The organism is Bacteroidota bacterium (genome assembly GCA_016718825.1).
GTDB lineage: Bacteria > Bacteroidota > Bacteroidia > J057 > JADKCL01 > JADKCL01.
Window position 1 is genome coordinate 173015 of sequence record JADKCL010000001.1, and the last position, 230686, is coordinate 403700.

General features: G+C 51.7%; 195 protein-coding genes and 5 pseudogenes (2 of these 200 cut by a window edge). 86 read left to right on the forward strand and 114 right to left on the reverse strand.

Translation table 11 applies throughout. The annotated features are described in order from the left end of the window. On the forward strand, positions 1-2376 hold the 3' portion of the coding sequence (locus IPN95_00710) for a hypothetical protein (GenBank protein MBK9447941.1). It extends 2361 nt beyond the left edge of the window; the window shows 2376 of its 4737 coding nt (coding positions 2362-4737); the start codon falls outside the window, past its left edge; the stop codon is at positions 2374-2376. Positions 2377-2379: 3 nt separating this feature from the next. On the opposite strand, the gene IPN95_00715 is transcribed toward IPN95_00710, so the two are convergent. Beyond that, positions 2380-2868 (reverse strand): Lrp/AsnC family transcriptional regulator, encoded by a 489-nt coding sequence (locus IPN95_00715; GenBank protein MBK9447942.1) that lies wholly within the window; start codon positions 2866-2868, stop codon positions 2380-2382. Between the two features lie 325 nt (positions 2869-3193). Between IPN95_00715 and IPN95_00720 the strand changes: the two genes are divergently transcribed. From IPN95_00720 to IPN95_00740, 5 genes are all read left to right on the forward strand, one after another. Beyond that, on the forward strand, positions 3194-4726 hold the full coding sequence (locus IPN95_00720; GenBank protein MBK9447943.1) for a glycine--tRNA ligase: 1533 nt from the start codon (positions 3194-3196) through the stop codon (positions 4724-4726). Between the two features lie 215 nt (positions 4727-4941). After that, complete coding sequence (locus IPN95_00725) at positions 4942-5964, forward strand: WG repeat-containing protein (protein MBK9447944.1); 1023 nt, start codon at positions 4942-4944, stop codon at positions 5962-5964. 14 nt (positions 5965-5978) lie between these two features. After that, positions 5979-6479: a hypothetical protein gene (locus IPN95_00730; GenBank protein ID MBK9447945.1), complete on the forward strand. Its 501-nt coding sequence runs from the start codon at positions 5979-5981 to the stop codon at positions 6477-6479. Positions 6480-6794: 315 nt separating this feature from the next. Further along, positions 6795-8882: a hypothetical protein gene (locus IPN95_00735; GenBank protein MBK9447946.1), complete on the forward strand. Its 2088-nt coding sequence runs from the start codon at positions 6795-6797 to the stop codon at positions 8880-8882. Between the two features lie 236 nt (positions 8883-9118). After that, a complete protein-coding gene (locus tag IPN95_00740) occupies positions 9119-10039 on the forward strand; it encodes a T9SS type A sorting domain-containing protein (GenBank protein MBK9447947.1) in 921 nt (306 codons plus the stop codon). Positions 10040-10129: 90 nt separating this feature from the next. Here the strand turns inward: IPN95_00740 and IPN95_00745 are convergent, their stop codons facing one another. Beyond that, positions 10130-10795, reverse strand: coding sequence for a phosphatidylserine decarboxylase family protein (locus IPN95_00745; protein MBK9447948.1), 666 nt, complete (start codon positions 10793-10795; stop codon positions 10130-10132). Between the two features lie 232 nt (positions 10796-11027). Here IPN95_00745 and IPN95_00750 point away from each other — a divergent pair, with 232 nt between their 5' ends. Beyond that, complete coding sequence (locus tag IPN95_00750; protein ID MBK9447949.1) at positions 11028-11624, forward strand: hypothetical protein; 597 nt, start codon at positions 11028-11030, stop codon at positions 11622-11624. Positions 11625-11646: 22 nt separating this feature from the next. Here the strand turns inward: IPN95_00750 and IPN95_00755 are convergent, their stop codons facing one another. Both IPN95_00755 and IPN95_00760 read right to left on the reverse strand, forming a co-directional pair. Further along, on the reverse strand, positions 11647-12783 hold the full coding sequence (locus IPN95_00755; GenBank protein MBK9447950.1) for an aminotransferase class I/II-fold pyridoxal phosphate-dependent enzyme: 1137 nt from the start codon (positions 12781-12783) through the stop codon (positions 11647-11649). 381 nt (positions 12784-13164) lie between these two features. Next, the gene (locus tag IPN95_00760; GenBank protein MBK9447951.1) at positions 13165-14142 is read right to left on the reverse strand and encodes an NAD(P)-dependent oxidoreductase; all 978 of its coding nucleotides are present in this window, start codon (positions 14140-14142) and stop codon (positions 13165-13167) included. 159 nt (positions 14143-14301) lie between these two features. Between IPN95_00760 and mce the strand changes: the two genes are divergently transcribed. Beyond that, entirely contained in the window at positions 14302-14706 is a 405-nt protein-coding gene (gene mce / locus IPN95_00765; protein MBK9447952.1) for a methylmalonyl-CoA epimerase, read from the forward strand. 31 nt (positions 14707-14737) lie between these two features. Here the strand turns inward: mce and IPN95_00770 are convergent, their stop codons facing one another. The 5 genes from IPN95_00770 to IPN95_00790 all read right to left on the reverse strand — a co-directional run bounded on the left by IPN95_00770 (position 14738) and on the right by IPN95_00790 (position 17603). After that, positions 14738-15319 (reverse strand): Uma2 family endonuclease, encoded by a 582-nt coding sequence (locus tag IPN95_00770; GenBank protein MBK9447953.1) that lies wholly within the window; start codon positions 15317-15319, stop codon positions 14738-14740. Positions 15320-15363: 44 nt separating this feature from the next. Then, positions 15364-16491, reverse strand: a complete 1128-nt coding sequence (locus tag IPN95_00775; protein MBK9447954.1) for a DUF692 family protein — start codon at positions 16489-16491, stop codon at positions 15364-15366. A 23-nt stretch (positions 16492-16514) separates the two neighbouring features. After that, a complete protein-coding gene (locus tag IPN95_00780; protein ID MBK9447955.1) occupies positions 16515-16682 on the reverse strand; it encodes a hypothetical protein in 168 nt (55 codons plus the stop codon). A 105-nt stretch (positions 16683-16787) separates the two neighbouring features. Beyond that, positions 16788-17006 carry a hypothetical protein gene (locus tag IPN95_00785; GenBank protein MBK9447956.1) on the reverse strand — a complete coding sequence of 73 codons (219 nt, stop codon included), beginning with the start codon at positions 17004-17006 and terminating at the stop codon, positions 16788-16790. 120 nt (positions 17007-17126) lie between these two features. Further along, positions 17127-17603, reverse strand: a complete 477-nt coding sequence (locus IPN95_00790; GenBank protein ID MBK9447957.1) for a hypothetical protein — start codon at positions 17601-17603, stop codon at positions 17127-17129. 228 nt (positions 17604-17831) lie between these two features. On the opposite strand from IPN95_00790, the gene IPN95_00795 reads away from it, so the two are divergent. Then, a complete protein-coding gene (locus IPN95_00795; GenBank protein ID MBK9447958.1) occupies positions 17832-19025 on the forward strand; it encodes a hypothetical protein in 1194 nt (397 codons plus the stop codon). Positions 19026-19096: 71 nt separating this feature from the next. Here the strand turns inward: IPN95_00795 and ettA are convergent, their stop codons facing one another. After that, a complete protein-coding gene (ettA, locus tag IPN95_00800; protein MBK9447959.1) occupies positions 19097-20770 on the reverse strand; it encodes an energy-dependent translational throttle protein EttA in 1674 nt (557 codons plus the stop codon). A gap of 292 nt (positions 20771-21062) precedes the next feature. Here ettA and IPN95_00805 point away from each other — a divergent pair, with 292 nt between their 5' ends. The 8 genes from IPN95_00805 to IPN95_00840 all read left to right on the forward strand — a co-directional run bounded on the left by IPN95_00805 (position 21063) and on the right by IPN95_00840 (position 34363). After that, a complete protein-coding gene (locus tag IPN95_00805; GenBank protein MBK9447960.1) occupies positions 21063-23591 on the forward strand; it encodes a carboxypeptidase-like regulatory domain-containing protein in 2529 nt (842 codons plus the stop codon). Positions 23592-23890: 299 nt separating this feature from the next. Further along, the gene (locus IPN95_00810; protein ID MBK9447961.1) at positions 23891-27757 is read left to right on the forward strand and encodes a tandem-95 repeat protein; all 3867 of its coding nucleotides are present in this window, start codon (positions 23891-23893) and stop codon (positions 27755-27757) included. 71 nt (positions 27758-27828) lie between these two features. Further along, positions 27829-28746 carry a type IX secretion system membrane protein PorP/SprF gene (locus IPN95_00815; GenBank protein MBK9447962.1) on the forward strand — a complete coding sequence of 306 codons (918 nt, stop codon included), beginning with the start codon at positions 27829-27831 and terminating at the stop codon, positions 28744-28746. 20 nt (positions 28747-28766) lie between these two features. Beyond that, a complete protein-coding gene (locus IPN95_00820) occupies positions 28767-31478 on the forward strand; it encodes a PD40 domain-containing protein (GenBank protein ID MBK9447963.1) in 2712 nt (903 codons plus the stop codon). A gap of 225 nt (positions 31479-31703) precedes the next feature. Next, entirely contained in the window at positions 31704-32726 is a 1023-nt protein-coding gene (locus IPN95_00825; GenBank protein MBK9447964.1) for an adenosine deaminase, read from the forward strand. Positions 32727-32735: 9 nt separating this feature from the next. Continuing rightward, a complete protein-coding gene (locus tag IPN95_00830; GenBank protein ID MBK9447965.1) occupies positions 32736-32975 on the forward strand; it encodes a hypothetical protein in 240 nt (79 codons plus the stop codon). Positions 32976-33093: 118 nt separating this feature from the next. Continuing rightward, positions 33094-33657 carry a DinB family protein gene (locus IPN95_00835; protein MBK9447966.1) on the forward strand — a complete coding sequence of 188 codons (564 nt, stop codon included), beginning with the start codon at positions 33094-33096 and terminating at the stop codon, positions 33655-33657. A 1-nt stretch (position 33658) separates the two neighbouring features. Continuing rightward, positions 33659-34363: an SMUG2 DNA glycosylase family protein gene (locus IPN95_00840; GenBank protein ID MBK9447967.1), complete on the forward strand. Its 705-nt coding sequence runs from the start codon at positions 33659-33661 to the stop codon at positions 34361-34363. Between the two features lie 20 nt (positions 34364-34383). Here IPN95_00840 and rnc read toward each other — a convergent pair whose 3' ends face one another. The 3 genes from rnc to IPN95_00855 form a co-directional block, all read right to left on the reverse strand. Then, the gene (rnc, locus tag IPN95_00845) at positions 34384-35070 is read right to left on the reverse strand and encodes a ribonuclease III (GenBank protein ID MBK9447968.1); all 687 of its coding nucleotides are present in this window, start codon (positions 35068-35070) and stop codon (positions 34384-34386) included. A gap of 187 nt (positions 35071-35257) precedes the next feature. Further along, a complete protein-coding gene (fabF, locus tag IPN95_00850; GenBank protein ID MBK9447969.1) occupies positions 35258-36502 on the reverse strand; it encodes a beta-ketoacyl-ACP synthase II in 1245 nt (414 codons plus the stop codon). Between the two features lie 3 nt (positions 36503-36505). Continuing rightward, complete coding sequence (locus IPN95_00855) at positions 36506-36742, reverse strand: acyl carrier protein (protein MBK9447970.1); 237 nt, start codon at positions 36740-36742, stop codon at positions 36506-36508. A 191-nt stretch (positions 36743-36933) separates the two neighbouring features. Here IPN95_00855 and IPN95_00860 point away from each other — a divergent pair, with 191 nt between their 5' ends. Together IPN95_00860 and pyk are read left to right on the forward strand one after the other, a co-directional pair. Beyond that, a complete protein-coding gene (locus IPN95_00860; GenBank protein MBK9447971.1) occupies positions 36934-37380 on the forward strand; it encodes a hypothetical protein in 447 nt (148 codons plus the stop codon). Next, positions 37377-38810 carry a pyruvate kinase gene (gene pyk, locus IPN95_00865; GenBank protein MBK9447972.1) on the forward strand — a complete coding sequence of 478 codons (1434 nt, stop codon included), beginning with the start codon at positions 37377-37379 and terminating at the stop codon, positions 38808-38810. The genes IPN95_00860 and pyk overlap by 4 nt, the downstream gene beginning before the upstream one ends. 153 nt (positions 38811-38963) lie before the next feature. Here the strand turns inward: pyk and fbaA are convergent, their stop codons facing one another. Continuing rightward, positions 38964-40025 carry a class II fructose-bisphosphate aldolase gene (fbaA, locus tag IPN95_00870; GenBank protein MBK9447973.1) on the reverse strand — a complete coding sequence of 354 codons (1062 nt, stop codon included), beginning with the start codon at positions 40023-40025 and terminating at the stop codon, positions 38964-38966. Between the two features lie 192 nt (positions 40026-40217). On the opposite strand from fbaA, the gene IPN95_00875 reads away from it, so the two are divergent. Beyond that, the gene (locus tag IPN95_00875) at positions 40218-41387 is read left to right on the forward strand and encodes a saccharopine dehydrogenase (GenBank protein MBK9447974.1); all 1170 of its coding nucleotides are present in this window, start codon (positions 40218-40220) and stop codon (positions 41385-41387) included. 295 nt (positions 41388-41682) lie between these two features. Here IPN95_00875 and IPN95_00880 read toward each other — a convergent pair whose 3' ends face one another. Further along, positions 41683-42087: a hypothetical protein gene (locus IPN95_00880; protein MBK9447975.1), complete on the reverse strand. Its 405-nt coding sequence runs from the start codon at positions 42085-42087 to the stop codon at positions 41683-41685. Between the two features lie 209 nt (positions 42088-42296). Here IPN95_00880 and IPN95_00885 point away from each other — a divergent pair, with 209 nt between their 5' ends. Both IPN95_00885 and IPN95_00890 read left to right on the forward strand, forming a co-directional pair. Then, positions 42297-42875 (forward strand): sigma-70 family RNA polymerase sigma factor, encoded by a 579-nt coding sequence (locus IPN95_00885; GenBank protein ID MBK9447976.1) that lies wholly within the window; start codon positions 42297-42299, stop codon positions 42873-42875. Positions 42876-43392: 517 nt separating this feature from the next. Beyond that, the gene (locus IPN95_00890; protein ID MBK9447977.1) at positions 43393-45102 is read left to right on the forward strand and encodes a VWA domain-containing protein; all 1710 of its coding nucleotides are present in this window, start codon (positions 43393-43395) and stop codon (positions 45100-45102) included. A 58-nt stretch (positions 45103-45160) separates the two neighbouring features. Here IPN95_00890 and IPN95_00895 read toward each other — a convergent pair whose 3' ends face one another. The 12 genes and pseudogenes from IPN95_00895 to IPN95_00950 form a co-directional block, all read right to left on the reverse strand. After that, positions 45161-45580 (reverse strand): (deoxy)nucleoside triphosphate pyrophosphohydrolase, encoded by a 420-nt coding sequence (locus IPN95_00895; protein ID MBK9447978.1) that lies wholly within the window; start codon positions 45578-45580, stop codon positions 45161-45163. 107 nt (positions 45581-45687) lie between these two features. Continuing rightward, positions 45688-47640 (reverse strand): HYR domain-containing protein, encoded by a 1953-nt coding sequence (locus tag IPN95_00900; protein ID MBK9447979.1) that lies wholly within the window; start codon positions 47638-47640, stop codon positions 45688-45690. Positions 47641-48086: 446 nt separating this feature from the next. Further along, positions 48087-48446, reverse strand: coding sequence for a hypothetical protein (locus IPN95_00905; GenBank protein ID MBK9447980.1), 360 nt, complete (start codon positions 48444-48446; stop codon positions 48087-48089). A 302-nt stretch (positions 48447-48748) separates the two neighbouring features. Next, positions 48749-50821, reverse strand: a complete 2073-nt coding sequence (locus IPN95_00910; GenBank protein MBK9447981.1) for a RecQ family ATP-dependent DNA helicase — start codon at positions 50819-50821, stop codon at positions 48749-48751. Between the two features lie 136 nt (positions 50822-50957). Then, positions 50958-51338, reverse strand: a complete 381-nt coding sequence (locus IPN95_00915) for a lactoylglutathione lyase (protein ID MBK9447982.1) — start codon at positions 51336-51338, stop codon at positions 50958-50960. A 13-nt stretch (positions 51339-51351) separates the two neighbouring features. Next, positions 51352-53127 carry a hypothetical protein gene (locus tag IPN95_00920; protein MBK9447983.1) on the reverse strand — a complete coding sequence of 592 codons (1776 nt, stop codon included), beginning with the start codon at positions 53125-53127 and terminating at the stop codon, positions 51352-51354. Positions 53128-53264: 137 nt separating this feature from the next. Beyond that, complete coding sequence (locus tag IPN95_00925) at positions 53265-55256, reverse strand: T9SS type A sorting domain-containing protein (protein MBK9447984.1); 1992 nt, start codon at positions 55254-55256, stop codon at positions 53265-53267. A gap of 151 nt (positions 55257-55407) precedes the next feature. Further along, positions 55408-58790, reverse strand: a pseudogene (locus IPN95_00930) (methylmalonyl-CoA mutase family protein). After that, positions 58787-59467, reverse strand: a complete 681-nt coding sequence (locus IPN95_00935) for a hypothetical protein (protein MBK9447985.1) — start codon at positions 59465-59467, stop codon at positions 58787-58789. The pseudogene IPN95_00930 and the gene IPN95_00935 overlap by 4 nt, the downstream one beginning before the upstream one ends. Then, positions 59464-60780: an AAA family ATPase gene (locus IPN95_00940; protein MBK9447986.1), complete on the reverse strand. Its 1317-nt coding sequence runs from the start codon at positions 60778-60780 to the stop codon at positions 59464-59466. The genes IPN95_00935 and IPN95_00940 overlap by 4 nt, the downstream gene beginning before the upstream one ends. Positions 60781-60837: 57 nt before the next feature. Further along, the gene (locus tag IPN95_00945) at positions 60838-61302 is read right to left on the reverse strand and encodes a hypothetical protein (GenBank protein MBK9447987.1); all 465 of its coding nucleotides are present in this window, start codon (positions 61300-61302) and stop codon (positions 60838-60840) included. After that, complete coding sequence (locus IPN95_00950) at positions 61250-62728, reverse strand: DUF1736 domain-containing protein (GenBank protein MBK9447988.1); 1479 nt, start codon at positions 62726-62728, stop codon at positions 61250-61252. The genes IPN95_00945 and IPN95_00950 overlap by 53 nt, the downstream gene beginning before the upstream one ends. 328 nt (positions 62729-63056) lie before the next feature. Here IPN95_00950 and porU point away from each other — a divergent pair, with 328 nt between their 5' ends. The 10 genes from porU (at position 63057) to IPN95_01000 (ending at position 75406) form a co-directional block, all read left to right on the forward strand. Continuing rightward, positions 63057-67235, forward strand: a complete 4179-nt coding sequence (gene porU, locus IPN95_00955) for a type IX secretion system sortase PorU (GenBank protein ID MBK9447989.1) — start codon at positions 63057-63059, stop codon at positions 67233-67235. 261 nt (positions 67236-67496) lie between these two features. Further along, positions 67497-68642: a type IX secretion system outer membrane channel protein PorV gene (porV, locus tag IPN95_00960; GenBank protein MBK9447990.1), complete on the forward strand. Its 1146-nt coding sequence runs from the start codon at positions 67497-67499 to the stop codon at positions 68640-68642. Between the two features lie 185 nt (positions 68643-68827). Further along, a complete protein-coding gene (locus IPN95_00965) occupies positions 68828-70090 on the forward strand; it encodes an AAA family ATPase (protein MBK9447991.1) in 1263 nt (420 codons plus the stop codon). Then, the gene (locus IPN95_00970; protein MBK9447992.1) at positions 70063-70686 is read left to right on the forward strand and encodes a hypothetical protein; all 624 of its coding nucleotides are present in this window, start codon (positions 70063-70065) and stop codon (positions 70684-70686) included. The genes IPN95_00965 and IPN95_00970 overlap by 28 nt, the downstream gene beginning before the upstream one ends. A gap of 44 nt (positions 70687-70730) precedes the next feature. Further along, the gene (locus IPN95_00975) at positions 70731-71591 is read left to right on the forward strand and encodes a hypothetical protein (protein ID MBK9447993.1); all 861 of its coding nucleotides are present in this window, start codon (positions 70731-70733) and stop codon (positions 71589-71591) included. Next, entirely contained in the window at positions 71588-72247 is a 660-nt protein-coding gene (locus tag IPN95_00980) for a fused MFS/spermidine synthase (GenBank protein ID MBK9447994.1), read from the forward strand. The genes IPN95_00975 and IPN95_00980 overlap by 4 nt, the downstream gene beginning before the upstream one ends. Further along, positions 72234-72776, forward strand: a complete 543-nt coding sequence (locus IPN95_00985; protein MBK9447995.1) for a hypothetical protein — start codon at positions 72234-72236, stop codon at positions 72774-72776. The genes IPN95_00980 and IPN95_00985 overlap by 14 nt, the downstream gene beginning before the upstream one ends. A 92-nt stretch (positions 72777-72868) precedes the next feature. Further along, positions 72869-73165 (forward strand): hypothetical protein, encoded by a 297-nt coding sequence (locus IPN95_00990; GenBank protein ID MBK9447996.1) that lies wholly within the window; start codon positions 72869-72871, stop codon positions 73163-73165. A 71-nt stretch (positions 73166-73236) separates the two neighbouring features. Continuing rightward, positions 73237-73662 (forward strand): GNAT family N-acetyltransferase, encoded by a 426-nt coding sequence (locus IPN95_00995; protein MBK9447997.1) that lies wholly within the window; start codon positions 73237-73239, stop codon positions 73660-73662. A 133-nt stretch (positions 73663-73795) separates the two neighbouring features. Beyond that, positions 73796-75406, forward strand: a complete 1611-nt coding sequence (locus tag IPN95_01000; GenBank protein ID MBK9447998.1) for a T9SS type A sorting domain-containing protein — start codon at positions 73796-73798, stop codon at positions 75404-75406. Between the two features lie 59 nt (positions 75407-75465). Here IPN95_01000 and bcp read toward each other — a convergent pair whose 3' ends face one another. The 5 genes from bcp to IPN95_01025 are packed head-to-tail and all read right to left on the reverse strand — an operon-like array spanning position 75466 to position 79375. After that, complete coding sequence (gene bcp, locus IPN95_01005; protein ID MBK9447999.1) at positions 75466-75939, reverse strand: thioredoxin-dependent thiol peroxidase; 474 nt, start codon at positions 75937-75939, stop codon at positions 75466-75468. A gap of 44 nt (positions 75940-75983) precedes the next feature. After that, positions 75984-77957 carry a M23 family metallopeptidase gene (locus tag IPN95_01010; protein MBK9448000.1) on the reverse strand — a complete coding sequence of 658 codons (1974 nt, stop codon included), beginning with the start codon at positions 77955-77957 and terminating at the stop codon, positions 75984-75986. Then, positions 77947-78558 (reverse strand): fumarylacetoacetate hydrolase family protein, encoded by a 612-nt coding sequence (locus tag IPN95_01015; GenBank protein MBK9448001.1) that lies wholly within the window; start codon positions 78556-78558, stop codon positions 77947-77949. The genes IPN95_01010 and IPN95_01015 overlap by 11 nt, the downstream gene beginning before the upstream one ends. Before the next feature lie 4 nt (positions 78559-78562). Continuing rightward, positions 78563-79000, reverse strand: coding sequence for a hypothetical protein (locus IPN95_01020; protein ID MBK9448002.1), 438 nt, complete (start codon positions 78998-79000; stop codon positions 78563-78565). A 60-nt stretch (positions 79001-79060) separates the two neighbouring features. After that, entirely contained in the window at positions 79061-79375 is a 315-nt protein-coding gene (locus tag IPN95_01025; protein MBK9448003.1) for a hypothetical protein, read from the reverse strand. 205 nt (positions 79376-79580) lie between these two features. On the opposite strand from IPN95_01025, the gene IPN95_01030 reads away from it, so the two are divergent. The 3 genes from IPN95_01030 to IPN95_01040 all read left to right on the forward strand — a co-directional run bounded on the left by IPN95_01030 (position 79581) and on the right by IPN95_01040 (position 85005). Next, positions 79581-82955, forward strand: a complete 3375-nt coding sequence (locus IPN95_01030; GenBank protein MBK9448004.1) for a PKD domain-containing protein — start codon at positions 79581-79583, stop codon at positions 82953-82955. Next, the gene (rlmN, locus tag IPN95_01035) at positions 82865-84139 is read left to right on the forward strand and encodes a 23S rRNA (adenine(2503)-C(2))-methyltransferase RlmN (GenBank protein ID MBK9448005.1); all 1275 of its coding nucleotides are present in this window, start codon (positions 82865-82867) and stop codon (positions 84137-84139) included. Before IPN95_01030 ends, rlmN begins: the two co-directional genes overlap by 91 nt. 335 nt (positions 84140-84474) lie before the next feature. Further along, positions 84475-85005, forward strand: a complete 531-nt coding sequence (locus IPN95_01040; GenBank protein ID MBK9448006.1) for a leucine-rich repeat domain-containing protein — start codon at positions 84475-84477, stop codon at positions 85003-85005. Positions 85006-85016: 11 nt separating this feature from the next. Here the strand turns inward: IPN95_01040 and IPN95_01045 are convergent, their stop codons facing one another. Beyond that, positions 85017-85496, reverse strand: coding sequence for a RecX family transcriptional regulator (locus IPN95_01045; protein ID MBK9448007.1), 480 nt, complete (start codon positions 85494-85496; stop codon positions 85017-85019). Positions 85497-85767: 271 nt separating this feature from the next. Here IPN95_01045 and IPN95_01050 point away from each other — a divergent pair, with 271 nt between their 5' ends. After that, positions 85768-86349: a hypothetical protein gene (locus IPN95_01050; protein MBK9448008.1), complete on the forward strand. Its 582-nt coding sequence runs from the start codon at positions 85768-85770 to the stop codon at positions 86347-86349. Positions 86350-86403: 54 nt separating this feature from the next. On the opposite strand, the gene IPN95_01055 is transcribed toward IPN95_01050, so the two are convergent. Then, complete coding sequence (locus IPN95_01055; protein ID MBK9448009.1) at positions 86404-87546, reverse strand: hypothetical protein; 1143 nt, start codon at positions 87544-87546, stop codon at positions 86404-86406. Further along, positions 87547-88833 carry a tyrosine--tRNA ligase gene (locus IPN95_01060; GenBank protein ID MBK9448010.1) on the reverse strand — a complete coding sequence of 429 codons (1287 nt, stop codon included), beginning with the start codon at positions 88831-88833 and terminating at the stop codon, positions 87547-87549. 241 nt (positions 88834-89074) lie between these two features. On the opposite strand from IPN95_01060, the gene IPN95_01065 reads away from it, so the two are divergent. Continuing rightward, positions 89075-89593, forward strand: a complete 519-nt coding sequence (locus IPN95_01065) for a tetratricopeptide repeat protein (protein ID MBK9448011.1) — start codon at positions 89075-89077, stop codon at positions 89591-89593. A gap of 76 nt (positions 89594-89669) precedes the next feature. Further along, positions 89670-90395 carry a tetratricopeptide repeat protein gene (locus tag IPN95_01070; GenBank protein ID MBK9448012.1) on the forward strand — a complete coding sequence of 242 codons (726 nt, stop codon included), beginning with the start codon at positions 89670-89672 and terminating at the stop codon, positions 90393-90395. Between the two features lie 83 nt (positions 90396-90478). Here IPN95_01070 and IPN95_01075 read toward each other — a convergent pair whose 3' ends face one another. The 10 genes from IPN95_01075 to IPN95_01120 form a co-directional block, all read right to left on the reverse strand. Then, positions 90479-91654 (reverse strand): phosphoribosylformylglycinamidine cyclo-ligase, encoded by a 1176-nt coding sequence (locus IPN95_01075; protein ID MBK9448013.1) that lies wholly within the window; start codon positions 91652-91654, stop codon positions 90479-90481. A 66-nt stretch (positions 91655-91720) separates the two neighbouring features. Continuing rightward, positions 91721-93808: a PD40 domain-containing protein gene (locus IPN95_01080; protein ID MBK9448014.1), complete on the reverse strand. Its 2088-nt coding sequence runs from the start codon at positions 93806-93808 to the stop codon at positions 91721-91723. A gap of 99 nt (positions 93809-93907) precedes the next feature. Beyond that, positions 93908-94600 carry an ABC transporter permease gene (locus IPN95_01085; GenBank protein MBK9448015.1) on the reverse strand — a complete coding sequence of 231 codons (693 nt, stop codon included), beginning with the start codon at positions 94598-94600 and terminating at the stop codon, positions 93908-93910. A gap of 219 nt (positions 94601-94819) precedes the next feature. Then, a complete protein-coding gene (locus tag IPN95_01090; GenBank protein MBK9448016.1) occupies positions 94820-95263 on the reverse strand; it encodes an Hsp20/alpha crystallin family protein in 444 nt (147 codons plus the stop codon). A 273-nt stretch (positions 95264-95536) separates the two neighbouring features. Next, on the reverse strand, positions 95537-97219 hold the full coding sequence (locus tag IPN95_01095) for a S41 family peptidase (GenBank protein MBK9448017.1): 1683 nt from the start codon (positions 97217-97219) through the stop codon (positions 95537-95539). Positions 97220-97321: 102 nt separating this feature from the next. Continuing rightward, positions 97322-97570 carry a membrane protein insertion efficiency factor YidD gene (gene yidD / locus IPN95_01100; protein MBK9448018.1) on the reverse strand — a complete coding sequence of 83 codons (249 nt, stop codon included), beginning with the start codon at positions 97568-97570 and terminating at the stop codon, positions 97322-97324. Next, positions 97537-97920, reverse strand: a complete 384-nt coding sequence (locus tag IPN95_01105; protein MBK9448019.1) for a ribonuclease P protein component — start codon at positions 97918-97920, stop codon at positions 97537-97539. The genes yidD and IPN95_01105 overlap by 34 nt, the downstream gene beginning before the upstream one ends. A 44-nt stretch (positions 97921-97964) precedes the next feature. Further along, positions 97965-98123, reverse strand: coding sequence for a 50S ribosomal protein L34 (gene rpmH / locus IPN95_01110; GenBank protein MBK9448020.1), 159 nt, complete (start codon positions 98121-98123; stop codon positions 97965-97967). A gap of 210 nt (positions 98124-98333) precedes the next feature. Then, positions 98334-99308, reverse strand: coding sequence for a ribosome small subunit-dependent GTPase A (gene rsgA / locus IPN95_01115; GenBank protein ID MBK9448021.1), 975 nt, complete (start codon positions 99306-99308; stop codon positions 98334-98336). A 5-nt stretch (positions 99309-99313) separates the two neighbouring features. After that, a complete protein-coding gene (locus IPN95_01120; GenBank protein ID MBK9448022.1) occupies positions 99314-101047 on the reverse strand; it encodes a M61 family metallopeptidase in 1734 nt (577 codons plus the stop codon). A gap of 154 nt (positions 101048-101201) precedes the next feature. On the opposite strand from IPN95_01120, the gene IPN95_01125 reads away from it, so the two are divergent. Then, positions 101202-102476 carry a T9SS type A sorting domain-containing protein gene (locus IPN95_01125; GenBank protein ID MBK9448023.1) on the forward strand — a complete coding sequence of 425 codons (1275 nt, stop codon included), beginning with the start codon at positions 101202-101204 and terminating at the stop codon, positions 102474-102476. A 17-nt stretch (positions 102477-102493) separates the two neighbouring features. Here the strand turns inward: IPN95_01125 and IPN95_01130 are convergent, their stop codons facing one another. The 3 genes from IPN95_01130 to IPN95_01140 form a co-directional block, all read right to left on the reverse strand. Further along, positions 102494-102805, reverse strand: a complete 312-nt coding sequence (locus IPN95_01130) for a hypothetical protein (GenBank protein MBK9448024.1) — start codon at positions 102803-102805, stop codon at positions 102494-102496. Positions 102806-102972: 167 nt separating this feature from the next. Then, positions 102973-105717, reverse strand: coding sequence for a PKD domain-containing protein (locus IPN95_01135; GenBank protein MBK9448025.1), 2745 nt, complete (start codon positions 105715-105717; stop codon positions 102973-102975). A 108-nt stretch (positions 105718-105825) separates the two neighbouring features. Continuing rightward, entirely contained in the window at positions 105826-106194 is a 369-nt protein-coding gene (locus tag IPN95_01140) for a hypothetical protein (protein ID MBK9448026.1), read from the reverse strand. 66 nt (positions 106195-106260) lie between these two features. Between IPN95_01140 and IPN95_01145 the strand changes: the two genes are divergently transcribed. Together IPN95_01145 and IPN95_01150 are read left to right on the forward strand one after the other, a co-directional pair. After that, positions 106261-106734, forward strand: a complete 474-nt coding sequence (locus IPN95_01145; protein MBK9448027.1) for a metallophosphoesterase family protein — start codon at positions 106261-106263, stop codon at positions 106732-106734. Further along, positions 106686-107036, forward strand: coding sequence for a hypothetical protein (locus IPN95_01150; GenBank protein MBK9448028.1), 351 nt, complete (start codon positions 106686-106688; stop codon positions 107034-107036). Before IPN95_01145 ends, IPN95_01150 begins: the two co-directional genes overlap by 49 nt. A gap of 5 nt (positions 107037-107041) precedes the next feature. Here the strand turns inward: IPN95_01150 and IPN95_01155 are convergent, their stop codons facing one another. The 3 genes from IPN95_01155 to IPN95_01165 form a co-directional block, all read right to left on the reverse strand. After that, complete coding sequence (locus tag IPN95_01155; GenBank protein MBK9448029.1) at positions 107042-108217, reverse strand: DUF255 domain-containing protein; 1176 nt, start codon at positions 108215-108217, stop codon at positions 107042-107044. A 142-nt stretch (positions 108218-108359) separates the two neighbouring features. Further along, complete coding sequence (locus tag IPN95_01160; protein ID MBK9448030.1) at positions 108360-109529, reverse strand: thioredoxin family protein; 1170 nt, start codon at positions 109527-109529, stop codon at positions 108360-108362. Between the two features lie 87 nt (positions 109530-109616). Continuing rightward, a complete protein-coding gene (locus IPN95_01165; protein ID MBK9448031.1) occupies positions 109617-109859 on the reverse strand; it encodes a hypothetical protein in 243 nt (80 codons plus the stop codon). Between the two features lie 203 nt (positions 109860-110062). Here IPN95_01165 and IPN95_01170 point away from each other — a divergent pair, with 203 nt between their 5' ends. The 3 genes from IPN95_01170 (at position 110063) to IPN95_01180 (ending at position 112065) form a co-directional block, all read left to right on the forward strand. Then, entirely contained in the window at positions 110063-110467 is a 405-nt protein-coding gene (locus tag IPN95_01170) for an acyl-CoA thioesterase (GenBank protein MBK9448032.1), read from the forward strand. A 128-nt stretch (positions 110468-110595) separates the two neighbouring features. Continuing rightward, positions 110596-111285: a T9SS type A sorting domain-containing protein gene (locus IPN95_01175; GenBank protein ID MBK9448033.1), complete on the forward strand. Its 690-nt coding sequence runs from the start codon at positions 110596-110598 to the stop codon at positions 111283-111285. A gap of 96 nt (positions 111286-111381) precedes the next feature. Then, entirely contained in the window at positions 111382-112065 is a 684-nt protein-coding gene (locus tag IPN95_01180; protein MBK9448034.1) for a T9SS type A sorting domain-containing protein, read from the forward strand. 17 nt (positions 112066-112082) lie between these two features. Here the strand turns inward: IPN95_01180 and IPN95_01185 are convergent, their stop codons facing one another. Genes IPN95_01185 through IPN95_01195 form a run of 3 tightly spaced genes read right to left on the reverse strand, consistent with a single transcriptional unit; the run spans position 112083 to position 113897 of the window. Then, entirely contained in the window at positions 112083-112745 is a 663-nt protein-coding gene (locus IPN95_01185; GenBank protein MBK9448035.1) for a hypothetical protein, read from the reverse strand. Further along, positions 112745-113314: a hypothetical protein gene (locus tag IPN95_01190; GenBank protein MBK9448036.1), complete on the reverse strand. Its 570-nt coding sequence runs from the start codon at positions 113312-113314 to the stop codon at positions 112745-112747. The genes IPN95_01185 and IPN95_01190 overlap by 1 nt, the downstream gene beginning before the upstream one ends. A gap of 7 nt (positions 113315-113321) precedes the next feature. Beyond that, positions 113322-113897: a rhomboid family intramembrane serine protease gene (locus IPN95_01195; protein MBK9448037.1), complete on the reverse strand. Its 576-nt coding sequence runs from the start codon at positions 113895-113897 to the stop codon at positions 113322-113324. An 88-nt stretch (positions 113898-113985) separates the two neighbouring features. Here IPN95_01195 and IPN95_01200 point away from each other — a divergent pair, with 88 nt between their 5' ends. Further along, on the forward strand, positions 113986-115416 hold the full coding sequence (locus IPN95_01200; protein MBK9448038.1) for a serine hydrolase: 1431 nt from the start codon (positions 113986-113988) through the stop codon (positions 115414-115416). Positions 115417-115502: 86 nt separating this feature from the next. Here the strand turns inward: IPN95_01200 and IPN95_01205 are convergent, their stop codons facing one another. From IPN95_01205 to IPN95_01225, 5 genes are all read right to left on the reverse strand, one after another. Further along, a complete protein-coding gene (locus IPN95_01205) occupies positions 115503-116288 on the reverse strand; it encodes a T9SS type A sorting domain-containing protein (GenBank protein MBK9448039.1) in 786 nt (261 codons plus the stop codon). Positions 116289-116320: 32 nt separating this feature from the next. Next, a complete protein-coding gene (locus tag IPN95_01210; protein ID MBK9448040.1) occupies positions 116321-117121 on the reverse strand; it encodes a T9SS type A sorting domain-containing protein in 801 nt (266 codons plus the stop codon). A 68-nt stretch (positions 117122-117189) separates the two neighbouring features. Continuing rightward, positions 117190-118005 carry a hypothetical protein gene (locus IPN95_01215; GenBank protein MBK9448041.1) on the reverse strand — a complete coding sequence of 272 codons (816 nt, stop codon included), beginning with the start codon at positions 118003-118005 and terminating at the stop codon, positions 117190-117192. A gap of 99 nt (positions 118006-118104) precedes the next feature. Further along, positions 118105-118455 (reverse strand): hypothetical protein, encoded by a 351-nt coding sequence (locus IPN95_01220; GenBank protein MBK9448042.1) that lies wholly within the window; start codon positions 118453-118455, stop codon positions 118105-118107. 342 nt (positions 118456-118797) lie between these two features. After that, positions 118798-118971: a T9SS type A sorting domain-containing protein gene (locus IPN95_01225; GenBank protein MBK9448043.1), complete on the reverse strand. Its 174-nt coding sequence runs from the start codon at positions 118969-118971 to the stop codon at positions 118798-118800. Positions 118972-119098: 127 nt separating this feature from the next. Between IPN95_01225 and IPN95_01230 the strand changes: the two genes are divergently transcribed. Next, positions 119099-120889, forward strand: a complete 1791-nt coding sequence (locus tag IPN95_01230) for a BamA/TamA family outer membrane protein (GenBank protein ID MBK9448044.1) — start codon at positions 119099-119101, stop codon at positions 120887-120889. Positions 120890-120893: 4 nt separating this feature from the next. Further along, complete coding sequence (locus tag IPN95_01235; protein MBK9448045.1) at positions 120894-121988, forward strand: hypothetical protein; 1095 nt, start codon at positions 120894-120896, stop codon at positions 121986-121988. A gap of 71 nt (positions 121989-122059) precedes the next feature. On the opposite strand, the gene IPN95_01240 is transcribed toward IPN95_01235, so the two are convergent. Further along, positions 122060-122479, reverse strand: a complete 420-nt coding sequence (locus tag IPN95_01240) for a hypothetical protein (protein MBK9448046.1) — start codon at positions 122477-122479, stop codon at positions 122060-122062. A 796-nt stretch (positions 122480-123275) separates the two neighbouring features. After that, positions 123276-127622 (reverse strand): response regulator, encoded by a 4347-nt coding sequence (locus tag IPN95_01245; protein MBK9448047.1) that lies wholly within the window; start codon positions 127620-127622, stop codon positions 123276-123278. Between the two features lie 205 nt (positions 127623-127827). On the opposite strand from IPN95_01245, the gene IPN95_01250 reads away from it, so the two are divergent. Then, positions 127828-128862 (forward strand): hypothetical protein, encoded by a 1035-nt coding sequence (locus tag IPN95_01250; GenBank protein MBK9448048.1) that lies wholly within the window; start codon positions 127828-127830, stop codon positions 128860-128862. Positions 128863-128865: 3 nt separating this feature from the next. On the opposite strand, the gene IPN95_01255 is transcribed toward IPN95_01250, so the two are convergent. Both IPN95_01255 and IPN95_01260 read right to left on the reverse strand, forming a co-directional pair. Continuing rightward, positions 128866-129327 (reverse strand): DUF1573 domain-containing protein, encoded by a 462-nt coding sequence (locus IPN95_01255; GenBank protein MBK9448049.1) that lies wholly within the window; start codon positions 129325-129327, stop codon positions 128866-128868. A gap of 78 nt (positions 129328-129405) precedes the next feature. Continuing rightward, positions 129406-129939: a PepSY-like domain-containing protein gene (locus tag IPN95_01260; protein MBK9448050.1), complete on the reverse strand. Its 534-nt coding sequence runs from the start codon at positions 129937-129939 to the stop codon at positions 129406-129408. 126 nt (positions 129940-130065) lie between these two features. Between IPN95_01260 and IPN95_01265 the strand changes: the two genes are divergently transcribed. From IPN95_01265 to apaG, 3 genes are all read left to right on the forward strand, one after another. Next, positions 130066-132147: an alpha-galactosidase gene (locus tag IPN95_01265; GenBank protein MBK9448051.1), complete on the forward strand. Its 2082-nt coding sequence runs from the start codon at positions 130066-130068 to the stop codon at positions 132145-132147. 51 nt (positions 132148-132198) lie between these two features. After that, the gene (locus IPN95_01270) at positions 132199-132579 is read left to right on the forward strand and encodes a CoA-binding protein (protein MBK9448052.1); all 381 of its coding nucleotides are present in this window, start codon (positions 132199-132201) and stop codon (positions 132577-132579) included. 62 nt (positions 132580-132641) lie between these two features. Next, positions 132642-133040 (forward strand): Co2+/Mg2+ efflux protein ApaG, encoded by a 399-nt coding sequence (gene apaG / locus IPN95_01275; GenBank protein ID MBK9448053.1) that lies wholly within the window; start codon positions 132642-132644, stop codon positions 133038-133040. Positions 133041-133231: 191 nt separating this feature from the next. Here apaG and ytxJ read toward each other — a convergent pair whose 3' ends face one another. The 3 genes from ytxJ to IPN95_01290 all read right to left on the reverse strand — a co-directional run bounded on the left by ytxJ (position 133232) and on the right by IPN95_01290 (position 134540). Then, complete coding sequence (gene ytxJ, locus IPN95_01280) at positions 133232-133579, reverse strand: bacillithiol system redox-active protein YtxJ (GenBank protein ID MBK9448054.1); 348 nt, start codon at positions 133577-133579, stop codon at positions 133232-133234. Between the two features lie 230 nt (positions 133580-133809). Then, positions 133810-134202 (reverse strand): VOC family protein, encoded by a 393-nt coding sequence (locus tag IPN95_01285; protein ID MBK9448055.1) that lies wholly within the window; start codon positions 134200-134202, stop codon positions 133810-133812. A 188-nt stretch (positions 134203-134390) separates the two neighbouring features. Then, a complete protein-coding gene (locus tag IPN95_01290) occupies positions 134391-134540 on the reverse strand; it encodes a hypothetical protein (GenBank protein ID MBK9448056.1) in 150 nt (49 codons plus the stop codon). Positions 134541-134895: 355 nt separating this feature from the next. On the opposite strand from IPN95_01290, the gene IPN95_01295 reads away from it, so the two are divergent. Then, positions 134896-136089 carry a hypothetical protein gene (locus tag IPN95_01295; protein MBK9448057.1) on the forward strand — a complete coding sequence of 398 codons (1194 nt, stop codon included), beginning with the start codon at positions 134896-134898 and terminating at the stop codon, positions 136087-136089. 87 nt (positions 136090-136176) lie between these two features. On the opposite strand, the gene IPN95_01300 is transcribed toward IPN95_01295, so the two are convergent. Together IPN95_01300 and IPN95_01305 are read right to left on the reverse strand one after the other, a co-directional pair. Next, positions 136177-136668 carry a 6,7-dimethyl-8-ribityllumazine synthase gene (locus IPN95_01300; GenBank protein ID MBK9448058.1) on the reverse strand — a complete coding sequence of 164 codons (492 nt, stop codon included), beginning with the start codon at positions 136666-136668 and terminating at the stop codon, positions 136177-136179. After that, positions 136665-137414: a tetratricopeptide repeat protein gene (locus IPN95_01305; protein MBK9448059.1), complete on the reverse strand. Its 750-nt coding sequence runs from the start codon at positions 137412-137414 to the stop codon at positions 136665-136667. The genes IPN95_01300 and IPN95_01305 overlap by 4 nt, the downstream gene beginning before the upstream one ends. Before the next feature lie 315 nt (positions 137415-137729). On the opposite strand from IPN95_01305, the pseudogene typA reads away from it, so the two are divergent. Next, a pseudogene (gene typA, locus IPN95_01310) lies at positions 137730-139539 on the forward strand (translational GTPase TypA). A 75-nt stretch (positions 139540-139614) separates the two neighbouring features. Here typA and IPN95_01315 read toward each other — a convergent pair. The 8 genes from IPN95_01315 to IPN95_01350 form a co-directional block, all read right to left on the reverse strand. Further along, the gene (locus tag IPN95_01315) at positions 139615-140118 is read right to left on the reverse strand and encodes a PKD domain-containing protein (GenBank protein MBK9448060.1); all 504 of its coding nucleotides are present in this window, start codon (positions 140116-140118) and stop codon (positions 139615-139617) included. Next, positions 140115-140843 carry a PKD domain-containing protein gene (locus IPN95_01320; protein MBK9448061.1) on the reverse strand — a complete coding sequence of 243 codons (729 nt, stop codon included), beginning with the start codon at positions 140841-140843 and terminating at the stop codon, positions 140115-140117. Before IPN95_01320 ends, IPN95_01315 begins: the two co-directional genes overlap by 4 nt. Positions 140844-140976: 133 nt before the next feature. Continuing rightward, entirely contained in the window at positions 140977-142980 is a 2004-nt protein-coding gene (locus IPN95_01325; GenBank protein MBK9448062.1) for a KUP/HAK/KT family potassium transporter, read from the reverse strand. A gap of 82 nt (positions 142981-143062) precedes the next feature. Beyond that, positions 143063-145129 carry a KUP/HAK/KT family potassium transporter gene (locus IPN95_01330; protein MBK9448063.1) on the reverse strand — a complete coding sequence of 689 codons (2067 nt, stop codon included), beginning with the start codon at positions 145127-145129 and terminating at the stop codon, positions 143063-143065. A 283-nt stretch (positions 145130-145412) separates the two neighbouring features. Then, on the reverse strand, positions 145413-148157 hold the full coding sequence (locus IPN95_01335; GenBank protein ID MBK9448064.1) for a PKD domain-containing protein: 2745 nt from the start codon (positions 148155-148157) through the stop codon (positions 145413-145415). 100 nt (positions 148158-148257) lie between these two features. Continuing rightward, positions 148258-148686, reverse strand: coding sequence for a hypothetical protein (locus tag IPN95_01340; protein ID MBK9448065.1), 429 nt, complete (start codon positions 148684-148686; stop codon positions 148258-148260). 57 nt (positions 148687-148743) lie between these two features. Next, positions 148744-149469, reverse strand: coding sequence for a ribonuclease H-like domain-containing protein (locus IPN95_01345; GenBank protein MBK9448066.1), 726 nt, complete (start codon positions 149467-149469; stop codon positions 148744-148746). Positions 149470-149474: 5 nt separating this feature from the next. Continuing rightward, positions 149475-151112, reverse strand: coding sequence for a S41 family peptidase (locus IPN95_01350; protein MBK9448067.1), 1638 nt, complete (start codon positions 151110-151112; stop codon positions 149475-149477). Positions 151113-151256: 144 nt separating this feature from the next. On the opposite strand from IPN95_01350, the gene IPN95_01355 reads away from it, so the two are divergent. The 6 genes from IPN95_01355 (at position 151257) to IPN95_01380 (ending at position 157551) form a co-directional block, all read left to right on the forward strand. Continuing rightward, positions 151257-151910 carry a CoA pyrophosphatase gene (locus IPN95_01355; GenBank protein MBK9448068.1) on the forward strand — a complete coding sequence of 218 codons (654 nt, stop codon included), beginning with the start codon at positions 151257-151259 and terminating at the stop codon, positions 151908-151910. A gap of 156 nt (positions 151911-152066) precedes the next feature. Continuing rightward, the gene (locus IPN95_01360) at positions 152067-153614 is read left to right on the forward strand and encodes an NAD(P)H-hydrate dehydratase (protein ID MBK9448069.1); all 1548 of its coding nucleotides are present in this window, start codon (positions 152067-152069) and stop codon (positions 153612-153614) included. After that, positions 153604-154347: a shikimate dehydrogenase gene (locus IPN95_01365; protein ID MBK9448070.1), complete on the forward strand. Its 744-nt coding sequence runs from the start codon at positions 153604-153606 to the stop codon at positions 154345-154347. Before IPN95_01360 ends, IPN95_01365 begins: the two co-directional genes overlap by 11 nt. Positions 154348-154616: 269 nt before the next feature. Further along, positions 154617-156194, forward strand: a complete 1578-nt coding sequence (locus tag IPN95_01370; GenBank protein MBK9448071.1) for a T9SS type A sorting domain-containing protein — start codon at positions 154617-154619, stop codon at positions 156192-156194. Positions 156195-156249: 55 nt separating this feature from the next. Next, positions 156250-156792 (forward strand): hypothetical protein, encoded by a 543-nt coding sequence (locus tag IPN95_01375; GenBank protein MBK9448072.1) that lies wholly within the window; start codon positions 156250-156252, stop codon positions 156790-156792. Positions 156793-156912: 120 nt separating this feature from the next. Next, a complete protein-coding gene (locus IPN95_01380; protein ID MBK9448073.1) occupies positions 156913-157551 on the forward strand; it encodes a hypothetical protein in 639 nt (212 codons plus the stop codon). 8 nt (positions 157552-157559) lie between these two features. On the opposite strand, the gene purD is transcribed toward IPN95_01380, so the two are convergent. After that, the gene (gene purD / locus IPN95_01385) at positions 157560-158825 is read right to left on the reverse strand and encodes a phosphoribosylamine--glycine ligase (protein ID MBK9448074.1); all 1266 of its coding nucleotides are present in this window, start codon (positions 158823-158825) and stop codon (positions 157560-157562) included. Positions 158826-159014: 189 nt separating this feature from the next. Here purD and IPN95_01390 point away from each other — a divergent pair, with 189 nt between their 5' ends. After that, positions 159015-161900, forward strand: coding sequence for a gliding motility-associated C-terminal domain-containing protein (locus IPN95_01390; GenBank protein ID MBK9448075.1), 2886 nt, complete (start codon positions 159015-159017; stop codon positions 161898-161900). Positions 161901-161975: 75 nt separating this feature from the next. On the opposite strand, the gene IPN95_01395 is transcribed toward IPN95_01390, so the two are convergent. Together IPN95_01395 and IPN95_01400 are read right to left on the reverse strand one after the other, a co-directional pair. Continuing rightward, positions 161976-163106 (reverse strand): hypothetical protein, encoded by a 1131-nt coding sequence (locus tag IPN95_01395; GenBank protein ID MBK9448076.1) that lies wholly within the window; start codon positions 163104-163106, stop codon positions 161976-161978. After that, positions 163103-163930, reverse strand: coding sequence for an alpha/beta hydrolase (locus IPN95_01400; GenBank protein ID MBK9448077.1), 828 nt, complete (start codon positions 163928-163930; stop codon positions 163103-163105). Before IPN95_01400 ends, IPN95_01395 begins: the two co-directional genes overlap by 4 nt. 55 nt (positions 163931-163985) lie before the next feature. Between IPN95_01400 and rfaE2 the strand changes: the two genes are divergently transcribed. The 3 genes and pseudogenes from rfaE2 (at position 163986) to kynU (ending at position 166586) form a co-directional block, all read left to right on the forward strand. Then, positions 163986-164489 carry a D-glycero-beta-D-manno-heptose 1-phosphate adenylyltransferase gene (gene rfaE2 / locus IPN95_01405; protein ID MBK9448078.1) on the forward strand — a complete coding sequence of 168 codons (504 nt, stop codon included), beginning with the start codon at positions 163986-163988 and terminating at the stop codon, positions 164487-164489. After that, complete coding sequence (locus IPN95_01410; protein MBK9448079.1) at positions 164482-165306, forward strand: cyclase family protein; 825 nt, start codon at positions 164482-164484, stop codon at positions 165304-165306. Before rfaE2 ends, IPN95_01410 begins: the two co-directional genes overlap by 8 nt. 1 nt (position 165307) lies before the next feature. Next, positions 165308-166586, forward strand: a pseudogene (gene kynU / locus IPN95_01415) (kynureninase). A 6-nt stretch (positions 166587-166592) separates the two neighbouring features. Here kynU and IPN95_01420 read toward each other — a convergent pair. The 6 genes from IPN95_01420 to IPN95_01445 all read right to left on the reverse strand — a co-directional run bounded on the left by IPN95_01420 (position 166593) and on the right by IPN95_01445 (position 173020). Then, positions 166593-166844, reverse strand: coding sequence for a hypothetical protein (locus IPN95_01420; protein ID MBK9448080.1), 252 nt, complete (start codon positions 166842-166844; stop codon positions 166593-166595). 30 nt (positions 166845-166874) lie between these two features. Beyond that, a complete protein-coding gene (locus IPN95_01425; GenBank protein MBK9448081.1) occupies positions 166875-167378 on the reverse strand; it encodes a Rieske (2Fe-2S) protein in 504 nt (167 codons plus the stop codon). Positions 167379-167396: 18 nt separating this feature from the next. Further along, positions 167397-167951, reverse strand: a complete 555-nt coding sequence (locus IPN95_01430; GenBank protein ID MBK9448082.1) for a 4Fe-4S binding protein — start codon at positions 167949-167951, stop codon at positions 167397-167399. 18 nt (positions 167952-167969) lie between these two features. After that, positions 167970-170186, reverse strand: a complete 2217-nt coding sequence (locus tag IPN95_01435; protein MBK9448083.1) for a molybdopterin oxidoreductase family protein — start codon at positions 170184-170186, stop codon at positions 167970-167972. Between the two features lie 20 nt (positions 170187-170206). Then, positions 170207-171253 (reverse strand): MFS transporter, encoded by a 1047-nt coding sequence (locus IPN95_01440; GenBank protein MBK9448084.1) that lies wholly within the window; start codon positions 171251-171253, stop codon positions 170207-170209. A gap of 324 nt (positions 171254-171577) precedes the next feature. Then, positions 171578-173020, reverse strand: a complete 1443-nt coding sequence (locus IPN95_01445; protein ID MBK9448085.1) for a carboxylesterase family protein — start codon at positions 173018-173020, stop codon at positions 171578-171580. Positions 173021-173463: 443 nt separating this feature from the next. Between IPN95_01445 and nuoH the strand changes: the two genes are divergently transcribed. From nuoH to IPN95_01480, 7 genes are all read left to right on the forward strand, one after another. Continuing rightward, positions 173464-174513: an NADH-quinone oxidoreductase subunit NuoH gene (gene nuoH, locus IPN95_01450; GenBank protein ID MBK9448086.1), complete on the forward strand. Its 1050-nt coding sequence runs from the start codon at positions 173464-173466 to the stop codon at positions 174511-174513. A 53-nt stretch (positions 174514-174566) separates the two neighbouring features. Next, on the forward strand, positions 174567-177119 hold the full coding sequence (locus IPN95_01455) for an ATP-dependent Clp protease ATP-binding subunit (protein ID MBK9448087.1): 2553 nt from the start codon (positions 174567-174569) through the stop codon (positions 177117-177119). Between the two features lie 96 nt (positions 177120-177215). After that, positions 177216-179372 (forward strand): DPP IV N-terminal domain-containing protein, encoded by a 2157-nt coding sequence (locus IPN95_01460; GenBank protein ID MBK9448088.1) that lies wholly within the window; start codon positions 177216-177218, stop codon positions 179370-179372. Between the two features lie 11 nt (positions 179373-179383). Beyond that, on the forward strand, positions 179384-179968 hold the full coding sequence (locus IPN95_01465) for a hypothetical protein (GenBank protein MBK9448089.1): 585 nt from the start codon (positions 179384-179386) through the stop codon (positions 179966-179968). Between the two features lie 75 nt (positions 179969-180043). Beyond that, a complete protein-coding gene (locus tag IPN95_01470) occupies positions 180044-180721 on the forward strand; it encodes a tetratricopeptide repeat protein (GenBank protein MBK9448090.1) in 678 nt (225 codons plus the stop codon). 57 nt (positions 180722-180778) lie between these two features. Continuing rightward, on the forward strand, positions 180779-181198 hold the full coding sequence (locus IPN95_01475; GenBank protein ID MBK9448091.1) for a hypothetical protein: 420 nt from the start codon (positions 180779-180781) through the stop codon (positions 181196-181198). 9 nt (positions 181199-181207) lie between these two features. Further along, positions 181208-182164 (forward strand): alpha/beta hydrolase, encoded by a 957-nt coding sequence (locus tag IPN95_01480; protein MBK9448092.1) that lies wholly within the window; start codon positions 181208-181210, stop codon positions 182162-182164. Positions 182165-182282: 118 nt separating this feature from the next. On the opposite strand, the gene IPN95_01485 is transcribed toward IPN95_01480, so the two are convergent. Further along, a complete protein-coding gene (locus tag IPN95_01485; protein ID MBK9448093.1) occupies positions 182283-185216 on the reverse strand; it encodes a T9SS type A sorting domain-containing protein in 2934 nt (977 codons plus the stop codon). A gap of 372 nt (positions 185217-185588) precedes the next feature. On the opposite strand from IPN95_01485, the gene IPN95_01490 reads away from it, so the two are divergent. After that, a complete protein-coding gene (locus tag IPN95_01490) occupies positions 185589-186341 on the forward strand; it encodes a hypothetical protein (protein ID MBK9448094.1) in 753 nt (250 codons plus the stop codon). A 34-nt stretch (positions 186342-186375) separates the two neighbouring features. On the opposite strand, the gene IPN95_01495 is transcribed toward IPN95_01490, so the two are convergent. From IPN95_01495 to IPN95_01535, 9 genes are all read right to left on the reverse strand, one after another. Beyond that, a complete protein-coding gene (locus tag IPN95_01495; GenBank protein MBK9448095.1) occupies positions 186376-186876 on the reverse strand; it encodes a hypothetical protein in 501 nt (166 codons plus the stop codon). Positions 186877-186937: 61 nt separating this feature from the next. Beyond that, the gene (locus IPN95_01500) at positions 186938-187741 is read right to left on the reverse strand and encodes a T9SS type A sorting domain-containing protein (protein ID MBK9448096.1); all 804 of its coding nucleotides are present in this window, start codon (positions 187739-187741) and stop codon (positions 186938-186940) included. A 154-nt stretch (positions 187742-187895) separates the two neighbouring features. After that, complete coding sequence (locus IPN95_01505) at positions 187896-188555, reverse strand: hypothetical protein (protein MBK9448097.1); 660 nt, start codon at positions 188553-188555, stop codon at positions 187896-187898. 11 nt (positions 188556-188566) lie between these two features. Next, positions 188567-188818 carry a hypothetical protein gene (locus IPN95_01510; protein ID MBK9448098.1) on the reverse strand — a complete coding sequence of 84 codons (252 nt, stop codon included), beginning with the start codon at positions 188816-188818 and terminating at the stop codon, positions 188567-188569. A 300-nt stretch (positions 188819-189118) separates the two neighbouring features. Next, positions 189119-189907, reverse strand: coding sequence for a DUF4249 domain-containing protein (locus IPN95_01515; protein MBK9448099.1), 789 nt, complete (start codon positions 189905-189907; stop codon positions 189119-189121). Between the two features lie 12 nt (positions 189908-189919). Beyond that, positions 189920-192250: a TonB-dependent receptor gene (locus IPN95_01520; GenBank protein ID MBK9448100.1), complete on the reverse strand. Its 2331-nt coding sequence runs from the start codon at positions 192248-192250 to the stop codon at positions 189920-189922. Positions 192251-192475: 225 nt separating this feature from the next. Next, positions 192476-193171 (reverse strand): response regulator transcription factor, encoded by a 696-nt coding sequence (locus IPN95_01525; protein ID MBK9448101.1) that lies wholly within the window; start codon positions 193169-193171, stop codon positions 192476-192478. After that, positions 193168-194172 carry a sensor histidine kinase gene (locus tag IPN95_01530; GenBank protein ID MBK9448102.1) on the reverse strand — a complete coding sequence of 335 codons (1005 nt, stop codon included), beginning with the start codon at positions 194170-194172 and terminating at the stop codon, positions 193168-193170. The genes IPN95_01525 and IPN95_01530 overlap by 4 nt, the downstream gene beginning before the upstream one ends. A gap of 283 nt (positions 194173-194455) precedes the next feature. Next, positions 194456-195490, reverse strand: a complete 1035-nt coding sequence (locus tag IPN95_01535) for a Fic family protein (GenBank protein MBK9448103.1) — start codon at positions 195488-195490, stop codon at positions 194456-194458. 80 nt (positions 195491-195570) lie between these two features. Here IPN95_01535 and IPN95_01540 point away from each other — a divergent pair, with 80 nt between their 5' ends. Next, positions 195571-195723, forward strand: a complete 153-nt coding sequence (locus IPN95_01540) for a hypothetical protein (protein MBK9448104.1) — start codon at positions 195571-195573, stop codon at positions 195721-195723. Positions 195724-195743: 20 nt separating this feature from the next. Here IPN95_01540 and IPN95_01545 read toward each other — a convergent pair whose 3' ends face one another. The 9 genes from IPN95_01545 to IPN95_01585 all read right to left on the reverse strand — a co-directional run bounded on the left by IPN95_01545 (position 195744) and on the right by IPN95_01585 (position 202842). After that, positions 195744-196667, reverse strand: a complete 924-nt coding sequence (locus IPN95_01545) for an ankyrin repeat domain-containing protein (protein ID MBK9448105.1) — start codon at positions 196665-196667, stop codon at positions 195744-195746. 87 nt (positions 196668-196754) lie between these two features. Continuing rightward, positions 196755-196931 carry a hypothetical protein gene (locus IPN95_01550; GenBank protein MBK9448106.1) on the reverse strand — a complete coding sequence of 59 codons (177 nt, stop codon included), beginning with the start codon at positions 196929-196931 and terminating at the stop codon, positions 196755-196757. Between the two features lie 18 nt (positions 196932-196949). Beyond that, on the reverse strand, positions 196950-197372 hold the full coding sequence (locus IPN95_01555; GenBank protein ID MBK9448107.1) for a T9SS type A sorting domain-containing protein: 423 nt from the start codon (positions 197370-197372) through the stop codon (positions 196950-196952). Between the two features lie 105 nt (positions 197373-197477). Further along, positions 197478-197879, reverse strand: a complete 402-nt coding sequence (locus IPN95_01560) for a fibrobacter succinogenes major paralogous domain-containing protein (GenBank protein ID MBK9448108.1) — start codon at positions 197877-197879, stop codon at positions 197478-197480. Between the two features lie 178 nt (positions 197880-198057). Then, entirely contained in the window at positions 198058-198762 is a 705-nt protein-coding gene (locus IPN95_01565; protein MBK9448109.1) for a hypothetical protein, read from the reverse strand. Between the two features lie 45 nt (positions 198763-198807). After that, positions 198808-199242: a DUF5071 domain-containing protein gene (locus tag IPN95_01570; GenBank protein ID MBK9448110.1), complete on the reverse strand. Its 435-nt coding sequence runs from the start codon at positions 199240-199242 to the stop codon at positions 198808-198810. 63 nt (positions 199243-199305) lie between these two features. Continuing rightward, on the reverse strand, positions 199306-201246 hold the full coding sequence (locus IPN95_01575; GenBank protein MBK9448111.1) for a glycosyltransferase: 1941 nt from the start codon (positions 201244-201246) through the stop codon (positions 199306-199308). Beyond that, the gene (gene recR / locus IPN95_01580) at positions 201243-201866 is read right to left on the reverse strand and encodes a recombination protein RecR (GenBank protein ID MBK9448112.1); all 624 of its coding nucleotides are present in this window, start codon (positions 201864-201866) and stop codon (positions 201243-201245) included. Before recR ends, IPN95_01575 begins: the two co-directional genes overlap by 4 nt. 223 nt (positions 201867-202089) lie before the next feature. Further along, on the reverse strand, positions 202090-202842 hold the full coding sequence (locus tag IPN95_01585) for a laccase domain-containing protein (GenBank protein ID MBK9448113.1): 753 nt from the start codon (positions 202840-202842) through the stop codon (positions 202090-202092). 159 nt (positions 202843-203001) lie between these two features. Between IPN95_01585 and IPN95_01590 the strand changes: the two are divergent. The 13 genes and pseudogenes from IPN95_01590 (at position 203002) to IPN95_01650 (ending at position 214936) form a co-directional block, all read left to right on the forward strand. Next, a pseudogene (locus tag IPN95_01590) lies at positions 203002-203464 on the forward strand (thioesterase family protein). 1 nt (position 203465) lies between these two features. After that, the gene (locus IPN95_01595; GenBank protein ID MBK9448114.1) at positions 203466-204230 is read left to right on the forward strand and encodes a 1-acyl-sn-glycerol-3-phosphate acyltransferase; all 765 of its coding nucleotides are present in this window, start codon (positions 203466-203468) and stop codon (positions 204228-204230) included. Positions 204231-204461: 231 nt separating this feature from the next. Beyond that, positions 204462-207557 (forward strand): hypothetical protein, encoded by a 3096-nt coding sequence (locus IPN95_01600; protein ID MBK9448115.1) that lies wholly within the window; start codon positions 204462-204464, stop codon positions 207555-207557. Between the two features lie 2 nt (positions 207558-207559). Then, entirely contained in the window at positions 207560-208279 is a 720-nt protein-coding gene (locus IPN95_01605; protein ID MBK9448116.1) for an ABC transporter ATP-binding protein, read from the forward strand. Continuing rightward, complete coding sequence (locus IPN95_01610) at positions 208276-208848, forward strand: hypothetical protein (GenBank protein ID MBK9448117.1); 573 nt, start codon at positions 208276-208278, stop codon at positions 208846-208848. Before IPN95_01605 ends, IPN95_01610 begins: the two co-directional genes overlap by 4 nt. A gap of 19 nt (positions 208849-208867) precedes the next feature. Then, positions 208868-209550 (forward strand): annotated as a pseudogene (ung, locus tag IPN95_01615) (uracil-DNA glycosylase). A 36-nt stretch (positions 209551-209586) separates the two neighbouring features. Beyond that, entirely contained in the window at positions 209587-210681 is a 1095-nt protein-coding gene (locus IPN95_01620) for an acyltransferase (protein MBK9448118.1), read from the forward strand. Between the two features lie 178 nt (positions 210682-210859). Beyond that, the gene (locus tag IPN95_01625) at positions 210860-211474 is read left to right on the forward strand and encodes a PKD domain-containing protein (protein MBK9448119.1); all 615 of its coding nucleotides are present in this window, start codon (positions 210860-210862) and stop codon (positions 211472-211474) included. 463 nt (positions 211475-211937) lie between these two features. Beyond that, entirely contained in the window at positions 211938-212591 is a 654-nt protein-coding gene (locus IPN95_01630; protein MBK9448120.1) for a hypothetical protein, read from the forward strand. 184 nt (positions 212592-212775) lie between these two features. Further along, positions 212776-213168: a thiamine phosphate synthase gene (locus IPN95_01635; protein MBK9448121.1), complete on the forward strand. Its 393-nt coding sequence runs from the start codon at positions 212776-212778 to the stop codon at positions 213166-213168. Between the two features lie 138 nt (positions 213169-213306). Further along, a complete protein-coding gene (gene thiD / locus IPN95_01640) occupies positions 213307-214188 on the forward strand; it encodes a bifunctional hydroxymethylpyrimidine kinase/phosphomethylpyrimidine kinase (protein MBK9448122.1) in 882 nt (293 codons plus the stop codon). Then, entirely contained in the window at positions 214185-214685 is a 501-nt protein-coding gene (locus tag IPN95_01645; protein MBK9448123.1) for a hypothetical protein, read from the forward strand. The genes thiD and IPN95_01645 overlap by 4 nt, the downstream gene beginning before the upstream one ends. A gap of 2 nt (positions 214686-214687) precedes the next feature. After that, the gene (locus tag IPN95_01650; protein ID MBK9448124.1) at positions 214688-214936 is read left to right on the forward strand and encodes a hypothetical protein; all 249 of its coding nucleotides are present in this window, start codon (positions 214688-214690) and stop codon (positions 214934-214936) included. A 98-nt stretch (positions 214937-215034) separates the two neighbouring features. Here IPN95_01650 and IPN95_01655 read toward each other — a convergent pair whose 3' ends face one another. The 9 genes from IPN95_01655 to IPN95_01695 form a co-directional block, all read right to left on the reverse strand. Further along, entirely contained in the window at positions 215035-216042 is a 1008-nt protein-coding gene (locus IPN95_01655) for a hypothetical protein (GenBank protein MBK9448125.1), read from the reverse strand. After that, positions 216020-217051, reverse strand: a complete 1032-nt coding sequence (locus IPN95_01660; protein ID MBK9448126.1) for a PorV/PorQ family protein — start codon at positions 217049-217051, stop codon at positions 216020-216022. Before IPN95_01660 ends, IPN95_01655 begins: the two co-directional genes overlap by 23 nt. After that, positions 217051-219906 (reverse strand): TonB-dependent receptor, encoded by a 2856-nt coding sequence (locus tag IPN95_01665; protein MBK9448127.1) that lies wholly within the window; start codon positions 219904-219906, stop codon positions 217051-217053. The genes IPN95_01660 and IPN95_01665 overlap by 1 nt, the downstream gene beginning before the upstream one ends. Further along, positions 219890-221329 (reverse strand): hypothetical protein, encoded by a 1440-nt coding sequence (locus tag IPN95_01670; GenBank protein MBK9448128.1) that lies wholly within the window; start codon positions 221327-221329, stop codon positions 219890-219892. Before IPN95_01670 ends, IPN95_01665 begins: the two co-directional genes overlap by 17 nt. A 66-nt stretch (positions 221330-221395) precedes the next feature. Then, on the reverse strand, positions 221396-223540 hold the full coding sequence (locus IPN95_01675) for a T9SS type A sorting domain-containing protein (GenBank protein MBK9448129.1): 2145 nt from the start codon (positions 223538-223540) through the stop codon (positions 221396-221398). A 12-nt stretch (positions 223541-223552) separates the two neighbouring features. After that, positions 223553-225646, reverse strand: a complete 2094-nt coding sequence (locus IPN95_01680) for a hypothetical protein (GenBank protein MBK9448130.1) — start codon at positions 225644-225646, stop codon at positions 223553-223555. Between the two features lie 172 nt (positions 225647-225818). Then, complete coding sequence (locus tag IPN95_01685; protein ID MBK9448131.1) at positions 225819-227150, reverse strand: amino acid permease; 1332 nt, start codon at positions 227148-227150, stop codon at positions 225819-225821. A gap of 156 nt (positions 227151-227306) precedes the next feature. Beyond that, positions 227307-228806 (reverse strand): T9SS type A sorting domain-containing protein, encoded by a 1500-nt coding sequence (locus tag IPN95_01690; GenBank protein MBK9448132.1) that lies wholly within the window; start codon positions 228804-228806, stop codon positions 227307-227309. Next, complete coding sequence (locus tag IPN95_01695) at positions 228803-229081, reverse strand: hypothetical protein (protein MBK9448133.1); 279 nt, start codon at positions 229079-229081, stop codon at positions 228803-228805. The genes IPN95_01690 and IPN95_01695 overlap by 4 nt, the downstream gene beginning before the upstream one ends. A 169-nt stretch (positions 229082-229250) precedes the next feature. Here IPN95_01695 and IPN95_01700 point away from each other — a divergent pair, with 169 nt between their 5' ends. Then, positions 229251-230636 carry a hypothetical protein gene (locus IPN95_01700; protein ID MBK9448134.1) on the forward strand — a complete coding sequence of 462 codons (1386 nt, stop codon included), beginning with the start codon at positions 229251-229253 and terminating at the stop codon, positions 230634-230636. A gap of 32 nt (positions 230637-230668) precedes the next feature. Here IPN95_01700 and IPN95_01705 read toward each other — a convergent pair whose 3' ends face one another. Continuing rightward, positions 230669-230686 carry the 3' portion of a hotdog fold thioesterase gene (locus tag IPN95_01705; protein ID MBK9448135.1) on the reverse strand. Its footprint extends 438 nt past the window's final position, so 18 of the gene's 456 nt are visible here — the last part of the coding sequence; its start codon lies off the right edge, out of view; it ends in the stop codon at positions 230669-230671.

The following is a 230686-nucleotide window of genomic DNA, read 5'->3' on the forward strand; positions in this document are numbered from 1 at the left end:
GTGCATGTGGATCCCTTGGATTCTTTGGATGAGTTGGTGGAGCAATCCAACAACACTGCAGAAGTAGAGCAGCTATTTGTTGGCAGTATTGCCAAACCGTTGGAACCCTCAGAGTTTGCCATTGTGCCACATGCGACGGTAGCCTTGGTTGCCTCCACCTTGCAAATGGTCGCGAGCGGGCCCTTGCGTTACTCTTTTGAGATCGACACCGTTTATACATTCGATTCGCCCTTCAAAAAGGCCTCTCCAGCGATCATGGGTAATTCTGCAATGGGTGAATGGCCGATTCCCTTTGCCATGACCCCCGGACAGGTCTATTATTGGCGGTCGCGGCTCACTGACTCTTACCCCGAGCAGTGGACTTCAAGCTCAATGAAGTATGAGCCAAATAAATCCGGATGGTCACAAGGCAAGGCGCCGCAATGGTTTGAAGACGCGACGGAAGGAATTCAGATCGATGAAATTTCACAGGCTTGGGAATTTGAACGATGGACGACGGAATTGCATGCTTATATTCTTTCCTATGGATTCCCCGGAAAGGCCGTGTACTTCATGGGCAATTATGCGTCGACCAACGATGCTCCGAGTGGTGTGCTTTTTACACCCATCGATCAAAAAACATTGATTCCCAAAATTCTGGATACGCCATTGCAAGGAGATTGGCGCTTTCTTTCGGCTCCCCCATCACCCGATCAAAACACACTCACTGATCTGCCTTTGGCCATTGCCTCGACAGAACCGGGGGACTATTTCTTGCTTGTGACGAGCGGAAATCCGGCGATGCAAAATTGGCAGGACCAGGTTTTGCAGGCTTTGGAAATGGTGGGTGGGAGCTACGCGGTCCTTCGTCCGATGCAAGATGGTGACCGGTTGATCTTCCTGGGTCAAAAGGGTGCTGCACCTGGCACGGCCACGATGATCACAAGGCCCAATTTGGAGGTCGACGGTTTTCCGCCGATGCATGATCTAACCAAGAACATGTCAGCGATTCGATCCTCCGGTCAAATCCTTAGTAGCACGATCGGTCCCGCATCAAGTTGGCAAAACCTTACATTGGATTGGTCGACACTTGACCCTTTTGTCGGTGACAGCCTCAGTGTGTCGGTTTACGGAATTCGCAGGGATGGGTCGGAGGCCTTGTTGATTCCGCACTTGACAGACACCGCAATAAGCTTGGGAGGAATCAATGCAGATAGCTTCCCCACACTCCGGCTTCAGGGAATGGCACGGGACATGATACATTTTACGGCCCCGCAGCTGAATGAATGGGAAGTCTTTTTTGACCCCGTCGCAGATTTGGCCGTCGATGCCAACAGGGGAGTCATGGTGCCGGATACGGTGGAGGAAGGGCAGATCATTCCGGTCAGTTTTTTTGTGCGGAACCTGACTTCCCAGACCATGGACAGCGTGCGCGTCAAATATACCTTGCAGGCATCCAACAGAAGTCTCATCGAAGTAGGCACCAAGCGATACAGCGGATTTGAGGCACGGGAGATTCGCAGAATGGAATATGCCATCCCTACCAGCGGTATCGGTCTCGAAGCAGGGCGCTACACCTTGATCATTGAGGTCAATCCCGAAAGCGAAGTCCCTGAGAATCAGCATTTCAACAATTTCTATTACGAGCCCTTGTGGGTGCGCACCGATGGGCTTGGGCCGATCGTCGATGTCACGATCGATGGCAAGCACCTGATGGCAGGCGACATTGTATCTCCGGAGCCTACCATTGTGATTCAGATCAACGATGAAAATGCCTACCTGCCCGTGGCTGTCAGTGACAGCACTTACCGCATTTGGTTTGGGGTGGAAAGGTCGTTTCGCAGCAATCCGATGGTGACGATCGAGAACAATGACAGCATCGAAGTCGTGCCGGTGAGGATGCCGGAAAACAAAAGCCGGCTCATCTTCAAACCCGGGCGTTTGGCCGACGGGGAATATACCCTCGCTGTGCAGGGATTTGATGCCAAGGGCAACGAAGCCGCGCGGAAACCTTATGTGATCCAGATGAATGTCGTCAACCAGAAGGCCATCAGCGAGGTTTTGCCTTATCCCAATCCATTTTCCAGCGCCTGCCACTTCGTTTATACCTTGACCGGGGATGAAAAACCCAGCCGGTTTGACGTTGAGATTTATACGATCACGGGCAAACTCGTGAAGGTGATCGATTTGTTGGCCATGGGCGAAGTGCATTTCGGCTACAACGTGACGCAGTATGCTTGGGATGGCCGCGACGAATTTGGCGATCAGCTCGCGAATGGGGTTTACCTCTACCGCGTGAGAACCAAATTTGAAAACCAGGCAAGCGTCGAACTCCGAGACGAAGGCATCTCAGGCTATTTCAAAAACGGATTCGGGAAAATGTACCTGATGCGCTAAGGCCTATCGCTTCTGGTTTTCAATCAAATCGTCGCTGATCGGCAAGACCATTTCGTTTTTGATGGTCGACAGCACCACCTTGGATTGGATATGCCCCACGCCATCAATTTTGGACAACTTCTCGACGATGAACTTTTGATAGTCCGAGATGCTCTGCGTATGCATTTTGAGCAAAAAGTCCCCGTCGCCCGTGATATGGTAGGTTTCCACGATTTCGGGGAGGGCCTTGATCGAATCGATGAACTGCTCAATCTTGAAATGGCTATGGTAATTGAGCTTCACTTCGATGAAGACTGTGATCGCCAAACCGATCTTTTCCGGATCCACCAAGGCGTGATAGGATTGAATCATGCCGGAGACTTCGAGCTTGCGCACGCGCTCGAGCGTAGGCGCGGGGGAAAGTCCGACTTCGCTGGCTAGCTGCGCATTGGTCACACGGCCGCGCTCCTGCAAGATTTTGAGAATGCTGTAATCGATCTTATCAAGTTTCATGGCAAAGCGTCAAGGGTATAAATTCCAAGCAAAATGAAGCTGAACAGGCAAGGGTATTCCTTGCAGGCAATCACCAGCAAACGGGTTTAGACAACAAAAGAGAATCCACCAAAATCCACAACCAAATCCGCCTTCAGCACTTTGGGTGCCATCTTTCCAACCAGACGAATTCACCCTAAAGATAGAACCTTCGACGTGATATCATTGAATTGGCCCCGAAATAAATTGTTTTGAACCAAGCCATGACCCCATTCGAATGACATTCAGGGCCGCGCTGCTGTTGAAATTTGGTGGGCAAATCCATTCGGATTCCTATTTTTGCGCCATGAGTTACGCCGACGTTTTCCAAAAGGTCATTTCCCACGCCAAAGAATATGGCTTCATCTATCCATCTTCCGAAATTTATGACGGTCTGAGCGCCGTTTACGATTACGGCCCGATGGGCGTCGAACTCAAAAACAACATCAAGGATGCTTGGTGGCGCGCCATGGTACAGATGCACGAAAACATCGTGGGTCTGGATTCGGCCATCCTCATGCACCCCAAAATCTGGAAGGCTTCGGGTCACGTGGATGCATTCAACGATCCATTGATCGACAACAAAGACTCCAAAAAGCGCTACCGCGCCGACGTTTTGGTCGAGGACTACATCCAAAACAAGCTCGAAAGCAAAATCACCAAGGAAGTCGAAAAGGCTGCCAAGCGCTTCGAAAACTTTGACGAAGCCATGTTCCGGCAGACCAATGCCCGCGTGGTCGAGTATCAAGCCAAGGTCGATGAAGTCAATGCCCGTTTTGTGGCAGCGATGGAGGCCGACAACCTTGACGAGCTCCGGCAGATCATCATCGACCTGGAAATCGCCTGCCCCGAAAGCGGCTCCCGCAACTGGAGCGAGGTCAAGCAGTTCAACCTCATGTTCAAAACGCAACTCGGCGCTGTGGCCGGCGACGCGATGGACCTCTACCTCCGTCCGGAAACGGCCCAAGGCATCTTCGTCAACTTCCTCAACGTCTACAAAACTTCCCGCGTCAAGGTTCCCTTTGGCATCGCCCAAATCGGCAAAGCCTTCCGCAACGAGATCGTCGCCCGGCAGTTCATCTTCCGCATGCGGGAGTTTGAGCAAATGGAAATGCAGTTTTTCGTGCGCCCCGGCACCCAAGCTGAATGGTTTGATCAATGGAAGGAGAAGCGTAAGAAATGGCACCTTGCCTTGGGTTTGCCAGCAAACCGGTTGCGCTTCCACGTGCACGAGAAGCTCGCCCACTACGCCAAAGCCGCCGAAGACATCCAATTTGAATTCCCATTCGGATTCAAGGAAATGGAAGGCATCCACAGCCGTGGCGATTTTGACCTCAAGCAACACGAGGAGCACAGCGGCAAAAAACTGCAATACTACGATCCCGAACTCAGGGAGAGCTACGTGCCTTACGTGATCGAAACATCCGTCGGCCTTGACCGCACCTTCCTCGCCCACATGACCAACGCCTACACCGAGGAGGAAGTCAATGGCGAGACACGCGTCGTGCTCAAGCTGCATCCGGCATTGGCACCGATCAAGGTTGCTGTATTTCCACTCGTTGAAAAGGACGGCCTGCCCGACATCGCCCTCGATGTCTTCAACCGCCTGAAATACGACTTCCGCACCCACTACGAAGACGGCAAGGACGGCATCGGCCGCCGTTACCGCCGCATGGATGCGATCGGCACGCCCTACGCGATCACGGTCGACCACCAAACCGCCGAAGACGGCACGGTCACCCTCCGCGAGCGCGACACGATGGAGCAAATCCGCATCAAAATCGAGGACATCAACGGGCATATCGCCGCAAAGTTGAGCATGCGGAATATTTTGAGTTGAGTGTTGAAGCGTCGGCGTCCCTTTTTGAAGCGGCGGCGTCCCGCCGCAACGCTGATGCTGCCGTCCGCCTCCGGCGGGCGAAAACGGTCTAGCTCGACGGGCAACGCACAAAAAGCAAAACGTAAGCTTGCGTGCGTTGCCCGTATAGTCGCCGGATTATCAGTGCAGAACCTGCAATAAGCATTTCCCAGTCCCACACCAATAAAATTCCTTCGATGACCAAGATCTTGAAAAGAAGCAGTTTCATTTTCGCATGCGCGGTGAGTTTCTGCATGGCCCTCCTGCCAAGTTGCAGCGGCGGAGCTTCAAAACCCGCCGAAACAGAACAATCCACAGCCCCCAAGTCCTACCAAAATGGCGATCTGATGGTCGGCGGTAAAAAAGGGGAAATGTGGTTCCAAACCTACGGTGGTGAAAAGGCTTTCAACGGCGCTACCTTCCATTTTGCGCGCGATTTCTACCGCGGCTATGCACCGGTCATCAAGATGGTCGATGGCAAGGAACTCCATGGTATCATCAATTTGAAAGGCGAGGAAGTCATCAAGATCGAGCACCCTGAGCCGATCGACGCCTACGACAACGGCTACTTCCAAATCGGGTCGATGGACAAACAAGGTTACCTTGACAGCACTGGAAAGCTCGTGATTCCGATGAATTACGGCAGGTCCAAAGGCGTCTATGACGGGCTGTTTGTGCTGCAGAAGGGCCTCAATTGGGGTGTGGTCAACGCGAATGGGCAGGAAGTCACGCCTTTCATTTACACCGATGCGCATGGCTATGCCGACAATGGCTTGATGATGGTGGAGAAGAAGTACAAATGCGGCTTCATCGACCGGGAGGGCAAGGAGGTAATCCCCTGTTCCTACGAATCAGCGACAAGTTTTGAGCAAGGTGTCGCCATTGCCCGCATTGGCGAAAAATACGGCTTGATCGATGCCACAAATCAGCACATCACTGGATTTGATTTTGACGAATTCAAGTTTGAGACGACTTCTGTTGAGGATGCAGGAAGCCAAACGGGTTACTCCAACGTCGGCAAGCGCATCATCACCGAAGGTGGGTACTCCGTTTTCCGCAAAGGCAAAATGTGGGGCGCCGTCAATCCAAAGGGAGAAATTGTGATCCCCTTCGAATTTGACTACATGGGCAGCGCCGACGCCATGGGCGTGAATGTCGGTCTCGGCAAACGCCGCGGAACTTACGATCTCGAGAAAAAAGAGGTGAAGTGGTTGGATTGAAAGGGATTCCAAAAATGTACAGACACGGGATTTCCTTCATCTCTATTCTCGTGTTGCTTACAACAAATTGTTTCTCACAGCATGGCCGCCATGCTGCTTTTGAAGGGCGCAACGAAAGACCGGTGGAGGTGCCTGACAGCCCTTGGGAGGTTTATATCGGTTGGTTTGATTCCACGGATGCCTTTCACATTACCGATTCGATAAGTGCAGTGGATACCCTGACCGGACGAATGGACAATGTACGGTCGAATGGGCAATTCCTGTTTTGGAATTGCATGTATCGGACGCACCACAGAAAGAGAGTGGTTTTGGGTTACGGCTATATGCCGATTGAAAACGGGAAACTCCAGCCGCAACAGCGTGTGGCTTTTACAATTCGCAAGCGAATAGATCCTCAGGCCCGTTTACGTGTTGAATTCGCTGACGACGATTTAGAATTCCCAACCCAGTTCGGACTTTATCATTTACGGATATTGAAATTCCAGAATATGTCTTCACAAAAAAGCGCTCGTTGAAGCCATGCGTCTATTGGTGCGTGCGGTGAAGGGCTACCCCAGAAGCATCAAAGCAGACTACTTGAAGGACTTGTTCGAGAATATTTAAGCGCAAAATGGACGATTGAGTGAGCCACTTCAAAAAGGCTCACCTCCCCACCGCAATCACCATCTTCCCGGCCAATAGGATCTCTCTCAGCTTCATTCAGGTCATCTCGCCGCCCAAGGAAGATGCCAGCCCCTAACCCAAACCCGCAATCCCCTAACTCACGCGCGTAAGAGAAAAGTCCGAGCCCCACCTTGGCAGTCAATTCACCCTATTGTCTGCCAAAGTCCATGAAAAGTCCCCTTGTTCACCAGCCTGCAAACAAGCAAGAATCCTCGGAAAGTAACTTTCCGCAAGGCAAATCCATGATGCCGCCACAGTTTTCATTGTCGAGCAGTTCCGGCAATGTCGGTACGCTGGGCTTTGGAAATATGTGGGATCAAGCTTTTGGTCCCATTGGGCTAGGTTCCAAAAACCAATCCACCGAAAGTGCCGAGAAGTCTTCCGAACACGCTCAAGGGGGCGCAGATTCGGAATGGGTTACATTCGCCGAACAATTCAATAACCGGTTCAAATCTGTTTTGCATGTCTTTGAACCAGAAGGGACCCCTGCCAATTTTGTAGAAAAATCCGTTGCTAGCGGTAAAGTGCTCACTCCAGAGCAATGTGAATCGCTTTTCACAAAGGGGCAACGCGACAAGCTGATTCCCTTCTTTCAAACGAACGTCATTCCCGAACGCCTTTTTAACGGGGACGAACGTGGGAAAACCACCGCTGCACAACGCATTCTTCTGTCTGCCGAGATTCTTGCCAATGGCATTTATGCTCCGGGGAGTTTCGAGCAGCGTGTCCATGCCAAAAACTGCGGACACTGGGCACAGACCGTCCAGAACTATGCTGGGGTTACCGCCAATTCTGGTGCAAATGCAGACAGCCTCAATGGAAACTTTGATCTGCATGGCAATGTAATTTTGGGTGCTGAAATGGCGAAGCCTCAAGGTTTTGACGAAAAAAGGGTCTCCATTGAGAACTTACCCGAAGAGGAATCCGCAACGATCGGACCGATTTACGAAGGGACCGCGCACGGTGAAGAAGCAGCCAAAAGAGCAAACCGCCGCGCAGAACTCGAGCAGCAGGATGCCAATAATCCCGATGGCGAAAAGTCCAAGAAACCTTTGACGCCCTTCCGTTGCGAACATTTGTCCATGGATTTGTTTGACACTGTGAAGCCAGGTGATTGGCTATACATCTACAATGCCAACGGCTCAGGCAACCACAGCGTCATTTTTTCTCGTTGGGCAAGTGGCGACTTGGTGGTGGATGGTGGAATCCAATACCGCAAGGCGGTGACATTTGACCAGAATAAGCCAGTTGCGGGAGGAGAGGAACATAACTTGAATCTCGGCCAACAATTCCATCGGACGAAAGACATCCAAATTTGCCCGATTACAAAGGTTTCCAAGGTCAATCCTGAGCAACGACCTGCAGAAAGCATCGAGGAATTGCTGCCAACACGCGGTGATCAGGATGACCTGCTCAACGAAAAAAACCAGAAATTCATTGAGGAGATCAAGAAACAAAGCGGCGGCAAGATCACCGAAGATTTGTTAATCAACTTGTTGGTCAAAGAGAACATTGGCCATATCGACGCTTTGGGCGATCGGCTCAGCCCCGAACAGCACGAGATGTTGACAGATGCCAACAATGTAAAATGCGACCTCGAGACTTTGGTGCGACTCACCGAGCGATTGCGGCAGTTGCATACCAATGCAGACTTGCTCGCTAAAAATGAGGCTAAGATCTACGAAAGCAAACTCAATGGACAATACGCGGAATTGATCACCGCTTACAAAGCCCAAGAAGCCGAAATCAACGCGCTGATTGAGCCCTTGGAAAAGGAGAAAGCACCTTGGGAGGAAGAATTGGCTGGCTTGACGAAAGACCGTGACGAGCTCGACACCTATCCCGAATTGAGTCTTGCGCGCAAAAAGTACCGCAAAGTTCTTGCCGAGCTCAAGCTGATGGGCAAGTCGGATCCAAACCGTGATGCTAAAAAAGCGGAGCGTGATAATATTTTGGCTGAGATTGGAGAATGGAAAGCCAAAGGGAAGGCCAACAAGGGTGCCCTTGGCGAAAGCCGCACAGAGATCAATTCCCTTCGCCGCAAGATTGGAAAGGTGAATGCCAAAATCAGTAAGCTGGAAGTGAAGTTGGAAGAGGCCGCGCTTTTGCTCCCTTGGGGCCAAGTCGCAGGCGGCAGTACCAAGGAGCAAGACAAGACGAGCAACAAAGCCGGCAAAACGGGTACGTTAGAAAGCACCCTCGGCGAAGCCGCCATTAAAGACCTCAAGAAGAAAGCCAAGGCAGGGGAGTTTTGAAAAGGGTGGGGGCAGTCCTAGCAGTTGCTTCCAGCGGAATCAAGATCTCCCTCATGGGTCAAACTTGATAAAGCCCATCTCGACGGATTCCTGGTGGGTATCGCCATCAAAGCAGCAAATGTTCCATAAGCGCGACAAGGCTCTCGATTGGAAGGAACGAATATCATGGAAAAGAATGCTGATGCTCAGTTTGTAAGAATTTGTGGGGATTCAAATTTGCCTGCAAATACACAACTATGAAAAAAGCACTACTCATTCTCCTTTTGGCCGTTGGCAACTTGGTATTCGCTCAAAACCCAATCATCTTCATGCCTGATGCCGGCCTCAACGATGGCTCGGACGAAGGTGGACTTAATGGTGGTAAGGAAACCTACGTCTTCGATGGCGATCCGAATACCAACAATGGTGCAGTGAATGCCTTTTATAGTTTGCCAATCAGCACCTGCAATAACACAAACTATTTGGGAATGATCCAATTTGACCTCACGACCTTGCCAGCCGTTGTGGATTCTGTATTTTTAGGTGGATGGACTTGGGATCAAAATGTGATTTGCTACTCCAATTGCGACAACAATTGGGAGTTTTGGTATGTCGGGGCAGCATGGGATGAAATGGCCGTGACGTGGGGGACTGCGCCATTGCTTGATTCTGGATTTGCCGGACCTTTTAACGTGACCTTTCCTGATGTCGCCCGCGAACGGAAATTTGATATCACCCCCGCCTACAGGAATTGGAAATCAGGCAATGTCCCCAACTACGGGCTTGCCATCAAGCCCATCGATGGGTTCTGCAACAATGCCTGTGTCATCCTCGGGATGCTTTCTTCGGATGATACCACGTTTGCTGGCACGCATCGTCCTTACTTGGAGATTTATTCAGGTGGCGTCGGGGTAGCAGAGGCACAACAAATCAAAACGAGATTTTTCCCCAATCCTGCACATAACGCTGCTGTGATCGAGTTTCAATCTACGTTCGTTGGACCAGTGGAATTGCATGTTTTGGACTATACAGGTCGCACAGTAAGCACACAAACCGAAACCATGGATATGGGATTGCAACGCATGAGGATTGACTTGGAAAAATTGGCAAACGGAATGTACACCTATCGCCTCACTACTCCATCCGGAAACAGTTCGGGAATGTTCGTGAGGCAGTGACAATAAAATAATTTCTATTGGAGAAGGGCAGGCGGCTAAACTTCCTGTCCTTCTGCATTTCGGGAGAAGATTGCCTTACGCGGGTGATGGTTATTTCCCGACTGCAATCACCGTCTTCCCGCCAAACACGACCTCTTCCAGCTTCACGCTGACCTCCGCGTCCAACGGAATGAGCAAGTCCATACGCGAGCCAAACTTAATGAACCCCATCTCGGCGGATTGTTGGACGGTGTCGCCTTCCTTGATGTACCAGCAGATGCGGCGCGCCACGGCGCCGGCGATTTGTTTGTAGCCGACCGTCCAGCGGCTGTTTTCGACGACGGTATAGGTCATTTCGTTGTCGGTGCTGCTTTTGGGATGCCAAGCGACGAGGTAGAGGCCGGGCATGTATTTGAACCACTTCACCTTGCCGCTGATCGGATTGCGGTTCACGTGGACATTCAGCGGACTCATAAAAATGCTGATCTGACGCACCTTGGCCTTGAAGTAAATCGGATCGAAGACTTCCTCGATCACGACGACCTTGCCGTCGCAAGGACAGACAATCGCATTCTCTTGAATCGTCGGCACAATTTCCGGATTGCGGAAGAAGTTGAAAATCAGCCCGATCAAGACGAGCGCGGCTACACCGAGCACGATGCCGATCCACCAGACCACGGTCCCGGCCAACAACGGAAAATAAATTGCCGACCAAACGCCGCCCAGCAGCAAGATGGATATCGGAATGAGAAAACGACCTTCTTTGTGCAAACGCATGTGCAAAGAAAACCATTTTGAATGCGGGATGCAAAAAAGGGGTAGCGAAGGCGGCGCTCACACCGTGCTTTGGGTAGCGCCACCTTCGCTTGATTCCGCGAAGAGGGCGCTATCAGCATGCGGTGTTTGCGCCCTTTTCGCTACTGTGTTTTGTGGTATAGCGAAGGCGGCGCTCACACCGCGTTTTTTGTAGCGCCGCATTCGCGCTTGTTTTTTTTGTTATCTTGTTGATATGAAACCCATTGGACCATCGATTCTGCGCTTGCTTTTTGTCATCTGCTTCCTCGCCGCTTCAGCGAATGTAGGAAACAGCCAATCCGAAGGGGAGGGCAGTCAGGCTTTGTACATGCAGCATCAAAGCGATTCCGAGCGGGTCGTGAAAATTGATTCCGGACGCAAACTCAAAGTCTGGACCCAAGACGGGCAGTTGCATGCTGGGAAATTGACGCAGGTAAGTGACTCCAGTTTCTTCTTGGGAAAGGAGGAAATTTCTTATTCGAAAACCAAGAAAGTCAAACTCGACAAGGGAGAAGGCGGACGTATCGGTGGATTGACCGGTCTTTTGTTGGGTGCGTTTGGGATTGTCATCGGCTTGGCATTTTCATTGTTGGGATTGTATGCGGCCAACTCTGCGACGCAAAATACTTCTAACGGATGCGCTCAGGCGATGGGAGGTTTTTTCTTGTTGATCTTGGGAATCCTAATCGGAGCGGTCGGAATCATTTTTGCCATCATCGGCATCGTCGCCTACGCCATCGGAACGGCGGTCGCCCGCAATTTCAAATTGGATGGCAAGTGGCGAATCGTACGAAGAACCGCTGGAAACTAATCGCCGAATCAGATTTCGAAACTCATTCGAAGAAATCCCGCACCGCACGAATCACAATTGCTTGGTCTTCCTCTGTCAATCCAGTGGAGGATGGCAAGCAAAGCGAATCTTCGTACCAACGGAAACTATGGTCCTCACGCTGAATGTACAGGTTTTGCCCATACATCGGCAGGCGGTTCATCGGCACCCATAACTTGCGGGTCTGAATCTCATTCGCCTCCAAATAGGGCTCCAATTGCCGGGCTTCGGAAGTAAAAATGCAGTTGAGCCAATAGCCGCATTTCCGGTGCAGATCTCCGTGCGGCGTCAGTGAAATGGCGCGGACATCGATGAAACCAGCTTCGTATTCCGCGCGAATGGCTTGTTTTTTTGCCCAAAATTCGGGGAGACGCGCCAATTGGCCTAAGCCGAAGGCCGCATTGAGGTTGGGCATGCCATAGTTGAAGCCAACGGCATCGTGGATGTATTCGAGGGGAAATGATTTGGCTTGGTGGGCGAGGTGGCGGATGCGGTCTGCGAGTTGGCTGTCGTTGGTCAAGACGGCTCCGCCGCCGCCCGTCGTCAAAATTTTGTTGCCGTTGAAGCTCAACGTGCCCAAAAGGCCCATGCTTCCGGCGGGTTTGTCGTCGAAGCTCGCCCCGAGGGCTGCGGCTGCGTCTTCCAACACGGGAATTCCGCGGCTGCGTGCCAATTCCAGCAGGCGGTCCATGTCACAAAAATCGCCCAACACGTGCACAGGTACGATCGCCCGAATACGCCTTTGGGTGCCTTTGAAGAAACATTTGCCGTCTGCAAAGTCGGTATGGTTTTGCAGAAAGTCTTCGAGCAAGTCGAGGTCAAGCTGCAAATTGTCGGGCGCTGCGTCGATGAAAATCGGTTCGGCCCCGGTCATGGAAACCGCATTGGCGGTAGCGACAAAGCTCAAGTTGGGGCAAATGACGTAGTCATTGGTGCCGACACCGAGGGCCAACAAGGCAAGGTGCAAAGCGGCAGTGCCGCTGTTGACCGCGATGCAAAACCGCACGCCCGACAAAGCCGCAACCTTGCGTTCGAAGTCGCCGATGTCAGGCCCAGCCGTGGAAACCCAGCCGGATTCCAAAGCGCGTGCCACCGACATTTGTTCGGTATCAGAGATATTGGGGATGGAGAGTTGGATCACTTTTTAATGGAGAATGGAGAATGGAAAATGGAAAGCCTCCTAGGAGTTGGGGAGCCAACGAAGCTCACCGTATGGCTAGGAAAGCCCAGGCTTTTCAGCACACGCATGCACCCCTTCTCCGCGGATTCGCGGCAAGCGAATGCGTGGAGAAGGGGCCGGGGGTTGAGGCGATAAACAAAAGGCAGGGCGATTTCCTCGGAAACGTCATTGCCTTGGTTGAAACAATTACCAGGTCCTCATCGATTCCGGGCGAACGTCCCGGGGAAAAAGTGGAGTGGCTGGGCGATTTCCTGGAACCAGGGCCGCAACGCATTGAAGGCTCAGCGATTTTCCAAGAAACCTCCCCACAGCCTTCGATGCTATCAATCATACCCTTCGCCATCAGCAATTCTGATAAATACGATCAAATGGATCCCCAAACTTCCCGCTGTTCAGGACCGCCTGGATTTCGCGGATGCCATCGGGGACGTGGCGCGTCGCAACAAATTGCAGTTGTCGCGCAGCTTTGTCAAAGTTCACGCGGTAGTTGCGGGTGTCGGCATCGGGCTGTTGGCCGTAGGCGAACTTGCATTCGGGGACGACCTTTCGAATCTCCTCCACGATCATGGCCTTGGTGTAGTTTTCGGAGCTTTCGCCGATGTTGAAGACACCCTCTGCGACCTCGGGTTGATGTGTGAGGCAAAGGCAAATCGCCTGCGCAAGGTTCTGCACGTGGCAATACGGCCGCCATTGGTGTTCGCCAAAAACAAGCAGCTCCTTGCCGAGCACCAAGTCCCGCGTAAAGTGGTTGACGGTGAGGTCAAAACGCATTCTCGGGGACAAGCCGTAGGCGGTTGCAAAACGGAGGATGCTGACCGTGACAGGGCTTGTGGCCGATTTGGTGAGCAGATATTCTTCGAATCCTACTTTCAACCGGGCATAGTGGCTCTGTGGTTGCAGCTCCGAATTTTCATCCAGCAGACCTTCGTCCGACATTTGCCCGTAGTTGCTGCACGTGCTCGCGAAGACAAACTTGGAAACGCCGACTTCTTCGGCCTCCTCAAACAAAGCCCGGCTCGCGACGTCCATCAAGGCGGTGGCAGCTTCCGGAAACAACTTGCAAGCTGGGTCGCCGACAATCGCCGCAAGGTGGATCACCGCCTCGACATGTTGCAAGGCGGCTTTCCGAATTTCAGGATCACAAAGATCCCCCTTGACAAGGCTGAAATGCGGATGCGCATAGAGATCCTCCAGTCCGGCATCGCCAAACAACAGCACATCCAAGCCGCGCACGGCATATCCAAGGTCCAGCAATTGTCGGCAAAGGACCGAACCCACATAGCCGGCCGCGCCGGTCACCAAAATCTGTCGTTGCAACATCGGGGCGAAATTAGTTGTTTTGGATGGAATGGTGGTTAAATGGATTGTGTCGAATCGCCGCCGTGGTTGAATTGTATTCTACACATTGGTCGTAGGGACAGGTCGCGACCTGTCCCTACGACCAATATAAATCGTTGTTAATCATAAATTTGAATCGAAATGAAAATCGAACACATCGGCATCGCCGTCCAGGACCTCGCCAAGAGCAATGCCCTTTTTGCGGCCATTTTTGATCAGCAGCCCTACAAGCAGGAGCAGGTCGAGAGCGAGCATGTCAATGTCTCGTTTTTCCAGCTCGGCGACTCCAAAATCGAATTGCTTGAGGCGACCCATCCGGAAAGTGCGATTGCCAAACACATTGAGAAACGCGGCGAAGGCATGCACCATATCGCCTTCGAAGTCCCCGACATTTTTGCTGCGATGGAACGGATGAAAGCTCAAGGGTACCGTGTTTTGAACGAAGCCCCCAAACGTGGCGCCGACAATAAATTGATCTTTTTCCTGCATCCCAAAGACAGCAACGGGGTTTTGGTCGAATTGTGTCAGGAGATCAGGGAGAGCTGAAGGTGGCTGAGCGGCGCCGAAAAGTGTTGAATCAAGCGTTATTCCCGAGTTTCACGCGGCGGTAAATGTCAGCCAGCGGAAGACTCAGCTTGAGGCTTTTTATTTCCAACACGTCTTCCAATCCACTATAGCTACGAAGTTGCCAAATACCGTCGTGAGCTTTTTGGAAGACATCAATTTGGTATTCGTCTTGGGCGATGAGAATGTATTCCGTTAGTGATGGTATTTGCTTGTACCGGTGGAATTTTTTGCCACGGTCAAAGGATTCGCTCCATTCTGCAAGAACTTCGACGACTACCGTCGGATTTGTATAGGCATATTGATTGTCCACCACGTTGGGTTTGCCTTTGCAAATAGATATTTCAGGATAGAAATAGCACCTTGGCTGATCGATACGAATTTTGAAGGAACTGGTAAAAACAAACCATTCCTCATGTTCAACGCCATCGGCAATGGAACACATGCAATCTACTGTGATGCCGTTTTGATCAATGGAATGGCTTGTCATGGGCAGGATCTTGCCATCCAAATACTCATTTTTGTACTCTGCAAGCAATTCCAATGCGAGATATTCCTCTGGTGTGACGAATCGGTTTGGTATTTGAATTTCCATCTATCAAAAATACAAATGTCCCATTCAATGCAACGATACCTCAGTCAAAAACCATCCTTCCACTTACGAGCGATTTGCCTTGCGGTTTCGAGCATGGCGGGATCCCAATTTACCGCACTCCATTCGCCTGATGCAAGTGCCGAACTTTGAATCTTTGCCTTGACTTCTTCAAAATTGGCGCTGTTTTCGAGAATGTCGGAAAGCAGGAGTTGTTCGAAATGCAGCGTTTCATCCTCTAGCGGATGGCTTTGAAACTCAATTTTGGGCGGCAAAAAGTTTTGCAGGAGCGTGAACGAAGTCCGTTTGGCGGATTCGAGCTGCACCAAATCCCGCATTCGAAGGAAGTCGGCCTGATACTGCGATTGGCTTTCCGCATCGGCCAAGGCATGGCTCATTTGCTCCAAAACCACAAATTTGAGGTTCGGACATTGGCCCATTGTGGTAGCCAGCAACTCGAACACGCGTTCGGGTACGCCCGCGTCGTGCGTATCGCGCCTGACCCCAGGTTGCGGGCGAAAAGGCGAAGGTTCCCAACTTCCGCCGGAAATGTGAATTTCCCTGACGCGTGCCAGTGGAATTCCAGCCAGCAATTCTGCTGAGTCCAACCCAAAATTATGCAGCTGACAATACAGGTTGTGAAGGTCGAGGATGAGGAAACCATTCGCGGGCGCGAGCAAGGCCTCCAAAAATTCACCATGAATACGTGCAGAATGCGCATCTGTGGCAAATGCAAGGTTTTCCAGCCCCACGGGGCAACCGCAGGCGTCGGCAATCCGCAAAAGCCTATCCTGCCCAAGGGCAAGCGTTCGCTTGGAATAAGGCACGGACAAGGGTGCGCCCTTGTGAAAGTCGGCTCCCGTGAAAAACCCGAAATGTTCGCTGATGTGGTCAAATCGGAAGCGGGTGGTCAGGGATTTCAATTCCGCCAACCAAGCCGCTTGCTCGGGTAGCCATTTTCCTGAAAACATCGAAAAAAACACCCCATGCCCGACGAGCCGACCGGCATTGCCGTAACTTTTGAGCAGTTCTTCAAACCATTCCGGGATGTCGGGTCGATTGTGCAGCGTGTCAAATGACCATTCCATACCTTCGACGGCCTCCGCCGCAAACAGGGGTAATGCTGCCTGAATCAGGTTGGAATCGACATTGAAGGAGAGGGAGGCGTGGATCATCTTGGGTATTGCCACGTGTAAACTCAGCCCCGACCGCAAGCCGGACAATTGTCGGCGTCTACGCGAAGGGGTTCATGCTGATCAACCTTCGTTTTGGTGTCTGATTGCGCCTTTTTGGTGTTGCAGGCAGTGCCCAAACCGATGGTCGCGGTGATCAGCATAGCTTGGAGGAGGGTGGTGGAGATTTTCATCGTCAATTCTTTTTAAACATTCGGATGACTTTTTGGTGCGGGAAACCAACCGATTCCATAAAGATACTGAAGAAGAAAATTCCACGAACAGCGGCTTGCGGGGGTTCAGCCCATGCCGCATGCCGGGCAAGGGTCGCCGCCGTTGCGCGGACTTGGCGAAAAAAGGTCTTTGACCTTGTCAATGATGCTTTCGTTTTGGGCAGGCCCAGTTTGGGAATTTTCTTCCTCAACATTTTGAGGTTTGACTGTGCGGCAGCTTGTCGCGGTGACGCCCACTGTGGCAGCAATGAGCATGGCTTTCAAAAGGGTGGATGGAACTTTCATGGGTTTTCTTTTTAGTCGTGATGGTAGGTTGATGCGGGATTTTAGCAGATGGTTGGAATCGGTGCGAAATTCACAAGAGTGTTCGGCATGGGCCGTTTGCGTTCATGGATATCGGCCGAACTATTCCGCGACGGTGATCTCCAGCACATTCGAATCGGGCAAACCATTCATCGACGTTTTGCCCTTGAATTGAATGCGGTATGTGCCAGATTGACGAATGGGGTAGGCATCCAACAAGTTGAATTCGGCAACAATGGATCCTTGTGGCGCTACATGAACAAATGCAGAAGGTCTGGGCTTCCCGCGTTTGACCATCGCACCCGCATAAGGGATTTTGTTGCCTATGGCGTCGGTTACGTCCAAAAAATTGCCTTTGAAGCCCTCCAAGGGGGTCATGTAACGGCAAAACCGGGCTGCCTTTCCTTCGTTGTTGGTAACCGAGAAGGTAAGCGTGATGCTTTCGCCAATCGGAAAATGAACACCGTTGGAGGTGAGCTGGGTCTGCAATTCGGTTGCAGGGTTTTGGGCAGCAGCATCCATGTTGACCATCAAGGCAAAGAAAAGAAAAAGCAGCGGATGGAGGAAGGTGAAGCGCATAAATGGGGAAATTTGGGTTTTGGTAGCTACTAGAGCCGACTTCCCGACCACGCATGGATCAAAGATATTGAAAGTTGGGGTTTGGGACGAAGGCACAACAATTCCATCCTCTAGCAAAATTTACCAATCTCCCTTTATTTTCTGCCGATTACCAAAATCCAGTTGAATCAATTCAAGCGGGCACATTATTTTCGCAGCGTCTAAATCACTGTCACCTTCTATCTATCAATGGGATCATTCACCTCACCCGAAAAACAGCCGTTGCAGCGGAAGCCGGCAACACAAGAAACCCCAGCCCTCGGAAAATCTGCCCAGCCACCTGCCTTTCAATTGACTGCTGAAGCCGATTCGCAGAAGCCCGCCCAGTTGCAGGAGGCTACCGCAGCCAAGGATTCCACAGCCGAGGTTCAGCAAGAAGCCCCTCAATTGGCCGAAACCGCTGCTCCCGAACCTGAAAAGGAGCTTTCGGAAGCCGATCGCTTACGCGGTGCCGTTGCAGGTAAAGCTACGGAGTGGAACGGCAAAGAATTCATGACCCAACAAGAAATCGAAGATGTCAGGGTCAGTTCCGGCCTCAAGAACTACACCACTTGCTTGGAGTTTGCGGGCAAAATGATGCGCGACGCCGACAAGGAAGTTTACGGCAAGGACTATAAAATGGCGACGGCAACGTCGCAGATGTTTACCCAAACCAAGGCAGATTGGGAAAAGGCCGTTGGTGCGCGCATTCAAGCCGATGGCTTTGACAAGTCAGTGGCTTTGTTTGAAAAGGCAATTGTGAGGGTGGAGGCACAAAAGGCCACGGTTGTTGCGGAAATCACGAAACTCCGTGAGCCTCAAAAAGAAGGCGAAAAGGAGTTGGCCTACAAACAGCGTAATCTTCGCGCCGCAGCACTTGAAAAACATACCGTTCCAGCCCTTGATTCGGTCTTGCGATTGTTGACTTCGCAGCGTGACAAATGGAAGGCGAGGTCTGAAAAAAGTGATGCCAAGGCTGAGGAAATTGATGCCGGCAATTCTGCGATGATCAAGGCGGAGGATGGTATGAAAAATGGCCGACCCAAGTCCGGCGAATTTATCATCCTCGCGCAAGCCCCCGGTGGGGCGAAGTATGGTGTGAAAAAGGAAACGCAGGTACAGCTTGCAGGCGGCGCTTTCAAACATATTGCTGTCTTCATGGAAGTGCTCAAGCAAGACGACGGCAGCGGATTTGAGCTTTGGCGCACCATCGACGGTGGCGGCACCAATGGAAAAGAAACCTTGTTGCGTGTGCGCTTGGCCGACCGTATGATTTTCCCTGGACAAGAAGGCGCAAAAATGCCCGATGTTGGTTCCGCCTCCGGCTCACAACTCGCAGGATGGATGAACATGGATGAGATTGTGAACAAGCGCGACGCGAAATTGGCGGCTGGGAAGAAGTAAGTCACGTTCCGCATAAATGAAACCGCCCCACCATCTCTGGCAGGGCGGTTTTTATTTTTGAAAAGTCCCGCTTACCGCGACAGCTTCTTATACCGAATCCGGGTAGGCCCGGTATCGCCCAAGCGCTTCTTCTTGTCTTCCTCGTATTCCGAGAAGGAGCCTTCGTAGAAGAAAATCCTGGAATCGCCTTCGAAAGCAAGGATGTGCGTACAGACGCTGTCCAGGAACCACCTGTCGTGGGAAATGATCACGGCGCAGCCGGCAAAGTTGTCGATCGCTTCTTCCAATGCCCGCAACGTGTTCACGTCGAGGTCGTTGGTCGGTTCGTCCAAAAGCAGGACGTTGGCACCGGAACGGAGGATTCTGGCCAAGTGCAAGCGGTTGCGCTCCCCGCCGGAGAGCTGCTTGACCTTTTTGCTTTGGTCGGTGCCCGCAAAGTTGAAGCGGCTCACGTAGGCGCGGCCGTTCATTTCTTTGTTACCCAAAACGATGATGTCGTTGCCGCCGGTGATGGCATCGTAGACGCTCGCCTCCATGTCGAGGTCGTCATGCTCTTGGTCCACGTAGGCAAGCTTGACGGTTTCGCCGACTTCGAATGTCCCCGTGTCGGGTGTTTCCTTGCCGGTGATCATGCGGAAAAGCGTGGTTTTACCCGCACCATTCGGGCCGATCACCCCGACGATGGCGCCTTTTGGAATGATGAATTCCATGCCTTCGTAGAGCAATTTATCGCCGAATGCCTTGGAAACGCCATGGGCTTCAATGACTTTGTCTCCCAAGCGCGGACCGGAGGGGATGTAAATCTCCAGTTCCTGTTCGCGTTGGTTGCCGTCTTCGGAGACCAGTTTTTCGTAAGCCGTGACACGGGCCTTGCCTTTGGCGTGACGGGCTTTGGGCGCCATGCGAATCCACTCCAACTCGCGTTCGAGGGTTTTGCTGCGCTTGCTTTCCTGCTTTTGCTCTTGGTCGAGTTTCTTCTGCTTTTGTTCGAGCCAAGAGGTGTAATTGCCTTTCCAGGGTACACCATGGCCGCGGTCGAGTTCGAGGATCCATCCTGCGACATTGTCGAGGAAGTAACGGTCGTGGGTCACTGCGATGACGGTGCCCGCATAGTTCTGCAAATGTTGCTCGAGCCACTGTACCGACTCGGCGTCCAAGTGGTTGGTCGGTTCGTCGAGGAGCAGCACGTCGGGCTTCTGGATGAGCAGGCGGCAAAGGGCCACACGGCGTTTTTCACCACCGGAAAGTGTCGCGACGATTTGATCGGAGGGCGGGCAACGCAGCGCGTCCATGGCTACCTCGAGCGAACTGTCGAGGTTCCAAGCGTCGGCGGCTTCGATTTTGTCTTGAAGGGCAGCTTGGCGGTTGATGAGCTTGTCCATTGCCTCGGCGCTCATCTCCTCCATGAATTTCATGTTGATCTCTTCGTATTCCGTGAGCAGGGCGGCAGTTTCTGCGGCACCTTCACGCACGATTTCGATCACGGTTTTGGTCGGATCAAGGTCGGGATGCTGCTCGAGCATGCCGACGGAATACCCTGGCGAAAAGGCCAAATCGCCTTGGAAATCGGTGTCTACGCCGGCAATGATGCGCAGCAAGGTCGATTTTCCTTGGCCGTTCATACCAATCACACCGATTTTGGCGCCGAGGTAGAAGCCCAGGGAAATGTCCCGGATCACTTGCTTGTTGGGTGGGTAAACCTTGCTTACCCGCGACATGGAGAAAATTATCTGACGATCGCTCATGAATACCAAAAATTTGGTGCAAAGATAACTTCCTCGTCGAAGAATGAACAATTAATAATGTGCAAAGCGGCCGACGGATTTCAAAAGCGGGCAGCACAACTTCGGTCGATCATGGATGCAACCTTTGTCGGAGACTGTGCATCTTCTCCAACAGGAGCAGGATCATCGAACGGCAATGAGGCATTATTATTTCTTCATTGTTCATGATTCATTGCTAACTTTTGCCTCTGTTTCGCCTGCTAAGACGTTGTTGCAGTTTCACCGATATAAAAAGCCATTCTTACACGGCTCTTTGTTTGTCCTATTGCTGGGACTAAGCGGCATTTTGTTGGGGCAGAAGGTGCAATTTGGCGGGTCAGTCGTGGATTCCGTAACGCAGGAGGCCCTTCCTTTGGTCTCTGTTGTTTTGGACGGCACCACTTACGGCGTGAACACCAACCTCGAAGGAGCCTTTCTTTTTGTCGTTCCCAAGGGAAGGTACAAGGTATTGGTGAGGGCATCAGGCTACAAGCCGTTTTCGGATAGCATCACGATCGACGGTGACGTCACCGATTACAAAGTGCAGGTCAAACCGGTGAGCATGGCCCTGGACGAAATCGTGATTACCTCCAAGGCGGTGAATCCCGCCCACAGAGTGATCCGGAATGCGATTGCCAACCGCCGTTACAACCGATTCGACAAGATCGAAGCCTACGAATACGAAGCCTACAACAAGCTCGTGCTCACGATGGACAATGTCACCGACAAGTTTCTCAGCAGCAAACTTGTGCGCAACATCGGCAAGGAGGTGCAGGAAATCATGGGCGATTCAACGCATTCCGACAGTACCAAGTACAAAATCGCAGGATTTGTCTCGGAGAGCGTGAGCCGATTTTACTACAACCGGCCCGATCAGAAAAAGGAAGAAATTTTGGCGGTGCAGACCTCCGGCGTGAAAGGCTCGGAATACAATTTGTTGAATTCGATGTTGTTGCAGCTCGACATGTATGACAACAACGTCGTGATTGTGGACCGCACATTTCTGAGTCCGATAGCGGATGGGGCTTTTGTGGACTACGATTTTTTCATGTTGAGCGTTGAAAGTTACGGGCAAGACACACTGTACGGCATCCAAGTGCTACCCAAGCGCCCGTATGATCCGGTTTTCAAAGGCACGATTTACATCGACAACCACCGCTGGGCCATCAACCGGTTGGATTTGGTCCTGAATGAAAATCCGAACGTCAACTTTGTCGAAGACATCCGCATTCGGCAGGAATACGGGGAAGTGGATTCTTTTTGGGTGCCGACGTTGCTGGATATCGAGGTCGATTTTCAAAACAGCGTGATGAAGCGCAAGGGCGGCAAAGGGATCAGCATTATCGGCCGCAGCAGCTCACATATATATAACTACAAAATCAATCAGCCCAAGGATCCGAAGTTCTTTCAACAGGAAGTGATGGAGGTGATGCAAGGTGCTGAGAGCAAGGATTCCACGTATTGGGCCGAAGCCAGGAAGTCGCCTTTGGACAAAAGCGAGCAGCTGGGCTTTGCCTTGGTCGATTCGCTGCGCTCGAGAGGGGTTTTGGATTTTTACATTGAGGCGACAAGGCTGATCGGCTGGGGAACCTACAAGCGGAAGTACTGGGAGGTCGGCCCCTATTTTTATGTGATCGGCTTCAATCAGGCAGAAGGGATGCGTTCGCGTTGCGGGTTCTACACCCGTCCCGATTTCAGCAATTGGTTCTACTTTGGCGGCCATTTGGCGTATGGATTCGGAGACAAGCGCCTCAAATACCAAGTCGAAACCAAGTTCCGCCTCGTCCGCAAACCCAAGCTCGAGCTCGGGCTCAAGCGCACGTATGAAGTGGAGCAAGTCGGATTCGAAAATTTCCTCAACAACGGCACGAGTCTGTTGCAAAGCAGTTTGCGCAGGGTTCCGCTCACGCAGCTCAACTACTATGGCGAAAACCGTGTCGATGTTTACACCGACATCATGAAGGGACTTTCGGGTGATTTTTACTTCCGCACAAAATCCTTTGAGCCGGCAAGGACATTCGCCTTTGGTTTTGAGCGGCCCGATGGCGGGCTGGGGTCGGAGTATTCAATCGCAGAGGTCGGGGCTGATCTACGCCTGTCGTTCAAGGAAAAGTACATTACAGATTCCCGCGGAGACAGGAAATACGTTGGGACGAAATACCCGGTTTTTCAACTCAAGTACCGTCACGGCTTTGACGGTTTGCTGCAAGGTCAGTACAAATACGATGCTGCCGAAGTGCAAATGGGCAATTTCGTGCGAATGGGACGTTATGGATGGTTTCGCTACGACCTCCGGGCAGGACAAGTCTTCGGGACTTTGCCCTTTCCTTCGCTGCATGTTTTCAGGGGGAATATGTCTTGGGGCTATGACCGTTATGGCTTCAACCTGATGAATTACTACGAATTTGTAGCAGATCGTTATGTGACATTTGCGGGGGAGCAACATTTTGAAGGATTGATCTGGAACCAATTGCCTTTGCTACGCAAGCTCAAATGGAAGGAAGTTTTGACCTGTCGCTTGGCTTGGGGTTCCTTGACTCCGGCCAATCAGCAGCTTAACGATGCCCTGATTCCGCGCTTGGATGGCAGTTTCGAGCACCAACAAATCAAGGCCCCGACAAAAGTGCCCTATCTCGAGGCTGGGGCAGGACTTTATAATATTTTTAAGGTGCTGCGTGTCGATGCGATTTGGCGTTTGAACTATTTTGACCTTTCCTACAAGACTGACCCGGGGGTTCCCAAAGCAAATTGGGGCCGCTTCAACAATTTTGGGTTGCGCGCAGATTTCAGCATTACGTTCTGACAGTTAGCACAATCCGAAAATCCTGAATTTGCTCATCTTTTTCTTTGCGGTTGAGCATCAACCGACCAAAAAAATCCATTGTTGAATAAACTGTGGATAAATAATTTATTCCTATCTTGATGCCCTTTAGTGATAGCGGAAGCTTGGCTAGGAATCAAAACGCGCTCATTTGAAATTTTGTTGAACAAATGTTGCTGCTTCAGCGGGGTTCATCCTGTGGACTTGAAGGGCGACGATACGTTTTACGAAATTGAAAATGAAGGACTTTGAAGTTTCGAATCGAGCAAGATCGGAATAGAATGCTTAATCGTCTGAATTTTATGCGGGAAGTCTACGAACTCTCACCCTGTTCGGTATTCTACAATCCAGACCTTGTGCCAAAGCAAGGGAGTCGTGCATTGTCGGCACGCGTGAAGCCTTGGCTGTTGATGGTTTTGGTATGTTGTCTTGCCGGGTGGGCACAGGCCCAGGAAATTTGCAACAATGGAATTGATGACGACAACGACGGCTACGTCGACTGCTATGACATCGATTGCTCTGGGAATTTTGCATGTACATCACAGCTTTTTGGCGGCGCGGTGCCTGGCTGTCAGTACGTTCCGACGCCAGCTCCGTCATTTCAGATGAGCCTTTTGTGGGCTACCGACAGCATTGCCCAGCCATTGACCACGCGTCGCACCCCGATTATCGGCGACATCGATATCGACGGTGTGCCCGAAGTGATCACAGGGACCGCTGCGATTGCAAGCGGCACCTACGTTTACAATGGCGCAAACGGAATCCTTGAACGTACCATTGCTTCTTCGCCCTTTGCGCTCAGTTACGGTGCACATGCAATCGGCGACATTGACAACGACGGATTTGGCGAAATCCTCATGGTTTCCCAAAACAGCTCAGGCAGGCAATTGCTTTGTTATGAGCACAATGGAAACTTGAAGTGGACATCTTCGACACAGGTTGGCTTCGGCGTTGCTGATGAAACCTGGACGCCGCTGATCGCAGATTTTGAGGAAGACGGCTTGCCGGAAATCTACATGGGCAACCAGATTTTTAATGGTGCGACTGGAGCTTTGATCGTTTCAGGAACCGGATCTGCAAGCCGCGGCGCCAATGCTGGTTCACCCAATGAACCCTTTTCTGTCGCTGCAGACGTCTTGCCAACCGGATTTTGTGCCGACTGCGCTGGACTGGAATTGGTTGCTGGCAATACCGTGTATGCCATCAACCTTCTCGCCGGCACGATGGTAGCCCAAAACGTGCCCAATGCAGGCATGTTTGACGGAATGACATCTTTGGCAGATATGGACCGTGATGGTGATGTCGATGCCGTTGTCGTAGGTCAGAATGGTCTGACGCGTGGTGCCGTTTATATTTGGGATATTCAAACAGGTGTGGTAATCGCCTCACCTTTTCAAATCGACGGTGCTGCCAATGCATCGGGAATCACGAGCTCCGGCGGATTGGCCACCATCGCCGACCTCGACAACAACGGATTTCCGGAGGTTTTGGTCGGCGGGCGCAATGTGCTCGTAGCACTGAACTTCAACGTTGGGTTGAATAACTTTTCCGAACGCTGGTCCTTGGCCTCTATTGACAATTCGGGTCGTCTGGGTTGTACTGTTTTTGACTTCGAAGGTGACGGTACCAAGGAAGTTGTCTATCGTGATGATGCTGTGCTGCGCGTTTTGGCGGGTGCAAATGGCGCCGTCAGGTTCACGACGACCTGTCCTTCTTCCTCGCGGATGGAAACCCCGGTCGTCGTCGACGTCGACAACAACGGGCAGGCCAATATCGTTTGCCAATGCAACAACAGCGTCAAAGCCTATCAGCCATTGCTCAGTACTTGGGTGCCGGCACGTGGCATCTGGAACCAACGCAGCTATTTTGTGCTGAATGTGCGCGACAATCTCCGCATTCCGCGACAGCAGCAAGGGCAGGAACTGGGCTTTCCCGTCGGCGCTCCCGTCAACTATCCTTTTAATGTGTTCATGAGTCAGACCACGCGTCTGGCCAACAATGGCGCCATTGTCTACCCTGCCGCCAATGATCAAATCTCCATCCTGAATCCGGTGGCCGACATCAACCTCGGCCCCTGTCAAGACGGCATCAATGACTCCATCGGTCTGCGATTGACGGTTCGCAACACCGGAAATGCCCCGATTCCGATCGGCACGCCGATCTCCTTTTACAATGGAAATCCCTACGCGATCGGAGCGACATTCCTCAGGTCCTACAACATGTTGCAAGCTGTACCCATCGGGGGAAGCCTTACGCTGCCGTTTGTGTACGTCGATGATCAGGGAGGCACGATGAATCTGCATTTTCAGATCAACGACCTCGGAACCAATCCGATTCCGATGACCGCGCCGGCAAATGCCCACCTTGAATGCAACTACCTCAACAACATCGGCAACTTGCAAGTGACAAGCTGCGGCAATTTGCCCCCTGCGGTGGATACATTCGGCCTGCAAACGGATACGATTTTGTTTACCTCCTTTGAAGACACCCCGGCGCAGCTTTGTATTTCAGCGACCGATCCGCAGTCCGATGCCCACGATGTGACAGGCTTGATCGGAAGTATTGCCTTGGGTTCCGCCACCGGACTAAATGATGGCGATAGTTGTATCACCCTCACCCCATTGCCAAGCTCCACCGGCCAATCGACATTTTCGCTGATTATTTGCGACAATGGCAACGTTCCGCTTTGCGATACGGTGTTTGTGATTTGGACGCTTGCACCTTTGAATGACCGTCCCGTTGCACTGGATGATGCGATCACCACCAACGAAGACACCCCTGTCTCCATTCCGCTCTTGGGAAATGACTTTGACGCTGAAAACGATCCGCTTGCGGTGACCTTGATCGGCGGGCCTTTGCATGGAACGGCGGCCATGAACTTGAACAATTTGGATTATACGCCTGGCTTCAACTACGTCGGGTTTGATACCATCGTTTACAGGGTTTGTGACAATGCTTTGCCCGTCGGCTGCGACACGGCAACCATCATCATTACCATTCTCCCCATCAACGACAATCCGCTTGCTGTTGATGATTCGATCACGCTGCCCAACGATACGACGCAGGTCAATGTGCCGATCATTGTCAACGATAGCGATCCCGAATCAGGCGTGTTGTCGATCACCATCGGCTGCCCACCGGCCCATGGCACCGCCACGGTCAATACCAACACCCTCCAAATTGTGTATGTCCCCGATCCGACCTACATCGGCTTGGACTCGCTCTGTTACATTCTCTGCGATGACGGAAACCCTGTGCTTTGCGACACCGCTTATGTGTATTTCAACATCTTCAATGGCAATGAACCGCCGTTGGCAGTGGATGACATGGACACCACGCTCTTGCAAGACACCGTGTTGATCTCGATCATACCCAACGACAGCGATCCCAACGGCGATGCCTTTTCTACGACCGCATTGATTTGCGGACCGATGAATGGAACCGTCACCTTGGACACGCTGCTTGGTATCCTGACCTACGTGCCCAATGTCGGCTACCTTGGACCCGATTCGATTTGTTATGTCATTTGCGATGTTCCCGTCGGTGGCCCATCCTATTGCGACACCGCTGTGGTTTACATCCAGGTGAATACCAGCAATATCCCGCCGGATGCGATCACGGATACACTCACGGTTGCATTTACGCTCACCGGCACACGTGACCTCCTCGCCAATGACAGCGATGCCAATGCGCTTGACAGCTTGTTTGTCACGATCCTTTTGCAGCCTTCCAATGGCACCGCCTTGCTCAACAACGGTGTCATTACCTACACGCCCAATCCGACATTTTACGGACTCGATAGCCTCTGCTATCAGCTCTGTGACAACGGCATTCCGGTGATGTGTGACACGGCCTGTGCCTACTTCACGGTCCTTCCTCCGGTCGATATCATTGTCCCCAATGGATTTTCGCCGAATGGGGATGGGGCCAATGACTTCTTGGTCATCGATGCCGTGCAGTTGTATCCCGACAATACCTTTCAGGTATTCACGCGCTGGGGAACCACGGTGTTTGAGGCAAATGGCTATAACAATGAATGGGACGGCACTTACAAGGGGAACGCAGTACCCGATGGCACCTATTTTTACAGGCTCGATCCGGGGGATGGGTCTGACGTAATTACTGGTTTTGTATTGCTGTACAGATAATCAGGAGGACGAGAATCATGAAAATGCAGAATACAATTTCTCCAAGAAATTCCCGATTGAAGCGGGTTTGGATGCTCATTCTCCTTGCAATGACCTTGGCAGGTGCGCAACAAGGCGTGCAGGCGCAGCAGGATGCGCAATACTCGCAGTACATGTTCAATCAACTCGTGTACAACCCCGCCTATACGGGGAGCAGGGAGGCATTGAGCGCAACGGTGTTGCTGCGCCGCCAATGGCTGGGCTATGTCGGCGGCCCTGCAACCGGAAACATCAGTGTGCATGCACCGATTGCCAACGAACGCCATGGCGTCGGCTTCATGTTTGCCCAAGATCACTTGGGTGTCACAAGCACGAGCAACTTGGCGCTGTCCTATGCCTATCGCCTGCCGGTCGGGACCGGGTTTCTCAACCTTGGTTTGAATGCCGGCGTGATGCAATACAAAACCAAGTTTTCTGAAGTGCATCCAATGGATCCTGATCCCATCAAACCCAACGTTGACGTGTCCGCCTTGTTGCCGCGTGCAGGCGCAGGGGCATACTTCCATACGCCAAAGTTTTTTGCCGGATTTTCCGTGCCCAATCTTTTGGCAGGACGGTATTTTGGGACGAGCAATCCGACCGCGGGCCTGCTGGCTTCAAAGCAATCGATGCACTTTTTCACGATGGCAGGCGCGATTTTGCCGATGGGCAGCAATGTGAGCTTTCGTCCAAGTGCCGTGCTGAAAATGGTGCCGCATTCGCCGATGCAAGTCGACATCAACACCACGTTTTTCTTTGCGAAAGTGCTGGGAATTGGTGTCGGTTACCGCACCTCCGATGCCTTGGTGTTTATGTTGGAATACCAAAGCTTGCGCCGTTTCCGTGCAGGCTATGCCTTTGACATGACACTTTCGCCTTTGCGCAACACCAATTCTGGTTCGCATGAACTTATGATCGGGGTCGACCTCGGTTGGGGCAAAGCCAACTTCATGACTCCACGTTATTTCTGACCTTGAATCTCTGATATCCCATGAAAAAGTTTCTTAGCGTTGCCCTGATCTGCATATTGGCAGTCGCAACACAGACAGCACAAGCGCAATTGGGCCGCGCCAACAAAAGGTTTGACCGTCGGGAATACGCCAAAGCCATTCCGCTGTATCAACGCCACTTGGAAAAGGTGCCCATCAGCGAAGAAGGCATGGAAAAGCTTGCCCATAGCTATCGCCAAATCAATGACTCGCGCAACGCGGAATATTGGTACAACCGGTTGATCAAGGCTGGCAACAAGGATCCGCAAAACGTCTTCTACTTTGCTCAAATGCTCATTAACAATGAGAAATGGGAAGATGCGGCCCCCTTGCTCGAGAAATATCTGCAAGAACGCGATTGGGATGAAGTGGCTCAAAACATGCTCAAATCTGCCAAAAGCTACAAAGAGTATATGGCTGATTCCACGATGTACATCGTGAAGGGCACGAATATCAATACCGCCAAGGCGGAGTTCAGCCCCACGATTTACAGGAACTCCATTGTGTTTGCAAGTTCGCGGACCCCAGCCAAAAACATCTTCAATTGGACCGGAGACAACTTTTTGGACCTGTATCAAGCGCAGTATTTTGGCAAGGCTGAATTGGGCGAGCCCCAAATCCTGCCGGGATTGGCCAACAGTAAGTACCACGAAGGCGGTAGCACATTCAGCCCCGATGGCAACTTGATGTACTTTACCCGCAACAATTACAATCAAGGCAAGCTCACAAAAGGCGAAAATGGATTGGTAAGGCTCAAAACGTTCCAAGCCGAACTTGTGCGCAACAAATGGGACAACATCAAGGAAGTGCCTTTTAATGGTGAGGAATTCTCCGTTGGGCATCCAAGCTTGAGCCCTGACGGCAGCACCTTCTTTTTCGTTTCGGATATGACAGGTGGTGAGGGCGGCACGGATATTTGGATGGCAAAGAAGCAAGGTGAAACTTGGAGCAAGCCGGAAAACATGGGTCCACGCATCAATACCCCTGGCAATGACATGTTTCCTTGGGTGAGTCCGACAGGAGTGTTTTACTTTTCTTCGAATGGACATCCTGGTCTGGGCGGTCTCGACCTCTACCGCGTAACTTCAGTCGGCACCGAGTTTGAGAAGGTTCAAAACATGGGCTACCCGGTAAACAGTCCACGCGACGACTTTTCCTTGGTGATCGACGAAAAATCCGGTGTCGGATTTTTCAGCTCCAACCGCAAGGGTGGAAAAGGAGACGACGACATTTATTCTTTCATTCAGCGCCAGGTTTTGGAAGGCCATGTGGTGGATGCTTCAACGGGCAAATCCATCAACAATGCCAAGGTCGAAATCTATGGTGTAAAGGGTCTCCAAACGGTGATTCGCACTGACAGTGTAGGCCATTTCCGTTATGGTTTGGACAGAAACACTGACTATAAATTGGTCGGTTCTGGCGATCATTATTTGGAGACACAGCAGATTGTAAGCACAGTGAGCTTCGACCCAACTGTACCGGTCGAAACGTTGATCAAACTGGAAAAGGACAAGTCTGATCCCATCTACAATCTCAAAGGTAAGTTGGAAGCCGACAGCATCGTGAACCTCGAAGGCACCAAGGTGCGCATCATCGCCAAGGAAGTCGTGGTAATGGTGGACGAAAACGGAAACTTCGAATACCATCTTGCGCCAGAAACAGACTACGAAGTGCGTGTCGAGAAGGAAGGCTTCATGGACAAGGTCATGGACATCACCACCAAAGGCATGGCGCCCGGCGACCTCAATTTGAATGCGATGCTCATGAAGTTGATGCCGGATACCGCATTGTACCGCATCTTCTACGACTACGATGATGCCTTTGTACGTAGCGATGCCTACAAGGAGTTGGACAAAGTGCTTGAATTCATGAAGCGCAATCCGACAGCAAAGATCAGGCTTGTTTCCCATGCCGACCCGCGCGGTTCGGAATCCTACAACGAGCAATTGTCACGTAAGCGTACCAACAGTGCTTTCACCTATTTGATGCGCCATGGTATTGCACAAAATCGTTTGGAGCAGGTTTGGTTGGGCGAACGCAGTCCGAAAAACAAGTGCCGCGATGGAATGGATTGCACAGAGGAAGAATACCAAGAGAATCGCCAAACCGAAATTCAATTCGGAGGAAAGATTCGTGACCGTGAAATGCCAAAGTTGGAAGTTGTCCCAATGGATCCCAACAGCGATTCCGGCACGAGCAAGGCAGACTTGAAAATGCAGGCCGAGCCTTCTGGCAAGGAGAAAATCAAGGCGGGTGCTCCTGCAGATCCGAAGGATAGCATCAAGGAAGGTACTGAGGTGGTCGAACCAACCAAAGAATCCGCTCCAGCTGAGCAGCCCAAAGAGGAAGCCAAAACCGAAGCTCCAGCCACCACGCCTGCTGAGCAGCCCAAAGAGGAGGCTAAAACGGCAGCACCAGCCTCGACGCCGGCTGAACAGCCCAAGGAAGAAGCGAAAACTGCGGCACCTGCCTCCACTCCTGCGGAACAGCCCAAAGAGGAAGCCAAAACCGCAGCACCAGCCTCGACGCCTGCTGAGCAGCCCAAAGAGGAAGCCAAAACTGTAGCACCTGTCGAAAAGGAAATGGTCGAGGAGCTTCGGAAGCCCGAAAACCTCATTCAGGACTTTGATGCACCGGCCGACAGTGCCAAGGGTGGCAATGCAGTACCGGTGACTCCGGGATCTGGCACAGCTGCCGATGGCAAGCCAAAATAGTTCTTCCGGGAAAATGATTCCCAAAACAAGAGCCACACGGAGATTCGCCGCTGTGGCTCTTGTTTTTCAAAAACGATCCCTACCCAATTCGGCTGAGGATACCCAGTCGGACGCGGTGATTGGATTTTGTCGGTCCGTCTTTCGGCAAGCTCCCCGGCCAAGGGATAATTTTCTTTGACAATTCCCCATGCAAGCCCTATTTTTCGAAAAAGAAAGCGTTACAATATGGCAGAGCAAGACACTTTGAACAGTTTCATACAAGGAATTCCAAAGGCGGAATTGCACGTTCATATCGAGGGCACTTTTGAACCCGAATTGATGTTTGCCATCGCCCAGCGCAATCAGGTTCCGATCCGGTTTGCCTCGGTGGAGGAGGTGAAGCAGGCCTACAACTTCAGCAACCTTCAAGACTTTTTGGACATTTACTATGAGGGCGCCAAGGTCTTGCTGCACGAGCAGGATTTTTACGACCTGACTTTTACCTATTTGGAGAAGTTGCATGCCCAAAACGTCGTGCATGCCGAGATCTTTTTTGATCCGCAGACGCATACCGATCGTGGTGTTTCCTTTGGTACCGTGATCGACGGAATTTGGCGGGCTTGCCGTGATGCCGAATCCAAATGGGGTCTCTCCACCAGCCTGATCATGTGCTTTTTGCGGCATTTGGATGAGGCCAGCGCTTTTCAGACCCTGGAGCAAGCGTTGCCTTATCGGGACCGCATCATCGGCGTTGGCCTCGATTCTTCCGAACTTGGGCATCCACCGTCCAAGTTTCAACGGGTTTTCGCGCGCGCTGCCGAGGAGGGGCTTCTACTCGTTGCACATGCAGGCGAAGAGGGTCCGGCCGCGTATATATGGGAGGCATTGAATCTACTGAACATTTCCCGCCTAGACCATGGAAACCGTTGTCTTGACGATGAAAAGCTCGTTGATGAACTCGTGCGCAGGCAAATGGCCTTGACGGTTTGTCCTTTGAGCAACCTGAAACTTTGTGTGGTCAAGGACTTGAAAGACCATTCCCTCAAGACCATGCTCGACCGCGGATTGTTGGTGACCGTCAATTCGGATGACCCAGCCTATTTTGGCGGCGGAGTCAATGACAATTACGCCCATACAGCTGCTGCCATCGGCCTCAGCAAGCAAGACATTTATGAACTTGCCCGCAACTCGTTTATCGGCTCGTTTTTGCCCGAAGACCAGAAGCAGCAGCACCTCATCAACATTGACACTTATTATCAAGGAATTTAACACCACATCATGGCCGAAGCACCCCGTACATCTTGGACATATTTGAAGGGCCCTTGGCATTCATTCGAATTGCGGATTTCAAAGGAAGGCGTCGAATTGAAGGAATATTGGGATCCGGGCAAAAACCCGAATGTGAGCCAATGCACGCTCGCTGCCTTTCTCGCAGGGTCCTTGCACGACGAGATCAATGCCAACATGAATGCAGGCGTGTTGGGGGAAGCCCTGGAAAGTGCGCGCAAGATCGCTTGAGCCGACTTTGCGTGAATCAGGGCCAGGTTCATCGAGGGAAGTTTTAGCGCAAAGCCAAACGCCGAGCAGTGGGTAGCTGATCGGTGAAATGCCAACCTTCAACGTATTTTGAAGTACAATGAATGCCTATCTCGCCCCCATTTTAGTAGAAGCCCGGTTGCTCCCCGACAGATTTCAGGAGTCCTTCGGCAATTTGAATGAAGTCCAGCTGAATTGGAAGCCCGATCCTGAAACGTGGAGCATTGGCGAATGCATCGACCACCTCATCACGACCAACCGCAGTTACTTTGCGCAGTTGGAGGCGATTACGCGCGGGGACAAACATGTCTCGTTTTGGGAGAAGCTGCCCATCCTCCATGGATTTTGGGGACGGATGCTGATCAAGGCAACCGCGGAGAAAGTAACCAAAAAGGCGAAGGTCCCTGCAGCCTTTCGTCCTACCCGAAGCCACTTTTCAGTAACCATTCTTTCGGAATTTGGGGTACAGCACCGGTATTTGCTGGACCTCGTAGAAAAGTTGCAGCACATGGATCATCATTCGCTCATCATTTCATCGCCAGCAGCAAGCTTTGTCACCTACAGCCTGCAAGATGGCTTGACAATCATTTTCCAGCATGAAAGGCGGCATTATCGACAAGCATTGGCATTGTTGACCAGACCCGATTTCCCCAAAAACACCTGACATGGATCAACCTACATTCGCGGAAAAGGTGATTCGGTTCAATCGGGAGTTGGACTTCACTGGAAGCCTGCCCGCTGGTTTTGCGATGATGAATCCATTTCGGGAGAATCCGGTTGCTTTGGCCTGTTCAGAAACGTTCTACCGACAGTATTACAATGACCATCGGCCGAGGCGCTTGATCTTGGGGATCAATCCAGGCAGATTTGGAGCGGGGGTCACAGGGATTCCCTTCACGGACCCCAAACGTCTCATTGATGTCTGTAAGATTCCCTTCGTTGGCAAGCTGGAGCACGAGCCCTCCTCTGTCTATGTTTATGAAGTCATCGCTGCCTATGGCGGAGCAGCCGCATTTTACAGTGATGTCTATATTAATTCGGTTTGTCCACTTGGGTTCACTACCCAAAGCGCAAAAGGTAAAGTAGTTAATGTGAATTACTACGATGACAAGTCACTGACAGAGGCTGTTTTACCTTTTATTCTGGAAAGTATTCAAAAGCAGCTCGATATCGGGGTTGACAAGGATTGTTGTTTCTGCTTCGGAACGGGCAAGAACTACAAATTCTTGCAGCAGATCAACCAAGCGCACGGTTTTTTTGGAAAGATCGTTCCAATGGAACACCCGCGGTTTATCATGCAATACAAAGCCAAATCCAAGCAGCGGTATATTGACGAATACCTGAATTTACTTCGCCATCCGAACGTTTGAAGTCGCGTCTGTGCCTAAGCCTAAAGTTGCTGCACCATTTCTTGGGTCAGCACTTTGAGTTTGATCAGCGCATCTTGTGAGGCGTTTTGTTCGGCAACCTTTTTCTTTTTGCCGACGCCAGTCCCGATGACTTTCTCACCAATCTTGACATCTATTTTGAAAAATTTGTCATTGCCTTCGCCTTTTTCAGCTACGAGCTCGTAGGTGAGGTTTTCCAATTTCTCCTTTTGCACGTGTTCGAGCAACATGGATTTGAAATTGTAAATGGTGTCTTCCATTTCACCCAGGTCCACATGGTCGTGCAAAATCTTGCCAATGATGAACTTCTTGGTTTTGATATACCCCAAGTCCATGTAGACGGCACCGATAAAAGCCTCCAATGCGTCACCAAACATGCTTTTGTTGACTTGGCCTTTGCGGGTTTTGTTGAATTGGATCAGCGAATCGAGTTTGATCTTCTTGCAAATCTCATTCAACGATCCCCGGTTGACGATCTTGGCGCGCATTTCGGTGAGGAAACCCTCATCCTGAGTCGGATAGAGCTTGAACAAGTATTCCGAGACAACGGCGTCCAATACGGTATCACCCAGGAACTCCAGCCGTTCATTGCATTCTTGATGGCTGAACTTGCGGGTAGTCACAAGGGACGAATGGCGCAATGCAAGGTGATACAGGAATGGATCATTGGGCGTAAATCCAGTAATCATACGGACTTGACCAACAAACCCTTTTTCCTTGGAAAAATAACGATTGTAAAGCGTTCTGAACAAAAGACCTCCTTCCAGTCAGCAATCCCAACGAGGTGGAAATAGTCGCAACGCACATCGCCAAAGTGGCATGTACGGGTTCTGATTTACCTCAAGGGGAGAACAGTAAATATTCCTTACTGAACGATTAGTCCAGTTTACGGAACACCACCGAGGCATTGTGCCCACCGAAACCGAAGGTGTTGCTAATGGCAACACGCACATCGCGTTTCACGGCAGTGTGGAATGTGTAATTGAGGTCGCATTCCGGATCATCCGTAAAGTGGTTGATCGTCGGGGGAACGACCCCGTGATAAATGGACAGGACGGAGGCAATGGCCTCGATGGCTCCAGCAGCGCCGAGGAGGTGGCCGGTCATCGATTTGGTAGAACTTATATTCAGCTTGTGAGCGTGATCGCCAAAAAGCCTTTTGATGGCTTTGGTTTCAGCGATGTCTCCTAGCGGAGTAGAAGTGCCGTGAACATTGACATAATCGACTTCGGAAGGCAAGATGCCAGCTTGGTCGAGGCATTGCTTCATCACGCCATGTGCGCCGTCTCCATCGGGATGGGGCGCAGTGATATGATAGGCGTCGGCTGTCATGCCTACGCCACACAATTCACCGTAAATGCGCGCTCCCCTTGCCTTGGCATGCTCGTATTCTTCGAGCACCAAAACACCTGCACCTTCACCCAAGACAAATCCATCGCGGTCCACATCAAAGGGACGGCTGGCAGTCGAGGGGTCATCATTGCGGGTCGAGAGCGCCTTCATGGCGTTAAATCCGCCAATACCAGCTTCCACAACCGCTGCTTCGGCGCCTCCTGCAAGCATGAGATCCGCAATTCCATTGCGAATGAGCATGAAGGCGTCGGCGATACAGTTGCTGGACGTGGCACAGGCGGAAACCGTGCTGTAATTGGGACCTCTTAGACCGTACTTGATCGACACGTGGCCCGAAGCGATGTCGATGATCATTTTAGGGATAAAGAACGGATTGAAGCGCGGGGTGCCATCTCCTTTGTAGAAGTCCCGGACTTCTTCTTGGAAGGTAAGCAGGCCACCAATGCCAGATCCTAGGATCACACCAAACTTGGTCGGATCGTAGTCGCCCGGCTGCAGACCGGAGTCGGCCATCGCTTCGTCTGAAGTGACAACAGCATAATGACAGAAAGGATCCATTTTTCTGGCTTCCTTTCTGTCAATAAATGCACCGATATCGAAGTTCTTGACCTCACAGGCAAATTGCGTCTTGAATTTGCTCGCATCAAATCGAGTGATGGGAGCAGCTCCACTTACACCATTCATCAAACCCTGCCAATATTCCTTGGCGGTGTTCCCGATGGGGGTAAGCGCACCCAAACCTGTGACGACGACCCTTCGCTTCGACATGTATTACTTGCTGTTCGCTTCGAGATAAGTAATTGCGTCGCCGACAGTCATGATCTTTTCGGCGGCTTCATCAGGAATGCTGATGTTGAATTCTTTTTCAAACTCCATGATCAACTCGACAGTGTCAAGCGAGTCGGCACCGAGGTCATTGGCGAAGCTGGCTTCACGGGTTACTTCCGCCTCCTCGACACCCAACTTGTCAACGATGATAGAGGTTACTTTTTTTGCGATTTCGGACATCTTGGTAATGCTTTTAGTTCCTACTGTGCTTTTATTGAGACCCACCAATGTAGTGAGTCCCCTTGAAACTGCCGCAAATATAATATTTTTCTTTTTCCAACAAGCAATTGCGATTTCCCTTCACATCAGATCTGCCAAGCCAACCAAGAGCTAATTGTCATTTTAACACTAACTCCCTCCGCCGGACGATTTTGTTGCTGAAAACTTCCTATCTTCGCTCACCTAAAGCAAAGGATGTGGCAAAGAAGAATGTACTCGATTTTGGAAACGACCACTCGGCCACAGTGATCGGAATCGCCTCCAATGATAAAATTTGGAAGCTTTGCTGGAAACTTAACCAGGTTTTGTCGATCAACCTCGCAACAGCCGAGGACGATGTGACCCGTGTCAAAGGCCCGATTTTGTACACGGATTTCGAATCTGATCCAGATTTTGAATTCACATTCTTTGAAAACAACCTCAAACCCACACAAGGAACCAAGCTTTCCAGGCAATTCCGCTATTGGCTGGTAATCGGCAGTAAAAAGGATGATGAGCTTCATTCACAGCGGTTTTTGCAATTAATCGGCACCATTGACATTGTTTCTCTGGCGCACGATCTCACAGAAGAAAAAGACATAAAAAAATTACTCCCGTGAATTTTACGAAATACAACCGCACCAAGGTCGTCTGCACGATCGGACCGGCTTCCAATACAGAGGATATGCTCAGGAAGATGATTCATGCGGGCATGGATGTCGCTCGTTTGAACTTTTCACACGGCACCCATGAAGAGCATGCGCAGGTCATTGCGATGATTCGCAAATTAAGCGAGGAACTTGCAGTGCCTGTCACGATTTTGCAAGACTTGCAAGGTCCCAAAATCAGGGTAGGAAAGCTGGATAAGCCTTATCCCGTCAAGCCGGGTGACCGCGTATTCCTTTCTACGTCCATTGAGGAGCAAGACGGAAATGTGTTGCCGATGCAGTATGAGACATTTGCCAAGGACGTGAAAGTGGGTGACCTCATTCTCGCGGACGATGGCAAGGTCGCGCTCACCGTCATTTCGACGAATGGCACTGACAAAGTGGAGCTGGAAGTCACGCATGGCGAAGCCATCGGCAGCAAAAAAGGGGTGAATTTGCCTTATACCTCGATTTCGATGTCAGCACTTTCTGACAAGGATGCCAAGGACCTTGAATTCGGAATCAAGCAAAATGTGGACTGGGTGGCACTTTCCTTTGTGCGTACGGCACAGGAAGTACGTGACTTGAAGCGCCGAATCAAGGAGTCTGGCAGCGACATCAAGGTGATGAGCAAAATCGAAAAGCCGGAGGCGCTCAAAAACATCGATGAGATTATTGCCGAAAGCGATGGCGTCATGGTAGCGCGTGGCGACCTTGGCGTTGAAATTCCGCTGGAGCAGGTTCCAATGTGGCAAAAGCGCATCGTACGCAAATGCAACGTCATGGGTAGGCCCGTGATCGTAGCCACGCAGATGATGGAAAGTATGATTGACAACCGTCGCCCAACCCGAGCGGAGGCCAATGACGTTGCCAATGCTGTCACCGACGGTGCAGATGCGGTCATGCTTTCCGGTGAAACCGCTGCCGGCAAGTACCCCATCGAGACCATCGAAAGCATGGAAAAAATCATCGAGATCGTCGAAAGCAGCATGGACGAAATCTACTTCCGCAACATGGAAGCCGACACTGCTTCACCGACCTTCATTCATGATTGTACCATTGTACATGGTTGCGGATTGGCGCAACAAACTGGCGCCACTGCATTGGTCGGCATGACGGCATCCGGCTATACAGCCTATCAGCTTTCCAAATGCCGTCCCAAAAGCAGCATTTACATCTTCACCCACAACCGCCGGATGATCAATCAACTCAACTTGGTCTGGGGCGTGCGGGTATTTTATTACGACAACGACGAAGGTACCGACAAGACAATTGACGATACCACCGATATTCTGAAACTGAAGCGTTTGGTCAAACGCGACGATATCGTGGTGCACTTTGCCTCCATGCCATTGCGCCATAGACTGCGTACCAATGCCATCAAAATTGCGGTCGTGGACTAGTTTGGATGGTTCCGGGCAGATAAATGAAGGCGGAATTTCCACGGGAGTTCCGCCTTCATTGTTTTGTGATTTCCCGATTAGCATCATTACCAAAGAAAACGGGCATCCGAACCGAAGTCCCGATGCCCGTTTGGATGGAATAACTTTTTAGACTTAGCGGTACTGATTGCAGCCAACCGCATTGAGATCTTCAAACGCCAAAGCCATGCGCTTGGCCATCGACTTCTCGCCTTCGCGCAACCATACGCGTGGGTCGTAGAATTTTTTGTTCGGCGCATCGGGACCCTCCGGGTTGCCGAGCTGACCTTGAAGATAGGCCTCCTTGGCCTTGTAGTATTTCAGGACGCCTTCCCAAAATGACCACTGCGTGTCGGTGTCGATGTTCATTTTGATCACACCATAGCCGATCGCCTCCCGGATTTCTGCGCGCGTTGAGCCGGAGCCGCCGTGAAAGACGAAGTTCACAGGGTTGGTGCCTGTGCCAAACTGCTGCTGAATATGGTCTTGGGAATTTTTGAGAATCTTTGGCGTCAGTTGAACGTTGCCGGGTTTGTACACGCCGTGAACGTTACCAAATGCCGCTGCGATCGTGAAGTTGGGGCTGATACTGCTCAATTCGCGGTAGGCGTAGGCCACTTCCTCGGGCTGCGTATAGAGTTTGGCATTGTCGATGTCGGTATTGTCGACACCGTCTTCTTCCCCGCCGGTCACACCCAATTCAATTTCCAGGATCATGTCGAGCTTGTGCATGCGTTCGAGGTAGCGCTTGCAGGTTTCGATATTTTCATGGACAGACTCTTCGCTCAGGTCCAACATGTGGCTTGTAAAAAGGGGACGGCCATTGGCCTTGTAATGCTTCTCGCCAGCGTCGAGCAGGCCGTCGATCCAAGGGAGCAATTTCCGGGCAGCGTGGTCGGTGTGCAAAATGACATCCACCCCGTAGAGGTCGGCGATGTGGTGCACATGCTCGGCTCCGCTGATGCCGCCGATGATGGCAGCCCTCTCATTGGCATTGTTGAGCGATTTGCCGGCATAAAACAATGCGCCGCCGTTGGAATATTGCAAAATCACCGGCGCATTGACGTCGCGGGCGGCTTCCATTGCCGAGTTGACGGAGCCATTGCTGACCACATTCACGGCGGGCAGGGCAAATTGATGGGCTTTGGCAACGGTAAATAGTTGCTGGGCCTCGATGCTATTCAGTACTTGAGCCATTTCTGGAGGTGTTGATTTCTATTGAAAATTCCTTCGAATGAACGAAAGGACAAATGTAGCCAAGAATTGAAAACGGACAATGTGCATTTCGACTTGTTCCGGGGGATGCACGAATTGATTTTGGTCAGTGCCTTGTGGTTGACTCCGGAGGAAACGATATTTGGAAGAACTGCCTCCAATGGCACTTTCAAGATGAAGACTCCCCGACATGCTATTTTTATTGCTGGCGCAGGCGGTATCGGCCGTGCAGCAGGATTGTTGCTGCAGAAACTGGTGAAGCCGTCCGAAGCAGGATTCGAGGCCGAAATCTGGATTGGCGACATTTCTCAGCGCGCAGTGGATGAAGCCTTGCGGTTTATCGCCGCCGGTTCGCCTGCCAAACGCTTGCACGGGGTTTTGATGCCCAAGGAGGGCGCTGACGACGGATTCATCCAAGCCCTGAAATCCTGCAAAGTGCTGCTGGATTGTCTTCCCGGCTCCCAAGCGCCGCGTATGGCAAGACTCGCCCGAGAATACGGCCTTCATTATGCCAACCTCACAGAATATGTGCATGAAACAGACGAAATCCGAAAAATTGCCGAAGGGGCCGAAACGGGATTCATCCTGCAAACAGGACTGGCGCCAGGGTTTATCGGCGTATTGGCCATGCACCTGATCCACGAATTCAGGGAAAAATTTGGCGGTGCCAAAGAGCTCGAATATGTTTCCATGAAGGTGGGAGCTTTAACGGGGAGTGCAAATCCGCCGCATTTTTATGGATTTACCTGGAGCACGATCGGTGTTGCGACCGAGTATGTCAAGGACGCGATCGTGATTCGGGACTTCAAGACGACCAACTTGCCCAGCCTCAGTGAATACGAGCAGTTGATCATCGACGGGGTGCACTACGAGGCGGATTTAACGTCAGGCGGTGCGGCTGATCTGCCCGAGGCCTTGGCCGGAATCGCAAAAAAGCTGGACTATAAAACCATTCGATGGCCGGGTCACTACGAATGGGTGCAGCAGCAATTGACGTTGGTACCGCCGGGCGAGGACCAAGCCAAGGCTTTGGAGGCGAGGATGCTGGAACAGATTCCGGTCTGCGAAGACGATGTCGTCGTCATTCAAGCTTACGTGACTGCCCGCGACGGTCACGGGCAATTGCGCCTTCATGGAAAAAACTACCGCATCGGCCCCAAAATGATCGGCAATCAAGTCTTGCGCGCAATCCAAACGACCACAGCGGCACCTCTCGTGGAATGCGCCCGCATGTTGCTCACCGACAAATACAAAGGCATTGTTTTACAAAGCCAACTTGATACGACTGCCTTCCTCAACGGTCCCTTTGTGAAGGCGATCTACGGGGGAGGAAATGAGAAATGAGAAATGAGAAATGAAAAATTGCGGGGAATTCGCATCAGCAAATGAGAAACGAAGTTCAGCGAAGCTAAATGAAGAATCGCAGATCGGCGCAGCCAATTGCGGAGCAATCAGCGACGCTGATTAGAGATTGGAACAGCGAAGACCTTTGAAAAGCACAATTCTGAACGGGCCCTACAGCAAATGAGAAGTTACGTGGGCTGAGACGTCAATGACTTTCACCAGCCTGAGAAATGAAAGCACAGGGTCGATAATACCTTACCGAATCATTTCTCATTTCTCATTGCTAATTTCTCATTCAATTCAGGCATTTGAACGACTTCACCTTCAGATAGGTAATCGTTCCAGGGCTGCAAACGTCCTGATTACTCGGGGCGATGGTGTGTGAAACCATTTTGCCGGTCACTTGGAGGCGGTTGCATTCCATTTTTTCATTGGCGCGTTGATAGTCTTCCAATTCGCCTTTTTCAAAACAGACTTTGATTTCCTTGCCAGCGGATGTTGTCAAAACGCCACCATCAAAGCAATGGCAACTCAACGTCTGCATGACACCGCGGTAACTGCGGAATTCGCCCTTGAAGGTCACGGATTTTGTGGCAGCGGCAGCAGGTGCAGCAGGCGCAGTTACGGATTTCGTGTTTTGGCTCCATGCCATCAAGCAGGTGACCATCAGAAGGAAAGAAAGGAGGGAAGCTTTTTTCATTGCAATCGCAGTTTTGGGGTGAAATCTTGAAGATGCAAAAATGGTACCAATTCGGCAAAAGACAATCTAGCACCCCTTCGAATTCCAGCGCAGCCTTTGCCGCGTGCGCCATTCGAAAGAAAATTCAGTATTTTTCATTCGGCTCAGGCAACCCCGACGCTGCTGCTTGCATTAAGACAGATGTAGCCCAGTGAAAACACAAAAAGATTTTGAAAGACGATGAATTGATCAAGCGCTGCCGAAAAGGTGACCGACAGGCCCAGAAGGCCTTGTACGAGCACTTTCAGGCGCAAATGTTCCGCTTGTGCTACCGCTACGTGCGGGAGCAGCAGGAGGCCGAAGACATCCTTTGCAAGGGATTTCACAAGGTCTTTCTGGCCATCAACACATTCGAAGACCGCGGGGAAAACAGTCTGCAGAAATGGATTACCCGCATCATGGTCAACGAAGCTTTGATGTTCTTGCGCAAACACAAACTCGAACTCGTCAGCGACGATGCTGCACAGTCCATCCCGGCCGGGACCCGTACCGATAGCGCAATCGAAGCGGAGGATTTGTACAACTTGGTCAGGGCATTGCCGCTCGGCTACCGCACCGTTTTCAATCTTTTTGCCATCGAAGGCTACAGCCATCTGGAGATCGCCGCACAATTGGGCATCACCGAAGGCACCAGTAAATCTCAGCTGAGCAAGGCACGCGCCATGCTGCAGGAAATGATTCACTCCAACGAAAAACACAATGCAAAAGAATATAGACCAGCAGTTTCAGGAAGCCCTCGGAAAGCTTGAGGGTGATCCACAGGGTGTTGTACGCAACCCGGAGGCCAATTGGACCACAATCGAAGGAATGCTTGACGGCGAAAAGCGCAAGCGCAGAGGGGCTTGGATTTGGATGGCCACCGCCGCGAGCGTTGCCCTCATGATCACCTTGGGCTACTTTTTGATGCCGGAGCGTGCGCCACAGCAGGGTACGTCCCTATCATCAAATAGAATCCCGGAAGACAGCGGCAATTCGGCCGAGGCCACAGTCGTTGAAAAATCCAATGCGGATTCTACGATTCAATTCGCTCAAAATGAACAACAATCCAGAACCGAGGCAGACCAAAGGATGCCCAACAATCAGCTTGCCTTTGGGAAAAGCGCCCAAGACAAGCGGAAAGTGGTGCGTGGCGGCGATTGGAAAACCACGAATAGCCTTTTGAAAACCCAAAACCAGTCTTTTTCATTGAATCATGGAAACCGCATCGGCTCGGGATCCAATGATGGGGTTACCCAACCATTGGCCCCATTGGTCTCGCAGCTGGATATGTCCACCAACCTAACCTTCTATTCTAGTCCATCATTCACCCAAGTTGCACCGAATTTTGCCCCAGCATTTCATTGGGACTTGGGGAGCTTAGTCGTCGTCAATGGGACTGCTACAGCCCCCATGACGGGCACCTATACCGTCACAACGACAGATGCAGCGTCCGTGGATGCAACTGGCAGCCGTTTTGTGGGTGCTAAATCCGAGAAAATTGGGCCCCGTGACGGGAAAATGGGTCGCTTGGCGTTGGCTGACTCAATTTCTGTGGTCTATCAGGATGAGTATGACTCCGAATCCTATGCCGAAACCGTTGAAAACCCCTATTTCAACACCGTGCAGGAGCCATTGAGCACATTCAGCATCGATGTGGATCGCGCATCTTACACCAACCACCGCCGCTTTGTCGAGTCCGGTGAATTACCTCCAAAATTTTCGGTCCGTGCCGAGGAGTTCATCAATTACTTCGATTACACTTACGCCCAACCGCATGGCCGTGACCCGTTCTCCATTCTTCCCGAAGTCACCACTTGCCCTTGGAATCCCAAGAACAAGTTGGTAAGGATCGCGCTCAAAGGCCGTGAAGTCGCCGCGGAAAATGTCCCTCCCTCCAACATTGTCTTTTTGCTGGATGTATCCGGATCGATGGCAGATGCTGACAAGCTCCCTTTGCTCAAGCAGGCGATGGGCATGCTCACGGAGAAGCTTCGCGAACAAGACAAAGTCTCGATCGTCGTCTATGCCGGTGCCGCGGGATTGGTTTTGCCTCCGACAAGCGGTAGCAACAAACAATCCATCATGGGAGCACTCGATCGCTTGGAAGCGGGCGGATCAACGGCTGGGGGTGAAGGGATCGAACTTGCTTATGCTACCGCCAAACAGAATTTCATCAAGGGCGGCAACAACCGCGTGATCCTCGCCACCGATGGTGACTTCAACGTAGGCACATCCGATGAGACAGGCTTGGAAAAATTGATCGTTGAAAAGCGCGAAGAAGGCGTGTTCCTATCCGTGCTGGGCTTTGGTGAAGGCAATCTCCAAGACAGCAAAATGGAACTCCTTGCCGACAAGGGCAATGGCAATTACAACTACATCGACAGTGACCGCGAGGCCCACAAAGTTCTCGTCCGCGAATTTGGCGGCACCCTCTACACGATCGCCAAGGATGTCAAAATCCAAGTCGAATTCAATCCGGCGAAGGTGCAGTCTTATCGTTTGGTCGGCTATGAAAACCGCAAACTCCGCAACGAAGACTTCGCCAATGACAAGATCGACGCCGGCGAATTGGGCGCAGGCCATACCGTTACCGCGCTTTACGAAGTGGTTCCCGCCGAGTCAGGCTGGTCTTCACAAAGTCAGGATTTGAAGTACCAAACCAAGGTCCTCAGCAGTGCTGCTGCTGGCAAGGAATTGCTCACGGTGAAACTGCGCTACAAGGATCCGGATGGTTCCGTAAGCAAGCTGCTCACCGAAACCTTGATCGATGACGGCCGGAACATTGCACAAACGACCAATGACTTCCGCTGGGCGGTGGCAGTTGCAGAGTATGCGCTGATCCTGCGAGAGTCTGAATACAAAGGAATGGCCAGTTTTGAGCAGGTGCTTTCGCTCGCAAAAAGCGCGATGGCCCAAGACAAAGAAGGCATCCGCAAGGAATTTGTCGAATTGGTGACGCGCGCCGCTCAAATTACGCAGGTGGCAAAAGGGAATTGAAACTTTTCTGATTGATTAAACGCGATCTGCCTTGGGTTTCCTTGGCAGATTTCGTTTGTCAGGCCGTTTCTAAAGCACTTTTGATCCGGGTGAAATTGTCTTTCCACCAGGCGAGGATTTCAAGGTCTGCTTCAGCCCATTGGAGAGAATCCATTTCGTGGGGAGCGCACCACCTTGCTTGCGCATGCTCCCGGAGCTGCAATTCCCCGTCAGCGACGGTGCATACAAACGGAATCAATTCCAGCAGTTGACCTTCTTTGTAGGGATGCAAGGCAGATGGTCCGCGCTCTAAGATTCGGATGTCGAGGTTAAGTTCCTCTTTGATTTCTCGCTGAATGCATGCTTCTGCTGATTCATCTGCTTCGATTTTTCCTCCTGGGAACTCCCATTGAAGGGGCAACGACATCGAGGCCCCCCGCTGTGCACAAAGCACAGTGCTGCCGTTGATGATGATGGCACAGGTTACTTTCAGGACCATGGGATAAATCTATTAAGGAATTTGGGGAAGGATGGTGTTGCGCAATAAAAAATGGCCGATCCTGTTTTGGAATCGGCCATTTTTGAAATTGTAGACTACCGGGAAGATTAGTCCTGTTTTACCACACGCAAGACTTCTTGTCCAGCGTTGGTAGACAGTTTGACGACATAAATGCCGTTTACCAAGTTGCTGAAGTCCAATTGTGTCGTTGCAGCATTGGCTTCGGTCTTTGTAAGGAGGCGCTTGCCAGCCAAATCAAAGACTTCCACTTGAACGACATCCAATGTGGTGCCAAAAGCAACTTCGATACGTCCCGTCGTCGGGTTTGGATACACTACAAACTGCCCGGAAAGGCCTTCTGCAATTCCAACTACGACCGAGCAGGACGAAGTATCCGAGCAATTGCCAACCGTGACAATCACCGCGTAATTACCGTCGATGGCAGGAGCGAAGCTCTGATTGGTTGCACCAGAAATTACTGTCACACCGCTATCGCAGTTCAGCCACTGGTAGGTCGCATTGGATGCCGCGGCTGTGATCGTGCCACCGCTGATGGAGGTTGTGACATCAATAGGAGCCGCAACTGTGAGGATGGTAGTAACCACTGAGTCACATCCGCCGCCATTTGCCAGAGTGTCAACATAAGTGCCCGCGACGCTGTAGGTACTTGTGCCCACGGAGACGGAGCTGCCATCGCAGATGTTCAGGGACTGCGAGCTCGAGTCATCGGCAAGAACGGTCACTACAAATGAGCAGTAGGCTGCATTTCCGCTGGAATCTTCTGCCTCATAGACGACAGTCGTCGATCCAACCGGAAAAACAGCACCGCTGACCAATCCGCTATCCAAGGTTGTAATGACGCCTGGGCATTCGTCCAAGGAAACGGGAGCTGCGTACGTCACAACCGCACCGCAAGTCCCTGCGTCGTTGCTTGCCAAGATGGAGCCTGTGCATGAAATCGTAGGTGCAGTAGTGTCCTGTACGGTAACAGTAAAGGAGCAAGAGTCGGATGCGCCTGCACTGTCCGTTGCCATGTAAACGATCGGGGTGATACCAACAGGGAATGTGGAACCACTTGCAGCTCCTTGAATCATAGAAACATAGGTTGGTGCAACCACGCTATAGGTGATGATCACGCGGCCATTGCCAGTTTGGAATCCTGCGGTATTGACTTGATTGGTACCGATGTTGTACGAGCCTCCACCGCCTCCGCCCGTAAAGGGCTGTGAACCGCTTGTCGCTCCACCGGAGTATCCGCCGCCGCCGCCGCCGTTGCCGCCTGTGAACCAGCCTGCTCCTCCACCGCCATAGCCGCCGGAGTCGTTGTTGTTACCTGTGCCGCCTACACCACCATTGAGGTAGGACTTGCCATTGTTGTTGGCGAGACCTGTGCCAGCGATTCCGTTTGTCAGGAAGCCGCCACCACCGCCACCTGAGCCACTGCTCGCTTCGCCGCCGTTTCCGTTGGTTCCACCTGGTTCCTGGCCGTTTCCACTTGCATTTCCGGTAGTCGTAATTGACGCATCGCTTCCGTTGCCAAGAACTCTACACTGACCGATATCGTTGGTCGCTCCGCCGCCGCCGCCGGCGGCGACCAACAGTACGTTTCCAGTGCGAACAACAAAGGTTCCACCTCCACCACCGGCGTCAGAGCCGTTGGTAAGACCCGCTTGCCCGACCATGATGGAGAGCACTTCGCCTGGCGTCACTGCAAAATCGCCTTGCATTCTAGCTCCCAAGCCACCCGTAGCGGGGCAGGAGACGGTTACAGATCCGCCTTGTGCACCTGATGCGTCAATGTTGATCGAGGTCACTCCGGTTGGTACTGTAAATGTTTGCAAAGCTGGAGCAGTGTAGTTGAATGTAACCGTGCCAGCAATTGTACAGCTGTTGGTAGCTGTGGGTGATGCATAAGATGCAATCGCGCCGCAGGTGCCAGAATCTGCAACAGTTACGATGTTGGGGGGGCAAGTTACGCCCACCACACATTGGGCAAATGCATTGCCTGAAATCAGCAATAAGCAAAGTGCAATGAAAAGTTTGGGTTGATTTACAATCATAAAAATAGAATTAAGTGAATATTCCGATCAAAACGTCAATTGCCAAGTCCACGGAGTCTCGGCAAAAGCTAGAATCAAAGTGTTGATGGTTGAGCCTGCAAGGTCGAAGTTTTTTCAATAAACGCCGAACAATTGTTTAAAAAGTGCTGGACTTTTAAGAACAGGCAGGGGTTCGTCCAGAAAATTCAGATAAGGGGTGACTTGTTGCCAAAGCCCCCCAAACTAGCTAATGATCACCTAGAAAGTGTCTCCCAGTATCTTGAAAGGGTCTAAAAAGTAGCGCGTTGGAATATCGAAAACGTAGTTTTGTCGCGCTCACCTTTGAACATCAATGTGGACAGCATTGAATAAGAGACAAGCGTTCAATCAGCTGATATTCAAATAAAGGCGGCAAATAAGCCGCCTTTATTTGAGCTCTGTGAGGGCCGCAGAACATCTTTGCGTTCTTAAGCAATCTCCTCGTTTTCCACTGCGCCTTCCTGATGCACATAGTTGCAACCTGGGTAGGGACAAGACAAGCTCGTTCCCCGAGGAGGGTGCGGATGATGGGCGGCATTGTCAATGGTAGCCAACCCTTTATGCCAAAACATGCACTGCCATTGGTAGGCGTCAGCAGGATCTGAACATTGCATGAACTTGAAATAGTGGTAATGTGGGCTCCGAACGAGGTCATTCAGGCTGTCATAGAGTCGGGCATCCGATCGGCCGATGAATGCAGGTGCTCCCATGTTGGTGCGGTAGAGGATGTAAATCCCCGCAGTAAAGGGCACTTTGGCCGATGCAAGCCTCGCCAGAGGAATCTTCACGGGACTTAATTGATGAGCTTTCATAAAATACTGTGTGTTGGTAGAAAACAATCCTAGAATTTACTGATTCACAAAATGATACGTCCCAATCCAAGATTAATGCGGAAACGGGACGATTTTGCAGAGGTCAATCCCTTGACAAAATTCAATTTAAGAAAATATCCAATTCCCGCATGAATTTTTTTTGGATGTGGGGATTGTATTTCAGCTCTTTATGGCTCCTTTGCGCCAGAATCTTGATAAATTTTTCTGTAGAGGTACCCTGCTGGTAAGTGAAATCGCCAAGACTCCAAAAACGGGAGTCAATGCTGGATCGCGCTGGCGCGGAGTTCGCTTTTCGATTGCTGAATCACGGGCTCATTTGCAAGTTCGACCTTGCCGCTCAGCAGTACCAAAGGTGTGATTTTTGAGACTCCCAATGGCGTCAGGATTCTGCTGACCTCCTTGATCGTTGAACCCGTTTCGCAGAAATCATCCAGCAGGAGTACCGACTTCCCTAGAAGGCTATCGCGCCCTTGATAACTGAATGCTCCCTTGACATTTTCACTACGCAAAATCGATGAGGAGAAGCTAGCCTGCGGAGCCGTGGCCCTCGTTTTCACAATTCCATGGATCACATGCAGGCCGAGAAGCCCTCCCAACTTTTGTGCGAGATGTCGCAACGCATTGTCTGACCCTGAAGTCGGTACATACAGGATTCCATCAAACTTTCCATTGCCTAGCTTTGAGTGGAAAGCCTTCAAGATAAGCGCAATCAAGAATTCAGGGTACTCCTCGCTCTGCGAGATTCTGGTAGTCTGAATCGCTTGAATAACCCTTTTATTGGTCGAATTTGCCGCAGCAAGGCCATCAGTCAATGCCGTTTTTGCTGCCTTAAGGCTCAGCGTTGGAAACGCCGAATCCTTGAACGCCTCCAAACAGTTTGTGGATGCAGGGTGGTCATCGACCTGAAACACCCGCTTGCGGCAATTGTCGCAGTTTCCGCAATTGCCCGTCATTTGGTCGCCCAAAAAGTCGCAGAGGAATTTCATGCGGCAGTCTCGGGTCTGCACATAAGCTTGCATTTGCTCAAGATCGGCCCATTTTGCATTCCGCAATTCCTCATGGTGCTCATGGTCAAACGATGGGGCATTACGTTTTAAGGCGTATTTGCGGCCCGCGTTGTCTTGGAACTCTTCGACAATGCCTTGCTCGATCAAATCTGTTTTGATCAAAGTGGCTTGCGTCGTGTTCACGTTGGCTCCCCTTACCAGTCCATGCAAACCAAGAGGCCCGGTCTTGAGGGATTCGATCACCCGTTCATACTTGTCCTTTGAAGGTTTGCAGTTTTCGATGAAGGAAATTGGCAGCCGCATATCCTCGGAGGGATTGAAAAACAGCACGACAATTCCGGGTTGACCATCCCTGCCCGCTCGTCCGATCTCTTGGTAATAGTGGATCGGAGATTGCGGAATCTGTGTATGGATCACAAATCGAATGTCAGGCTTGTCGATTCCCATGCCGAGGGCATTGGTAGACACGACACATTTATAGGAATTGGCCAGTAATCCAGCCTCAATGCGACGGCGATCTTCTGGCTCAAGTCCGCCGTGATAGGCAATTGCATTCATGCCCATGTAGCGCAGCCAATTGGCGTACGTTTCCGTTGCGGAGTGCGTTCCGGCGTAGATGATGCCGGTTCCTTGGATTTTGTGGAGATGCTCAGCTAACCAGACCATTTTCTGGTCCTCGTTCTCGACCTCGATGACGAATTGCCGCAAGTTGGGCCGCATCAGGTTTCCACGCAGGGAGGTGATCTTCTCGCGGATTTGGCTGATGATGTCTGCCTCCACCATCGGCGTTGCGGTGGCCGTCACGGCAAGCACCGGAAAGTGCTCGGGCAGCATGTTGACCAAATCAACAATGCGACGGTAAGATGGCCGGAAATCGTGGCCCCAAGTCGAAATACAATGCGCTTCGTCGATGACCACCATGGCCATCTTGAGTTGCCTAGCTTCGTAGAGCCAATTCCCGATTTCGAGTCGTTCCGGGGCGATATAGAGGATTTTGAGGTTGCCGGCTCGCGCCGCCTCCATGATCCTGCGGTTTTCGTCGGGCGACTGACTCGAATTGAGACATTCCGCCGCAATGCCGCGCGCCTTGAGTTTGCCCACTTGATCACGCATCAACGCGATCAACGGCGAAAATACGATGGTAAGTCCAGCCATTTGTGTTGCTGGAAACTGGTAACAGAGTGATTTGCCAAAGCCTGTCTTCTCGATCAAGAGCACCCGCTCCCCCCTCAAAACCCGCTCGATCACTTCCCACTGCCGCTCATGAAACCGCTCCAAGCCAAATACAGCCCGAAGACGCTTCTCCGCTTCTTCTCTGATCATTGCTTTCTCCTTCCTTTGCTAAAAAGAACGGTTGATTCTCATGGCAAAGATAGGAAAAAGTTAGTAAATGCAAACAAATACAGAAAAGAATTAGCAAAATGTTTCAAAAGCAAGCACTGTTGCGCTGAGCCTGACGCTACATTCGCTCCGCAATCGCCAAAATGTGGCCGTCCCAATCCGCAAAATACGCCACCGAATGCCCCCAATTTCTCGGAGCCAATTCGCTTACAACGACAGCTCCGGCTTCCGTGGCGCGTTGGCAATAGGTTGAAGCATTCTCCACCAACAAATACAATTCGCATCGTGGAATGCCCTGACCATCAAAAGGATGTGGCGTCGTCGGCGTGATGATTTTTGCAATTCCATTCGCAGGCATCAAACCCAACTTGCATCCTGGCCCAAGGTCAAATTCGGTCATGCCAGGCACGTCCAGACTTGGATTTTGGTCCAAGATGGCGGCGTAGAAATCACGGCTAAGCTGCTGATCCTGAACGAAGAGGATGAATTCGGCTTCCATACACATTGCCATCTTAAACCCAAAACGAAAAGTCGTAATAGGCCATGTGGCGATCAATGTTCTTGATAAAAGCTTCCAGCGTCATCGAGTAAGTTACCCTCGTGGCGAGTTCCTTAAAAAAGGCGATGGTTTTCTCCTTGCCGATACATTTGGCCATTGTGACAGCCACGTCTTTGAGGTCCCATTCGGTGAGGCGGGATTTGCTTTTGAGTGCCTCCTCGAGCTGTGTTTGCAACAACGAGGCGTAATTATCCGGGTCCTTTTTGATCAGCATTTGCCCCAAGAGCAGGATCCGCGGCAATTTGTACCGTTTGAGATACTCCATCATGCCCGCCCAATCCTCGTCAATGCCGAAGAGATAGGTAAAGACGGCAGGATCAGGGCTCTGTTTGACCGCAATCGGGTCGGCTAAGCGCGTCCTTTCCATTTCCCAGCGCTCCTTCCCGGCAAGTTGCGCGATGTTTCGCAGGGAAACTTTGGATGTGGCGACGTTGTTGCGGTAAGCCTCCAAGGCCAACCTAATCCGGGCTTCATTGTCTCCTTTGGCCTCATAAATGCCGTCCAGCAGTTCCGCCCAGAGGATTTTGTCTTGTGGGTAGATATTGAATCGTGCCTGTCCTTTTTGCGCAGCTTTGATGGCCGCATCAAAGTCCCCTTTCGCAAGGGCTGCCTCGTAATCCGAATGAATGAAATAGGCTGTATCTTGGTGCTTTTGCCGAAAGGCCTTGGCTGCCTCTTCGCCCTTCACCCTTCTGATCATGGCCCAATGGTGCTCGATATGGGCTTCATTGTAGTTGCGTAGGACCGTCGAAAGCATTTTTTCGATCCCTTCGAATTCTGCTCCAGCCTGACAAATTTTGGAAGCCAGCAAAATGTGGGGAAAGATCGTGTGATAATGCTTTTCCCAACTCGCATGCGCGGCTTTGAAAATTTCAGCGCGAACGGGCTCAGGCAGCGGATATTCGGCCAATTTCAGCATGAGTTGCTTGGCCTTGTTGGCAATCAAAATGAGAGGGTCTTCTACGAAGTTGGTGACCCGCAGCAGTTCCTTGGCTTCCGCATACAGGTTTTCTGCAGTTGCGAAAGCCAGAAGGTACTCCTGATTTTCTGCAAATCGTTCGCCCTCCTTGAGCCATTCGTTGGCGCGCTCCGTGAGTTGCGCATCATTGAGTTTCTTGGTTTTGCCCTTGACAGTAATGGCCGCCTTGACCATTTCCTGAATCCGTTTTTTGATGTCGGCAGGCGAAGTCGCGGGCATCAGATCCCCAAAATGGGCCTTGAGCCGGATGGCAAAATCCTTGTGTTGCTGACATTCGACCAAAACAAAGGCCTTCAATTCGTCATGCGGTACGATGGCGAGAATGTCGGCCGGCGTCTTGGGTGGCTTGGCTTTCTTGGGTGCGGGCGCTTTTTTTGCTTTCGGCCCATCTTCTTCGAGTTTGGGGCGACCACGGCCTTTCGCGGGCGCCTTCTCTTTGGGCGGTTTGCCGGTGCGCGTGGTGATCCCCTCTGGAAAATCTCCGGATTGCAAAGCAAAGATTAATGCGGCGCCATGGCGGCAGATGCTGTCTGGAGCCTCGCCACAGGTGCATTGGGCATCCAGTGCGATATCATTTTGGATCGTCAGCTGCGGATGCCAGACGGCGCCACCGTCATGCACGACAGCTTCCACTGCACCCTTGCCCAAATTGCGAATGGATTCGACCTGCCCGCGTTCAAAAATGCTCAGGCCCCGTTCGAGTGGCTCTGGCTTGACGTGCAGTTCAAATTCGGAGAGTGGGATTTTCATAGGGTAAATTTCTGCGTTTGCCTTGTCTTTTTCGCGTGCATTTTTCCACAAGAAAACCATTGTAGGTCCTTGATTCCCAAAAGAAATCCGCCCGGGATTTGAATTTTCCCAGGCGGATTCCTTGAAGAGAAAGCCGGTTACTGATGCAGCAACTTGAGCGTTTCGGTAGAAGTTCCTTGCTTCACAGTCAAGAAGTAGACTCCTTGCGGGAGGTCCACGGTGACTTGGAGTTTGGTGCTGACGACATTCGAATCCATCCAGAGTATCCGCCCCTGCATGTCGATGATTGTCAATGCCTTGGGCTCAATCGATGCTGTATTGAACTCGACCGTGAATCCCTTTTGGAAAGGGTTTGGATACGCAACAAATCCATTCTCCAATGGGTTGCCGATACCAATTCCGAGGTCAACCGTGAAGGTCTGCGTACTTGTGCAGCCATTGTTGTCCGTGATCGTAACCGAATAGGTGCCGGCAGCCAATCCAGAGATGTCTTCCGTGGTCGCGCCATTGCTCCATAAAAATGTGTACCCCGGCGTGCCGCCCGCAACGGTCAAATCGATCGCGCCATTGTTGGATCCCGTGTCGTCCGTCACACTTCCCGTGGCCGAAATGGCGGTTGGATTGGTCAGGATGATGGTGTCTGCACCAGCACAGCCATTTGCATCGGAGACGAGCACGATAAACACCGAGGCATTCAATCCAGTGCGGTCCTCGATTGTATCCCCATTGTTCCAAGCATACGAGTAGCCCGGAGTGCCGCCACTCACGACGAGGTCGATAGAGCCCGTACTGTCGCCAAGGCAACCTGGATTCGTGTTGATACTTGTCACCAAAAGTGGGCTTGGCTCAGCCATAAAAATGGTGTCGCTATTTGTACAACCGGTGCTATCGGTGACGAGCACGGTATAGCTGCCGGTAGGTATCAGTCCTGTATTGGCCAGACTGTCGCCAGTAGACCAGAGGTAGCTGTATCCACCTGCCCCTCCAGATGCAAATGCGATGGCGGTTCCATTGCTATCGCCATGGCAGCTCGGCAAGCTGAGACTATCGGTAATGAGGATGGCACTGGGCTCATTGGTGATGATCGTATCCGTGGCCGTACAGCCGTTTACATCCGTAACGGTAACAAAGTAAGTTCCGGCACTGAGGTTGGAAATGGATTGTGTCGTGTCTCCAGTGGACCATACATAAGCATAACCTGCCGTGCCTCCTGAAGCGTTGGAAATTGCTGTGCCGTCACCACTGTTGTTGCAGCTAAGGTCCGTGGCAGAGGGTGCCGGGTCAATGGAGGTGGGTTCGGTCACGGTAATACTTGTGGAGGTAGTGCAAGGGGTTTGGTCCGTGACGGTAACCGAATAAGTGCCGGCCGTCAAAGCAGAAATGTCTTGGGTCGTAGCGCCATTGCTCCAAAGATAGCTATAGGCCGGATTGCCACCGGTCACCGACAGGTCGATTGCACCGTCGTTACCACCGTTGCAAAGCGGTTGGGTGACCACAGAGGTGTTGACTGGCCCGGAACCGCCGCCGATCGTGATATTGTCCCAAACACCGGTGGATGTGCCAAAATTGTAGAGATGAATGCGGCTGACATCATTCTGCGTAGCGCTGCGGAATGGAAAATTGGCTTGGACCAAATTGTTGTTGATGTAGATGTCAAAGGTGTGCGCGCCCCAGTTGATGTTACGCATTTCGATATGGTACCACACGCCGGCAGGGCATGTAAAAGTTGCGGTGCTACTTGCAACAAACCGGATATTGGTACCTCCCTGCCAATAGGCAAAAGCGATACAGTTGGTGGCACTGACGGCTGAATTGCCGAGGACCATATAATTGGATGCGGCTGTACCAGTTGGGAAAATGTCCCAACTGATCGTTGTCGGGGTGGCAGCGGGAATCGTCGTATTGAATCCCGTCAAATGCGTATTTGTCCCACCAATACCTTCCAAACGATACAATCCTGAATAGGGATTGGTGGTGGTGACAGCACCCGAAGTCAAGCCTGTCCCAATGGTCCATGTCGGGGTATAAGATCCAGATTCAAACCCGTCATAAAATGCAGCACCGCATTGGGCAAAAGCCACATTGGCGAGCATAGCAAAGCAGCAAACCGTGAGTAGTAGTTTTCTCATAGAAGTCTAATGAATTTTTTCAACGAATTGATTACCTGACTGCAAGGTAAGCAAAAAGGAGATTTTTTGAAAGTAAGGGACGCCCTACTTTCAAACCCATAAATCACAAGTTCTTCATCCGTATGCAATCAGCCTGAAAAGCAGTGATCCATCACATATTCCGCCGATACTGCCCGCCCACCTCGTACAAGGCATGCGTCATTTGCCCCAACGAGCACACCTTCCCGGCCTCCATCAAGGCCTCAAACAGGTTCGCATTCTTGATCGCGGCCAATTGCAGCTTGCGCAGCGCCTCCTTCGAGGCTATAGCATTCCGCGTTTGCAAGCTTTGGATGTCCTTGATCTGCGCCACCTTTTCCTCCTCGGTCGAACGGATGACCTCCTTCGGGATGATCGTCGGCGAACCTTCGCTGCTCAGGAAGGTGTTGACACCGATGATCGGGAGCTCGCCGGTATGCTTTTGCATTTCGTAGTGGAGCGACTCCTCTTGAATCTTGCTGCGTTGGTACATCGTCTCCATCGCACCCAAGACGCCGCCGCGGTCGGTAATGCGCTTGAATTCGGTCATCACGGCCTCTTCGACCAAGTCGGTCAATTCCTCGATGATGAAGCTGCCCTGCAATGGATTTTCATTTTTCGCCTCGCCCAACTCCTTGTTAATAATAAGTTGAATGGCCATGGCGCGACGCACACTGTCTTCGGTCGGGGTCGTGATCGCCTCGTCATAGGCATTGGTATGCAGCGAATTGCAATTGTCGTAGATCGCGTACAGCGCCTGCAAAGTCGTGCGGATGTCGTTGAAGGCAATTTCCTGCGCATGCAACGAACGGCCGCTCGTCTGAATATGGTACTTGAGCATTTGGCTGCGCTCATTGCCGCCATATTTGTTCTTGATCGCCTTCGCCCAGATGCGCCTTGCCACACGACCGATCACCGCATACTCAGGGTCCATGCCGTTGCTGAAAAAGAAGCTCAGGTTAGGCGCGAAGTCGTCGATGTTCATGCCCCGGCTCAGGTAATATTCTACGAATGTGAATCCGTTGGCAATCGTGAAGGCCAACTGCGAAATCGGATTCGCCCCGGCCTCGGCAATGTGGTAACCCGAGATCGACACCGAATAAAAGTTCCTGACAGCGTGATCGATGAAGTATTGCTGAATGTCGCCCATCATCCGCAGGGCAAATTCGGTGGAGAAGATGCAAGTGTTTTGGGCTTGGTCTTCCTTGAGAATGTCGGCTTGGACCGTACCGCGCGTGGTGCTCATGGCATTGGCGCGAATCTTGGCATAGACATCCGCCGGCAAAACTTGATCTCCCGTGACACCGAGCAGCATTAGGCCGAGACCGTCGTTGCCTTCAGGGAGTTCTGCACGGTAAGTCGGTACGGGAACACCTTTTTCCGCGTAAATGGCAGCGATTTTGGCTTTGACTTCTGCCTCCAAGCCATTCTCCCGAATGTACTTTTCACATTGCTGATCGACGGCGGTATTCATGTAGAATGCCAGCAACATCGGCGCCGGACCGTTGATCGTCATCGAGACCGAGGTCGAAGGCTTGCAGAGGTCAAATCCTGAATACAGCCGCTTCGCATCGTCCAAACAGGCAATGCTCACACCGGAATTGCCAATCTTGCCGTAGATGTCGGGGCGGTAATCAGGGTCTTCGCCATACAAGGTCACCGAGTCGAATGCCGTACTCAGACGCGCCGCGGGCAGGCCTGTGCTCACATAATGGAAGCGCTTGTTGGTGCGTTCAGGTCCGCCTTCGCCCGCAAACATGCGCGTGGGGTCCTCGCCCGTGCGCTTGAACGGGTACACGCCAGCTGTGTAGGGAAATTCGCCGGGCACGTTTTCGCGGTAGCTCCAGCGCAGGATTTCGCCGTAGTCCTTGAAGCGCGGCAGGGCGATTTTCGGGATTTTTGTCTGCGAAAGCGAGGTCGTGAAGTTGGCGACCTTGATTTCCTTGCCACGGACTTCGTAGCTGAAAAATTCGCCTTTGTATTGCTGATTTTTTTGTCCCAGCTGTTCAGGATGTCTTGGCTCTCGGCAGCGAGGCGACGGCGAACGTCCTCCCGCAAGCCAGCCAGCGTCTCAGCGCCTGCGGCATGGCTGGCATCCAAGGTTTTCAAGTGGCCGATGGTGCCTTCGAGGTTGTAGAGTGTGGTCGCGAGTTGCGCCTGCTCCTTCACCCATTTTTCGTAACGGTCGTTTTCCTCGGAGATTTCGGCGAGGTAACGTATGCGGTCCGGCGGGATGATGTAGATCTTCTCGCTCATTTCGTCGGTCGCTGCGAAATGCGATTCCAGGGGCGTATTGGTCTTCTCCTGCAGCACCCGCATGATCTGCACGTAAAGCTGATTGGTGCCCGGATCGTTGAATTGCGAGGCGATCGTCCCGAAAACGGGCATCTCGTCCGGGTTGCTGTGCCAGAGATTGCGGGTGCGTTGGTACTGTTTTTTGACGTCGCGCAGGGCATCGAGGGCACCGCGTTTGTCGAATTTGTTGATCGCAATCAGGTCGGCATAGTCGATCATGTCGATCTTTTCGAGCTGTGTCGCGGCGCCAAACTCAGGCGTCATCACGTACAGGCTCACGTCGGCCACCTCGGTGATCTCAGAATCGCTTTGCCCGATGCCTGCTGTCTCAACAATGATCAGGTCAAAGCCGGCAGCGCGGAAAACCTTCACAGATTCATCCACCGCAGCGCTCATCGAGATATTGGCTTGGCGGGTCGCCATGGAACGCATGTAAACGCGGCTGTTGAAGATGGCATTCATGCGAATGCGGTCCCCCAACAAGGCGCCACCCGTCTTACGTTTGCTCGGATCGACCGACAACACGGCGATGGTCTTGTCGCTGAAATCCATCAAAAAGCGACGTACCAATTCATCTGTCAGCGAAGATTTCCCTGCGCCACCCGTGCCCGTGATGCCAAGGATCGGAATGACCTTGTCCTTGGGTTGGCGCGCCTCGACCTCTTGCATGAAGGACTTGCCCAACTGCGGATCGTTTTCGACGATGGTGATCACGCGACCGATGAGACCATGGTCCTTGGCGGTCATCTTGCCGATCATGCTCGGATGGATCGAATTCAAATTGGCAAAGTCGCATTGGCGGATCACATCGTTGATCATGCCTTGCAGACCCATTTCGCGGCCATCGTCCGGCGAGTAGATGCGGCTGATGCCGTAGGCATGCAATTCGGCGATTTCGTCGGGCAAAATCGTGCCGCCGCCGCCACCGAAGAGCTTGATATGCCCCGCGCCGCGCTCCTTGAGCAGGTCGTGCATGTATTTGAAATATTCGACGTGGCCGCCTTGGTAGGATGTGATGGCGATGCCCTGCACATCTTCCTGAATGGCGCAATCGACGATTTCCTGCACCGAGCGGTTGTGTCCGAGGTGGATGACCTCGGCGCCGGTCGCCTGCATGATGCGCCGCATGATGTTGATGGCCGCGTCGTGGCCGTCAAACAAGGAGGCCGCCGTCACGAGACGGATTTTGTGAACGGGGGTGTATGGGGTGGGGGGAGTCATTGCGCTTTTTGAATTTTGGAACGAAGATAATGGACGGCAGCCATACAGTATTCACGGTGTTCGCCTCGGCTTGATTCCAGCCAGAAGGCGATCTCATTTTGGATTTGTTGGTTCGATAAGAAGCCAGTCCTCTTAAGCTTGGTGAGCCGGGCTTTTGCGGATAAAATCACTTTTTTTCTGTTTTCCCGGAGCAAATCGGAATTCAAATGAAGAACGTCATTGATCTCGATCTGAATCATTGGATCATTTGAGTATGCTCGACCATTTTTTTCGAACTTGACTAGGATTTCACATTCTTTCTTTCTTGGGTCGATTCTCAGCCAGATATTTCCTCGTAGTCCACTACAATTTCTGTCGCCTGTGTTGCAGCTGACGAGCATATTCAAGAAATTTAGATCATTCCGTCGGTGCTCATCAGGTTTCAGCGGGGAACTAGCATGATAATTTTGAGGGATGTAGTGCTCAACACTCATCTGTTTTTCTGTGATTCGTTGCATACAATAACAACAAATGTATCCTTGCTCCTTTGAAAGAGCATACTTCAGGGGAGGTTTCAAAAAATCCTGACCAGAAGCACTTTTGTCGCCATAGCCGCTATATGAAGCATTTGGCGTATTGTTCCGATAATCCCTCAAAGACTGCGGCTCATTCTTAATGTTTTTGATGACATGTTTCACCTGGAAACCTCCTTGGCTCTGGCCAAATCATCATATAAGTCTTCAAGAAACATGCGGGCGTGTACTATCTCGGTATCCATCGTCCCCCAAAGGCTTTCGAGTTCCTCAAATGCCACTTCTGCTTCTTTCACTGACTGTGTTTCGAGCAGGGTATAGAAATGTTGCAACTTGTCAGCGAACTCCTTCGGCCTTTTTTCAATGCCGAAAATTTCAGTCAAAATGGTGTTGCTGTCCCTTCCTTTCGTGTGTTTGGTCAATGGAGAAACTTTAAAATCCTTAATCAATTGCACATTTTCAGGTTTCAAAGAGCTGATCACCTGCGGCGAATGCGTCGTGCAGATAAACTGGATATTCGGAAACGCCTGGGTCAGGATGGGCAAAATTTGGCGCTGCCAATCGGGGTGCAGGTGCAACTCGACCTCGTCGATCAGAACCACTCCATTGGACTTGTAGGCGTCGAGACCCATGTGGGGATTCAGCGTAGCGCATTGGAAAGCGATGCCTGTGCTGATGAGGAGGAGACTTTTTTGACCATCGCTGAGTTCATCGATCGTAAGTCTACGCCCGTCGTTGAAAATCACTGCCAGGCTTTGCTTTTCGTAGTCGTAGTAGAATATTTTACAGTCCACGATTACCTTGGCGGCAAGACTGCGAATCAAATCAAGGCGACCACTGTCGTGCGTGAAGCCAAATTCTTTTGCCTGAGAAGCTACCAATTGCATTCTCTCAAGCTCTTCCTCAAACAATAGAGTATTTGAGTCTCGATTCAATGCGTTGAAGTATCCACTAAAAATAGAACTTCTATTTGGAATGTTAACCTCTCCTTCCCCACCCCAGAGTCTTTGAGTTGAAAAGTAAAACAATATAGGAAATTCAACATTCAAGCCATTATAATGGTGTCTTGCCATTGCATTTACATCCATCAATAAGCCGTTGCCAATATCAGACATCAAGGCATTTCTATCGGAAAGGAACTCGGATCTTGGAGGAAGCTGAGCTACTCCAAATTTCCTTTCCCAACTGTGTCGGGATTCTCCAAAAGCCATCCCAATGCAATGTATAATTGGCCTGTGTTTGATAGCGACACTATTGAGAAATTCCTGTCGTTGGTCGGATTCTTGAATATAGTATTGTTGAACTCCTTCTTTTTCCAATCCTTGAAAAAAGAAAGCCAACCCCAACCCAATCCCCTCCAATAATGCGGTCTTCCCGCTCGCATTCACCCCCACGAAAACATTCAGTTGCGGGTGCAGCTCGATCTTCTCCTTTTCAAAGCAGCGGAAGTTTTCGAGTTCGATGGATGTGAGACGCATGAATTCCTGTTTAATCAACTTTGAAGCACAAATATAAACATTCCCCCGCAAGCCTTGTCACCTCACCGCCGCCAAATCCCCACTCAGTCGCGCATCGCCCGGCGCCATTCGCAGGCCCATCTCGAGGTACTTCTTGGCGCGGGCCGCATCCTTTTTCTCTGTCCAGAAGTAGCCAAAGCCTACACGATGGAAAAAATCGGTGAGCTCCGTGATGTGCTGCCCGCGTTTGCTGAGGTAGTCGAGGTATTGATCGACGAAGTCCACGGGAGCGGTGCGGAGGGTGTTTTCGAAGTAGGGGAGCAGCTTGTTGATGTCGCCGTCGATTTGGTAGCGGCCTGCGGCGATGCCGTCTCGACAAGTATGGGCGTCGGTGTAGCCTGGGTAGATTTCCAGGGCTTTGTTGACGTATGGCCAAGCCTCGTCGTAGAGCGCCTGCTTTTTGGCGACGTCCTTCTCCACGATGGACTTCTCATACAGCGAATAGGCATAGTATTGGTTGCTGCGGGCACTGTTGAAGCTCACTTTGATGCTTGCAGCCTCCAAGCTTGCGGCGTCTTTCCAGTCGGGTACCCGCGTAAAGGTGCGTACGGCGAATCCAAGCCCCATCAATCCGAGCAGCCCGAGGCCGATCGCTTTGCCTGCACTCGGAAGCCATTCGGGGAATTTTTGGACGAGGACATAGCCGATCAGCAGGCAGAATCCCAACCGACGGCATATAAATAAAGCGCTCGTTCATGAAGGTGCCCACCGAAAACACGAGGTTGCTCACCATGCTCAGCGTGATGAAAAAGTAGAGGATGGAAAATGCCGTCAGCTTCGATTTTTTCCAAAGCCAGACCGACAAGCCGATCAGCCCGAGCACCAAGGCCAAGGAGATCAAGGCCCGGTAATCGCCCCAACCGACAAGTGGCACATGATAAGGATAGTAGTCGTGCGTGAGCGGATGCGGGACGAACAGCAATTTCAAGTACCATCCGATGGTATAGGTGATGGTCGCGTATTTTTCGCCGGTGGTCGCATCGACAAAGGGGTTGTTCATGAGACCCGTGATTTCCTTGCCGCTGTCGAGCAGGTAGCCGATGACCGAGGTACGGATAAAAATGAAAACCAAGGCTGCACCCAATAAGGGCAGCGTCGCCAAGGCCGCCTTCTGTTTCGGCACCTTTACAAACAGCACCACCGCCAGCGGAATCACTGCGAGGAAGGTCAATGCATTCTCCTTGGCCAGCAAGGCAAGCAAAAACAAAACTGGAGATGCGATGAGGTACAGCATTTGATTAGAAGTCAAATACCGAAGGGTCGCATACAAGGTCGCCAAGGAAAGCAGCAAAGCCAGGATTTCGTCGCGGCCCTTGATGTTGGCGACGACCTCGGTATGGATCGGATGAAGCACAAACAGCAGTGCACCCCAAAACGAAAGGCTGAAATACCAAGGCGAATCGGCCTTTGGCGGCGCAAGCACCACGAAAATCCTGAAAATAAGCAAGGCGGTCAGCGCATAGAGTAAAATGTTGATGGTGTGGGAAATGCTGGGATTGCCTTCGAATGTCTTTCCATCCTTGGCCTTTTTCCCGAAGAACTGCATTTCCAGCGCAAAAGTGGCGATGGACAAAGGCCGGTAACGTGCGCCGGCCACCAAGTCTTGCTGTTCGCCGAGGAATCCCGTGAACGATTCCTTGCCAAAAATGTCTTTCATCCCCTTCGTGCCTTTTTTCACGAATGCATTTTCGGAAAGGACGATCTTGTCGTCTAGCACGTAGCCAAAACTTGTGGACTGAAAATACAAGGCGAATGGTAAAAGCAGCAAAATCAGCCCGGGAATCCAGTTCTTTCGCCAGAATCCACCTCCAAACAAGGAATTTGCCAGCGGAAGCGCTTTTGATTTTGGCGCGGATGCCTGAACTGTGGATTTTCCGGAGGAACCGGAAGACTTCTTGGTCGAACTCATGCCCTCAAATTCGCAGGTGAATGGCAATTTTCAAAATCGATCGATCAATAGTCCGGAATAGCTACCGCATGAAAAGAACTTTGGAAGGCGGATGAGCGTCGTTGGCGCTCACGCCGCATTTTGGGTAGCGCCAACGACGCGCCAATTGCCCCATCACACCGCATTTTGGGTAGCGCCAACGACGCGCCAAAAACCCAATCCCTAAACCCAGCCTGTACTTTTTACTTGAATTCAAACTCAAACCAGAAATGGGGTATTGATATTTGCATACACCCACCACACTTTTTTTCTGATATTTGCTAAACGAACGCTACGATTCGGTTTTGCTATGAGATATTCCTGCATCCGGTTTTTCCTTTCTCTGCTCTTGTTTGCCTCAAGCCCGTTGCTGCTGTTGAGTCAGTCACGGCCCGCATCCACACCAAAAGAATCGAAACCCGTTTCTACCCCAAAGCCAGCGCTCAACAACAATCCGGTATCCGCGCCGAAGCCAGTAAGCGGGGCTGTGAATTCTTCCAGCCCAAAGCCTGCCAGCTATTCTGAGTCATTTTCCAACCCCAAGCCGACCAATGCCTCAACGCCTGTTTCGAGTCCCAAAGCGGTCTCGAGATTTAATGGCGAATCAGGTGTTTTTATTCCTGTTTGGGAGAAAGAAATGCAGGTGAGCAGTCCTGTCAACGTTCAGGAAATGATCAAAGCGCCCTTTTTCACAGGGGCATCGTTTGACCGCGAAGTGGTGAACCTTCCCTACTATGACATGTTGGTTCCCGTCGGCAAAGGTGAAAGCCTGACGATCGGCTCGGTACAAGCCGAAGGCGTGCAGGAGGTAAGTGACGAGACCTTCAAATTGGCGATGCAATCGGCCACATTGCAAAAGGACGCTGCTTGGTATCCCAATTCCCATGTGGTCACAGGGCAGGTGATCAGCATCCGTGGCGAGGAATTTCAGCATGTACAGATTTATCCGATCCTCGTGGCTGCAGGTGGGAGCAGTTACAAGAAGGCATCCACCGTTAATTATAGTGTTTCCCGCAAACAAGATGCCGCGCGACGCACTCCCGACCTGAACGCCCGCCAAGGTTATGTCAATGAGTCGGTTTTGCGCTCAGGTGCATTCTACAAATTTGGCATCACCTCCGAAGGCATGTACCAATTGGATCACAGCTTCTTCTCCGGATTGGGTGTTGATCCAGCTTCCATCGATCCACGGACGATTAAAGTCTATGGCAATGGCGGCGCGACCTTGCCACAAGTTGCGGGACTTTATCCGCATGACGACCTGGTGGAGAATGCGTTGTTGGCGCAAGGTGCTGGCGACGGCAGCTTCGACGCCAACGATTACGTTGCATTTTATACTCCGGGACTCGGACGTTGGGAAGACAGCGACACCGTGGACCGCTACATTTATTTCCCGAATTTCTACTCCGACACGGCGTTCTACTTTGTGACTTGGGGAGGCGCAAATGGAAGAAGAATCACTGCATTCCCATCCGCTGCGAATCCAAACTTTACCCCGACCTACACGACCAAGTTCGGGCACTACGAAGTAGACAAAGACAATACCATCACTTCTGGCAGGCTTTGGATGGGCGAGCGGTTTGACCTCACAACCACGCAGTCCTTCAATTTCAACCTACCCAATATCGTTTCCGGATCCAATGTGCTCACCTCCGTACGTACAGGTGCGCGCTCCACAGGTGTGGGAAGTAAATTCACCATTCGTGAAGGCGGCACTGCCTATGCTGAATTGACCATGAACGCCACGAGTACGGTCTATGGTACGACGGATTATTACTGCGACAATGCGACATTCAATATCCCTTCAACAAAAATTGCTGACGGGCAATTGAATCTTGAATTGATCTACAATAAGCCCACCACTTCCTCTGTCGGCTATTTGGATTACATCGAATATCAGTTTCAACAGGAACTGAACCTTGCGGGCCAAAACTATTTCTACTTTACCGCCACCGACAACGTTGGCCCGGGGCAGGTCTTCAACTATCAACTTGGTGGCGCAAATCCCGGCTATCAGATTTGGGACGTGACTGACCCGCTCAACGTACGCCCCATCGTCAGCACTTTGAATGGGAACACTTTGACCTTTGCGGTGGAGGCCGACAGCAACAAGCGCTTCGTTGCCTTTAATGGCAGCGGATTCAAAAGGCCTTCGGGTGCCAAATTGGTTCCCAACCAAAATCTCCATGCGCTCACGCAAGCCGAATTTCTGATTGTCACTCACCCCGATTTCTGGGATGATGCCACAAGGCTTGCCGACTTCCACCGTTCGCACTATGGCCAATCGGTCAACGTGGTGCGTGTGGGTGAAATTTTCAATGAATTCAGCTCCGGAGCACAGGATCCAACAGCGATCCGTGACTTTGCCAAGATGTTTTACGACCGCGGGCAGCAAGGTGGCACGCCGCTCCGCTACATGCTTTTGTTTGGCGATGGATCGTATGATTACAAGGCCATTCAAACGCCGGTCAATACCAATTTTATTCCGACGTATCAAAGCCGTGGTTCGCAGTTGCCTACCCGCAGCTACACGAGCGACGACTATTATGGCTTTTTGGATGATGGCGAAGGTCATTGGGGCGAGCAGGCCTACAACCGTGATGCGGAGATCATTCCTTTGTTTTGGGCAGAGGGAGATGTAGCCTTGACCGACCATGGTCTGGACATTTCTGTCGGCCGTTTTCCGGTTGCCAATGCAACGGAGTCCAAAGCTGTGGTGGACAAGATCCTTGCCTACCATCAAGACTATACGAGTTATGGACCATGGCGCAACAGGGTCTTGCTTACGGCAGACCACAAAGATGACGACGGCAATTTGCATGCGACGCAGGCAGACGGCTATACGGCGCAGATCCAGGCCGGCAATCCTTGCGCCAACATCGACAAGATTTACATGGACAACTACGTCCTTGAAAACCAAGCCTCTGGCGACCGTTTTCCTGATGGCAAGGCCGCCTTGTTGAAGGCTCTCGATGAAGGCAGTCTCTTGGTCAACTACACGGGCCATGGCGGGGAAGTGGGTTGGTCCAATGCCCAAATCCTGGACATTTCCGACATCAACAAGATCGACAACGGCAACCGTTTGCCCGCCTATGTCACTGCTACCTGCGAATTTGGCCGTTGGGATGACCCCAACCGCAAAGCAGGAGCCGAGGTTTTACTCGTACGTGAAGGTGGAGGTTCGGTAGCCATGTTTACCACGGTACGCGTTGTCTTTGCCGGTCCCAACCATACCCTCAACATCAATTATTACAACGAGGTATTCAAATACGACACGCTGAATCAGCGCATGCCGACGATGGGTGAGGTCTTTATGCGCACCAAAAACGTAAGTTGGGGTGGTCAGGTCAACAACCGTAATTTCTCCCTGCTCGGAGACCCGGCCATGACCCTTGCCTATCCACACAATAAGGCGGTGGTTACAAAAATCAATGGCAATGCGGTCATCGGCAATGTCACCGACACCCTGAGTGCGCTCAATTTGATCACGATCGAAGGCGAAGCCCGCGATCAGCAAGACAATTTGATGACGACCTACAATGGCGATTTGTTCGTGACGGTGTATGACAAGCCCTCCAAATTTACGACAAGGCGTCGTCCATTTGACTTCATCTGGCAACGCAACAAGGTTTTCAAAGGTTCAGCCACGATCCAAAACGGCTTGTTTGCCTTCGAATTTGTCGTCCCGATTGACATTTCCTATGAAGACTTGCTGTCCAACCTCAATGGAAAGATCAGCATGTACTACAACAACACCACTTCTGACGGTGGCGGTTGCAACGATGATATTTTCATTGGTGGATCCGACTCGGCAGCGATCAGCGACAACCGTCCACCGGAAATGGATCTGTTCATGAACGACATCAAGTTTGCCGATGGCGGCATGGTCGGTCCTGATCCGATTTTGATTGCCGAGATTTTTGACGAAAACGGCATCAACACGGTCGGTACGGGCATTGGTCACGAGCTCACGGGGATTTTGGACAACGATGAAAGCGAAGTTTTGGTGCTCAACGACTACTATGAGGCCAACCAAAACAGTTATCAAGATGGGACCATTCGGTATCCCTTCAAGGATTTGGAGCCCGGAGAGCACAATCTCAGGGTGAAGGTCTGGGACGTCGCCAACAACAGCAGGGAAGGCGAAATCAACTTCATCGTCGCAGATGATGCCACGATGGCCCTTGGACATGTCCTCAATTACCCGAATCCATTTTCCACGAACACCAAATTTTTCATCGAGCACAACCGCAATGGCAATGCCTTGATGGTGCAGGTGAAGGTTTATTCGGTCAGTGGCAAGCTCGTCAAGACTTTGCAGGACAACTTCTTTGCAGAGGGCAACCTCTATTGTGACCTGGAATGGGATGGTCTGGACGACTATGGCGATGCCATCGGCCGTGGGGTATATGTCTACGAGGTCGTCGTGAAGGATGAGACCACTGGAGACCGAATTTCCAAGTTTGAGAAATTGGTTTTGCTGCGGTAACCAAGCCACTCCCCAAGCCCGAAGTCCAAAAAATTTTCTGGATTGGGCTTGGGGGATGGTTGGTCTAGGTTTGTATTGAAATTCAAAATGCATGCTGCCCAAATAAAAAATGTAGGTCAGGTGCTTGTTAAATGGGCCTTTTTCGTAACTTAGCCCAAATATTTAAGCCTATCGGATAATTATTCTACTTTTGTAAACGATTTTTGTGAAGGTAATAGGAACGCCTTGGGCAATTGGCCAAGGGTTAAAAGTAGAATAATAATGAGAATCAAGGGATTTATTCAGACGTTTGCTTGTGCTTCTTTGCTGTTTTTTTCGGGCAAGCTTGAGTCATTTGGGCAAGGCACCACGACAGGAGGCCAAGACATCAAGGCCATCACGACAGCGGTGCCATTCCTGATGATCGGTCCCGATTCGCGGAGCGGTGGTATCGGTGAGGCGGGTGTCGCCGTTGCAGACAATGCCAATGCCGCACACTGGAACCTTTCCGCATTGGCATTTTCCGAGAAAAAATTTGGTATCGGTCTGAGCTACACGCCTTGGTTGCGTCAGCTTGTACCGGACATCAACCTGAGCTATCTGAGTGGCTACTACAACATGGGCGAACGTGCCGGGGTGATTTCCTCCTCCTTGCGCTACTTCTCCTTGGGCAACATCATCTTCACCGACGAAAATGCGGTTGAGTATGGTAAGTTCAATGCGAATGAGTTTGCGTTTGATGCCGGTTATACCCGCAAAGTCACCGACAACTTCTCCGCTGGCGTAGGTTTGCGCTTTATTTACAGCAACTTGGCTGCGAATGCAAGTGTCAATGGTTTTGAAACCAAGCCAGGCATTTCCTTCGCCGGTGACTTGAACATGTTGTATACCAAAGATTTTGATGCCGGCGCACGTCCGCTGAATTTCCGTTGGGGCCTCAATATCTCCAACATCGGTGCCAAGATCTCCTACACCAACAGCTCCAACAAAGACTTCATCCCGACCAACTTGCGTTTGGGTGTCGCCCTCAAGGCTGGCTTGGACGATTACAACAGCCTCACGGCAACGGCAGACTTGAACAAGTTGATGGTGCCCTCCGAAGGCGGTCAAAGCAAGCAGACGTTGATCAGCGGCATGTTCTCCAGCTTTGGCGATGCTGAAGGCGGATTCTCAGAGGAATTGCAAGAGCTGAACCTCTCCACGGGTGTCGAATATTGGTACAACGACCTCTTCGCTGCCCGCGCAGGCCTTTTCTTGGAAAATGCTTCCAAAGGCAATCGCAAATTTGTCACCCTCGGCTTGGGCGTAAAGTACAGCTTCTTCGCGCTTGACTTTGCCTACCTCGCCTCCTTGAGCCAAAACCACCCGCTCCAAAACACATTGCGTTTCTCCTTGAGCTTCGCATTTGATCCGGACGGCAATCGTTGATAAGTAGTAAGTTGATTGATTTTTTATAAAGAAAGTGCCCCGACTCCCCGTTGGGGCCTTTCTTCTTTTAGGGGTGTGGGTTTTGTGGGGATTCTTATCTTTGTTGGATTCTAATTGGTTCGCTGTAAAAACATCTGCACGTGCTGAAATACCTGAAGCTAGAAAATGTAGGCCCTGCCCCACAAATGGAGCTGAACCTAGCCCCACGGCTCAACATCATCACCGGCGACAACGGCTTAGGAAAGAGCTTTTTGTTGGATGTTGCTTGGTTTGTGAATACCGGCAGCTGGCCTAGGGACATCAACCCAACGATTAGCGGGGGGTTGGTGGCGCGACCCAAACCAGGTACCGAAGGGAAGATCACGCGTAGTTACAAGGCACTAGAGGAGGGCGAGAAGGCGGTAACGTGGGTGGGAAATTTCGTGTATGATCTCCAGAAATGGAAGTTTCCCTACATTGGTGATGTAAAGCGGTTCCCGACGATCTACATGATGGCGGATGGTTCAGCTGCAATTTGGGATCCTTTGCGCAACTTCAATGATTTGTCGCTATTCGTTTCCGAAACAAAGGATAGGCCATGGGCTTTTGTATTTAGTCAGGAAGAATTGTGGCGGGGGAAAGAAGATGCCAATCGGAGGAAACTCATTCAGGGCCTTGTAAGCGATTGGGCGAATTGGCAAAAGGAAAAGGGCGAGAAATTTCTTCTTCTGGAGCGCCTACTTCAAGCTCTGAGCCCAGATCAATCGAAGCCCTTCAAGGTCGGGAATCTTATCCGTATCGATGTTAACGACATGCAGGACATGCCGACCCTCATCATGGATTATGGGGTTGAGGTAGCGATTGTCCATGCAGCTGCCGGTATAAGACGCATCCTCTCCTTAGCTTACGTTCTGGTCTGGTGGTGGGAGGAACACCGGCGCGCAGCGACACTTTACAATACCGACCCTTCTGAGGAACTTACCTTTTTGCTCGACGAAGTCGAATGCCATCTCCATCCAAGCTGGCAGCGAAAAATCGTGCCGGCATTGCTTGAAGCGGTAAAGGAACTTTCCAAGGACATCTCAGTCCAACTCATCGCTACCACACACAGCCCGCTCGTGATGGCATCGCTAGAACCCCATTTCGATGCCAGAATGGACAAGTGGTTTGATTTGGACCTTGATCGCGACAATGGATCAAAGCCAGAAGTCAAATTGACAGACAGGCCGTTCAGAAAGTACGGAGACGCCGAATCGTGGCTACACAGTAGGGCATTTGATCTTTCAAGCACCCGGTCGATTGAAGGGGAGTCGTTACTGCGTGAGGCAAAGAAATTGATGGATCAAACTGCTCCGTCTTCCGAAGAAGTGAAATTGATGCATCAACGGCTCGTCGATTCACTCGACGCGATGGATGAATTCCTAGACTATTGGCGCTTGTTTTGGAGAAGGAAGGAGGGGGAGGAGTGATTCCGGTTCAACTTCAACCAAAACCCACCCAGTTTGACGAGTTGGTGCAGAGACCAGGGATGGAATGGATGCAGAAGAATGGCATTCAACTCGATCAACCTCTGGAAAAAGGGACAACGCTCCCGAATTATTGGGTAAGGGCACTCGCAGATCTATGGACTACCTATCGTGGTGTCTGTGCCTACTACGCATTCCGATTTGAACTGGCGTCGGGCGCACAATCCACGGATCATTTTGCTGCCAAATCTAGAACCCCAAGAAAGGCATACGAATGGGAAAATTTGCGACTGGCATGCTTAGAGGCAAATCGACAGAAACATCAGCACGATGATGTCTTGGATCCAGTGGAAATTGAATCTGACACATTTAGACTCGAGCTTTCGAAGGGTCGCATTTTTCCAAACCCTGAAAAAAGTATTGAAACACAGTTGAGAGCGGCTACCACCATCAAGCGCCTAGAATTAGACGACCCGACCTTGGAACGATTGAGAGAACGACATTTTAGGTTGTTTCGACAAGGAGAAATGTCTAGCAACATGCTCTGGGAGGAAAATCCTTTTGTGTACGCCGAGGCAGTAAGACAAAAGCTTCTTTGAACACTACCCTGAAACAATTCTCAATTCTCAATTCGTCATTTGCAATGCATCTCCTAGCTGAATCCGGCGGTACGAAAACACAGTGGTACTTGTACGATGCACAAGGCCTGCAACGCGAATTCCGCACGAGCGGATTCAATCCCAATGTGCAGTCAGCCACCGAAATTGAAGCGCAGCAGCGCGCGGATTGGGGACAGGAGCTTCCCGTCGGATTGGGGCTGCAACTCGACTTTTACGGTGCGGGTCTTGGGGCACCGGGCACAGAAGCCATCGTTCGGGGGATTTTGACAAGCCTCTTTCCTGGATTGACGCTGAACTTGCGCACGGACATGCTCGCGGCGGCCTTGGCAACTTGCGGCGATGCCCCCGGCATTGTCTGCATCCTCGGAACCGGCAGCAATTGCTGTTTTTGGGATGGACAAAAGATCACGGGCAACCTCGGTTCTCATGGCTATCTTTTCAGCGACGAAGGCAGCGGCGCCGACCTCGGTCGGGCAATTGTTTCGGCTGCGCTGAATGGCGAATTGCCACACCACATTGAGCACAAATTCCGGGATTGGGCAGGCAAACCCTTTCTGGAAATTCGCACAGAGATTTACCATTCGCCCAAGATCAATGCCGCCCTCGCCCACTATTCGCGTTTTTTGGCGGAGCATTTGGATGATCCGACCATTCGCATGATGGTCGTAGCGCGATTCATGGCTTTTTTGAATCGTACGGTTTTGCGGATGCGGGATTACCGACAAACACCGATTCATTTTGTCGGTTCGATCTCCGAAGTGTACCAAGCGCCCTTGCGGGAAGCGTTGTCCATGTTGCAACTCGCTCCGGCCTCCGTCACGGCTGCGCCCGGTGAAAAATTATTGGCCTACCACGTCTCGAAATTGAAAGGCGAAGCGCATTGAAATTCTCGTGGCGCTATATCAAGAGCTTTTTCAACGAGGAAATTGTCGAAAAGGGCAATTCCACGATCAGCCCGGGTTTGCAGGTTTGGTATGCCTACGGCCGGAAAATGCTCAACGCGGCCAATGTGAACTACAGCTTCGGCCGGTTGGACAAAGTTTTCCGGTCCACGTTCGCACAATTGGATGTGGCCAACAAAGGAATGCAAAATGTACTCTTGCTGGGCTTGGGTGCGGGCAATGTGACAACCATTCTCCGCGAACTTGACCCTCGCATCCACGTCGTCGCCGTTGAAATCGATCCCGAGGTCGTGCGCTTGGCAGAGACGCACTTCGAATTGAAAACGGGCCCTCAATTGGAGGTCGTGCTCGCAGATGCGATCGCTTATGTCCGGGACTGCCAAAAACGCTTTGACATGGTGGTGGTCGATATTTTTGTGGACGACGAAGTGCCGGAAGCTGCTTGCGAGCCGGATTTTCTTTCAAAAATGGCTTCGCTCTTGAATTCGAAGGGATTGTTGGTTTTCAACCGATTGGCGCACCGGCCTGACTTGCGCCAACAAACGGAGGAGTTTGGCCGTAAGATGAAAACCGTCTTGCCGGGAACACGTATTTTGGACGCAGACCTCAACAAGGTTTTGGTGTATGAGAAGAAATAGCATCGCATTCATCGTTTTGGGATTCCTGCTTGGAGTCGGATTGGTTGGCTGCGCAGGCGGCAAGAAGCTGATCACATCCACGGGCATTCACAAATTCAAATTGGGCGACCAAATGCCTCCTACCGGCATCGACCATCTCGGCGGACGCAGTGCAAGAGACACCTTCGAACTTCAAGGCGAATACCAATGGCGGCAAGTCGTTTTGGAATACCGCAAGGGCAACGTCTACCTCGAAGAAGATTTTTTCGGATCGGATTACATTTCTCGCGTGCGTGTGTACACCCCCGAGCTCGCCTTGCGCAATGGTTTGCGCGTCGGCATGCAGGTGAGCGATCTGCAGATCAAGGCCAATGACTGGACCATTGTCCCCTTGCCCGACTACAACCTTATCGACCTTTATTCCCGCACCATGCCGCGCATCCATTTCCTTATCGACGACCCCGCAGTCGCCAAAGACAAGGATTGGTCAGAATACAAGATCGAACAATTGGCTCCTGCAGCGCCGATCAAGGGAATCGTCGTGTTCTGAAATTCTCGGTCAAAAATCGCAGTATTCCCAAAATCACATTAATTCCCGTACTTTGTACCCGTTTGAAACGGCAATTAATTTCGACTGAAGCGATGCACAAATTCATGGTTACCATTAACCTGCCACAATTCCCCAACGAGGAATACATGTTGTTGATTCCAAAACAGCGCGCGGTGATCGTTGAGTTGCTCGCTGCAGGGCGCATCAGCAGCTTCAGTTTGGACAGAAACCGCCAAAAAGCTTGGATGGTAGCAAGTTGCAAGGATCATGATGCCCTGCAAAACATGCTGCGCAAGTTCCCGATGCACAAATTTTTTGAGTACGAAATCAGCGAGCTGATCCTGCACGACACCGAATTCATGGGCTTGCCCAAGATGGTGTTGAACTAGGAGCAGCAAGAAATATCGAATACAAGTAGGGCAGCACTTTGGTAGCTGCTCTTTTTTTGCCAATTTCCAGCATGGGCCGCTGGAACATCGACATTGAAGACAAGGCAAAACCCGAAGACGTGCGCTTCGTGGTTGCTAAATTGGAGGCCTTCAACGAGGCCAACACGCCCGCGCCGTTTGAACGCAAGGAAATCCGATTGTTTATTCGGGACGAGGCTGGCACGATTCAAGCCGGTTTGCTGGGCGCTGTGAGCATGCATTGCCTTGTGATTCAGATTCTTTGGGTGGATGAGGAAATGCGTGGAAAAGGTGTCGGAACCGAATTGCTCGTGACAGCAGAGGTGCTCGCCAAAGAAAAGGGCGCACGCCAAGCCATTGTTGAAACAACAACTTTTCAAGCACCCGAATTTTATACCAAACTCGGTTATAGTACCATCTGCGAAATTACCGACTGCCCGCTCGGGGCGAGCTCGCTATTGATGCGCAAGTGGTTGTAGCTTTCGATCCGACAAAATCCCCCATTTTTCGCATTGCAGGCCGATGAATGTTGCGAAAACGTTAAATTCGTGAGGCGCTAATGAGAATGTGCTTGTGAAGATGATGCGGTACGGTTTGCTTTTATTGCTCCTTTTGCTTCAAATTTTAACGTTTGCCCAAGTGGTCGACCGGTATCCCTATGTGCAGCAACCCACGGAAACGAGTGTGCTGATTGCTTGGAATACAGCCACTTCGGGCGTTGGGACTTTGAGCTGGGGAACCGGACCCTCAGCGCTGACGAATAGCCTGAATGAGGTGGCAGCAACCCAAAAGCATTCCCTTACAATCTCTGGGCTGCAACCTAATACGCAGTATTTCTACCAAGTGACCACCGATGCGGGTTATACAAGTGCAGTCGAGCATTTCTGGACTGCCAAACCCGTGGAGAACCGTGCCATCAAATTCCTGCATTATGCCGACTGCGGCTACAACAATACGATTCAGAACCAGCTTTCCGCCCTGATGGAGCAAGAGCCGGTGGACTTTGCCGTCGTGGCAGGCGACGTCGATCAAGGCGTCGGCGATGCCTATGACAATGTCTTCTTTGGCGTGTACAAAAATATGCTTGCACGCGATTGTCACTATACTGCCATCGGCAACCATGATATCATTGCCAACGGAGGCGTCGATTTTTTTGACAGCTTCTATCAGCCGACGAACAATGCCCAGCAAAGCGAGCATTATTACAGCTTCACTTGGGGCAATGCCAAGTTCATCTGCCTCGACTCCAACGGCGACTACAGCATCGGTTCCGATCAGCATGACTTTCTTCTGGACGAATTGAAATGCCGGGATCAAGAGTGGTTGTTTGTCTTTTTCCACCATCCGCCGTGGACCAATGCTTGGGATCCGAGCTACTACGTTCCTTTTCAGCCCTATTTCCAGTATGACGGAAATGACGATATGCGGACCGCGCTTGTGCCCTATTTCGAGCAATACGATGTGGACTTTGTGCTCAATGGTCATGCGCACTGCTATCAGCGTGGGGAAATGAACGGTGTCAACTATGTGATTTCAGGTGGCGGGGGCACAAGTACCTTGGATGCGCATACCTGCAATACTTTTCCCGGCAACCTGCCTTGCGCACCCAATATTCAGCAAGAGCTTTATGTGAATGAGTATGTGCGCTTCACAATCAATGGCGATACCGCCTCCTTTGCGACGGTAGACCTTTCCGGGCAAGTGGTGGATTCGGTAACGGTGATCAAGTCATGGACCGCGTATGCGGCAAATGTCACGACCTTCGGAGCCTCGGGCGCGACCGTGGCAGATGGCAGCGCAAGTGTAGCGGTGAATGGTCCCCATCCGCCGTATACATTTTTGTGGAGCAACGCGGCAACTTCCGCCACGGCCTCCAACCTGCTTCCCGGGGCCTATACCGTCAGCATCACCGATGCCAATGGCTGCGTGCGGGTGGATTCAGCATTTGTCTGGTCAACCGTGAGCAGCTCGGCGATGGTGAATTCACAGATTCAAATTTATCCCAACCCATTCCATGACCGCTGCCGGATCGACTTCCCCAATCCCGGGCATCAGCCCTGTACCTTGGAGATGTATGACATTGCCGGGAAACAAGTACGCAGCATCGAGGGGATCACTTCCGGGTCAATCGGGATTGAATCGGGCGATCTCGAAGCGGGAATTTACCTGCTGCGTATTCGTGGAAAGGGCGTTTCCCTGACGGGGAAGGTGATCCTGCGTTAAGGCAAGCGGAATAACTTCCGGCGAAGCTGCACGGATGTCATTCAGAATTCCAGCAGCGATCAAGCGTAAAGTTCCAGCACCTGCTCGGCATGCCGACCTGATTCGACAGGATGGATCACATGCGCGATTTTTCCCTTTTCGTCGATGATATAGGTCGTCCGGTGAATCCCGTCGTAGGTTTTTCCGAAGGTCGTCTTCTCGCCCCAGACGTTGTATTTCTTGATGATTTCGTGTTCCGTGTCGGCCAACAATGCAAAGGGAAGGTCGAATTTCTGTATGAATTTCTGGTGGGCCTTCTCCGAATCCGCACTCACGCCCAGGACGACAAAACCGCGTTCGGTCAGGAGCGCATGGTTGTCCCGCAGGTTGCAGGCTTCCTTGGTGCAGGTCGGCGTATTGTCTTGCGGATAGAAGTAGAGCACCACTTTTTTGCCTTTGAAATCCTTCAAAGAGACCGGTTTCCCGTCTTGGTCAGCAACTTTGAAATCAGGTGCGGCGGTGCCAACGGCGAGGAATGTCAAATTTTCAGCCATGCTTCAATTGTTTTTGGAACGAAATAAAATATTCACCGTGGGGATCAGAACACAATGGAAAACGATGCTTGGGCGAGATTGTTTGCATTGTCGTAGACGATTACCTCCAAGTTGTGGGTAGTTCCGGTGCGGTTGTGCAGGCGATGCGTGATCGAATTGGACTTCGCATCGTATTCAAACAGTTCCCAGGCCCCGTCGATGGTGCAAAGGAAGCGCTGACTTGCGATGCCTGAAAAGCTGTCGTCGATCTGCAAACTCAAGGTCTTTTGGCTGGCTGGAATCGTGCTTCCAGACTTGAAATTGAGGGGTTTGAGCGTAGGGGGAGTACTGTCGGCCATGACGCAGAATGTGCCAAAGTCTCCCGAAGCGGCTGATATGGTGCCGTCGGGTTTGTGTTCGTTGCCGACAAACACCCAATTGCCGCCTTGGCGGCGCGCGACGACAAGCTGCGAAGGATCGCTGACCTTCGAGGGCGTGAACTGCAAAACAAACGACTTGAAGATCGGCTGGTCGGATCGACCGACTTCGTAGCTGTCTGTGAATTGGTTCCGACCGCCCGGCAGGCGTTTCAAATGCAGGGGCAGCGAATCAAAAACGCATCCGGCAGGCAAAAAAAGCTGCAATTCCCCGTCCTCGACGACATTGTCCTTCACGGGGTAGACCTTTTTTCGGAAATTGAAATCCACGCGGTGCCCGGCAATCGGATCGCCGACGGAGACCGGCATCCGCCGTTGGTTGAGGTCCAGCAAGTACACCAATTCTTCGCCCTGCAAGTAGGCCGGCGGCAACAATTCGGTGGTGCCATCGGCAAAGGCGACGGTGAGACCTTGCAATTGGCGGGTCACCGGCTTGCTCAGGCGCAGCACGCAGACATTTCGGCGGATGGTCGAAGTCAGCCGTTGCCCTTGCCCGCCCGTCACGCTCGCGGGCAGTTGCGCAGGTGAGGCGCGCTGCACATTCGCGCGGACAATGCTCGTGTTGCGATAGCCGTCTGCGAGTTCCAAGCGCAAGGCATGGACTTGGTCGTCTTTCAATTCGATCCAACCGCGGTCGACGCTCTGCGGATGGCAGATCAATTCATTGCCCGGTTCGACATAACTGCGCTGCAACTTGCGTCCGCCAGCCTTGTTGTGGGCGTAGTCAAAGTGTACGTTGATGTATTTCTTGTCGTCAAAGGTGAATTTCTCGAGCGCAAATTCGTAGATCAATTGCTCGTCCAGATAGAGTTTGGCGTAGTTGATGCCGCAGCTGTTGGCGGCGCCATCGAGTTGGTCAAATCCGTCGTATTCCAAGCCGACCTTGCCTTCGAGGCGCACTAAATCGACGATGCGATAGTCGCCATTGTTGCCTTCGGGTTTGACTTCGAACTTCTCAAAACGGCCATTGACCCGGGAATTGACCGTGATCGGTTCGAAGGCAATGCCCAAAACCTGCGGCTTGATATGGTCGGCGATGTAGGGCTGATAATAATTGAGCGGATTCATGATGCGCTCCTCCGGATCGCGGATTTCGAAATGCAGGTGCGGACCGCTGCTCGACCCCGAATTGCCACTGTATCCGATCAGGTCGCCGGCTTTGACGGGCATTTGGCCTTCGTCGAGGTAGATTTCCTGCTCATATTGCTTGCTCGCGTACTGCTTTTGGTAGACAAACTCCTCGATAGGCGCCGTGAAGCCGTTCATGTGGCCGTAAACGGAAAATTCGCCATCGGGGTGGCGCAGGTAGATGGCTTTGCCAAAACCAAACGGGCTTACCTTGATGCGGTAAATGTAGCCATCGCGCACTGCCAAAAGCGGCTGCCCGATGCCGCCGCCGGTTTTGATGTCGATGCCCGAATGAAAGTGGTTGTTGCGCAATTCGCCGAAGGTGCCCGCAAGCAAAAAGCTGTTGCCCGACATGGGAAATTGGTAACCTTGGACTTTCGCATGGGGCAAAAGTGTCATCGCCGGCAAAAAGCCGAGCAAAACAAGCAAACCGAAAATGTAAAAAAGGCGTTTTGGCCGCGTCTTATTTGACATAGAAGTCCAGCAATTCCTTGCCTTCCAAGCTGGCTTGCAAGCGGTCGCCGACATTGACCTTGCCCACGCCTTCGGGAGTTCCTGTGAAAATCAGGTCACCCGCTTTGAGCGTGATGAATTGCGTGATGTATGCGATCAGCACATCCAAGGGAAAGATCATGTTGCCGCTGAATCCAGATTGGCGCACGACGTCGTTTACGCGCAATTCGAAGTGCAGGTTTTTGTGATCTGCATAGGATTTTGGATCGAGAAACTTGGATATCGGTGCCGAATGGTCAAACATTTTGGCCAAGGTCCACGGATGTCCTTTTTTCTTGATTTCGTCTTGCAGGTCGCGTGCGGTGAAGTCGATTCCAAGTCCGATGCCGTCGATGTAATCCCAAGCCTCGGACTGCGAGACATGGCTGCCGTCTTTGGCGACACGGTAGACCAATTCGCATTCCCAATGAATATCATTGCTGAAATTGGGGTGCAAAAAGTCTCGGTTGTCTTCAAGAATGGCCGTTTCAGGCTTCAGAAAGATCAAGGGTTTGTCAGGAACAGCATTGGCCAATTCCTGGGCATGCGCAGCATAGTTGCGACCGACACAGATGATTTTCATGGGCTTAGAGTTCACATTTGCTGCTCACAGGAACTTGATCCAACGGATCATTCAACGTCACGATGCTGTCGCCGACGAGATAACCTTTTTCAGCTTCCCAGACCGTGACTTCGCTGCCCTTGCACTTGATAAACGGATTCGAATTTTTGTCGCTGGGTTCGAAGGCGAGGATCCAGGTGTTTTTGTCTTCGTCGTAGCGCAATTTGTAGTTGCCTTCACATTTTTCTGGAAGCAATCCGGTGCCAAATGCACTCATCTGCGTGCGATGGCCTGCATAACGGCCGTCGTGACCGAGCTCCATGCGATGGCGCAAATCCTCGGAACAATAGCGTCCGGCTAGGATGGCCTTCACCTCTTCCTCACCCGGATGATCGGGTGCAAACGAACAAGCCCCGCACAAAAGGGAGGCTGCAAATGCCAATATCAACAGCGGTTTTTTCATCAGTTTTCCCAAAGTTTGCCAAAAATAAGAAAAACAGACGGGTTATTGCAAAATAGCAGATTACCCGAGAATGCCTGCTGAGCCAATTCCCTGCCCGCGCGTTGCAATCCAAAGGAGGAGAATGCCCAGAAAAACGACATTCGCAGTGATGAAAACGAAGGCTTTCCAGGCGCTGGCGGGAATCGGATTCCAGAGAATTGCATACCATCCCACCGCAGAAACGAGTCCTGCCGCCGCGAACCAAAACCATGTTAATCCCACCGCAAGTTGTGTCCCCCACTGACCGGAAAGCTGTTCAGAAAGCAAAGTGCCCAGCAAAAATGCCGGAAATGAAACGGTGAACAACCTTGAAGCAAATTTCCAAACCGTCTCCATGCCGACGAAAGTTGAGTTTCAAATTACAACCAAGACAAGCGCGTAAGGAAGCAAAACCCTAAAATATGGTTTTGATGCAATAGAGAAGGATAAATGATTGCTTTCGACAATGGATGTAATACTTCTATGCGCCTTTTATTTCGGCCATTTTGACTATCTTTGAAGTTGCGACTGCCAACTTGCAGGCATATACTTTTCAAAGCGTATGAGAAAATTCACTACTTATTTTGCCTTGAGTTTTGCCATCGTGGCTTCCGTAGCCATGATTGGACCCTGTTCTGAGACGCTTTGCAGCGGGAACTCCGAATCCCAAGGCGAACAGTCAGCCTATGCGTCCCTCTTCAATCAACGACTTGCAGCACTTCCAAAGGTTGCTGGCGGCGAAAAAGAGGGAAAAGACAAAAGAAATCAGCCCGACATGTTTGCGGAGTTTGACAAGCTCAAGCGCATGAATCCATTGACGGGGGAAGTACCTGCCGACGGACTTCAAAACGCCTATGAATATTTTGTGTCGAAGTGGGGAGAGCCACGCATCAATCCTGAGAGCAATTCCAATTATGGACTTTATTGGGACGAGCGTGGCCCAACAGGCATTGGCGGCCGTACCCGTGCAATTATGTGGGACCCAAATTCTACGAATGGATTTTTTGCGGGTGGCGTCGGTGGTGGCCTTTGGCATACCGATGATGTGACGGTGGGTTCGCCCAACTGGACGCAGGTGAGTCCGTTGTTCAGCAATGTTGCTGCAACTTGTATCAACTACGATCCGACCAATCCCATGGTGATGTACTATGGCACAGGAGAGGGCTGGTTCAATGTGGATGCCCTTCGCGGAGCCGGCGTTTGGAAGTCGACCAACGGTGGCATGAACTGGTCGCAGTTGAGCAGCACTACTGGAAATGCATTCTACTATTGCCAAGGAATCCTCGTCACAAATTCAGGCGTACTGTATGTTGCTACCAAGGGAGGCTTGCAACGGTCGACCGACGGCGGTGTCACTTTCACGAAGGTGTTGGGCTCCGGCGTAGGTGCGACCAATGATTGGATGACCGACATTGACATTGCTGGAAATGGTGATCTTTTTGTTGGGGTGAACGGATCAGGGATTTATAAGTCAGCCGGAACCTTGGGTGCAACGCAAGGTACAGCGGGGACCTGGACGCGCCTTACAACGAATTTTGGTTCGGGCTATGGTCGTGTTGAAGTGGCTGCAAGCATGAGCAACAGTGCCTATGTTTATGCCGTTTGTGAAGTGGGAAATGCCAATACTGACATCTTCAGAACGACCAACGGCGGTTTGACATGGGCTGCAACGACCGCACAACCGGTAGCAGGAGCCTACAATTTTGGCGATGACATCACCAACGGACAGGCATGGTATGACCTCAGCCTTGGCGTTGATCCTAGTGATCATCAAGTGGTGTATGTCGGGGGTATCAATCAACACCGCACCACCAATGGTGGGTCTTCTTGGACGTTGCTGACCGATGCCTATGGCTTTGGGCAATACATCCACCCGGACCAACATTCGGTAGCTTTTAATGCGACAAATCCACAGAAACTGGTGTTTGGCAATGATGGTGGTATCTGGTACAGCAGCAATCGCGGCACAACCGTTTCCGAGCACAACAACAATTTCAACGTCACACAATACTATTCCTGCGCAATCGACCCCCGTGCAGGTCGCAACCGGATCATCGGTGGCGCGCAAGACAATGGATCCACGATGGTCGATGCCCCGGGTATTTCGGCAGGGATTGAGCTCACAGGATCAGATGGTGGCTATGTTGCAATCAACGCCATTTATCCTGATACGATGTTTACCACGACACAGTATGCCACTGTTCGACGTTCGAGGAATGGGGGAAATACATTCCAATCGATCACCAATCCATCACTCAACGAAAACAATACGCTGTTTATCAATCCGATGGAGATCAGCGTGACCAATCCGAATTATTTGTTTCAGGGATCGACGGTATTGTGGATGCATCCATCCAGCGCTACGGGAAGTGCAGCGGGTTGGCGTCAAATTACCTCGTCCTTGGGTACCAATGTTACCGCCATTGGACCTGGCTATAACCCGAGCACCGTGGTTTATTTTGCTGCGGGCGGCCGCGTTTACCGCATCGCAAACTGTGCCACCGCCAACAGCTCCACCGTGCCTGCCACCGTGAATCCAACGGGTCTTGGCAGCGGCTATATCAACTGCGTGATGGTGAATCCCAACGACAATAACCACATCGTGGTGACCTTCAGCAGCTATGGTGTGGCCCATCGTGTGGTCGAATGCCGCAATGCCGACCAAGGTGCAAATGCCGTTTGGAAGGTTTTGACAGGCGACTTGCCCGACCTTCCTTGCAACTGGGCAGTGATCGAACCCAACAATCCCAATGGCTTGTTGGTGGGAACCGATCTGGGCATCTTCCGTTGCAGCGACATTACCTTGCCTGCCAATGCGATACGTTGGACACCGGAAAACATGGGCATGGGCATTCCAAGAGTCGAACAAATCCGCGCAAGGTACAGTGATAAAATGGTGTTTTTGAGCACCCATGGTCGCGGGTTTTATTCGACCAATTCCTACAACCTCGTGCCTGCAGCCGCCTTTTCTGCTTTGAATGTCGTGGCTTGCGACGGCATCGTTGAATTTATGGATTCAACCTCCAATGCCCCAGTGCAATGGGCTTGGGACTTTGGTGATGGGGGAACTTCTACCGTGCAGCATCCGACGCATCAATATTCGGCAAGCGGAACATACACTGTAAGCTTGACGGCCACCAACCCCAATGGTAGCTCCACGACCAATCAGTCGATTACCGTAACTGTGGTTTCCCCTCCTACAGCCTATGCAGGCGTGGACACTTCGGGTTGCCCGGGTGATACCGTGCAGCTTTCTGGAAGCGGTGGGGTTAGTTATGCTTGGGCACCTGTGGGGGCTGTGATCAGTCCTTATGCGGCATCAACCCAAGTTGTGGTAAACCAAACGCGCACCTTGATTCTGACGGTTACAGATGCAAACGGCTGCACCGACACCGATACTGTGGTTGTCTCCGCCAACGCATCTCCAAGCGTTTGGGCTGGTCAAGACCAGACCATTACGACAATGGGTGGTTCCGTGAACTTGGCAGCAAGCGGCGGTGTAACCTATCTCTGGTCGCCATCCACGGGTTTGAGTTGCACCAATTGCCCCAATCCGGTGGCTTCCCCTTCGGTCACAACGACCTACACATGTACCGGATACAGTGCTGCGGGTTGTGAACGGAGTGACAACGTCACAGTCTTTGTGACCATCGTCGGCGTGGATCCAAGTCGTGACGGAGGTTTCTCGATCGACGCGGTGGCACCGCAGCCGATGAATGACCGCGGTATGATTCGGTTCACGACGCCAGAGGCAGGCGCAGTCAGGCTCGATTTGATTGATATGACTGGAAAATTGGTGGGATCTGTTTTTGATGGCAATGCCAATGCCGGCCAAACGACGTTGCAATGGGAGCGCGGTACGCTAGCCTCGGGGATGTATTTCCTGCGGATGCGTGCCGGGGATCATGTGGCAACGATGAAAGTCGTCCTTCAGTAATCCCATTTTGGGGAACATTGTCGGGGAGCATCCTGTTTGGGAATGCTCCCCGATGCTTTTTGTACCACCATGGAAGTGCTTCGGGGACAGCACCGAATTCTTCCTTTTGCCTTCAATCCCCCAATCCTCCTTATCTTTGGCACGTGACGCAGCTTCCCAACATTCGCAGTTTGGACCTTGCAGCCCTTAAGTCGTGGCTCGAAGGTATCGGTGAAAAAGGCTTTAGGGCCAAGCAAATCCATGAATGGCTGTGGAAACGCAATGCGAATAGCTTTGAAGCAATGACCAATCTTGGTCAGGGTTTGCGCAAACAATTGCAGGATCATTTTACGATCGGCAAGCTAGGAGTGCATTCCGAGCAACGCAGCAGCGACGGCACCATCAAATACGCCTTTCAGATGCCCGATGGCAATTTGGTGGAAGGTGTTTTGATTCCGACGGAAACTCGGGTCACTGCTTGTGTTTCGTCGCAAGTAGGATGCTCGCTGACATGTAAATTTTGTGCGACGGGTTATCTTGACCTCAAGCGCAACCTGCAGCACTATGAGATTTTTGATCAGGTAGCCTATATCAAAGACGCCGCCGAAAGAGAATATGGCCGACCGCTCACCAACATTGTCTATATGGGAATGGGTGAGCCATTGCTGAATTACAAGCACGTCTTGGGGAGCATCGACATGATCACTTCCGAGGAAGGATTGGCAATGGCGCCCAAACGCATTACGGTGAGTACTGCCGGAATCGCCAAAATGATCCGAAAACTCGGAGACGATGGTGTTCGCTTCGAATTTGCCTTGAGTCTGCATGCCGCCAATGACACCAAGCGCAACGAAATCATGCCCATCAACGAATCCAATAGTCTTGAGGCATTGGGTGAGGCATTGAAGTATTTCTATGAGAAAACGGAAACTCGGGTAACCTACGAATACATCATTTTCAAGGACTTCAATGACAGTCTTGAAGATGCTGAGGAACTTTATCAGTTTTCCTTGATTGTACCGTCCAAAATCAACATCATTGAATACAACCCTATCGATGAAGCTGGTTTTCAGAACACGAGCGGCAACAAATTGCACCGTTTCAGGCAATACTTGGAAGACAAGGGCGCCATTGTCAATGTCAGACGCAGCCGCGGCAAGGATGTCGATGGTGCATGTGGACAGCTTGCTTTGAAGCATCGCTGAACTGTTTTAAGCGAAACAATCCTCAGCACTTAAATTTTTTTTGGACCTTTGTTTGAGCGTGAACCACAAGAATAATGTGGCTCACCGACGAATGAACGCCGACACGATGCCGAAATTGTCGGTTTAAGGCATTCAACTTGGAGCCACCTTAAATTCATTTGAAAATCACATTTGATAAAGAGAGGCAAAAATTCTTATTTTGCCTCTGCGGATGTCCCCTTTGAGGGGCGAGGGCGATCCTCCCGCTTCAAAGGATACGGCGATTAATGTTGATGAATAAGAACTTTGACCAACAACCCGCTGTCGCAAGACTGGGCGGAGCAATAAATATTCGCATGAAAAATGCCTTTTTGATCATTCTGCTGGTGTCAGTAGCGTTTTGTACGGCTACAGCTCAGCCCGTCGCCAAAGACGATCATCCGCTCCTCAATACCACGCAACTTGACAATCAGCGCTGGTACTATGATCTCGATTCAGCGCTCGCCAATCCTGACAACGTCTACAAGCTCAGCTTGATCGACCAAAAAATCAAAACGTTGCCCGAGGATTTTGGAAAGCTTCGCAATCTTCAAATCCTGAATCTGAGCAATTGCAAGCTGAAGGCATTGCCTTTGGAAATCAAAGACTGCAAAAACTTGACCATGATCAGCCTGTATGGCAACAAGCTCAAGTTTTTACCCGCTGAGATGCGGGAACTCAAGAATCTTGAAATTCTTTATCTCGGCAACAACAAGCTTTTTGAATTGCCGCAATGGTTTGGCACGATGACCAAAATGAGAAGGTTGGATGTAAGCCGCAATCCGCTGACACCCGCTGACGTGTCCAATGCAAAGCGGATGCTTCCAAAGGCGGACGTGACGTTCTGATTTTCCGCAGGTCAGTTGGTTGATTCGTTGATGCGTTTCAACGCCATCGCAATGGCTTCCCATTCATATCCTTTGCCCTCCAAGTAGGCTCTCAACTTCTGTTGGGCCTCCCAATCATTCATGTCTGCCTCACCAATGCGTTTCCGGGTGATTTCCACCAAGCGTTCCAAGTAGGCATCGGGTTCGATGAGCTCCAAAGCGTCCTCGATCAATGATTCATCCACCCGTTTACTGCGAAGTCCTTCCCGGATCTTCATACGGCCCCAGCCTTTTTGATTGAACTTCCCACGTGCATAGGCGCGGGCGTAGCGTGCCTCGTCGAGAAACCCTTCGTGTTCCAATATGCCGAGCAACCGCTGCACGTCGTTGCGTGGGCAACCCAGTTGTGTGAATTTTTGCCAGGCTTCAGACCGGCACCTTTCCTGCCAAGCGCAGTATTTGCGCAACTTTTCCAACGCTTCCTCTTCGTCCCAGGGTTTGGCATTTTTCATAGGCCAAAAGAAAGTAGAAATTCTGAATTGTAGGAACTCAAACGCTGTGATTGGGCTAGGGAATTCTTGATGATCGGGTTTTGAATGCGTTCAAGAGCAAGTTTTTACTGCTCGCGCAGACGACGGCCAAACTACAACCTCATATTTGCGACCTTGGGAAGGATTTGTTACCTTTTCACCCAATTTCCTTCTAATCAAGTCCACAATGCGTCGTTCACCGTTGGTTTTAGTCTTCCTTTGCTTGCTGAATGGTTTTTTGGTTGCTCAGAATGTGGGAATTGGAATAAGTACGCCGCAGGAGAAACTGCACGTGAACGGCAACCTCCGATTTGATGGTGCCCTGATGCCAAATGGGAACCCCGGGAGTTCCGGGCAAGTATTGATTTCCCAGGGAGCTGGAGTTGCTCCTATTTGGGGACCGGTCGGGGGATTGATCGCGACTTACAAGAACACTGCCACCCGCACCATAATCAATTCGACGTCATTCATTCAAATTTCAGGCCTCTCGCGCACGATCAACCTCACGACTAACGCGGCGGTGATTATTTCAACCTACGGCTCTATGGAGACATGGTCCACGTCCTTTGGCGGATCAGGTGCCATTGTGCAAGTCTTTAACAATGGTGTTGCCGTTCCAGACATGTTTCAAACGATCGACGTCAACGACGGTGCAGGATTTACCGGCACCATTGCGCCTTGGTCTATGATGAACTCCGTGTCGCTCACCCCGGGAAACTATACGTTTACGGTGCGCGCACGCAAATATGCCTTTGACAATTTTTATGCCGGCGGCAATACAACCGCTCCCAATCCCAACGAAGGAGCCTTGATCATCATGGTTTTTCCTCAGTAATGCTGGAAACCTTGAGATGCCGATCAACCTGAATTCGATTCAGGGGTTGCTTTCTCAGTCCTTGACTTCGAAGTTTTGCCCAAATCTTCTTGTTTCCGTCTCTGCGAGGATCGTATAGTTGCCGGGAGCTAATTTTCGCCCGATTTTAAGCAAGCCAGGATTGCCTGCATAGACAAAGTCATCAAACAGAATAGCAGCCTCCATCATCCGGTCGTCATAGAGTTTGATTCTTACCTGCTGCGAATACTGTGAATTGAACCGCACGCGCCATTGACCAGCACCACTTGTCGGCCCCTGCAATACTTCCATGCTGAATTCCTCTTGGCCTTCCTCTGCCCGCACTTCCCTGATCCTCGAATATGTATCCTTGTTCTGTGCATCCACGTTGTGGATGCGGTAATAATAGGTTTGTCCCTTCACAAGCCCTTGATCATAAAAAACATATTGACGCATTGTCCGGCTGTCGCCCTGTGAATTGAGCGTGTCAAGGGGTTCAAATTGCTCGATATCTGTACTCCGTTCGACGATGTGGAGCTTGCTCCCATTTTCAAAGGTTGTGGTCCACCGAAGGCTCATAATTCCTTCCTTGTAGCGTACCGTGACATTTTGGTAGTCGGTTGCCGGTTTTTCCAGGATGTTGGAGCTGCGCCATGTTCCGTTGGTCTTTACAAAGACATTGGAAGGATTGGATCCGGCTGTAAAGTGGCTCCAAATGGTACGATTCTCCGGCGGAATGTAGTAGGGGATTTTTTCCCTCGAATAGGTGTACAAGGTGTCTCTATCCGGCAAAAAGGGCACATTGGGAACTGGGCTGAAATAGAGCGCCTCGACAATACGGCCATTCGGATCAAAGAGCACCAAATAATTACCCTCATGCTCGACCATCGGAAACCGGATGAGAAAGTCGGGTGTCGTGGCCATGCTGAGATTGACCCCGAGTGCGGGGTTTTTGGCCAAAACAAATGTGCCTCTTGCCGGGACGCGGGCCTCAGCCGGAAGCCGTACAGAGTAGTCGCGCGTTACGAGCAGGTAGCCTTCCAGGGATTGCACCTTGTTTGCCGGATTCGAAAACTCCACCCGGTGTCGATTGTCACTCAGGTAGTTGCCTGGAACGATCCGTGAAATGAAAATACTCTGGGAATACGTAGCTCCCCAGAGTATCGTCAAAATCGCTGCCAATGAAAGGCGGATATTCATCTAGTCTTGGACATAGACCACAAACCGGTTGCGTTTGCCGAGATTGACCAGTACCAGCCGGCCATGGATCAAGTCATCCACCGTAATCGTGCGCGTTTCATCCGTCGTGCCGACGGTATTGATGGCGACACACTTATCGGCGGTCAGTTTGCGTTTCGCGTCTCCACGGCTGGCGCATGCGCCGGCTTCTGCAAGAAAATCGATGATCGGCATACCTTGTTGGATCGCTGCCCGGGAAACCATTCCTTGTCCCACCCCTTGCAGGATATTCTCAATGGTAGCCAAGTCAAGCCCTTTCAAATCGTCGATTCCACCTTTTCCATGCAACAGGGCGGTGGCGCGCTTCGCAATTTCGAGTTGCTCGACCCCATGGATGCGTGCGGTCATTTCCTCAGCCAAGGCATATTGCAAGACCTTTGTCTGCGTTGCCATGGCATCGATGAGTGCCTGGATTTCAGGAATCGGTTTGAGGCTGAAGATTTTTGCCAGCTTGACGATGTCGTCGTCGGAGTTGTTGATCCAGAACTGGTAGAATTCGTAGGGAGAAGTCAATTCGGCATCCAAAAAGATATTTCCCTTCTCGCTTTTGCCAAACTTTGTGCCGTCGGCTTTGGTGATCAAGGGGCATGTAAAGGCGTAGACATCCTCTTGGTGACCCAGGATTCGTCTTACCAATTCCATGCCGGCAGTGATGTTTCCAAACTGATCGGATCCTCCAAACTGCAGGTGGCAGTTTTCGTTCTGATGGAGGTGCAGAAAGTCATAACCCTGGATCAACTGATAGGAAAATTCCGTGAAGGAAATGCCGGTTCCAGAGTCGATACGGTTCTTGACCGAGTCTTTGGAAAGCATGTAGTTGACAGTGAGATGCTTTCCGACATCGCGGAGAAAGTCTAGAAAACCGTAGTTTTTGAACCAGTCGTAGTTGTTGACGAGTCTTGCAGGATTGGTGGAGGAATCAAAATCGAGGAAGCGGCCCAACTGAACCTGCATTTTGGCCAAATTGCGTTCGAGTTCCTCCTCGGAAAGCATTTTGCGTTCGTCGCTTTTGCCGGATGGGTCGCCGATGCGTCCTGTCGCACCACCGACGAGGGCAATGGGATGATGACCATGGCGCTGAAAATGGAGCAGAAGCATGACAGGCACAAGGTTGCCGATCCCCAATGAAGCGGCAGTTGGATCAAACCCGACATATCCCGAAACCTTGTTGTTGTTAAGGTATTCTTCGGTGCCCGGAGTGATGTCCTGAATCATCCCCCTCCATCTTAATTCTTCGATCAATTGCATTTTTTTTGTATATATTTGCGAACTCGCGCTGTAAAATTACAGTATAGGCACATTAATAGAAAGCAACATTGGCGCGAGTGACAAAAAGCTTGACATCTGCGTGAATTTTGGGCAACAAAATCATTCGCAGGGGTTAGTTTGTCGTTTTTTTTGTTTAATTTGTGAGGGTTTTAATTGATCATCTGCACCCGATAAATAGGACAATCAGGGGAAAAAGTGATCAAATACATTTTGATAAGTTATGAGGGCACTCAAAATCCAACTTTTCCTTCTTTTGACGATCTGCTCAATGTTTGGAGCTCAGCTCCTCGCACAGGGTCCAGGGAAGGCATCCTACATCAACGCTGAGAACCTGCGTAAGGCAAAACGCTATCAAGAGGCGGTTGCGAAATACGACGAGGCGATCAAACTTGAAGCGGGTAACTATCGCTATTACTTCTCACGTGGCAAGTGCTACTATGCCATGAAGGAGTACGATTTGGCCCTTTCCTCGTTTGAAGAAACGGTCGAATACAAAAAAGATTTTGTGTTTGCGTACACCTTGATCGCAAAGATCTATCGCCGCAAAGAGGATCTTCCAAATGCGATCTACTACTATGATCTTGCCTTCCAAAACGAGCAAGATCCCAAGCGCAAGGTGGGATACAAGATGGAGGCCATCAAGCTTTTGTTGCAACAAAACAAAACAGAGGAAGCCCAAAAGCACCTTGCCGAAGTAAAAGCTGTAGCCCCCGGACAACATCAATATCCTGTATTTTGATGCCAAAATCTCCAACCAAAACGGAGATTATGAAAATGCAAAGTCGAGCATGGTGACTGCCACCAACTCCCCTTCAATGGCCACTGAGGCTCCCGCCAATGCCGCAAAGTATTGGTATGAGTTGGGCTATGCTTACAACAAGCTCGGTGACTATCAAAATGCTCAGAAATCATGGGAGAAGGCATATTTCGGAAAATACAAGCCGTTGATTGACCGCGAAAAGTCCATCAACAGCCCTTCGTATTTCTACCGCATGGCTGTTTCTTATTACATGATCAGTGCCTACACCGAGTGCAAAGCACAGGTGGACAAAGCGCTTGAGCTTCAGAACAACTTTTCTGCTGCTTACTTGCTGATGGGTAAAATCGACAAGAAACGCGGTGATTACAGTTCTGCAATCAACAATTACAAAAGTGCCTCCAACTTTGAGACCGACCCAGCCAAAAAGGCTAAGTTGGAATCAATGCTTGTTTCCTTGCAAGTAGATGCCGAGGACTTTGACGGCGCCATCAGCACCGCCAACAGCGTGTTGAGCAAGCAGCCCAACAGCCCTTCCATCATTTACCTCAAGGCACTTGCACAGTATCGCACAGGTCAATACAACGGTGCAATCAGTTCATTGGAGTCCTTGATGGCCGGTACCACCGACAACATGACCAAAGCCAAATACAATTTCATCATTGGAATGGCTGCGAGAAATTCGGACACGGAAAAGGCCAAGATGGCTTTCAAAAGCGCAATGTTTGGCCCTTATAAGCCAGCCGCTAAAAATGAGTTGGATAAACTCATGAAGGCAGGTTGATTTTCAATAAGACACGAAAAAAAGGCGATCATTCAATGATCGCCTTTTTTTGTGCCTGTAAAATTGTTGGGTTCACCAACAGCTTATTCTAAGTACTCCAAGATACCATTTGGAGTATGTACAGAGAGTTTCCTTTGGGTTGATGCTTCGACACGGCCGATGACCTTGGCGTCGATGCCAAAGGCAGTGGACAATGCGATGAGCGATTCCGCGGTTTTCGCATCCGTATAGATCTCCAAAAGGTGTCCCATATTAAATACACGATACATCTCGGCATCACTTGCTTTGGATGCTTGCTGAATCAACTTGAAAAGCTGCGGTGTTTCAAAGAGTTGATCCTTGATGATGTGGTTTTCGCTCGTGAACTTCAACACTTTGGTTTGCCCGCCGCCTGTACAGTGGATGACCCCTTTGATTTTTCCCTGAAATTCCTTGAAGAGCTGCTGGGCAAGGGGCAAATAGGTACGTGTCGGACTCAAGACCATTTTTCCAACGGTCATTTGCGTGACCGGGTCAATGTCCGTGAGCAGGTGGGGTCCGGAATAGACCAATTCCTCGGGGACGGCGGGATTATAGGACTCTGGATAGTCCAAGGCGTAACGATGATGAAAAAGGTCGTGGCGCGCGCTCGTGAGCCCATTGCTGCCCATCCCGGCATTGAATTCAGATTCGTAGATTGCTTTTCCCGTGCTGGAAAATGCAACAATGACTTGTCCCGGTTCTATCTTGTTTTCGATGACCTGTCGGCGCGGCATGCGGCAAAAGACGGTGGAATCCACAATCAGCGACCTGACCAAATCCCCCACATCTGCAGTTTCCCCTCCTGTACTCCGAATTTCGACACCCTGATCCCGCATGGTTGCCAAAAACTCCTCGGTGCCGTCGATGAGCGCAGAAACAACTTCGCCAGGGACGTTTCCTTTGTTCCTGCCGATTGTACTGGAGAGGAGAATGTCAGTGGTCGCACCGACACAAAGCAAGTCATCGGTGTTCATGACAATCGCATCTTGGGCAATTCCCTTCCATACGGAATTGTCACCGGTTTCCTTCCAGTACATCCATGCGAGTGAGGATTTGGTGCCTGCACCATCGGCATGCATGATGTTACACCATTCCGGGTCACCTGCAACGAGATCGGGAACTATCTTGCAAAAGGCGTTGGGAAACAGGCCCTTGTCGAGTTTTGCGATGGCATTGTGTACATCCTCCTTGCTGGATGAAACGCCGCGTTGGGCGTAGCGATTGCTTTCGGGATTCATATTCTAGGCAATAAAAAGAGGGCAAACGAATGCTTGCCCTCTTGAATTAAATTGTATGAGGTTGCATTACTTGCATCCTTCTGGATAATCCATGCATTTGATTCTGAACTCTGTGCGACGGTTTTTCTGCTCGTCTTCGTCGTTCATTTCAGGGAACACTTCAAGTTGTGACTCTCCGTAGCCATACCACTTCAGACGGTCGCCTTCGATACCACCTTGCATCAGGTAGGTTACAGCAGACTTTGCACGGCGCTCGGAGAGTTCCTTGTTGTAGTCTTCTGAACCATTTGAGTCGGTGTGTGAACCGATTTGAATTGCAATATGTGGATTCTTGTTCAGCAAAAGCTTCAGGGAATCCAGCTCCGACATTGCAGACACGCGCAAATCGGCTTTGTCATAATCATAATAGATGTTCTTGAGAACGATCGGCCTTTCGATCTCGATACGCTCAAGTTCGATGCTCACGTTGACCTCGATATCGTTTTTGGGATCCTTGGTGTCGGTGTTGAATTCTGCCTCGTTCATGAGGTACTCGCGGGCGTTGGCTACAACCTTATACTTCTTGTTGCACTCGAGTTCAAAGTTGTAAGCTGCACCCTGGTCTGCCTTGGCAGTATCGAGCGGAATCAAGTCACCTGCTACGTCAAATTCATAAAGAATAACCGTTGCAAATGGCACCGGCTGCTTGGTACGCTTGTCAAGCACCAAACCGTGAACTGCGAATTCGCAAGGAGGTGCGCCAACTTGCTTGGCCCAATAGATATCATCGCGGCCGGTACAGGCTGGGCGGTTGGAGGTAAAATAGGCGGTGCTATCATCCTTGCTCCATGCTCCGGCAAGATCGTCATAGGTACTGTTGATCGGTGCGCCCATGTTTTCCGGATCGCCCCATGCACCCATTCCACCAGTCGTTTTGTAGAGGTCAAAGCCACCGAAGCCGACACGACCATTGGTTGCGAAATAAAGCGTGTTGCCATCATCGCTCAAATCTGGGCTGATGTCGTCAAATGCTGTATTGATGCGCTTGCCGAGGTTTTGTGGCTCAGACCATGAATCGCCTTGGAAGGTCGAATACCAAATGTCCAAGCGTCCTTCTCCACCTTCGCGGTCAGACACAAAGTACATTGTGTTGCCGTCAGCAGAGAGGTTGGGGTGAACGTCGTATGTAGCAACTTTTTTGACCTTGCCTTGGGAGTTGATCACAACTTCCTTGGAGCCTTTCAGGCCTTCTACGAGTTTGGGTTTGCCCCATTTGCTGGCGCGTGAGTCGTATTTTGCTTCGTAGATCGAACATCCGTAGCCCAATTTGCCTTGGTTACAGACCGAGTAGTACATCGTCATGCCGTCAGGGCTGAAGGTAGAGTTACCGTCGTTGTACTTCTTGTTGATCTTCTTGCCCATGTTTTCGGCAACGCCAAATGTGGTGTCGTCTTCAATTTTGATGGTCCAGAGATCAGAGTAACCTTCGTTGTAGGCTTCAAAGAGATCGCTTTCCTTCAAGCCTTTCTCCTTCTTGCCTTTTTTTGCAGGCTTCTTGGAAGCTGGGCGGCTGGAGGTGATGACGAGGTATTTGTCATCTTCGCCGCGCTGCAAAATCGAGGGGAAGTTGTCGCCCATTGCGGTGTTGATATCCAAGCAGTTGGTGCGCCATTTGGGGTCCAACTTGCGTTGCTCTTCCACAAATGTGCAACCCTGAACTTCCAATTTCACGCGGCGAAGGTAGTCGTCGTTTTCCTTCCAACGCTTTTGGAATTCTTTGAAGGCTGCCAACGCGTCATTGTGACGGTCGAGAACGCGCAAGGTGATACCGAGTTCGAAGTAAACGGTGTCGTTTCCTTCCTTGTCGATGTCGATTGCGCTTTCAAAGAAACGTGCTGCATCATCATACTCTTGGATGAAATAGCTGCACTTTGCAACCCGCACGGTGGCGAGGTAGTTGCCTGCGTCCTTCTTCAATACTTCAACATAAGCCTCTTTGGCCTTTGCAAAGCGCTGGGCACGATAGAGATCGTTGGCCAACTGAAGAATTTTTTCGGGGCTTCCCTTGAACTCAGACTTATCGCCGCCATTTTGGGCCTTTGCAGGCGCAATTGTTGTTGCGATAATGGCAAGTGCCAGAAGAAGTGTACTTAAAATGATACGGTTCGCACCCATAATATAATCGCGTAGTCGGGGTATTTTCGCCTCAATATGTACTTTACAGCAAAATTTAAGCAACAAACATAGGAAATTAACCAACTACGAACAAAACATTTAGAACAAAATTAGCCACAGCAAAAAATCACCGACCAGTATTGAGACCGCCGCCAACACAAAAGAAGTGATCGTTGCGCGACCGACACCTTTGGCACCTCCCGTTGTAGATAGGCCCATATAGCATCCAATGAACGAAATGAGGGCTCCGAAGACACATGATTTGATCAATCCGCCAATCAGGTCACGGGTTTGAAAAAAGGTATGAATCGATTCTAAAAATGATTGATAGGTAATGTCCAGAAAATAGCCCGAAACCAGATAGGCACCGATAATTGCTACGATATCGGAAAACATCGTGAGTATCGGCATCATGATGATGAGTCCAAGAACCCTGGGCATGACCAAGTAACGCACCGGTTCGAGGGCGAGCGTACGCAATGCGTCCACCTGCTGTGTGACGACCATGGTTCCGATTTCAGCCGTCATGGATGCACCGATTCGCCCGGCAATGACAAGCGCCGTCAGCACAGGCCCCATTTCCATCACCGAAACCCGGGCAACCTGTCCGCCGAGGACGTCCAAAGAGATCATTCCTGAAAATTGATAGGCTGCTTGCCATGCGATGATCGTCCCGGCAAAGAACCCCACAAGCATCACCAACAAGATCGAATTGACCCCAACATGGTCGAGTTGCTCGATCAGGCGACGCCGGTCAATGAGGGCATACCGCAAGTTGAGCACCACTTGCATGCACATATAGCCAAACTCCCCGAGTCGTGTCGCCAGATTCACAAGGCCAATTTACGGGAAAGCTTTTTGTTTGGGGGCTTTAGGCGTGGATTCGCCGTGGACACACAAAAAAAGACCGAGACCGAAAGCAACTTTCACTGCTATTCGGCCTCGGACAAACCCATTACAAAACAAACCTCAAACCTTATTTTTTCATGCTTGTCCTGCGAAGCTCTCGCCTTAGTTGATGGCGATTTCGCGGGTAGCTTTTTCGAGTGACTCCTTGCGTTTTGGCAAGCTTACGCTCAGAATGCCGTTTTCATACTTGGCGGAGATCAGCTCCTGATCAATCGTTTTGGGCAATTGGAAGCTGCGCTCAAAGGCTTTGAAGGTGTATTCGCGGCGCAAGAACTTCTCATCGGTTTCCTCGGTCGAAGCTTCTTTTTCCACCTTGATCGAAAGGACATCCTTGTCGAGTGCCATTTTGAAATCGGCTTTTTCCAGTCCCGGTGCGGCGACTTCAATGCGGAAGGATTCTGCGCCTTCTACAACGTTCACGGCTGGAACTGTACCACCAAACAACTTCTCTTGAAAGGCGGGGCGGAAAAGATCGTCAGCAAAAAATTGGTCAAAGAAACTGCCAGAGTTTTTGCGAGCTGGGTTGTTGAATTTTACGAGTGTCATTTTAGTATCCTCCTGAATTTTTTTAAAGTGGTAGATACTTTCATCCTTTCAAGTCTTGTGCCAATGGAAAACCTTCCAATCTTTATGACTAATTGACAGCCGTTACGGCCATATTGGCGGTCGCCCGTGGCTTGGTGCTGCCAAAATGGCCGAATGTCGGCCCAAAGAGTCGGGATTTCCGGATTTCGCTATACTTAAAAAGCAAATTTGCGAATGCGCCCACTTCAAATGTGGATGCATTCGCAAATCGAATGACCGTAGGACGCAGTCGAATCAGCCCTTTGCGAGAATCTTGTTCATGCGTTCCTTGTCCTTGAGCACTTTGATCGCCTCCAAAACATCGGGATCCATATCAAAGGAGGCATCTATTTCGCCTTTGCGGTAATAGTACCGCATGACAATCTCGTTGCGCAGCAGATTGGTGATTTCAGACCGGAAGTTGATCAGATCCTCCTCTTTTTCCTTTTTGAGCTTGGCCTCCATTGCCTTCATGTCAGCCGAAAGCTCTTCTTGGTAGTGTTCCTCCTCGACGACCTTTTTAAATGCATCAAACTCCTTTTCGGTTTTGGTCTCAAAGGTGAATGCCTTGCCTTTGCAAAATGCGATGAAGTCGGAATAGATCTCGTCGGTGATCTTGAATTCGCGTGCGGTTGGGATGGACTCGTGGTTCACCCTGAAATGCGTCGCATAGTCAAAGATCATGTTTTGGCGAATCAGCTCCTTGGAAACGGTATGGAGCTCCGGCAAGGCAACTTCCACGTCTGGCGCTACGCCGCCGCCATCATACACTTTGCGGCCATTATGCGTTTTGAACTCTTTTTGAAGGCTATCCGGAATTTTTCCGACACTGCCGTCTTCGTTTCGGTTGCTGTAATCGATGGCCTGGATACAGCGACCGCTTGGAGTATAGTATTTGGCGGTTGTGATTTTGATTTGGCTGTTGTAGCTCAGCGGACGGGTGGTTTGCACCAAGCCCTTGCCATAGCTGCGTTGACCGACAATCACGCCACGATCCAGGTCTTGAATCACACCTGATACAATTTCTGAAGCCGATGCAGACCTTCTGTTTACGAGGACCGCAAGCGGGATGTCAATATCGACCGGGTTGTTGCGGGCGGTGTAGCTTTTGAGGGAACCCTCCATTTTTCCGCGCGTTTCCACGATCAGCTCATCCTTGGGAACAAAAAGGTTGCTGATGTCAATGGCCTCAAACAACAATCCGCCAGGGTTGCCACGCAGATCGAGCATGAGAGATTTCATCCCGGGGTTTTTGGCTTTCAGATCTTCGAATGCCGTTTTCACTTCCTTGGCAGCATCCGCAGTAAATCCGGTAAGGGAAATGTAGCCGATTTCGTTGTCAATCATTCCCCAATATGGAACGTTGAGAATTTTGATGTCATCGCGCTCCAATTCGAGCGTGATGGGCTGCGGCGAACCCTCGCGCTCGACAATGAGCTTGACCTTGCTTTTGGGTTGGCCGCGCAAGAGGTCACGTACATCGATGTTTTTGCCATTGTCGCCATTCACTTTTTGGTTGTCGATCTGAATGATCACATCTCCAGCACGCAAGCCTGCTTTGACCGCCGGGCTGTTTTCGTAGGGTTCGGTGACAATGACCTTGTTGTCACGTTTGCCGACCATGGCGCCAATGCCACCATATTGACCGGTGCTCATGAAGCGGTAGTCCTCGATCTCGGCGGCACTGATATAATTGGTGTAAGGGTCAAGGGATTTGAGCATCGCATCGATGCCGGTGCGCATGAAATCTGTGGGCTCGATGTCGTCCACATAATTAGCGTGTACCTCGCGGTAGAGTTTGCCGAATATGTCAAGATTTTTGGAGATCTCGAAGTAGTCGTCGCCCGCGGCGGGTCGAGCCACAAATCCGGCAGTAAACAGCATCACTGCCGGCACAAGTGCCAACAGCCATTTTTTGCGAATCATTTTTCTACGCATATCGCTTCGGGCAATTTCTTGAATCCTCAATTTCATTGAATAACGCCAGAACAACAAAAATAGTACAAGTCGCCGAATCCCGGCATCCAAAATGCATCCCGTTCACGGGATCGGGTCGTGTCCATGCCCACCCCAAGGATGGCAGGACATCAGGCGACGTGTCGCCAAATAAAAACCTCTGAACGGGCCATGCTTTTGGAATGCCTCGATCGCATAGCGCGAGCAAGTGGGTTGATAACGGCAGGAGCTGGGAATCAACGGCGAAAGTGCGACTTGGTAAAGCCGCACAAATCCGATCAAAATGTAGGAAATCAGCTTCAAAGCATTCGCATCAGTTGCTTCAAGACCCAACGCATGTCTTGTTCTATTTCACTAAAACTACGGATATCCCGTGAATTGTAGCGAATAAGCAGGGATACATTCTTGCCTTTTTCAAGCAAGGCCGCCAAGAGCGGTGCTTTGTGAAGCCGATAGGCTTCGCGCATGCGGCGTTTGAGGAGATTGCGGTCTGCAGCCCGCTTGAAATCGCGTTTCGTGGCGACCATGGCGACCATGGAAGGCGCGGTAACCACCTCAGGCGGCAAGTCGAAATGGTAAGTCACGCGGAGTTTCCCTGCGTAGACAGCTTTCTTGCCCGCAATTAAAACAGCAAAGCTGCGCTTGGAGCACAGCTTTTCACGCTTGGAGAATTTATACTTCAAGTGTTGTCACCTCCGCAAAGGCTTTTCAGCCTTCAGGGGCGGTATTAGTACTTGTGACGGCCTTCGTCGCTCACAGTGAGCTTGTGACGGCCTTTACGGCGACGTGCATTCAGTACGCGTTGACCATTGTGGGTCTCCATACGGGTGCGGAAGCCATGTGTGTTCTTCCTTTTCCTGCGAGAGGGTTGAAATGTCCGCTTCATCTTATTTTTTCAATCTTTAGTTTTCCCTAATCAGGGGACGCAAAAGTAAGAAAAGAATGTGTGGATGCAAACTAAGCCACAATCATTCTGGAAAAACATGTGGAAAATTTATTTCGAAGTTGTCAAATTGGCTTCTGAAGGCACATTCAGCAACGACAATTTTTATGTGTCCGCACGATATTCTGGACAAGGCAGATGCCGATGTGTAGGTTAATCCCAAATATTTCCTTCAACTTCTTGCAGCATACCCAAGTAGGTATGGTAGCGCGACTCGGGAATCTTGCCTTCCTTGACCGCAAGTTTGACCGCGCAGCCAGGTTCATTCAGGTGAAGGCAATTGCTGAAACGGCAGTCGTCCAGGCAATTGCGCATCTCCGGAAACAAGGGCGCGAGTTCCGCTTTTTCAAAATCAAACAATTGCATTTCCCTGAAGCCCGGCGAATCAATGATTTCCCCGCCAAACGGCAGTTCAAACATCTCCGCAAACGTGGTGGTATGCTTCCCACGTCCGGAAAAGTCACTCACATCCCCGATCTTGAGTTTCAATTCAGGTGCGACGAGGTTGACCGTTGCCGATTTGCCCGCCCCCGAACGACCAACGAGAAAGCTGACCTTGCCCTGAAGAATCTCCCTGATTTCGTCGGCATAGCCTTTGTCCTTGGCTGAAATGGCATGGATCTCATACCCGGCAGCGTTGTACAGTTGCTGATAGTCGTCAAGCCGCTGAAGTCCCTCGGCGCTGAGCAGGTCTATCTTGTTGAAGAGAATGACCGGCTTGATGTGGTAGGCTTCGCAGGTGAGCAGCAGGCGGTCGACATAACCGAGCGTCGTCACCGGATGCTCGATTGTAAAAAGAATGACGGCCTGATCGATGTTGGCGCAAAGAATGTGCGCACGTTTGCTGAGGTTGACCGACTTGCGCAGGACGTAGTTCGTCCGGTCCTCGATTTCGAAAATGTTGTAGCCCGTTTCCTCATCGTGGCCAACCAAAACATGGTCACCCACAGCGATAGGGTTGGTGGTTCGGATTCCGTGCGTACGCATCTTTCCGCGCAGGCGGCATTCGTGAATTTGACCATCGGTTAGCCGCACACGGTACCAGCTCCCGGTACTGCGCAAAACGGTCCCTTTAAAATGAGGGCTGTCTGAACGCGAAGGTTGTTTTGGACGCTTTCCTTTTGCCATTCGCTTCAGTCGTTGGCGTAGCCCGGTCTCGACCAGGCATTTCGGTTGCGAAACTGCTCTTCGGTAGCCTCGGGGTTCTCAACCAGCATATAAGTGCGGCAACGATAGTCGGCAGAGGATTCCAGCACCAGCAATTCCAACATTTCGTTGCGGAAAACGTGCACTTGCACATCTTCGTCATCCGCCAAAAAGCGCAAAAGGGCTTCCACATCATTGGCGGGGGCGCGGTGACCCTGAATCGCGACGATCACATCACCAACACAAAGCCCCGCTGTCTCTGCCGGACTGCCCTCGTGAATTTGTTTGATGCGTGCGCGGCCGCCATCCTCATCCACGATGAAGCCATAGTCCCGCTCGGCCAAGGTTGGGGCGTCGCGTGCGATCAAGGCCAGACCCAAGTAGTCTGCTGTATCAGCCAATGCAGCTTCCATCGGAACCGTTCCCGAAATATAATCCTGGAAATAGCCATCCAATGAATGGCCGGCATGCGTCTCGGCAATGGCCTTGTAATCTTCCTTGGTATAACCCTTGCCCGTTTTGCCAAACCGTTCATACAACTCCCGCATCACTGTATCCAGCGAACGGGCATTGCCAGAACCTTTGCGCACGATGATGTCCAAAATCAAAGCTGCCAGGGCGCCTTTGGTATAAAAAGAGATTTTGCGGTTGGGCACGCCCTCGTCGTAGCCCACCAACCAAGATTCGAAGCTCGATTGCTCCAAGCTGATGTGGTCACGGCCGTTGTTGGCGTAGTGCTTGCGCAGAAAGTCCTTGTTGAAGACCCGCAAAAATTCGCCAAGTGACCAGACGCCACATTTGAAAAGCAATAATTCGCCGTAGTAGGTGGTTACACCTTCTGTAATGTAGTGCAACCTTGAATACTGTTCCCGGTCGTATTGGTAGGGCTGCATATCCGCAGGGCGGATCGCTTTTACATTCCAGGTATGAAACAACTCGTGGCAACTTACGCTGAGCAGGTCTTCGTATTCATCCTCCTCGTCAAGCTTGAAGCCTGGCCCGAGGGCGATGATGGTCGAATTGGCGTGCTCGACCCCGTGGTAAATGTTTTTGTTGTGTATTTGGTAAAGGAAATGGTAGTCCTTGACCGGAAATCCCCCAAAAAGCAAGATTTGTGCCTTGCTGAATGCTCGAAAATGCTCCTCGAGTTTGCGCCATTCGGGCTTCACATCCCCTTGAAACCAAAGGTTGAAGGGGATTCCTTCCACTTCAAAAGCATGGTGCTGCAATGTCTGACTTGCGATGAGCGGTGCATCTGCAATTTGGTGGAAGTCGTCTGCGAACAAGGTGTTCCCTTCTTGGCGCAAACCACAAGCGATGCGGTAATCTTCGGGAAGGTCGAGGGTCATCTGGCAAGGTGCTTCGATTTTCTCGACATCATACATCAACAGGTTGCAAGGGTTGATGTACACTTGGTCCTGGTCAAAGTAGCTGCCGCCAGCGTCGGCGATGACCGCATAGTATTTGTATTCGAAGACCGCGGCCTCCCCATTTTGGTGGATTTCCCAAGTATGCGTAGCAGTTTTGACGACGGCCAGCGGCTTGCCGGTGGCGGAAAGTGCACAGGCATCGACAATCCGCTCGGCATAAGGGGCCATTTCGTAACGCCCGGGGCGCCATTTGGGCAAATGAATGGCCTGTGGACCAGACTTTGCCGGCAAATCAAGTTGCACGCGGATCAAGTGCAACTCGGGTGATTCAAAATACAAACGGTAATTCATTCTCCTGAGGGTCGGTACATCAAAACCGAGTTGCAAAACTAGCAAATTTCCAAGCGGCAGAAGGAGGCAAGCAGAAATAAGGGATTTCCAAACAAATGTCGTACGGGCACATCCCAGAGGCTGTCCAAACCACATTTTTTCCGAAATTTCGTCCATGAAAATCAGAATCTTCGTCTTGCTGCTGCTTTCGATTGGATTCGTGAAGGCGCAGACCTCGTACCAAGCCTTGTTTTTGGGAAACAGCTATACGGGAGTCAATGACCTGCCGAGCATCGTCCAGAGCCTGACTTTGGCGGGTGGCGATACGCTTTACAAGGACGTGAATGCGCCGGGCGGATATACATTTCAAGGCCATAGCACCAATGGGGCTTCACTCGGAATGATCCGTTCAAGGGCATGGGATTTTGTTGTACTGCAAGAGCAAAGTCAACTCCCCAGTTTTCCGCAGGGGCAGGTCCAAAACGATGTGTATCCCTACGCAGCCATTCTCAATGACAGCATCAAAGCCAATGACAGCTGCACCGTCACGGTCTTTTACATGACTTGGGGCCGCAAATACGGTGATGCCAGCAATTGCGGATTCTGGCCACCGGTCTGCACCTACGCCGGAATGCAAGCGGAACTGCGCCGCAGTTACTTGAACTTGGCCAATCAAAACAACGCCTTGGTTGCGCCTTGCGGCAGTGCTTGGTGGGAATCCATCCTGCGCGACAGCACCCTCGAATTGTACAGCCCCGACCAAAGCCATCCGAGCTATGCCGGCAGTTATCTGAACGGCTGCGTGTTTTATGCGACCATGTACCGGCGCAGCCCGGTCGGTCTCAACTTCTACGGCGGACTCGATACCGTGACGGCGGCATTTTTGCAACAAGTTGCCCATGATGTCGTGTTTGACAGTTTGGCCACATGGCGCATCGGCTTGGACGACGCCAACGCAGCCTTCACCTTTTCCGCCAATACAAACGGAACGACCACGTTTACGAATTCCTCCCTCAATGCAACGAGCTTTCAATGGACATTTGGGGATGGCAATTCCGATTCGACGGCGAATCCAATTCATACCTATTCCACCTCGGGCTTGTTTCCGGTGACGTTGATCGCCACCAACGGCTGCACGACCGACACCTTGGTAGATACCGTGGAAATTGTGTTGGTGTCCCGGGCCGAACCAGTATCTTCAGCGATCACGATTTCTCCCAATCCAAGCCGCGGAATTTTTAACATCACGGCGAATGTCGGCGCAAATCAGGTGATTCAACTCGACGTCCTCGATGTAAATGGAAAACGCATCCGTCAGGAGAACATTTCAACCATCGACGGAAACTTACAGCTGCAATTGAACCTTGAGGCTTTGCCCAAGGGCATCTACCTGCTTTCACTCAGCGGATCGGAAGGTGTGTTGGAGACGCAGCGGATTGTGATCCAATAATCCGGGAATCACCGAAATCAGTTCAGGCGATCCCGGAACTGATTCAATGTACCTCGCTGCGCCAATAAGTTGTGGATTTCTTTGCGCACTGCTGTGAGCAGCATCACACGGTCACGTTGGTTTTGGTCGATGGAAATTTCGCCATTGTTGGCGGCATTTGCATTGGTCAGCGCAAAATCGAGCACGCGTTCGACGCAGATTCCGATTTCTTCGTCGAGCTTGCTCAACATGAGCTCTTCTTGATGGCTGAGGTTATCGGAGAAAACTTCTCCCAGCCGGGAAGGATCACCATCGATTTTCTTGAGAACTAACGCGAGGAATTCATCCATGAGCTTTCAAAATCTACCCGAGTATACGGGGATGGCTTAGATTCGGCTTAAAGAATTAGACCAATCGGCAGTTGAAGTCGACCAAAGGCAAATTGTACACTGTTAAAAAGTATGCGGCTCCCGGAAAGTTCATTTTCCGAGAGCCGCAAGCATTTCAATCGAATGAATTATTCTTTCACAAATCTGCGCAAGACTTGGATTTCATCTCCTTCAAGTTCGAGCATGTACATGCCGGAAGCAAGATTCGAAATGTCCAATGCGGAGGCCCAAACCGTTGCCGTTGCTGCAATTTCCTGTTGGTAGGTGACCCTGCCCGCCATGTCATGGATGCGGAGGGTGAGGCCGGCCGTTCCAGTCATTGCGAGGCGCACGTTGAGCAAATTTCCAGCTGGATTCGGCCAGAGTTCGAGGCTGTTTTGGAGCGCATCCTGCACAGACACTACGTTGACGGTCAGGCTTTGGCAGGAGGAATCCTGGCCGCAACTGTTGGTGACTGTCAAGCAAACCTGATAAGTTCCGTTGGCCGCGTAGGTGTGGCTGGGATTCTGCTGCGTACTCGTTCCACCATCACCAAACGACCATGACCACGCGGTATTGCCGCCGGGTGTGATGTCGGTGAAGTTGTAGGCAAATTGGGCACTCGTGAAGTTGAAATTGACCACGGGTAGCGGGCAAATCGTGACCTGCGTGCAGAAAGTGTCGCTGTAGCAGGCATTCGAAGTGATCAAACAAGCGTTGTACGTCCCTGCTGCCGCATATCCATGTGTCGGATTTTGCTGCGTGCTATTGACCCCATCGCCAAAATTCCAAAAGTAGGTCGTGCCATTCGTGGAAGTATTGTTAAACGTGGCGGAAAGTCCGCTTGTGGTGAAGCCAAAATTTGCGACGGGGACGTTGCAAACGATGAGCGATTGGCAAAAGGTATCTGAGCCGCAAGGATTGGTGCTGATGAGGCAGACGTTGTACGTGCCGGCATTGGCATAGGTATGGTTGGGATTCTGCAAGGTGCTTGTCCCTCCATCACCAAAATTCCAGGACCAGCTGTTTGGACTACCACCGGTTCCATCCGTAAAAGCAACGCTGAATCCATTCCGGATGAAGGTGAAGTTGGAAGCCGGCGTCGGGCAACTGATGGTGATCGGCATGCAGAAGGTATCCGATCCGCAGGTATTGGTGCTGATCAGGCATACATTATAGGTGCCAAATGTTGAATACGTATGCGAGGGGCTCAACTGCGTACTCGTTCCGCCGTCGCCGAAATTCCAGCTGTAGGTGGTACCGCCTTGGCTTTGGTTGGTGAAGTTGACTGTGGCGAAGTTGCTGCTGTACGTAAAGCCCGAGCTGATCGCACAAGGATAGTTGCCAATCACGACACGGACCATGGCCTCGCGCAAGTTGTTGTCGCGGAAGCCGGACCATTGTCCTCCAAGAATTTCGTACGTACGACGGGAAATTGGTCCCACGTTTTCTGTTCCAAGGAAAATATCAGCCCCGCCCATCATCCAAGCGACGTAGAAGCCACCCGAACCGACGTTGACGGGGATGGTGTAGTTGATGGTGTTCCAGTTACCAACGGTCACGCTGGAAAAGGGGATGGTATCCGTACGCAGCAAAGCACCGGGTGCACCGTTGGGACCTGAATCGTCAAAAATGGAAATGATATAGCCCGAGAAGCTTGCCGCAGCAATAAATACCTGCACATTCTGGATGGAAGCCGGGTGTACGGGCGGGTACATGTACACGCCCACGCCATCATCCGTGCCGCCGCCGTTCCAACCCCAAGCCATGGTGTTGCCACCGCCGGTCGTGTAGGTGAGCGTCGCCGTCGGACCGAGCAGGTTCACCAGTTCGATTTCGGAGGTATTGATGTTGTTGCCGTTGTTCATGTCAGCGGCATTGTTGCTCGTTACCTCCCAATAGTATTGTCCCGCTGTATTGACAACGGCCTGCGGCGTGAAGATGAGGGTAGTGTCCAGACCTGCTGCCCAATTCGGCATGGTGCGGGAGGCCGTGTAAACAGGAGCCATGCCCATGTTGCGTAGTGTGCCATTTACCGTGCTATTGGTTGTGAAGGCTGTGTTGCCGACATTTTTTACATGCGATTGCAGCGTCGGAATAAGTCCGGTGGGAAAAAATTCGCCAGCGTTTTTGTTGTTTTGGTTCCAAAGTGGCGCCAAGTCTCTCACGGCCAGCAATGGCACGGGTGGGTATTTGAACTTGATCGCGTAGAGGCTTGCGGGCATGGTTTGGGTGAAACACTGAAGACCAACGGCACCCGTACTGTTTTCAATGCCGATCACTACGTCTGTGCCACATCCAAAAGTGAAGGATGGATTCATCGTTTTGTATGTGAATGTGATCGAGCTGTCGGTGCCGTCCAGCAAAATTTGAAAGGTGTTGGAGCCGTACCAATCTGGCGTTCCCGACTGCCAAAAGGGTACGTTGTAATAGCTGATCACTGTCGAATCCTTCAAATTGCTCCAATAATAGCATTTGCCGATATTGGGAAATCCAGGGAAGGAAGAGGTGAAAGTCAAGTCGCTCATCAGTGGTGCAACAAAGTTGTCGCCTGCGCCGCCCGATGTCGGGATATTGGGGAAGCAGCTCGCAAGGTTGCTGACATTGTCAAAGGCAACCCAACCATTGGAGCCGATTTTGATGTTGCGGTAGTCGCCCCAATAAAAGTGAAAGTCCCAAAACATGTTGAATGGCCCCATGCTGTTGTCGTCGGCAAGGTTTTGGACGCGCGTCCACATCGAGGTAGTGTCCATCCAATTCACCGTCGGGCCATTGGGTTCATTGGAATCCCGCCAAACATAACCGTAGGCATCAGGTCCGCCTGAGGCGGCAAAAATCCCTGAAAAGCAAAGCATCAAAAGCGAGAAGAGGGATAAGGTAAACCGTTTTTTCATAGTGCTAATCGTAGTTGCAACACGAATTGAGGGGATAAGATAAGCATTTTTCCTTTCGAATCCAGTTTTTGATTGGCTGATTTGAGAAATGAGCAATTTGATCCGGTATCAGGAACGTTGGTTCCGACGCAATAAGTCCGCATTCACCAAGATCACCACTGCAGCGAGGAACAACACCCAAACCCCGAAGCCAATCGCGCCCAATTTATAGCCTTTCCAAAGAATGAGGCTGGATTGTAGGGCAATCACTAACCCCGGCAGGGCCATCCACATTGGCTTGCGGAGTTGCCGGACAAATGCGACCAGGAGGGCAGCAATGGCAGCACCGAGCAAAACCCACCTTCCAAAGGAAAGGAATGGCCCCTGCATTCCGGAAATGCCGACCCCGTTTTTGGACCACAGCGGCAACAGCAACCCGGCAACGGTCAAAGCCGCGCCCAAGATGGCCAACGCCCAAGTGACTTGCTGAGATTTCATTTTCAAAGCAAGATACACATTTCCATTCGGCCAAGGCCGTAACTTGCGCCTCCAAATGTTTGTCCAATGTTGATCGGATTGATTTCAGATACGCACGGCTTGCTTCGTCCCGAGGCGGAGAAGGCGCTTTCCAAAGCTGAGGTCATCCTCCATGCGGGCGACATTGGTGGCGCGGAGATTTTGGAGCGGCTCAGTGCCATTGCACCCGTATTTGCCGTGCGGGGCAACAACGACGATCCTTCTGAATGGCCTGCCCTGCCCGAAACGCACTCGGCAGTTTGGGAAGGCGTGTCGATCTTCATGTTGCACGACATCGAATTTTTTCGACCAGCCAAGTTGGAGGTGATGCCCCAATTGGTGATTTTCGGTCACTCCCACAAACCCGCAGCTTATGAAAAGCAGGACATCCATTTTATGAATCCCGGCGCAGCCGGTCGCAAGCGCTTCTCTCTTCCGATTTCGGTGGCCATGCTGGAGGTGAATGCCGGGAAATGGAACGTGGAATTCATCAACCTGCTCGACGAGCGTCCCCTGCCATGAGAGCTGTGATCCATTTGCTGTTGCATGCACTGATCCCTGCCGCGGTGGCGGGCATCGCTTACCGGGAACGGTTTTGGCGCGCATTCGGAATCATGGTGGCCACGATGCTGGTCGACTTGGACCATTTGCTGGCGAATCCGATTTTTGATCCTTGCAGGTGCAGCATCGGCTATCATCCGCTGCATACATGGCCCGCAATTCTCGTGTACGTGGCACTTGTCGTGCCCAAACGCACGCGACTGATCGGCATCGGATTGCTCATCCACATGGCTTTGGACCAAGTGGATTGCTGGATGATGTAGCTAAATTATTCGGCCAACCACAAGTCCAAGGCCTCTTGCGTTGCCTCGTACGGCTCGCCGCTGATTTTTGCGGCTTCGATTGCTTCCCTCGCGACTTCGATGGCGTCGTCCTTGCGTCCCAACTTGTGGAGGAGCATGGCTTTGGTGTCGAGGCTCGCGTAGCCGGGCTCTTCTTCACAGGCCTTGGTGATCCATTTGAGTGCCGTTTTGAGCATTTTTTGATCGTCCACACCTTCGTAGAAAGACCAAGCCAGATTGTTTAAGCCCGACGGATCGATATCAGGTGTTTGTTTGACAAATTCGATGGCTGTCTTGGAATAATTGTCCCAATCGCCTTGGCGTTTGAACCATTCGAGGTCATAACTCAAGGCGCGGTAGGCGGCACCCTTGACACCGGAATTGAGCAAAATTTTCTTGCCGGCGTCGTAGTCTTCTTGGGTTCCGCCGGTATAGATCGCCTTGATCATTCCATTGCTGTACATGTTCAAAGCCTTGTAATAGACTTGATCATCGCCGTACTTCTTGGCGAAGTCGGAAAGGTGACCGAGAAAATACTTGGCCTGCTCGGAATCCAATTTGTTGAACAGGGCATTGAATACCACCCAATTTTCCTCTTCAAGCAGGGCTGCATCCGTCATTCCGGGGCGAAATTTGTTGAGGGCTTCCTCCGTGCTTTCGCCGACTTCCTTGAGGGCAAGGATATAAGTCGAGAGAAACTTGCGATCGGTTTCTCCAGCCGCGAATTGCTTTTTCATTTTGGCCAAGGAGGCAAAATTGGGATCGAGCACGTTTTTGCCGAGTTCCAGGAATTGCGCGGCATCAAGGGCGCCGATGGCAAAGTGCACCAATTCGCCAGAGGCACTCACAAACAGCAAGGTCGGATAGGCTCTGACGTTGTATTTGTCGGCGATGTCGGGACCTTCGCCCTTTTCCATGTCGATCTTGGCGTTGATGAAGTTGGCATTGAAAAAGGTGGCGACTTCATCGTTGGTGAAGGTATTGGCTGCCATCCATTTGCAGGGTCCGCACCAAGATGTGTAGGCATCCACAAAAATCAACTTGTTTTCCTTGCCGGCTTGGGCGAGAATCTCTTGCCAAGGACCATGCTGAAATTGAATGTCGGCTTTCACTGACGTCGCGACGGCAAGTGTGAGCAACAAGGCTGTGAAGAAACTTTTCATAACGCTTCGAATTTGACGAATGTGGCTGCAAGTTACGACCAATCCATCAAATGAAATGACGGGTTGAAAAACCAAGTTGTCCATAAAAAAGTGCAGCCACGGTTTGCACCATGGCTGCACGTATTGTTGGTAGAGAAAGTTTCTATTTCTGCCATTCGGCCAAGGCCTTCTCGGTTTCAGAGACGTCCTCGCCAGTGGCTTTGCCCATGTCAATGGATTCCTTCGCAGCAGCAATGGCCGCTTCTTTTTGACCGAGTTTGTACAACAACATTGCTTGCGTATCCAGGTTCACCGAGCTTTTTTCAAGGCGAACCGATTCTGTGATCCATTCGTTCGCCACGTCAAGCAAGCGTTTGTTGTCCACCTTTTCGTAGAACAGCCAAGCAGCGTTGTTCAGATTGTATGTGTCATTTCTACCCGCTTCGCCCAATTTTTCCACGGTTTTGGCGTAGTGTTTCCAATCCTCAACGGTTTGAAACCACTGCAAATCCACTTGGAGCAATACCGTTTTGATGCTGTCAAATTCGGCGAGAATCATTTCCTTTTTGAGCTGCTTAAGCCGAGATTTGTCCTTGGACTCGCAAATTTGATACACTGCATATTCGTAAAGGCTAAGCGCTTTGTTTTGAACCAAGTCATGACCGTATCTTTCCTCAAATGCCTGACGATGAAGTAGAAAGTAGGTTGCAAATTCGGAGTCGTGACGCTGAAACAGCATGATGAAAATCTCCCAAGCATCTTCGTTGAGCAATGCAGCCCCGCGCATAGAAGGCATATAGGCTTCCAAGGGTGCGTCATAGGCCTTGCCAGCGCGCGCCAACGCGAGGATATAGTCATGGAGAAACTTGGGATTGCGTTCTCCCTCCGCGAATTGCTTTTCAAGGTCGGCAATGCTGAGCGCTCTACCTTCGACGACATCCTTACCCAATTGCAGCAAATCGGCAGCAGCGCGAGCGCCAACTGTTACATGGACCACTTTGCCAGTACCGTCAAGGAAAAGCAAGGTCGGATAGGCATTGATGGCAAATTGTTTGGCCAATTCTACGCCTTCGCCTTTTTCCATGTCCACCGTGAGGTTCACGAAGTGGTCGTTGAAATAGGTGGCAACATCAGGGTCCGTGAATGCGTTTTTGGCCATCCACTTGCAGGGCCCACACCATGATGTGTACGCATCCAGAAAAACCAATTTGTTTTCCGACTTGGCCTTGGCCAATACTTCGGTGAATGCCGACTGCTCGAATTGGATTTCCGATGCAGCAACAGCGAATTGCATGCCTGCGAGAAGGCACAAGAGTACCAGTAGCTTTTTCATGTTGAAACGTTCTAAGTCAAAGGGTGACCGCAACCAGTTGCAGTGCGATTCTTTGCTTAATGACCAGTCAACAAGGAGAGGGTTGCATCAACCCTCGTCGGTCGGGGAAAATTTTTTGCGCAGGATCACCATGGCTTGCCTGAGGGGCAAATGCCGGATCGCACGCGCCTCCTCGATATGCAACTTGCAAAACCAGCCCATGTTGGGCGGGTGGCCTGTCCAGCCTTTGACTTGCATCCGGGCGATGACTTCCTTGTCCTCGAGCGAGGGTTTGAATTCGACCAAGCCGCCGTGACCCTGCTGATTCAGGTCATCGTCGACAAATTTCACATCACAAATCTCACAAATCGGAGGCCGCATAGCATTTGGTTCTAGATCCAAGCAACAAGACAGAGGCGAAAGCCGAATCCAATTCCGGTTGCAGCCACAAAGGTAGTCGGTTACCCATGTCCCTTGCAAAAATGATTACCTTCATTCCATTTCATGATCTTGTTCAAAATTTGCTACCCAAAGAATTCTGGTAGTTTTGCGCCATGAAAGAGAGCATTACCGCAATCAAGGTGCGTGGCTACCACGCCGATTTGTATGGCCATGTCAACAATGCGCGTTATTTGGAACTTCTGGAGGAGGCCCGATGGAATCATTTTGAAAATTCCGTGGACTCCGAGGAGTTCAAGCGCAATGGTTGGGCATTTGTGTTGGTCAATATCAACATCAACTACCGGAAGCCTGCCTTGCCGGGCGATGTGCTGTATATCCACACGAGCTACAAGACACATGGGAGCCGCAGCATGACCATGCATCAACGGTGCTTACTGAATGGAACCGATGCTGTTGCAGCCGATGCCGACATCACATTTGTGGTTCTGGACTCCAAAACGGGCAAGGTTGTACCCTTGGAAGGCCGCCTTTTGGAAATGCTTTCGCCTGCTTCCTAGGCACTTGCTTTTGTTAGGAAGCCGACATTCCCACATCTATTGCAGCTGAATTGTTGATTACTTGGGGGATTGTCCGTAATTTGGTGTATTGTTTGAATACTTGGGTCTCCCTAATACTTCAATTGAACATGAGAAAACTATACTTCTTCGCAATGTTGCTGGGCTTGGGCGTGATGGCCAATGCACAGTCCTTTACGGTTCGTCCTTCCAATGTCAAGGATACTACGCTGGATGCCCGCGCCTCGGTAGATTCCTATATCTACTTTGACAATGCCTTCCAGTCTCCATTGACTTTGACTTGGGAAGAAACCAATCGCAGCTATCCACAAGGATGGTTGATGACCATCTGTGACAACTTCCTTTGCTACAGTATTCCTCATGCCTTCGATACGATGTCCACAGTTGGCACGGGCGAATATGGCTTTTTGAAAGTCACATGCACCCCGCTTGAAATCACAGGGACAGGCACAGTTTCCTACCATGTCTGGGATGCCAACAACCCGCTTTATACCACCAACGTGACCTTCAACTTCAATGTCACCGGTGGGGTGAGCGTTACCATGGATCAGCCTGAGGAGCGCTTCACCGTTACTCCGACCCCTGCACACGACGTATTGCACCTGAGCGCCCGCAACGGCCAACTCGAAAAAGGCACCGTCCGTTTGTTTGACCTCAAAGGCCAATTGATCTTGAATGAAACCGTGAATGCAGTACAGCAAATGGAATTCGACGTGCATTCGTTGACTCCCGGCATGTACTTGCTCCGCTACGAAAGCAAAGCCGGCACCATGAACCAGAAGGTCGTGGTCACGCACTGAGCTGAACGATAAGAATTGAAAACGGCTGACCTGAGTGGGTTAGCCGTTTTTTTATTGGGCCCAATTCCGGTATATTGACAATCTAAACGATTGAAAATGAGAAAGGTCTTCTTTGTCACCTTGTTTCTTGGCTTGTTCTCGAATGGGTTTTCGCAGTCTTTCTTGGTGCTTCCTTCGGATTCCGTATTCACATCCATGGATCCGAATACACCAGAAGACCTGTTCATATACTTCGAAAACATTTCTAGCCAACCGATTAGTTTGGATTACCAAGAAGTCTTCGCAAGTATCCCCGTCGGTTGGCAAGCCACGATTTGCGACCCCAACCTTTGTTTTGCGATGCCCCATCCGCAAGGGGCCGTTTGGCAATTTTCCCAAGGGGACTCAAGCTTTCTCAAGATCACGGTCTACCCCAATGGGATTCCGGGGTTTGGTCTTTTTTGCTATGACTTGACCGATACGGTTGCGGGATACACAACAAGTATTTGTTTGAGTTTCGATGCAAGAATGGCCGCCAACATGATGCAAACGGAGGAGAATGACCTGCAAATCTTCCCCAACCCAACCCATTCCACGATCCAACTTGTCGCAAATGGAAAGAAATTGAATAAGGGCGTGGCGGAAATCATCAATGTTCATGGCTTGGTTGTAAAAAGAGTCGAAATCGTTGCATCTGCCAACCAAGAACTCAATGTTTCAGATGTACCAGTCGGTATCTATCAACTGGTCTATACCACGGATTCCGGAACGCTATCTCGCAAGGTGGTCGTCGCGCGATGATCATTTGCAGGGCCCTATCAAATGGCCTTCTGCATCCAATTTCGTGCCGTCAACACCAACACCCCAAAGAAAATGGCCATGCTCAGGTTAAATCCCATCGGTGCGAGGAAGTTGCCGACAGATGGCCAGACAAACATCAAAATCGTAACCAAGCCATAACTCAGAAGGGGTGAAGCCAAGGCAACGGACCTTGGAAAGGCAGTTTTCCCTCGTAGAATGGCAACCGTCAGCACAGCAATCAGCACAAAAAATGTGGCGGCGAAGATCAGCCCAAGCGGCTCGTTAAAAGGTCGGTACAATTCCATTTTTCCATGCCCGACCTTCACAGCATCGGCGATGGGATAGATTCCGCCATGGTAGGCCACGCCGCAAAACATAAGGTAAAGTCCAGCAAAAAGCGCTGCGAATGCGATTTTGCGGCCGAGGGGAAGCAATCCCAGCCAGATCAAATAGAGGCCCGCAGCCTCAAAAGGTATCGCCAAGACGCCGAGATAATGGCCCCACAGCACCCGATCCATCGAAATTCCTTCCAAGAAGCTGTAATCGCCCGCCAGGTAGCCGCCTCCGGGCGCATACAACAGGCAATAATCACCGACCATGCCGACCAATGCACCTGCAATCGCAACGATTCCGGCGATGCGGATCCACTTGAGCGTTTCGGCAGGGTTTGTTGCCTGCATCAGGCGATCGGTTCATCAGCGACAACGTCTTGGACGCGCGGCAAGAAACTCAGCTCAAATGCTGAACCGCGAATCTCCAACACCCTTCCCGGTTGATGCGGGACCGGCAAGATCAAGTCCACATTGCCATTTGCCAAGCCAAAGCGGAAATCCGTCTTGCCCGGGCGCAAGTAGCCCTGCGCGATCAGCCCCGAAAGCAGCCGCTGCCGCGCAGCGGGATCTGCAAAACCCGTGCTGAAATGCAGCTGATAAAAGTCGGCATTGTTGGTCCACATTTCCCGCAAGGCCAAATCGCCGCAGCAATGATCAAGCCTGAATTCGCTGGAATGGGCCTTGCTTTCACTGCCAAATGCCGCCGCATAGTAGCTCAAGGTGTCCTGCACCAAGGCAAAATCGGCATTTTCGTCGGTGGCCACCCATTTTAATTCGACATTCAAGGCGTAGCTGATCTCCGCCGAATTCCCGTGTGTACGGGTGCCGTTGTGTTGGGAGGTCAACCAAACCAAGCCAGCAAATCCAGTGACGGCAAGCAGGAGCACGAGGCGCAACGAACGTGTTTTCTTTTCCATGTGAACGCTATTTTGATGCGGAGGATTTTCCGCCCTTGCCCAGAAAAAATCCGAAGACCATGCCGCAAACTCCGCCGAGGATATGGGCAAAATTGGCGACGTTGTTGTCAACTGCTACGGAATCGTAGATTTCCCGACCCAGGAAGAGAATGGTTACCAAGATGAAAGTCAATGGAATGGTTCCGCTACTGAAATTCACCAACGATCCGAGCAAAATCATCATGAAGACAATGCCGCTTGCCCCCATCAATCCGGAATCCCAGAAGAGGGTGTAGATCGCGCCGGTCGCCAAGGCGGTGACCAGGATCATCAACAACAGCTTTTTGGAGCCGTATTTGTCTTCGATGATCGGCCCCATCAACAAGACCAGGGTGAAATTGCCGAGCAGGTGCTCCCAGTCGGCATGCCCGAGGATGTGCGAGAAAATCCGGAAATAGTCGCCGACGCTGTTGAAGTCAAATTGGCCGCGGGTTGCAAAATAGTTGGTATTGAAGCCCGGCCAAATGGTGACACTCAAGATGTGCACGGTGAGGGCTGCCAGGGTAAATCCCAGCACGACCGGTGCATTGAAGGTGATTTTCATAGGCCCAAAATACGGGTTTTTTCGGTCCAAGGTTCGATGCTAAGGTTCATTAACGTTTGGCAGTGGCTTTTCTGTTAATTTCGCCTTCGTGAAACGGAATTGGACGGTTTTGGCTGTGTTTTTGGTTTTGATTGCGCTGCTTGGCGGATGCAAAATGGTCTGGCGTGCGGTGCGGTACAATGTGCCCTCGGTGACCGACTACAAACTCTGGCAGGAGCGGCCCGTGACAAGGGCCGGCACGATTCACAACTTCGCCGACGGCAGAGCCTTGGGCATCGCCCCGGTCACCGAATGGGGCCTCGGCAAATGGTACAAACCTGGCATGACCACCGAGGACTACATGAAAAAAACGGGGACCGTAGCCTTTGTGGTGCTGCGCGGAGACACATTGTTATATGAGTACTACGGCGACGATTTTGCCGATACGAGCCGCTTCAACGTCTTCTCGATGACCAAAGCCTATATGAGCACCCTCACCGGCATCGCTGTCAGCGAAGGTAAGATCAAAAGCATTGACCAGAGCATCAGCGAGTATTTGCCTTGGTGCATCGACAGCGCCATCTGCAAAATCACCATTCGCGACCTGCTCCAAATGACCAGCGGACTCAAAAGCAGCGAAGGCTACCTGAATCCTTGGGGAACATCCACCAAGATGTACTACGGCGACCAGATTCCGAAAATCATGCGGGATTTGGAAGTGCGGCATCCTGCAGGCACGCGGTATTTTTATCAGAATGTCAATTCGCAGTTGCTCGGAATGATCGTGCGCCGTGCGGTCGGGAAACCATTGGGGACCTACCTCAGTGAAAAAATCTGGGAACCGATGGGAATGGAAGCCGATGCCGGATGGAGTATTGCCGAAGGAACCGACGACGAAAAGGCCTTCTGCTGCCTCAATGCCCGCGCCCGTGACTTTGCACGATTCGGATTGCTGGTCTTGAACGAAGGCAATTGGAAAGGCAAGCAGTTGATTCCGCGAGATTGGCTGAAAACCATTGCCCGCATCGACACTTCCCGCGGCGCCAACAACCGCTATCATTTCAATTGGTTCCTGACCCCGGAGCAGGACGACTTCTGGGCCGAAGGGCTCCTCGGGCAATTCACCTATGTCTGCCCGCAAACCCGGACCGTGATCGTACGCATCGGCAACACGCTGGATTTCAAAGTTCCCTGGTACGATAGCTTTAAGATTCTCGCCGGATTGAAGGAAAAACCGAAGCCGATGGAATTTGCCAAGCGCGATCTCAAGCCTTATGCCGGCGAATTTGTTTTTGGCCTGAGCAACTTCGGAGATACGACCTTGGCGGGAAAGGAAGCTGTATTCGTGCCCAAACGCAAGGGACTCAAGGTCAAAACGAATTTCCAGAAGACCTGGTACGCCCTTCCGCAGAATGATTCAACCTTTTACCATATTGGATTCGGGAGGATGCTCACCTTTCACAAAGACGAGCAAGGGAAATATACCGCGATGCACTGGAACCGGCGCGGCAACATCTGGGTGCTCGGCAAAAGGGAATGATCAGCGATCCAAACCACCTAAACGAGAAATGAGAAACGGATCTCTCCATTTCTCATTTCTAATTTTTCATTTAAAATTTCTAATCCTTATTCCACCACCATCTTCTTCACGATGCTGTTTTTGCCATCGCTGAGACGATAGAGGTAAAGGCCCGGAGCGAGCTCGCTGGCATCAAAGCGGAAGTTGCGGTCACCCACAACACCCTTTTGGATTTGATGCACCACTGCTTTTCCGGTGACGTCGATCACATCCAATTGCATGTCAGACAATCCAGTGACTTGATAGCGGATCACCGTGTTGCCCGACGTCGGATTGGGAAGGCTTTGGCCAACGCTGAAGCCTTTTGCACCTGCTGGATTGACGCCCACGCCGCCCAAAATTTCCAAGTTGTAGGGAACTTGGGCTGGAAGCGTTTGGGTTGAGCCGCCAATCACGGGCACCTGCTGTGGTACCACGATGGTCAAGTCCGTCGGGATGTTGAAGGCATATTGTCCCGACGTGGTGGGCGTACCTGAAATGTCGATGCATCCCGACGAACCACCGGGAATGATACCGCTGCCTGGGGTTGGCGATCCGAAGATGCCGATCGGCAGGCCATTCACGACGCCAATCGTCAGGCTGGTGACCGTGGCGGTGATCGCTGGAAACGGAAACCCGATGACCGCGCTCAAATCAATGGTGGTGTCTGCCGGGACATTCACCGTGATCAATTGGGTATATGCGGTATTGACCGTCCCGCTCGGAAGCGGATTGGTCGGCAGCGGATAAAATCCACTGTTGGGGTAGGTGACCGTGTCAGGCACGCATTGAGCCCAAACGGATCCACTCAGTATTGCAAAGAGCAAGAATGAAGCAGCGAGTAACTTTTTCATTGGATTAGAGGGAGTGAAGATTATGAAAAGTCTTATTGGACCACCATTTTGCTGGTCACTGCCTTCTCGCCATTGGCCAGACGGTAGAGGTAGATGCCCGGGGCAAAATCGGTTGCGTCAAACACGAGGCTATTGTCACCCATGTTGGCACGTACACTTTCCGAGTGCATCACTTTTCCGGTGAGATCGGTGACAGTGAACTGCAAAACCGTTGGTTTGGCAGAAGAATAGTTGATCGTTGTGCTGCCGTGAAACGGATTCGGGGCGTTTTTGGAGATGCTCAAGGCATCTGCTTGTGCGTCGGCGACACCGACTGCGGTGATATCCATCGTCCAGCTCAATCCGGGGATCGGAACGGTCACGGCCGTACCACCGATCACAGGCACTTGCGCTGGCACCGAGACATTGTAGCCGGTACTCATTCCCACGTTGAAGGTGCCGCCTTGTGTTGGCGTGCCATCCAATTTGATGCAACCATTGACGCCACCGCCCCATTGGCAGTTGGAAAGGTCACAGGTGTAATTGATACCGGTAGGCAGGCCGTTGATGGCGGTGACTTCTTGGTAGTTGACCGAGACATTGATCGCAGGAAAAGGAAAGCCAATCACAGCCGACAAATCGATCGTGGTATCTTGTGGGACCATGATGGTGAACCTGTCAGAATAGGCCTGACCTTGGTTGCCTGATGCCAGCGAAGAGGTGATGGCAGGATTGGGATAGATTCCTGGAATTCCCAAAAGCAAGGCCACCGGGTCAGGTGTGCATACTTGTGCCTGTGCCGCGGTTGCGCCGATACCGATCAGCGCGATCATCAATAGTAGTACTTTTCTCATAACCTTAAATTGAAGTCTTAACGATAGCTAATTTCCTCACATTCGCCCGAATAAAAAAATGACGAATGTTATTTTTGACCATTGGCCTCCAGCCATTCCAGCTTTTCCTTGGCTTGGGTGATGAAGACCGAATCCGGGAAGCGGTCTACATAGCTGCGAAATGCTTCGACCGTGTTGGCCGTTTTTGCGTTTTCGAAGGCCACGGCATTGAGCCGCTGTTGAATTTGTGGAGCCTGAAGCGCTGCGGGATAGCGATTCAGGAAGTTGACCATGGCCTCCTCCGTATTCGCTTTGAGTGTCTCGGCAGTTGCCCGTTCGTCGCGTACCTTGGCGACATCCTTTGCATTTTCGGCATCGGGGTAGGTGGTGAGGTAGTTGTCGAGGGCCTCCACCGAACCTTCTTCCAAGGCAAGCTTGTAAGCAAGGTCATTGCGGTAGTTGCGGCAGACGGTGGCGGAAACCGAGTTGGGAAACTGGATCAAAAAGGCATCAAATCCGGCAACGGTGTTGTTGGTTTTGGCAACTTCCAACATCGAAGCCTCGATGCGGCTGCGACGTGACTCAAGTTCGGCAGTGGTCACACCGAGTTTCTCAAACTTGGCGCGTCCCTTCTCATCGAGCTTGGCCCAGCCTGCCTCGGCGAGCAGCAAATGATCCAAAGCTTTCTGTGGATCTTTCTTGGCCGGATCCATGCCGTAAAGGCGGGAAATTCCAAAATTGGCGGAGATGTCACCGGCATCTTCTTTGAGACAATTCTCAAAATCCGTCCAGGCGGATGCATAATCCTTTACTTCCAAAGCCTTCATCCCCTTGCCGCCACATTGGGCTTGGGATTCGACGAGAAGACAAAGCAGCAAAGCTGCCAACAGGGTAAATCTTTTCATGGGTGAAACTTTTCGGCCCGACAAATCTACGAAATTTCAACGCAGGTGCACAAACCATGCCAATTTCGTGATGGCATTCACCCGGCAATGCAGACGTGGTTATTGTCGCTTGCAAAAATAGCGGGCGTTGTAATAGGCGCCGTTGGTGGACCATCCAGTTTCGATGCGTAGGCTATCGGTGGCATAAAAACTCCCGCTAAATCCTGACCTATACTGCGGAATAGTGCGTGAAAAGTCCCCATTTGTATTGAGGATTGCGTATTCAACAATGTGTGTCGCAATTGCAAAGCGTACCTGATTGGTCGTTGAGTCCACCACTGTGACGGTGAGTGTTCCGCCGACGGTCGTGTCGTAAGTGGGTAAGGAATTCAGCATCTCGCTCTCAAAATAGCCGGTGTAGCTAAAGGTTCCAGCCAGTGTATCACGATAATCTGGCTCACGTACTGGCACATTAGGTGGTTCATTAGGTGGCTCAGGAAGGTCCTCGTCTTTGCAGGCAACAAGGGAAAGTGAAAGTATCAACGCAAAAGTTATGAAAATATGGACCGCTTTCATCTTGGAATTTGGATTAGGTTTTAAAGTTAGTCACTTGGCTTTTATTCGCTATTCTGCCCTTCACGAATTTCCCTTGAATCTTACCTGTCCAGATGGCGCGAAGTGAAGAAACCTCAGCATAACAGTCCAAGATCAGCCTGAGAATTTGAGGGGTTCCGCCAGGGTGATCTTGGCTTTATCGCTGAATTTGATCCAAATAATTGTTGGATGATGCTGACTACCAAACTGAAATGGAAACTACCGTTTGATCAACGCTCGGGCCGATCCGTTTCCATGGCGTAAAAAGTAGATTCCGGGCGCATATTCGCTTGTGGAGAGCGTAACCTTTTCATCAACAACTCCACGCACAAGTAATTGGCCCATCGCATTATGGACGCTAAAGTCTACCGTTTGACTTTGATTGGGATTCACAATGGTCAATCGGGGAAGGTCAGTGGTAGTATTTTTGAGAGAAGGGTAGGGTTGAGTGCAGGGACGTTTCCTTGTCCCTTTAATTTGGCACTGCATTATTGGTTCCATCTTTGTAATTTTCAGGTTCTTGGAACCTATGCGAGTGGTGCACCATAGTTTGGTTTTGCTCCTTTTGGGCTTGCTTGCCTTGCCTTGTCGGGCGCAAGACAGCCTCGCTTGGCGTATTAAGAAGGTCGAAACCACCGATCCGCTTCCTTCAAAATTGCAACGCCTGGTCAAACACCGATTTGACGATGCCAAATCAGCTGACAATCTTCAGGAAATCAAGACAGAGGTTGCTTCCCAAGTTGTCGCGGATGGCTATCAGGAGTTTTCAGTGGATACTTTTTTCAAGGAAGACCGGACCTTGCGGCTGACGGTTTATCCGGGTCGGCGCTACTTTTATGATACGATTCGCATTCCCGGACTCAACGAAGTGGACTATGGCAAGGTGAATTTTGAGCGCCTGCAACGTAAACACGCACCCTTTTCAAGCACCGACTTCCAAGGTCGAATGATCGAATGCCTCAAAGCCTACCAAAACAAAGGTTTTCCATTCGCAGCATTTGACAGCCTGGAAATGACTTACCGACAAGGCGGTGAAGATTCGATCTACGCCAGCGTGGATTATCAATTTGCCCCCGGCAAATTGGTCACCATCGACAGCGTGATCATCGATGGCAAGGTCAGAGAAAAAACGAAATTCATAGAAAACCTCGTCAGCATCTACCCTGGCGATGCCTACAGTCAAGAGAATATCGACCGCGCAAGGCGCCTGCTCAACAGTTCGCCCTACTTCAAAAATGCGCAACCTGCCAAAGTCGAATTCCTGAGCGAGACCAAAGCCAAAGTGACCCTGAAGCTGGAATCCCGTAAGTCGGGCAAATTTGACGTCTTGCTTGGAATTCTACCGCCATCGGGCAGCAACGCAAAGCTGCAATTTACCGGCCTCATCGATTTTCAGTTGGTGAGCCCGCTGTTCAAGGCCGGGGAAATGCTCGAATTCCGTTTTGACAAACTGGTCGGGAGTTCGCAAAAACTGCGGCTGCGCTTTGCGATGCCCTATTTGTTTGGTTCGCCGATGGGGATCGACGGCGAATTCAACCTGATGAAGCAAGACACGTCTTTTCTGACCCGCTACTTCAAGGTGGGCGTACCCTACGCCTTCAGTCCCTCTTTGTCGGTGCGCGTTTATTACAAAAACAAAGCGAGCAGTTTGATCTCCACGAGACGATACGAACTGGACACGTCCTTGGTGCCGCCGGTATTGGATGGCAAGGATCAGACGTATGGCATCGGATTTTCGTTTGAGAATCTGGACGACCGATTCAGTCCGACACGTGGCTTCCGCATCCGGGCGGATGGCGGTATCGGGAAGAAAAAAGTGGTGCGCAATCCGCGGCTTACGGAAAATGTCTACGAAGGCATTACGGTCAATCTGCCCAAAAAAGAGTCTGAAATCCGCATCGAATGGTATCAGAAGTATTCCAAGCGGATGGTGTTGATGCTCGCCAACAGCACGTATTGGCTGGATCAGAAGCAGTATTTCCAGAATGACCTGATGCAAGTCGGCGGGAGCCGGAGCATCCGCGGCTTCAACGAAAACCAGTTCTTTACCAATTTTTATTCGGCGATCACCATTGAGAACCGGTTTTTGCTGGAGGAGCGTTCTTATCTTTTTGTTTTTTCCGATATTGCCTACCTCGAAGACAAGGCTGGTCTGGTAAAGGTGATGCGGCCCTGGGGCCTTGGCCTCGGTCTCACGTACGAGACCAAAGCCGGGATGCTCTCCATCACCTATGCCGCTGGACAGGTCGCTGGGATTCCGTTTCAGCCTTCGAGAGGAAAAATTCATATTGGATTGGTCAATCAATTTTAGTGACATGGAAGAGCAGGAAAGCCTGAAAAAGATCGTGAACGTGCCCTGTGGGGGTTGCGGCAGCGAAATGGTTTATGATCCGGGCAAGCAAATGTTGTTGTGTCCCAACTGTGGCACCACGCGCGACATTCCGACAGCGAGCGACATGGTCGTGGAGCGGTCCTTTGCAACCGCGGCCTCAATGGCGGATCTTCCGACAGGATTTAATGTGCCCTCCAAGGTATTTCACTGCAACAGCTGCGGGGCCAATACCTCCGTCGGGCAAGATACCGTCGCCTTTTCTTGCCCGTTTTGTGGCTCCACCAATGTCAATGCCGAGGCCCACGAAGCACGTGTCATCCGACCATCGGGTGTGCTACCCTTCAAAGTCACCAAGCAAGCTGCACTCGAGAAGTTCAAAACTTGGATCGGGAAGGGCTTTTTTGCTCCCGGTAACCTGAAGAAACTGGCGCGACTGGACAACATTCGCAGCGTGTATCTCCCGTTCTGGACCTACGATGCATCGACCTTTTCCCAGTGGGAGGCTGAAGCCGGCTACTATTATTATACCACCGAGTCTTATACCGATGCCCAAGGCAATGCGCAGACCAAACAGGTGCGCCATACCCGCTGGGAATTTGTGAGCGGCTACTTTGACAAGGCATTTGACGATGTGTTGGTCGTGGCTTCCTCCGGTCTCGAGCAACGGTTTTCAGAGGAAATCTTCCCCTTTGACCTTGACCAAATCGTCAATTACGACGGTCAATTTATCCTTGGCCACGAATCGGAAGTCTATCAGCGTGACTTGAAGGCAGGTTTTGATGTCGCGGACGGCATCATGGACACTGAAATCCGGGCGGAGATCACCAAAAAAGTGCCTGGCGACACGCACAGAAACCTGCAGATCGATACCCGCAAGTCGGACATCACCTTCAAGCACATTTTGTTGCCGATCTGGATTGCAGCCTACCTTTACAACAACAAGGTCTACCGCTTCCTAGTCAATGGCCGCACGGGCAAGATTTCGGGCAAAAAGCCGGTCGCAGCCTGGAAAGTGATCATGCTCATTTTGGTGATTGCAGCGATCATTGCAGGCATCGTGTTGGCGACGAAGTCCTAGTTTTTTCGCAAATGACAACGGCAGGTTTGGTCATCCCAAGCCTGCCGTTCTATTTCAAGCCCCCTGAAAAATCAGTTGTAAAAGGCACCCAAGAGGCACTTCTTGTCGAGGCGTTCCATCATTTCTTCGAATGCCACTCCTTTTTCCAGCAAACCGTCCTGCACGGGTTTCATGCATTCGCAGTCGTCCATTTTCATTGAAAAATCCTCCTCACCTTCCATGGCCTTCAAGACCGCCGGATTGTCAGATTCAAAAATAGCAGCCTGCAAATCAGCCTGATGCGCCTTGTAAATGGACTTGGTTGCTTCCATGAGTTCGGTGAGATTCCATCCCGGCTCCTTCCCGACCATTTCGTAAAGGCATTTACAGGTCTCCGCCGCGAGGCCATCGGCTTTTTCTTTAGGCTTTGGCCCAACCCAAGCCGGATTGCTGTCACAGCCCGCAAGCAACAATGTCGTGGCTATCAAGAGGAAAAAAGCATACTTCTTCATTGCAATACCAGTTATTCGGAGGCCAAAATTAAGCAAACGTATTCTTTTTTAGGAGCCGAATTGATTTTTACGCGTCAGAGTCCTCCCATGAAACGACCCCGGAACATTGCTGCACGGGGTCGGAGATTTATCCAAATAGAAAAATTACCCAGCTTGATCAGACTGAGGCTTGCCGGAATGTGGTTCTGATGGCAGCCAAGTATTCACCAATACTGGCAAATGCACCACAAGGCTCCCGGCAGAGCCTTGCTTAGCGGTCGTCCCGACTGTCAAGGTTGCCATCGTGCGCAATGCAGACGGCTTCCATGACAGGATCAATCCTCAAAGGCGACCTTAACCATCGCAGTGACCAACCCAACCGGGCTTGGCCGTAATGAAACGCACCGGGAGGCTCTTTGAGCCAAGCACGTACATTACTTTCAATTCTGCAGTTGTCCATAACCGTCTTGTAAATTGGAACCAATAGCAACAAAGCGTGATGCTTGCCTCGTCCAATCATCACGCTTTCCCATGACCGGAGTTCAACGGCAGATTTGCCTTTCCGCAGAAGGGCCCATTTTCAACGATGCTGATGCAAAAGAGTCGGTTTGCTGCATGTTGCTGTTGGCTAAAACTACGTTGGAATTCTCAGTTTGCGATCAATTGTCGGTCAATGGTTGTGATTGCTGACTGATCGGCAAGATGGAGGATTGAGCGGTAGGCGAGACTTGTGTTCGGAATACTCGCCCAGAATAATCCCCCAACACCAAATTAATTTCGGAAATGGCCCTTGAAAATATCCGGTTTCCAAAGATTCTCAGGAACGCTCGGCAATATGCTGCCGAAGTTCGGCCACAATGGCATCGACATAATCTGAAAGGGCATCAAGCTTGGCCGGCATTTGCTCGAGCTGCTCACGTTCCCTTGCCAAATGCTCAAGCTCTCTGAATTTTTCCTTCAAATCTTCCGATCCCGAATATGCGGCAGAAGATTTTGTGCGGTGTGCCGTGGCACGCAAGGTCTCCCAATCCTCCACAGAACAGGCTTGCCGCAACTCAAGCACGGCTTCGGGCAATTTCACGACGAGCTTGTTCAAGATACCCAGTACAAAGGCGGGTTCGCCTCCACTTACAGCATCCAACATGGCCATATCCGTGAGTTTGTACGGTGAGTTGGCCTTGGAGTCGCTTGATACTTCCCGTTCAATTTCTTCCTTGACTTCAGGTGCTTGCGTAATGACCATCGGCTTCCCTTCCCGCATATCGGGCACGGATTTGAGGATCTTCACCAATTCACCCATCATGAACGGCTTGGAAATGAACGTGTCCATACCGGCATCAAGACAGCGTTGACGGTCAGACTCCATGGCATTGGCAGTCATGGCGATGATGACGGGGCGCTTTTCCTTGGGCAATTGATGGACGATGATGCGTGTCGCCTCGAGGCCATCCATGACCGGCATCTGCACGTCCATGAACACCAGGTCGATGTTGCCAGCCATGACCATATCCACAGCCTCCTTGCCGTTGAGCGCATTCTCGACCTTGTATCCGAGACTGGACAACATGCCGTTGGCAACGTCTTGGTTGATGGGATTGTCTTCGGCAACGAGGATGCGAAGCGGCACCTGCGAAGCAAATGCGGTGGTTTGCTCGCCACGGTCGACGATCTCTATCATTGCCCGTTTGCCCATCAAAGCCAGCATCAGGTCTCCGCGCTTGAGTGGCTTACTCAAGACCCATCCATGTAAACCGACATGGTTTTGGAGGATGATTGCAATGTCGGGTTCAGCAATCAGTGCAAAGCGAACGCGCCCATCGGTGTAGGTGGAGGCAATGCGTTTGGCAAGTTGGTTGGGGTCACCGTGTGTAATCCGTAGATCCACGAGTAAAAAGTTGACTTCCGGCTGATCCAAAACTGCATCCGTGGCCGCTTCCAATGTCGAATGGACCTCAAAGGGCATTTTCCAATGGCGGAGATATTCCGAGATCAAGGCGATCGTTGCTTCGTTTTGCATCGCAATCACGACCTTTTTCCCTTCCAAGGCCTTGGCCGGATGGGCCTCCCCGGCCAGTTTCCACGGCTCAGAAAGCCCCGACAAGAATGTGAAGAAAAAGGTCGTGCCCTTTCCAAGGTCACTTTCCAGCCACATGCGGCCGCCCATCATCTTGCTCAGGCTGTTGCTGATCGCAAGCCCAAGTCCAGTGCCGCCATACTTGCGGGTAGTGGAGGCATCGACCTGTGTAAATGACTCGAATAGCGTTGCATGCTTTTCCTTCGGAATTCCGATGCCGCTGTCCTTTACCGAAAGCTGGATTTCTGCCTTCTCTCCCTCGACTTTCACCAAGGTTGCGCGCACTACGATGTCGCCTTTGGATGTGAACTTAATCGCATTGCCCAAAAGGTTGGTGAGAATCTGCTTCAACCGCGCTGGATCGCCCATGACAGGCCCCCTGATTTCAGGATCTACCCAATAAACCAATTCGAGGCCCTTGGAAAACGCGCTGAAGGCCAGCATATCCATCACCTCCTCGATCAAATGCCGCACTTCAAAGGGGATCGTTTCCAGATCCATTTTTCCCGATTCGATGCGGCTGAAATCCAGGATGTCGTTGATCAGGCTCAGGAGATTTTGGCCGCTCACGCGGATATTTTCGACAAACTTGCGTTGCTGCGGACTCAAGGTCGTGCGTTCGAGAAGATCCGTCATACCGATCACGCCATTCATTGGCGTACGAATCTCATGGCTCATTTTTGCAAGGAATTCGCCTTTGACTTGATTGGCCTGCTCGAGGGCTTCTGTGCGTTGCTTGACTTTGAGCTCCAAAACGGATCGCTGCCGCTGCAAGGTTGCGGTGCGGTAGCGTACAAAACCGATGATCGAGAGCATCACCAAGGCAAATGCGAGCAGTCCAAACCAGACTGTGCGGTAAAAAGGCGCTTGGATTACAAAATGAAACTGGACAGAATCCTTGGTCCAGACACCTTCTGCATTGCAAGCAATGACTTCAAAGGTGTATTCGCCAGGTGGAAGGAAAGGGTAAACGGCATAGTTTTCAGTCGAAGGATGGCTGTAGGCATCATCGAGGCCGATCAAGCGGTACCTGTACTGCACTTTCTCGGGAAGGCGTTGTGTGATACCCGCAAATTCAATGCGAATATGGTTTTCCTCGCTGCCCAAAACGGGATCCACAGGAATGAGCGTCCAAGGATGTGTAGCCACGTTGCGTTTTGCCCAATCGACCTCCTCCAATTTGACTTGCAAGCCTGAAATTTCCAGGTGTGGCGGACGCGGATCAAAAAAGTCGCGGTCAGGATGATAGCATGCCAAGCCTTCGATGGTTCCAAACCAGATTCTTCCACGTGAATCCACAAATCCTGCACCCTGATTGCATTCCAAGCCTGTAAAACCGTCTTCAGAGCCATAATTCCGGATGCTCATCGGTTCAGAATCGGGGCCGATCGTGATGCGGGAGAGGCCGAAGTCGGTCCCCACCCAGATATCCCCGGCGGAATCCTGCAAAAGGATGTAAATCAAATTGCCAGCCAGCCCTTCATGGGTATTCAGATAGCAGGCTTGGGTTCCTTTGACGCAGGCGAGGCCATCTTGGGTTCCGATCCAAGCGGCACCATTGCGATCTTCTAAAAAGCTGATCACCTGATCGCTTGCCAAATGTGCAGGCGTTGAAAAATTTTCAACCGATCCGCCCTTGATCCGATACAAACCATTCCGGTCAGAAGTCAAATACAACGTTCCCGCGTTCCCGAAGTAGACATTTAGGTTTTCCTTTCCGAAGGTAAATTGCGGAATGGGAAAAGGCCTTGCGCTATCACCTTCGATGGTAAAAATCCCCTTAGGCGTCGATCCGTAGACATTTCCCTGAGGATCATTGGCGAAGTTCCGTGCTGCGAACCTTCCATTTGCCGCTGCGGTTTCTATGCGATGGTACTTTCCCTGTTCACGCCTAAATGTACCCCTTCCTGAGGCAACGAGCGGCAAACCTTGTTTGTCAGTTCCAAAAGCCAAAATATTCTGGTCTGGAATTGGAAAGAGGCTATCCGCATACACACGGCCATTTTTCAGTTCAAACAAACCGACTTCAGTGCCGATGAGCAGGTGATCGGGACCCATTTCTGAAATGGCAAAAACAGCCCTTTGTGCAAACGGCGTCCCTTTTCCATACAATGAGAATGCCTCACGCGAAAATTTCGTGGCCCCGCCGCCTTCAGACCCGGCCCAAACGTTGCCATTGGCATCTTGCACGATGCAGTTGGTGCCAATTTCCTTGAGTCCGTCGTCTGGGCCAAACCGACGGTTGCCCTTTGGGCCAATGCATGCAACAGCTTGGGTTCCGCCGATCCAAAGTTGTTGTTCATTGTCTTCCATCAGGGTGTTGATCAAACCCACATTCACCGGCATCGAATCATACACAAAACCGGAAGCCTCCAGATGCCATAATCCGCGGCGTGCGTCACTGCCGACGATACGCCCATTTTTCCTGCGAATGACCGTCTCGACCACTGAGCGCGGTGCGTTGGGATAACGAAGGCTGTCCAAACCATTGACCTTCCCGTCCTTGATTTCGTAGATCCCACGGGAAGTTCCAACCCAAAGCGTGCGTGCATCGACTTGAAAGAAACACATCACGGAATCAGACGGCAACCCATTTGCCGGGCTGATATGTTGGGCTTTGACACCGTCCCAGACAAAAATCCCATCGCCTTCGGTCCCGAGCCATAATCGGTTGTCTGCGCCGCAAAACAGGACCTTGGAATTTTCAAATTCAAATCCCTGTTGTTTGTCCAGTGCGGTGAATCGGCTGCCATTGTAGCAGGAAAGACCGCGCTTGTCACAGGCAAACCAGAGGTTTCCCAACTTGTCCAAACACATGGCCCCGACATCGTTGCCCAGAAGGCCATCGTCACTGCGGTAATTTTTGAAACGCAATCCGTCAAATCGGCTTACTCCGCCGCCTTGCATGGCCATCCAAAGGTAACCGCGGTTGTCCTGCAAAATTTCGCGTACCTGGGATTGATCGAGTCCTTGCTCACGGCTGTAGGTGCGAATGCGGTAATGCTGACTCTGGTTTTGGGCGAAAAGAAAAGCCCCTACCCCAATCAAGAGGAAAGTCGCAAGTAATTTGCGGAGTTGGTCGCGTTTCAAGTAAAGCAATTCGAAAAGCAAATCTAGATTTCCCGCACCCCACAATCAATTCAGATTGATTGTCTAATCTTACTTTTGCCCTGAAATTCAATAGTTTTTTGAGCATTTGTTCAGGCCGAGGCTGAAAATCTCTGGGAAGGCACGTGGAGAAACCGTGTATGATCTTGGATGCAAAAAAACGGATCGATTCGGCTACTTTTGCGCCATGTTTACAGAAATCCCATCCGCTAAATGGCGCGCTTTGGTTGGTGCCACCTTGAAGCTTGCTTCGGTCTCTCCATGGGAATGGTTGAAGGAGGGTCAAACCTTTGGTGTACAAATCCAAGAAACCGGCGAAAAGATTTATTGCTCCGTCATGGGCCAAGTCGGGGGGCTGAAGGCATTGGCGATTTACCCGGGGAAAATGGGGTGGAAAAGCTATGTGGAACTCGGGACCCTCGAGACAGACACCGACCCCAACGAAATGATCATGCGCCAACGCTGCATCATGGTTTCATTTGTGCCGGCAAATGCCGCGGAGGAGGATGATCTTGCCCTGCTCAAGCACATTGGAATCGCCCTTGATGCGACGCAGGAAGTGCCAACCATGCGTTCCTATCGGCCGGGCTACGTACCGCAACCGCCTGATCTTGCCGAGGTCAACATGCTGCAGATCGTCCTCGAAAAGGCATTGGGATTGCTGGGTGAGCTCCCGGGAGCGCCGTTTTCGTTGCCTGAAAATGGCTTGGACGAGGACGGGAAAATGCTGTTTAACGTGCAGACTTCCGATCCGTCGGCGATACAACTTGAATGGCTACTCCCCGATTCAACCTTGGATTTCTCTCCACCGGTAGCCACTTTGCTGCCCACGGACCTCAGACAGAATTTGAACTTGCCCCTCAAGGATGAAATTTGGCTATTGGAGACTTTTTACCTCACGCATGCGGCAGAAAGCGAATCCGGAATCCAGTTCTATCCACAGACCATCGCATTTTTCGATTTGAAAGATCAGCGATTCAGGGGCGTTTCACTCTTGACACCCGATGATTTTCCTGACAATGTCGGCGAAGTCCTGTCTGCGCTGTTGCGCGAGCAAGGCATCCGCCCCAAACAGTTGGTGGTGAGCAAAAGTGAAAATCTGATCCTGATGCGCCCCATTTGCAAGTCGCTCGGGATCTCGATTTACCTGGAAAAGGAAATCAACATTTTGGCAGCACTCCGAGAAGCTGTCGAAGCGTCCATGGATTTTTCAGACCGCTAATGGTCAGCTGCCTTGCAAAATGCGGCCATTCAGCTCGAGTGTGAGCGGCTCGTTGCTGCCTTGCAAAATCACGGAAACCAGCTTGTAATGATCTCCAAATTGGCCTTTGGTGTCAAAGGTCACGTTGACTTCGCCGAGCTTGCCGGGCAAAATGTTCCCCTTTGTGAATTCGGCGGTGATACAAGGGCAGCTGGTTTTGACATCGGCAATGGCCACGGGCACATTGGTCATGTTTTTGAACGGATACTTGGCCTTGACCACTTCTCCCGCCGTCACTGTTTTGAAATCGGTTTTCAAATGCGCAAAGTGGATCGGCGTTCCTTGACCAGGTTCAGCCTTAAAATCATCAGCCGCCGCTTCTGAAGCCTTGCCTTCGCTCCCGGATTTGCCTTTGTCGTCACAGGCTGCCAATGAAAAACCCAGCACAATGGCTAGAAACAAGGAGAAAATGGAGTTGCGATTCATAGTATTGCTCAAGAATTGAACTGCAAAATTAAGCGTTTGAACCCAAATATCGGCAAAATCCGGAATTAGAATGCCAACTTATCCGTTGGTACCCTTTCCGAAAAGTTTGCCCAGCTTCTCTTTCACACCTGGTTCTTTTTCCTCCTCCTGCTCCTCAACGGCTTCCTTTTCCTCCTTGTCGACAAGTTTTCCATGCATGTCAAAGGTCATTTGGATGGTCTTTGCCTCGCCCAGAATTTTGATTTCATAGAGGATGCCGTATTTGCGGGTGCTTACCTTCAGCACGCTTTTTGCTTGGTAATCAGGATATTGGGTGCGACAATAGGCGCGTGCTTCATCGGGCATCTCCAGGTAGGCGATTTCCTGCTCGGTCTGCACCCATTCGCCGTTGGGCGCGAAAACCACCTCGGCATTTTTTTCGAGCGTTTGGAAACGGGCACCATAAAAGGACTCTCCCTGTCGGTACCACGCAACGCTTTCGGCATCCGCAAAACGTGCCTCAAATTCCTCGATCACTGCCGGTGGAACCGACGATTTTTTGACGGCATCCTGCGAAAACCCATTCGACAGTCCGAGGCCAATGATGCACAGCAAGGCAATTAGAACTTTCATCATTCATAAATAGGGTGCCAATTTACGATGCCTCATTGCCCAAGGATAGTCCCAACTTCCACGTCTGCAGGGTACATTGTAGGCTGTAGCGTACACTTTCAGCCGAATGCGTTCCAAATAAGTCAAATGGAACGCGCAGCAAAGATTTTCATTACCTTCGAAGCAATGGAAGAATCCTTTGTCGGACATATTGCTTGGTACCAAGGCGGTCGCCTTTTCGAGGCAGAATTCCACCATGGTGCTCAGATCCTCACCGGTGGCTTGACCGTCGTCTTGAACGTGAACAGGGATGGCAAACCAATAGGGATCGGAATTGGGATTTTCCCTCAACAAGAGGTCTTGCTCAAGGAACTCTACATCGAGTTCGTCCAACCCGTCGCCCCCACGGACACCATCTTCCTGAACGGCTACCAAAGTTGGACAGAAAGCAGAGGATTCCGCCCCGATGAAGCAATTCCAAAATTGCGGGGGCCCATCAAGGGACTTCTTAATACGACCGGTGATTATACATTTTATGATTATCCCGCCAAGGAGGGATACCTGCATGCATGGTCATTTACAAGTCTCACCAAGGGTGAAAAAACGCTGGTTTGGGCTGAAGCAGCACCAGAAACGGGCTATACTTTGTTTGAATGGCGGTGCAAAGAAGGGCGATTGCGCATCAGGAAAGATGTAGGCGGTCGGAAATTGATCCGGGAAGCCGAAATGCTACGTGTCAATTTTTGGGAGGAAAACGGCAGCGAATTGTCATTCGTGACATTCCCTCCCCCAAAAACCAATTCCAAACCAGTCAAGGCACCCGCCACAGGCTGGACGAGCTGGTACAACTACTACACCAAAATCACCGAGGAGATCATCCTCGACAACCTGCGGGCCTACGGCCTGCGCGAAATTCCGATCGACGTTTTCCAAATTGACGACGGTTGGCAACCTGCCATCGGCGACTGGACTTCTGCCAACAAAAAATTCCCGCAGGGAATGGCATTTCTCGCCGACCAAGCGCATCGCTACGGCTACAAAGCCGGACTTTGGCTTGCGCCGCTGATTGCCGAGAAGGATTCCACGATCTACCAACAGCACCGCGATTGGTTGGTGACCTACGATGGTGAGCACCTCGTGGAGGCCGGTTACAATCCCGGTTGGGGCGGCCTGTTTAACGGCACTTACTACCTGCTGGACCTCGAATTGCCCGCGGTGCGGACGCATTTGAAAAACGTATTCGATGTCGTTCTGAATCAGTGGGGCTATGATTTGGTGAAGCTGGATTTCCTTTTTGCAGCCGCCTTGATCCCGCGAAATGGCAAATCCAGGGGGCAATTGATGTGGGAAGCCTGCCAATTTTTGCGCGAATGCTGCGGCGAAAAGCTGATCCTCGGTTGCGGGGTGCCTTTGGCGCCGGCATGGAATGTTTTTGATTATTGCAGGATCGGCCCCGACATCGGGCTGAACTGGGAAATGCATTCGGCGAAAATGATCAACATGCGGGAACGGATCAGCACCCACAATGCACTGCACAACACCATCAACCGACGGCATTTCAGCGGGCGCTTTTTTGCCAACGATCCTGATGTATTCATCCTGCGCAAAAACGACAACGAACTAAGCGTGCAGCAGCGGCTCAGCCTGTTGGCGATCAACCAGATTTTTGGGGACCTGCTGTTTACCAGCGACAACATTGGTGGCTACGATTCGGCGACGATGGCCCTTTATCGTTCGACTTTTCCTGCTTTGAAGCACAGGATCAACCGCGTGGAGCAGGACGGCGAATTGTACCGGATATGGTTTCAAGTTGAGGACGAATTGAACCGGATGTATTTTGCAGCAGCCAATTTGAGCCGGACTGACAGGAAAATTGCCTTGCCGGAAGGGGTTTGGTACCGCAATGGCGAAGGTTTTGTCGAGGAGCCCAAGGCCGTGTATTTCAAGCCCTTCGAAACCCGGATTTACCTGAAGCTCACGGAGCAAACCCCGGGCATTGCCGGGAGTGACTTGCACCTTTTCCCCGGCAGCGAGGTTGCGTCCATTTCTTTGAATGGCGATGAGTTTCAGGTGAAACTCAGTCCGCAGACGGTCGGGACAGGCAACTTGCTGCTCCGGGTGGAGAACGGGACCAAGGATGCCAAAATCAACGGGAAAACGTATCCGACCTACACCGGCAAAGGCGCGACATTGGCGTTGGTTCCGGTCAAAGACGGAAAATTTGTTTGAACATTGCCCGTCGGGACGGGTTTGAAGAGAAGTCATCAAGCGGAGAAAACAATGAAATCCAACGCAGAAAAAACGACCTTGGTCTTGGGGGCAAGCGACAACCCCGAGCGCACGAGTTACACGGCCTTGCACATGCTCAGGGACGCGGGCGTGCCCGTGCTTGCGGTCGGGCTCAAGGAGGCGCAGGTCGCGGGCGTGCAGATCCGCAAGGGTACGGATTGGCTTGCGGGCAAGGACATCCACACGGTGACCCTCTACATGAATGCACTCAGGCAGAAGGAATTGCAGGAATTCATCCTTCAATTGAAGCCCAAAAGAATCATTTTCAACCCCGGCGCCGAAAACTCGGAACTTTACAAATCTGCGACCGCACAAGGGATCGAATGTAACAATGCCTGCACCTTGGTGATGCTGAATTTTGGCCAATTTTGACGGCTCAACTTGAATCTGCCGTGGTTTATGTGTAGCTTATCGACGAAAAATTAACGCAGCCTATGTTTTCAGAGGTAGTTTCCATCCGCACCGAAGATGTCATTGTAAGCGTTCAAAGCGCCTATCTTCCCGAGCAGTCCAATCCCGCGATGGACCATTTTATGTTTGCCTACCGCATTCGCATCACGAACGAGTCGTCGTTTACGGTGCAATTGCTCCGTCGTGAATGGTTTATCACAGACGCCGTTGGCAGAAAACGAAAAGTGGAAGGAGATGGCGTCATCGGATTGCAGCCGATTCTAGCCCCCGGCCAAACCCACGAATACGTGAGTGGTTGCGACTTCAAAACACCCTTGGGCCAAATGCGCGGGTTTTATGGGATGGTTCGGCGCGACAACCATGCGGAATTCAAAGTGAGAATTCCAAAATTCACCATGGCGACACCTGTTGCCCTAAATTAACTTAGGTTTCCTGCTCCATTGAAATGTTGCTGATGCCCGAATCTCACAGGATTGCAGGTATATTTCTCTTGTGAGAATCATCCGGCTTTTCCATGGGAAGGATCTGGACGTGTGGACTTCGCCTATCGGGAGTCGTCTCCAACTGCCAACCGTTCCGAAACCTGAGCGGCGCTACCGTTCAGCAGATTGCTTTAGCGGTTTTCGGTCCTGACTTGTGCCATCAAATCTCGGACGTCGATGTCATAATGCGAAGCTGTATAGGTTGGTTTGCCTTTTTGTACAACGATCACTTGCGGTGACTGATGGATGACATCAAAGCGCTCGGCGACGAGCTTGGAAATGTCGCGGTAGGTGAGCAAATCAAGATAATGCACATCATAGACCGATTTCAGGGCATCCAAATCTGCATCCAAACGATACTTTGCTGCTTCCGAGATGCTGCATCGTGTGCTGTGCTTAAAAATCAGCTGCGGTTTTTCGGCTGAAGCCGACACAATGTCCCCAACCTGCTTGAAATTTTCCAGACGATTCCAACCCATGATTTAGCGTTTGTTGCCCACCTTAGTTCCGTTGCATTGTTGATGGTTTTTCAAATGCGTGCAAGACTGCAGGCCTGTTGCCAAAAATGACAAAGCGAGGATTCCAAAAACGATTTTCTTCAACATGGTGCGGACAAATTATGAATCAATGCCTCAAAGTAGGGAAGAAGCACTGGGTTACCAAACATTCTTCGTCAAATGATCTTGTTTGACGGTTCAGTCGTCATTTTTCACCCCTCAATTGTCGGATCAATGCGCCAAGGAGGGTTTTTGCGGTTGGTTCCTGCAAAAAACAAGATCAAGGCATTGCCGTCGGGGTCGCGGAGGCTTGCTTCCCGCCACAACCAAGGCTGATCGGTCGGTTGCGTATCAAAATGGACACCGTTTTCCATCAAAGCCGCGACCTTCGCATCGAGCGCATCGCATTCAAAGTAGACAATGGGGCCTTGGCCTACGGGCAATTCCTCGACCAAATGCAAGGAAAACGTGCCTTCACCGACCGGGCATTCAAAGCGCGCATAACGCGGCATGGACAGGACAATCAGCCGCAAACCGAGCGTCTCATAGAACTCGACCGCACGCTGCAAATCCAACGTCGGCAGGGTTACCTGATTCAGATTCATTGGCCGAATGTGTGCGTTGCCTCAACGCGCATGGTTCCCGACCTTGGTGGCCATGCATCCATGATGCCTTGTAGCGGTACAGGATGTCATCGTTGCCCAGCAGAGGACGATGATTCCGACAAATATTCCGATCTTTTTCATGGCGAAAGTTTCAATTAGCTCCCAAATCCGATATTTCAAACGCGTTTTTACTTGCGTTGCGGCCATCCAAACACCGAGGTCTTGGAGGATGCCACTACCTTTTGCGCCTTCCCCGGCGTCAAACGTTGGGTCATAAAGACACCCAAAGCACCTGCGAGGGTAATGCTCAAGACAAAAGCAAGGATGTATTTTCTCATGACTGTTCCAGTTTTCAAGACTCTTCATCCAAATTGAGGAATTTCACGATGGAAAATCCTTTAAAAATCACCCGATCATAACCTTTGGCATTCAACGAATTTTTGCCAACGCCTGTCCAAGAATACGGCAAATCCCCCGGAAAGGATTCAAAACCCACCTCATGCCTGCCTTCTCCGACCACCCATTATCCACATTTTCAGACCCATGTGGATAATTGTGTTGCGAATTGGTCAGTTGGGTCGCTGCGGTTCGGAAATGACTCCAGCGGTGAGTTTGATCTGTTTTCTTACATGTGGATCGGCCGGGAAATACAGCTTCTTTGCCTAATTTTAAAAAAATCATTGGCGGGAGAATATGACAGCGGCAGAAATCGAAGCTTTGCTTACACCTGAATTGCGCGAATGGGTCTCGGCGCACAGGGCGGATGATCCGCATCGACTCGCCTTGCAAAAGCATCCTCCCGGTTTCCCCACTGCTTTGGCGGTCGGCCAAGTGGCCCTGCTGCAAAAGGCCGCAGCCAAACTCCCCAAAATGGTGGCCGCCCAATGCATCCTAACCCAACGCGCCTACGAACAATCGACCTCCGAAGTGCTGAGCAGTCAGAAGCCTTGGGGAAAAGGCGCCAAGGCGCTTGACCTCACCTGCGGATTGGGCTGTGACAGCTTCGCAATCGCCGGGAAGTATGACGCCCTCATGAGCCTGGAACCCAATCCCGAACTCGCCAAGATCGTGGAATTCAACGCAGGGCTGTTGGGAATTCAGAACATCACCCTCGTGAACCAATCCGCCGAAGATTTTCTTTCAGGGTATGACGGACCACAGTTTGATCTGATCTATGCCGATCCCGATCGACGCGACGCAACAGGCAAACGGGTATTTGGCCTGCAAGATTGCCAACCCAATGTGCTCGAATTGATGCCATTGCTGCGCAAACATGGCAAACGCATCCTGATCAAGGCTTCGCCGATGCTTGACCTTCAGGCCATTCAAAAGCAGTTTCCCGAAGGCGTTTTTGTTTGGGTGCTTTCAGAAGCAAATGAATGCAAGGAAATCCTGATCGAGCCCGATCCGCTCGCGGCGGGAACCGGGGCGATTTTTGTGCGCAAGGGAAATTCGGGCAAAGTGATGTCTACCATGGAAGCCCGCTTCATTCCGACTTGGGACGCCAATGACCAAGCTGCCTATATCCTGGAATGCGATGTCGCGCTGTATGTCGCTGGATTGGCGCATGTCTGCATGGACAATGCGGAGTTGCGCGGCGGAATGCTGTCGCCCGAGGGCTACTACTATAGCCTGGACGACGATCCTGAATTTCACGGCCATCGCTACAAAATTCTGGCGGATTGGCCGCTGAAGCCACAGGCAATCAAGGCTGGACTGAAATCACGCGGGATTCAAAAAGTGCAATACAGCAAGCGGGATTTTGATTTGCCCTTGGAGCAGGTGCGCAAACAGATCGGCTTGCCGGAAGGCGGCGAATATTTCCTGCTGCTGACGCGCTACGGGGAAAAGGGACGATGGGCGTTTCTTGCGGAAAGGCTGGTTTGAATTCGAAGAAGAGTCCGGAAAAGTTGGAACGCGCTTCAAATCCCCCGAACAGGAGCGATTCTGAACTAAAAACTCAAGCCATAACCCTCAAAGCGAACGCTTGAGGTCGATCATTTCGAGGGCAGCCACGGCTGCTTCTTCGCCTTTGTTGCCATATTTGCCACCTGCCCGATCGAGCGCCTGCTGATTGGTTTCGGGTGTCAAGACCCCAAAGATGACCGGGAGGTTGTATTTCAGGCTCACATCCTTGACGCCTTGCGCGACCGCCTGATTGATGAATTCGAAATGCCGGGTTTCGCCTTGGACGACGCAGCCGAGGCAAATCACTGCATCGATGCCGGGATTGCCTTCGACCGCAAACTGCGCACCGGTCGGGAGTTCGTAGGAACCCGGCACACGGTACACCAACACTTGTTTTTCAGGAATTCCAGCGGCTACGAGCGTGCGCCAAGCGCCTTCGAGCAGTGCTTCAAGAACCTCGGGATTCCACTTGCTAGCCACAATAGCCACGGTGGTATCACGATGATTTTCCGTACCCTGATAATGGATATGGGAAAGATCGTGCCCGGGCTGTGTCATTCGAAGTCCTCTTCGGAAAGTTTTGCAATGGAGCGGTCCACGCTACCATCACGGACTTGGTCACTCAAAGGGAAATTCTCTTTGATCTCCTTGTACAACACAAGCGCCTCTTCGGTTTTGTTGGCCGACTCGAGGTTCCTGCCTGCGTGCATCAAGTACAAAGGCGTGGAGTACATATTGTCTTTGGGGGTATGTGCAGCTTCTTCGTAATGCTTTGCAGCAGTTTCGAAGTCACCCTTTTGCTCATAAGCATATCCCAATGAACCCAAAGCAGCGGCCGAAACCATGCTGTGGTTTTGCCTGTATTCTTCCAAGGCTGCAATTCCTTCGTCCAAGTTACCTGACTTTAGGTAGGCCGTTCCAAGGTAGTAGCGTGCCATGTTACCGGCATCGGTGCTACCGTAGTCTTCGACGATGTCAGACAAGGTAGGGCTTTGACCGTCGCCGTTGAGGGCTTTGTTGATCGAATCCTGCTCGTAATACAAAATAGGCATGACCATCTCAGCTTGCGCTAGGGCATTGACCTTGTCCTTCTGGGAGTAGTTATAAATGAAGTAACCCACAACCGCCAACACAGCTACACCGCCGATCAACAGGAAGTTGCGGTATTTCTCAGTAAAGGACTGGGGCCCGGTCACTGCGGCAGAGGCGGCACCCTTAGATGACTTCTCTTCCTCATAGATCACTTCGTCCTGGTCGATGACTTCATCGTCATTCATTGTCGACCTGCCCTTATTTCTTGCCATAATTCACCTTAAAAATTTGAGGCTACAAAAAAACGAAAACCAATCGTCAAAACAAAATGATCCTCTGAGCTTTCCGGCTGCAATTTGATGCAGTCACAACTCCGTAAGCCAGCATAAGGGCCTGTATTGGTGGCACAGAATTACGCCTTCAGGCAAGTTTGGCAGATCAAACAGAGAAACAGATGCCTCAAAAGCGGGCCCAATCCACTTTAAACGCTGTTTTTGATGGAGTTGTCCTCGTCCCGCCGTTTAATTTTGCGAGAAATCGTAGAATCTCTTCACCGAAAGCCAGAACAAAAGGCTAATTTTGCACCCATGCAAAAAATTAGGAACATCGCGATCATCGCGCACGTTGACCACGGTAAGACCACATTGGTTGATAAGATGCTTTACCAAGGCCAGGCATTCCAAGCACACGAAACCCCTGGTGAGTTGATCATGGACAACAATGACTTGGAGCGGGAGCGCGGCATCACGATTCTCTCCAAAAATGTATCCATTCGCTACAAAGACTACAAAATCAATATCATTGACACCCCTGGTCACAGCGACTTTGGTGGTGAAGTGGAGCGTGTTTTGAACCTTGCAGACGGTGTTTTGTTGCTGGTGGATGCCTTCGAAGGCCCCATGCCACAAACCCGCTTCGTGCTTCAAAAGGCGATTGCCCTTGGTCTCAAGCCGATCGTAGTCATCAACAAGGTCGACAAACCCAACTGCCGTCCCGATGAGATCAACGAAGCTGTCTTCGAATTGATGTTTAGCCTCGACGCTACTGAGGACCAACTGGACTACCCCGTATTTTACGGCGCGTCCAAGCACGGATGGATGAGCACAAGCTGGCTCGAGCCCAAAGAAGACCTCACGGATTTGTTTGAAGGCATTCTCACGCACATCCCACCGCCCAAAATCGGAACTTCGGGCGTGACGCAATTGCAGATCACTTCGCTGGACTTCAGCAGCTATACCGGCCGTATCGCCATCGGTCGTCTTTACAGCGGCACCTTGCGCAACAACGGTCCCGTCGCCCTCATCAAGCGTGATGGCAGCATCAAACGCTCGCGTATCAAGGAGCTTTACCTCTTCGAAGGCCTCGTCAAAGCCAAAGTCGAATCCGTAGAAGCTGGCGAAATCTGCGCATTGGTGGGTTTGGACGACTTCGAAATTGGCGACACCGTCTCCGATGCCGACAATCCAGTAGCCATGTCGCCGATCAGCATCGATGAGCCGACGATGAGCATGCTCTTCACGATTAATGATTCGCCGTTTTTTGGCAAGGAAGGCAAATTTGTGACCTCCCGCCACTTAAAGGAACGCTTGGAAAAAGAATTGCAGCGCAACCTCGCGATGCGCATGGAGCCAACTGACTCGGCTGACTCCTTTATCGTCTATGGCCGAGGCATTTTGCACCTCTCGATCTTGATCGAAACCATGCGCCGCGAAGGCTATGAGTTGCAAGTCGGTCAACCGCGTGTCATTATCAAGGAAATTGATGGTCAGCGCTGCGAGCCTGTCGAGGACATGAACATCGACGTTCCAGAAGAATATGCCAGGACGTGCCATCGATCAGGCGACACGTCGTAAGGGCGAGCTGACCAAAATGGAAATCAAGGCCGATCGCGCCCTTCTCGCGTTTAACATCCCATCCCGCGGCATCATCGGTATGCGGAATGAGTTGCTCACGGCCACCGCAGGCGAGGCTGTCATGGCCCACCGCTTCTTGGCCTTCGAACCTTGGAAGGGTGAGATCATCAAGCGTACGGTTGGTTCGTTGATCGCACACGAAACGGGGACCTCGATTCCCTACGCGATTGACAAATTGCAAGATCGTGGTCACTTTTTCATCGATCCAGGTGAGGATGTGTACAACGGCCAAGTCGTGGGCGAATCTACCAAGGCAGGTGACCTCGTCGTGAACGTGATCCGCACGAAAAAACTCACCAACATGCGCGCCTCGGGCAGCGACGTGAAAATGAAGATTGCACCGGCGGTAAAATTGAGCTTGGAAGAGGCCCTGGAATACATCAGCGGCGACGAATATGTCGAGCTCACACCCAAGAGCATCCGCCTGCGCAAAATCCATTTGGACGAAAACGAGCGCAAACGCTACGCCTCCAAAATGAACTGAGCAATCAGTTCAAATACAAAAAATCCCCCGGACGTGATCGCTCGGGGGATTTTGTTTTTTGGAGGTGGTGGAGCATTAGCGGGCGCCTTCCATGATGATTTCAACGAGATTGCTGTCCCAAGCGATGGTTTCGATATCCAACCCACTCCCATCGGGATCATACGGCACACCCCAATGGTCCAACACCGCCATCTGCACAACCCGAATCTTCTTGAAACGAGGATAGTCCACGCGGATCACGCGACTGTATTCCTCCTTGTAGTCGCCCAAAAAGGCCTCCAAGCGCACATTGTAATGACCTGTGTCGGCGTATTGATGTGCGGGTTCAAAGGAATCAGAGGTGGCACTGTCTCCAAAATCCCAGAGGTAGGTTGTGGCACCTTGTGAGCAATTCAGGAACTGAACAGGTACCTTGGGGTCCATGAAGGTGTCGTTTTGTAGGGAGAAGCAGGAGACAATGACCGGCGGGGGTGGTGGCGTCGGTTTTGGCAACAGCGGATCGTCGAGCTCTCTGCAGGAGATGATTGCCAATAGGGAGAACAGCAGAAGAAAGGTTAGGCGGATGGCTTGGTTTTTCATCTCGCTCCCTCCATGATGATCTCCACCAAATTGCTGTCCCAAGACCTTGTTTCAACAGGCGAGTCAATCAAATCGCGATAGTACATTGTTCCAAGCCCCACAGTGTCCCGAGTTCCTGACCCATAACAATCCAATTCCCACTGCCAGAAATATGCATCAATACTCATATCTTGGGTGAGTATGAACTCATATGGGAGGGTGACGTTTTGAGCAATCGGAAAGATAAAGGTCGGACTATTGTTGCCATCCCTTGTAAATCTGGCGTTAATATCCAACCCACTCCCATCCAGATCATACGGCACACCCCAAGGGTCCAGCACCCCCATCTGCACAATCCGAATCTTCTTGAAACGAGGGTAGTCCACGCGGATGACGCGACTGTATTCCTCCTTGTAGTCGCCCAAAAAGGCTTCCAAGCGCACAGTGTAATGACCAGTGTCGGCGTATTGATGTGCGGGTTCAAAGGAATCAGAGGTCGCACTGTCCCCAAAATGCCAGAGGTAGGTGGTGGCACCTTGCGAGCAATTCAGGAATTGAACAGGCACCTTAGGGTCCATGAAGGTGTCGTTTTGCAGGGAGAAGCAGGAGACGATGACCGGCGGCGGCGGGGGCGGCGGTGTCGGTTTTGGCAACAGCGGGTCGTCGAGTTCACGACAGGCGATGGTTGCCAAGAGGGTGAAGAAAAAGGCAAGAAGCAAGGGTTTAGATCGATGTAAGTTGTTCATAACCTTAAGTTAAGCATTGAGCTTGAATACTCAAAGTCAACGCTCTGTGATTTAACAAAATGGCAAAAAATATGGCCTCCGAAGTGAACTTGTTCGGAGGCCATGTTTTGTAGGTTGGGACGAATCCGCTTCCTCAATGCCCATCCAGCTCCGCCTCGGCAACATCTTCGACATTCTTCTTTTTGTGGCGAATGCGTTTGAGGTTGATGTTGTCCACGGGTTTCACGATCAACGGGAATTTTTCGACAAAAACGCTGCTTGTTTCCAAACCAAAAGCACGTTCAGGAGACAAACTGAGTTTCTTGAGCAAGAAATAGCCTTGCAAAGCAAGTCTTGTGAATAAGCCAAGATCATTGTCGCCGCTCAGGTACTTCTCAATGAGCACAAAACGGAAGTCTCCCACCAATTTGTTGTCGCTGAGGGAAGCATATTTACTCCGAATGTCCACTTCACCTTCGTTGACCATGCCTTCGACGACCTTCCTGAAAAACAGGTTGATGCGTGGCTCAACCCTGAATCCGAGGTAAAAATCGACGCGCACGATGTCGTTGTCGGCGATGATGTTCACGTCATAATCCATGCGGTAGGGTTCGTCAACCACATGAATGTGGAGGAACCAATAAATGTCGGCGCGTTTGGGAAGCCGCTTCACGATGCTGTAAAATACCTTGGATTCGATCATGTCGGGCTGACCGACATTGGTCATGAACACAAGGTTGGTCGCGTATTTGGGAACGGATTCGTCGTGGCTAAGGCGGATCAACGTGTCTTTGTATTCGTCGATTTTTTCAGCCTCTGTAAATTGCCCTGCCACACGTTTGCCGTAGTACCAAACCGTCATCACGGTAAACAAGACCGCAGCGACCAAGATGGTCACATAGCCGCCGTGCTCGAATTTTTCGAGGTTAGCCGCCAAAAATGAACCTTCGACAGCAAGGAAGAATAAAACAATCAGTACAATCAGCGGCAAGGGATAGTGCTTACGTCGCATGTAGAAGGCGAGTAAGGTCGTCGTCATCAACATCGTCAACACGATCGCCAAGCCGTAGGCAGCCTCCATCGCGGAGCTCTCCTTGAAAAACAGAACGATCGCAATACAACCCGCCCAAAGCAGCCAATTGACCGAAGGTACATAGAGCTGCCCCTTCAAGTCGCTCGGATAACGGATCTTGACCTTGGGCCAAAAATTCAGTCGAATGGCTTCGTTGATCAGTGTAAATGACCCAGAAATCAAGGCTTGACTTGCAACGATGGCAGCTAGGGTGGCAATGATCACGCCTGGAATCAGGAACCATTGCGGCATGATGGCAAAAAATGGGTTGGGTGCATCGAGTTGTACCAACGTTTTTCCTTCATTGGAAATCAACCAAGCACCTTGACCAAAGTAATTGAGCAGCAGGCTCACTTTGACAAAACCCCAAGACACGCGCACGTTTTGTTTTCCGCAATGGCCCAAGTCACTGTACAAAGCCTCGGCTCCCGTACTGCACAAAAAGACGGCACCGAGCAGAAAAAAGCCTCCTTCGTGGTTGGCAAGCAGGCTGTAGGCATAGGTTGGACTCAAAGCACGTAAGACCGAAAAATCATTGCTCAACGCCAATACCCCCCAAAATGCCAGCATTACAAACCAAACCAACATCACTGGCCCAAAAAACTTGCCGACAACCTTCGTTCCGAACTGCTGAATCATAAAGAGCGCAGTCAAAATCGCCAAGATGATCGGGATCGTCGGAATATCGTCTCGCAAAATGCTCAGACCCTCAATGGCCGATGCCACGGAAATCGGCGGGGTAATGATGCCGTCCGCAAGCAAGGTGCAACCTCCCAAAATCGCTGGGAAAATGAGCCACTTCACCTTCATTCGGCGCACCAAGGCATACAGCGAAAAAATCCCGCCTTCGCCTTTGTTGTCCGCATTGAGCGTAATGAAAACGTATTTGATCGTCGTGAGCAGCGTGATCGTCCAAAAAACGCAACTCAAGCCACCAAGGACCACCTCCTTGTCGATCGGCCCCGAGCCTACAATGGCTTTGAGCACATACAAAGGCGATGTACCGATGTCCCCGTAGATGATGCCCAAAGTCACCAACAGCGTGCCCGCGGTTACTTTGTGATTGTGTGCTGAATGTTCACTCATTGAATTTCAAAAAATGCATTGTCAAATTTCGCAATGTTGCATTTCGCAGGAAAAGTTACGAAGCTATTTTTCATCGTGACATCTAGCCCTTTGCCAGATTCACCGATGGGGAAGAATTGTCTGATGGAGGCGAATTATCGGACGGAGGCGTACCTGCATCATCGATTCTGCGCAGCTTCAACCCCGTTACGGGCTTCACGATCAATGGGAATTTCTCAATAAACACGCTGCTTGTCTCCAAGCCGTACGCCTTTTCAGGAGACAGACTCAGCTTCTTGAGCAAGAAGTAACCATTCAAGGCAATCCGCGGGAAAAAGCTCAAATCATTGTCGCCGCTCAGGTATTTCTCAATCAGCACAAATTTGAAATCGCCCATCAAGTTGTTGTCCTTGAGCGAGGCGTATTTACTGCGAATGTCCACTTCGCCTCTTTCGACCATGTTTTCAACGACTTTCCGGAAAAACAGGTTGATCCGCGGATCGATTCTGAATCCAAGGTAGAAATCGACCCGCACGATGTCATTGGGCGCGATCACGCGTACCCGATAATCCATCCGGTAGGGTTCATCGACGACGTGAATGTGCAAAAACCAATAGATGTCGGCCCGTTTGGGCTGCCGCTTTACAATTGAATAAAGGACTTTGCTTTCGATCATGTTCCATTGACCGACATTGGTCAGGAAAACCAAATTGGTTGCGTAGCGGGGAATGGTCTCATCTGCACTCAGGCGCACGAGGGTGTCTTTGTAAAGGCCGATCTCTTCAGATTCGGTAAAGCGATGCGCCACCCGCTTGCCGTAGTACCAAAGCGTCATCACGATAAACAAGATGAGCGAAATGCTCAAGGAAACGTAGCCGCCATGCGGGAATTTTTCCAAGTTGGCAGCCAAGAACGAACCTTCCAACGCGAGGAAAAAGATCGTCAAGGGAATGATCAACGCGATGGGATAGCGCTTCATCCGCATGAAAAAGGCCAGCATGATCGTGGTCATGATCATCGTCATCACGATCGCCAAGCCGTAGGCCGCCTCCATTTTTGAAGACTCCTTGAAAAACAGCACAATGCCGATGCAGCCGACAAACAAGATGAAATTGATCGACGGCACATACAATTGACCCTTTTGCTCCGTCGGATAGCGAATCTGCACCTTGGGCCAAAGATTCAGTCGAACGGCTTCGTTGATCAATGTAAATGAACCGGTGATCATGGCTTGGCTCGCCACAATGGTCGCAAGCGTGGCGATGATGATTCCCGGCACCGAGAACCAAGAGGGCAACAAGCCAAAAAACGGATTCGGATTATCGGTCAGCAGCCAACCGTTGGCGATGCTTTCCTTGCTTTCCACCAAGACCCGGCCGACATTTTCTGGACTCAGCAAAAAGGCGCCTTGCCCGAAATAATTAAGGAGCAAGGCGAGTTTTACAAATCCCCAAGAAGCCCTGACGTTGCGTTTACCACAGTGACCAAGGTCGCTGTAAAGTGCCTCCACACCCGTAGCACAAAGGAAAACAGCGCCAAGAATGAAAAATCCGCCTTTGCGTTGTGTCAGCAATTCAAAGGCATATACCGGATTGATGGCCTTAAACACCGTGGGATTCTGCAGGATCCACAAGCCACCAAAAATGGCCAGCATGGAAAACCACACCAACATGACCGGGCCAAAAAACCGGCCGACGGCCTTGGTTCCAAATTGTTGCACCAAAAACAGTCCAGACAAGATGCCGATCACAATCGGAATTGTAGGGATTTTGGGATACAAGGTTCGAAGGCCTTCGACCGCAGACGATACCGAAATCGGCGGCGTGATCATGCCATCGGCCAACAAACTGCATCCGCCGATGATTGCAGGGATGATTAACCACTTGACTTTGAGTCGCTTGACCAATGCATACAAGGCAAATGTCCCCCCCTCGCCTTTGTTGTCGGCATTCAACACGAGTGTCACGTACTTGAGGGTGGTGAGCAGGGTGATCGTCCAGAAGATACAGGAAAGGCCTCCCAAAACGATTGAAGGATCGATTTGGCCTGCACCGACGATCGACTTCATCACATACAAAGGCGATGTCCCGATATCCCCGTAAATGATACCGAGCGTTACCAGCAAGGTTCCTGCCGTCACTCGGCGTGAATGGAGGGTGTGGTCGCCCATCTATTGTATCAACGAAGGTTTTCCACCGTGTGAAGGCATGGCATCCGCAGCGGCCACGGTTTGGTCGTCAAGGGAGACAATCTGAAAAAGACCTACCGCCATGACCATACACCCAAAATCGATCCGGGTGGACGACAAAATTAGCAGAATCCACTGCCCTGTCAAAGAAAATAACGTCCTCCCATTTAGCTGACCATAGATCTTGTCCCAAGAGGGTGCTATCCAACGCAAAAGGGGGCCGACAACAATGCAGGCCCCCTTTTGTGGAATTACCGAAAAACGGTCAGTCCTTGATCACCTTGGCAACAAAGCTGCCTTGGTCGTTGCGGACGTTGAGGTAGTACACCCCTGCAGGAAGTAGACTTACATCCATTTGGGATTGCAAGGCACCACCTGTATGCTCCAGCTTGCGCTCCATCAAAATCTGACCCAGCGCATTCAGCAAGCGGATGTGCAACACGCCCGAGCCTGCATCCATGGCGGAAATTTTCAGCAAGTCATGGGTTGGAACCGGCGAAACCGACCATTGACCAGGCATCGAATTGGTCAAGCCGACGACGATCACGGACACGCTGTCGCAGAGCGTATCTGATCCACAATTGTCCGTCACGGTCAAGCAAACGAGATAAGTGCCATTGGCCGTATAGGTATGGGATGGATTCTGCAAAGTGCTTGTGCCACCATCGCCAAATGTCCATGCCCAGCTTGTGCCACCAGTGCTAGCATCGGTGAAATCCACCAGACCCAGCACCGCGGTGGAGGTAAATGCGGCGACGGGCAAATCGCAAACCGTCACCGACTGACAGGTGCTGTCAGAACCGCAAGAATCCGTCGTTGTCAAGCAAACCGTGTACGTGCCGCCAGCCGCGTAGGTATGCGTCGGATTTTGCAGGCTGCTTGTGCCGCCGTCACCAAAATCCCAAGCCCAGGAAATCGGGTTGCCAGAGGTCATGTCCGTGAAGCTTGCATTCACGGTGCTACTTGTATAGGACCATGTCGCATTGGCTGCAGGGCAGGTGACCACCAAGGTCTGACATATAGAATCCGAACCGCAGAGGTTGTTCGTCGTCAAGCAAACTTGATAGGTTCCGGGACCGGAGTAGGTATAGACCGGATCCATCTGTGTGCTCGAGTTGCCATCGCCGAAGTCCCAACTGTAGGTCACGTTGGGGCCTGTGGAACTGTTGGTGAAGGTTGTCGTGAATCCTGCAGAGGACGAACTGAAACCCGCGGTGGGTGCCGTCAACATCACCACCACCACGGTATCGCTTCCCGTGCAGCAATTGTTCGAGACACCCACGACGTAAGTACCACTTGCGGATACCGTAATCGATTGTGTTGTCGCACCCGTATTCCAAGCGTATTGCTGTGCGCCAGCACCAGCATCGAGCGTCAAGTTCGTGCAACTGAAGATGGTATCCTGTGTTGAGATGCTCACAGAGGCCTGACACTGATTGTTGATGAAGTCGGTAGAGGCAAACCAAACCGAATCCAAATAGTGGAAGTTGGCAACGTTGATCGGATCGTTGGCACCGCCCATTTGCGCAAATACGATCGGCAATTTGAATGTGCCTGTTGTCGTCAACACCGTTTCGGCCATTTTGGGGAAGTACAACTTGCCGTTCCAGGTGGGATTGCAAGTGGTCATGTTGTAAGAGTTGGTCCACTTACGGTTCACGACATCATAAGCTTTTGCATACAGGTTAGGGGATTGATCGGCTGTTGCTTGCAAAATGGTGCTGTCGGCATCGGTCCAACTATAGAAAATTTTGGTACCATCGGCTGTGCGGGCGATTTGTGGCTCCATGTCTTGCGTGACGGTATTGGGGGCAGTTCCCCAGGTGCCACGGCCACGGTAGACATTGCGCAACACCACGGGATTCCAAACGCCATTGCTCATCGTCACATCGACCATGGCATGCCATTGCGTAAAAAACACGGCATAAGCATTGTTTCCATTGCAGACTGCCATCAACGCATGCGGGTTGCCATTGACGTCGACCGTCAAATCGAGGTCAAAAGCAGTGGAGACAACATTCCCGACCTGCATATTGCCTGCAAGACATGGATATTGGCCAAGGTCCACGGTCGTGGGACCGCTCCAGCTTGTGCCGCCGTTGGTCGTCTTGTAAAAGACCGGATAATAAGCATAGGGCGTTGGGCCGGGCGTGACGTGCGTGAGCATGCAGATCCAGCCGATGTTTCCCGTCGGGTCAAACGCGATTGCGTAGTCGGCGGTCTTGACTGCACCATCCAAGGCAACGTTAAACGTTGGCGTCAACGTCGAATTGACCGACCAGACGACATCCGTTGTCCCATTCCAGACACCTTTCAATATGCGATAACCCGTCACAGCCGTGCCGTTGTAAACGTTGTCGATCGACCAAAATGTACCTGGAGCACCCTTGACCATCGACCGCGGAATCAAGGTCTGCACCGCAGTTGGCTGATTATAGGTTTCCGTGTTGCCCGTGCCATCCAGTTTCCGCACACCGGAGACCGTGCCGTTGAAGGCAGCTGCAACGGTCGCAGCGTAGTAACTCATGTAGGCATTGTTGGCGTTTGTATTTCCTGCCGGATTGTAGATGGCGACGTTGGGATAGCGTGCCCCATTGGTGCCATTGACCGACAGTGGATTCAACGCTCCCAGATTGCTGGTCCAACTTGCGCCACCATTTGTGCTCAAATCATAGCGTAGCTGACCGCTATGACCGCCAAAGGCCGTGGCGTTGTTGCGGTGCACAAACAAGATGGAGTTGATGTCGTTGTCCACGGCAATCGGATTGGCCTCTGTCAGGATGTTGGTGAACACGTTGCTCGAGGTTCCAATGACGTCGTGACTGGGGCAACCGCCAGTCAGCGGCATCGGCTGAATGACAGGGCCGGGTTCCAACCGCAACACCGAACCCATCACGGGCTCGGAATCAGGAGTAAGATGCCCGAGCCATTGCGTGGTGGGTTTCTGCGCAAAGCCTGCAAGTGAAAGCAAGCCACAAATGAATGTACCTAGTAGTAGTCTTTTTCTCATAGAGAGTCTTTGATTTAGGATAAGGAGAATGAAGTTAAAATTTTTCCGCCAAATAAGCGAAACACATAAAGGAAACTGAAGGAGATTCAAATTCCTGAGCTCAGCCCTGTTGCAAGGCCGCAGCAATCGCCAAGGCACTCGCCTTGTTATTGGGCGAACCCGAACGGTGAAATTTTGCCTTCCAAGGCAATTCGGGATGCTCGATGGCGATGTGCGTGAACATCCATCCTTCCTTGAGCGTCACTTTTCCGCCGACCTTGCCCAATGGATAATCAAAATGCCCTTCGGTCTGTACAATTCCTTTCGCCCGCGCCACAATCACCCGCTGATCGGTCAAGGCAACCAGAAAATATTTGGTCAGCATTTGCCCGATAATGACCCCGGGAATCACGCCGATGATCATCAAGAGAATGATCAACAGGATCGGCGGCGTTTTCACACCGTAGGCTACACATTGCAGCGTCTCACCTGCGCGCAAAAGCGGGCGCATGGTGTCCGCAAAAATTTCGTCTCTTGTTTTTTCTGCCATCTCGTTCCCAGTCGGGTGCTGAATTTTCAGCCTTGAAGATAGCAAATAGGCAATCTATCACAAAATACCTTCTTCCGGGATCATCGCCTCCCCGCACATGCGCAACAGCACCTGCGCAGTCGCGCGCACGTCCTGCTCACAGTACCGCGCGATGCGCGCATAGTCCTGTTCTTCCCAGAATACACGGCCGACTTCGCTGCCGTCGATGTCGTCTTTGGGGCTAGGCACACCCAACACGGCGCAGAGCAATTCCAAGCTCGTGTAACTTTTGTAGTCGCCAAATTTCCAGAGCTGCATCGTGTCGATCATGCCGGTTTCCCAAGGCTTTGCCGACTGGATTTTGGCAATCACGCCCGGCAAGGGCAGGTTGTTGATCAGGTAGCGACGACCCAAGTAGGGGAAATCGAATTCCTTGCCGTTGTGTGCACAAAGCAAATTGATATTGGCCTTGGCGAACTGGTTGAGCGTCGCGGCAAATTCCGTGAGCAATTGCTTTTCGTCAGGTCCGGAAAAGGACTTGAGCTTGAGTTGCGGCACATCGGATTCGTACTTCAGATAACCGCAGGAAATACAGACCACCTTCCCGAATTCGGCGAAGATCGCGGCCCGTTTGGGGTACATTTCCGCTGGCGTCAATTCCTCATCGACGCGTGCCTGCAGCAGGTCGGATTTGCGTTTCCAGAGTTCCTGCATCGCGGCTGGCAATGCATCGAAATCAGGCGCCACCGAGGCGGTCTCGATGTCCAAAAACAGGATTTGCTTGAGTTGGTCGCGTGAATACATGGTGTTTATTTCAGTTCGAACTTCCCGGTTTTGCTCAATTCCTTCGCCTGTGGCAGCAATTCGACCGCGCGGCGCAAGACATTGTCGCTTTCATGAAACGTCGGATAAAAGGCATCGTCGTCAAAGAAACGGCGCCCGATAAAAGCTTTCACATAAATCAAAATGTCGCGGCGCGACGTGGCCAATCCAGCAGGATCTAGTTTCACGCCTTTTGCTTCCGCGAATGCCGTGAATTCATTCAAAATCGTTTCGTCAATCCGGAAATCGCGGTTGAAGGCTTGCGCATTTCCGAGACGCGTTTTGATGTCGGTGTGCATATCGCCATAGTGGAAGGCAAATTGGCGGAATATGTTCTGTGCGATCAATTCGGTGAGGTAATCGCTGTCGAGTGTGGTGTCACGCGCCACGAAGACGTCGGGCAAAATACCCCCGCCACCGTAAACCGTACGTCCGGAATTGGTTTTGAACTTGAGCGAATCGGGCAGGTCGATCTTGCTGGCATCGTAGATTTCACCGGATTCGAAGCGCTCCACGACCTCCATGTCATATTCCTTGGCGCTCATGTTGAAGGGCTTTTGAATGCAGCGACCACTTGGCGTATAATACTGGGAAATCACCAAACGCATGGCCGAACCGTCGGCGAAGTCCTTTTGGGTTTGCACGAGACCCTTGCCAAACGAGCGCACGCCCACGATCAAGCCGCGGTCCCAATCCTGGATCGCACCGGCGACAATTTCGCTGGCGGATGCGGAGCCATAGTCGAGCAAAACCACCAAGGCGCCCTCCTCAAACAACTCCAAGTCGGAAGAAGCTTTGTATTTGGTGCGGCTTTCGCCGATGCGGCCTTCGGTGTACACCACTGTGCGACCCGCAGGCAGAAATTCGTCGGCGATGTTTTCGGCCATGTTCATGTAACCGCCGGGGTTGCCGCGCAAGTCCAAAACCATGCTTTTCATGCCCTTGTCGAGCAATTTCTGGGTATGCTCCCGAAACTCGTCGTGCGTTGTGCTGGCAAAACGGCTGATTTTCAGATAACCCGTCTTGCTGTCCATCATATAGGAATAGTCCACACTGTAAAGCGGAATCTTGTCGCGCACAATGTCGGCATTGACCAACTGCTTCATGCCGGGACGCTTGACCGACACCTTGACGTGGGTACCTTTTTTGCCGCGGAGTTTTTTCATGACATCGTTGTTGGCGATGCTCACGCCGGCCACGGTCGTGTCCTGAATCTTGACAATGCGGTCGCCTGCCTGCAGACCCGCAATTTCGCTGGGGCCGCCTGAGATCACCGCCACGATGTAAATGGTGTCTTCGACGAGGTTGAATTCGATGCCGACCCCTTCAAAGCTGCCTTCCATCTGCTCTTCCATCTCTTCCATTTCTTCGGATGCGATGTAGAACGAATGCGGATCCAAGCCCGTCAACATGCCCTGGATGGCATCATCGACCATTTTCTTGGTGTCAGGTACCTTGACATAGTTGCGCTCGACAAACAAAACCGCCTCTTGAAATTTTTGCAAACCCGAATTGAGTTCCTGCCTGCGCTGCTCGCTTTCGCCGTCTTTGAGCTGGAAGCCCACAAGCATGCCGACCATTACCAAAATCGCAGCAAACAACCCGTATCTGAGGTTTCGATTCATGAATTCTCCTTACAATCAAACAATATGCAAAACTAAGCGAAGAAAAGGATTTTGGGTAACGCGCTTGCGCGATCTGCGGGGTAATTTCCTGCGGAATGACAAATGCTGCAAAAGACATCCGATCTCAGCTAAATTTGCTGCACAATGATTGCCAAGGCCCAACTGGATCTCCTCAGACGCCGCATCGGCGGGCAACTTCCCGGATTGGAAGCCCACGAACGTATGATGCCTGCGACGCGCAAGACCATCTACCGGGACATCACCATCCCGGACAATGCCAAAAAAAGCGCGACCCTCATCCTCTTGTACCCCTCCGAAAACGGACTGCATTTCCCGCTGATCGAACGCACCGAGTACCCGGGTGTGCACAGCAAGCAGATCAGCTTTCCCGGAGGCGCTTGGGAAGAAAGCGATCCCGACTACATCGCGACCGCATTGCGTGAAGCCGAGGAAGAAATCGGCGTGAACCGGCATCAAATCGAAGTCATCGGACTGCTGTCGTCACTCTACATTCCGCCCAGCAATTTCTGGGTGCAACCCGTGATCGGATATGTCGACCGCAAGCCGGACTTCATCGCCGACCCGAACGAAGTTGCCGCTGTTTTCCCGGCCCCCTTGGCCGACCTGCTCAGCGGCACCCTCAACGGCGAAAGCAAAATCCATCACAGCAGCGGCATCCACTTGACCGTGCCAAGCTATACAATCGATGGCCGCATCGTCTGGGGCGCAACCGCAATGATGATCAGCGAGATGGTGGAGCTGTTGGGGAATGAGAAATTAGAAATGAGAAATGAGTAATTGGAATGGGGGAAGTTTCTTGTTTTCCTGCCGCGCTGTTGCGCCCGATTGGGTGTGCAACGCCAATTGTCGCCAAACACTTCATTCTCCATTTCATTTAATTCAACCCACGGCTTCATTCTCCATTTCTAATTTCTCATTTCTAATTCAACCCCAATGTATCTCAGCAACAGCTCCGAAATCAGAAAAGCAGATCAGGCCATGATCCAAGACTTTGGCTTTCCCGGCTTGTTGCTCATGGAAACTGCGGGTCGGAAGGCGGCCGAATGGATTCTTTCACATTGTACTGAACTCAAGTCGATCTTCATCCTTGCTGGACCCGGCAACAATGGTGGCGATGGCCTTGTCATCGCAAGGTACCTGCAACAGGCGGGAAGAAAAGTCGAAATCCTGCTTTCCCACGATCCGCAAAACTATCAGGGGGATGCCTTGGCGAATTGGAAAGCCCTTCAAGGCTTGGACATTCCTGTGCATCAATGGCCTTGTGCGCTGCCCGCGAAAATGCGCAAACGGCCCGAAGGTTGCCTGGTGGTGGATGCCCTTCTCGGAACTGGAATCACGGACAAGTTGCGCGGCCCGGTCGCGGAGATGATCGAGGCAGTCGCACCACTTCGGATAAATACCTTTGCCATCGACCTGCCGAGCGGGCTCAGCGCCGATACTGGCGAACGTTTCAATACGCCGCTCAAAGCCGAGGCTACGCTCACATTCCAATGCCCGAAGATTTGTCATTATGTCACTCCTGCCGCGGATGATTGCGGGGCGGTGTATGTGCTCGATATCGGGATCTTGCCCAAGGTGATGGCTGGACTGGGCATTCGGAGGTTTTTGCTGGATGAAGCCCTTTGTTGCCAGTTTTACCAAAAACGGCCCGAAGCGGGGCACAAGGGCACATTTGGACATGCTGCACTCGTCGGGGGCAGCAAAGCTTATGCCGGTGCGATTGCCTTGAGCGGCATGGCTGCCCTTCAATCCGGTGCGGGCCTCAGCAGCGTCTTTACCACCGAAAGCGCCCGCTGCGCGGTCTACCAAGGCCGCCCCGAATTGATGGTGCGTTCCTTTGGGACCGCCGAAACCGAATGGCTTACCGCTGCCGCCCTGCCGGCTTTGACCGAATTTCTGAAAGGCAAATCATCCCTCGCCGTGGGCCCCGGCCTCGGCAACGAACCCGAAACCTGCAATTTCCTGCAGGGCTTGCTCCAAGCCTGGAACCGTCCGCTGGTAATCGACGCCGACGCACTCAACATCTTGTCCTCGGAGCCGGAACTTTGGCGCTACGTGCCGCAAGGGTCGATCCTGACACCGCATCCCGGCGAAATGGCGCGGCTGTTGCCCGGGCGCGACGTGCACAATCGCCGCATTGAATGCGCCGAATTTTTGGCCGAACAAAAGCAGGTCATCGTGGTTTTGAAAGGCAAGGGAACCGTGGTGGCATTCCCCGATGGCAAAACCTATGTCAACAGCAGCGGCAATTCGGGAATGGCGACCGGCGGGGCCGGTGATGTGCTCACGGGCATGCTCACGGGCTTGCTCGCGCAGGGCTATACGCCCGAGCAGTCCGCCACGATGGGCGTGTACTTGCACGGGCGCGCAGGCGACTTTGCCGCCGCATTTTCCAAGGAGGGCGTAACGGCATCGCTGATTTCAGAACGTATCGGCGCCGCCATCGGAGTCATTGAAAGGCGCGTGAACAATGAAAAATGAATTCGGACTACTAGGTAAAAAGCTTGGCCACAGCTTTTCCCGCGGGTATTTCACCAACAAGTTCCATGAGGGGAAGATCGATGCGATCTATGAGAACTTCGAGCTCGCAGACATCGCGGCATTTCCCGAATTGTGTGCGTCCCATCCGAATTTGCGCGGGCTGAATGTCACGGTTCCGTACAAGGAGGCCGTGATCCCGTACCTCGACGAATTGAGCGAAAATGCCTACGCTGTCGGGGCGGTGAATACGATTCTCTTCGAAGGTGGCCGCAAAATCGGCCACAACACGGACATCATCGGCTTTCGCGATGCGCTTGCGGCTGTGTACACGGGCGCGCCCGGTGGCCAAGCACTCATCCTCGGCACGGGAGGCTCCGCCAAGGCGGTCCGGTTTGTTCTCCAGCATTTCTTCGAATTTGACAACATCCAAAATGCCTCGCGTTACCCTGTGGGTGAACAACAAATCAGCTACGAAGCCTTGGAAATCGCAGGACTCAGCCAATTCCGCCTGATCGTGAACTGTACGCCTGTCGGCATGGCGCCCCACGACAAGGAAAGTATTCCGCTGCCTTATGCCACACTCGACAAAAGCTGTCTCGTCTATGACCTGATTTACAATCCGGCGGAGACGCGCTTGCTTGCCGCTGCCAAAAAGCATGGCTGCCCGATCGCCAATGGCTTGGACATGCTCATCCGGCAGGCCGATGCGAGTTGGGCGATTTGGGTTGGGTAACCAATTTCCAGCCTTGGGAATCGGTTTTCAATAAAATCCATGTTGATGTGCTTTCCCCTTCACGGTACCATGCTGATGCGAGCAACACAGCTAAGGACCAAAATGGCAAGCATCAGCTTGGGAGATGAGTGAAAAGCGATTCCGTAGTCGTGCAGTACCACTGCGGCTCCAATTTTGTCTTTAGAAACGCGCTTGCTAACCGTTCAAGACCCATGCGAAATATAGCCTTGAGAAATCGATAAATTGTAGCTCGGTTTAACCCAATCCCTATGAAACTCTTTTTCCATTCGGTGGCTTTTCTGATCCAATTTCTCACTTGGAGCTCCGTCTTCACCCAAACGCCGTGTTCCCTCGACCCCACTTGGGACACCGACGGCCGGCTTGTGGCCGATGGTGGTCGCTACTCGGGTGCCATGCTCGTCTTGCCGGATGGGAAATTGCTCGTGGCCTGCAATCCGAACAATGACAGTTATGCCTACCTCAAGCGGTACAATTTGGACGGTTCGGTGGACATGACTTTTGGAAGCAGTGGTCTGCGCATCGTCCAAGTGGCCGAGCGACGCACCGACATCGATGCCATGGTGTTCCACAATGGCATCATTTACCTTGTTGGAAATACAACGACCGATGTCGGCGGCACCAATACCTATGTTTATGCAGCCGCCCTGACGCAGAATGGCATCTTCGTCAATACATTCGGAGTTACTGGCGTGAAAAAGTTCAATTCGGGGAATACGGATTTGTACAAGGCAACTGACATCTTGGTTGATGCCAACGGGAAAATTTTGATCGCCGGCTTAAAATCCTTTGACAACCTCTATGTCATGAAAATCACGACGACCGGCGCAATGGACGCTTCTTGGAGCAATGACGGCATCGCATTCATCCCCACCAACAACAGCGACCATTGGTGGGACCTCTACGACATGGAATTGGACAAAAACGGCCAAGTGTTGATCACAGGTAAAAAGTATCGCGCCAACAATGGCTCCACAATTCCTGCATTTTGGCATGTATTTGTAGCCCGATGGAATGCCAATGGCACCCTCGACAATACCTTCGCCACCAACGGAATCGGATTGTACAACAGCGATCCAACGCATTTCGATGAAGCCAAATCCATCATGGTGACGGCCGCCAACAACTATGTCACTGCAGGGATCACCTACATGGGATCCGATTACGATTATAGTGCACTGGGTATCTTGCACAATGGCGCCATCAACCCCAACTTTGGTGTCAATGGATGGTCGATCAATGACTTACTTCATGGACAAGATTCTGAAAACTGCCTGAATGCCACCATGCTTCCAGATGGCCGAATCCTCCAAACCGGCAATCAGGGTTCCGGTGACACGGTCCATTTTGCATTGCTGATGTTGAATCCAGACGGTACCCGTGACAATGTTTTTGCCCCGGACGGATTGTTTATGAATATTTTCAACCAAAACAACAACAGCAGCGGCCAAGCAGCAGCCGTAGATCCCAGTGGCAAAATTTACATGGGCGGATATACCCGCACTTGTGTCAACGGGACATGCGGCCCGCTTTACATGGCGATCTCGAGATACAACAATACGTTTGGGACTGTCACTTCTGTTGACAATCTAACTGAGTCGGATGCGGTATTTTTTCCTAATCCAGCAAAGTCGGATGGTTTGGTTTCAGTCAAAGGAATTGATTTTGCAACAGTGAAATCAGTAGAATTGATAGATTTAAATGGGAAACAATCAACATTAACGATGATTGCCGACCAGATTCAACTGCCAACTTTGCCGCAAGGGGTTTACTTCCTTCGCATCACGACCGAAACGGGCCAATGGGTAGAAAAGCTACGCATCGAGTGATTTGCCCCAACCACTGCGCTGAACGCCGTAGAATTATCGACAGATTTGCCAGAAGATGAGTGCAGCTTGTGGATTTGGAATCACCGGTGGTCTCCCATGGGACGCCACTTTGGAAATGAAAAAGGCGGCCATTTTGGCGGTTGCAAAGAGTGGCTTATGCGGCGACTTCTTCGAAATCATCAATTTTGGTGAACCTGACGAGTCCATTTGGCAGGTGACCTGCGGCAAACGGGATGCTGCGATGCGCCAATTGCGCGCCGAGGATGTGCCTTGGTGGAAATTTTGGGTTCCCCAAAATGCCGACATCGATGCGGCGCGCATCCGCAAGGCTTGGGCAACAAGCGCAGGCGGCGGACTCAGTTACGATGAATGGGTGACATTGGGCGCAGATATTTTTGTGCCCGGCTATACGGGGCGTGATATTGACCGGCTCGAGATTCCAGGGACAAGCCACGGATGGACGCTAACGAGCCACGAATCCGGCATTCACATGACGAACTACCTGATCGAGGAATCCGAAGACGATGACTACGAAGGCCTTATGCGTGCCTTTGAAATCGCTCAGGAGATGAAGTTTTTGGTGGTGATTTCTGGGTAGATCGAATTTTGGCGGTTATCTTCGAAATGAACTTCTTTTTGTAACGAATTATCAATCACCATGATCAGGGCTCCTTTTCTCATTTGCCTGTTTTGTTTGTCACTACTTTCGCTCCCTTGCATGGGTCAGGACTGGGTGGATGTTCACCTAGATGAAAAGTTCGATTTCAGGCTACCAGAGGGATATGAAGTCCTTGATACCGGATATTCTAGGAGTCTAAAGATAAGTCTTGACTCCTGTACCTTGGTGGTAACAAAGCTAGAATTCCCACCTGAGACAGTAGAAAAGACAATCGTTAGGACCGACGATCACTTGAGAAACCTTTACGGTGAGATCATCGAAGGAACGCAGAAATCTGGAGTAGAAGTGGAGCATTCCGAAATTGTTGATATGCAGGGTTTGCTCGTCCTCAAAATCAAGACGATTTTGCAAATGGAAAATTTGGGGTGGACCCAAGAAATGTGGCATATTTCTCTTTCAGATGCTGGTTATTTTTTTGTGTGTTACATTCCCATTGATGCTCAAACTGGGAAAAAATCAATTCTACAGAGAGATGCATTCTTCTCGAGCATCAGAGTCGCCAAAGGAATCACAAGAAAGGATCAATACGTCTATTCTGGAATTTACTATCGGATTGGAGCCTTCTTCGGTGATTTAGCGCCATACGCAATGGTCGCAATTGTAGTGGGAATTGTTCTGTGGTTGCAGAAGCGAAAAAGTAATCGTGTTTCTCAAGCGAATCATGATGTTGCGTCTTGAAATCAGATCTATTCGGAAAACTCCCAACCAATATCCCGTCTGAAATACTTGCCATCAAACGCAATCCGATCCGCATTTTCCAACGACTTGGCCACTGCCGCTTGAATCGTCTCCCCAAATGATGTCACGGCCAAAACGCGTCCACCGTCGGTCAAGACCTTTCCGTCTGCTGCCTTGGTGCCGGCGTGAAACACGACCGATCCCTCGACCTGGTCCAATCCGCTGATTTCCTTGCCTTTGACATAGTCGCCGGGATACCCGCCGCTTACCAGAAATACCGTTGCCGCAGCCGCCTCCTTGACCTTCAACTCGACTTGGTCCAAGGTCCCATTCGCAGTCGCCTCCATCAAGTCCACGACATCGCTTGCAATGCGTGGAAACACAACCTCCGTCTCCGGATCGCCCATACGGGCGTTGTATTCGATCACAAAAGGCTCGTCCCCGACTTTGATCAAGCCCAAGAAAATGAACCCATTGTAAGGAATGCTTTCCAGCGCAAGCCCTGCAATGGTCGGTTCGATGATGCGTTCGCGGACCTTGTCCATGAAAGGCTTGTCTGCAAATGGCACGGGCGAAACCGCTCCCATGCCGCCGGTGTTCAGACCGGTGTCGCCTTCGCCGATGCGTTTGTAGTCTTTGGCCTCGGGCAGCACTTTCCAGCTTTTTCCATCCGTCAAGACAAAAACGCTGAGTTCGATGCCGGTGAGAAATTCTTCGATGACCACTGTTTCGCCTGCGGCTCCAAATGCGCTGCCATCCAGCATTTCGCGGAGGCCAGCCTCGGCTTCCGCATGCGATGTGCAGATGAGCACACCCTTGCCCGCAGCAAGTCCGCTCGCTTTGAGCACGACCGGGAGCGTATGCGCCCGCACGTAGGCGACGGCTTGCTCAAGCCCTGCCGCATTGAACGATGCATAAGCAGCCGTCGGGATGTTGTGCCGCATCATGAAGCGTTTGCTCCAATCCTTGCTTGCCTCGAGCGTGGCGCCCGCCTGTCCGGGGCCGACTGTGGGAATGCCGAGCGACCGCAAATGGTCGGCGACGCCTGCTTCAAGCGGCCCTTCGGGGCCAATGATCACCAAATCGATGGCGTTTTCTTGCACGGCCTGCGCCACGGAGGTGCCGTCCAAGGGATTCAGCCGAAGGTTCGTGCCGATCGCGGCCGTTCCTGCATTTCCGGGACCGAAAAACAAAGCTTGGCAGCGTGGCGAGGCCGCCAATGACTGACCGATGGCATGTTCGCGGCCGCCTGCACCGATGATGAGAATTCTCATGGTTTCATTCAAATTGGGCTGCAATTTAGGCAAATGGAGGCTTGAATTCGGTCGAGATCTTCGTGGGCGGCTTTATTTTCGCAATTCAGGCGACAAATACGCCCGTTGAATCCTGATTCGAATGGAATTCAATTTGAACTTCCCTAACTTCAAATCCTAATTGGCGCTACAACTAAGGATACTTCGTTCATGAAACATACACTTTTAGGTCTTTTTTGCTTGCTGCTCATTTCTAGCACCTGTTTTGGTCAAGCAACGATTTCCTGTCCCGCAGTGGATGCGGGTCGTGATACATCAATCGCAAATTCGGTCAGTGGTTGTGTCCTTCTGACGGCGGTTCCAGTCGCAGGTTTCCAACCGACGACTTATACAGTGAATACCATTCCCTACAATCCCTATCCATTTAACGTCGGTGCGCCGATTATCATCAATCAAGATGACGTTTGGGGTCCGATAACCAACCTGCCTTTTGACTTTTGTTTCTACGGCAACAGCTATACGCAGGCACAGCCCGGCTCCAATGGCTTGGTTTCATTTGACCTGTTTCCTGTCGGATCCTACTGTACTTGGCCGATTTCGGCGCCGATACCGGACCCGAGCAATCCTTTGAATTCGATCATGGGTCCATGGCATGATATCAATCCGGCGTTTGGCGGGGCGGTTTATGCGCAGTTGTATGGCACGGCGCCTTGCCGGGTTTTTGTGGTGTCTTGGGAAAGCAACGCCATGTTTTCATGCACCAACATTACCACGACACAACAAATCGCCATTTACGAAACAACCAACATCATCGAAGTTTATATTCAAGACAAGCCGCTTTGTTCCACATGGAATGGCGGTGCCTCGATTTTGGGCGTGCACAATGCCAACGGAACGCAAGCGGTTGTCGTTCCAGGACACAATTATCCGACACAATGGAGCTCCATCAACGAAGCTTGGAGATGGGAACCTGCCGGCGCGTCCAACTTGACCATGAATTGGTATCAAGTGGGAAATCCAGCGGTGATTGCCACGACAGATACGGTGACGGTATGTCCGGTCAGCTGCGACACCCGTTATGTGGCAGAAGCGACCTATACCAACTGCAACGGCGCCACGGTTACCGTGCGGGACACCGTGTTGGTCATCGGCGCAAATCCAAATGCTTTGACCAATCCGACAGTTTCCAATGCGCTTTGCAACGGCGGCAGCTCGGGCAGCATCACCTTGAATCCTTCAGGTGGCGCAACACCTTATTCTTACAATTGGCCGCAACTCAGCCAAAATACGGCAACCGTCAATGGTTTGGCCGCTGGAACCTATACCGTGATTGTCACCGACAGCATCGGCTGTACTTTGTTGGATACCATCACAATCTCGGAGCCTACGAGGATCGTTCCCAATGCGACAGCAACGGATGCGCTCTGCTTTGGCGCCTCTTCGGGAAGTGCCGCTTCCGCCCCAACCGGTGGTACACCGGGGTACACGTATTTTTGGTCACCGAGCGGCGCCACGGCTGCCAATGCGCCCAACCTTCCGGCCGGTCAACATATAGTTTCTGTCACCGATGCCAACGGTTGCGTGATTCGAGATACCGTGACCGTCGGGCAGCCCACCCAAGTGATTGCCAACACCACCATGACGCCCGTTTTGTGTAATGGCGGCAGCACCGGAACAGCAACTGGAACGGCCGCAGGCGGCACACCGGGTTATACCTTTCTTTGGTCCAACGGACAGAGCTCCGCAACCGCAACCGGTTTGGCAGCGGGCACCTATTCCGTGACGGCCACTGATGCCAACGGATGTACAGGAACGCGGTCGATCATTGTCACTGAACCGACGCCCGTCACCGTGACGGCGGTCTCCACCAATGTCATTTGTATCGGTGGGTCAGATGGAACAGGTACTGCACTTGGAGCAGGTGGCACTTCGCCTTATACCTTCCAATGGAGCAATGGTTCACAATCCGCCTTCGTGAACAATTTGTCGGCAGGAACGCACAATGTTACGGTCACAGATGCCAATGGCTGCACCGCCACCACGAGTATCACCGTGACGGAGCCGCCGCAAATCAGCTTGCAAATCACTGGCGACAATGCTTATTGTGAATATGATTCCTTGGACCTTCAATCCGTCGTTACCGGCGGCGTCCCACCTTATGTCTATCAGTGGTGGTCGGTCCCGACTGCGGTCAATGATTCCACTGCGAACTTGCATTACTACGATGTCCATGAAGATCGCACGTACAATCTGATGATCACGGATCAAAATGGCTGCCAAGCCACGGCGTCCTACTATGTCGAATCCAATCCACAACCCTCGGTCGCCTTCACAGTGGACCGTACCGAAATTTGTGATTCTGGAACGGTTGTGTTTACGAACCTTTCGGGTCCAGGTCCATTGACCTCCTTCTGGGAATTTGGTGATGGATCCACCCTGATTGCCGAAGCTCCTTTCCATTGGTATGGGACGGGCACATATACGGTTTCATTGGACATCACCGACTTGAATGGTTGTACCAATTCAATGACACAAGAGTTACTGATTGAAGTGATTCCAACTCCAGTTGCATCGTTTGTTACTGATCCCAACATCACCTTGATCGACCATCTGCTGCTGAGCGAAGCAACGATCACCTTTAACAGCACATCCTCTTGGTTTACCAGCGCGGTGGATTGGAGCTTTGGAGACAGCACAAGCGCATTTGTGGGTCAAGTCGTCCACACTTACCAAGATACAGGCCGATTCTGCATCACCCTGAATGCCTACAATAAGTTTGGTTGCCACGATGATTCTACGCAATGCATCACCATTTTGCAGGATCCATACCTCTGGGTTCCCACAGGCTTCACACCCAATGGAGACGGTCTCAATGACATATTCATCATCGGGGGAATTGAAATCAAAGAATTTGAAATGTGGGTTTATGATCGCTGGGGCAAGATGTTGTTCTATACCGACAATATGACGGAGGGTTGGAATGGCAAAATCGACCAAGAAGATGCCTCCGAAGGAGTCTATGTCTTCCGAATCAACGCCGTTAACAACGAAGGCTTCAAGATGGAACGCGCAGGGTCAGTGACCCTCGTGCGATAGGTCTTCCCGAAATCAAAATTTGCCAGCATTCCCTCTGATTCGGAGGTGATGCTGGCAAATTTCTTTTGAAGCAGATCAGTAGAAGGAAATCTTGGTTTTGCTCAGCGCCTTTTTCAAGGCTACGGCCTGCTCCATGGTGAATGCATTCTTGCTCACGTTGAGGTGCTGCAGCCAAGCCATCTGATACAGCGGACTGTAATCCTTGGCTGGAATTTCATGGGTGAACAAGGAGCGCAGATCAGGGCAATTGAGCAAAGGACTCAGGTCCATGATCGGGTTGCGGTAGATCACGATCTTTACCAAGCGCGGAAAGTTGCGTACCACCGTGAGGTCGGAGACATTGTTGCTGTGAATGTCAAGGTAGCGCAACTTGGTCAGAAAACGCAGGCTGTCGATCGTGGTCACATTGTCGTTTTTGCCCATCGTGAGTTGCTCGAGCTTGGGATGGTGCATGATGTACTTCAATTCCTCGTTGCTGTTGACCATGCCCTGAATGCGCAGGTTTTTGAGTTCCTTGTGGTCTTCCAGCATTTGCAAGCTGAAGTTCGGCACGGGCAAAAAGGAGATGTTGAGATCGGTAAGTCCTTTGAAATTGGCGATTTCGGAGATGTCGATCAGGTTTTCCGAATTGTAAACCGACAAGTTGGTGAGCCAAGTCCAGTTGGCAATGGGTTTCAAACTCCGAATGTCATTGCGGGACACGTCCAAGGTCTTGACCTTGGGAAGATGCGCGATCGGCTCCAAAGTTTCGATGTCGTTGTCGTAAATCTGTACCCACGTAAGATCGAGAAGACTGTCCAGCGGCTTCAAATCCTGCACGAAGTTGTGGTTGCAGGCAAATTCTTGCAAGCCCTTCAAGACTTGAACGCCTTCCAGTGACTTGAGGCTGTTGCCTTGAAATTCGAGCACCTTCAATTTGGGATAATCTGCAAGCCAGGAAAGGTCCTCGATGGGCGATTCATAGACAATGAGTTGCTCGAGGTTGGTGAATTTCCGCAAGGCCTCATAATCGATCGGCTCCTTGTCGCGGATGAATAATTTTTTGGCAGCCAAGGGATTCGCAATGCCTTGTTGCCAGGTAACCCAGTCCTTTTCGCGGAAATAGCGGCTCATTTCCTCCTCTTCGTCCTGTTGGGAAAATGCAGGCGCGGCGAATGTCAGCAGCAACAAGGCCAGCAATCCAAGATGTTTTACTAAGGGTTTCATGCGTTCAGTATCTCGTGGAGGAGCGATTTTACTTCTTCGTGAGGTGGATTGAGCAGGAAATGTCCGCCGTCCACCACATGCAATTTCGCACCATTTACCTTTTGAATAAAATCCTTGCAAAGATTCACCTGCAAGATGTTGTCGTGTGCTCCCCAAATAATGTGCCAGTTCGTTCCGACTTCTGTTGAGCGTTGGGCAATGACTTCCAAATCAGGGCGCAACTTCGAATGCCCGCGCCAAACGCGCCTGAGCAAAACCCGCTTTTCTGGCGTATCAAATTGCCGCTGAATGAATTTGTACTTAAAGGCATCCGTGATCCGCAGTTGGTACAGCATCCGAATGAACAACAAAAACAACCCGGGCCACCGCAAAACGGTGTAAAACAAGGCCTTCCCAACCGGATTGTAAATGCAAAACCGATACAGCGGATGGATGCGCAAGCCGTCGGGAGAAATCAGGATCATTTGCCGAATGGGAATTTTGGTCGCTTGGTAAAGGCTCAGTGCAACTTTTGCACCCAAACTGAAGGCCAAAAAATGAACTTCTGTGCTCGGATATTTTTCCAGAAGTTGCCGCAGGAATTCGTCCCAATCGCTCGGCAAAACCGGCTGACGTTCATCCGCCCATTCGCTTTCGCCAAAGAAAATCAGGTCGATGGTCACCACTCTCCACCCTTCGGGCACGGTCTGCAACAGCGGCAAAAACAATTTCCGGCTTTGGCCATAACCATGGAAGCACAACAGCAGCCGCGTGCCATGCCCATGGCTCGTTCCGGCGACGCTGCCCTTGTTGCCAAGGGTGATCCTGAAATTTTCCGCTTCCAAAATTGAAATTGACCTGATTCCTTTTAACCTTTGGCTACCCAATCACACTTTATATATGTGCGCTGCCTATTCCACTGCCCAAAAGATCTTGACCCGCGCCGAATTGCAGCGCAGGATTTTGGTCTGGCGCCTCAAAAATAGCAAAGTCGTCTTCACCAACGGCTGTTTTGACCTGCTGCACCTCGGACATGTCGATTATTTGGAGAAGGCCCGCGCCCTCGGCGACTATTTGGTCCTCGGATTAAATTCCGACGCGTCGGTCAAGCGCCTCCAAAAAGGCTCCGAACGCCCGCTCCAATCCGAGGAGGCACGTTCACGCATCATGGCTGCTCTCCAATTCGTCGACGCCGTCTGCATTTTTGACGAAGACACCCCCCTTGATTTGATTCTTGCCATTCGACCTGACATCCTCGTCAAAGGCGACGATTACAGCCTCGACAAGATTGTCGGTGCCACCGAAGTCCAAAGTTGGGGCGGCGAAGTCCAAACCATTCCGTTGGTGCAGGGCCATTCCACGACCAACATCGTCCAGAAAATCAAAAACGCTTCCAATGGGTAAATTCAGTTTACGTCTCGAAATCGGCGGAAAAACCTTTGGCGTGGTTCAGCCCGGAATTTGCATCGCGATTCCGCTGAATTTCAACGGTCCGCAGCCCAATACCTACGGCGTCGCCCCCGCGCATGCGCAAGCCTACGCCTCCGGGGGATGGGTGGGCGACACCCGCCAAGGCGGCTCCTGCAACTTCGAGACCTACACCTTCACCCCCCATTGCAACGGCACCCATACCGAATGCGTCGGGCATATCGTGGACGAGCGCTTGCGTATCCACGAGCAGTTGCAGGAAAGTTTGATTCCCGCCACCCTCATTTCCGTGACGCCTAGCAAGGGCGCAGACACAGCCGACAATTACGATCCGGCATTGAATCCCGACGACCTCGTCATTGACCGCGCGATGTTGGAAGCTGCATTGAAGGAAACGGAAACGAGCTTTCACGAAGCGATCATCATCCGCACGCTGCCCAACTCCGACGACAAAAAAAGTCGGGACTACATGCAGCAAACGCCTTCATTTTTTACGATCGAGGCCATGCAATACTTGGTGAGCCTGCAATTGCGCCATCTGTTGGTGGACATGCCCTCGGTGGATCGGCTCTTCGACGAAGGCAAATTGAGCGCCCACCATATTTTTTGGAACCTGCCCGCAGGCAGTCATTCTGCGAATAATCAACCCCAACAAGACAAGACCATCACCGAGATGATCTACGTCCCCGCGCAAATCGCCGATGGAAAATACCTACTGAATCTGCAAATTGCGCCCTTTATGGCCGATGCGGCACCGAGCCGTCCGGTTTTGTATGCTTTGAATCCTGCATAAGATGTCTGCAAATACCTCCACCTTTCGCCTCGACCGCGCCTTTGCCCAGGAATTGGATGCCCGGGATCCCTTGGCGGCATTCCGGGACAAGTTCCATATCCCCAAAATGGCCGATGGCCGCGACCACAATTATATGTGTGGCAATTCACTGGGGCTGCAACCTAAGTCCGTGCGCGCCTTTGTGGAGCAGGAATTGGCAGATTGGGAAAAACTCGGCGTCGAAGGCCATATCCATGCCCGCAATCCTTGGTTGCCTTACCACGAATTTCTCACGGCGTCCATGGCCAAAGTCGTCGGCGGACAGGAGAATGAAGTGGTGGTGATGAACAGCCTCACGGTCAATCTCCATCTGCTGATGGTGAGTTTTTACCGTCCGACCCAGACAAGGCACAAGATCATCATCGAGGCGGATGCATTTCCGAGCGACCGCTACGCGGTGATTTCGCAGATTCAGTTCCATGGCTTTCGATCCCAAAACCTCCCTGATCGAATTGCGCAGCAAAAGCGGTCATCCGGTGATTCCAACCGAGGAAATTTTGGAGGTGATCGCCCGCGAAGGCGATTCTGTGGCCTTGGTGATGCTCGGCGGCGTGAATTATTATTCCGGCCAAGCCTTCGAAATGCAAAAAATCACTGAAGCCGGCCATGCAGTGGGTGCCAAAGTCGGATTTGACCTCGCGCATGGTGCAGGCAATCTTCGTTTGAAACTCCACGAATGGGGTCCGGACTTTGCCTGTTGGTGCGGCTACAAATACCTCAACAGCGGCCCGGGAGGCCTTTCCGGCATTTTCATCCACAACCGCCACGCGACCGATTTCAGCATCCCGCGTTTTGCCGGATGGTGGGGCCACAACAAAGCCAACCGTTTTAAGATGCCGCCTTACTTCGAACCGCTGCCCGGTGCCGAAGGCTGGCAACTCAGCAATCCGCCGATCTTGGCATTGGCTGCCTTGCGCGCCTCCCTCGAAATTTTTGAAGAAGCCGGCATGGACGCTTTGCGTGCCAAATCCGAATTGCTCACCGGCTACCTTGAATGGCTCATCCAGCAAAAAAATTCGAATGCCAATATCCGCATCATCACGCCAAACGATCCTGCGCAACGGGGCTGTCAGCTGAGTTTGCAAACCCTCCACAATGGGCGCGAGATCTTTGACCGGCTCACCGCTGCAGGCGTCATCGCCGATTGGCGCGAACCAGATGTGATTCGGATTGCGCCGGTGCCCTTGTATAACCGATATGTCGATGCTTGGGACTTTGTGGATTTGCTCACCACGAATTGAAAAAGTCTATTTGCGAATATTGTCTTTGCCCTCGGGAAGGTAGTATAGCCATCCGAAGCCGATAAAAAAGATGACTGCGGAAGCCACAAACGCGGGAATCAAAATTTCCGTGTCATTGTCGAGGGCGTTGTTGAGCGCCGCATACATCAGCCAAATCTGAAGGCTGATATTGAGAATCAGCACAACAATCAAGGAACTTAGCATGATGCCAGCCTTCGCCGAACTCACGTTGTTTTGGTTTTTTCTAAAATTGCTCATGGCGCGAATGATTGAATTTTAAGGATAAAATCAGGCTTTCCTGAATTCTCTGACATACAGGCCATCGGCCTTGGTCAGGACTTCCAGCTTAGGCAAGGCACGGGGCGGCGGACCCGCAAGCACTGCGCCCGTTTCCGCATTGAAAAATCCTTCATGGCAAGGACAGGCGATTTTTCCGGTTCCTTTCGCATAAAAGACGGCACAAGAAAGATGGGTACACTTCTGCTCGTAGGCGTGGAAGCTGCCGTTTTCCAAGTGAATCATTAAGTACGGAATGCTGCTCCCTTGAATCACAAAGGAGCGCGTGCCCCCAACAGGAATATCTTCTGGCTTGCAGACAAAATGCTCGGCGTCTGATGTTTTGTGCGGAAAAAGGAGGGCCTCAGCTGCAATTACGCCGCTACCGATCATCAATCCGCCAGAAATAAAGGTCAGGAACTTAGCGAAATCCCGCCTGCTGATCAGTGATGCATCTTGCTTCTTGATGGGGAAGTCGCGCTTCCAGCTTTCGTTGTCGTTTTCGTGACTTGACATAGCGTATCTGCGTTGGGATTATTCAATGACCAATTTGGTGCTGCCTTTGGGCATCATGAGATTCACTTTGGTGCGGACAATTTCTTGACCAAATTGAAATGTGTTGACGGGGCTGCTGTTGGGACGCAAAAGGGCAAGCTCCTCGCGTGTACCAAAATAGAGGGCACCGCTTGGGCATACGGTCGCGCACATGGGTTTTTTGCCGATACTCGTTCGGTCGTAACACATGTTGCACTTCATCATCAAGTCGTATTGCTCCATTTTTTTGGGTACGCCAAACGGGCAAGCCATCACGCAATTGGAACAACCGATACACCGCTCGGTGTTTGCGGTATGGACAATCCCAAATTCGTCTTTGGAAATGGCGTCGGCAGGGCAGACATTGGCGCAAACTGGATCCTCGCAGTGCATGCAGACTTGTACGGTTGTCTGAATACTTGCCGCGCGTTCCACATAGTTGACGTGGATCATGGACTCTTGTCCATTGGTCTCGCATTCGGCGCAGGCCATTTCGCAGGCTTTGCAGCCGATACAGCGTTGCATGTCTACAAAAAATTCCAAGCTACTGTTCATGCTTTTTTCTTGATCTGGTCAAACGCTGGCATACGCCTTGGTGTCCTCAGCAGGATTTTGAAATTGACCCATTGGTTGCAATTGGCAGGCACAGACCTTGAACTCAGGAATCTTTGAGACCGGATCCAAGGTACCTGGTGTCAATTGATTGACCGATTTTTTCCCCGGCCAATGGTAGGGAATAAAAACGGTGTCTTTGCGGATCGTCTCGACGATATTGGCTGGAAAGATGCCTTCGCCGCGCCGTGTAACAACGCGGACAAGTTCTGATTGGCGAATGTTAAACCTCGCTGCCAATTCCGGATGGATTTCAAGCAGTGGTTCAGGATATTGATTGACCAATTTCCCAATGCGGCGTGTTTGGGTGCCACTCAGGTATTGGGAAACAACTCTGCCCGTCGTCAAAATCACGGGGTATTCGGCATCTGTGACCTCACCGGGTAGCTTGTAGGGTGCCGGATTAAAGTGCGCTTTTCCGTCTGGCGTTTTGAATTTGCGGTCCTCCCAAAGGCGTGGCGTTCCTGGATGGTCTTCCGAAGGACAAGGCCAAAAAATGCCCATGTTGTCCTCGATGCGCTTGTAGGTGATCCCAAAATAGTCCGCAGTCCCTCCTTTTGATGCGACACGCAATTCGTTGAATATCGCCTCACTCGATGCGAAACTGAATTTGTCTTCGGCCCCCAGGCGCTTAGCCAATTCGAGAATGATGCTCGTATCCGTTTTTGCATTGCCGGGAGGTGTGACCGCTTCCCGAATGCGAATTACCCTACCTTCTGCCGATGTCGTCGTCCCTTCTTCTTCCTCTTGCAGCGATCCGGGCAGGATGATGTCGGCATGGCGCGCAGTTTCGTTGAGGAAGAAGTCGATGCAAACGTAAAATTCGAGTTTCTCGAGGGCCTCTCGGACGTAGTTGCTGTTGGGCAAGGATACGAGCGGATTGAAACAGATCGAAAGCAAGCCTTTGATTTCCCCCCGGTGAATGGCCTCGATGATTTCATAGGCTGAGAGTCCTTTGCGGGGCAATTCGCTTTCTTGAATGCCCCAAACGTCAGCAATGTATTGGCGGTGTTCGGGGTTTTCAATATCGCGATTTCCGGGGAGTTGGTCGCATTTATGCCCGTGCTCACGGCCGCCTTGGCCATTTCCTTGGCCGGTAATCGTGGCGTAGCCACAATAGGGTTTTCCAATTCGGCCTGTTGCCAAGACAAGGTTGATGCATCCCAAGACATTGTCCACGCCTTTGGAATGGTGTTCAATGCCTCTGGCATGCAACAGGAAGCTGGTTTTGGCTTTGCCCCAAAGCTCGGCTGCTTGCCGGATTTTGTCCTTGTCAATGCCAGTGACCTCTTCGGCCCATTCCAAGGTGTATTCGGAGACGGCAGCAAGCGTAGCATCAAAACCCGAGGTATGCTGAGCAATAAAGTCGTGGTCAAGCAGGTCGTGATCCACCAAATACTTGAGCATGGCGCCGTAAAGGGCAGAATCGGTTCCTGGGCGCACATCGAGGTGAAGGTCTGCGGTGCGTGCCAATGGGATCATCCTTGGATCGATCACAATGAGTTTCGCGCCGCGGTCGCGGGCTTTCCAAATCCAGTGCGTCAGCGTTGGAAACGTCTCGCTTACATTCGCCCCTGCCACAATGATCACCTCGGCATATTCCAGGTCGCTGTAGTTGTTGGATCCACGGTCCAATCCGAAGGCCTTTTTGTTCCCTGCGCCAGCGCTGACCATACAAAGCCTGCCGTTGTAGTCCAAGTTGCGGGTTTTGAGCGCGACCCGGGCAAATTTGCCCATGAGGTAACTTTTTTCATTCGTCAGTGACACACCCGAAAGCACTGCAAAGGCATCGTTGCCATTGGCATGTTGAATGCGGGTGATCTCATCAATGACCCGATCGTAGGCTTTTTCCCAAGTCACCGGCACAAATCCTACGCCTTGTGCACGCTCCAAAGGCTCCAACAAGCGATCGGGATGGTTGTTTTGCAGGTAACGTTGCACGCCTTTGGGGCAAAGCCTTCCTTCGTTGAACGGAAATTCCATCCACGGCTCAAAACCAACCACTTTGTTGTTCTTCACCAACAATTCGATCCCGCACTGCATACCACAGAAGCAGCAATGGGTCTTGACCGTTTTGTCGGGCTCATCCCGCCCAGGAAAGCCATCCTTTGGCGTGAAGTTGAGATGGGGCCCAAATGCCTCAATGATTTTTTCTGGTGAAACTGGTAGTCTAGCCATAATTCTTCTTGTTTCGGTCCTCAACCAAAAAAACTGCCGCTTTCTTGACGGGCTTTGAGATGGGCGCGTGCAATTCGGTCCCGTTTTCCCTCTGGGCTGTAGTCCAAGTGGGAGCTTCCATCTTTCAGTGTAAAGTCAAACCCAAGTTCCTTCGTGACGATTTTTAGATCGTCGATATGCGTTTGGGTCGCAAATTCCTTGCCCGTAAACTTGCAAGTGGCCATCCCGCGTCGCATTCCTTCCATGCGATAGATTTTCGCACCAATCTGTGCAGGCCGTTGGATGATGTGGAAGAACTTTCCAAACGGAATCCAAACCAAAAAGAGGATGACCAACACAGCATGAAACACGGCAAGGAAATCAAAGGCAAAGCCTTTCATAAACTGATAGGAATAGGTGAGCCCAAGGCCCGTCACCGAAATTCCAATCAGCAGCAACAGGGGTAGCAGGTCTGATTCAAAGGTCTGTGTTGCGATCAAACCCGGCTGCATCAACCGCCTGCGGAGGTAGTAGATCGAGCCCAAAATCACCAACCACGAGGACCAATTGAGGGCGTGGAAGGTCATAAAGGCTGTGAAAGAGTGCAGTTTGAAGCTAAACGCCTCCAAGCCAAAGACGTGTGCTTGGTAGATTTCCGTAGAACCAGGAGCAAAGGAAAAGTGAACCCATCCAAAAGTCAATGGAATGGTGATCATAAAGGCCGAAATACAGCCCGAGGCAATCATAAAGTGTGCAGCCCAGCGCATCGGTCCCCGTCGGTAAATGAGCCGTTGAAGCGCGATATTTTTAATGCTCTCTTGGACGATTTGCCCGAGGTAGAAGAAAGTTCGCCCTTGGATGAACAGTTGAAAGCCACGCTTGAAATACATCCAGGTCGGTGGGCGCTGTAGCCATACGGTATAACGATAGACCACACCGAAACACGCGAAAATCGTCCCAAAAAGGTAGGTAACAAGTGCTGCATCAAAATTTTGGAGTTTCCGTGATCCTAGGAAAACCAAGGCAACCAAGGTCAACGTCGCCAAGGTCGCGATCACCAAAGCCCGCGTATTCAGTTTGGAAAACATGCGTTACGTCATAATGGGACGAATGGCCCCGCCTAAACAACAATAGAATCAACGACATCTCTTGACAACACAAATGTTGTCAGGAGGGATCGTCAACTATCCGCATGATACAGATCAATCTAGGAGCTTTTTCAACGCTTTCTTCGATCAAATCGCATTTCTGCAAGACCCCGCAAAGCTAGGTCAATTCTCGACCATCGTCAAGAATTTCGGATAGCCCTTCTCTTGAGAGACTGACTATCAAGGAAAATAAAAACATGATATATCTCATATTTACTGAACGTGCCGCTTGCCATCCCAACCGGCTTCAAGCGGAAGCATGGGTTATTGCACGAAGATGCGTTGTGCGACGACTCCGTTAGCCGTTTGCACGCGCACGATGTAGGAACCTCGCGCAATGGATGCAGGTAGCTTTGCATTGAACTCATTTCCATTCCCTTGGAATTGAATGATTGTTTTTCCCATTAAATCCATGATCGCAATGTTTTCCATCATGGAGTTGGCAGGCAAAATGACTTTGAATTCGCCGCCGTTTGGATTTGGGAAAATCTGAAGGGTAAGCGCCGCAAAGGGATCGCGGACGCCAATGATCGTGGTATCAATTCTGGGGGCAAAATACACCGCCATGTTGCGGGTCCGCGTCCAATAGTTGTCCAATTGATGCCCTCCCAGTGCTGGATTGCCCATTTGCGTCGCACAATCGGCGTTGTTGGTGGTAAATTCGGCGAGGTAGTCGGGCACCGAATCTCCTGCCAAAGCAAGCGCGTCTATCATGGCTTTGATGTCACTGCCGCCGGAAACGAAGGGACGGTTCAGGATATAGGCACAATTCGCCGGCCACAGCGTGGCGCAATAGGCGTAAGTCGCGAATAGGCGATTTCGGCCATAGGGCACGATCAGGTCAGCCGGCTGATGAAAAAGGTACAAACAGGGGATTTCGGCATCGTTTGCATTCGCAGCAAAGAGATTGTTGAACATGCCGCCATAAAGATCGCCGACCCCACGGATGCGGTAGCTATTTGCGGTTGGATTTAAAGTACCCTCGAATGAGCCAAGATCAGGTCGTGCAAGCACAAGGGCGGCATTGGTCGTTCCGGTACCATACCGCACGAGGCAACCCTGCTCGTACCGGACGTTAGGCAATGGCGCATTTGCAAGAGATCCCACGCCTGCAGGTTTTTCAGAGGCATCATCCATAAATCCAACGCCCATTGCAATGAACGCACCGGCACTTTCGCCGACCACAAAGATGTTTTGCGGATCAATGTTATAGTCCGCGGCATGGATGACCAAGTAACGAAGCGCGCCTTTGGCATCTTGAATGCCACGGTAATAGGCACGGGTCCATTCCAGCGTGTCGGTTTGGTTGAGGCAATCCCATTCGACACCTTGTATAAAGGAGATGTTGCAATGCCAGTCCCCGGCGGGTTGAAACATGCCAAGGCGGTAGTCAATCGCCGCCGTGACATAGCCGCGTTTGGCAAAATCCTTGCGCATCGCAACAATGCCGGGATCATTTTTGGTTCCCGCCATGAAGGCGCCGCCATGGATCAATATCATCAACGGACGGCCATTGGGTGGTGGCGTATCATTCGTCGGAACGGAAATGTCCATCGTCAAAGTCCGCGTCACGCCGCCAAAATCTACGTCCGCACCATATTGGAGGGTCGTGTCGTGGTATTGGTAAAGGGTATCGACGAAGGCCTGGGCGGTTGCCGAGCCAAGGGTGCAAAGGAGGATAGCGAAAAGGAGGGTGAATTTTTTCATATTTAAAAAATAGGGCTCTGGAATTCTATTCCCTCAAATTTAGCCAAAATTCCATTTCGAGAATACCGTGATGGATATCCAGCCCTATGAACGAATTAGCCAACCAAGTTGAATAGATGTAGGTTGTCACTGACCTAAAGGCCAACTCCTTCTTTTACCCATGCTTGGCGGTAGGGATCAACTTGCCTTTTTGCGGCTTCGAGTGGGGACTAAGTCCGCACGCGCCCCGCAGATCCGCATCCCCTGGAGCACCGAGCAGCTGTTCAACCTGTTTTCTTCCTACCAACTCACCTAAATCATTTCACATTTGCTCCGTTCAAACATAGCCTCTAAATTTGGCTTGGATTGGATTTTTGCCGTTTCTGGTGATTGATCGAACTTTGTGTTGGTCAATTGCCTTAGAATGAATGATTTCCAGCCGCGGTATTCTTAACTTTGTAGCAATGACGCTAGGATACGTACTCATTATTATCGGTCTCGCACTGTTTACACTGCTCACATGTGCCGCCTACGCGGTTTACGCCGAGCGCCGTGTCTGTGCTTTTATTCAGCAACGGGTCGGTCCCAACAGGGTCGGACCTTGGGGTTTGCTCCAACCGCTGGCAGACGTTGTCAAGCTTCTTTTGAAAGAAGACATCGTCCCCGCAGCCGGTGACAAGCTCATCCACTTTTTGAGTCCGGTCATTTCCGTCACGATTGCCTTGACCGCATTCGCAGTGATTCCTTTTGGCTCCGACGGTGAAACCATCATCGCCATTGCCAACGTGAACATCGGCGTGCTCTACATCTTGGCACTCACATCCGTCGCCGTTTACGGAATCACCCTCGCCGGTTGGAGCTCCAACAGCAAGTACGCCCTCATGGGTGGTTTGCGCAGTTCGGCGCAGATGATCAGCTACGAACTTTCGATGGGTCTTTCCGTTGTGAGCTGCGTGTTGCTGACCAACCTGCTGGCCAAAGATTCCGGCGAAGGTTATTTGAGCCTCGTCACCATCGTCAATACGCAAGCCGAAACCGGCCTCTGGAACGCCTTCATCAACCCTGTCGGCTTCCTGATTTTTGTCACTTGTGCATTCGCAGAAACCAACCGTACGCCTTTTGACTTGGTCGAGGCCGAGCAAGAACTCGTCGGTGGTTTCCACACAGAATACAGCTCGATGAAGTTTGCTACGTTCTTCTTGGCTGAATACCTCAACGTGATCATCGCTTCGATGTTCATCACCACGCTTTTCCTCGGCGGCTTCCACGGACCGTTGGAGAAAAACGTCTTCCATGTTGCAGAATGGAGCGGCGCTTTGCAGGTGCTCTGGAGCATCGGTTGGTTTATCGCAAAAACATTTTTCTTGGTGTTTGTGTTTATCTGGGTACGTTGGACCCTGCCACGCTTCAAATACAATCAGTTGATGAGCATCGGTTGGAAAAGCTTCCTTCCTGTGGCCATCTTCAACCTGATGTTGGTCGCGCTGGCAGGCTACCTGATCAAAATTCTTTGATCGGTGTTGGCTTTCAGGTCTGGGACGTGCGTATGAAAGGAAATAATTGTTGAATGGAATCTAATTTCTCAGACCGCGTAAAGGACGTGATCTCCTACAGCAGAGAAGAAGCACTGCGGTTGGGACATGACTATATCGGACCCGAACACTTGCTCCTCGGCCTCATCCGCGAAGGTGAAGGCAAAGCCATTAAAATTTTGGTGCAACTCGGCGTCGACTTGAACAAGTTGCGCAAGAGCATCGAAAATGCCATCAAAGGCACCATCACGGTGATCAACCTCAACAACCTCCCGCTCACACGGCAGGCCGAAAAGGTCCTCAAAATCACCTACCTCGAGGCAAAACTCGACAACAGCACATTGATTGGCACCGAACACTTGCTGCTTTCCATCCTCCGGGAAGACAGCAATGTCGCTGCACAGATTCTTTCCAAGTTTGGCGTGACTTATGATGTTTTCCGCGCCGAATTGGAAGAAAAGGAAGACTTTTCATCATCCTCAAGTACCAATTCCCCTAAAATGGCAATGACCAATGAGCCCACCGATCCACAGGATGTCGGTGCAGGCGACCGCCCAAAACGTACCTCGAAGTCCAAGACTCCGGTGTTGGACAACTTCGGGCGTGATCTCACGGCAATGGCCGAAGAAAACAAGCTCGACCCTATCGTCGGGCGTGAAAAGGAAATCGAACGCGTAGCCCAGATTCTGAGCCGCCGCAAAAAGAATAATCCCGTTCTGATCGGCGAACCGGGTGTGGGCAAGACGGCGATCGCGGAGGGCTTGGCCCTGCGCATCGTGCAGCGCAAGGTGAGCCGCGTGCTCTTCAACAAGCGCATCGTCACGCTCGACATCGCTTCCCTCGTGGCAGGTACCAAGTACCGTGGCCAATTTGAGGAGCGTATGAAGGCCGTCATGGCCGAGCTGGAAAAGACCCCGGATGTGATTCTCTTCATTGACGAATTGCATACCATCGTCGGTGCAGGCGGCGCTTCGGGTTCGTTGGATGCCTCCAACATCTTCAAACCGGCCCTGAGCCGCGGCGAGATTCAGTGCATCGGCGCCACCACCCTCGACGAGTACCGTCAGTACATCGAGAAGGATGGCGCACTTGAGCGTCGTTTCCAAAAGGTGATCGTGGAACCCACTTCGCCCGACGAAACGATCCAAATCCTGCACAACATCAAGGAAAAATACGAGGATCACCACAACGTCAACTATACCGACGACGCCATCAAGGCTTGCGTGACCCTCAGCGAACGCTACATCAGCGACCGTCACTTCCCTGACAAGGCCATCGACGTGCTCGATGAAGCCGGTAGCCGCGTGCACATCAACAACATTCAGGTTCCCAAGACCATTTTGGAATTGGAAGCCAAAATCGAAGAGGTGCGCGTCCTGAAAAACAAAGTGGTCAAAAGCCAGAAATACGAAGAGGCAGCCCGTCTGCGCGATCAGGAGAAAAAACTGATCGAGGATCTCGAGAAGGCCAAACTGCTCTGGGAAGAAGAATCCAAAACCAAGCGCTACAACGTCTCCGAAGACGATGTGGCAGACGTGGTAGCGATGATGACGGGCATTCCCGTCACCAAGGTTGCTGCCGGCGAAGCGAGCAAGCTCGTTTCGATGGAGCAGGAACTTAAGCAAGTCATCATCGGCCAAAACGATGCGATCGAGAAATTGGTCAAGGCCATCAAACGTTCGCGGTTGGGTTTGAAAGACCCCAACAAGCCGATCGGCTCCTTCCTCTTCCTTGGCCCTACCGGCGTAGGCAAGACGGAGATGGCCAAGGCCCTCGGCCGTTACCTCTTCGACAGCGAAGAGTCGCTCATCCGTATCGACATGAGCGAGTACATGGAGAAATTTACGGTCTCCCGCCTCGTGGGAGCGCCTCCCGGATACGTCGGCTACGAAGAAGGTGGTCAACTCACGGAGAAAGTTCGCCGCAAGCCGTATTGTGTGATCCTGCTCGACGAGATCGAAAAGGCTCACCCAGACGTCTTCAATATCCTGCTGCAAGTGCTCGACGACGGCATTCTGACCGATGGTTTGGGTCGCCGCATTGACTTCAAAAACACGATCATCATCATGACCTCCAACGTCGGTGCACGCGAGGTCAAGGAATTTGGTTCGGGTGTCGGCTTCAAGGCCAGCACCACCCAGGCATCCGACAAGAGCAAGAGCCTCATCGAAGGCGCGCTCAAGCGGGTTTTCCGTCCGGAGTTTTTGAACCGTGTCGACGATGTGGTGTTTTTCCAGCCTTTGGAAAAGGAGCATATCTTCAAGATCATCGACCTGCAATTGGCCAAGGTTTTCAAGCGCATCAATACCATGGGCTTCGAGGTGAAACTCACCGACAAAGCCAAGGATTACATCGCTGACAAAGGCTTTGACCAGCAATTCGGTGCCCGTCCGCTGAACCGCGCGATCCAGAAGTATCTGGAAGACCCGATCGCGGATGAAATTCTGAAGGGACTGAACGAAGGGGACGGAATTATCGCCGACTTCGACGAGAAAACCTCCGAAATCAAAATCAAGATCAAAAAGGGCAAAAAATCCAAAGGCAAGTCCGAGGATGAAGTCCCTAGCAAGGAAGAAGGCGGCGAATAAGCTGTCTTCACTTACGAAAAGCAACAATTGCCCTCCCAGTGAGGGCAATTTTGTTGAGTATTGCTTTACTTTGACCTAGAATCTACATCTGATCGCATGAAAAAATATGCTTTGTTGGTTTGCCTACTATGGATGGGCAGCCTTTCCTTCGCCCAACTCAAGACTTTCACCGCCGAAGAATCGGTTTTGTTGGAGCGCAACCTGTTGCCGGCCCGCGTGGCGCAGCTCGATTGGGTACCCGGAACGGAGCGATTTGCACATGTGGGGCAGGTCGATGGCGAATGGCAATTGTTGGCGGGAGATGTTTCAAGTGCGAAACAGGAAGTGCTTTGCACCTTGAAGGATTTCAACAAAGCGCTCGAAGCTGTCGGATTTGCCAGCAAGCCTGCATTCCCCGGCATCAAGCTCTTGGGCACGACATCCTTTCGGTTTCTCAACGAAGGTGCGGTTTGTACCTATGATTGGGTCGCAAAAAAGGTCACCAAGGTGACCACATTCAATGTCGATGGTGAAAACATGGACCTGAGCGCCCAGCACGGTGTCGCCTACACGGTCGCCCAAAACCTTTTCATTTCGCTGCCTGGGAAGCCGGACATCGCCGTCACCAATGAAGCAAATGCTGGCATTCGCAATGGCGAGTCTGCCCACCGCAACGAATTTGGCATCGTCAAAGGCACTTTCTGGAGTCCGAATGGGGACCAAATTGCCTTCTATCGAATGGATCAGACCATGGTCACCGATTATCCGATGTACAATTTTGCCACCAAACCCGCCGGCTATGACCTCGTCAAATACCCCATGGCGGGGGCAAAAAGCCACCACGTTACCGTCGGTGTCTACAATTCGACCAATGGAAAAACCACATTTTTGAAGACCACGGGCGACCCCGAGCATTACCTCACCAACATCACATGGAGCCCCGACCAAAAGTCGATCTACATGGCCGAATTGAACCGCGACCAAAGCAAAATGGCGCTCAATCGCTACAATGCGGAAACAGGCGAATTTGAAAAGACCTTGTTTGAGGATGCTGATGACAAGTGGATCGAACCCAAACACGGCCCGCAGTTCATTCCCGGACGTTCCGACGAATTCATCTGGCAGACGCAACGCGACGGCATGAATCACCTCTACCTGTACAAAACCGACGGCACCTTGGTGGGTCAAATCACCAAAAGTGCGGATTGGATGGTCACAGAGGTTTTGGGTTTTGATGCCAAATCCAAGATGGTGTATGTCACGGTGACGGGCAACTTCGGTGCGGACCGTTTGCCGATGGCCTTTGATCTCAAAACCATGCAAGGCACACCGCTCGCCACCGAATCCGGTGTACATACCAGCATTCTGAGTCCTTCCGGCGCACATTTCATCGACATTTATACCAGTGTCAATGTGCCGAATCTCACCACCATTCGCGAGACAAAGAAGGCGACCATCGTCAAAGAATTGCTCAACGCCCCCGACCCGCTCAAGGAATATGCTGTGAGCAAGCCCAAACTGTTCACCATCAAGGCAGCCGATGGCAAAACCGATCTCACTTGCCGCTTGATCCAACCTGTCAACTTCAACGAAGATGACGTTTATCCCGTCATCGTCTATGTTTACAACGGCCCTGGGGTGCAGTTGGTGACAAATTCTTGGGGTGCAGGTGCGCCCTTGTGGATGCAGTATGCCGCGCAAAAAGGCTATTACGTATTCACCGTGGATGGTCGCGGTTCGGCCAACCGTGGAAAAGCCTTCGAGCAAGCCATTTTCCGCGACCTCGGCACCGTCGAAATCGCCGATCAGTTGAAGGGCGTCGATTACCTGAAAAGCCTGATCAATGTCGCCAAGGACCGTATGGTCGTGCACGGATGGAGCTACGGCGGATTTATGACGAGCAGCTTGATGCTGCGTGCACCGGGCGTTTTCAAAGCCGGCGTTGCCGGTGGACCGGTGATTGACTGGGGCATGTATGAGATCATGTACACCGAGCGGTACATGGATACGCCTCAAACCAACAAGGAAGGTTACGACAAAAGCTTGGTTACCAAGTATATCAAAGACTTGAAAGGCAAGCTCATGCTCATCCATGGCACAAGTGACGACGTCGTCGTCTGGCAACACAGCCTCGACTTCGTTGAGAAATCCGTCACCAACGGCGTGCAAATGGACTACTTTGTCTATCCAAGTCACGCCCACAACGTGCGCGGCAAGGACCGTGCCCACCTCATGCGCAAAGTGCTCGACTATTTGATGGAGAACAACAAATAGGGAATTCGCCGTTGAGTCTCGACAGCACCGAACTCCTGATGTCCTTGGAGGATTACCTCCACATCTCCATTCCGGATTTGGAGGCGGAGAAGATCGTGACGATTCAGGACATGGTGGACACTGCCGCAGCTTACAAGGGCATTGCTGAAAAGTCGTCCATCCTTCAGCAACAATTGACGGAGCGGGTGAATGCAGCTTTATTGGACTTGAATTTGATTGCCACTCCTATGGGACTCGAGGAGCGCGTTTTCTTGGTTTTGAATCCCTTTCAAGGCCCTGATTGGCAGCGGTTTTGCGAAATCTTGAAGCTCGAAGTTCCCAAGCCCGAAATCAAGGATCCTCCCAAAGCGGGTTTGTTCAAGGCATTGCGCGGAATCATCTGGCGCGTGAGTTATGATTGGCAGGCGATCACCTTGGACCAGTTTTTGACCGTGATTGCTGCTGCCAATTACGAGAAATTGATCGATCGAAAAGCCATCCGTGATCAGTTCGAACTTTACTGCGCGATTTTGGCTGTCGTTGTCGAGAAAACCGGGGTGGATTTTTACGAGGTTAGGCCGGAGAAGTCCTTCGCGAATGATTTGGGGATTGATTGAAGCTTGCGGGAGCTGGAATCCAAAGGATTTCGCTTAAATTTGACTTGGTCCCCAACTCTTCAAAACCATTCTGCAATGCAAGAAAATCCAACCCCATTCACTGCCGGCGACATCTTTTACACCCGCCACGAAGGTGCCTACCATGTCTCCAAACTCCTGCGGTTTGATCCCGAGTTTGACGCCTACCATGTGATGATTTTTGAGCCGTTGGACCATGAACCCACGGCCGCGGACTTGCCCAAGTTGGAGGTGATCATGCTCCATGTCCCCATCGACCGCGCTGGATTTGAGAATCCTGTATTGCTCGGCAATTCCCCCGTGACCGACGATGATTTGGCGGGCTACCGCGAATACATCGTGCAGACGCACCAAGTCAATGAGCTCGTTCGCCTCGCGCAGGATCATTACCAACGGGCCTATTACCTCGGCGACGAAAAAAAGCACGAAGAAGCCATCGCGCAGTACACCTTCGCCATTGAATTGATCCCGGGATTTTTTGAGGCGATCGACAACCGCGCCTTCACCAAGATGGACCTGGGCCGCTGGGAAGAAGCCATCGCCGATTTTGAGCTTTCGCTGACGGTTGAACCCATTTCTGTGCTCGCCGAGTTCTCCATTGGAGAATGTTATCTGAAAATGAAAAACATTCCAATGGCCATTCAGCAATTTGAAAAAGTGCTCAAAATCGATCCGAATCATGCCCTCGGCCAGCAATTTCTCGCAAAGGCTAAGGCCCTAGGCGGCATTGCCTAGCCCTCGCTCTCACTCTCCCACTCATACTCTCTCATTCCCCTGCTCATACTCCCCAAAATGGTGCTCTTCATTTCAGGCAACGGCAACATCACATGGTCCGACTTTCGGCTTCACTATGAGGCGCCTATCTTGGCGGTCTTCTCCCAAAATCCCGATGCAGAATTTCTCGTCGGCGATTTCCGTGGCGTCGATGTCTTGACCATGGAATTGCTGAAGACGCTGACCCCTAATGTGCGTGTCTTCCACGTCGGCGAAAGGCCCCGCTACATGCCCGACGCATTCAAAACCTTCGTGCCGCAATGGTGGAAAGTCGGCGGATTCAAAAACGACCAAGAGCGGGATGCCAGCGCCATCGAAACCTGCACCCATTTTCTGGGCATCGATTTCAATTCGGATGAGAACCGCCTCAGTGGAACGCAGAAGAACATTGACCGGTGTTTGCAATTGGGGAAGGTTCGGTTGGGAATTCCCAGTTAACTTGCATTCATGAAGCGGAAATACAATCTCCCGTTCAAGACCAAGCTCATGTTGGTGATGCTGTCGCCGTTTCGGAAGCGATCGCCGGAGCCGCCTTCGTCCAAGGACTTGGCACGTGGGCGCAAGCCCGTGCCGCGCTTTTTTCTCACGAATTGGGTCCTGGGCAAGATGCCCAAATGCCATAGCATTACCGACAGGATGATTCCTGTGCGCGATGCCGAAATTCCGGTGCGGATTTACCGGCCGAATGCTGAGACCAACCTCCCCCTGATCCTCAACTACCACGGCGGCGGTTGGGCGGTCGGCAACCTCCAAAACAACGATTATTACTGCGCAGTCCTCGCCCAACGCGTCGGGGCCTTGGTCATTTCCGTGGATTACCGGCTCGCGCCCGAGTTCAAATTCCCTATTCCAGTCTATGACGCCTATGATGCGCTGATTTGGGCTACGCAAAATGCCGAATCCTTGGGAGCGGATGCCACGCGCGTATGCGTGACGGGCGACAGCGCAGGCGGGAACCTCTCTGCCGCCGTTTGCCTCAAAAGCCGGGACCTCGGCGGACCCGCGATCAAATACCAAGCCTTGATCTATCCTGCAACGGATTCCCGGCTCGAGTTTGCCAGTTTGGAAGCCCACGCCCATGCGCCAATTCTCACGAAAACGGACATCCTGCACTATCTCGACATGTACCTTGGCAAGCCGGAGGACCGCTTTTCGCCGTTGCTCTCGCCGATCTATGCGTCGGATTTGAGCGGATTGCCGCCTGCTGTTCTTGTCACCGCCGGATTTGACCCGCTCTGTGACGATGGCCAAGCCTATGCCGATCGCCTCAATGCCGAAGGCACACCGTGCGAGGTGCTCCATTACCCTGAAGATATTCACGGATTTTTTAGCCTGCCCAACCATACCAAAAGTGGTCGTCAAGCCATCGAGGAGGTCGCGCTGCGCATCAAGACAAATTTGTAAGGTCGTTGTACCAAGTTGGCAATCTTCGAATGTCTTTGAAGGTCGCTCCAAAACCGCGAATCCCCGGACAGCATTGCCATCCAAGGGATTCGATGAATTCTCCATCTGCTGATTCAATTTACCGCACGACGATCTTCCCGGATTGGGAAGCCCCCATGGCGGTGGCGACTTTGTAGAAATAAATGCCTTTAGCGCTGCCGGTGAGGTCAATGGTGGCTTCGTTGGCATTGACTTGCATCTCCAAAACCAATTCGCCCAAGACGTTCCGAATCTCAACCGTCGCCAATTCTGCCTCGGCCCGGATGTGGAAGTTCCCGTTGTTGGGGTTGGGATACACCGTCACATTGAGCTGCGCATCGCAACCCGCCACGACCACCTGTGAATATTGAAACGAGCCGTCGGCATCTCGCTGCTTCAAGCGGTAGAATATGGGGCCATACAAAGGTTCGCGGTCGGTAAAGGAATAAGCAACGGTCTGTTGGCTTGTACCGGCAGCATTCACCGAACCGATGGCTTGGTAGTCGGCCCCATCCCTCGACCGCTCGATGACAAATTCGTCACTTGCGAGTTCTGAAGCGGTAGTCCAGTTGATGTCAACTGCGCGGGAATTGCAGTTTGCCGCAAAGGACTGCAAGGAAACTGGAAGGGGCGTCGCAAGATCGGTTTCCCAGAGTCCGCGGCCTGCTGTGGCTGCACGGAGTTTTCCATTCAAGTAGCAGATTTCCAGCTCCTGTACATTCACATTGGGCAGGTTGGTCATGAAAGGCTGCCATGATCCCAACGAATTGTCGCGGAAATATACCCCGACGTCGGTTCCGACATAAACCCCGTCGTTGGAGCCGTTTTGGTAGACGATCGTGGAGGCCGGAAGGTTGGGCAATCCAGTGGTGTAATTCACCCAAGTCACACCCGCATCCGTCGTTTGCCAGACCTTGTTTGCTGCCGAAAACCCTGAAAAGGTCACCCATGCTTTTGCAGGATCTACGTTGCTCACCGCAATGGAGGTGATGCTTGCACTGCCGACAGGCAAGGTTCCCGTGATATCGTTGAAAACGTTGCCATTGGTCGTCAGGAACATGCGGTTGGAGCGCGCCGCGTAGATGTAATTCGTATCAGAAGGCGCATAGGCCAAAGCGACCAAGTTGCCGGCTCCGCCGACAATGTTGCCAACCTGGAAAAAGCTGCCGGGAGCACCTGCTTGATGGGAGCGCCACAGTTGGGCCTTGCCCACGAGTAGCACGGAATCTTTGGCAGGATTCATGATGAAAGGCGTCAACCAGTTGCCGTTGGCATTGACATTAAACCCGCCAAACGAACAAACGACGGACATGGAACCAGCAGTATTGTTCATTTTCAGAATGCGTCCGTAGTAGGTTTCCATGTAGAAAATGGTGTCGTTGTCGTGTTCATAAATGCATTCGACACCGTCACCTGTATTGGGGGTCACGATGTCCCAGACATTTCCCGTCAATCGGTGGGTTGCCATATCTTGATGCCCAGTGAGAATGGTGTACGGACTGATTTTAGAGGTGCCGAGGCGGTACATTTGGGCGACACCCATGCCTTCATTCATCGGAGTCCAGTTGAGCGCGCGATCAGTTGTCTTCCAAACTCCTCCGTCATTCATTGAAAAATAGGTCGAATCATTTCCTGGAAGGTACCGAATGTCGTGGTGGTCAGGATGCACAAAAGGTACCCCAAAGCCATTGTGGCTCGTGATTTTGGTCCAAGTCAAGCCAGCGTCCAAGGAACGGTACATGTCTGTGGCGCCTACCAAGATCGTATCTTCATGGAGGGCAGAAACGGCCATCGCCAAATTGTAATGGGCTTGTGCTGATGGAATTCCAGTCAAAATATTGGGCGTCGTGGCCTGCAAAGTGAAATTGTCTCCGCTGTCGAGCGAACGGTAAAACCCATAAAAGTCATTGGTCGTTTTTTTGACCGCGAGCAAATAAACCAGATCGGGATTGGCTGCCGAAACTGCGACCTCCATGCGGGCGACTGCACTCACGAGTGGCACCCCCACTGCGGTGGTCACAAAGGTGGCGCCACCGTCGATCGACTTGTAAAAAGTTCCATTCGCAGTGCTGCCCGAGGTGGCATAGACCACACTTGGATCACCGGGCTTGAATTCGATGTCGGTGAAGATGCCCGCGCCAACGACCGAGGGCCAAGTCGCGCCTGCATCCACGCTCCGCAGCAGACCAATCGAAGTCGCTGCAAAAATGATATTGGGTTGAATCGGGTTGATGAGCAATTTGTAGATGCTGCGCTGACTTTGAGGCGTATAGGTCAGCACGGAAAGGGGCCACGTAGCGCCACCATCCAAGGATTTGCGGATGCCCACCGACCGCTGCCAAAGCTGCGAATTGGTGCCGTTGCCATCGCCCATGGCGAGGTACATTTCGTTGGGATTGAGGGGGTTGATCGCCAAGTCCGTTGCGCCGATAAACGGCAATTGGTCGGTATTCGTGGTCCAATTTTGCCCGCCATCGATCGTCTTCCAAAGTCCGCCCGAGGGTGCCATGGTCCACATGATGTCGGAATTCGAAGGATGGAACCGCAAAAAGGTCACCCGTCCTGCGCCGCCAAAATAGGACTTCCAATGTGTGCCCCAAGGACCCAAAGGAACCCAATTGGAGACCGCCAATTCGGTGTTTTGCTTGTTGATCGCCGCATCCTTGAAGTCATTGGAGCGCAGATATTCCTCAAAATTGTCGTAGGATTGATGGATTTCACGCAAGTCGCCCGAAGGATAAACCCGTGGCTCCATAAAGGCTTCCCACCGCTTGAAGCGCGCAAACCCGGGAAATGTGCCGCCGCATTCATATTCCTCGTTCTCGCCCTCGGACGTACGCGCGTCCGGGTCTTCGATCAATGTTTTCCGGGCTTCTTCGTAGCGCTTGAACGCAGCCTGGATTTCGTAGAAGTTCTGAAGCTTCCATTCGTCACCTTCAGATTTGATTTCCATGTAAGGTGCCGAAAGCCAGGGCTGTGCAGATGACAGCGAGCAAACCAACAAGAGCAACAAGATGCTGAGAATGTGTTTCATAGATGGTGATCGTGATTTACCGAACGTACGCCCAATGAACAAACAATGTTGAGGACGATGGTGACCTATCTAGAATTCGGTCGGCTATCGAGGGTAATTGGTAAATTCCTGTCGGTCGGCAAATTGGAGATTTTCCTTTTTGCGCCTGCTGAATGCTTATTACGACGCGCTCCCATGACGCCTTGAATCGTTTTGCGGTCCCTAATCTGACTTATTTCAGTGCACTAGCTGATGGATATCCATGTTCTGTTGACGAGGCCTCATGATCTTGCAAAGCGTTCCGATCTGTTTTCCGGAAAGGGAGAGGGGAGGGCTGCAAACGGGATACCATGCTGGCTTCTCGTTCTTCAACATCCTTAAAAGGTCAAGATCATGAAAAAGATATCCAAAATGCGTAACCTCCTCTTGCTTTTGTTGGTCGTGTTGGGTGCCGGAAGCACAACCGCACAGATTCAGAAAGGAACATTTTTTGTTGAAACCGATTTCGGAAATGTCGGAATCAACAGTAATAATGGGATTTCTGCGGCAAATGACACGGTATATTCCTTCACGCGATCCCGCTATTTAAGCTTTAGCCTCTATCCGCGGGCGGGCTATATGCTCACCGACAACCTTGCCGTGGGAGCGGAGGTGGACTTCTATTTCAGCACGAGCAGCAGTGACTATTTGAATATCGATGAAGTCAAGACGTCTTCCTCCAAATCGCAGACCATCAGCATCGGATTGGGGCCTTTTGTGCGGTATTACTTCGCACGCAGCAGCAATGGTAAATCGGCCTTCTATGGCCAAGCCACTGTCGGATTCAACGCCGATCTGATAAGCAAATACGGCTCGGAGAGTTTTGATACGGCGGGTGTCGTGACCAGCACTTTTGAATACGACTATGCCAAGCCGTATAAATACCTCTATGGCAGTGCACACGTGGGTTGGAACAGGATGCTCGCAGATAATGTGGCGCTGAACTTGGCCATCGGCCTTCGCTTTATGCAGACCACTCAAACCTATTCCTATACCTACGCTTATCCCAACGGTACGAGCAATACAAGTAATATCTACCATTCCGAAAACAACTCCTTGAATCTGTCTTGGAGCGGGGGAATTACGATGTTCATTCCAACCAAGTAGGGAATGCCGGCTTTGGGGAGCAGAATTCTGAGGCTTACCGCGTCACTTCCTCAAAGCAATCGATCAAGCTGCGCAGGTCCAGCAAAAGTTCGGTGCGGGTGAATAGGGGCAAGGTTTGCAATTCGGGTTTGCCTTCGAATCGCTTTTGAATGCCCTCCATCAACAGGACCGAGGCTGGGTTTTGAAAGACGAATAGCGTTGAAAACGCAGGATTTCCGGGGTTGTCGGATGCTTGAATGGCCTGAAGGTTGCGTTTGTGCAGGCGGATGAATTGGCTCTCCGCAATGGCGCGTTTCTGGCTGTTTTTCTTGTCCTTAAAATGTTCCCAGATCACGAAATAGCATTGGGCCATGGCCTCCAAAGCCGGTGGCTCCAAGTCAAATTCGTAGCCTTCGAGCATGTCTTCCAAAAAGTGCTGGCATCGTTCGAAGTCAGTGACCATGGCCAGCCGTTGCTTGTCGGTCAATTGATCCGCACGCTGAAACAGCTTTTCCAAATGTGCAGCGACGGCAGGACTGGTCGAATTCGTATCCATGTTCAAGGACGATTTTTGCCGAAATTAGGCTTGAACGGGGTGCCAAACAAATGAAGTGTGCTTAATCCAGCAAGACGAATTTTTGCGTCGCCCGGTATTGCCCGTTGGCATCGTACCAGCGCAGGAAATACAATCCGGCGGGAAACCCTTGCAGATCTAATGTATGCTCGGCACTGCCTAACGCCTCCCATTGGGCGACGACACGCCCATTCATGTCAGCAAGTTGCAAAGTTGCGGTGGCAAAGCCTTCGGGCAAGCGCACATGTACCTGCCCGCGCGCGGGCTGCGGCCATACATGCATGCCCGCGCCCGAGGCGGGTGCATCTGCGGCCGTAGACCCCTGCACCGTGCAAACTGTCAGGTACGTCTGCGTATCTGCCCAGGTGCGGCCAAGGCAGCCAATCGGTTGGCTGTACCAGCCGTCGTTGGTCGAGCCGCAGGGATGGTGCTCGCCTTGGACAGTCGGCGTGCCCACCGCCTTGAAGCGCACGCTCACCTCCGATTCAAATCCGGCGTAGCCGATATGCACCGTGTCGGTGGTCGCGGTGCTCGCCAGCAACATCGAGTCGCCCCGCTGCAAAATCTGCACATTGCCACCCTGCCGGAATTTGTAGGTATGCACAGGCGAAGTCGCATCGTCGACATGCAAGTAATAGGCGATGCCCGCCACGGCAGGCAAGGCGAGGATCAACTCCGCATCCTGCCCGTTGGGTGCATTGAGCGAGTCGCAAAAGCGCGTCACGAAAATCCGGTCGGGATAGTCGATGATCGTGCGGTAAACCGGCACACTAACCGTCCAGTTTTGGGCTTGGAGGCCAATCACATTCGCCAAAAGGACGACGCAGGATAAAAGAAACCGTTTCATTTCGTTCAAAAATCGTCTGCAGTGTTTTCCTCGGACGTGGGTTCAGCAGATTTGCGTTTTCCCAGGCTTTTCTCCCGAACCATGGCGATGACCTTGTCCACTTCGGCGGCTTGACGGGGTTCGTCGGCATCGAGCATATTTTGACGCGTGTGGTTCAGGATATCCAGGTATTTGTCAAAGATTTCCGCCTTGACGACGGGATGATCGACAACGTTTTGAAGGGCATGGAGCAGGGCGCGCTGAAAGTACATCGCGCCATCGGCATCACGTTGAAAAAGCCATTGGCATTGTCTTCTGTCCAGTCCTCGATGTCGTGGAGCACATGCAAAAAGCCGTATTGTGCCGAGTAGATCTTCCCAAACCATTCGGAGAGATCTACAAAAAATGCTGCATCCTCCTGCCTACCGAGCGCGCCATAATGCCTTGCCACAAACATCCCGCCGGTTTTGCAAAGCAACCATCCCGACTCATCAAAGATATTGGCTTTAAAGCCTTTGATGTCATGCTGTTGCTGCGCGATGCCGTGGATGAAGAGCAAGATGCCCTGAAAACCATAGCCGGCATTGTCTTCGAGGTTGAGCAGTTCGCCATAATTGGGAAGGTGGTCGATGAAATGCTCGAGCTTGGCGATGTAGTCATCGTGTTGCGCCCAGCCTTCAAGGGCCACAACGGCCGTGAGCCGCTCCATGAGTTCGCTGTCGATCTCCCGCTGCGGCAGGGTCCGCTTCTGAATGCCCTCGCAAAAGAGGTCGACGCCTTGGAGGTATTCTTCAAAGGAATCGCTCGAAAGCAGGTAAAGAATTTTGGCTTTCATCGTCTCCATTTTCAAACAATCATGGCTTTGTCACCTGGTTTTGCATTCCGCACGCGCTCGGCATAGCCTTCGAAGAAAAACGGAATATTGTCTTCAGGACCGTTTTCCAAGCGCCCACGCACTTTGTCATACGCCAACAACGAAATCTCGAATTCCGGCAAACCGGTCACCAAAATCGGTTGCTCGCGGTCATCGTACCAGAGATACATCCCGCCAAAGTTGCGGCGGGCGACTTCGAAGACATAAGCCCCGACCTGCTCCACAATCTCATCACGTGTTCACTTGGCATGTCCGGCAAATAATCACTTGCCTCCTGCAGCAATTCTTCGATGACCTCTAGACTTGCCACGCTGTAATCAAAGCCGTCGAATCGGGTTTCGAAGAAGTCCACGCATTCTGCGGCCGATTCCACCATGGCCTGGGTAAAAGGGTCGTTGCCCGTGGACTGATTTTCGGGGGATGAAGATTCCATGCTGCAAGTTCGGGGATAATTGAATGCTTGGCAACCTGGAATTGCATCATCCTCTACGGCAGTTTCGGCATTTCGGCCACAGCTTCCGGCTTCAGCGAATCACAATCGTCCTGCTATCCGTCGCGCAGGCATTGAAATACCCGATGGCGCCGCCCAAGATGTTGCTGTAAGGATTGGCGGGGGCACTGCCGCTTCCCGGGCCTTGGTTGATCCCGAAGCTGGAAAAGTATTCATAGACGCCGGCATCGATGCATTGCATCTCCAAGCTCAAGGTATCTCCGGGTCTGAGTTGGGCACCCAATCCAGGCAAAAAGACTTCGGTGAGTTGCCCGTCAAACAAGTCGTCGTTGGTGACGATGCTTCCTTCCTGCCGATTGCCATTGACAAAGGAAACGAAACGATAGTAATTCTTTGTGCCGGCAGGATCTTGAATCTTCACGATAATTGGAAAGCGCATACCACCAAACAGGGATGCTTGGAGATTGTAGACGGTGTCAAGGGCAACCGCCTGCGGCATCGTGCTCGATGCGGTAAAGGTTTCCGCGCCTACATTCACCGTCAGGTTGTAGGTATGCCCGGGCCGGCCCAACAGGCTGTCGGTGGCATAATACCCCGGTTGGGTTTCGTACAACGTCGCGGAATTGCCTTCATCATCGGCGATGACGACAACGGCTCCCTGCACTTCCGGAAAGATACTCGCATCAGAGATGCCGACGCTCCGACTCAGATGGACCACGTGTGGGCCGGGACCTTCGGTCAATTCCCCCTCGATCACGACTTTGGAAGGCGCTTGCGTAATATCGACTTCGATCACCTTGGTACAGGAAACCATTCCCGACAAGGCGGTCAAAAGGACGAGGACGTATGTGAACTTCTTCATGGTTATCTTGGATCAGAATTTGAAATTGTAGGTGATGGAAGGCACCCAGCGGAAAAGCGAGGTCTGCACGACTTGGGTTTTTGTCGGATCATCAGGGTCGTCTTGGAAATCAATCGAATACGGGTTTTGTCGGCCATAAACATTGTAGCAGGCAAAGTTCCAGGAGTTTTCATATTTCGGTCTGGGTTTGCCTTCGACCGTGCAGCTGATGTCCATGCGATGGTAGGCAGGCATGCGATAGCCATTGCGCTCGGTGTAGAGGTAGTGCAATTGCCCGTCGACATAATATTTGCCGGTTGGGAAAGTGACGGCGTTGCCGGTGCGGTAGACAAACGTCGCTGCGAGCGAAACGCGTTTGCTGATGTCATACATGCCGACGATGCTCACGTCGTGCAAGGCATCCTGCTTGGCCTTGTACCAATTCCCGTCGTTGATTTCGGCAATCTGCCGCTCGGTTCGTGAGAGCGAATAGCTGACCCAACCGGTAAAATCGCCCTTTTTCTTTTTGAAAAACAGTTCCAAGCCATAGGCCCTTCCTTTCCCGCTGACCAATTCGCCCTCGATGAATTCATTGGCCTGGATATTGGCCCCGTTGCGCAGGTCGAGCTGATTGTACAGTTGCTTGTAATACAATTCGCCGCTCGCTTCAAACATATTGTCCTTGAAATTTTGGAAGTAACCCACCGAAACTTGGTCAGCGACCTCAGCCTTGACATTTTGGCTGCTGAGAATCCAAACATCGGTCGGGTTGGTGGCCGTGGCATTGCTCACCATGTGGAGATATTGCGCATTGCGTGTATAGGCAGCCTTGAGCGAATTGGTTGCGCCCAAGGTATAGCTGAGGGAAAGGCGCGGCTCTGGATAGATGTAGTTTTCGATGAATGTCCCAGCATCATAATATGTGGTATCTGTCACCGTTCCTTCGGAATCATAGGTGTAAAAATTCCCGCCACCGAGCTGATTGAACATAGAGAGACGCAGGCCATAGTTGATGTGAAGGCGCGTGGCCGGCTCCCAATCACCTGCAAAAAAGGCCGCGGATTCCAATCCTGAACGGTCTTGCACGGTAGGTGGTTGAAACGAGGAGGTATCGCTCAGCGTCACTTGCCCGGGTGTGACCGTATGGTGGATGGCTTGCAAACCCATGCGCAAGGTATGTTTCGGCGTCGCAAAATATTGGAATTCCTGCTTCACATTAAAATCCCGAATGCCGGAGGCGAGGCTGAAGGAAGCTGCCGTACTGGAGATCGCAACTTCATAGTCGTAGTCGCTGTAGATCAACGAGGTATTGCTAAACCATTTGCTGTTGATCAGGTGGTTCCAGCGCAAGGTCGCGGTTTTGTTTCCCCAGTTGATGCCAAACGCGCCAAGACCCAATTTGTCCCGACCGAAATAGCCGGATAGGTAGAGTTTGTTCTTGTCATTCAGGGAATAATTGGCCTTGACGTTGACATCGTAGAAGTAAAGTTTTGCGGTGTTGAACGCCTCGTTGGACGAGAGTTTCAGAAACATGTCGGCATAGGTGCGCCGACCGGTGACGAGGAAGGAGCCTTTGTCTTTGACGATCGGGCCTTCTACATTCAAATGCGATGCGATGATTCCGATTCCGCCGCTCACGTGGTATTTTTGGTTGTTGCCCTCATTCATCTTGACATCAATCACCGAACTGAGGCGTCCGCCATATTGCGCCGGTGCTGTGCCTTTGTAGAGGGCGACATCCTTGATCGCATCCGAATTGAAGGTCGAGAAGAATCCGAGCAGGTGATAGGCATTGTAGACGGGAGCTTCGTCAAGCAAAATGAGGTTTTGGCTGCTTTCTCCGCCGCGCACGTAGAGTCCGCCGCTGCCTTCGCCCGTACTTTTCACACCGGGAAGCAATTGCATCGTCTTTAGAATATCCCGCTCCCCAAAGAGGACCGGCACCTTGCTGATTTCGCGCATGTCGAGCTTGTTGACCCCCATTTGTGCCTGGGTCACGTTGTCATCGTCCTTTTCCGTGGTGATCAAGACATCGTCTACCTGCGTGCTACGCTCCATCAGGCCGACATCCAACCGTTTATTTTCTTGCAAACTCAGCGGCAAGGCAAGGGTATCGTAGCCCAAATAATCGACTTTGAGCGTATAATCTCCTTCGGGCAAGGTAATGGAATAGAAGCCATACTCGTTGCTGTAGGCGCCACCAGCTGCCGTGCCACTTGCCGGAATGGCCCTCAGCAAGACCCCGATCATCGCTTCGCCGGTGGATTTGTCCGTGACCGTGCCACTGACCGTAAATTTGGATTGTGCCTGCAAGGCCAAAGTGCCAAACAGGATTAAGGACAAAATGGAAAACAATCGTTTCATGGGTCAAGATTCGGGAGAAATGAGTTGGCGGTTGTTGATTATCGGGGAAAACGGGAAAAGTGTCGGTGAAGGAAAGCAATCAGGCCGCCGAATCGTTACCGACCAACACGGCCAATCCACCAAAGACAACAAGCGCAACCAAGTAAGAATGCCATCCGCCCCGTTTCGCATCCCAAACGTTGAACCGCCTCTTACAATTACCTACTGCTAACTGCTAACTGCTAACTATTTCTGCGTATACGCTTCCCAAAACCCTGCTTCGTAGGTCGCGCCAATCGGAATCTCGATACCGGCAAGATGGACGATCTTGTTGCGCACGGCTTCGATACGGGCAATGGGGACAATAAAACTCCGGTGGATGCGCAGAAATTCCTTGGTAGGCAATTTTTCCTCCATCTGCTTCATGCGCATGAGAGTGAGTACAGGTTTGCGTCCCTCAAGGTGAATTTTGATGTAGTCGTCCATCGTTTCGAAGTAGAGGATGTCGGCAAGGGGGATGTTGAGCAGGCTGTATTCGGCGCGGACTTGCACGAAACGTTGCTCGGGGACTGCCTGTGCCTGTTTGGCCTGTTGCTGAATTTGTGCCTGCGTTACCGCCTGTGTGAAGCGTTCGAATGTGAATGGTTTGAGCAAATAATCCACCGCCTTGAGGTCAAAGCCCGTCACCGCATATTGGCTGAAGGCGGTCGTGAAGATCACGAGCCTGTCGCCGCCCGCCGCCTTGTAAAACTCGATCCCCGAAATATCGGGCATGCGGATGTCGAGAAAAATAAGATCCACGGGAAATTCTTGCAGATACTGTCGCGCCTCGCTCGTGCGCGTGAAGGTTTTGCGCAGATCCAAGCCTTCCACTTTGTCGGCGTAGGCCTGAATGAGGGCAAGCGCAAGCGGCTCGTCGTCGATGGCGATGGCGGTGATCATCGGTTATTGATCTCCAAGGTGACGGTATATTCTTCCGGATTCTCCACAATCGCCAGATGATGCCGGCCAGGATAGGCAATCTCCAACCGGCGTCGCGTATTTTCCAGCCCGATCCCGGATTCGGCCGCTGTATCTGCAAAGCTGCCAAATTTGTGGTTGCGCACCGTAAAGCGGATATGGTCGCTGCTCACCGCCAAGGCAATATGGATCGGGGAATTTGCCTCCATGCTGATGCCATGTTTGAACGCATTCTCCACAAAGGAAACCAGGATCAAAGGCGCAATTTCCTTGCCTACCAAGTCGCCCGTGACCTGCAAGTCGATCTGCACGTTGTCGGTAAACCGCAGCTTTTGCAGCGCGATATAGTCATGGAGGTAGCTCACTTCACGTTCCAGGGGAACGCGGTTTTGCTTGCCTTCGTCGATCACATAGCGCATGATGGCACTCAATTTCTCGACAGCCGAAGGCGCGCGTTCGCTTTGTTGCAAGGCCAGGTAGTAGATGCTGTTGAGCGTATTGAAGAGGAAATGCGGGTTGATTTGCGCCTTGAGATAGCTGAGTTCGGCCTGTGCCTTGGCATCTTCGGCGAGCCGCCACCTTTGGTAGACAAACAGCCCGAAGGAGAAGATCAAAACCACCATCGTGCGGTAGCCGGTGCCAAGCAGAATGATATTCAATCGCCCGTGAAACAGGTCTTGAATCCATGGCAAGTTGAAATACAACAGCGCCGAGAATCCCAAGATAGCATCTACGCAGACCACTACTGCAAGGCCATAGTAGCCATAGCGCCGCTGCAGGTAAAAGCGCGGCAAAAACACCAGGAGATTGGCATAAAAGAAGGCAATCAAAGGCAAAGCCGTCAAGCTCAAGAGTAGCAGGAGGAGCGAAACGGGAATCTCCATCGGCCCCATTTGCGGTCGCGGCAGCATCATCGCCGGCAACGTGATGAAGATCACCCAGCCGATCACATGCATCACCATGGTATAGAGACGTCCCTTCATGATTTTCTGCCGGAAAGTTAATCAGAAGCCTGAAGGATGGTTTGGAATTATCGGGCAACGGCCGAATTTCATCGGGCAAGGCTCTCAATTGATGTCTGTCGCAGAATCTCGCCCAACATCCCCTGCCACGAAGATTGGGATGCTTGCCGTCATTTTTCGCCGGTACACAAGGCTCATGCTGGGGAAGGTGTGTACATGGAAGGTATGCTGCTTAACTTTTAGGATCTGATTTAGGGTGAGATCTCAACTGAGCCCGAGGGCGATCGTTCTGAATGCCCTCAACCTAAAAATACGTATTCACCGCAAATTCGAATTGGTCCATGAAGATTTGCTTGAAGGCAGAGAGATTATTTTGCTCATAAAACAGCAGCATTGCCTTTTTGTAATCGACAGAATCTACGGTGCGAAAGGAAATCGGGCAATGTTGGTGTTGTATCAATATGGCATTGCTCACGATACGGGCTGTGCGTTTGTTGCCATCCATAAACGGCTGAATGTAAGACAGCAAAACCAAAGCAAGCAAAGCCTTCTCGAAAACGGAAGACTTCGTGTTGATCAGGTTGCAAGTGTCCTGCAGGGCTTCCTTGATTTGAAATTCATTGTCGAGCGGTTGGTAATTGGTGCCCGTGATACCAACACGACGGCGGCGCACGTTTTTGTCCACGCCCAATTCCTTGGTGAGTAGTCGATGAATGTCCTCGATGGCCGAAATTCGGAGAGGATTCAAGTAATCGGGATTCGCCACGATGAAATCGATCGCTTCTTTGTGGTTGAGCAACATGGTCGCCTCGTCCTTGGTCTTTCCGGTGGCCGTGAGTTTTTCGCGAATCAGGCGTTCCGTTTCCAGCAAGGAATAAGTATTGCCTTCGATTTGGGACGATTTCCAGCTCAAGTCAATGGCGAGGCGCTCCATTTCCTTCGCAAATGCTGCTTCTGAAAGCTCTGCGGCATTGCCAAGGAACTTGTCTTGTAGCGTTTGCAAATGCGTCAACTCAGAAACCGACAAGATGGATATTGTTGGAAGGACCTCCCGCAACAGCTGAAAATCAAATTGCTTTTTTATTGCACGCTCGTCAATGTCCCTTTGATAATAGGTTTCCAAGTTCACAGGCTCCAACACTGCGTAGCCAGGAGAAAGCGCATATTTGGTAGCCTTTCGTGTGCCCAATGCGACAATCAAGCCATCTTCTTTCAGTTTGGTAAGTATCCGCTTCACCGTGGCGTAGCTGCCACCTGCTAAGCCCTCAAAAACCTCTTTGGATGAGGCCTGTGGCACATTTTTGAGAAATTCAATGATTTCGTGTTCTTTGGGATCCACCGTGTTTTGTAATTTGAAGCTCACAAAGATAGCAATTGAAGCTCAAAATCGGTGAAATTTGAGCTTCAAAGGAAGGTCTCATGAGCTTCAAACACAAACTCAAGCCGATTGGACAAACGCCGCCTGCATTTCCTCCGAAAAGCCTTCGACTTCCCCGCTACGAGACCATTGCGCCCGCGACATGCTTAACTGCCGATGGTTGGAGCCGTCATGTTGCGCCGCATATGGTGTAGTAGGCAGAGCATGCACCCTGTCAGCGTTCCGCATCGCGCGAAATCAGAAAGTCTATGAGGGTCTGATCTTTAGATTTTTGAGCTGCTTGCAGCAGGGTGTGGTTGTAATATGGATAGACATAATGAATGTCCATTCCCCGGTCGAGCCAATATTCAATGCAAGGAATATGCTTTGCTGTTGGATCTGAGAAGGGATAAAACACATCTGTACCTTCCTGATGCGTCATGGTGAATTCAATTCCTTCTGCGAGGTACCATTCTACGAGGGGCAAACAGGCACTTTGAGCCGCATAGTACACCAATGTGACATTCGAGCCGGGTGGGCGCTCATGGATGTCTGCGCCATGTTGATGCAGCAATTGTGCCATTTCCAAGCTCGTGGCAAGCATGATCGGCCTGAAATTGCGCGTGGGTTGCGTTGCAGAAAAGCCATATTCAAGCAATTCCCGCGCAAACGGCAGATTGTCTTGCTCCACAGCAATGTGCAACAACGTCTCCGAATTGGGCGTGCAATAATCCAACGGAACGAGCGGCGTTCCCTCAAATGCTGCCTCAAGTGCCTGAATGGATTGAATTTTCTTGTAATCCATCTCAAATGAAAACCGGAGCTTGGGATGGGATTCAAATTCAACCGTACCAAGGAAAATGTCCCCGGTCGGATAGACCTGCGGTTGCAAATCCGGCAGCTGAAATTCCTCGAAATAGCAATAGACAGAACGGATGTCCGTCCATTGCCGGTTGTTCGCCTCCAAAGCCGCTTGCAGCAAGCCCATCGCCGATTTCCGCCAATGCGGCAGCCATGAGCCCGTCAACAAGCTCTCAAAATAGCGTGCGGGTTTGGTGGTTTCAAGCTGTTCATGTTGGAGTTTCCCGCTGTAAAAGCGCAATGGCGAACCGGGAGACCCCTTGAATTCTAGCCAGAGATGGGCGTATTTTTTCTGCATATTGAAGCTCATAAAAAGGGTAATTGAAGCTCAAGATAGGTAAAATTTGAGCTTCAAAGGAAGCAGTCATGAGCTTCAAACACAAACTCAAGCCGACCTGACAAACGCCGCCTGCATTTCCTCCGAAAAGCCTTCCACTTCCCCCGGCACCGCAAAAGCCAGCATCGCCGAATTTACAAACCGTGACGCCGTCGGGTCGGGCGTGACCATGACCGCCTTGTGCAGGATGGTGATGGTCACGCTGAGGAATGGGGCTTGCCGCATGGGTTCACCCCAAACACCCTACTCCACCATCAATCTGCGCTGCAAAACGCCATTCGATCCGGAGACTCTGACGAGATAAACCCCTGATGCCAACCCGGAAATGTCCAGGATGGCTGTACCACGTTTCAATGGTTGCACCAATACCGTGGCACCTGTCACATCCAAAATGTTCAGGACCATATCGTCGCCCAGATCGGCATCCACGACGAACTCCTCCGTCGCTGGGTTGGGAGAGCAATGGAGGTAGGCATCCGACTTTGGCTCCGGAAGCGAGGTCGCGAGTGTGTCACTGATGCAACGGATGCTGAAGCCGTAGTTTTTGTACCCATAAACCGAGTCGGACTGCAAATAGGGATCTGCATAAAAGAGTTTCCATGACCAACCATAGTCGGTTCCATTGGGGGTCGATGACCAATAAAAGGCATTTGAATTGAGGCTCATAAAGCCGCCAGTGCACATTCGATGTCCACCAAGAACTGCAGAGAAGCCCGTCGAATTGGTGGCACCGGTATTGGGGGGTTTGCCAATGAGCAGTACCAGCTTCCTTTAGCGGGCCGCCTGCAGTGGATGGCCCTCCCAGAAACGTGGACAGCGTGTTCCAATCGGCGTTATTGGGCACATGCCAGCCCAGGGGCACAGCTTCCTGCTGTCGGCAATGGTGTACCAAGTGTAAAGTCTGCCATAGGCTGCCACATTGTTCAAGTTGTCGTCATAGGCCCATTGATAGAGGGGACTTTTTTCCGTGCAAATATTCAAGGATGCAGGATTGGTCGTTTCAATCGGGGAGCCGTCTCCAAACTGTGTCACCCGAAGGTTCTCCTGAAGCCAGTATTGACGGCCGATTTGGACGATGGTATAGATATTGCCTTCAATGTCAGCAACTGATTGAGCCCGCAGGTGCATTCCGAGCAAGGTCAATACGCAAAACAAAACCGTCAATCTTTTCATCGTGAAGGAATAAGGCGGTTGACCCCAAAGCCTTCATATTTGGCCCAAAGGTGCAATCAAATTGATCCCTGCCAAGATGGAAAGCCATTTCGGGTTTATCCCTGCGTCAAACACATGGCTACGCATGACTTTGGTCAATCTTCGCGCACATCACTCGGCTTTGCGAGGTGGTTTCTTGTCATCCGTTTGCATTCGGCATCCTGTTTGCCGATTGGACAAACGCTACCTGCATTTCCTCCGAAAAGCCTTCCACTTCCCCGGGCGCGGCAAAAGCCAGCATCGCCGAATTCACAAACCGCGACACCGTGGGGTCGGGCGTGACCATCACCGCCTTGTGCAGGAGCCCGAGCGTATCACCCGCACCCGTGGAGCAGCTGTTGTTGAACAGGACGATGCGGTAGGTGGATGCATCGAAGCCTTCGACCTCGGTGACATAGGGCGCAAGCGCTTGCTCGCCTTCGACGTACATCGGGTTGTGAAACGCGAAATAGTCGGCTTCCGAAAGCTGCTTTTCGCGTGCATACGAGAAGTAATCCGCGAGCATCAAGCGGCTCTTGACCAAGGTAGGCTCATAGCCCAACATCAAAAAGGACTGCGCCGCGGCATTGTCGCGGTGAAATTTGGTGGTCTCCTGCTGATCGAAGCGGCCAAGCCATTGGTAGTGCAGGGCGATTCCACGCTCGGACATCAGGCGGGCGTGGAGGCCATTTTTGAGGGCGACCATCGTGGCGCGCAACTTTTCTGGCGTGTAGTCAGCGCCGAAGTCTAGCACGGCAAAGCCGGGTTGTGTGAAGGCTTGCCGGAAGACTTTGGGATAGGTGAAGGCGATGAGCGAATCCAGGGATTCTGTTGCGGCTTGGAGGTGGTAAGGTTTTGGGTGCATGGCGTTTTTGCAGATTTCATCAATTTACGGTCAGATGTGGGGGATTCAAAGCGCGGTTAATAAAATCGTCTTCGCCACCAAATCCACACCTTCCACCGAAGGCCGATCAGCCAAATCTTTAAGCGCATTCCGCAAGTCAGAAATCGCATCTTCGGGCATTTCCGCCACAACCTTCGTGAGCACCCAATAAATCCAAACCTCATCGTCCCCCTGCAAAACCGTCCTCACTTCAGGCACGACATCCCTTCCCAAACCAGCCAAAAAAGGAGCCAAAACCTGCGCCACAGGCCAGTTGTAATCTTGAAGCCAAACCAACATGTGGGGCAAAACGGGCTGAACCTCTGTAAATCCGAGTGCCACGATCGCCTTGGCCTTTTCGATGTCGCTTTTGTGCAGGGGTAGTTGTGAACGAAGCGCCAATGGCAATTCCTCCCAAGCTAGACCTTCGTAGATGTGCGGGACAGTGGATTGCAGGCTCATTTTTCGGTGGTTTCGGTCCTCGTCTTCATTGGAGGAGCAGATCCTCAAACCCCCCGAACCCCCCTAACCAAAATCTCCAAATCCAGCTCCACGGCATACGCCCGGGCGTAATGCCTGTCCAATCCCCGTGTATGTTCCACGGAGCTGTCGGCGTTGGAGCGGACGCGGTAGGCCATGTTGAGCAAGCCGGGTTTGAGGGAGGGGAGGCCTTTGGGTGCGGTTTTCGATGTAGCCGACAAGGTGCACTTTTCCGGTGAGGGCCTTCCAGAGATTGCCGAATGCGCGGATGGGCCGTTTGTACACAAAAAATGTCACGGGGTAGAGCAGCAGCAGCGCACTGCTTCCGATCATGTCAAACATCCGCTTCTTGAAACGCAGGTCGGGTAGAGCGAGGTTGAAGGCGCCGCCTTCGGCGTGGAGCGTGTCGTGGATCACCTGCGAACCCACCAAATAGTCGGCGTCGGGCGGCACAATCTTGTACCGCAACGCAGGCAGGTGCAGCGCCGACATGGCATTCAGGATTTCCTCGGTTGAGAAGTTTTTGTTGGCGAAGATCACCTCGTCCACCTTGTAGATGCGCACGATTTCGCCGAGTTGACTCAGGGTGCCGAGGCTGTCTTCCTTGAGGTGGCTGCGGTCTTCGGTGATGCGCACCGTCCCTTCGATTTCCACGGGATAGTCGAGTTCGCTGCGGATCAGCTTGGCGATTCTTGCGGTTTCGCTGTCGATGCCCACGATCACCACCCGCTTTTTGCTTTGCTCGGTGAAGAAGAAATTCCCCGTGCGGGCATAATTCAGAATATTGCGGTCGAGGAGGGCAATCACCGCCATCGCGACGGAGGTCAGGCCCACGATCATCCGCGAGAAATTGATGCTCGGGAAAAGGTAACTCATCGTCGCAATCGCCACAAATCCGGCGATGGCAGCGGTTTGGATCGGTTTTGCGCGGTAGGGGCGCTTGTATCCGCCGGCGATCCAGAGGAATGTGATGAAAACGAGGGCATAGGCGGGCGCGGCGATGTAGTCAAACTCCGCCGGGTAGGGCATCTTGTCCTTTTGGATCTTGTGGATGTATTCCCAGTATTCCTTGATGCCGATCGTCGCCCCGAATACCAGCAACGCCTCCAAAGCCGGGAAGGCAATCCGCTTGGCAATCCGGCTACCGACCGCGAGGAATGCCCGCAGGTAAATCGCAAACCGGATGATCAGCGTGTAAAAACTCGCGCCGCCCTTGGAAAAGTGTTTGTTGGCGAAGATGATCATCGCATTGTAAAACACCTTGACATAGTTCAGGCTGCCCTTTTTCGTGGATTCGCCCTTGTAATGGATGATCTTGGTGCCCGCGAAGTAATAATTTTTGTAGCCGCCGAGCGTGACGCGGTAGCTCAGGTCGATGTCTTCGCCATACATGAAGAAGGTCTCGTCGAGCAAGCCGATCTTGTCGAGACAAGCCTTCCGCATGAACATGTACGCCCCCGAAAGCACGTCCACGACATGGTCTTGCTCCTTGTCGAGGTAACCCAGATGGTATTTGCCAAACGTCTTGCTCTTGGGAAACAACCGGCTCAACCCGAAAATCTTGTAGAAGGCGACCCAAGGCGTGGGCAATCCGCGTTTGCTCTCGGGGAGGAAGCGGCCCTCGCCGTCGATCATCTTCACACCGAGCGCACCCGCGTCGGGGTGGGCGTCCATGAATTCCAGGCATTTTTGGAACGTCGATTCCTCGACGACCGTGTCGGGATTGAGGAGCAGGACGTATTCGCCGGTGGCGATGCGCATCGCGAGGTTGTTGCCCGCCGAGAAGCCGAGGTTTTCCTTGCTTTCGATCAGCGTAATGTCGGGGAAGCGTTCGCGGAGCATCGCTTGGCTGCCATCCACCGAATTGTTGTCCACCACATACACCTCCGCATCGATGCCCTTGATCGCAGCACGCACCGAGAGCAGGCATTGCTCGATGAAATGCTTGACATTGTAATTGACGATGATGATGGAAAGCCGCTTCAAATGCCGTTGCCTGTGCTTTGGGTGAGCGAAGTGCGGTTGATCAGCGACCGCGCGAGCGTGATTTCGTCCGTGAATTCAAGATCCGAGCCGACCGGAATGCCCCTTGCGATGCTCGAAGTCCGCACCCCGAATTCCTCGAGTTTGCGGGCGATGTAAAAGGACGTCATGTCGCCCTCCATGCTGCTCGGCAGCGCGAAGATCACCTCCTCGCAGGCGCCTGTGCGCAAGCGGTTGAGCAGCGACTCGATGTTGAGGTCACTCGGCCCGAGGCCCTGCATCGGGTGGATGATCCCGTTCAAGACGTGGTAGGTGCCCGTGTATTGACCCGTGTTTTCGATGGCGATCACGTCCTTGCAATCCTCCACCACACAAATCATCGCTTGGTTGCGGCGGTGGCTGCTACAGATGCGGCAAATTTCCTCGTCGGTCAGGTTGCCACATTGCTTGCAGTACTTGACCCCTTTCCGCAGGGCGATAATGGCATTCCCCAAACCCTCAGCATCTCCCTCTGAACCCTTGAGAATGAACAAAGCGAGCCTCAGGGCCGTTTTTTTTCCGATCCCCGGGAGCTTTGAAAGCTCATTCACACCGTCTTCGATCACCTTGGAAGGAAATTCCATGTCTTGGGTCCAAAATTGAGACGGTAAAGATAGGAAAATTGGGAGGATGTTTTGGAGGGGGAATGGAATGGGATGGTGAAAGCCGTTGAGCCGAACGCCTGACGCTTTAGAATGCGTGGGTTCGGTAAAAAACCATGGTTGTTCTTCGCGTTGAAACGCTTCCAATGGGTAAGGATCTTATCCATGGAAAAACAGCGCGGGCTATTTTCTGGGATGGGCTTTTCTAACCCATAAACCCATAACAGACCAACCGCCCCTGCTTTTCAGGCCTGCCGCCTTCGGTTCCGGCGTAATGGGAAAATTGCCCTTCGTCGGCGGCGGTGTCCATCGGCTCGACATAGATTTGGTCGGGTCGCAAGCCTGCGGACTGGCATTCGGAAAGGCAAAATCCGACGAGGTCAATGCCTACCCGACCATCGGGCTGCGGCACCAAAAATCCATTCCACACGGGATCTTTGGCTTGAATCGGATCACGATAGAGATAACTTTCCTTTTTGATGCAGGGGCCAATGACGAGGATCAGATCTTCGACACGGCTTCCTTCAACCTCCTGCATGTGCCGCAACACCTTGCCCGTAAACCGCATCGCCATGCTGCGCCATCCCACGTGGGCAAACGCCATCCGATGCTGCCGCTTGTCGTAAACAATCACCGGCACACAGTCCGCAAAGGTCAAAAACACCCCCGCATTCGGCACGCGCGAAATGATGGCGTCCGTAACGGCTAGGCGTTCGCCGCGGAGTGCATTCAGTCCTTTTGGCATTTCGTACATCAAGGTGATGTCGTCTCGGTGCTCGGTAAAAAAGGTCACCAAACGTTCGGCAGGCAAGCCTTCCTTGGCGAAAAAGCGCTTTCGATTCTCAAAAACGGCCTCCTTGTCAGTCGCCATCGGGAAGGACATGCAACCATCGGCCATGCGGGAAAAGCCCACGCGAAACGGAAGATTTGAAGGAAGGTCGGACAACTTGGGATACATGGCGGAAAATTAAGGAAAAGGTACGGCTTGCCGGAATGGTATTCGATCCATCGTTGCCTCCATCAATGGCCATGCATCCATGCCCCTATTTCCAAAAAACCATTCGCCAAGTCCCCGAACTCCCGCCTCGAACTCAAACTCTTGCTATCTTTACGGCTTATGCCACGCTTGAAGCTTTCGATTCCGACTTCGTTGCCCTTTTCCTGCGAATTGCCGATTCGCATCACGGACCTGAACTATGGCCGTCATTTGGGAAATGACAAGGTGCTTTCCCTGATGCACGAGGCGCGGGCACAGTTTTTTGCGAGCTTCGGTTATGCCGAGGACGCTGCCGAAGGCACAAGTTTCATCATGGGCGACTGCGCGATTCTGTACAAGGCGGAAGGATTTTACGGTCAGGTCCTGCGCTGCGAAGTCGGCGCCGGGGACTACACGCGCGCTGCATTCGACATCTATTACCGTTTTCGTGATTGCAGGCGAGGAACGCCTGCTTGCCGAAGCCAAAACCGGGTTGGTTTGCTTTGACTACACGACCCGCAAGGTGCAGTCCGTGCCGGAGGCCTTGCGCCTGCGCCTCGGCGACGCCCTCGCGACCCCAACGTCCTTGAACCAAGAAGCCTGAGATGAAAAATATCCTCCTGCGCATCTGGAGCATCTGGTTCTACATTCTCTTCACGGGATTTTTTGCCCTGATTTTCCCGCTGCATTGGATCCTGCTGAAATTTGACAAAAAATGGACGCACAATTTCAGCCATGGCCTCAACCGGCTTTGGGGCTACGTAATCACCTATCCGGCAGGGGTTTGGATCACCACAGAAGGCAGTCCGCAAATCGCCAAGGACCGGATTTGCATCTTTGCGGTCAACCATTCGAGTTATTTGGACATCCCGATCTGTAACGTTTCGGTACATCACTCGTTCCGGTTTATCGGCAAAGCCGAATTGAATGACACCCCGCTCTTTGGCTATATGTTCAAGCGCCTGCACATTCCGGTGAATCGCGGCAGTGTGACCGAAAGTTTCAAGAGTTTCCTGCATGCCAAGCAGAAGCTCAAGGACGGCACGTCGGTTTTGGTCTTCCCTGAGGGGACGATTCCCGACAAAACAAAGGTGACGCTGCTCAAGTTCAAGGATGGTGCCTTCCGGATGGCGATCGAAAACAAGGTGCCGGTGGTGCCGGTCACGATCATCGGTGCCGAAAGGGCTTTGCCCGACAACGGCAAGTTTCTGCTGCATCCGGGCAGGGTGCGTGTGATTTTTCACGATCCGATCGAAACGGAGGAAATGACGGTCGCGGATGCAGGTGCGCTCAATCAGCGGGTGTATAAGACGATGTATGAGACGCTTGTGGCGAATGGAGGAAAGAAGGAAATTGAGAGTTTAAAGTGAAAATGGAGAAGGGAGCATGAAAGGCAGCCTCTTGTCATGCAGAGCGAAGCGAAGCATCTGGGAGCTGGTAGCAAATGCTGTTGATTATCTTCTTCCATCGTTTTTGGAGATTGAAAAGTCGAGAGTTTGCAGCGTTGGGCTGAATTTGTGGGGTCTGGATATGGTTTCTTAGTAAACGGTGGATTTTGTCGAATGGGTTTTTGATTTTGGTTGGCAATAATTAGATACTGAATGGAGCCTAAGAAGAAGCTCAAATTGATTCCGATCTGGCAGTTTTTCAAGGATATGCCCTTGGTGAACAAGTTGTTGTTTGGAATATTGTTTTTGTCCTTGATCGGAACTGCGGTGGTCACGGTGATGGGCGCGGAGAATCCCGCGCGTTGGGTGCTCGAAGTCAATGAGCTCAGCCAATCCTCGGAAGAGCAGGTCGCTTTGCGTACCTACACCCACAACTACCGCACGATGCAAACCGAAATCGGCGCCTGGAAAGAGGATGTCGTATATTTTGCGACACGCATCACGCCGCAAGCCTGGCAGGTTTGGGCTTTTGTGATTGCCCAAATCCTTGGATGGGCCTTTCTTCTGGCCTCGGCAAGCTACGTCAGGAACTTCGTGGCCTATGCCATTTTCTTCGTTTTCGGCATTTTTTCCTTCCTGATCAATGCGCAAGGTGCTGGTTCGGATCTGACGTATTGGTTGGTCAATCTCGGCTTTGCCTTGGTGATTTTTGCGCCGGCCTTCCTTTTGCAGCAAGAGATTCTCAAGCTCAAATTCGCGCTGCGGGTGTTGGTATTCGGCATTGGCGTCGCACTTCCTTTTGGGCTGCAATATTTCCAAGGTGGATGGGTTCAGTTGCACAGCGGAACCGCTGCAAGCACTTTGGTGCTTGTGGTTTTGACGGCGGTGTACCTCATTTTCATTTCCAACGACCTCAGTAACCTGCTTTTTTACACAGCAACGAATGCCAAAAGCCAAAAGTTCCGCTTCAAATTTCCGATCATCTTCACCGCATTCCTGGTCATCTCCGCCATCGAATTTGTGATGTTGCAAAAGGAAATGCGCTGGGACCTGCTTTCTGAAGGCGACGACATCGCCTTACGCCCGATTCACCTTGTGGCACTTGCTGCTGTCATCTCGGTCGGGACCAAACAAAACATGGGCCCCGTGCTCAAAAACTTCATTCCCAACTTGGCCATGTCCAACGGATTCGCTGCCTTGGGATTGATTTCCATGAGCTTCATCGCCTACATGGTGAGTCTCGGCGAATACCTTTTCCTCCACCTGATCGAGCGGTTTGCCATCATTTTCTTCTTTTTGACGGGGCTGGCGCACTTTTTCTACATCTTTTACAACTTCGGACCCTTGATCCGTGCGCGGTTGAACTTCTATTTTCTGAGCATGATGCCCCGCAAGCTCATGTACTTTTTCGTGGTGATTTTTGCTGTCGGAGGTGCTGTGGCACTGGAAGGCAGCAGTCAGGCAAGCAGTCAGCGCCTCATCAAGGAGACACTTTACAACCGGCTCGGTGACGATGCCCTGCTCCGCGGAGAGGTCAATGAAGCCTTGCTGGAATACACCGCCGCAGTCAGCGAGGCCCGGGGCTCGGTCAAAGGCAACTACAACCTTGCCATGCTCGAAATGGGTCTCACAGCCGACCTGGCCAAAGCCCGCGAGCATTTTCAACATGCAAGTGACTTTATCCCGTTTCCTTTTGCATTCCTCAATTGGGGCAATCTGGAGCAAAGCGAATACAGTCCACGGCAAGCGAGCGTCGTCTTGCGCCGGGGCACACGTGCCATCCCCAATGCTTACTTGAGCAACAATCTCGCCACCGCGTTTTTGCAGCTCGATGAACCCGATTCGGCGATTTTGGAAATGAAGGAGGCTCTGCGCCTACAACCGGAAAACAGCGCATTTTACTCGAATCTCGGTCGTATTTACATGGATTACGACAAGATTCCCGAGGCGAAAAGCTTTCTGGAAGCCGGACTCGACGTTCCTGTCGTTCACCGCGCAACGGTTACCAATGCCCTTTTCCTCAACCTGCGCCACAACGCCAAAATCGCCGTCGACGAAAAACTTGCCGAATTGCCGCAGATCAAAGCGAGCTGGGAAACCAACTTCAACTTTGCCATCGACCGCTACCACCAAGGCGACATCGAAGGCGCACGTCGCCTGCTCACCCATGGCAAACCCGAACCCGCTTCGTACTCCGACAGCACAGCAAGCGGAAGCCTCCGCGCCGATTCGCTGCTCCTCGACGGTATGCTGCTCTTTGAAAAAGGCGAAATCGCCCGCGCCATCAGCCGCATGGACTTCATCGACGTGAACTTCCCCGCTTACCGCGCTTATACCAACCATTTCCTCGGCGCCTCCTTTTTTGGAACGGGTTCGCCCGAAATGGCCGCTGCTTTCTTCCGCAAATCCGTCGAATATGGCCGCAGCTCCGACCTCCTCGCCGAGGCGATGATGGAATTTGACCGCGGCAACCTCGATTATGCCTATATGCAGCTCAATCTTGCCCGCAGCCAAGACAGTACACTTTTTGAGGCCGCCAATCTCGAAACGGCTAAAATTCAACTCGCCAACGGCGACTACTTTTTTGCCACCATCGGCATGGATGTCAACGCATTAAAGGTTGCGGATTGGATGCAAATCGGTCTTGCAGCCGGCAAACGCGGCAACAAGGCCGCTGCACTCGAAGCCTTCCGACGCGTGATCGCCATCGACCCGGAAAACACGGCACCATTCGTCGAAATGGCGCGCATCAGCATGGATTTGGGAGATACACTCGCCTTGGAAAACCTCCTCCCCGCCATCGAAATCGATGACGAGGACTTGGAAGTCAACCTCGTACATGCCCAAATCTTGATCCGGCAAGGGGATGTTTCCGGAGCAAATCCGATCGTGAAAAAGCTGCAAAGCAAGGCTGCAAAGAATCGTAAAGTACGTATCGTCAGTGCCGAATTTGCTGCTGCACAAGGTGATACGACCAACGCCATCCAACAATTTGAGTCGCTGCGCAAGGAAAATCCGATTGATCCAGCGGTTGTCTTGCCGCTGAGCCGCATCTACCGCGCCAAACGCATGGACTTTGAGGGCCAAAACATGATGATCGCAGCCAAGGACCTCAACCCCGAAAACCCAGATTTTTGGTACGAAATCGCCCACTTTGAAAGGCTGCTTGTCAGGCCCGAAGAGGCGGGTGCCAATGCCTTGGAGGCGATGAAACGTTCGACCAGCATCGAGCGGTCACGGCAAATTTCCGAGGAATTCAAGGAAGAAATAGCGAGCTTTAATGCCTTGCATCCCGGAGAAGAAGAATAATTATGGCAGAAGCAGAAAAGACCCCCGTCATCCAGCTCATCGACATCCGCAGGGAATACAAAATGGGCGAGGAAGTGATCAAGGCCCTCAATGGGGTGAACCTGAACATTTACCGGAATGACTATGTCGCGATCATGGGGCCTTCGGGATCCGGAAAATCGACATTGATGAACATGATCGGCTGCCTCGACACGCCGAGTTCGGGTGCCTACATCCTCAACGGCATCAATGTGAGCCAAATGGGCGACAATGACCTGGCCGAAGTGCGCAACCATGAAATCGGCTTCGTCTTCCAGACCTTTAACTTGCTGCCGCGTTCGACGGCCTTGGAAAATGTGGCTTTGCCGCTGATTTATGCAGGAAAAGGGCGCTCGGAACGTGTGACCATCGCGACCAAGGCCCTTACCGATGTCGGGCTTGCCGACAGGATGCACCACAAGCCCAACGAGCTTTCGGGTGGGCAACGTCAGCGTGTGGCCGTTGCGCGGGCACTCGTGAACAATCCGAGTATCATTCTCGCGGATGAGCCGACCGGCAACTTGGACACCAAAACCAGTTATGAAATCATGGGCCTCTTGGAGGAATTGCACAAAAAGGGGCAGACGATCATCTTGGTGACCCACGAAGAAGACATCGCGTTGTATGCGCATACGATCATCCGTCTGCGGGACGGGGTAGTGGAGAGCGTCGAGGAAAACAAGAACATTAGAAAATACAAGTGAGCCGAGTTCCTTTTCTGTCGAATGCCATTCGCCGTTTGCGCCTGATTTTCGGGGGATTGCTAGCGGCAATCCTGTTGACGACGAATGCATTCGCCCAGACCAATCAATGTCATTGCGACAGCACAGCGACTTGGGATGCCGCTTTTGAAAAGGCCAATATCATTTTCCTTGGCACCTGTATGGACATTACGCCCAATACCATCAAGGGCGGGCTCAACGTCGTTTTTCAAGTGGACAGCAGCTGGAAGCGGGCCACCGAGCACGTGACCACGGTGCATACCAACAGCCCCAATCAATGCGGCTATCCGTTCAAACGCAATGCGCGCTACATTGTCTTCGCCAACAAACGCCACCAAACCGTTGAAACCAGCGAATGCGAACCCAACCAAGCGTATGAGGACAACGGCATCCTGACGCTGCGTCGTCTCGGCGCTGGATTTACACCCGGCCGCGAAGACAAAGCCAATGGAATGATTTTGTTGATGCTCGCGCTGGGCGTCAGCGGACTTCTATTTTTGGGATTCGTCGTGCTGCGCAAGAAATTCAGGAAGCCAAAAGCTGTAAATTGACCGCCCAAAGACAGCGGCAATGAGCGAAAATGTGATTCAAATGGAGGAGTCTTGGCGTATAGCGCTGCAAGACGAATTCGAAAAGCCCTATTTTCTGGCACTCAGGTCATTTTTGAGGCAGGAGAAGCAGGCTGGGAAAGTCATTTATCCGCCAGGGAATCTGATTTTTAATGCTTTCAATTCGACGCCGTTTGAAGCTGTGAAGGTGGTCATCATCGGGCAAGACCCTTATCATGGACCCGGACAAGCCCACGGGCTCAGCTTTTCGGTGCCTCGGGGCGTTCAAGCTCCACCTTCGTTGGGTAATATCTACAAGGAAATTCAGCAAGACCTCGGCTTTTCCGATTCCAAGCCACGGAAATCTCGAAGTGGTCCCGTGAAGGCGTTTTGCTCCTCAATGCCATGCTCACCGTCGAGGCCAATCAGGCGGCAAGCCACCAAAACAAGGGTTGGGAACAATTCACCGACGCGGCGATTCACCGCCTCAACGAACAACGCAGCGGCATTGTCTTCCTGCTCTGGGGCAACTACGCCAAGAAAAAAGGCGCCTTCATCGATACACAGAAACACTTGGTGCTCAACTCCTCGCATCCTTCGCCGCTTTCTGCGCATACGGGCTGGTACGGAAACCATCACTTTTCCAAAGCCAATGCCTATTTGGTCGCGCAAGGCAAAACCCCGATCGACTGGAAAATCGAATAAAGGTGCTTGCAACTCCGCTCGAACGGTATTCTTGAATTGAAAACTTCCATTGTGCAGATTCCGCAACTCACATTTCTGAGATTCTTGGCAGCCTTGGGGGTGGTATTTTTCCATTTCGGGCAGACGACGGCACCTTGGGACGGGCCTGCCTTCCTCCCGATTCTCCAAAATGCGGGTCTTGGCGTCGGATTCTTCTTTACACTCAGCGGATTCCTGATGGCCTGGGTCTATGCGCCACAGCCGAAGATCGCGCTCAAACACTACGCACAGACGCGATTTGCAAGGATCTATCCGCTGTATTTGCTGAGCTTCTTGCTGGCCTTGGCGGCAGAAATGTTGATCAGGGGCACGCGTCCGCGAGGGCTGTCGATCATCCTGCAATCCCTCGGCTTGCATGCCTGGGTGCCCGGATACAGCCTCGCGCTCAACTTTCCCGGTTGGTCGGTCTCTGTCGAATTGTTTTTCTATGCCTTGTTTCCGCTGCTGCTTCATTTGTTGCGCAAGCAACATTGGGCGGTCTTGATCAGCGTTGCGGCAGCGGTTTCGGCGATCAGTTTTGTGATTTTCCTGCATATCGCTGACTGGACACGGGGAATCATAGACAATACCAACTCCGATTTCACCCTGCGATTTCCACCCTGGCAACTGCATACATTCGTGACCGGCATGGTGGGCGGATTGCTCTATGGGCGCGGCCAACTGCGATTGCCCACCAAATGGTTGCCTGGACTACTCTTTTTGACCATGTCTGCTTTCATGGTTTCCTTGGCTTACTATGAAAATCCATTGACCGCCCACGCGGGCAACGGCGTTTTGGCGCCGCTTTACCTCATCATCATTGTCTGCCTCGCGCAAGATCAAGGTCCGATCAGCAAGCTGCTGGCTTGGAAGCCCTTTCAATTCCTTGGCGAAATGAGTTATGCCGTTTATTTGCTCCAAGCCCCTGTTTACATCGCGCTCGAACCGATTGCACAACAGACCGGCGCGCCTGGATTGCAGGGCAAATGGTTCCATACTTACGTTGCGGTGCTACTGGTCTTTTCGGCGTTGGTTTACCAGTTTTTTGAGCGGCCGATGCGGCAGTGGTTGCGTCCCCAGCGGCCGAGTATTGCCCGAGGAGAAACCAAGTGATTCAGCGCGTGAACTAGCCCGCGTTAAAGTCGCTGTTTATTGGGCCTATACAAAACTTGCTGAAAAGTAATCTTCCACGTACTGAAGTGGCAAAGCCTTTCCGGAATTTTTAATCATCAAATCTTTTTACTAACTTTAGATCCTTCAATACATTCTTTATCAACGCATTCATCTTCCCATGAAAAGAAATTATTTCCTTTTGCTGACTATCATCCTTGGTCTTAGCGCATGCAAAAAAACGCCGGAACCTTGCTTTACCCATGTACAAACCGGAACAAGTCTGGAAGTTGCCTTTACCAATTGCAGCATTGACGCGACCACTTATGATTGGGAATTTGGCGACGGCGGCACCTCCATTGCAGAAAATCCGATCTATACCTTCTCGACCTACGGCAACCACCAAGTAACCTTGCGTGCCACTTCAAAGCAAGGCGTTTCCAGCACCTTTTCCCAAACGGTCAACCTTCGATTACCCCCTAATCTGGTTTTCACGGGTTCCTATTTCTACACCAGTTTTTGCGACACTTCCCAAAGCGTTTCCGGAACTCTCCTCGTCTCTCCCGTTCCAGGTACATCAAACCGATTCTATCTTGACAATACTAACACGAATTACGGGGAAATCGGTCAAGATGGTACAACAATCATGATCCCACGGCAAAATACCACCTATCCTGACCTTGAACTTGAAGGGGAAGGAACTGTTGCTTTAAACGGTTCCTCTGCTTCCATCACCATTCGTTATTATTATTTATCATCTCTTAATACCACTTGTTACATGACCTATACACGTTAGGAGGGGGGGAAAGGGCGGGGGGGGGAGAGGGGGGGGGTAGGCGAAGATCAGGTCCTTTGAAAATCAATCTCTTTTCAATGGAACGAGCAGAATTGCCATCCAGCGATGTGTCTTCCTTCCAATATATTTGGATTCAAGCCCTCAATGCGCTAGCGCAGGATTTGGTAATTCCAACTGCAACGAGTGACCAATTTTTTGCATAGCTTTTTGTGAACTGAGTCGCTTTTTTGAGGCAAAATCGTCCGATCTTCCAAAATGTGTCTTTCGAGATCGCAATTGCAGAAGGACTCCGTTCGACGGGTTGCTCCGTCTGATTTTACGCTATTAGGGTTCGACAAGGAGGTTGTTTAGCATAGTGGGTACTTGGATGAGCGACTAAAGCTTCGAACTGTTGATGTTCTCAATTACCGCAAGGAAATCGCGCGATTCCCACAATGTGGAAATCCTCATTATATTTGAATCAATGTTCGCGCTTCCCATCAGGATTCAGTCACCAAGAAAATGGGCCAAAACCACTTTGGCAGCATTGTCTATGGGGATTTTGAGCATTTGCGGAGCGAATGAGGTACAAGCACAATGGCTCGAACCGACAAGACTGCAAGTCGGCGTTTCTGGCGGATTTGGGGGCGTACACGCGTGGGGAAAACCAAGTTTTGACCTGATTTGGGGTAGATTGACTGGCCGAATTGCCCCTGGACTCAACTACATGAGCGGCGGATTGACTTACCAACTTGCCCATTTTAATCCCAAAGTCAGGCATGACCGGATTCTCATCTTGAGCTTGTATTATCACAATGACTGGCTCTTGGCCAATAAGAAATCCAGCGAATTTCGGCGTGACCAGCATATTTGGATGCTCATGCCAGGAATTCATGTGAACCTTGACCATCGTGGCACCATTTTCCTCGAAGTCTCGGGCGGGGCGATGTACCAACACGAACGCATATTCACCCAAGACAAGCAACTCAAATCGGTGGGGGACCACTTTGCTCCCATGGGCGAAATCAGAATCGGGGGCATTTTCCTGAGCCGCAAGGAGCGCGTGCAGCAATTCCCGCATTATTTCAAGCCCAAGCCCGTCAAGAAGATTCAGAAGAAAAGGCTGCACTTCGACTGATGCTTGGTGCGCTTCCTTTTTCCCGCGTTGCTGTGCTGGAACCTTCGTTGACTTTCAGTCAGCCGGAAAGCCCCGGTTTTGACCGGCAAATGCGTGCTGAACTGCGCGATTGGCTGGTCAAGGTGAGCGGAAATTCAGCGGAGGTTTGTTATCCCCGCATCAAAACGATGCAGCCCAATGCGGCATGCGACATCATGGATTTCCTTTCCTCCGAGATTTCGCTGTTGGCTCCAATTGCTTTTTCCGATGGCCATTTTCGCCGGTTGCCTTTCATCATTCATCTACTGAAACAGCATTGCTTCCCCCAGGACCCTACTTGCAGGGGATTTCCTGTCACAGTTTGGCAGACCTTCAACGGGCGGAAGCGGCGGGTTATGACTACGCCTTTTTATCCCCTGTTTTTTCCACAGCAACGCATCCTGAAGCGCAGGCTTTGGGCTTGGACGGGTTCCGAGCGGCCATTGCGGAGGTTCGACTTCCTGTCATCGCCTTGGGTGGCGTCACGTTGGACAATGCAAATCAATGTTTGCAGGCTGGCGCTGCAGGTTGGGCGGCCATTCGCAGCTTCATGCATTGATGGTATACACTGGCAAATGTCTCGTTTCCAAGACGGCCGCTGAATCCGCGAGGCAACCTCGCGGCAAAATCTCCTGTCTTTTCGGCAAATTCCGACTAATTTTACTGGGTTGTGATCGCTTTTCCCTCCAATAACAAGATGGCAGTGCTTTCCATCGCCGGCTCCGACTCCGGAGGTGGCGCTGGCATTCAGGCTGACCTCAAAACTTTTGAGGCGCATCGCGTATTCGGGACCACGGTGATCACCGCGTTGACAGCCCAAAATACCGTAGGTGTGCAAGCGGCCTTTCCGATTCCTGCCGAAATGGTACGCGCCCAATTACGCTCGATTCTGGATGATTTTCCGATCGCCGCCGCCAAAACAGGCATGCTTTATAACATCGAAATCATCGAGGCCGTGGCCGACGCGGTGATCGAAGGCAATTTCAAGTTGGTCGTGGACCCTGTGATTGTCTCGACCTCCGGGGATGCCTTGCTGCAACCTGATGCCTTGCAGACCCTGGTCGATCTGCTTCTTCCCGTGGCGACCATTGTCACTCCCAATTTGCAGGAAGCCGCGATTTTGACAGGAATGGAAGTCAATTCGAAGGAAAGCATGGAAGTTGCCGCCCTCCGAATCGCCAGTCTTTGTCCCGATACTTGGGTGCTGATCAAAGGCGGCCATCTCGGGGAGGGCATGGCAAGTGATTTGCTTTTCAGACTCGACCAAAAGCCGATTTGGCTGGAAGGGGAATACATTCCCACCACAGACACGCACGGGACGGGTTGCACGCTTTCGGCGGCAATCACCGCGAATCTTGCGCTCGGTTTGGCGGTTCCAGGAGGCCGTGGCCGCGGCCAAAATCTACGTCACGGGCGCCATCAGATGGCTTGGTCAGGAATTGGCATGGTCACGGATCGCTCAGGCATCATTATCAAAGTCTTCAATTTGCCCATGAATAGCGTTGAAATACCTACGTCGCCCTGTTGCTGCCATTTGGCTTCGTTTCGGCGCAAACAGGCAAAGAGGACTGCCGCATGACGGCTGATCAGATTTTGCCGATCATCGACCGGTACAATCCATTTTTTACGGACCATACCTGGGAAGATGAAACGAAAACGGAAACGGGACGGTTGGATCCCGCTCGCGTCATCGTAATCAAGCAAAAGGCCTGCCTTCGCCACCACGTGCTGTTTGCCATGCACGTCGATCCCAGCGAAATCGAAGACAACGACCGCTTCTGGATTTCGGAGATGTTGGTCATGCTCAAACGCGTCTATTTCAACGATCCCACCTACCCTGAATACAAGAAAAACTTCGAGAAAGAATACATCCGGCAATTTTTGGCCGCCGGCTTAAACAGCACATTCACCTTTCCGGTCAATGACCGCACCTTCATCTGCCGCATCGACAAAGGCGATTGGGGAGCAAAAGTGAAACTCGAATCCGTGCGGTTCATTCTCAAGGAAAAAGTGCATCAACCCGGCATTGCAAGGGAAAAGGATGACGGTTGGTACATCAACAAAAAAGCACAATAATCATGGACAGGCAACTTTGGATGGTGATTTGCGGGGTAGCAGCGTTGGTGTTGTATTCCTTGTCGTGGATTTTTAAACTTCTAGAATGGCCGGGATCAAACTATGTACGCATTTCGGCATTGATTCCCTTCCTGATCGGCGGATCGATTTGGCTCTATGACTGGTCCCGTAAACGCAAGGCGCAGGGACGCCACAAGAAGCCCACAACTGGTTGGGAAGACATTTTGGACGAGGAGGAAGAGAATTCCTAAGCCGTGAACATCAGTTCAGTAGGCATCAATCAAAATCGGTCGTGAGCTTGAAGCGCAAAACCCTGCGGTTGCCAGCATCCGCCACATAAACGATTTGATTATAGTAGGCTACCGCTGATGGTTGGTTGAACTGTGAAAGTCCGACCCCGCGACCACCAAAAGAAACCCGGATGTTTTTGGTATCGGTGCTGCCAGCAGGTGCCTTGACACCTTCGAGGCCGGTGTTGGTGTCCTTCGGCCTTGGTAGTGTCCCCCGTTGGGAGCTGCTCCACCGAATAATCCGTGCCGCCATCGCTGGCAATCACATTAATGTATTGCACCTTCAGTTGCGCCGTGGTCGACATCGACGTGTAAATGAAGTCCTGCTCGATGCTCACAAACGGAGATTGCGGTGGCTGAACCTTGGTGGTAATGCCTACGGGCGTTTCGAAGTAGTCATTCAGAATCCCCAAGCTGGTATTGACGGAAACCGTGGAGATAAAATCGTCTTCATTCGAAAAGCGCACCACGGCATTGTCGGGACCAAAAACGGGTGAGGTCGCATTGCCACTGCGGGTGATGAAATAGCTGTTGTCGGCTTTGAGGCCGATGCCATTCAGCGAGACCATGTCATCAGTTCCCGGCGCAAATGTGCTTTTGTAATAAAACGGATGGAGCGTCTTGCGAATGATTTCGCCGTTATTGAGCCCATATCCGCCGGAATTGTCGAGATGGATGCGGTAAATCGCCGGCAAGGTCGTGTTCAGGGTGTCAAAAGTGCCCAATGCTACAAGTTCGAGGGAACGGTCCTGCACCAAGGCATGTACGCCCGGCACATTCATGCGGCCCAAAACATTCCCGGATTGGTCAAAGCAGACGATTTCTTCCGCAACATCATCGGCCACATAAATCAGCTCGTCAAAGCCGATCGCAATGTCCACGGGATGCTGAAATCCGCTCCAAACAGGCTGAATCGGCACATAGGCCACCTGCTTGTCGCTGTAAATGGGCACGTCGATGAATTCCGGATCGAGTTTCTTGCCAAAAAATCCCTCGCAGCCGCTGGAAACCAGCGCCATCAACAAGGCAGCCAACATCAGCCGATCAATTTGCAGGTGCTTCTTCATGCTTTTCTTCGCGCTCCATTTTGTTGATGGCAAATGACAAACCAAACCTGTGAATCCAGCCCAAATAACGGGTCGGATCTACCGCGTAATCGATGTGCAACGGATGCTTGCCGATATGCGCCCGCACACCGAGTCCAGCTGTGGGGTACACTTGGTCATCGACATTGATTTTGTAGCCTGCACGCAGGTACAGTAATTTCTTGTATTCAAATTCCAACCCGATGCGGATGTTTTCGGCATTGTCGTTGGGGTGATTGAGCTGAATGATCGCGGTCAAAGACTTGTCTTCCGTCTTCCAAGGAATCATCGACACGCCCAATTTGAACAGCGTCGGCGCAGGATAACTTCCCAATGTCACCGGCTTCGAATTCAACCCATCGGGTTCGTAGTCGCCCTTCAGCTTCGAATTGGTGCCAAAACTCTGCATCGCCACTGCAAAACTCAGGTCTTTGAAGTCCGTGCGGTACATAAACCCAAGATCCACCACGCCTGTATGGGCCATGTATTCAGCGAGTTGCTCATTGACGTACTTGAGGGTGACGCCGTAGCTGAAATAATCCGTGAGCCGTTTGGAATAACTCAAACCCACGGCAGTGTTGCTGGCACTGAAGAATTGCCCTGTACCATCAGGCTGGAATTCGGTGCGGCGCTCCATCATCCCTGTCGTCAGGGATGTGACGCTGAGTCCGAAAACCCCCGCCTTTTTGGTGGGCATCACGCCGGAGAAATACGCCAAATTGATGCCTGCAGGCCAAAACGTGTTGGAGGCAGCCAAGCTGAACTTGTCGACATCGGCAAGTGTGGCAGGATTGGTATTGGTGCTGTAGACATCGCCGGTCACGGCAACATTGGCACTTGCCATGGCCGCAGACCTTGGACTCGGATCAATCTTGAGGAAGGTCAAGGCCGAGATGCCTGCACGTTGGCCACCCAAACGGGGCAAAAGCTGCGCCTGCACGGCAGTTGTCGTGAGCAGGAACAAGCACAGGATATGTAAAATTCTACGCATCAGAGCATGAAGCTTAAGCCCAACATCATTTGGCGAGGAGTAAGGTAACGGGCCGGATCCGTTGGTGGCAAGCCGCGATCTTGTGGATCGGGGTAATTCGGGTCGCGAACCGTGTAGGGCAATGGATCACCGTCGCGGTAAGCCTTGCCGGTCACACCATTGATAATCTGGGAATTTTTGTTGTTGAAAATGTTCCTGATTTCGAAGGAAAGCGAGGCACGTTGCAGATCCTTTTTCCCGAAGCTGAAATCACGGGTGACCTTCAAATCGGTCCAGAACCAAGGCGCAGCGATTTTGCTGTTGGGTTCATCGTCGATGCGCTCGTAAATCGGGCGGCCATTGGCGGCAATCCCCGTTTGCTCAAACGGCGTGTAACGCAAGCCGGATTTGAGGGTGCTCGAAACAAAGACGCGGAAACCATTCAACGAAACCCCGAAAACACGTACAGAGGTATCAGGCTTCAAAATCAAGGAGGCCTTCAAATCAAACGGGCGGTCCCAAGCGAGGAAGTTTTCCTTGCTGGTATTGACAAAGCCCTGCGTTTTGATCTGAAGTGCCGATTCTGCTGCCGAGTTGGACTTTCCGGTCGCAATTTGATAGGTGCCGTTGAAGGTGAAGGTCAGCAATTTTCCGATCCTTTGCTTCACACCGACTTCCAAACCTCTGATACGGGCGTAGTCTTGGTTGATGAAAAATGTCTTGGTCACGAGTCTGCCGGTCTGATCTTTGATCAAGGCTGAGCGGCTGACGATGTAGTCAAATTTGTCGTTGTAGAATGCGGTCACCGTCAGGGCCAGGTTCTTGTTGATCTTGGACTTGATGCCGACTTCGTAAGAAACCGTCACCTCCGGATTCAAATTCGGATTTCCGAGGTTAGAGAGGAAGCTGCGGTCTTGGTAGACCGGATCCAAACCAGCATAGACAAACCTTGGATGCGGCAACTGCATTGCATGGCCGTAGTTGAAATACAGCACGTTGTTTTCGGTGACCGGAAAGGAGATGCGCAGCTTGGGAAGAAGGCGCGCTTTCCAGGCTTTGCCGAGGAAATTGGTGGTGCTTGTCCGGTAAGCTTCCCGCGTCGCATCGGTAACGGGTGCATCCGGATTGTTGACGGCATTGTCGGCAAATTTTCCAGGTGCCCAATAGTCGTAACGCAATCCGAGGAAGCCGATGATGCCTTTGTACTTGATTTCATCCTGCAAGAAGATGCCGCCCTGCGCCGGACGGGCAAGCCAAAGGTCGCTGCTTGCGCCCAAGCTTGTACTTGGCGTATAGGTCGTATCGTTCACGCGAATGGGTGCACCGACCCAAGGGCGGCTCACGTCAATCCACTGGTATTCTTGCTCCTTGTGCTCATGCCCGATCGAGACATAATGCACGCCCTTTTTGCTGGGGTGGGTGAATTTATACTTGAACGTGTATTCCTGCGCATGGTGGTTGTGCCATACCGTGCCGAGGCCTCCGTTGTTGTAGAGGCCGTTGCTTGGGTACACATAGGCAACGGAATCCCCTGGATTGAACACGCTGATCGGATTGGTCACGATGGAGGCTGGATCATACAATTGATCGACCGTGCTGTCGCGGAATGGGCGGCCGTTGGCATCGGCCTGCAAATAGGTGAAGAGACGGCCTGCCGTGATGTCCAATGTCCAGCTCGTATCCAACACGGTCTTGAAATTCAAAATCGTGAGGTTGCTTTGGTGGGTGTACACCGTGGCGTTGTCCAGCATGTCACGGTAGGCAAATGGAAAACCAGGTTGCATGATCGCGTCATTGCCGACCACCTGCAAAGTCCTTGAATTCTGGTTGATGTTGAGCGAATGCTGATTGGTCAAGGAAAACTTCATTCCCGGCCTGACGTTCCAACCCAACTTGACCGTGTTGGCCCAGCTGTTGCTTTGGCGCGGCGACCACATGGAATCGTTCACGCTGAATGCAGAGCTGTGCAACTGATTGGCATAATGCCCAAAGTAGTCGTCGCTCAAATCCATGTCGCCGCTTGCAAAGAAGGTCAATTTCTTCTTGGTGAATGGAATCGGACCGCTGATGGCAAGGCTGCCGACGTCGGTATTCCAGCTCATCGGTCCGTGGACCTTGAAACCCAAGTTGTCGCGCTGCCAACTGCCTTTCACTTGGAGGCGGTCCCCGCCTTCCTTGATTTTGGTATTGATCACGCCAGCGGTACCGTTGCCATATTCGGCATCGCCGCCGCCTGTCACCAAGTCGATTTCCTCCACCGAATTGGAACCCACCGACACGCCCATGCCCGTGCCCGCGAGCGGGTCACGCGCACTCACGCCTTCGACCAGATAACTCGTTTCATACACACGTCCACCACGAATCTGCAAGCCATCCGGAGTTTTGGAAACACCCGCTTGGTTTTCCAGAATCTCGGTTACGTTTCGGTAAGAGGTCTGCTCCAGATATTCGGCGCCGATCTTTGCGCCCGATTTTCCATCGTTTACGTCGATCAAATCCGCCTGACCCACGATCGTGATTCCGTCGATGACATTTCCGGCACCGAGTCCTGCATCGACCGTGGCGATTTCTCCGGCCTTCACGGTGATGCCCGTGAATTTCGTTGCGCCATATTCGTCCATGAAGACCACGACGGTATAGTCGCCCGGCTTCACGTTTTTGATTTCGAAATTGCCTTCGCCGTCGGTCAATGTACCATAGTAGGTACCGTCGACCGTCACCTTCGCAAATGGAAGGCCCTCCTTGGTCGCGGCATCATAGGCCTTTCCTTTGATCGTGCCATCCTGCGCCATCACCGATCCTGCCGATACCATCAGCAACAAAGTCAAGATCAACTGTCCAGCCCAACGTTGCATATCCTTACCAATTGAATTCATTCAGCAAAACCTGGTTAAAGAAATTTTGAAGGGCGACAGGGTCACCAAAGAGTTGATGCAATTCCACAGTGACAAGCACCAAATCGGTATCTCCATTGTTGTTGACGGAGCGTGCACAAACGGCATCCGGACCTACCCATCCGCCGGTGATTGTAAAGTTGCCGGTGTACATGGTCTCCGCAGTTGCCTTTACATACATGGGTGTCGCACGTCCCACGAAAATACTTGCCTCTAGTGTATCATAATTGGCAGCAAAACCTGCCGTCGGCATGACCTTGTTGCCCGTCGGGAGCCTTGCGCTTCCCCCGGAAGTTGAGACGCTGTCGAGCGGGGTGTATTCCTGCAAGACGGAACTGTTGTCGAATGTATTGGGGAAACTGCAGTTGATCAGAATTTTCCCACCTTGATTCAAATACCCCTGAATGGCGCCTGAGGCATTTTCCAACAAGGTCAATCCGGCATCGCTTCCATCGCCATACCAGAAAATGCGCGGGTAGAAATTGATGAACCTGCTGAAAGTCGGGGACCAAAGTCGCGGCACATTGACGCCGTTGGCGACGCGCAGGTCAATGCGGTCTGCATTCGGCTCCACCAAGTCGAGCGATTGTGCATAGACCTCCTCTGGGGAAGGTAGCGATCCACCGGGGTGGGCATCGATGACCAGCAAGTCCGAGCTTTTGCGTTTGACAAAAACGGTTTTGGATGTGTCGACCGTACTTTCGGAGCCTGCAATATCCCTTGCCTTCAGGTAAAAGACATTGTCACCCTCCAACAACAATCCGGAAACATTCCCTGGCAGCACCGTGGCCTCCGCGCCGGAAAGGGCAATCGCATTCGTGGCACCCATCGCAGCTGGATCATTGGGCACCAAAGTGAGCGTGCGCACATCCTTGGCCAAGGCAAACCAATTCCCGCCATTGACCTTGATGAAAACGCTGTCCACATTGTCGGCACCATCGAGGTCATCGACGCTCAAAAACAACGTCGTCACGATGAACGAAGTGTCTGGTAAGCCCTGGATACTGTCAAAAACCGCAGTGGGTGCCGAATTGCGAATAGGTACCAGCAAATAGGCCGGTGAGGGGTCCACATCCCCGAGATTGTCGATCGCCCGAACGTAGAATGTGATGTCGGTCGTATCGGTACCGACCGCAAGGTTGAATTTAAACGTGCTGTCTTGCACGTCCACCAGGGACCAATTGCTCCCATCGAGCGAAATCTCGTAACCGGTCACCCAGCCATCTTCATCCGCCCCAAACCAATTGAGCGTGACTTCGCTGCGCAAACGATCCTCGCCGACAAGCTGGATCGACTCGAGCGAGATATGCGTATCAGGTGCCACATTGGGCAGCTTCTCACCTTTGTTACAGGAGGCAAGCACCAATGTTAGGGCAAACAGGACGAATAGAATGTGTCGCTTCATCTTCATTAAGAAGCAGGCGGACATTCACCGAATGTCCCACCTGCAACAAATTTTCAATGCCCAGTACTACTGGACTTTTTGGATTTTGACAACCTCTACGAGGCCGCTGTTTTCGGAAGTCACTTTCACGAAGTAGTTGCCGGAAGCCAGGTTGGAAATGTCCACCAAGGTTTCGCCGCCTACTGCATCCAAAGCGATGGTCTGCATTGGGCGGCCCATGAGGTCATAGACCGTAGCCGTTGCGCCAGCTTGCAAACCTTCGAAGTCATAAGCCAAACGGAATTGGCCATAAACCGGATTTGGATAAGCCTTGACCGTTGCTTGAACGGTGCCGTCGACAGCTGTGATCATGTTCACGTCGGCATTGTTGCGTGGCAACAACTTGAAGTTGCCAAAGGTGTAGGCCAAGACACCGGTGATGTTGGTTACGACATCGCCATTGAAGACTTGGATCACGGGAACGTTCATGATGCCGTCGGTTGTAGCCCACATCGGATCATTGACATAGGAAACGTTCAACGAGGAGAATGTGCTGTTGGTCACGCGGCCGGTGAGGATACGCGTTCCATCGGTGTTGGTGAATACGTCTTTTCCGACGCGCCATTCGGCAAAGTTGCTCGGTGCATCAGGATTTTGATCGACAACGTACAAAGGCTGACCTGTGGTTGGGTGCTTCAGGTTGAGCAACATACCTTCATAAGGCTCGCTCGTGCCAATGCCCCATGTTGCAAAATTGCTAGGATCTTGATCCAAAGGTGTGATGCTGCCGGTGCCCAAAACCTGCACCGAGCTGATCTGCTCGATACGTGTGAAGTTGAAGCTTTCACGCACGGTACCTGTGACGCGCACTTTCTGACCGATGGTCAAGTTGGCCAATGAAGGGTTGTCGGTCACCATGATGCCTGCCCAAGCAAGCTCATTTTCTTGTTGGATGAAGACGAAGCCCAAGTTGGTGGCTTCAGCCGAAGCAGTCACGACACCATCAACCGTAACGTCCATGCCGACATAGCCGGAAGATGCGCTCGAAAAGGTGCTTGGAACAAACTGCACGTCGACGATGGTGGTGCCATTGTCACGGACAGTGTAGAAATAAGGATCTTGGCCAGAAGGCACGGCACGGTTGTAGCCGGTGTTGCTGGAGTCGTCGGTTGCACCAACATAGTATTTCACAAATGCACCGTCAGCCTGTGCAGGGATGTTGGCAGTCCAAGTACCGTTGGTATTGGTGCCGGTTGCGAGGGTCATCGGTGTGCTGGTGTAGCTGGTGTTACCCACGCCGACAGCGTAGAACAAGTTGGCGCTCGCCACAAATGCAGAGTTGTCGCTGATTTGGGCGGTCACGATCACAGGCTGTGCGCTCGTTGGTGTCACCAAGTTGCGGGTTACCGAGATGATGGATGGTGCGGTCGAATTGGCACCGTAGTCGCTGCGGCGGGTAGGGGAGATTTCGTAACCACGGCCGTTGCCGCCCATGCAGCCGTTGGGGCTGTGTGTGACCACGCCACGGATGTAGCCATAGGTATCGCCTACGTTAGGGGCGAGGAAGTTGCCAGCAGGTGCGCCATTGGGCAAACGCTGGGCAATGAATTTGTCGGTGATGTTGATCTTTTTGCCGGTACCGTCGACGACGGTAAAGCTGATGCGGGTACCGCCGCTGAATGGATCCACCGTGGCTACCGTTACATTCTGGATTTCAATGTATTGACCTTCCCAAGTTTCACCTGTGGTCACTTGCTGTATTTGTGAGTTGTCATTCAAGTCGCCGACGCTCACTACCGTAGGTGCAATCGTGTAGCCGGCGCCCAAAATGGTCACCGGCACGTTGTCCAACGGCACAATTTCAGATTCGCCTGGACCAAACTCAGTCACCACACCCGTCAAACGGATGGAGTCACCTTGCTCCAAGTTGGTCACGCCGATCAAGTTCGGATCAAAAAATCCGATGATATCGAGACCCGAAAAGTCGCCATAACCGTTGCGGATCCAGAATTGGAAGCTGTTGTTGTCGGTCAAGGCAGCCGAGTCAGGCTTCTGTACCAAAGTTCCGACGACCTGCACGGTGTCGCCAACAAGCGGTGAGGCTTCGATGCAAGCCTGTAGGTTCTGTGGAGTAACGGTTTGAATGTCTTGTATCGAAACAATAGGATACTGGGCAAACGCGGTTCCCCCAAAGCAGAGCAGGAGCGCGAAAAGTGGTAAAAGCTTTCTCATATTAATTACGTACTATTTTACGACTACAAATTTCCCTTTGAAGATCTTGCCGGAAGTCTTGTCCTTGACCGAGAACATATAAATGCCTCTAGCAATGATCTGATTGTCTTTTGACAGCAAGTCCCAAGCGTGTTCCCCGCCTGCAAACTTGGTGGTTTCCGTATCGGAGTAGGTTCCAAACCAGCGAATGTCGTCTCCAACATAGGCCTGCTCGTGGTTGAATTGGTCGACCAAGTCGCCTGCGACCGTGTAGATGCGCACTTCGCATTCGCTCGGGAGATTGGCAAACATGATCTTGCGGTCCTCTTCGAATGTGCTTGCACCTTCCCAACCTGCGCCTGCATAGTAGGGATTGGGATAGACGAATGGATCGCCGTTTTCGAAGCCGTCATTGCCCGGCTTGCCGGGGAATGCACGCACCATATTGGCCAACGGGCTCGATTCCAAGGACTCCAGGTTGTTGACTTTGTCGCCTTCGTCAAAGGCGGTAACGGCGATGGCATGTTGCCAGCCATTCTGCACCTTGTCAAATGTGTATTTGTAGTAGTATTTGGTGGTGTCGCCCGTAAATGTCACCGGTGCGCCCAAACGCACGCTCGTGAAGTCGGTGTCGTAAAACAGGGCATTGCCGGGTTTGTCGTAGGAAGCCGACAGTTTCAATTCCTTCGAAATGTCCACAACGTCCTTCACGTCAAACCCAACCGCTGTTTTGTAGATGCGATAGCCTTCAAAGTCAGCCTTGTTGCTGATCGGGTCGATCGAAGCTTCTGAGTTGTTGCTCCAATAAACATCGATCTGATGATTGTTGGGCACAATTTTGATCTTGGGAATCGAAGGCGGCGAAGGCAGGATGAAACGTGTGATCACGCCATTGTTGTCTTTGTCTTCCCCCGGATCCAAGATGCCGTTGAAGTTGCCGTCTTCACCATTGTAAGCACGTTGCGCCCACTGCGCGTTTTGAATCAAATTCGCTTTTTGCTCGTCGGTGTCCTCGGCAATGTAACGCCCGTCTTCGCGGCGCTTGGCGCAGATGATGGCATACGCGAGGTCGATCGACTCACCCGGAGCCAGGGTCGCGTAAGGACCCACGCTCATCAGGTAGGTACGGTTGCTCGCTGCCTTGAGCGAAGGTCGGATCTGCGTTTCCCAGTCCTGCTGCGGGGGGGCGAAATAATTCAACCCGCTGTACATCTTGGCATAGCGGGCATTGTCGTCTTGCGGGAAAAAGTAAATCGGGTCGTTGCTGTTGTTGAATTGCCAGGTGGTATAGTGGCCTCTCAGAAACGGATTCAATTGCGGGTGTTGAAACCCGAATTTGTTTTCGGAGCCCAAAAACTTGGTGCCGATATAGCTTTGGGTGTAGAGTGTATCTCCCTTGGCGTCAAACTCATAGGCGAGATGAAGGGTGTCGATGTAGCCGTTGCCGCCTTTGTTGAAGAATGCGGATCCGCCCGGTTGTGTAATGTTCACATTGCGCACCACTGCATCCGTCCAATAGCCAAGGTAAAGACTGTCGAGGGTGTTGCTGCTGTTGTTGGTGATGCGGAAGTTGAGGATGACGAAGAAGTTGGCGAAGGCGTAGTTCCAGTTGTAGGTTTCCATGTGCACGCTCACGCCCAAGGGGTTGAGGTGATCGAGGATTTGAATGCTGGTTCCCGGAACGAACACCGACGAATCTGAAAAGTCGGCTACAAGATCTTGGTGGGAAATTGCTGCAGGATCATAGTTGGGCGAATCATAGAGCGAAGAGCGCTCCCGCAACGTGGAACCTACTGCTGCCGAAAATTCATAGCCCGATCGGCCGGTGGTATAACCTGTCGACGCATCGACAGCACCTGTGGTCACTGCAACGGTTGAGTTGTTGATGCGTGCCCCGATCCAAAGTCCGCCATCAAACAAGTGCTCGATACCGGTGCCACGCGGATATTCGCAGGATGGAAAGCCTTGGACGTCAAAAGATCCGTTGAAGGAGTTCCCAATGACCCCAAAGTTGTTCACGGTCAGACCAACATTGCCGGCCGACGTAAAATTCTCATCAAATGATGACTGCCCGATCAAGCAACCGACAATGCAAATGCCTGAAAGTGAAAGCAACAGTTTTCTCATGCGGGGTGCAATTTACGAGGATTCGTCCAAAGCCCATGCAGATGGAGATTACTATTTTATAAACTTTACATGCAACCGGGTTTCTTCCGGAATCGGCCCTCAGCAGCAAATCAGGCAGGTTTCGGTTTCCATCGGCTCGGTTTTCTCAAACATTTGCAGCCAAAGTGGAAAATCATTGCCGATTCTGCTGCACATTTCCACGCCGAAACCAGAAAAACAAGGCCAATCCGACACCAAACAAGGCAGCCGCAGCGCTTGCAAGCTCCACTTTTGCCGCGAGGCCATTCAGCACAAAGACGCCGGAGATCACCACGTAAACCAAGGGCGTAATGGGATATCCCGGAACCTTAAATCCTTCGAATTTCCGACCTGCTTTTTTGTCGCGCCAACGGAAAATGTACACCGCCGCTGCAGCCATCACCAAAAACACCGCCTCGGTATAGGTCACGTAGTCCACGAGGTTGCCAAACGTGCCCCAAAGAAACAGCAAAATGATGGCCCAGCCGCTTTGGACCCCGATGGCAAATGCCGGGGTTCCCGTCTTCGGATGAATCTTGGCCAGGGCCGGAAAGAAGATTCCATCCGCTGCCATCGCGAAATAGATGCGCGGTGCACTCATCGTGTAGATCAAAATCGATCCCGCGACGGAAATACAAACCAATCCAGCGAGCAATTTTCCACCGACTTCGCCAAACACGACGGTCATCATGTCTGCCGCCACGCCCTTGGAGGCGATGATGTCTTGCAGCGGCAAAGCCCGCAAATAGGCCCAATTGACCATGACGTAGGCCGCCATCACGCCCAATACGCCCAGGAGCATGGCACCGCCCATACGCTTTCGTGCATCGCCCATTTCTCCGGAAAGGTAGGTCAAGTGATGCCATCCGCCATACGACCAGTACACCCCGACCAATCCCAACAACATCGGACTCAGCGAATCCCAGCCCAATTCGGGCCAGGACCAATCGACTGCCACGGGCGTACGCACGAAGGCCAATCCGGCGACAATCAGGCCGACAATCCCCATCACTTTTAATGCGGTTACCAAACCCGCAATCTGCCTTCCCAAGCTGAATCCGCCGATATTGACGGCCGTGCAGGCCACGATCAGCCCTACGGCCACCATTTTCTGCGCCGCATCCTCCATCGGGAAAAACACGCTCAGAAAACTTGAAAATACCAGCCCCAAGCCGGCAATCGCCCCGCTCGTGACGGCCATGAGCACCACCCAGCCAAATAAAAATGCCGCCAAACTGCCGTAGGCTTCTTTCAGGTACACATACACACCGCCCGCCTGCGGAAACCGCGCGGCCAATTCGCCGTAACTCAAAGCCCCCGACAAGGTGATCAATCCGCCGAGAATCCAGACGGGAAGCAACATGCCGGCATGGGGGATCGCCTTGGCAACGCCCGTAGGATTGATAAATATCCCCGAACCGATACAACTGCCCATGACGAGCAGCACCAGCAGGTAAAAACGTGTTTGTTTCGGGGATCCGGACATCTCTACTTTTCGGAAGTTTTCTAATCGCAACGCAACACCGCCCTCGACGACTGCCAAGGGCGGTACAAAATCCGAAAAAACTTTTGATTTCCGCAGGAATCCCGAGACGGTCCTCAATGGAAACGTCCTTGGATGGAAGAACTTCCGCCCAAAATACTATTGAACGACCAAGCGCGCAGTCTTGGCCAATCCGTCATCGGTGACGCGCACGAGGTAATTTCCTTGCGCAAGTTCCTCGATTTCAAGCTCATAGCCTGCGCCAGAAACTTGTGTCCGAACCGAGGCCACACGTCCCAGCAAGTCCACAACCTCGACCGTGGCATCCTCCAGGAATTGACCAAAGACCAATTTCACGCGACCATTCGCTGGATTGGGTTGCAAGCGCAAGGTCCATGGCGTAAGGCCTTCCTCGGCGGCGATCGGCACCACAATCGCATAACGGAGGAGCAAAATCGTAGCGGGCGGCAGAATGAATTCCCCATTTCCATTGCGGGAAACCGGGGCCGTCAAAATATCCTCCGCGACTTGATTGGCTGCATACAAGAGCGTAGAATCGACCAAGGTATAGCCACTGAGGCCATTCACGGCATAGTTGAGGGTATTGACCGTGTCGCGGTTGATGGCCACGAGGCAAACCGTATCCTTGGCTGCATTGGCAAAGGCGGAAGCTCGCAATGAATACGGAACGCCATCGAATGCCGGCGGCGAGGTAGTCACCACATCGACGACATTGGGCAGAAAATAGGGCGTGAGGATCTTGTACATCTCCGCGACCGGCATGACGGTGTAGTTGCCCGGCGAATTTAACCTGACGGGTCTCCAAACAGCTTGGACGTTGCCAAAGGTCCAGTGGTTGGCGCGCTCGATCTCGTCGAGCTGACTCAACAGCAACAGGGCATCGGTGGTAAAGGAGGCACCTTTCCAGGCCATGGCCGATTGGATGTTGGGGGCGTTTACATTGGTAATCGCATGGCTAAAATCTCCAAGGATGACTTTCAGCCCGACCACGCGGGCGGAATCCAAAAGACTTTTTAATTGGTTTTCGACGGCGGTCAAGTTGGTGCCGGGTTGAAAAAAGTGGGGCGAAACGCCGTAGATGGGCACCTGTTGCCGCACGAGGCGCCGCGACATCTTGTTCCAGGCCGAGTTGGCAGCCCCCAATGTCGGCAAGGTGATATGAATGGAAGGGTCACGTGCGATCATGCTGTCCACAATCGGCTTGACCAGTTGCCAGTAGCCCGCCGTGTCTTGGTTAAATTCGTTGTCGGTCCAAGGCTCGTTGCCGATGTTCCATGTGCGGATGCCATAAGGCGCGTAGTGGCCGTTGGAGTCGCGCTTGGCCGCCCAGTCGATGCCGCCTCCCCAATTGGTGCCGTCGGCCGGACCGTTGGCATACTCCACCCAATCGGCTGCAGATTTGGCTGGAAAGGGAATGCGCTGACGGTTTTGCTCGACCGAATCGTAGGTCACCAACGTGTCGTAGATGCCGACCATGATCTGCACGTCTTCGCCCGTCAAGCCCTTGCCTTCGACATAGGCCATGAACTCGTCAAAGCCAAAATCCATCGGCTGCGTCGGACCCAATGGTCCCAAGATGTTTTGATTGGGCCGTGGTCCTGGACCGATCGCCTTTTGCCATTGAAAACCGACCATCATCGCATTTCCGGGTAGCGGATGCCATTGATCGGGAAGTCAGCAAATTTTGTGTCGAGGTCGGAAAGCAGGTTCCCGGCAGTGTCAAAATAGCCGACCGGGTCAGTAGTTCCCATCATTCCTGTGCGGCCATCGAAGGTCACGCCCAGCAAAGCTTTCGCATGTCGTTGATGCACCACCGCCGTGTCCACCGTCGAAATGGCGTTTTGTGCGGCGAGTTGGAAGGAAAAAAATGCAAGCAGGAGCAAGAAAAATGTCTTTTGAATCGTGTACATCATGGGATGACCAAAGTTTTTGCAAGAAGATCTGCGCCTGATTCCCGGGAACAGGCAAATTCAATTTCAGCAACAACCAATTTTGTTGCTCGGGATTCTTAGAATTCGGTTGATTTCATTATTCCCCTGTTTTGTTCGTTTATTTGAAGCTGCGGAAACACCCGCAAAACGCATGGCCCAAATTTCAATTGCAACGTTTTCCCGCCGCCTTCCGGACCTTGGCTTGGTCGTGGCGGGGACGGTTTTGCTGTGTTTGGCTGCGTTTTGGAACGGTTTTCCGCTGGTCTATTCCGATACGGGCGCTTATCTGGCGTCGGCATTCGAAGGGAAAGTTCCGCTTGCAAGACCGATTGGTTATGGCTTGTTCATAAGGTACACCGCGCTGGGCGGGAACATTTGGCTGCCGCTGATCGCCCAATCGCTCCTCTTTTCCTGGTTGCTGCTGCGCACGGTTCGGGTTCTGTTGCCTTCGAATGCGCGACTGGGTTATGCGGTTGCCTTGACCGTCATCGTCGGACTGACCGGCATGGGTTGGTATGCCAGCCAATTGATGCCCGACGTGTTTGTTGGCTTGGTCGTTTTGGGATTTTTTCTCCTGCTGTTTGATCGCGAATTGGGCCTTGCCGGCAAGTTGGCGGTTGCATTTTCCCTGTTTCTGTTTTGCTTCAGCCATTACAGCCACGCGGCCTTGCTGCTCGGTCTCGTTGGAGCGATTACAACATGGGCCTTCGTGCAAAAACTGCGCAAACGAAAAATGCCTTTCGGATTTGGAAGCATCGTCTGGGCATTGCTGCCAGCCGCATTCGCAGTCCTCTCCTTTTATTATGTGAATTACAACAACGGCTTTGGTTGGCGGATGACGCGTTCCTCGCATATTTTCACCATGGCCCGCCTCTCGGAAACAGGATTGTTGCGTGACTATTTGCACGAAACCTGTGCGGAAAAACAATGGCCGCTTTGTCCCTACGCAGATTCGCTACCCGCCACTGCCGCCGAATTCATCTGGGAAGACGATTCGCCCTTCAAAAAAACAGGCTATTGGGAAAATTCACGAGAAGGCTACGATTCCTTGTTGAATGACTTCTTCAGCCGGGGAAAGTACCTCAAGGGCTATGCAAAGGAGGCCACCAAAGCCGGCTATGCCCAAATGTTTGCCCTTTCCGTCGGCGAAGGAATCACACCCTACAACGAATCCAGTTCTCCCTACAAGTTTTTTGAACGAGCCAAGCCCGAGGATGTGCCCGCCTATCTCGCTTCGAAGCAATTTGAGCGGGAATTTTCCTTCGAATGGGAAATCAAAGCGCTTTGGGCAACGATGATTTTGTCTTTGCTGGTCATTCTGGGAATTCTGATCCTCAAAGGCCGCGCCATCTCAGCCAATTTGATCTGGTTTGCTGCCATTTCCTGCTTGAGTTATGCGGCGAATGCAGTTTTGACCGGCGCCTTGGCCAATGTCTATTCACGTCTCCAATCCCGGATCGCCTGGCTGATTCCTTTGGTGGCTTGTATGCTGATCGTTTCGCTCCTTCGAAAACCGCAAAAATCAAGTCAGAACTGACCTTTCTGCGGGTCCTCGACCTAAAACATTCCTCAATCCCCGCTCACCAA

Coding starts and splice junctions, on each gene's coding strand:
- mce (MBK9447952.1), top strand. CDS start 14,302: ATGAAAATCGAACACATCGGCATCGCCGTCCAGGACCTCGCCAAGAGC.
- IPN95_00725 (MBK9447944.1), top strand. CDS start 4,942: ATGACCAAGATCTTGAAAAGAAGCAGTTTCATTTTCGCATGCGCGGTG.
- IPN95_01185 (MBK9448035.1), bottom strand. CDS start 112,745: ATGCAGGCAACAAACCCTGCCGAAACGCTCAAGTGGATCCGCATCGCC.
- rpmH (MBK9448020.1), bottom strand. CDS start 98,123: ATGAAGCGGACATTTCAACCCTCTCGCAGGAAAAGGAAGAACACACAT.
- IPN95_01650 (MBK9448124.1), top strand. CDS start 214,688: ATGGACAGGCAACTTTGGATGGTGATTTGCGGGGTAGCAGCGTTGGTG.
- rlmN (MBK9448005.1), top strand. CDS start 82,865: ATGGGAGCGCGGTACGCTAGCCTCGGGGATGTATTTCCTGCGGATGCG.
- IPN95_00730 (MBK9447945.1), top strand. CDS start 5,979: ATGTACAGACACGGGATTTCCTTCATCTCTATTCTCGTGTTGCTTACA.
- IPN95_01015 (MBK9448001.1), bottom strand. CDS start 78,558: ATGAAAATCATCTGTGTCGGTCGCAACTATGCTGCGCATGCCCAGGAA.
- IPN95_00900 (MBK9447979.1), bottom strand. CDS start 47,640: ATGATTGTAAATCAACCCAAACTTTTCATTGCACTTTGCTTATTGCTG.
- IPN95_00785 (MBK9447956.1), bottom strand. CDS start 17,006: ATGAAAGTTCCATCCACCCTTTTGAAAGCCATGCTCATTGCTGCCACA.
- IPN95_01560 (MBK9448108.1), bottom strand. CDS start 197,879: ATGAAAAGATTGACGGTTTTGTTTTGCGTATTGACCTTGCTCGGAATG.
- IPN95_01390 (MBK9448075.1), top strand. CDS start 159,015: ATGAAACATACACTTTTAGGTCTTTTTTGCTTGCTGCTCATTTCTAGC.
- apaG (MBK9448053.1), top strand. CDS start 132,642: ATGTTTTCAGAGGTAGTTTCCATCCGCACCGAAGATGTCATTGTAAGC.
- IPN95_01085 (MBK9448015.1), bottom strand. CDS start 94,600: ATGCAAGTGGTGCTCAACTTGCGGTATGCCCTCATTGACCGGCGTCGC.
- porV (MBK9447990.1), top strand. CDS start 67,497: ATGAGAATCAAGGGATTTATTCAGACGTTTGCTTGTGCTTCTTTGCTG.
- IPN95_01425 (MBK9448081.1), bottom strand. CDS start 167,378: ATGTCAAGTCACGAAAACGACAACGAAAGCTGGAAGCGCGACTTCCCC.
- IPN95_00770 (MBK9447953.1), bottom strand. CDS start 15,319: ATGGAAATTCAAATACCAAACCGATTCGTCACACCAGAGGAATATCTC.
- IPN95_01435 (MBK9448083.1), bottom strand. CDS start 170,186: ATGGCTAGACTACCAGTTTCACCAGAAAAAATCATTGAGGCATTTGGG.
- IPN95_01300 (MBK9448058.1), bottom strand. CDS start 136,668: ATGACACAGCCCGGGCACGATCTTTCCCATATCCATTATCAGGGTACG.
- IPN95_01545 (MBK9448105.1), bottom strand. CDS start 196,667: ATGCAGAAAAAATACGCCCATCTCTGGCTAGAATTCAAGGGGTCTCCC.
- IPN95_01330 (MBK9448063.1), bottom strand. CDS start 145,129: ATGGGCGACCACACCCTCCATTCACGCCGAGTGACGGCAGGAACCTTG.
- IPN95_00720 (MBK9447943.1), top strand. CDS start 3,194: ATGAGTTACGCCGACGTTTTCCAAAAGGTCATTTCCCACGCCAAAGAA.
- IPN95_00825 (MBK9447964.1), top strand. CDS start 31,704: ATGGCAGAGCAAGACACTTTGAACAGTTTCATACAAGGAATTCCAAAG.
- IPN95_00840 (MBK9447967.1), top strand. CDS start 33,659: ATGGATCAACCTACATTCGCGGAAAAGGTGATTCGGTTCAATCGGGAG.
- recR (MBK9448112.1), bottom strand. CDS start 201,866: ATGGAATTTCCTTCCAAGGTGATCGAAGACGGTGTGAATGAGCTTTCA.
- IPN95_00775 (MBK9447954.1), bottom strand. CDS start 16,491: ATGATCCACGCCTCCCTCTCCTTCAATGTCGATTCCAACCTGATTCAG.
- IPN95_01645 (MBK9448123.1), top strand. CDS start 214,185: ATGACGGCTGATCAGATTTTGCCGATCATCGACCGGTACAATCCATTT.
- IPN95_01305 (MBK9448059.1), bottom strand. CDS start 137,414: ATGGCAAGAAATAAGGGCAGGTCGACAATGAATGACGATGAAGTCATC.
- IPN95_01210 (MBK9448040.1), bottom strand. CDS start 117,121: ATGAGAAAAGTACTACTATTGATGATCGCGCTGATCGGTATCGGCGCA.
- IPN95_01585 (MBK9448113.1), bottom strand. CDS start 202,842: ATGTATCCCAAGTTGTCCGACCTTCCTTCAAATCTTCCGTTTCGCGTG.
- IPN95_01550 (MBK9448106.1), bottom strand. CDS start 196,931: ATGCGGCAAGCCCCATTCCTCAGCGTGACCATCACCATCCTGCACAAG.
- IPN95_01190 (MBK9448036.1), bottom strand. CDS start 113,314: ATGGAAAAGAAAACACGTTCGTTGCGCCTCGTGCTCCTGCTTGCCGTC.
- IPN95_01075 (MBK9448013.1), bottom strand. CDS start 91,654: ATGAATCCCGAAAGCAATCGCTACGCCCAACGCGGCGTTTCATCCAGC.
- IPN95_00820 (MBK9447963.1), top strand. CDS start 28,767: ATGAAAAAGTTTCTTAGCGTTGCCCTGATCTGCATATTGGCAGTCGCA.
- IPN95_00875 (MBK9447974.1), top strand. CDS start 40,218: ATGAAGACTCCCCGACATGCTATTTTTATTGCTGGCGCAGGCGGTATC.
- IPN95_01235 (MBK9448045.1), top strand. CDS start 120,894: ATGGAAGAGCAGGAAAGCCTGAAAAAGATCGTGAACGTGCCCTGTGGG.
- IPN95_01365 (MBK9448070.1), top strand. CDS start 153,604: ATGAAAAATGAATTCGGACTACTAGGTAAAAAGCTTGGCCACAGCTTT.
- rfaE2 (MBK9448078.1), top strand. CDS start 163,986: ATGTGCGCTGCCTATTCCACTGCCCAAAAGATCTTGACCCGCGCCGAA.
- IPN95_01500 (MBK9448096.1), bottom strand. CDS start 187,741: ATGAAACGGTTTCTTTTATCCTGCGTCGTCCTTTTGGCGAATGTGATT.
- IPN95_00835 (MBK9447966.1), top strand. CDS start 33,094: ATGAATGCCTATCTCGCCCCCATTTTAGTAGAAGCCCGGTTGCTCCCC.
- IPN95_01695 (MBK9448133.1), bottom strand. CDS start 229,081: ATGATGTACACGATTCAAAAGACATTTTTCTTGCTCCTGCTTGCATTT.
- IPN95_01340 (MBK9448065.1), bottom strand. CDS start 148,686: ATGGCAGAAAAAACAAGAGACGAAATTTTTGCGGACACCATGCGCCCG.
- IPN95_00815 (MBK9447962.1), top strand. CDS start 27,829: ATGCTCATTCTCCTTGCAATGACCTTGGCAGGTGCGCAACAAGGCGTG.
- IPN95_01360 (MBK9448069.1), top strand. CDS start 152,067: ATGTATCTCAGCAACAGCTCCGAAATCAGAAAAGCAGATCAGGCCATG.
- IPN95_01255 (MBK9448049.1), bottom strand. CDS start 129,327: ATGAATCGCAACTCCATTTTCTCCTTGTTTCTAGCCATTGTGCTGGGT.
- IPN95_01355 (MBK9448068.1), top strand. CDS start 151,257: ATGATTGCCAAGGCCCAACTGGATCTCCTCAGACGCCGCATCGGCGGG.
- IPN95_00950 (MBK9447988.1), bottom strand. CDS start 62,728: ATGAGTTCGACCAAGAAGTCTTCCGGTTCCTCCGGAAAATCCACAGTT.
- thiD (MBK9448122.1), top strand. CDS start 213,307: ATGGCAGTGCTTTCCATCGCCGGCTCCGACTCCGGAGGTGGCGCTGGC.
- IPN95_01150 (MBK9448028.1), top strand. CDS start 106,686: ATGGAACGTGGAATTCATCAACCTGCTCGACGAGCGTCCCCTGCCATG.
- IPN95_01525 (MBK9448101.1), bottom strand. CDS start 193,171: ATGATCACCGCCATCGCCATCGACGACGAGCCGCTTGCGCTTGCCCTC.
- IPN95_01700 (MBK9448134.1), top strand. CDS start 229,251: ATGGCCCAAATTTCAATTGCAACGTTTTCCCGCCGCCTTCCGGACCTT.
- IPN95_00760 (MBK9447951.1), bottom strand. CDS start 14,142: ATGTTGCAACGACAGATTTTGGTGACCGGCGCGGCCGGCTATGTGGGT.
- IPN95_00880 (MBK9447975.1), bottom strand. CDS start 42,087: ATGAAAAAAGCTTCCCTCCTTTCTTTCCTTCTGATGGTCACCTGCTTG.
- IPN95_01420 (MBK9448080.1), bottom strand. CDS start 166,844: ATGAGCAATTTTAGAAAAAACCAAAACAACGTGAGTTCGGCGAAGGCT.
- IPN95_01445 (MBK9448085.1), bottom strand. CDS start 173,020: ATGAAAAAATTCACCCTCCTTTTCGCTATCCTCCTTTGCACCCTTGGC.
- IPN95_01605 (MBK9448116.1), top strand. CDS start 207,560: ATGGCAGAAGCAGAAAAGACCCCCGTCATCCAGCTCATCGACATCCGC.
- IPN95_01270 (MBK9448052.1), top strand. CDS start 132,199: ATGAAATCCAACGCAGAAAAAACGACCTTGGTCTTGGGGGCAAGCGAC.
- porU (MBK9447989.1), top strand. CDS start 63,057: ATGAGATATTCCTGCATCCGGTTTTTCCTTTCTCTGCTCTTGTTTGCC.
- IPN95_01240 (MBK9448046.1), bottom strand. CDS start 122,479: ATGAAGAAGTATGCTTTTTTCCTCTTGATAGCCACGACATTGTTGCTT.
- IPN95_01595 (MBK9448114.1), top strand. CDS start 203,466: ATGAAAAATATCCTCCTGCGCATCTGGAGCATCTGGTTCTACATTCTC.
- IPN95_01320 (MBK9448061.1), bottom strand. CDS start 140,843: ATGAACAACTTACATCGATCTAAACCCTTGCTTCTTGCCTTTTTCTTC.
- IPN95_01670 (MBK9448128.1), bottom strand. CDS start 221,329: ATGAAGCGACACATTCTATTCGTCCTGTTTGCCCTAACATTGGTGCTT.
- IPN95_01475 (MBK9448091.1), top strand. CDS start 180,779: ATGGTGCTCTTCATTTCAGGCAACGGCAACATCACATGGTCCGACTTT.
- IPN95_01635 (MBK9448121.1), top strand. CDS start 212,776: ATGCGACATCATGGATTTCCTTTCCTCCGAGATTTCGCTGTTGGCTCC.
- IPN95_00920 (MBK9447983.1), bottom strand. CDS start 53,127: ATGAAAATCCCACTCTCCGAATTTGAACTGCACGTCAAGCCAGAGCCA.
- IPN95_00890 (MBK9447977.1), top strand. CDS start 43,393: ATGTCCACCAACCTAACCTTCTATTCTAGTCCATCATTCACCCAAGTT.
- IPN95_01350 (MBK9448067.1), bottom strand. CDS start 151,112: ATGAATCGAAACCTCAGATACGGGTTGTTTGCTGCGATTTTGGTAATG.
- IPN95_01145 (MBK9448027.1), top strand. CDS start 106,261: ATGTTGATCGGATTGATTTCAGATACGCACGGCTTGCTTCGTCCCGAG.
- IPN95_00990 (MBK9447996.1), top strand. CDS start 72,869: ATGCACAAATTCATGGTTACCATTAACCTGCCACAATTCCCCAACGAG.
- IPN95_01020 (MBK9448002.1), bottom strand. CDS start 79,000: ATGAAAAAACCGCTGTTGATATTGGCATTTGCAGCCTCCCTTTTGTGC.
- IPN95_01175 (MBK9448033.1), top strand. CDS start 110,596: ATGAGAAAACTATACTTCTTCGCAATGTTGCTGGGCTTGGGCGTGATG.
- IPN95_00975 (MBK9447993.1), top strand. CDS start 70,731: ATGCATCTCCTAGCTGAATCCGGCGGTACGAAAACACAGTGGTACTTG.
- IPN95_01410 (MBK9448079.1), top strand. CDS start 164,482: ATGGGTAAATTCAGTTTACGTCTCGAAATCGGCGGAAAAACCTTTGGC.
- IPN95_01660 (MBK9448126.1), bottom strand. CDS start 217,051: ATGCGTAGAATTTTACATATCCTGTGCTTGTTCCTGCTCACGACAACT.
- IPN95_01180 (MBK9448034.1), top strand. CDS start 111,382: ATGAGAAAGGTCTTCTTTGTCACCTTGTTTCTTGGCTTGTTCTCGAAT.
- IPN95_01335 (MBK9448064.1), bottom strand. CDS start 148,157: ATGAGAAAAAGACTACTACTAGGTACATTCATTTGTGGCTTGCTTTCA.
- IPN95_01170 (MBK9448032.1), top strand. CDS start 110,063: ATGAAAGAGAGCATTACCGCAATCAAGGTGCGTGGCTACCACGCCGAT.
- IPN95_01290 (MBK9448056.1), bottom strand. CDS start 134,540: ATGAGAAAATACATCCTTGCTTTTGTCTTGAGCATTACCCTCGCAGGT.
- IPN95_01370 (MBK9448071.1), top strand. CDS start 154,617: ATGAAACTCTTTTTCCATTCGGTGGCTTTTCTGATCCAATTTCTCACT.
- IPN95_00750 (MBK9447949.1), top strand. CDS start 11,028: ATGAAACCCATTGGACCATCGATTCTGCGCTTGCTTTTTGTCATCTGC.
- IPN95_01140 (MBK9448026.1), bottom strand. CDS start 106,194: ATGAAATCTCAGCAAGTCACTTGGGCGTTGGCCATCTTGGGCGCGGCT.
- IPN95_01250 (MBK9448048.1), top strand. CDS start 127,828: ATGTTTACAGAAATCCCATCCGCTAAATGGCGCGCTTTGGTTGGTGCC.
- IPN95_01375 (MBK9448072.1), top strand. CDS start 156,250: ATGAGTGCAGCTTGTGGATTTGGAATCACCGGTGGTCTCCCATGGGAC.
- IPN95_01665 (MBK9448127.1), bottom strand. CDS start 219,906: ATGAATTCAATTGGTAAGGATATGCAACGTTGGGCTGGACAGTTGATC.
- IPN95_01655 (MBK9448125.1), bottom strand. CDS start 216,042: ATGAAGAAGCACCTGCAAATTGATCGGCTGATGTTGGCTGCCTTGTTG.
- IPN95_01010 (MBK9448000.1), bottom strand. CDS start 77,957: ATGTCAAATAAGACGCGGCCAAAACGCCTTTTTTACATTTTCGGTTTG.
- IPN95_01025 (MBK9448003.1), bottom strand. CDS start 79,375: ATGGAGACGGTTTGGAAATTTGCTTCAAGGTTGTTCACCGTTTCATTT.
- IPN95_01440 (MBK9448084.1), bottom strand. CDS start 171,253: ATGTTTTCCAAACTGAATACGCGGGCTTTGGTGATCGCGACCTTGGCG.
- IPN95_00995 (MBK9447997.1), top strand. CDS start 73,237: ATGGGCCGCTGGAACATCGACATTGAAGACAAGGCAAAACCCGAAGAC.
- IPN95_01625 (MBK9448119.1), top strand. CDS start 210,860: ATGAAAAGAAATTATTTCCTTTTGCTGACTATCATCCTTGGTCTTAGC.
- IPN95_01315 (MBK9448060.1), bottom strand. CDS start 140,118: ATGAAAAACCAAGCCATCCGCCTAACCTTTCTTCTGCTGTTCTCCCTA.
- IPN95_01540 (MBK9448104.1), top strand. CDS start 195,571: ATGAGCTTCAAACACAAACTCAAGCCGATTGGACAAACGCCGCCTGCA.
- IPN95_01125 (MBK9448023.1), top strand. CDS start 101,202: ATGAAAATCAGAATCTTCGTCTTGCTGCTGCTTTCGATTGGATTCGTG.
- IPN95_01485 (MBK9448093.1), bottom strand. CDS start 185,216: ATGAAACACATTCTCAGCATCTTGTTGCTCTTGTTGGTTTGCTCGCTG.
- IPN95_01495 (MBK9448095.1), bottom strand. CDS start 186,876: ATGGATACGAATTCGACCAGTCCTGCCGTCGCTGCACATTTGGAAAAG.
- IPN95_00985 (MBK9447995.1), top strand. CDS start 72,234: ATGAGAAGAAATAGCATCGCATTCATCGTTTTGGGATTCCTGCTTGGA.
- IPN95_00735 (MBK9447946.1), top strand. CDS start 6,795: ATGAAAAGTCCCCTTGTTCACCAGCCTGCAAACAAGCAAGAATCCTCG.
- IPN95_00830 (MBK9447965.1), top strand. CDS start 32,736: ATGGCCGAAGCACCCCGTACATCTTGGACATATTTGAAGGGCCCTTGG.
- IPN95_01455 (MBK9448087.1), top strand. CDS start 174,567: ATGGAATCTAATTTCTCAGACCGCGTAAAGGACGTGATCTCCTACAGC.
- IPN95_00855 (MBK9447970.1), bottom strand. CDS start 36,742: ATGTCCGAAATCGCAAAAAAAGTAACCTCTATCATCGTTGACAAGTTG.
- IPN95_00795 (MBK9447958.1), top strand. CDS start 17,832: ATGGGATCATTCACCTCACCCGAAAAACAGCCGTTGCAGCGGAAGCCG.
- IPN95_01600 (MBK9448115.1), top strand. CDS start 204,462: ATGGAGCCTAAGAAGAAGCTCAAATTGATTCCGATCTGGCAGTTTTTC.
- IPN95_01195 (MBK9448037.1), bottom strand. CDS start 113,897: ATGAAAATCACCTTCAATGCACCGGTCGTGCTGGGATTTACCCTGGCA.
- IPN95_01480 (MBK9448092.1), top strand. CDS start 181,208: ATGAAGCGGAAATACAATCTCCCGTTCAAGACCAAGCTCATGTTGGTG.
- IPN95_01155 (MBK9448029.1), bottom strand. CDS start 108,217: ATGAAAAGTTTCTTCACAGCCTTGTTGCTCACACTTGCCGTCGCGACG.
- IPN95_01395 (MBK9448076.1), bottom strand. CDS start 163,106: ATGAAACCCTTAGTAAAACATCTTGGATTGCTGGCCTTGTTGCTGCTG.
- IPN95_01515 (MBK9448099.1), bottom strand. CDS start 189,907: ATGAAGAAGTTCACATACGTCCTCGTCCTTTTGACCGCCTTGTCGGGA.
- IPN95_01090 (MBK9448016.1), bottom strand. CDS start 95,263: ATGACACTCGTAAAATTCAACAACCCAGCTCGCAAAAACTCTGGCAGT.
- IPN95_01160 (MBK9448030.1), bottom strand. CDS start 109,529: ATGAAAAAGCTACTGGTACTCTTGTGCCTTCTCGCAGGCATGCAATTC.
- IPN95_00715 (MBK9447942.1), bottom strand. CDS start 2,868: ATGAAACTTGATAAGATCGATTACAGCATTCTCAAAATCTTGCAGGAG.
- nuoH (MBK9448086.1), top strand. CDS start 173,464: ATGACGCTAGGATACGTACTCATTATTATCGGTCTCGCACTGTTTACA.
- IPN95_00965 (MBK9447991.1), top strand. CDS start 68,828: ATGGAGCTGAACCTAGCCCCACGGCTCAACATCATCACCGGCGACAAC.
- IPN95_01490 (MBK9448094.1), top strand. CDS start 185,589: ATGAAAAAGATATCCAAAATGCGTAACCTCCTCTTGCTTTTGTTGGTC.
- IPN95_01080 (MBK9448014.1), bottom strand. CDS start 93,808: ATGGGTGCGAACCGTATCATTTTAAGTACACTTCTTCTGGCACTTGCC.
- IPN95_01690 (MBK9448132.1), bottom strand. CDS start 228,806: ATGATGGTCGGTTTTCAATGGCAAAAGGCGATCGGTCCAGGACCACGG.
- IPN95_01345 (MBK9448066.1), bottom strand. CDS start 149,469: ATGTATTCACGCGACCAACTCAAGCAAATCCTGTTTTTGGACATCGAG.
- IPN95_01685 (MBK9448131.1), bottom strand. CDS start 227,150: ATGTCCGGATCCCCGAAACAAACACGTTTTTACCTGCTGGTGCTGCTC.
- IPN95_00790 (MBK9447957.1), bottom strand. CDS start 17,603: ATGCGCTTCACCTTCCTCCATCCGCTGCTTTTTCTTTTCTTTGCCTTG.
- IPN95_01045 (MBK9448007.1), bottom strand. CDS start 85,496: ATGAAAAATGCCAAACCCTGGGACGAAGAGGAAGCGTTGGAAAAGTTG.
- IPN95_01570 (MBK9448110.1), bottom strand. CDS start 199,242: ATGAGCCTGCAATCCACTGTCCCGCACATCTACGAAGGTCTAGCTTGG.
- IPN95_00910 (MBK9447981.1), bottom strand. CDS start 50,821: ATGATCAGAGAAGAAGCGGAGAAGCGTCTTCGGGCTGTATTTGGCTTG.
- IPN95_01505 (MBK9448097.1), bottom strand. CDS start 188,555: ATGAAAGCCAAAATTCTTTACCTGCTTTCGAGCGATTCCTTTGAAGAA.
- IPN95_01380 (MBK9448073.1), top strand. CDS start 156,913: ATGGGTCAGGACTGGGTGGATGTTCACCTAGATGAAAAGTTCGATTTC.
- IPN95_01565 (MBK9448109.1), bottom strand. CDS start 198,762: ATGCACCCAAAACCTTACCACCTCCAAGCCGCAACAGAATCCCTGGAT.
- IPN95_00780 (MBK9447955.1), bottom strand. CDS start 16,682: ATGAAAATCTCCACCACCCTCCTCCAAGCTATGCTGATCACCGCGACC.
- fabF (MBK9447969.1), bottom strand. CDS start 36,502: ATGTCGAAGCGAAGGGTCGTCGTCACAGGTTTGGGTGCGCTTACCCCC.
- rsgA (MBK9448021.1), bottom strand. CDS start 99,308: ATGGCAAAAGGAAAGCGTCCAAAACAACCTTCGCGTTCAGACAGCCCT.
- IPN95_00810 (MBK9447961.1), top strand. CDS start 23,891: ATGCTTAATCGTCTGAATTTTATGCGGGAAGTCTACGAACTCTCACCC.
- IPN95_01040 (MBK9448006.1), top strand. CDS start 84,475: ATGAAAAATGCCTTTTTGATCATTCTGCTGGTGTCAGTAGCGTTTTGT.
- IPN95_00940 (MBK9447986.1), bottom strand. CDS start 60,780: ATGCGTCTCACATCCATCGAACTCGAAAACTTCCGCTGCTTTGAAAAG.
- IPN95_01065 (MBK9448011.1), top strand. CDS start 89,075: ATGAGGGCACTCAAAATCCAACTTTTCCTTCTTTTGACGATCTGCTCA.
- bcp (MBK9447999.1), bottom strand. CDS start 75,939: ATGGCTGAAAATTTGACATTCCTCGCCGTTGGCACCGCCGCACCTGAT.
- IPN95_01460 (MBK9448088.1), top strand. CDS start 177,216: ATGAAAAAATATGCTTTGTTGGTTTGCCTACTATGGATGGGCAGCCTT.
- IPN95_00745 (MBK9447948.1), bottom strand. CDS start 10,795: ATGCGTTTGCACAAAGAAGGTCGTTTTCTCATTCCGATATCCATCTTG.
- IPN95_01120 (MBK9448022.1), bottom strand. CDS start 101,047: ATGAATTACCGTTTGTATTTTGAATCACCCGAGTTGCACTTGATCCGC.
- IPN95_01520 (MBK9448100.1), bottom strand. CDS start 192,250: ATGAAACGATTGTTTTCCATTTTGTCCTTAATCCTGTTTGGCACTTTG.
- IPN95_01555 (MBK9448107.1), bottom strand. CDS start 197,372: ATGAGCCTCAATTCAAATGCCTTTTATTGGTCATCGACCCCCAATGGA.
- IPN95_01060 (MBK9448010.1), bottom strand. CDS start 88,833: ATGCAATTGATCGAAGAATTAAGATGGAGGGGGATGATTCAGGACATC.
- rnc (MBK9447968.1), bottom strand. CDS start 35,070: ATGATTACTGGATTTACGCCCAATGATCCATTCCTGTATCACCTTGCA.
- IPN95_01095 (MBK9448017.1), bottom strand. CDS start 97,219: ATGCGTAGAAAAATGATTCGCAAAAAATGGCTGTTGGCACTTGTGCCG.
- IPN95_01055 (MBK9448009.1), bottom strand. CDS start 87,546: ATGAATATCCGCCTTTCATTGGCAGCGATTTTGACGATACTCTGGGGA.
- IPN95_01630 (MBK9448120.1), top strand. CDS start 211,938: ATGTTCGCGCTTCCCATCAGGATTCAGTCACCAAGAAAATGGGCCAAA.
- IPN95_01070 (MBK9448012.1), top strand. CDS start 89,670: ATGGCCACTGAGGCTCCCGCCAATGCCGCAAAGTATTGGTATGAGTTG.
- IPN95_01135 (MBK9448025.1), bottom strand. CDS start 105,717: ATGAAAAAACGGTTTACCTTATCCCTCTTCTCGCTTTTGATGCTTTGC.
- IPN95_01295 (MBK9448057.1), top strand. CDS start 134,896: ATGACAGCGGCAGAAATCGAAGCTTTGCTTACACCTGAATTGCGCGAA.
- IPN95_01215 (MBK9448041.1), bottom strand. CDS start 118,005: ATGAAAAGATTTACCCTGTTGGCAGCTTTGCTGCTTTGTCTTCTCGTC.
- IPN95_01030 (MBK9448004.1), top strand. CDS start 79,581: ATGAGAAAATTCACTACTTATTTTGCCTTGAGTTTTGCCATCGTGGCT.
- purD (MBK9448074.1), bottom strand. CDS start 158,825: ATGAGAATTCTCATCATCGGTGCAGGCGGCCGCGAACATGCCATCGGT.
- ytxJ (MBK9448054.1), bottom strand. CDS start 133,579: ATGGGTTGGAATCGTCTGGAAAATTTCAAGCAGGTTGGGGACATTGTG.
- IPN95_01430 (MBK9448082.1), bottom strand. CDS start 167,951: ATGAACAGTAGCTTGGAATTTTTTGTAGACATGCAACGCTGTATCGGC.
- IPN95_01530 (MBK9448102.1), bottom strand. CDS start 194,172: ATGAAGGGACGTCTCTATACCATGGTGATGCATGTGATCGGCTGGGTG.
- IPN95_00895 (MBK9447978.1), bottom strand. CDS start 45,580: ATGGTCCTGAAAGTAACCTGTGCCATCATCATCAACGGCAGCACTGTG.
- IPN95_00925 (MBK9447984.1), bottom strand. CDS start 55,256: ATGAGAAAACTACTACTCACGGTTTGCTGCTTTGCTATGCTCGCCAAT.
- IPN95_01260 (MBK9448050.1), bottom strand. CDS start 129,939: ATGAAAGTTCTAATTGCCTTGCTGTGCATCATTGGCCTCGGACTGTCG.
- fbaA (MBK9447973.1), bottom strand. CDS start 40,025: ATGGCTCAAGTACTGAATAGCATCGAGGCCCAGCAACTATTTACCGTT.
- IPN95_01265 (MBK9448051.1), top strand. CDS start 130,066: ATGGAACGCGCAGCAAAGATTTTCATTACCTTCGAAGCAATGGAAGAA.
- IPN95_01205 (MBK9448039.1), bottom strand. CDS start 116,288: ATGAAAAAGTTACTCGCTGCTTCATTCTTGCTCTTTGCAATACTGAGT.
- IPN95_00740 (MBK9447947.1), top strand. CDS start 9,119: ATGAAAAAAGCACTACTCATTCTCCTTTTGGCCGTTGGCAACTTGGTA.
- IPN95_00915 (MBK9447982.1), bottom strand. CDS start 51,338: ATGGAAGCCGAATTCATCCTCTTCGTTCAGGATCAGCAGCTTAGCCGT.
- IPN95_01285 (MBK9448055.1), bottom strand. CDS start 134,202: ATGAATCTGAATCAGGTAACCCTGCCGACGTTGGATTTGCAGCGTGCG.
- IPN95_01470 (MBK9448090.1), top strand. CDS start 180,044: ATGCAAGAAAATCCAACCCCATTCACTGCCGGCGACATCTTTTACACC.
- IPN95_01675 (MBK9448129.1), bottom strand. CDS start 223,540: ATGAGAAAGCTTTTACCACTTTTCGCGCTCCTGCTCTGCTTTGGGGGA.
- ettA (MBK9447959.1), bottom strand. CDS start 20,770: ATGAGCGATCGTCAGATAATTTTCTCCATGTCGCGGGTAAGCAAGGTT.
- IPN95_01130 (MBK9448024.1), bottom strand. CDS start 102,805: ATGGATGAATTCCTCGCGTTAGTTCTCAAGAAAATCGATGGTGATCCT.
- IPN95_01680 (MBK9448130.1), bottom strand. CDS start 225,646: ATGAGAAAACTGTTGCTTTCACTTTCAGGCATTTGCATTGTCGGTTGC.
- IPN95_01325 (MBK9448062.1), bottom strand. CDS start 142,980: ATGAGTGAACATTCAGCACACAATCACAAAGTAACCGCGGGCACGCTG.